The organism is Cypionkella sp. (assembly GCF_034376685.1).
In the GTDB taxonomy this organism is placed as follows: Bacteria; Pseudomonadota; Alphaproteobacteria; order Rhodobacterales; family Rhodobacteraceae; genus Cypionkella.
Map to the genome: position 1 here is coordinate 55,568 of NZ_JAXMJJ010000002.1, position 175,317 is coordinate 230,884.

149 protein-coding genes (1 of these 149 running past the window's edge) are annotated in these 175,317 nt (G+C 61.3%); 89 read left to right on the forward strand and 60 right to left on the reverse strand.

Going from position 1 to position 175,317, the window contains the following annotated elements:
* Together U1A24_RS00325 and U1A24_RS00330 are read left to right on the forward strand one after the other, a co-directional pair.
* Positions 1–1,430 carry the 3' portion of a hypothetical protein gene (locus U1A24_RS00325; protein WP_322319999.1) on the forward strand. It extends 1,087 nt beyond the left edge of the window, so the window shows 1,430 of its 2,517 coding nt (coding positions 1,088–2,517); its start codon lies off the left edge, out of view; the stop codon is at positions 1,428–1,430.
* Positions 1,424–2,251, forward strand: a complete 828-nt coding sequence (locus U1A24_RS00330) for a glycosyltransferase family 2 protein (protein ID WP_322320000.1) — start codon at positions 1,424–1,426, stop codon at positions 2,249–2,251. Before U1A24_RS00325 ends, U1A24_RS00330 begins: the two co-directional genes overlap by 7 nt.
* A gap of 16 nt (positions 2,252–2,267) precedes the next feature.
* On the opposite strand, the gene U1A24_RS00335 is transcribed toward U1A24_RS00330, so the two are convergent.
* The 6 genes from U1A24_RS00335 to U1A24_RS00360 form a co-directional block, all read right to left on the reverse strand.
* Positions 2,268–3,056 carry an exodeoxyribonuclease III gene (locus U1A24_RS00335; protein ID WP_322320001.1) on the reverse strand — a complete coding sequence of 263 codons (789 nt, stop codon included), beginning with the start codon at positions 3,054–3,056 and terminating at the stop codon, positions 2,268–2,270.
* Positions 3,057–3,306: 250 nt separating this feature from the next.
* The gene (gene hemP / locus U1A24_RS00340) at positions 3,307–3,483 is read right to left on the reverse strand and encodes a hemin uptake protein HemP (protein WP_322320002.1); all 177 of its coding nucleotides are present in this window, start codon (positions 3,481–3,483) and stop codon (positions 3,307–3,309) included.
* Between the two features lie 166 nt (positions 3,484–3,649).
* The gene (locus tag U1A24_RS00345; protein ID WP_322320003.1) at positions 3,650–4,426 is read right to left on the reverse strand and encodes a heme ABC transporter ATP-binding protein; all 777 of its coding nucleotides are present in this window, start codon (positions 4,424–4,426) and stop codon (positions 3,650–3,652) included.
* 3 nt (positions 4,427–4,429) lie between these two features.
* Entirely contained in the window at positions 4,430–5,500 is a 1,071-nt protein-coding gene (locus U1A24_RS00350) for a FecCD family ABC transporter permease (protein WP_416173436.1), read from the reverse strand.
* A gap of 1 nt (position 5,501) precedes the next feature.
* Positions 5,502–6,362, reverse strand: coding sequence for a heme/hemin ABC transporter substrate-binding protein (locus tag U1A24_RS00355; protein ID WP_322320004.1), 861 nt, complete (start codon positions 6,360–6,362; stop codon positions 5,502–5,504).
* Positions 6,362–7,402, reverse strand: a complete 1,041-nt coding sequence (locus tag U1A24_RS00360) for a hemin-degrading factor (protein ID WP_322320005.1) — start codon at positions 7,400–7,402, stop codon at positions 6,362–6,364. The genes U1A24_RS00355 and U1A24_RS00360 overlap by 1 nt, the downstream gene beginning before the upstream one ends.
* A 222-nt stretch (positions 7,403–7,624) precedes the next feature.
* Between U1A24_RS00360 and U1A24_RS00365 the strand changes: the two genes are divergently transcribed.
* Genes U1A24_RS00365 through U1A24_RS00380 form a run of 4 tightly spaced genes read left to right on the forward strand, consistent with a single transcriptional unit; the run spans position 7,625 to position 11,885 of the window.
* Positions 7,625–9,730 carry a TonB-dependent receptor domain-containing protein gene (locus U1A24_RS00365; protein WP_322320006.1) on the forward strand — a complete coding sequence of 702 codons (2,106 nt, stop codon included), beginning with the start codon at positions 7,625–7,627 and terminating at the stop codon, positions 9,728–9,730.
* A 38-nt stretch (positions 9,731–9,768) separates the two neighbouring features.
* Positions 9,769–10,521, forward strand: coding sequence for a tonB-system energizer ExbB (gene exbB / locus U1A24_RS00370; protein ID WP_322320007.1), 753 nt, complete (start codon positions 9,769–9,771; stop codon positions 10,519–10,521).
* Positions 10,522–10,524: 3 nt separating this feature from the next.
* Positions 10,525–10,974 carry a TonB system transport protein ExbD gene (gene exbD, locus U1A24_RS00375; protein WP_322320008.1) on the forward strand — a complete coding sequence of 150 codons (450 nt, stop codon included), beginning with the start codon at positions 10,525–10,527 and terminating at the stop codon, positions 10,972–10,974.
* Complete coding sequence (locus tag U1A24_RS00380) at positions 10,971–11,885, forward strand: TonB family protein (protein WP_322320009.1); 915 nt, start codon at positions 10,971–10,973, stop codon at positions 11,883–11,885. Before exbD (U1A24_RS00375) ends, U1A24_RS00380 begins: the two co-directional genes overlap by 4 nt.
* 8 nt (positions 11,886–11,893) lie before the next feature.
* Here U1A24_RS00380 and U1A24_RS00385 read toward each other — a convergent pair whose 3' ends face one another.
* The 5 genes from U1A24_RS00385 to U1A24_RS00405 form a co-directional block, all read right to left on the reverse strand.
* Positions 11,894–12,952, reverse strand: a complete 1,059-nt coding sequence (locus U1A24_RS00385; protein WP_322320010.1) for a DUF1513 domain-containing protein — start codon at positions 12,950–12,952, stop codon at positions 11,894–11,896.
* 1 nt (position 12,953) lies between these two features.
* Positions 12,954–13,940, reverse strand: coding sequence for an imelysin family protein (locus tag U1A24_RS00390; RefSeq protein ID WP_322320011.1), 987 nt, complete (start codon positions 13,938–13,940; stop codon positions 12,954–12,956).
* A 3-nt stretch (positions 13,941–13,943) separates the two neighbouring features.
* Entirely contained in the window at positions 13,944–15,452 is a 1,509-nt protein-coding gene (locus U1A24_RS00395) for a di-heme oxidoredictase family protein (protein WP_322320012.1), read from the reverse strand.
* A gap of 129 nt (positions 15,453–15,581) precedes the next feature.
* Positions 15,582–16,847: an imelysin family protein gene (locus U1A24_RS00400; RefSeq protein ID WP_416173437.1), complete on the reverse strand. Its 1,266-nt coding sequence runs from the start codon at positions 16,845–16,847 to the stop codon at positions 15,582–15,584.
* 12 nt (positions 16,848–16,859) lie between these two features.
* Positions 16,860–17,366, reverse strand: coding sequence for a hypothetical protein (locus tag U1A24_RS00405; protein WP_322320014.1), 507 nt, complete (start codon positions 17,364–17,366; stop codon positions 16,860–16,862).
* Between the two features lie 177 nt (positions 17,367–17,543).
* Here U1A24_RS00405 and U1A24_RS00410 point away from each other — a divergent pair, with 177 nt between their 5' ends.
* Positions 17,544–18,779 carry an MFS transporter gene (locus U1A24_RS00410; protein WP_322320015.1) on the forward strand — a complete coding sequence of 412 codons (1,236 nt, stop codon included), beginning with the start codon at positions 17,544–17,546 and terminating at the stop codon, positions 18,777–18,779.
* 195 nt (positions 18,780–18,974) lie between these two features.
* Here U1A24_RS00410 and U1A24_RS00415 read toward each other — a convergent pair whose 3' ends face one another.
* Positions 18,975–19,661 (reverse strand): response regulator transcription factor, encoded by a 687-nt coding sequence (locus tag U1A24_RS00415; protein WP_322320016.1) that lies wholly within the window; start codon positions 19,659–19,661, stop codon positions 18,975–18,977.
* Positions 19,662–19,812: 151 nt separating this feature from the next.
* Here U1A24_RS00415 and ribA point away from each other — a divergent pair, with 151 nt between their 5' ends.
* From ribA to U1A24_RS00430, 3 genes are all read left to right on the forward strand, one after another.
* Positions 19,813–20,898 carry a GTP cyclohydrolase II gene (gene ribA / locus U1A24_RS00420; RefSeq protein ID WP_322320017.1) on the forward strand — a complete coding sequence of 362 codons (1,086 nt, stop codon included), beginning with the start codon at positions 19,813–19,815 and terminating at the stop codon, positions 20,896–20,898.
* Entirely contained in the window at positions 20,895–21,395 is a 501-nt protein-coding gene (locus tag U1A24_RS00425; protein WP_322320018.1) for a L,D-transpeptidase family protein, read from the forward strand. The genes ribA and U1A24_RS00425 overlap by 4 nt, the downstream gene beginning before the upstream one ends.
* 86 nt (positions 21,396–21,481) lie before the next feature.
* The gene (locus U1A24_RS00430; RefSeq protein ID WP_322320019.1) at positions 21,482–23,353 is read left to right on the forward strand and encodes an alpha-amylase family protein; all 1,872 of its coding nucleotides are present in this window, start codon (positions 21,482–21,484) and stop codon (positions 23,351–23,353) included.
* Here U1A24_RS00430 and U1A24_RS00435 read toward each other — a convergent pair.
* A complete protein-coding gene (locus U1A24_RS00435; protein ID WP_322320020.1) occupies positions 23,350–24,003 on the reverse strand; it encodes a YggS family pyridoxal phosphate-dependent enzyme in 654 nt (217 codons plus the stop codon). The genes U1A24_RS00430 and U1A24_RS00435 overlap by 4 nt on opposite strands.
* Before the next feature lie 112 nt (positions 24,004–24,115).
* Entirely contained in the window at positions 24,116–25,039 is a 924-nt protein-coding gene (locus U1A24_RS00440; RefSeq protein WP_322320021.1) for a porin, read from the reverse strand.
* A gap of 287 nt (positions 25,040–25,326) precedes the next feature.
* Between U1A24_RS00440 and U1A24_RS00445 the strand changes: the two genes are divergently transcribed.
* The 12 genes from U1A24_RS00445 to U1A24_RS00500 all read left to right on the forward strand — a co-directional run bounded on the left by U1A24_RS00445 (position 25,327) and on the right by U1A24_RS00500 (position 37,180).
* Positions 25,327–25,842, forward strand: coding sequence for a DUF3576 domain-containing protein (locus U1A24_RS00445; protein WP_322320022.1), 516 nt, complete (start codon positions 25,327–25,329; stop codon positions 25,840–25,842).
* A 64-nt stretch (positions 25,843–25,906) separates the two neighbouring features.
* A complete protein-coding gene (leuS, locus tag U1A24_RS00450; protein WP_322320023.1) occupies positions 25,907–28,543 on the forward strand; it encodes a leucine--tRNA ligase in 2,637 nt (878 codons plus the stop codon).
* 108 nt (positions 28,544–28,651) lie between these two features.
* On the forward strand, positions 28,652–29,146 hold the full coding sequence (gene lptE / locus U1A24_RS00455) for an LPS assembly lipoprotein LptE (protein WP_322320024.1): 495 nt from the start codon (positions 28,652–28,654) through the stop codon (positions 29,144–29,146).
* The gene (locus U1A24_RS00460) at positions 29,143–29,793 is read left to right on the forward strand and encodes a phytanoyl-CoA dioxygenase family protein (RefSeq protein ID WP_322320025.1); all 651 of its coding nucleotides are present in this window, start codon (positions 29,143–29,145) and stop codon (positions 29,791–29,793) included. Before lptE ends, U1A24_RS00460 begins: the two co-directional genes overlap by 4 nt.
* A complete protein-coding gene (holA, locus tag U1A24_RS00465) occupies positions 29,790–30,806 on the forward strand; it encodes a DNA polymerase III subunit delta (RefSeq protein WP_322320026.1) in 1,017 nt (338 codons plus the stop codon). The genes U1A24_RS00460 and holA overlap by 4 nt, the downstream gene beginning before the upstream one ends.
* A gap of 154 nt (positions 30,807–30,960) precedes the next feature.
* Positions 30,961–31,299, forward strand: coding sequence for a hypothetical protein (locus tag U1A24_RS00470; RefSeq protein ID WP_322320027.1), 339 nt, complete (start codon positions 30,961–30,963; stop codon positions 31,297–31,299).
* The gene (locus U1A24_RS00475; protein ID WP_322320028.1) at positions 31,287–32,387 is read left to right on the forward strand and encodes an HPP family protein; all 1,101 of its coding nucleotides are present in this window, start codon (positions 31,287–31,289) and stop codon (positions 32,385–32,387) included. Before U1A24_RS00470 ends, U1A24_RS00475 begins: the two co-directional genes overlap by 13 nt.
* A gap of 35 nt (positions 32,388–32,422) precedes the next feature.
* A complete protein-coding gene (locus tag U1A24_RS00480) occupies positions 32,423–32,854 on the forward strand; it encodes a GAF domain-containing protein (protein WP_322320029.1) in 432 nt (143 codons plus the stop codon).
* Between the two features lie 185 nt (positions 32,855–33,039).
* Entirely contained in the window at positions 33,040–34,212 is a 1,173-nt protein-coding gene (locus U1A24_RS00485; RefSeq protein ID WP_322320030.1) for an ABC transporter substrate-binding protein, read from the forward strand.
* A 98-nt stretch (positions 34,213–34,310) separates the two neighbouring features.
* The gene (locus tag U1A24_RS00490) at positions 34,311–35,309 is read left to right on the forward strand and encodes an ABC transporter ATP-binding protein (protein ID WP_322320031.1); all 999 of its coding nucleotides are present in this window, start codon (positions 34,311–34,313) and stop codon (positions 35,307–35,309) included.
* A gap of 136 nt (positions 35,310–35,445) precedes the next feature.
* Complete coding sequence (locus tag U1A24_RS00495; protein WP_322320032.1) at positions 35,446–36,378, forward strand: ABC transporter permease; 933 nt, start codon at positions 35,446–35,448, stop codon at positions 36,376–36,378.
* On the forward strand, positions 36,368–37,180 hold the full coding sequence (locus tag U1A24_RS00500; protein WP_322320033.1) for an ABC transporter permease: 813 nt from the start codon (positions 36,368–36,370) through the stop codon (positions 37,178–37,180). Before U1A24_RS00495 ends, U1A24_RS00500 begins: the two co-directional genes overlap by 11 nt.
* 116 nt (positions 37,181–37,296) lie before the next feature.
* Here U1A24_RS00500 and U1A24_RS00505 read toward each other — a convergent pair whose 3' ends face one another.
* Together U1A24_RS00505 and dapE are read right to left on the reverse strand one after the other, a co-directional pair.
* Positions 37,297–37,719, reverse strand: coding sequence for a GNAT family N-acetyltransferase (locus U1A24_RS00505; RefSeq protein WP_416173438.1), 423 nt, complete (start codon positions 37,717–37,719; stop codon positions 37,297–37,299).
* The gene (gene dapE / locus U1A24_RS00510; RefSeq protein ID WP_322320146.1) at positions 37,716–38,858 is read right to left on the reverse strand and encodes a succinyl-diaminopimelate desuccinylase; all 1,143 of its coding nucleotides are present in this window, start codon (positions 38,856–38,858) and stop codon (positions 37,716–37,718) included. The genes U1A24_RS00505 and dapE overlap by 4 nt, the downstream gene beginning before the upstream one ends.
* Before the next feature lie 326 nt (positions 38,859–39,184).
* On the opposite strand from dapE, the gene U1A24_RS00515 reads away from it, so the two are divergent.
* Positions 39,185–40,189 carry a Hint domain-containing protein gene (locus tag U1A24_RS00515; protein WP_322320034.1) on the forward strand — a complete coding sequence of 335 codons (1,005 nt, stop codon included), beginning with the start codon at positions 39,185–39,187 and terminating at the stop codon, positions 40,187–40,189.
* Between the two features lie 351 nt (positions 40,190–40,540).
* On the opposite strand, the gene U1A24_RS00520 is transcribed toward U1A24_RS00515, so the two are convergent.
* From U1A24_RS00520 to U1A24_RS00535, 4 genes are all read right to left on the reverse strand, one after another.
* The gene (locus tag U1A24_RS00520) at positions 40,541–40,861 is read right to left on the reverse strand and encodes a hypothetical protein (protein ID WP_322320035.1); all 321 of its coding nucleotides are present in this window, start codon (positions 40,859–40,861) and stop codon (positions 40,541–40,543) included.
* Positions 40,862–40,879: 18 nt separating this feature from the next.
* Positions 40,880–41,707 carry a 2,3,4,5-tetrahydropyridine-2,6-dicarboxylate N-succinyltransferase gene (dapD, locus tag U1A24_RS00525; RefSeq protein ID WP_322320036.1) on the reverse strand — a complete coding sequence of 276 codons (828 nt, stop codon included), beginning with the start codon at positions 41,705–41,707 and terminating at the stop codon, positions 40,880–40,882.
* 235 nt (positions 41,708–41,942) lie between these two features.
* Positions 41,943–44,114: an esterase-like activity of phytase family protein gene (locus U1A24_RS00530; RefSeq protein ID WP_322320037.1), complete on the reverse strand. Its 2,172-nt coding sequence runs from the start codon at positions 44,112–44,114 to the stop codon at positions 41,943–41,945.
* A gap of 116 nt (positions 44,115–44,230) precedes the next feature.
* Positions 44,231–45,223, reverse strand: a complete 993-nt coding sequence (locus U1A24_RS00535; RefSeq protein ID WP_322320038.1) for an AraC family transcriptional regulator — start codon at positions 45,221–45,223, stop codon at positions 44,231–44,233.
* Positions 45,224–45,394: 171 nt separating this feature from the next.
* On the opposite strand from U1A24_RS00535, the gene U1A24_RS00540 reads away from it, so the two are divergent.
* Genes U1A24_RS00540 through U1A24_RS00550 form a run of 3 tightly spaced genes read left to right on the forward strand, consistent with a single transcriptional unit; the run spans position 45,395 to position 48,000 of the window.
* Positions 45,395–46,159 (forward strand): SDR family oxidoreductase, encoded by a 765-nt coding sequence (locus tag U1A24_RS00540; RefSeq protein ID WP_322320039.1) that lies wholly within the window; start codon positions 45,395–45,397, stop codon positions 46,157–46,159.
* 43 nt (positions 46,160–46,202) lie between these two features.
* Entirely contained in the window at positions 46,203–47,435 is a 1,233-nt protein-coding gene (locus U1A24_RS00545) for a styrene monooxygenase/indole monooxygenase family protein (RefSeq protein ID WP_322320040.1), read from the forward strand.
* A 1-nt stretch (position 47,436) separates the two neighbouring features.
* Positions 47,437–48,000 (forward strand): flavin reductase family protein, encoded by a 564-nt coding sequence (locus tag U1A24_RS00550; RefSeq protein WP_322320041.1) that lies wholly within the window; start codon positions 47,437–47,439, stop codon positions 47,998–48,000.
* Here the strand turns inward: U1A24_RS00550 and U1A24_RS00555 are convergent.
* Entirely contained in the window at positions 47,905–48,459 is a 555-nt protein-coding gene (locus U1A24_RS00555; protein ID WP_304926052.1) for a winged helix DNA-binding protein, read from the reverse strand. The genes U1A24_RS00550 and U1A24_RS00555 overlap by 96 nt on opposite strands.
* 119 nt (positions 48,460–48,578) lie before the next feature.
* Here U1A24_RS00555 and U1A24_RS00560 point away from each other — a divergent pair, with 119 nt between their 5' ends.
* The 5 genes from U1A24_RS00560 (at position 48,579) to U1A24_RS00580 (ending at position 52,951) form a co-directional block, all read left to right on the forward strand.
* Positions 48,579–49,670 (forward strand): LLM class flavin-dependent oxidoreductase, encoded by a 1,092-nt coding sequence (locus U1A24_RS00560; protein ID WP_322320042.1) that lies wholly within the window; start codon positions 48,579–48,581, stop codon positions 49,668–49,670.
* 65 nt (positions 49,671–49,735) lie between these two features.
* A complete protein-coding gene (locus U1A24_RS00565; RefSeq protein ID WP_322320043.1) occupies positions 49,736–50,227 on the forward strand; it encodes a flavin reductase family protein in 492 nt (163 codons plus the stop codon).
* 160 nt (positions 50,228–50,387) lie between these two features.
* Positions 50,388–51,143, forward strand: coding sequence for an SDR family oxidoreductase (locus U1A24_RS00570; protein ID WP_322320147.1), 756 nt, complete (start codon positions 50,388–50,390; stop codon positions 51,141–51,143).
* A 239-nt stretch (positions 51,144–51,382) separates the two neighbouring features.
* On the forward strand, positions 51,383–52,207 hold the full coding sequence (locus U1A24_RS00575) for a TIGR00730 family Rossman fold protein (RefSeq protein ID WP_322320044.1): 825 nt from the start codon (positions 51,383–51,385) through the stop codon (positions 52,205–52,207).
* A gap of 411 nt (positions 52,208–52,618) precedes the next feature.
* Complete coding sequence (locus U1A24_RS00580) at positions 52,619–52,951, forward strand: hypothetical protein (protein WP_322320045.1); 333 nt, start codon at positions 52,619–52,621, stop codon at positions 52,949–52,951.
* A gap of 43 nt (positions 52,952–52,994) precedes the next feature.
* On the opposite strand, the gene U1A24_RS00585 is transcribed toward U1A24_RS00580, so the two are convergent.
* Positions 52,995–53,642: a carbonic anhydrase gene (locus tag U1A24_RS00585; RefSeq protein WP_322320046.1), complete on the reverse strand. Its 648-nt coding sequence runs from the start codon at positions 53,640–53,642 to the stop codon at positions 52,995–52,997.
* A gap of 135 nt (positions 53,643–53,777) precedes the next feature.
* On the opposite strand from U1A24_RS00585, the gene U1A24_RS00590 reads away from it, so the two are divergent.
* From U1A24_RS00590 to U1A24_RS00600, 3 genes are all read left to right on the forward strand, one after another.
* Complete coding sequence (locus U1A24_RS00590; RefSeq protein ID WP_322320047.1) at positions 53,778–54,170, forward strand: hypothetical protein; 393 nt, start codon at positions 53,778–53,780, stop codon at positions 54,168–54,170.
* A gap of 75 nt (positions 54,171–54,245) precedes the next feature.
* Complete coding sequence (locus U1A24_RS00595; protein ID WP_322320048.1) at positions 54,246–55,622, forward strand: leucyl aminopeptidase family protein; 1,377 nt, start codon at positions 54,246–54,248, stop codon at positions 55,620–55,622.
* 1 nt (position 55,623) lies between these two features.
* The gene (locus U1A24_RS00600) at positions 55,624–56,442 is read left to right on the forward strand and encodes a C40 family peptidase (RefSeq protein ID WP_322320049.1); all 819 of its coding nucleotides are present in this window, start codon (positions 55,624–55,626) and stop codon (positions 56,440–56,442) included.
* On the opposite strand, the gene U1A24_RS00605 is transcribed toward U1A24_RS00600, so the two are convergent.
* Together U1A24_RS00605 and U1A24_RS00610 are read right to left on the reverse strand one after the other, a co-directional pair.
* Entirely contained in the window at positions 56,424–56,801 is a 378-nt protein-coding gene (locus U1A24_RS00605; protein WP_322320050.1) for a DUF2794 domain-containing protein, read from the reverse strand. The genes U1A24_RS00600 and U1A24_RS00605 overlap by 19 nt on opposite strands.
* Before the next feature lie 308 nt (positions 56,802–57,109).
* Positions 57,110–58,102 carry an asparaginase gene (locus tag U1A24_RS00610; protein WP_322320051.1) on the reverse strand — a complete coding sequence of 331 codons (993 nt, stop codon included), beginning with the start codon at positions 58,100–58,102 and terminating at the stop codon, positions 57,110–57,112.
* A 180-nt stretch (positions 58,103–58,282) separates the two neighbouring features.
* Between U1A24_RS00610 and U1A24_RS00615 the strand changes: the two genes are divergently transcribed.
* The 7 genes from U1A24_RS00615 (at position 58,283) to cysN (ending at position 65,906) form a co-directional block, all read left to right on the forward strand.
* Positions 58,283–58,816 carry an invasion associated locus B family protein gene (locus tag U1A24_RS00615; protein ID WP_322320148.1) on the forward strand — a complete coding sequence of 178 codons (534 nt, stop codon included), beginning with the start codon at positions 58,283–58,285 and terminating at the stop codon, positions 58,814–58,816.
* Between the two features lie 168 nt (positions 58,817–58,984).
* A complete protein-coding gene (locus U1A24_RS00620) occupies positions 58,985–59,278 on the forward strand; it encodes a hypothetical protein (protein ID WP_322320052.1) in 294 nt (97 codons plus the stop codon).
* Positions 59,279–59,438: 160 nt separating this feature from the next.
* Entirely contained in the window at positions 59,439–59,903 is a 465-nt protein-coding gene (locus U1A24_RS00625; RefSeq protein ID WP_322320053.1) for a 6,7-dimethyl-8-ribityllumazine synthase, read from the forward strand.
* Positions 59,904–59,998: 95 nt separating this feature from the next.
* Positions 59,999–61,207, forward strand: a complete 1,209-nt coding sequence (gene rlmN / locus U1A24_RS00630; RefSeq protein ID WP_322320054.1) for a 23S rRNA (adenine(2503)-C(2))-methyltransferase RlmN — start codon at positions 59,999–60,001, stop codon at positions 61,205–61,207.
* Between the two features lie 221 nt (positions 61,208–61,428).
* Positions 61,429–62,484 (forward strand): fatty acid desaturase, encoded by a 1,056-nt coding sequence (locus tag U1A24_RS00635; protein ID WP_322320055.1) that lies wholly within the window; start codon positions 61,429–61,431, stop codon positions 62,482–62,484.
* Positions 62,485–63,056: 572 nt separating this feature from the next.
* A complete protein-coding gene (gene cysD, locus U1A24_RS00640) occupies positions 63,057–63,992 on the forward strand; it encodes a sulfate adenylyltransferase subunit CysD (protein WP_322320056.1) in 936 nt (311 codons plus the stop codon).
* A complete protein-coding gene (gene cysN, locus U1A24_RS00645) occupies positions 63,993–65,906 on the forward strand; it encodes a sulfate adenylyltransferase subunit CysN (protein ID WP_322320057.1) in 1,914 nt (637 codons plus the stop codon).
* A 55-nt stretch (positions 65,907–65,961) separates the two neighbouring features.
* Here the strand turns inward: cysN and fhuB are convergent, their stop codons facing one another.
* From fhuB to U1A24_RS00680, 7 genes are all read right to left on the reverse strand, one after another.
* On the reverse strand, positions 65,962–67,923 hold the full coding sequence (gene fhuB, locus U1A24_RS00650) for a Fe(3+)-hydroxamate ABC transporter permease FhuB (protein WP_322320058.1): 1,962 nt from the start codon (positions 67,921–67,923) through the stop codon (positions 65,962–65,964).
* Positions 67,920–68,849 carry an iron-siderophore ABC transporter substrate-binding protein gene (locus tag U1A24_RS00655; protein WP_322320059.1) on the reverse strand — a complete coding sequence of 310 codons (930 nt, stop codon included), beginning with the start codon at positions 68,847–68,849 and terminating at the stop codon, positions 67,920–67,922. Before U1A24_RS00655 ends, fhuB begins: the two co-directional genes overlap by 4 nt.
* A gap of 9 nt (positions 68,850–68,858) precedes the next feature.
* Positions 68,859–69,626, reverse strand: a complete 768-nt coding sequence (locus U1A24_RS00660) for an ABC transporter ATP-binding protein (RefSeq protein ID WP_322320060.1) — start codon at positions 69,624–69,626, stop codon at positions 68,859–68,861.
* Positions 69,613–70,665 (reverse strand): siderophore-interacting protein, encoded by a 1,053-nt coding sequence (locus tag U1A24_RS00665; RefSeq protein WP_322320061.1) that lies wholly within the window; start codon positions 70,663–70,665, stop codon positions 69,613–69,615. Before U1A24_RS00665 ends, U1A24_RS00660 begins: the two co-directional genes overlap by 14 nt.
* Positions 70,662–72,365, reverse strand: a complete 1,704-nt coding sequence (locus tag U1A24_RS00670; protein WP_322320062.1) for an ABC transporter ATP-binding protein — start codon at positions 72,363–72,365, stop codon at positions 70,662–70,664. The genes U1A24_RS00665 and U1A24_RS00670 overlap by 4 nt, the downstream gene beginning before the upstream one ends.
* 93 nt (positions 72,366–72,458) lie before the next feature.
* A complete protein-coding gene (locus U1A24_RS00675) occupies positions 72,459–74,642 on the reverse strand; it encodes a TonB-dependent siderophore receptor (RefSeq protein ID WP_322320063.1) in 2,184 nt (727 codons plus the stop codon).
* 171 nt (positions 74,643–74,813) lie between these two features.
* Entirely contained in the window at positions 74,814–75,695 is an 882-nt protein-coding gene (locus U1A24_RS00680) for an AraC family transcriptional regulator (RefSeq protein ID WP_322320064.1), read from the reverse strand.
* A gap of 348 nt (positions 75,696–76,043) precedes the next feature.
* On the opposite strand from U1A24_RS00680, the gene exbB (U1A24_RS00685) reads away from it, so the two are divergent.
* From exbB (U1A24_RS00685) to U1A24_RS00705, 5 genes are all read left to right on the forward strand, one after another.
* Complete coding sequence (gene exbB, locus U1A24_RS00685; protein ID WP_322320065.1) at positions 76,044–76,973, forward strand: tonB-system energizer ExbB; 930 nt, start codon at positions 76,044–76,046, stop codon at positions 76,971–76,973.
* A gap of 3 nt (positions 76,974–76,976) precedes the next feature.
* Positions 76,977–77,423 (forward strand): TonB system transport protein ExbD, encoded by a 447-nt coding sequence (gene exbD, locus U1A24_RS00690; RefSeq protein ID WP_416173439.1) that lies wholly within the window; start codon positions 76,977–76,979, stop codon positions 77,421–77,423.
* On the forward strand, positions 77,420–78,265 hold the full coding sequence (locus U1A24_RS00695; RefSeq protein WP_322320066.1) for an energy transducer TonB: 846 nt from the start codon (positions 77,420–77,422) through the stop codon (positions 78,263–78,265). Before exbD (U1A24_RS00690) ends, U1A24_RS00695 begins: the two co-directional genes overlap by 4 nt.
* 254 nt (positions 78,266–78,519) lie before the next feature.
* The gene (locus U1A24_RS00700) at positions 78,520–79,695 is read left to right on the forward strand and encodes an efflux RND transporter periplasmic adaptor subunit (RefSeq protein ID WP_322320067.1); all 1,176 of its coding nucleotides are present in this window, start codon (positions 78,520–78,522) and stop codon (positions 79,693–79,695) included.
* Between the two features lie 3 nt (positions 79,696–79,698).
* Entirely contained in the window at positions 79,699–82,812 is a 3,114-nt protein-coding gene (locus U1A24_RS00705) for an efflux RND transporter permease subunit (RefSeq protein WP_322320068.1), read from the forward strand.
* Positions 82,813–82,986: 174 nt separating this feature from the next.
* On the opposite strand, the gene gfa is transcribed toward U1A24_RS00705, so the two are convergent.
* Both gfa and U1A24_RS00715 read right to left on the reverse strand, forming a co-directional pair.
* On the reverse strand, positions 82,987–83,559 hold the full coding sequence (gene gfa / locus U1A24_RS00710) for an S-(hydroxymethyl)glutathione synthase (RefSeq protein WP_322320069.1): 573 nt from the start codon (positions 83,557–83,559) through the stop codon (positions 82,987–82,989).
* 92 nt (positions 83,560–83,651) lie between these two features.
* Positions 83,652–84,887, reverse strand: a complete 1,236-nt coding sequence (locus tag U1A24_RS00715; RefSeq protein WP_322320070.1) for a cation:proton antiporter — start codon at positions 84,885–84,887, stop codon at positions 83,652–83,654.
* A 178-nt stretch (positions 84,888–85,065) separates the two neighbouring features.
* On the opposite strand from U1A24_RS00715, the gene U1A24_RS00720 reads away from it, so the two are divergent.
* The 3 genes from U1A24_RS00720 (at position 85,066) to U1A24_RS00730 (ending at position 88,172) form a co-directional block, all read left to right on the forward strand.
* Positions 85,066–86,286: a winged helix-turn-helix domain-containing protein gene (locus U1A24_RS00720; RefSeq protein ID WP_322320071.1), complete on the forward strand. Its 1,221-nt coding sequence runs from the start codon at positions 85,066–85,068 to the stop codon at positions 86,284–86,286.
* Positions 86,287–86,350: 64 nt separating this feature from the next.
* Positions 86,351–87,433: a trifunctional transcriptional activator/DNA repair protein Ada/methylated-DNA--[protein]-cysteine S-methyltransferase gene (locus U1A24_RS00725; protein ID WP_322320072.1), complete on the forward strand. Its 1,083-nt coding sequence runs from the start codon at positions 86,351–86,353 to the stop codon at positions 87,431–87,433.
* A complete protein-coding gene (locus tag U1A24_RS00730) occupies positions 87,417–88,172 on the forward strand; it encodes an isocitrate lyase/phosphoenolpyruvate mutase family protein (protein ID WP_322320073.1) in 756 nt (251 codons plus the stop codon). Before U1A24_RS00725 ends, U1A24_RS00730 begins: the two co-directional genes overlap by 17 nt.
* 175 nt (positions 88,173–88,347) lie before the next feature.
* Here the strand turns inward: U1A24_RS00730 and U1A24_RS00735 are convergent, their stop codons facing one another.
* The gene (locus U1A24_RS00735) at positions 88,348–89,958 is read right to left on the reverse strand and encodes a DUF4139 domain-containing protein (RefSeq protein WP_322320074.1); all 1,611 of its coding nucleotides are present in this window, start codon (positions 89,956–89,958) and stop codon (positions 88,348–88,350) included.
* 124 nt (positions 89,959–90,082) lie between these two features.
* Here U1A24_RS00735 and U1A24_RS00740 point away from each other — a divergent pair, with 124 nt between their 5' ends.
* Complete coding sequence (locus U1A24_RS00740) at positions 90,083–91,435, forward strand: aspartate aminotransferase family protein (protein WP_322320075.1); 1,353 nt, start codon at positions 90,083–90,085, stop codon at positions 91,433–91,435.
* A gap of 79 nt (positions 91,436–91,514) precedes the next feature.
* Positions 91,515–91,964: a tetratricopeptide repeat protein gene (locus tag U1A24_RS00745; protein ID WP_322320076.1), complete on the forward strand. Its 450-nt coding sequence runs from the start codon at positions 91,515–91,517 to the stop codon at positions 91,962–91,964.
* A 39-nt stretch (positions 91,965–92,003) separates the two neighbouring features.
* Here the strand turns inward: U1A24_RS00745 and U1A24_RS00750 are convergent, their stop codons facing one another.
* A complete protein-coding gene (locus U1A24_RS00750) occupies positions 92,004–92,576 on the reverse strand; it encodes a helix-turn-helix domain-containing protein (protein WP_322320077.1) in 573 nt (190 codons plus the stop codon).
* A 113-nt stretch (positions 92,577–92,689) separates the two neighbouring features.
* Here U1A24_RS00750 and U1A24_RS00755 point away from each other — a divergent pair, with 113 nt between their 5' ends.
* Positions 92,690–94,642, forward strand: a complete 1,953-nt coding sequence (locus U1A24_RS00755; protein WP_322320078.1) for an FAD-dependent oxidoreductase — start codon at positions 92,690–92,692, stop codon at positions 94,640–94,642.
* 130 nt (positions 94,643–94,772) lie between these two features.
* Here U1A24_RS00755 and U1A24_RS00760 read toward each other — a convergent pair whose 3' ends face one another.
* From U1A24_RS00760 to U1A24_RS00770, 3 genes are all read right to left on the reverse strand, one after another.
* A complete protein-coding gene (locus U1A24_RS00760; RefSeq protein WP_322320079.1) occupies positions 94,773–95,795 on the reverse strand; it encodes an aspartate-semialdehyde dehydrogenase in 1,023 nt (340 codons plus the stop codon).
* 90 nt (positions 95,796–95,885) lie between these two features.
* Positions 95,886–97,076 carry an MFS transporter gene (locus U1A24_RS00765; protein ID WP_322320080.1) on the reverse strand — a complete coding sequence of 397 codons (1,191 nt, stop codon included), beginning with the start codon at positions 97,074–97,076 and terminating at the stop codon, positions 95,886–95,888.
* Between the two features lie 16 nt (positions 97,077–97,092).
* A complete protein-coding gene (locus tag U1A24_RS00770; RefSeq protein ID WP_322320081.1) occupies positions 97,093–98,340 on the reverse strand; it encodes an MFS transporter in 1,248 nt (415 codons plus the stop codon).
* Positions 98,341–98,482: 142 nt separating this feature from the next.
* On the opposite strand from U1A24_RS00770, the gene U1A24_RS00775 reads away from it, so the two are divergent.
* Positions 98,483–100,087: an alpha-glucosidase gene (locus U1A24_RS00775; RefSeq protein ID WP_322320082.1), complete on the forward strand. Its 1,605-nt coding sequence runs from the start codon at positions 98,483–98,485 to the stop codon at positions 100,085–100,087.
* Positions 100,088–100,145: 58 nt separating this feature from the next.
* Here U1A24_RS00775 and U1A24_RS00780 read toward each other — a convergent pair whose 3' ends face one another.
* The 4 genes from U1A24_RS00780 to U1A24_RS00795 are packed head-to-tail and all read right to left on the reverse strand — an operon-like array spanning position 100,146 to position 104,428.
* Positions 100,146–102,056 (reverse strand): beta-galactosidase, encoded by a 1,911-nt coding sequence (locus U1A24_RS00780; RefSeq protein WP_322320083.1) that lies wholly within the window; start codon positions 102,054–102,056, stop codon positions 100,146–100,148.
* Between the two features lie 19 nt (positions 102,057–102,075).
* Complete coding sequence (locus U1A24_RS00785) at positions 102,076–102,927, reverse strand: SMP-30/gluconolactonase/LRE family protein (RefSeq protein WP_322320084.1); 852 nt, start codon at positions 102,925–102,927, stop codon at positions 102,076–102,078.
* Positions 102,924–103,529, reverse strand: coding sequence for a 2-dehydro-3-deoxy-6-phosphogalactonate aldolase (locus U1A24_RS00790; RefSeq protein ID WP_322320085.1), 606 nt, complete (start codon positions 103,527–103,529; stop codon positions 102,924–102,926). Before U1A24_RS00790 ends, U1A24_RS00785 begins: the two co-directional genes overlap by 4 nt.
* A complete protein-coding gene (locus U1A24_RS00795; protein WP_322320086.1) occupies positions 103,526–104,428 on the reverse strand; it encodes a 2-dehydro-3-deoxygalactonokinase in 903 nt (300 codons plus the stop codon). The genes U1A24_RS00790 and U1A24_RS00795 overlap by 4 nt, the downstream gene beginning before the upstream one ends.
* An 86-nt stretch (positions 104,429–104,514) precedes the next feature.
* Between U1A24_RS00795 and U1A24_RS00800 the strand changes: the two genes are divergently transcribed.
* On the forward strand, positions 104,515–105,303 hold the full coding sequence (locus U1A24_RS00800) for an IclR family transcriptional regulator (RefSeq protein ID WP_322320087.1): 789 nt from the start codon (positions 104,515–104,517) through the stop codon (positions 105,301–105,303).
* Between the two features lie 19 nt (positions 105,304–105,322).
* Here U1A24_RS00800 and U1A24_RS00805 read toward each other — a convergent pair whose 3' ends face one another.
* Positions 105,323–106,225, reverse strand: coding sequence for a rhodanese-related sulfurtransferase (locus U1A24_RS00805; protein WP_322320088.1), 903 nt, complete (start codon positions 106,223–106,225; stop codon positions 105,323–105,325).
* A 136-nt stretch (positions 106,226–106,361) separates the two neighbouring features.
* On the opposite strand from U1A24_RS00805, the gene pncA reads away from it, so the two are divergent.
* From pncA to pncB, 3 genes are all read left to right on the forward strand, one after another.
* Entirely contained in the window at positions 106,362–106,970 is a 609-nt protein-coding gene (pncA, locus tag U1A24_RS00810) for a bifunctional nicotinamidase/pyrazinamidase (RefSeq protein ID WP_322320089.1), read from the forward strand.
* Between the two features lie 64 nt (positions 106,971–107,034).
* Positions 107,035–109,371: a hybrid sensor histidine kinase/response regulator gene (locus U1A24_RS00815; RefSeq protein ID WP_322320090.1), complete on the forward strand. Its 2,337-nt coding sequence runs from the start codon at positions 107,035–107,037 to the stop codon at positions 109,369–109,371.
* A complete protein-coding gene (pncB, locus tag U1A24_RS00820) occupies positions 109,305–110,597 on the forward strand; it encodes a nicotinate phosphoribosyltransferase (RefSeq protein WP_322320091.1) in 1,293 nt (430 codons plus the stop codon). The genes U1A24_RS00815 and pncB overlap by 67 nt, the downstream gene beginning before the upstream one ends.
* Here pncB and U1A24_RS00825 read toward each other — a convergent pair.
* The 7 genes from U1A24_RS00825 to U1A24_RS00855 all read right to left on the reverse strand — a co-directional run bounded on the left by U1A24_RS00825 (position 110,594) and on the right by U1A24_RS00855 (position 116,641).
* On the reverse strand, positions 110,594–111,532 hold the full coding sequence (locus tag U1A24_RS00825) for a phosphotransferase enzyme family protein (RefSeq protein ID WP_322320092.1): 939 nt from the start codon (positions 111,530–111,532) through the stop codon (positions 110,594–110,596). The two genes, pncB and U1A24_RS00825, sit on opposite strands and share 4 nt — an antisense overlap.
* A complete protein-coding gene (gene arfB / locus U1A24_RS00830; RefSeq protein WP_322320093.1) occupies positions 111,529–111,951 on the reverse strand; it encodes an alternative ribosome rescue aminoacyl-tRNA hydrolase ArfB in 423 nt (140 codons plus the stop codon). The genes U1A24_RS00825 and arfB overlap by 4 nt, the downstream gene beginning before the upstream one ends.
* Positions 111,952–112,216: 265 nt before the next feature.
* The gene (locus U1A24_RS00835; RefSeq protein WP_322320094.1) at positions 112,217–112,837 is read right to left on the reverse strand and encodes a queuosine precursor transporter; all 621 of its coding nucleotides are present in this window, start codon (positions 112,835–112,837) and stop codon (positions 112,217–112,219) included.
* 80 nt (positions 112,838–112,917) lie between these two features.
* On the reverse strand, positions 112,918–113,817 hold the full coding sequence (locus tag U1A24_RS00840; RefSeq protein WP_322320095.1) for an esterase-like activity of phytase family protein: 900 nt from the start codon (positions 113,815–113,817) through the stop codon (positions 112,918–112,920).
* Entirely contained in the window at positions 113,790–114,677 is an 888-nt protein-coding gene (gene mepA / locus U1A24_RS00845) for a penicillin-insensitive murein endopeptidase (RefSeq protein WP_322320096.1), read from the reverse strand. Before mepA ends, U1A24_RS00840 begins: the two co-directional genes overlap by 28 nt.
* Positions 114,674–116,041: an MFS transporter gene (locus U1A24_RS00850; protein WP_322320097.1), complete on the reverse strand. Its 1,368-nt coding sequence runs from the start codon at positions 116,039–116,041 to the stop codon at positions 114,674–114,676. The genes mepA and U1A24_RS00850 overlap by 4 nt, the downstream gene beginning before the upstream one ends.
* 66 nt (positions 116,042–116,107) lie before the next feature.
* Positions 116,108–116,641 carry an acyl-CoA thioesterase gene (locus tag U1A24_RS00855; protein WP_322320098.1) on the reverse strand — a complete coding sequence of 178 codons (534 nt, stop codon included), beginning with the start codon at positions 116,639–116,641 and terminating at the stop codon, positions 116,108–116,110.
* 126 nt (positions 116,642–116,767) lie between these two features.
* On the opposite strand from U1A24_RS00855, the gene U1A24_RS00860 reads away from it, so the two are divergent.
* Genes U1A24_RS00860 through yaaA form a run of 3 tightly spaced genes read left to right on the forward strand, consistent with a single transcriptional unit; the run spans position 116,768 to position 119,950 of the window.
* A complete protein-coding gene (locus tag U1A24_RS00860; protein WP_322320099.1) occupies positions 116,768–117,055 on the forward strand; it encodes a YggT family protein in 288 nt (95 codons plus the stop codon).
* A gap of 39 nt (positions 117,056–117,094) precedes the next feature.
* Positions 117,095–119,140 carry a DNA helicase RecQ gene (gene recQ / locus U1A24_RS00865; RefSeq protein ID WP_322320100.1) on the forward strand — a complete coding sequence of 682 codons (2,046 nt, stop codon included), beginning with the start codon at positions 117,095–117,097 and terminating at the stop codon, positions 119,138–119,140.
* Positions 119,141–119,173: 33 nt separating this feature from the next.
* Positions 119,174–119,950 carry a peroxide stress protein YaaA gene (gene yaaA / locus U1A24_RS00870; protein WP_322320101.1) on the forward strand — a complete coding sequence of 259 codons (777 nt, stop codon included), beginning with the start codon at positions 119,174–119,176 and terminating at the stop codon, positions 119,948–119,950.
* Here yaaA and U1A24_RS00875 read toward each other — a convergent pair.
* Positions 119,947–122,490 (reverse strand): hybrid sensor histidine kinase/response regulator, encoded by a 2,544-nt coding sequence (locus tag U1A24_RS00875; protein WP_322320102.1) that lies wholly within the window; start codon positions 122,488–122,490, stop codon positions 119,947–119,949. The genes yaaA and U1A24_RS00875 overlap by 4 nt on opposite strands.
* 249 nt (positions 122,491–122,739) lie before the next feature.
* Between U1A24_RS00875 and U1A24_RS00880 the strand changes: the two genes are divergently transcribed.
* Both U1A24_RS00880 and pbpC read left to right on the forward strand, forming a co-directional pair.
* A complete protein-coding gene (locus U1A24_RS00880) occupies positions 122,740–128,124 on the forward strand; it encodes an alpha-2-macroglobulin family protein (RefSeq protein ID WP_416173440.1) in 5,385 nt (1,794 codons plus the stop codon).
* Positions 128,121–130,163, forward strand: a complete 2,043-nt coding sequence (gene pbpC / locus U1A24_RS00885; RefSeq protein ID WP_322320104.1) for a penicillin-binding protein 1C — start codon at positions 128,121–128,123, stop codon at positions 130,161–130,163. The genes U1A24_RS00880 and pbpC overlap by 4 nt, the downstream gene beginning before the upstream one ends.
* 43 nt (positions 130,164–130,206) lie before the next feature.
* Here the strand turns inward: pbpC and bktB are convergent, their stop codons facing one another.
* Genes bktB through U1A24_RS00900 form a run of 3 tightly spaced genes read right to left on the reverse strand, consistent with a single transcriptional unit; the run spans position 130,207 to position 132,410 of the window.
* Positions 130,207–131,370 carry a beta-ketothiolase BktB gene (bktB, locus tag U1A24_RS00890; protein WP_322320105.1) on the reverse strand — a complete coding sequence of 388 codons (1,164 nt, stop codon included), beginning with the start codon at positions 131,368–131,370 and terminating at the stop codon, positions 130,207–130,209.
* Between the two features lie 9 nt (positions 131,371–131,379).
* The gene (gene maiA, locus U1A24_RS00895; protein ID WP_322320106.1) at positions 131,380–131,991 is read right to left on the reverse strand and encodes a maleylacetoacetate isomerase; all 612 of its coding nucleotides are present in this window, start codon (positions 131,989–131,991) and stop codon (positions 131,380–131,382) included.
* Positions 131,988–132,410 (reverse strand): MarR family winged helix-turn-helix transcriptional regulator, encoded by a 423-nt coding sequence (locus tag U1A24_RS00900; RefSeq protein WP_322320107.1) that lies wholly within the window; start codon positions 132,408–132,410, stop codon positions 131,988–131,990. The genes maiA and U1A24_RS00900 overlap by 4 nt, the downstream gene beginning before the upstream one ends.
* A 116-nt stretch (positions 132,411–132,526) precedes the next feature.
* Here U1A24_RS00900 and U1A24_RS00905 point away from each other — a divergent pair, with 116 nt between their 5' ends.
* From U1A24_RS00905 to U1A24_RS00930, 6 genes are all read left to right on the forward strand, one after another.
* Positions 132,527–133,630, forward strand: a complete 1,104-nt coding sequence (locus U1A24_RS00905) for a hypothetical protein (RefSeq protein WP_322320108.1) — start codon at positions 132,527–132,529, stop codon at positions 133,628–133,630.
* Positions 133,631–133,750: 120 nt separating this feature from the next.
* Entirely contained in the window at positions 133,751–135,112 is a 1,362-nt protein-coding gene (gene hmgA, locus U1A24_RS00910; RefSeq protein ID WP_416173441.1) for a homogentisate 1,2-dioxygenase, read from the forward strand.
* Between the two features lie 103 nt (positions 135,113–135,215).
* Entirely contained in the window at positions 135,216–136,481 is a 1,266-nt protein-coding gene (gene fahA / locus U1A24_RS00915) for a fumarylacetoacetase (RefSeq protein WP_322320109.1), read from the forward strand.
* Entirely contained in the window at positions 136,482–137,432 is a 951-nt protein-coding gene (locus tag U1A24_RS00920) for an MBL fold metallo-hydrolase (protein ID WP_322320110.1), read from the forward strand.
* Between the two features lie 4 nt (positions 137,433–137,436).
* Complete coding sequence (locus tag U1A24_RS00925) at positions 137,437–138,987, forward strand: FAD-dependent oxidoreductase (protein WP_322320111.1); 1,551 nt, start codon at positions 137,437–137,439, stop codon at positions 138,985–138,987.
* Positions 138,978–139,178 (forward strand): DUF2783 domain-containing protein, encoded by a 201-nt coding sequence (locus U1A24_RS00930; protein WP_322320112.1) that lies wholly within the window; start codon positions 138,978–138,980, stop codon positions 139,176–139,178. Before U1A24_RS00925 ends, U1A24_RS00930 begins: the two co-directional genes overlap by 10 nt.
* 3 nt (positions 139,179–139,181) lie before the next feature.
* On the opposite strand, the gene U1A24_RS00935 is transcribed toward U1A24_RS00930, so the two are convergent.
* From U1A24_RS00935 to U1A24_RS00945, 3 genes are all read right to left on the reverse strand, one after another.
* A complete protein-coding gene (locus U1A24_RS00935) occupies positions 139,182–139,913 on the reverse strand; it encodes a metallophosphoesterase (protein WP_322320113.1) in 732 nt (243 codons plus the stop codon).
* A gap of 84 nt (positions 139,914–139,997) precedes the next feature.
* Positions 139,998–141,593, reverse strand: a complete 1,596-nt coding sequence (gene serA, locus U1A24_RS00940) for a phosphoglycerate dehydrogenase (protein ID WP_322320114.1) — start codon at positions 141,591–141,593, stop codon at positions 139,998–140,000.
* An 80-nt stretch (positions 141,594–141,673) separates the two neighbouring features.
* Positions 141,674–142,822 (reverse strand): phosphoserine transaminase, encoded by a 1,149-nt coding sequence (locus tag U1A24_RS00945; RefSeq protein WP_322320115.1) that lies wholly within the window; start codon positions 142,820–142,822, stop codon positions 141,674–141,676.
* A 151-nt stretch (positions 142,823–142,973) separates the two neighbouring features.
* Between U1A24_RS00945 and serB the strand changes: the two genes are divergently transcribed.
* From serB to U1A24_RS00960, 3 genes are read left to right on the forward strand one after another with little or no spacing between them, the layout of a single operon-like run.
* On the forward strand, positions 142,974–143,849 hold the full coding sequence (gene serB, locus U1A24_RS00950; protein WP_322320116.1) for a phosphoserine phosphatase SerB: 876 nt from the start codon (positions 142,974–142,976) through the stop codon (positions 143,847–143,849).
* Entirely contained in the window at positions 143,846–144,334 is a 489-nt protein-coding gene (locus U1A24_RS00955; RefSeq protein ID WP_322320117.1) for a GNAT family N-acetyltransferase, read from the forward strand. Before serB ends, U1A24_RS00955 begins: the two co-directional genes overlap by 4 nt.
* On the forward strand, positions 144,327–145,088 hold the full coding sequence (locus tag U1A24_RS00960; RefSeq protein WP_322320118.1) for a TSUP family transporter: 762 nt from the start codon (positions 144,327–144,329) through the stop codon (positions 145,086–145,088). Before U1A24_RS00955 ends, U1A24_RS00960 begins: the two co-directional genes overlap by 8 nt.
* A gap of 149 nt (positions 145,089–145,237) precedes the next feature.
* Here the strand turns inward: U1A24_RS00960 and zapE are convergent, their stop codons facing one another.
* On the reverse strand, positions 145,238–146,317 hold the full coding sequence (gene zapE / locus U1A24_RS00965) for a cell division protein ZapE (RefSeq protein WP_322320119.1): 1,080 nt from the start codon (positions 146,315–146,317) through the stop codon (positions 145,238–145,240).
* Positions 146,318–146,549: 232 nt separating this feature from the next.
* On the opposite strand from zapE, the gene tssK reads away from it, so the two are divergent.
* From tssK to tssH, 17 genes are all read left to right on the forward strand, one after another.
* Positions 146,550–147,881, forward strand: a complete 1,332-nt coding sequence (tssK, locus tag U1A24_RS00970; RefSeq protein ID WP_322320120.1) for a type VI secretion system baseplate subunit TssK — start codon at positions 146,550–146,552, stop codon at positions 147,879–147,881.
* Positions 147,878–149,587 (forward strand): type IVB secretion system protein IcmH/DotU, encoded by a 1,710-nt coding sequence (gene icmH, locus U1A24_RS00975; RefSeq protein ID WP_322320121.1) that lies wholly within the window; start codon positions 147,878–147,880, stop codon positions 149,585–149,587. The genes tssK and icmH overlap by 4 nt, the downstream gene beginning before the upstream one ends.
* Positions 149,584–153,159 carry a type VI secretion system membrane subunit TssM gene (tssM, locus tag U1A24_RS00980; protein ID WP_322320122.1) on the forward strand — a complete coding sequence of 1,192 codons (3,576 nt, stop codon included), beginning with the start codon at positions 149,584–149,586 and terminating at the stop codon, positions 153,157–153,159. Before icmH ends, tssM begins: the two co-directional genes overlap by 4 nt.
* On the forward strand, positions 153,160–153,786 hold the full coding sequence (tagF, locus tag U1A24_RS00985; RefSeq protein ID WP_322320123.1) for a type VI secretion system-associated protein TagF: 627 nt from the start codon (positions 153,160–153,162) through the stop codon (positions 153,784–153,786). It abuts the gene before it with no gap.
* Between the two features lie 78 nt (positions 153,787–153,864).
* A complete protein-coding gene (locus U1A24_RS00990; protein ID WP_322320124.1) occupies positions 153,865–154,608 on the forward strand; it encodes a PP2C family protein-serine/threonine phosphatase in 744 nt (247 codons plus the stop codon).
* Complete coding sequence (locus tag U1A24_RS00995; protein WP_322320125.1) at positions 154,605–157,250, forward strand: protein kinase domain-containing protein; 2,646 nt, start codon at positions 154,605–154,607, stop codon at positions 157,248–157,250. The genes U1A24_RS00990 and U1A24_RS00995 overlap by 4 nt, the downstream gene beginning before the upstream one ends.
* A 99-nt stretch (positions 157,251–157,349) precedes the next feature.
* Complete coding sequence (locus tag U1A24_RS01000; RefSeq protein WP_322320126.1) at positions 157,350–159,224, forward strand: type VI secretion system Vgr family protein; 1,875 nt, start codon at positions 157,350–157,352, stop codon at positions 159,222–159,224.
* On the forward strand, positions 159,224–159,820 hold the full coding sequence (locus tag U1A24_RS01005; protein WP_322320127.1) for a DUF6931 family protein: 597 nt from the start codon (positions 159,224–159,226) through the stop codon (positions 159,818–159,820). Before U1A24_RS01000 ends, U1A24_RS01005 begins: the two co-directional genes overlap by 1 nt.
* A 42-nt stretch (positions 159,821–159,862) precedes the next feature.
* Positions 159,863–161,116, forward strand: coding sequence for a type VI secretion system-associated FHA domain protein TagH (gene tagH / locus U1A24_RS01010; RefSeq protein ID WP_322320128.1), 1,254 nt, complete (start codon positions 159,863–159,865; stop codon positions 161,114–161,116).
* A gap of 157 nt (positions 161,117–161,273) precedes the next feature.
* Entirely contained in the window at positions 161,274–162,572 is a 1,299-nt protein-coding gene (locus tag U1A24_RS01015) for an ImpA family type VI secretion system protein (RefSeq protein ID WP_322320129.1), read from the forward strand.
* Between the two features lie 132 nt (positions 162,573–162,704).
* Positions 162,705–163,229 carry a type VI secretion system contractile sheath small subunit gene (gene tssB / locus U1A24_RS01020; RefSeq protein ID WP_322320130.1) on the forward strand — a complete coding sequence of 175 codons (525 nt, stop codon included), beginning with the start codon at positions 162,705–162,707 and terminating at the stop codon, positions 163,227–163,229.
* Between the two features lie 60 nt (positions 163,230–163,289).
* Positions 163,290–164,777 (forward strand): type VI secretion system contractile sheath large subunit, encoded by a 1,488-nt coding sequence (gene tssC / locus U1A24_RS01025; protein ID WP_322320131.1) that lies wholly within the window; start codon positions 163,290–163,292, stop codon positions 164,775–164,777.
* Between the two features lie 67 nt (positions 164,778–164,844).
* Complete coding sequence (locus U1A24_RS01030; protein WP_322320132.1) at positions 164,845–165,345, forward strand: type VI secretion system tube protein Hcp; 501 nt, start codon at positions 164,845–164,847, stop codon at positions 165,343–165,345.
* Positions 165,346–165,448: 103 nt separating this feature from the next.
* The gene (gene tssE, locus U1A24_RS01035) at positions 165,449–166,003 is read left to right on the forward strand and encodes a type VI secretion system baseplate subunit TssE (protein WP_322320133.1); all 555 of its coding nucleotides are present in this window, start codon (positions 165,449–165,451) and stop codon (positions 166,001–166,003) included.
* Complete coding sequence (gene tssF / locus U1A24_RS01040; RefSeq protein ID WP_322320134.1) at positions 166,000–167,937, forward strand: type VI secretion system baseplate subunit TssF; 1,938 nt, start codon at positions 166,000–166,002, stop codon at positions 167,935–167,937. Before tssE ends, tssF begins: the two co-directional genes overlap by 4 nt.
* On the forward strand, positions 167,934–168,929 hold the full coding sequence (gene tssG, locus U1A24_RS01045) for a type VI secretion system baseplate subunit TssG (protein ID WP_322320135.1): 996 nt from the start codon (positions 167,934–167,936) through the stop codon (positions 168,927–168,929). Before tssF ends, tssG begins: the two co-directional genes overlap by 4 nt.
* Before the next feature lie 31 nt (positions 168,930–168,960).
* Positions 168,961–171,594 carry a type VI secretion system ATPase TssH gene (tssH, locus tag U1A24_RS01050; RefSeq protein WP_322320136.1) on the forward strand — a complete coding sequence of 878 codons (2,634 nt, stop codon included), beginning with the start codon at positions 168,961–168,963 and terminating at the stop codon, positions 171,592–171,594.
* Positions 171,595–171,663: 69 nt separating this feature from the next.
* Here the strand turns inward: tssH and U1A24_RS01055 are convergent, their stop codons facing one another.
* Together U1A24_RS01055 and U1A24_RS01060 are read right to left on the reverse strand one after the other, a co-directional pair.
* Complete coding sequence (locus U1A24_RS01055) at positions 171,664–173,913, reverse strand: M23 family metallopeptidase (protein WP_322320137.1); 2,250 nt, start codon at positions 173,911–173,913, stop codon at positions 171,664–171,666.
* A gap of 175 nt (positions 173,914–174,088) precedes the next feature.
* Positions 174,089–174,487, reverse strand: coding sequence for a DUF1036 domain-containing protein (locus U1A24_RS01060; RefSeq protein WP_322320138.1), 399 nt, complete (start codon positions 174,485–174,487; stop codon positions 174,089–174,091).
* A gap of 393 nt (positions 174,488–174,880) precedes the next feature.
* Here U1A24_RS01060 and U1A24_RS01065 point away from each other — a divergent pair, with 393 nt between their 5' ends.
* Entirely contained in the window at positions 174,881–175,291 is a 411-nt protein-coding gene (locus U1A24_RS01065; protein ID WP_322320139.1) for a hypothetical protein, read from the forward strand.
* Positions 175,292–175,317: the final 26 nt, after the last annotated feature.

A 175,317-nucleotide genomic window follows, 5' to 3' on the forward strand; every position in this document is an offset into this window, starting at 1 on the left:
TTCCGCCGGAACTGACGAAAATCTCGGCGCTGATCCTAACCGATCTGCCCGCCGATGCGGCAGGCGTCGCGGGGCGCTATCTGCTGACCTATCAGGGCAACGGCACGCTGAAAGTTGAAGGCCGCGTGAAGGTGGTGGAAGAAGCACCCGGTCGCGTGGTGTTCGACTATACACCGGGGGAAGGGCTGGTATCGGTCAGTCTGCTGGCGCTGGATGCCGCCGATCCGATCCGTGACATCGTGGTGGTGCGTGCGGCTCGGGCGCAAATGCTGGCCGATGGCGCGATCTTCAACCCCGATTGGCTGGCGCGGATACGCGGCGCGCGCGGCCTGCGGTTCATGGATTGGATGATGACGAATGATTCCACCTTGGCCGAGGTGAAAGACCGCCCGATGCCCGAGGATTACTCCTATGCCCGCAACGGTGTGCCGATCGAGGTGATGGTGGCACTGGCGAATGAACTGAAGGCCGATCCGTGGTTTACCCTGCCGCATCTGGCGCATGACGATCTGGTGCGGCTCTATGCGCAGATCGCCTATGACCAGTTGAACCCGACGCTGAAGGCGCAGGTTGAATACTCGAATGAGGTCTGGAACTGGCAATTCGCCCAAGCCCGCTGGGCGGAAGAGCAGAGCATTGCGCGCTGGGGGCAGGACAGGACTTGGGTGCAGTTTTATGGGCTGCGGGCGGCGCAGGTGATGGCGATCTGGTCGGAGGTGTTCAAGGATGCCCCTGCGCGCCTGACCCGGATTGTCGCGGTGCAAACCGGCTGGCTGGGGCTGGAAGAGCAGATTCTGGATGCGCCGCTGGTGGTGGCCGAAGGGCTGCCCGCGCCAGCCACAAGCTTCGATGCCTATGCGGTGACAGGATATTTCAGCGCGGAACTCGGCGGGGATCAGAAATATACCACCGTGAAGGGCTGGCTGAAACAATCTGCCGACGCTGCGCGCAAAGACGCCGCAGCGCAGGGGCTGAGTGCGGCAGATGCCGACGCCTATTTCGCCGCGCATCGCTACGATCTGGCCGATAAGCTGGCAGGGCAGGAATTGCGCGACGGTTCGGTGACAGGCAATCCGGCCAACAGTCTGACGCAAATGCTGGCAGAAACCCTGCCCTATCACGCCGCCACCGCCGCCGACCGGGGGCTGACACTGATGATGTATGAAGGTGGCAGCCATGTCGTGGGCTATGGCGGCCTGGTCGACGATGAAGAACTGACGGCGTTTTTCACCCATCTGAACTTTACCCCCGAGATGGGTGCGCTGTATGCCGAGTTGCTCGCGGGCTGGCAGATGATCACCGAGGCCCCATTCAACGCTTTTGTCGATGTCTATCGCCCCGGCAAATGGGGCTCGTGGGGGGCGTTGCGGCACTTGGGCGACAGCAATCCGCGTTGGGACGCGCTGGCAAAGGGCTGCATCACATGCTGAGCCCGCAGCTGAGCGTGATCATTCCGGCCAGCAACGAAGCGGGATATATCGGGGCATGCCTGACCGCGCTGTTTGCGTCGGGGGCCGTTGACGGCGAATGTGTCGTGGTGGCGAATGGCTGCCGTGATGCCACAGCCGAGGTGGCGCGTGGGTTTGGTGCGCAGGCCGCAGCGGCGGGTTGGGCGTTGACCGTGCTGGATTTGGCGCAAGGCGGCAAACCCAATGCGCTGAATGCGGGGGATCGCCGCGCGCGCGCACCGCTGCGGGTCTATCTGGACGCGGATGTGATCGTCTCGCCGCATCTGATGGCCGAACTGATCGCAGCCCTGAGTCCGGACCACGCGCTCTATGCCACCGGAACCGCCCGTATTCCCCGCGCCAAATCTGCGATCACCCGTGCCTATGCCCGGTTCTGGCAGCGCTTGCCTTTCGCCCAAAGTGTCGCCCCCGGCTATGGGTTGTTCGCCACCAATGCCGCAGGCCGCGCGCGGTGGGGAGACTTCCCCGGCATCATCTCGGACGACACGTTCGTGCGGCTGCAATTTGAACCGGATGAGCGGGTGCAGGTGCCCGCGCCTTATGACTGGCCGATGATCGAAGGCTTTGCCGCGCTGACAAAAGTGCGGCGACGTCAGGATGCCGGGGTGGTCGAGATTGACCGACTGTATCCCGGCCTTCTGGCGCGTGAAGCCAAAGCGCGCCTCAGCAAGGCCCGCCTGCTCGGCCTTGCGCTGGGTGATCCTGTGGGCTTTGCGACCTATGCCGCCGTGTCGGTGGCTGTGCGTCTGAAGCGTGGCCAAGGCTGGAGCCGGGGCCGTTAAGGCGGAAATCGTCGCCTTACAGATCAAACGTCGCGAACACCGGGGCATGGTCTGACGGCTGCAACCACCCGCGCACCGGGCGCAAGATCCGGCTGCTGTGGGCGGATTTGGCAATATCGCCCGTGGCCCAGATGTGATCCAGCCGCCGCCCTTTGTCAGCTGCGTCCCAGTCCGGAGAGCGGTAGCTCCACCAGCTGTACAGCTTGCCCGCCGGAATATCGGCGCGGGTCACATCCGTCCAACCGCCGGCTTCCATCACCGCGCCAAAATGCTCGACCTCAATCGGGGTGTGGCTGACGATCTTCAGCAGGGCCTTGTGATCCCAGACATCATCCTCGCGCGGGGCGATATTCAGATCGCCAACCAGAATGGCTTTTGACGGCTTCTCGCCATGAAACCAGTCGCGCATCTCGGTCAGAAAATCCAGCTTTTGGCCAAACTTCAGGTTCAACGCCCGATCCGGGATATCGCCGCCCGCCGGAACGTAGCAATTGTGAATGACCACACCATTTTCCAACCGCGCCGCCACATGCCGGGCATGGCCCAACGTGGCGAAATCGCGGTCGCCCGCATCCGCGATCGGCAGTTTCGAGATGATCGCGACGCCGTTGTAGCCCTTCTGCCCGCGCGCCACCATGTAGTGATAGCCCAAGGCCCGAAACTGCTCGACCGGGATCAGATCCACCGGGCTTTTGCACTCTTGCAGGCACAGCACATCCGGGCCTTCATCTGCCATCAGCTTGGCCACCAGCCCTTCGCGCAGGCGGACAGAATTGATATTCCAGGTGGCGAGGGTGAAGCTCATCGTAATCTCCTGCTACAGCCCAGCGAGCCTAAGCTGCGATGCCACGGTTCTCAAGGGGGCAAAGCCAGGGACCACAGGCACAAAAAAAGTCGCCCAGCCGAGATGGCCGGGCGTGAGGTCCAACAGGGAGGTAATAAGCTTCATATACCATAGAATACCGTGGTTTTCCGCGCCTTGTTACAAATTACCCGAAGCATGGCTTTTTCGCCACAACCCAAGATTGCAGGATGCAACACGGCAAATCACGCCGTTACTTGGTCAGGATCAGCTTGGCGGATTTGGTGATCCGCAGGGTATAAATCTGCCCGTCCAACTCGATCAAAGCTGTTCCGGCCCCGCCGGTCAGCGTCCGGGCATCATAGCGCAGAATGCGATCATTGGGCACGGGCTCGATGGCGGATTGAGACGACAGAAACTGAGGGGTCATGATTTGAGTTTCGTACATGTTGCGCTCCGCAGAAAGTAGGGTTGGCACTGAAAGACCGGCTTCCCAGAGGCGGGTGGCATGGCGATTTCATTTACTTATCAAATTAGTCAGGAATGTAAATCCCGATTCTTTTACTTGCCTTTAACAAATGCACGGAAGCTGCGTTTTACCCCGCCACAGCCTGCGGCAGCAGCCAGGTGCCTTGGCTGGGCAAGGCGTTTGTGCGAATCGCACAGCCGTAAGCGCTTGATAGCAGGGCATCGGTCAGCACGGTCTCGGGTGCCCCAGCAGCCACAAGGCCGCCTTCGGCTAACAGCGCCAGCCGGTCGGCAAACATGGCTGACAGGTTCAGATCATGCATCACCGCCACCACACCGCCGCCCGCATCGGCAAAGCGACGGGCCAAGCGCATCACCTGCAACTGATGGCCAAGATCAAGGCTGGCCACAGGCTCGTCCAGAAACAACCAGCGCGCGCCGCCTGCCGCCACCGGATGCCAGACCTGCACCAGCGCACGGGCGAGTTGCACGCGCTGCCGCTCGCCCCCCGACAGATCCTGATAGTTGCGGGAGGCGTGCGGCGTCAGACCAACCTCGGCCAATGCCCGCTGCGGCAAGTCCCGAACTTCGGCATTCTGGCCCGAGGTCATGCCAAGCCGGATCACTTCCAGCACAGAGAACGGGAACGCCAGCTGAGTTTCCTGCGCCATCACCGCGCGGATCGCCGCCAGTTGCCACGCCTTTGCGCGCGCCACATCAAGGCCGTTCAGCGTGACCTTGCCCTGATAGGCCACCTCGCCCGTCATCGCGCGCAGCAGCGTGGTTTTGCCGGAACCGTTCGGGCCGACAATCGCCGTCAGCGTGCCGGGGCGGGCTGAAAGGCTGATGCCCCGTAGCACCGGGCGGCGGTTCAGGGCCACGCAGAGATCTTCCACCAGAAGCATCGGTTAAATCCCCATCAGGCCCTGACGCCGCATCAAAATCCACAGGAACACCGGCGCGCCCAGCACCGCAGTCACGATGCCAATCGGCAGCTCTGCCGGGGCGACGATGGTACGCGCGACCATATCGGCCCCGACCAGCAGGCTTGCCCCCAGCAGGGCGGCATTCGGCAACAGGTAGCGGTGGTTCGGCCCAGTCGCGATACGCAGCAGATGCGGCACGACGATGCCGATAAAGCCGATGCCGCCTGCCACAGCCACAGCAGCCCCCGTTGCTGCGGCCACGGCCAGAATGATCAGTTGTTTCAGCCGCTCCACCGCGATGCCCAGATGCGCCGCTTGCGCCTCGCCCAATGCCAGCGCGTTCAGACCGCGTGCCAGTAGTGGCGAAAACACCAGCACCGGCAGGATCAGCGGCAAAGCGGTGGCAAGTTTGCCCCACCCCGCGCCTGCCAGTGACCCCATGCTCCAGAACGTCAGATCGCGCAGTTGTTTGTCATCGGCGAGGTAAACCATAATCCCGGTCAGCGCCCCGGCCAAAGCCCCCAGCGCGATCCCCGCCAGCAGCATGGTGGCAACCGAGGTATGGCCGCCGCGCGTGGCCAAACGATACAGCAGCAAGGTCGCACCCCAACCGCCGATAAACGCGGCCACGGGCACCAGTTGGCCACCGAAATGCACAGCGATGCCCGCAGGCAACAGCCCCCCCAGCACGATGGCCAGCACCGCGCCAAGCCCCGCGCCTGCGCCCACCCCGACAATGCCGGGATCGGCGAGCGGGTTGCGAAACAACCCCTGCATTAGCGCCCCCGACACCGCCAAGGCCGCCCCAATCAGCAGGCCCATCGCCAGACGCGGCAGACGGATGTTCCACAGGATCACCTGATCGCGGGTCGAAAGCTCGCCCTTCATCGCCGCGCGGAACAGATCGGCAAGCGTCAATCCTGCCGCTCCGGTGCCCAAGGACAGCACCGACACCACCAGCAGCAGCACGATCAGCCCGCGCAGCATCAGCACGGCGTGCGCCTCGCGTTCACCGCTGGCAATCCGGCTGCGTCCCAAGGCGAGCGACAGCATCTTAGCCCGCCTTCGGGTAAAGCGCATCATACAGCGCTTTTGCCGCGTCGGGCGTGCGGGGGCCGAAGCCCAACAGCATCATGCCATCCATCCGCACAATCGCACCCGATTGCGCCGCCGGGGTCTGCGACAGCGTCGGATGCGCCAGCACCTCGGGGTTGCCGATGGCCAGATCGCCCTCGCGGTCCATCATCAGGATCAGATCGGGGGCAGCGGCAAGAACGGCCTCATCCGTCATCTGCTTGTAGCCATCAAAGCCCGTCGCGGCATTGACGCCGCCCGCCAAGGCGATGATGCCTTCGGCCGAGGAATGTGCACCGCCTGCCATCACCCGCCCGCCTTGCAACGACAGCACGAACAGCACGCGCTTTTTCTCGGTCACGGCAGCAGCACGGGTTTCCGCCTCGGCCAACCCGACCGTGACCTTGTCCGCCAGTGCCGCGCCTTCGGCATCGCGCCCCAAGGCTGCGGCAACCGCATTGATCTTGGCCACCACCCCCGCAGGCGTCGGATCGCCCGGCATCCGCAAAAACGGCACGCCCGCCGCAGTCAGCACATCCACCGCAGCGGGCGGACCGGCATCAGCCTCGGCCAGGATCAGATCGGGGGCCACAGACAGCACGCCTTCCGGCGACAGCCCGCGGATATAGCCGACATCGGGCAAAGCGGTGATCGCGGCAGGATAGGTCGAGGTCGAATCCCGCGCCACCAGCTGATCGCCCACACCCAGAGCCACGGCAATTTCAGTGACCGAGCCACCCAGCGTCACGATCCGCTTGGGTTGCTCGGCCACAGCTGGGGTGATCAACGCGGCCGACGCAGCCAGCAGCAGACCAACCCGCAGAGTATTCATCATCCGCATCACGCCATCTCCGCTTCCAACACCGGCAGAGCGGTGACGAAAGCATCCCAGGCCACCGGCGGCGCATCCTTGCGATAGCCGAAGATTTGCAGGATCAGCCCGCCCTCGGCATCGAACGCCTCAACCGAAATCGCATCGCCGCGCTGGGTCGGCTTGGTGACGCGCCAGACTTCCGCGATGTGATCGGCCCGCAGATGCAGGTTAAAGCGCGGGTCCATTACGTTGATCCACGGCCCCATCGGCACGACCTTTTCAATCGGCCCGCCGTGGATCTGGATGCAGCCCGCATTGCCGACAAAGATCATCAGCGGGATCTTCTGATCGGCGGCAGCATGCAGCACTTGGGTGATCGCATCGCGCGCAACGGGGGCGGCATAGGGTGCACCAACCATGCGGTTCGCGCCCAACCGGTTAAACTTCAAGCGCCGCGTCAGTTTCAGGAACTGATGCGTGTCGGTCATCGCCTTCCACTCGGTGCGCAGATCAGCCACCCGCGCCGGGTCACCCTTTGGCCCCTCGACAGGTTCGCGGGCGATCAGGCTCAGATGATCAGCTTGCTCGGACAAACGCAGGGCGGCGACCAAAGCGTCAAACGCCGCCACATCGGATTCGGGTTTCAGATGCACCTTGTGCACCGCATCGCCCGCCGCATCGAACACCTGAATGCTGCGCTTGGGGCCATCTTCGCCCGCCTCAACCAGCGCAAAGCCGAATTTCCAGTGGCTGGGGAACATCCGCATATCAATCTCGGACCCCAGCACCATCGCGGCATGCGGGCCAGAGTGGAAATCCTTGTAGACCCCGCGCCGCTCGTGCACGCAGGACTCGTTGCGGGTCAGCGCCATCACATCGCCCAACTCACCGATCAACGGAAACAGGGCGTCCGGCGTCGCCTCAATCGCGGTGGCGGTGTGACCCACATAGGCCGCGACGAGATCAGCTTCGGTGATTCCCTGCATCGCCGCAAAGTCGCGGGCACGGGCCTTGGGGCTTTCGGCGCGCAAGGCGCGAATCTGTTCGGGTGTGTGCGTGTGGGCCATGCCAGAATCCTAAGTTTTACAGGGGGCGCGGATCTGGCGGGCCATTCGGCCGTGGCTGGAGCGCAAGGGTCAGAACATATCTTCAGAGATATACTTGACAGTTATAGTGGGGATTTCTATGAGCTTATTCTTGACAGATCAAGTCAGAATATATCTCTGCCCGCCAGCTTGCCCGGATGACGGCAAGGCCAGCCATTCGCAGACCCTTAACAAGGAAAGCCAATGCTGCCTCGCCGCATCCCCGCCCTGCGCGGTCAACTGCTGTTATCAACCTTTGCGATTGCGCTGATTGCCGCGCCCGTTGCCGCGCAAGAGACGGATGACGGGGTGTTTCAGATGCTGGGCCGCATCATCTTTGGGGCCGGCACCGCGAAAGTCGCCATCGACACGCCGCAGGCCGTGACGGTGAAAGAACAAGCCGATCTGGATCGCGCCCAGCCCAACACCATCGGTGATGTGCTGAAGGGGGTTCCCGGCGCACAGGCCACCGGATCTTCGGCACGGCCCTTGGGACAAGCCTTCAACATTCGCGGCATCGGCAACACCGAGCAAACCGCCTCCGAGGCCCGCATCGCGGTGACGGTCGATGGCGCGCCGAAATTCTTCGAGCAATATCGCCTCGGCTCGTTCTTCGGGGATTTTGAGCTGTTCAAGCGCGTGGAAGTGCTGCGCGGCCCAGCCTCGTCGACGTTGTATGGCGCGGGCGCGATTGGCGGGGCGATTGCCTTCACCACCAAGGATGCCGCTGATTTCATTGAGGAAGGCAAGACCACCACCCTGCGCTTCAAAACCGGCTACAACAGCAACGGTGACGCCAAAAAGCTGGGCGTGATCTTTGCCACCCGGCAGGGCAACGCCGAATACTTGGGCTCGCTGAACTATTCCAGCGGCGGCGAGATCAAAGACGGCTCTGGCAACGTGCTGCCGGGGACTGCGCATGAAAGCATGTCTGGCTTGCTGAAAGGCAAGTGGACGCTGGGCCAGGACGACGATCAAAGCCTGACGCTGTCACTGTCGCGCACCGACACCGATCTTGATGATGCGCTGGTTGCTCAAACGGGCGGCGCGGCGGCGGCGTTTTTCGGCACAGCCGATATTCATTCCATCGACGACACCGTGTCGCTGACGTGGAACAACGCCTATTCCGCCAATCCGCTGCTCGATCTGACGGTGCAGCTGTCCTACACTGACACCAATGTCGACAAGAGCAATTTCTCGCTGGGGGCGGCCTGCGCACCGGGTCGCAACCAAGTGCTCTGTGATGGCGAATTTGGCTATGCCACCACCACCCTGAAGGTCGAAAACACCGCCGATCTCAGCACCGGGGCTTGGACGAACTACCTGACCACGGGCGTGCAATTCTCGTCGCAAGAGCGCAGCGCCACCTCAAGCGTCGGTCCGTATCTGTTCCATCCGGAAGGCACCGATCGTAAAGTCGGCCTCTATGCGCAGGGTGAGTTCACCTATCAAGAACGTCTGACCCTGATCCCCGGCATCCGCATCGACTTTGGCGATGTCACGCCGGGTGCAGGCCCGCGCGCCTTGGGGGCTGATGACGTCAGCGACACCGCAATCTCGCCGAAACTGGCGCTGATGTACAAGCTGAACGACAGCTTCTCGCTGTTCGGCTCCATCGCCCATACCGAGCGTCTGCCGAACTTGGATGAACGCTATTCCAGCGAAGGCGCGACCACCCTGCCAGAGCGGCTGATCAGCCCGGATCTGAAGAAAGAAGAAGCCGACAGCATCGAGTTGGGCTTCACCGTGCAAAAAGACGACCTGCTTTCGGAAGGCGACAGCCTGCAACTGAAAGTCACCGCGTTCCACAATGACGTGACCAACATGATTGCGGTCACGCCCCGCGAGGTGGGCGGGCCAGCGGTGCCATACTTCTCGAACATCGCTGAAGCCGAGCTTTGGGGTGCTGAACTGGAAGCGGGCTACGATTCGGAATTCTGGTTCGCCAGCCTTGCCTACAGCCAAGTGCGCAGCAAAGACGGCTCCACGGGTCTGACGCTGGCAGACACCCCAGCCGAGAACGTCGCCCTGACCGTCGGCGCTAAACTGCCAGCGCAACACGTCAGCTTCGGCTGGACCGGCTATTACTATGACGACATCACCACCTCGTCGACCACCACTTCGGCACCGCATTACGACACCCATGATCTGTTCGTAAAATGGTCGCCGGAAGAGGGTGCTTTGAAGGGGCTGGATGTGGACTTTGCCGTCGAGAACATGTTCGACAAGACCTATCGCAACAACCTCGCGCTCGATAATGGCGTTGGCCGTAACTACAAACTCTCGGTCGCCAAATCGGTGACTTGGTGATGCGCAACGCTTGCGCCCTTAGCATCGGGATGGGCCTTTTGGCCCATCCTCTGTTTGCCCAAAGCATCGCCTCGGATCTGGCCGCACCACATGGGGCGAGCACGGATCTGGTCAGCATCATCCTTGCCGCGCATTGGGTTGTGCAGGCGGTGATGGTGATCCTAGCCGTGGCGGCTTTTGCCGCGCTGACCGTCATGGTGCAGAAGATCGCCGAGCTGACGCTGGCCCATCGCGCCCTGCGTCGCAGCACCAAGGCGCTGACCGTTGCCCCTGATCTGGCCGCAGCGGTGCAAGCGCTGACCCAACAGCGTGACCCGGCCAGCCGGATGGCCCGTGTCGCCGCTGATGAGTTTTCCGGCCTCGCAGAGTTCCCCCTCACGCCCGATTATGCCCATGCCGCCCAACAGCGCACCCGTCTGGCGATGGAGCGGATCGAGGCCAGCGCCTTGGCGCGGCTGCGCGCGGGCTCTGGCCTGTTGGCCTCAATCGGTGCAACTTCCCCTTTCATCGGGTTGTTTGGCACGGTGTTCGGCATCATGAACGCCTTTCTCGCGATTGCTGAAACCAAGACCACCAGCCTTGCTGTCGTTGCCCCCGGCATTGCCGAGGCGCTGTTTGCCACGGCCATCGGCCTGCTGGCAGCGATCCCGGCCGTGCTGATCTACAACGGCTTGTCACGCAGCATCACCGGCTTCCGCCGCAAACTCGCCGATGCCGCCGCACAGATCGAGCGCTTGCTCAGCCGCGATATTGACCGGCGCAGCGCTGTGTCCAACCAAAGCGCGGGTTAAGCCATGGCAATCCCGACCAGCAGCAGCCGAGAAGACGATGATGACGCGATGGCCGACATCAACGTCACGCCGTTCATCGACGTGATGCTGGTGCTGCTGATCGTGTTCATGATCGCCGCCCCGCTTTCAACCGTCGATGTGCCGCTCAACCTGCCGACCTCCTCTGCCGAAGCCACCCAGCGGCCAGAAGACCCGGTATGGCTGAGCCTCGCGCCCGATCTGACGTTGACCTTGGGCAACCAACCGCTGAGCGGGGACGATCTGCAAACGGCGCTGGATGCGCAGACCAAAGGCAAACGTGACGTGCAGGTGTTCCTGCGCGCTGACCGCGTGGTGCCTTATGGCGATCTGATGACCGTGCTCGATCAGATGCGCGCGGCGGGCTATCTGAAAGTCGCGCTGGTCGGGTTGCAAAGCACCTCTGAACCTCAAGTACCGCAGGGCACACCATGAGCAGCCAGATCCCAACCTGCCCCATCGCCGCCTCGACCGAGGCCCGCCGCACCTGGCTGGGGTGGACGCTGTCGGCCACCACCACCGCGTTGATCCTCAGTGCTGCCAGTGCCTTGGCGCTGACCTCCAGCCCCGGCCCGATTGTCGATCAGCCGGTGTTCCTGACGCTGCCCCCCGCGCCCGCCGCCGCTGACAGAGTGGCCGCCGTGTCCGATCCCGCCCCGACGGCCAGCGCCGAGGCCCCAACGCAGAGTGCTGCGGCCCCGCCGGAAGAGGCCATCGATGCCCCGCCCGAGACGCCCGCACCGCAGCCGGTCAGCAAACCGACATTGCTCAAGATGGCGCAACCCTCACAACTGGCCGACGCCAAGCCCCAGATGGATGCACCGCTGCCGCAGCCCGATCCGCTGCCCACACCCGACGCGCTGCCCGCCGCAGCCGAGCCGCCGCCCCCCGCGCCAAAGCCGAAAGTGAAAACGGCTGAAGCCCCGCCGGAAAAGCCGAAGAAGGCCGAGAAGAAGCCAACCAAAGCCAAAACGCAGAAACCTGACGAACCTGCGCCAAAGAAAACCGCCAAGGCCAGTTCTGCGGCCCCCAATGCGGGCGGCGCCACAGCGGCGGTGAAGGGATCGAAAGCCGCTGCACAAGGTCAATCGCCTGCCGCCTATACCAAGGCGGTGATGAAAAAGATCCGCGGCACCAAGAAGCGCGCCAGCCCCGGCAAGGGCAATGCTGTGGTGGGCTTTGCGATTTCGTCCAGCGGCGGGCTGTCTTTGGTGAAGATAGTGAAAAGCTCGGGCTCTCCGGCTTTGGACGCGCTGGCGGTTGATCACATCAAACGCGCAGCCCCGTTCCCGGCACCGCCTGCGGCAGCCCAGACCACGTTTGCCTTTGAGTTTGTCGGCAGATAGGGGCTAATTTAAGTCAACGCGATCAGATGGTTATCCCATGCTGTCGCGTTGCGGGACAGCGGGGCCAAGCCTTTGGGGCCATAGCTCCAAACCCCGCCCTGCCCATCGGTCAGCCGCAAACCCTCCCCCACAGCCGCCACACCCGAGGCATCCGGGCGCTGATCGGTGGCAAGCCATTGGCCCGCCCCATCAAACAGTATCACCACCCCCGCCGGGGCTGACGTCAGCGCGATCAGATCGCCCGCGCGCGACACCGCAATCGACCCGGCATAGCCTTTCATCGCAAAGGCCTCGGTCTCCGGGGGCGGGCAGAGCTGCGGCGTTTGCCCCGGCAGCCATAGCCCCAGCTGCGCGACGGTTTCCGCCGGATCGCCCTCCCACTGCATCGCGAAGGCCACACCCTCGCGGTGCAATGCCAGATGGCGGATCGAGTTCTGATGTAACTCTGCCGCCAGTTCCACCTGATCCAGCAGCGCCCCTTCCGCCGACAACAGCGTCAGGTTGGGCCGCATTGTCGCGGTGTTCAGCTTGGTGCGATCGCCGGGATCGGTCTGAATGCCACCATTGGCCACCACGATCCTGCCATCGGCCAGCCGCTTGATGTCATGCGGGCCGATGCCGTGGCTGTCCCATTCACCGATGCGGGTAAAACCCGCCGTCTCCCACAACCCGATGCGACCAGCCGAGCCTTCCGCCACCACTTCCGAGGTCATCAGCAAGGCTCCGTCCGCCGAGAACGCGCCATGGCCGTTGAACTGCCTCCCCTCCGGCGGGGTCAAGCGGTGGCGGGTGGTTGCGGTCAGGCAATCCAGCACCAGCGCGAAAGTGCCGGGGCGGCGGGCAAACGCCACCGCCAATGCTTGCGACGGGTGCGCCGCCGCCGCATGACCCCGCGCGGGCAAGCTGATTTCAAACAGGCTTTCGCCCGCCGCACTCAGGCCATGCAGCACGAATGCGTCGCCCAGCTTCCCCGCCGCAAGACAAGCAGGCGAGCCAACTTCTGCCCAAGACACCCGTGGCAGACTGGCCGCCGCCAAACCCGCCAAAAAGGCGCGGCGCGTTGCCATATCAATCCCCATCCGCCGCGTTGAACCCGACACCAACATCCAGTTCCGGGCCAAGCTCTGCCAGTGCCGTATCAGACAAGGCCGCAATCGCCTGCTGCAGAATCTCAACCTTCAGATGACCGTCCGGGTGCGCCACGCCTGCAAACACCGGATCATCCAAGTCTTCCGCCAGCTTGATGGCATGGTCAAACCCCGCCAGCGTCAGCGGCACATCCGGCGTCAGCGTCTCCACCATCGCGCGCAGGGCTTGCAGCGACAGCCGCACATTGCGCAGGCTGCGACCCGAGGCAATCGCCTCTGCGCGCTCCGGGCGTGGTTTTTCAAAGGTGCCCAAGGGCCGACCAAGCCGTTGATCTTTATCATATTCCAAGGCAGCAATGATTTGTGTGAACATGGCTTGCCGCACTTCGGGGCGGGTTTGGTAGCTGCTGTTGCCTGTCGATCCTGCCGTCAGTACGGTTTGCGCATAGCCATTTACCCAAGTGTCGTTGATGATCTTCGCCATCCGGGCCAGATCCAGCGTGGTGGCTTGGATCAGAGCGCAGGGGTCGGCGGGCAAGGGCTCCGCCGGATACAACAGCCGCTCCAACCCGGTCAGACCGCGTGCCGCAACCGATTGATCGGGGAAATGTTCCGGGGTCAATTGCGCCGGATCGCCCAGCAGCAAAGCCCGCTGCGATTTCGCACCCGAGCCTTTCGGATCGGGCCAGAACGCAATCGCCACCGATAGCCCATCCGCCTCGGCCGGGCCAAACCGCAGGTGCTGCACGGCGACCCACGCGTCGTAGGCGGCATTAAAGGCGGGTTTCAGACTGTCCGCCGTGCAATCCTTAACGGCGGCATCAGACAAAGCCTGTGTGCTGGCGGCGAAAGCCGCGTAACCGGGCAGAATATGATCCGACACAGTCAGTTCAAAATCCGCCAGCGCCGGAGTTGCCCAAAACGGCGCATAAAAGCAAAGCGATAGCAGCAGAGAGCGAGACAACATGACTTACAAACTTTCCAGAAATGCGAGGATAGCGTCGCGGTCGTCTTTCGGCAAAGCCACCACGGCATCGCGCGCGGCCTGCGCCTCACCGCCATGCCAAAGCACTGCCTCCAGCAGATTGCGCGCCCGTCCGTCGTGCAGATATTCGGTGTGGCCCGAGACTTGTTGCGTTAACCCTATCCCCCACAGCGGCGGGGTTTTCCATTCTTGCCCGGTCGCGCGACCCTCGGGGCGGTTGTCGGCAAGCCCCGGCCCCATGTCGTGCAGCAGAAGATCGGTGTAAGGCCAGATCAGCTGAAAGCTTTGCTCGGGCTGGTCCTCCAACCGATCCGTGACATATTTCGGCGTATGGCAGGACGTGCAGCTGATGTCATAGAATACCTGCTTGCCACGCAATACCTTCGGATCATCGACGTCCCTACGCTCTGGCACGCCCAGATTGCGGGCATAAAACGTCACCAGATCAAGGCTTTGGTGATCGACCTCCAGCCCATCCCTGACGCCGGGCTCTTGGCCACTGATCGCCACGCGGCAGGCGTCTTCCACCTTGGTGCAATCGCCCCAAGGATCGGGATGCAGCGACGTCGCCAATCCCATATCACCGGCAAACGCCCCCGCCGATTGATCACGAATGCTGGCTTTGCCGCCTTTGAAGCCAAACCGCCCCAGCATTGGCACCCCATCAGAACCGCTCGGCACGATGCTGGCGCGGCCCGAAATCCCGTCGCCATCGGCATCATTCTCATCGACCCGCGCCAGAATATCGGCCTCGGGGATCGCTTCCAGCAGCCCCAAACCGATCATCTGCGGGGCGACCCGTGGCGACAGCATCACATCCTTGGCCATCGGACCATAGGCCAGATCAGCCACCGCATAGGCAGGCGCGCGCAAGCTGACCACCGTGCCATCGGCCAAAGTCACCGGAACTTCGGTATAGGTGATCACCATGCGACCCTCAGCCGCGATCCCAGTTGATGCGAAATCCTGAAACTGCCCGCCATAGGTCGGCTCATCCTGCGTCGCCAACCAATCCTTGATCTCGGCCGGATTCGCCCCACCGGGAACCGACAGCCGCAAAAACATCGACACAGCGCTTTCCTCTGGCCCTTGCGGCACATGCCCGCGCCCGTCTTTCAAATGACAATCCTGACAGCCACGCGCGTTGAACAGCGGTCCCAGCCCATCCGAGGCCAAGGTCGAAGACGGTGACGGCACCCAAGTCTTGGTGAACAGCGCGTTGCCAAGATTGAAATCCATCTGCCGATCAAACGGCATATTGCCGGAAAACTGCGAGAACGCATCCGCTGTGGGCCGCAGCCGCACCGTCGCCGCACCGCCCGGTTTCGCCTCAAATGTCTCGGATGTGCTGAAGTCTGTGGGCGGGGCCAGCACCCCAGCAATACGCGCAGTCTCGGCCTTGGTGCGGGGGATCACGTTCAGCGGTTGATCCTGCGGGCCTTGCGCAAAGGCAGGTCCAGCCAGCAGCGGCAGTATCAGAAGGACGCGCAGCATCCGGGTCTTCCCTATATCAGTTGGCAGCGCAGGGACCAATCTGCCCGGCGCTGCCTGCCTACTCAGAGTGGGTTTCAGCGGCCTTTGTCAATCGCGGCGCGCGCGCAACAAAGGCCGCTAACGCAAGCGTTACTGGAACACCGCCGATGGATTATCAAGGCTGTCCGAGCCTTCAATGGCGGTGCCCGTCAGCCCCAGCACGGTGATCGCGCGCTCAATCGAGGCGGTCTGGGTGACCAAAGCATTCACACCGCCCATCACCAAAGCCTCGCCCTCTTTGTTGCCCGCCGCCAGCATCTGATCATATGCCATGCCCGCTTCAGATGCCGTCTTGATCGCACCCAAAGCCGCGACACTCGCCGCCAGTTCTGCCTGCAACTGCGCATCCACAGCAGGGTCAGCCGCAGCCACCAGTTCCGAAACCGAAGCGCCAGAGACCACGCTGCCGTCAATGCGGGTGTATTTGCCCAAGTAGACGTTCTGGATACCAACGCCGTCGTAGTAATGGCTGTGCGCGGTGTCGTCCGAGAAGCAGTCGTGTTCTTCTTCCGGGTCGTTCAGCATCAGGCCCAGACGCATCCGCTGGCCTGCAACCTCGCCATAAGACAAGCTGCCCATCCCGGTCAGAATGGCAGACAACGCCGCCTTCGGATCGCTTTCAATCGTGCTGCGCGCAACACCGCCCGTGGCCCATTGCCCGGCCATATCCTCCAGATCGCTGACCAGCAGATCGGTTGCGGCCTTCAGATAGGCAGCTCGGCGGTCACAGTTGCCACCGGTGCAACCTTCGCCCTGCACATAATCGGTGAACGGCCGATTGCCCGCCCCCGGCCCGGTGCCGTTCAGATCCTGCCCCCACAAAAGGAACTCCACCGCGTGATAGCCAGAGGCCACATTCGCCTCGATCCCCCCGGCTTCTTGCAGCGTGCCCGAGATCAGTTCCGGCGTGATCGTGGTCGCATCGACCTCAACGCCAGAAATGGTGAGTTTCGGGTTCGCAATCACGTTCAGCACCGCCAGATCATTCTCTTCCGACTTGCCGTAGGACGGGTCGACATAGTCGATCAAACCTTCATCCAGCGGCCAGGCGTTCACCTTGCCCTCCCAGTCATCCACCGCCGCGTTGCCAAAGCGGAACGCCTCGGTCTGCATATAGGTGGGGCGCGAGGCGATCCACGCCGCACGCGCCGCTTTCAGGCTGTCCTCGGACGGCGCTGCAATCAGCGCATCAACCGCCGCTTGCAAGGCTTTGGCGGTGATCACGCTGTCTTCATAGCCCGCAGCGGCAATGTCAGCGTAAGTCTTAGCAACCGCAGCCGGATCGGCAGCAAGCGCAGGCTGAACAGCCGACACAAAGGCGGTGGTGGCAAGAAGCATAAAGAACGAAGGGCGCATACGAGATCTTTCCTAGTGACGCGTGGCGTTGGTGGCGAAATAGCTGCCGTTGGCGGAAATGCGGTGGATCATATCAAGCGCAGAGCGGCCGACATATTCGGCGATCTGCACGGCTTCATAGGCGATATCAGGCGGCAGCATGGTCAGCGCGAAAGCCATCGCATCTTCGCGATCGCCCGCCGTGGCCGCAGCCACCATCTGCGCAAAGGCGCTTTCATCGCCACCAAGGCAAGCGCATTGGGTGTGATGTCGCATCAACGGGCGGCGGCCCATCTGCACCATCAGCGTGATCAGATGCGCGAGGTTATTGACCTCAATCGCCGCCTGCTCGGGGCCAAAAATTGCGGTGAAATCTTCAGCGACCGCAATGCGGCCCGCCTCACCATCACACCATTGCCGCAGCAATTGCACCACACCGCGCTCTAGCGGCGGCATATCGGCCAGCATCCCCACCGCAGCGCCACCGCGCACCGGATTGGCAGGGGTGGCCTTCGACGTTTTGAACCAGGAGTAGCTCATGCTCTTACGACGCCTTTCGAGACTGCACGTTGTAACCAACGCCCTGCCGACAGGTTGGGCCTTTTCGCATTAACTGACTGAATTGGTCAGATTTGTAAATCCGATTCTTTTGCTCAACCAATCGGCGCGCAGGAGCCTGCCTTGACCAAGGCCCGCTTCGCATGCAGTCATGCGGCCATGACCCAAATCTCGCTCTGGCAAAACCGCAATTTCCGCCTGATGTTCGCGTCCTCAGCGGCCACCAACCTTGGCGATGGTCTGATCGCCGTGGCCGTGGCGTGGCTTGCGACCCTGTTGACCGATGATCCCTTCCTGATCGGCCTTGTCGCCACCGCCCGGCATCTGCCGTGGTTTCTGTTCGCCTTGCCCGCCGGCGTGATCACCGACCGTGTCGATCACCGCCGGCTGATCATCGGGGCGGATTGCGTGCGGATCGTGATTTCCCTCGCCCTGCTGACGTTGGCGCTGATGGCCAACCCCGGCACTGGCCCGGTGCTGCTGATGGCCGCGCTGTCGTTCGTCTTGGGCAGCGCCGAGGTGCTGCGGGACAACACCGCGCAAACATTCACCCCTTCGGTCGTGGAAAAATCCCAACTGGAGCAAGCCAATGGCGCGATGTGGAGCACGGAACAACTCGCAGGCCAGTTCATCGGCCCACCGCTGGCGGGTTTGCTGATCGGCCTGTCGATCGCATTGCCCTTCGGCATTCAGGCCGGATTGCTGGCGGTCGCGGTGGTGCTGACCATCAGTATGAACATCCCCAAGCGCGAACAGACCACACCACATCTGCCGATGCTCGCCGCGCTGAAGGAAGGCATGCTCTGGCTGTGGCGTGACATCCCGCTGCGCCGGTTGGCGTTCATTCTGGGCGGTTTCAACTTCATCGGCTACGGCTTCGCCGCCGTGCTGGTGCTGTACAGCCAGCGCGTCCTTGGCCTTGATGCGTTCGGCTTCGGGATCTTCCTGACCCTTGCCGCCTGTGGGGGCTTGGCCGCCACCCTGATCGGCCCCCGCATCCTGCGCCACATTCGCCCCAGATCAGCGATCTTGCTGGGCATGTTGGGCTTTACCGTTGCGGCCTTGGCCTTGGCCCTGCAAGCTCCGCTGTGGCTGATCGCGATTTTCATGGTGCTGGATGGATTCTCCGGCATGCTGTGGAACATCGCCCAAGTCAGCTACCGCCAGCGCCACATCCCCGCACCCCTGCTGGGCCGCGTCAACTCGGCCTTCCGCTTCATCGGCACCGGCCCCGCCGCGTTTGGCGCGTTCACCTTCGGTTGGCTGATCTCATGGGCGGGGTCGGGTGCAGAGCCATGGGGCACCGCACAAGCCGTCTTGCTGCCCTATTGGGTGGCCGCAGCCATTGGCGGCGCCTTGACGTTGTATGCCGCAGCCCGCCTGCAACTCAGATAAAAAAAGGCCGGGCACAAGGCCCGGCCAGGTCCAACAGGGAGGGTGCTGTGTCATAACCCCGACACAGCAAGGGGAACTTTCGGTCCAAGGGCGGGGAGGACACCCTCAGGCCTGATGCGATAGATAAGCATTCAATCAGGCAACAATAAGACCCGTAAGTGACGAAAACCTTACCTAAAGCGACCAAATCCTATCTCAAGCGACCAACTTATAGCCGCCGTTTTCCGTCACCAGCAGCCGCGCGTTGCCCGGATCCAGCTCGATCTTCTGCCGCAGACGGTAGATATGGGTCTCCAGCGTGTGGGTGGTCACCCCCGCATTATAGCCCCAAACCTCGTGCAGCAGCACATCGCGTGCCACCACGCTTTGTTGCGCACGATACAGATACTTCAGGATGTTGGTTTCCTTTTCCGTCAACCGCACCTTCTTATCCTTGGCATCGACCAGCATTTTCTGCGCCGGTTTGAAGGTATACGGCCCCATCTGGAACACCGCGTCTTCCGATTGTTCATGCGTGCGCAACTGCGCGCGGATCCGCGCCAACAGCACCGGAAACTTGAACGGTTTGGTCACATAATCATTCGCGCCCGAATCAAGGCCCAGAATGGTGTCGCTGTCGGTATCATGCCCGGTCAGCATCATGATCGGGCATTTCACCCCAGCCTTGCGCATCCGGCGGCAGAGTTCACGCCCATCGGTATCCGGCAGACCCACGTCCAAAATCACCAAGTCGAACAGACCCGCCTTCACCTTCTCCATGCCTTCCGCGCCAGTGCGGCCCTCAAACACGTCGAAATCTTCGGTCATCACCAGTTGTTCGCTCAGCGCCTCGCGCAGATCGTCATCGTCATCGACCAGCAGAATTTTGCGTAACGTTGCCATATGGGCCTCCATCAGCCGAGCCGTTTGCTCTTGCGTAAACACATGCGCTTGCCTCACGGTTCCGACAAGATTTGCTACAATCGTCTCACGCGGTCGTGTCGCTGGCTTGGGAAATGTTTCAATTCGTTCCAGTTTCGCCTATGTAACCCGGATGAGCCTCCGCCCCTCCACCCCCGAAATTCTCGCCCGCGCCCGCGCTGACCTGCGGCTTGGCATGGCCATCGTGCTGACAGGCGGCGGCCAAGCCATGCTCTGCGCCGCTGTCGAGGAACTCACTGATGCCCGCCTTGCTGCCCTGCGCGCCGAAGGCACCCCCGAACTGGTGCTGACCGCGCGCCGTGCCGAGACGCTGAAGGCGGTTCCCTATGACAGTGATCTCGCCCGCCTGCGCGTTCCCGCCGATGCCGATTTGCGCTGGCTGCGCGCCGTAGCCGACCCTGCGGATGATCTGAACGTGCCGATGAAAGGCCCGCTGGTGGCCTTGCGCGACGGCCCCGCCACCCTGCACCGCACCGCCATAGCGCTGGCAAAATCTGCGCAACTGCTGCCCGCGATGCTGCTGGTTCCTATTGCCGACGGCCTTGCCCTCGCCGCCCGCAACAACCTGACGCTGCTGGCGAACACCGATTGCGCCGACCTAGACCGTCTCGCCCCCCTCGCCCCGGTGATCTCCGCCCGCCTGCCGATGGCCGCCGCCCAAGCGGGCCGTTTGCACATCTTCCGCCCCGACGATGGCAGCGCCGAGCATTACGCGATTGAGATCGGCCGCCCCGACCGCGACAAACCCGTGCTCGCCCGCCTGCACTCTGCCTGTTTTACCGGCGACGTTCTGGGCAGCCTGAAATGCGACTGCGGCCCGCAACTGCACGCCGCCTTGGCGCAGATGGGCCACGAGGGCGCAGGCGTTCTGCTCTACCTCAACCAAGAAGGCCGGGGCATCGGTCTTGCGAACAAAATGCGCGCCTATTCACTGCAAGATCAAGGCTTTGACACCGTAGAAGCCAACCACCGTCTTGGCTTTGAGGATGACGAACGGGACTTCCGCATCGGCGCTGAAATCCTGCAGACTATGGGTTTCACCCAAGTCCGCCTGCTGACAAACAACCCGAAAAAACTGACCATGCTGCAAGCCTGCGGGTTGACCGTGACCGAACGCGTCCCCCTCCATGTCGGAAAAAACCCGACCAACAGCGCTTATCTAGCCACCAAAGCCGCCAAATCCGGGCACCTGCTATGAAATCTTCTGACCTGATCCTGACCCCGATGGGCCTGCTGTTCCACAACCGCCGTTTCCCCTGCACCATCGGACGCGGCGGCACCACATCCGACAAACACGAAGGCGACGGCGGAACGCCTGTCGGAGAACACCGAATCGTCGGCATGCTCTACCGCCCCGACCGCATCGCCCGCCACGCCCTCCCCGATTGGGCCGTCCCAATCCGGCCCGGCGATCTGTGGTCCGACGACCCCAACGACTACGATTATAACCAACTGGTCCGCGCGCCCTACCCCTACAGCCACGAACGCCTGACCCGCGCCGATCCGCAATACGACCTGATCCTGATCACTGATTGGAACTGGGACGACCCCACCCCCGGCCAAGGCTCCGCTATCTTCATCCACACCTGGCGCAGCCCCAGCCACCCCACCGCAGGGTGCATCGGCCTTTCGCGGCAAAGCCTGCTGTGGATCGCCAACCGCCTGCGCCCCGAATCCCGTTTGATCATCCGCTAAGGCGATTTGAGTTTCATCCGCCACAAACCGCCATCTTCTCAAAGCGCTTCGGATTGGCTAGTCTGATCTCAACCACGGGGGGACACATGGCCAAAGCTGCAAAACCGGACGACCAGATTTTCGCCCTGCGCATGGCCCGCTCTGCCCCCGATCTGTGGCCGATGCTGGATCAGCTTTATGGCCAACACCCCAGCTACCCCCAATTCAGCGCCGATCTGAAAGCCGCCCTAGCCGAGGGTTGGAAAGACCGCCCCACCGACCTTAAACTATTGGATATAAAGCGCGATTTGGAACCCGACTGGTTCCAACGCGCCGATATGGCGGGCTATGTGTTCTACATCGACCGCTTCGCAGGCAACCTGCGCGGCGTGCTTGATCACCTCGACTACCTCGAAGACCTCGGCATCACCTATGTCCATTTCATGCCCTGCCTGAACCCCCGCCCCGGCGATTCCGATGGCGGCTATTCGGTGATGGATTACCGCAGCATCAACCCGGCCTATGGCAGTTTGGACGATTTCAAAGCGGTTTCAACCGAACTGCGCAAGCGCGGCATCTCGCTCTGCATCGACTTGGTGCTGAACCACACCGCCAAGGAACACGCTTGGGCGCAGGCCGCAGCCAAAGGCGACAAAGCCGCGCAAGATCTCTACTGGATGTTCGACACCCCCGACCTCCCCCAAGCCTATGCCAAAACCTTGATCGAGGTTTTCCCCGACAACGCCCCCGGCAATTTCACCCATTACCCAGATTTCGGTAATTGGGTCTGGACCACCTTCAACGAACACCAATGGGATCTGAACTGGTCTAACCCGCAGATTTTCCTCGAAATCACCAAGATCATGCTGCACCTCGCCAACACCGGCGTCGATGTGCTGCGCCTCGATGCCGTTGCCTTCATGTGGAAACGCATGGGTACCCGCTGCCAATCGGAACCCGAGGTGCATATGCTGCTGCAAGCCCTGCGCGCCTGCTGCCGTATTGCCGCCCCTGCGGTGATCCATCTGGAAGAAGCCATCGTCTCGCCGCAAGAAATGCTGCCCTATCTCGGGCGCGGCAAGCATGACGGCCGCGAAGGCAACCTCGCCTATCACAACTCGCTGATGGTGCAATTCTGGAGCGCCTTGGCCACCCGTGACACCAGCCTGATGACGCATGTGCTGGCCAGCCACTTCCCGGATCGGCTCACCAACGCCACCTATGCCACCTATATCCGCTGCCACGACGATATCGGTTGGGCCGTCACCGATGAAGACGCCACCGCCATCGGCATTTCCGGCCCCGCGCATCGCCGCTTTCTGTCGGATTTCTACGAGGGCAGCTTCCCCGGAAGCTTCGCGCAGGGGGTGCCGTTTCAGAGCAATGAAGTCACCGGTGACAAACGGATTTCCGGTAGCTTTGCCTCGCTCGCAGGGCTGGGGGCCGAGGACGAGCATGACCGCGAGATGGCCGTGCAGCGCATCCTGATGGGCCATGCCCTGATCGCGGCTTTTGGCGGTATCCCGTTGATCTATATGGGCGATGAGCTGGCTTTGCTGAACGATACCAGCTATCTGAATGATCCTGCGCACGCCCATGACAGCCGCTGGATTCACCGCCCAAAGATGGATTGGGCGCAGGCTGCCGCGCGCCATTCCGGCAGTTCGCCATCATCGCAATGCTTCCTTGGCACCCAACACATCCTTGCGCGCAGGCGCGCCACACCCGGACTGCATGGCACGCATCCAACGCGCATCGTGCAAACCGGTAATCCTGCGCTGTTTGCGGTGCAGCGCGGCGCTCCAACCGGACCGATTCTGTGCTTGTTCAACTTTTCGCATCACTGGCAGCACGTCGCCGGCGGTTGGCTGCAAGCGCAAGGCATCACCCATTGGCACGACGCGTTGTCAGATCAGATCGTCACGTTGCACGGCGATTATCTGGCACTGCCGCCCTATGCGCGGGTTTGGCTGACTTAGGCGTAGTTTCGCGCGCCGAATATCGCCGAACCGACGCGCACATGCGTCGCCCCGGCGGCGATAGCGGCTTCAAAATCGCCGCTCATCCCCATCGACAGGCCCGTAAGCCCATTGCGCGCGGCCATCTCGGCCAAGGTCGCGAAATGCGGGGCCGAATCCTCGCCCTCGGGCGGGATACACATCAGGCCCGCCAGGCTCAGATCCATTTTGCGGCAATCCGCGATAAACCCATCCAGAGCCTCGGGCAAAACCCCGGCCTTCTGCGGCTCGGATCCGGTATTCACCTGCACAAACAACTGCGGACACACCCCGCGCGCCTGCGCCAGCTTTGCCAATTTCTCGGCCAAAGACGCCCGATCCACCGTATGGATCGCGTCAAACAACTCGACCGCCAGTTTTGCTTTGTTGGTTTGCAGTGGCCCGATCATATGCACCTGCACGGCGTCAAACTCGGCCCGGAATCTTGGCCACTTTGCGGCGGCCTCCTGCACATAATTCTCACCAAACAGCCGATGACCCTCGGCCAACACAGCGCGCACCCGCGCGTCAGGCTGCACCTTGCTGACCGCGATCAGCTGCACCGAGCCGGAAATCCGCCCCGCGAGCGCTTCCGCCGCCCGCATCCGCGCTAGAATCGCCTGCAACGCCATAATATCTCCGAGCTTTTTGGCCCTCTGTTTGACGGCACTTGATCACTGCCCCGCACAAAAGAAAAGAGCGGGCACAAGGCCCGCTCTTTCCGAAGTGTTTTGATCGGTTAGATCAGAACGACATACGCACGCCGAGGTCAGCGCGGGTTTCACCCAGGAAGCCCGACTCGATGGCACCAGCCAAGGTCGCGCCGCCGAGGTCGTAGGAAGCGCCCAGACCGTAAGCGGTGTCTGCGCCATCAACGTCCAGATCAGCAACATAGGCAGCAAGGGTGATGCCGTTGACGGTGTAGTTACCATAGAGCGTGTAGCTCTTGCCAACTTCAAGACCACCGATTTCGCCGTTGTCGTTGTAGTTCAAGCCAACCGAACCAGCGTCGCTGAATTTGTAAGCAACACCAACGAAGGTCTGATCGTTGTCTTCAATGCCCAGGCCGTTCTGAACATAAGCAGCAGCCACGGTGAATTGGCCATTGCTGTAGTCAGCAGCCAACGACATTTCGTCCTGCTCGGTTACACCCGGGTTAGCTTCAGCTTGGTCAGGCTGGACCAACGACGCCTTCAGGTTCACGCCCGAAACCGAGTAAGCAGCGTAGATGCCAACGCGGTTGTTTTCTGCGAAGTCGTACGGGCCGCTGCTGAACGAGTAGTAAGAACCCAGCGGGTCGCCGAACGAACGCTCTTGGAAGCCGATTTCCGGTGCATACATCAGAGCAACCGAGTCGAACGCGGTGTTGGAGTTACCAACTTCAACACGCACGCCGCTTGCTTCAACGTACAGCATTGCCGGGCTGAAAGCAGCAGCGGTGCTGCCGTTGCTGTTCTGGAAACGGATACGACCGCCGTAGGTGACGCCGTTGTCAGCTTCGAACTTTGCGTCAACGTTGATACGCAGACGGTAAGCCAGTTGGGTTTCAACAGCGCGGTTTTCAGCGTAGTCCAGACCGAAACGGCCCGAACCGCTCAGGGTCACTTCAGCAGCTGCAACGCCAGCGGTTGCAACGAGCAGGGTGGTGGAGAGAAGAATTTTTTTCATCGTGTTTCCTCGTTTTTCTCAAAGACGCGACCATACTCAAGCAAGCCTGAAGCAGGTATGCCGTTGTTTTCCTCTTCCACGCCCCTGATTGCAACGGTCAGCGCGCCAATCCGGCCAATCGCGGCGACGGTGATGCACCCTTGCCACAGTCACCCTACCGCCGACCTGCCCGCTTTTCACGCGCATGTCGCAGCCGCTGCTGTTGGAAACCCGCATTTGGGTGGAAAAGCCTTGGCACGCCCGAAGCTGTCAGTATAAACAGCGACAGGTTGGCATGAGGAAACCGGATGATCTTGCGTCGTATCATGGGTAAAGCGCTGAATTTTGGCTTGATGGCCGCGCTTTTGACCGGAATTTCCGCTTGTGGTGGCAGCGGCATGTTTGGCGGTCGACCGATTGACCCCGATACACAAGCGCAGCTGTCGCGCGAAAACCGCGAAGATGCGCGTAACCGCACAAGCGGCATCGGCCAACTGTTCCGCAAATCCGACAACCCCAACACCACGGTTGAGGTTAACAAATACCTCTGGAAGGCCAGCCTTGATGTGCTGAACTTCCTGCCCATCGAATCGGTGGACCCGTTCACAGGCGTGATCGTCACCGGTTACGGCACACCTCCGGGTGGCGGTCGTGCTGTGCGCGCGACGATCTATGTGCAAGATCCTGCCCTGGATGCGCGCAGCCTGAAGATCGCGATGCAGGGCAGCGGCGGCGGTTCGGTCTCGCCCGAAACCATCCGCGCGGTGGAAGATGCCATCCTGACCCGTGCGCGCCAGCTGCGCATTCAGGACGCGAAACTCTAAGCACTACTGGACCTTGCCCCCCAAGCCAGTGTATCCGCGCAAGCAACTGACAAAGGGGGCCAAGATGTCGCGCTACGAACCCAAAACCATCGAACCGAAATGGCAGACCGCATGGGATGCCGCCGAGACGTTCAAGGCGCGGCGCGACCCGGCAAAGCCGAAATACTATGTGCTTGAGATGTTCCCCTATCCCTCGGGGCGCATCCACATGGGCCATGTCCGCAACTACACGATGGGCGACGTGGTGGCGCGCTATAAGGCCGCGCAAGGCTTTTCCGTGCTGCATCCGATGGGCTGGGACGCCTTCGGCATGCCCGCCGAAAACGCCGCGATGGAACGCGGCGGCCATCCCAAGGAATGGACCTACGGCAATATCGCCGACATGCGCGCGCAGATGAAACCGCTGGGGCTGTCCATCGACTGGTCCCGCGAATTTGCCACCTGCGACCCGGAATACTACGGCCAACAGCAAGCGATGTTCATCGACATGATGGCCAAGGGCTTGGTGTATCGCAAGAATGCTGTGGTGAACTGGGATCCGGTCGATATGACCGTGCTCGCCAATGAACAGGTGATCGACGGCAAGGGCTGGCGCTCGAATGCCCCGGTGGAACGCCGCGAACTCACGCAATGGTTCTTCAAGATCAGCGATTATTCCGCCGAATTGCTGAGCGCGTTGGACGGCCTGAAAGATTGGCCCGAAAAAGTCCGCCTGATGCAGGCCAACTGGATCGGCCAATCGCGTGGGTTGCAATTCGCCTTCACCACCACGGGCGCGCCCGAAGGTTTTGATCGGCTGGAAGTCTACACCACCCGCCCGGATACCCTGCTGGGCGCGTCGTTTGCCGCGATCTCGCCCGATCATCCGCTGGCGAAACATCTGGAGCGCCATGATTCCGCCGTGGCCGCTTTCACCGCCGAATGTCGCAAGGGTGGCACCACCGCCGAAGCAATGGAAACCGCCGAGAAGATCGGCATGGATACCGGCATCCGCGTGCTGCATCCGTTTGATAACGCTGTCGAACTGCCGGTCTACATCGCCAACTTCATCCTGATGGATTACGGCACCGGCGCTATCTTCGGCTGCCCCGCGCATGACGCCCGCGACTTCGAGTTTGCCACCAAATACGGCCTGCCGATTCCAGCGGTTTTCATCCCCGAGGGTGCAGAAGAAGTGGCGCTGGACGAACCCTACGTCCCGATGAAATCCGAGCGTGTGCAGTATATCCGAGGCTTTGCGGGCAATGATCTGCAAACCGGGGAAGACGCCATTGCCGCTGCCATTTCGGCTTGTGAAGCCCAAGGCATTGGTCGCGGCGTAACCAACTACCGCCTGCGCGATTGGGGCATTAGCCGCCAGCGCTATTGGGGCTGTCCGATTCCAGTGATCCACTGCGCCGCCTGTGGCGTGGTGCCCGAGAAGAAAGAAAACCTGCCCGTCCGCCTGCCCGATGACGTGACCTTCGACATCCCCGGTAACCCGCTGGATCGTCACCCGACGTGGCGGAACTGCACCTGCCCGCAATGCGGTGCAGCTGCCCGCCGCGAAACCGACACGATGGATACCTTCGTGGATTCCAGCTGGTATTACGCCCGCTTCACCGCCCCTCATGCGACAACGCCCACCATCGCCGAAGATGCCGAATACTGGATGAACGTCGATCAATACATCGGCGGCATCGAGCATGCGATTCTGCACCTGCTGTATTCCCGCTTCTTCGCCCGCGCTATGCACGCAACCGGCCATCTGCCCGCGAAAGCCATCGAGCCATTCAACGCCTTGTTCACCCAAGGCATGGTGACGCATGAGATTTACAAAACCACCGATGCCAACGGTCGCCCGATCTATCACCTGCCCGAGGACGTGACGAATTTCAGCTTGGCCGACCGCCGCATCACTGTTCTTGGCGATGTGCCGCCGCCCGACCCCGACATGATCGCCGACATCGACGCATGGCTACAGGGTCTGAATGACGAAGGCGCGCTGGTCGAAGTCATCCCCTCCGCAAAAATGTCCAAATCGAAGAAAAACGTCGTCGACCCGATGAACATCATCGAAGCTTTCGGGGCCGACACCGCCCGCTGGTTCGTGATGTCCGACTCGCCCCCGGAACGTGATGTGGAATGGACAGCCTCGGGCGCGGAAGCAACCTTCAAACACCTGTCCCGCGTCTGGGCCCTGTGTTCGCGCATCGGCGACATGCCCGCCGACCATCAGGGCATCGGCGACCAAGACATCGCCAAAGCCACCGCCAAAGCCGTTGAAGAAGTCACCCGCAGCATCGAAACCTTTGCCTTCAACAAGGCCATCGCAGCCCTCTACGGCCTGACCAACACCCTCGCCAAGGCCAACGGCTCTACCGCCACGATGAAAGAAGCCATCCGAACCTTGGCGCAACTGATGTGCCCGATGACCCCGCATATCGCCGAATCGATCTGGACTTACCAAGGCGGTACAGGCCTTTGCGCCACCGCGCCGTGGCCGAAAGCCGATCCGGCGCTGCTGATCGACGATACCGTCACCCTGCCGATCCAGATCAACGGCAAACGCCGCGCGGAAATCAGCGTGCCGAAAGACATGCCCGCATCCGAGGTTGAAAAGATCGCGCTGGCGGATGAAGCTGTGGTCAAATTCCTCGCAGGCGCGCCTGTGAAGAAGATCATCGTTGTGCCGGGGCGCATCATCAATGTCGTTATTTAGAGCATGTTGCGTTAACTTGACTTCCATTGCGAACCCGAACGCGTTTGCAATGCAATCGCTGCGCAAACTCTACAAATCGTGGGTTCGCAATGGAAGAGATCAGTTACGATGAACGCAACACGCTTTAACCGCCGCCTGTTCTTGGCTGTGCCGCTGGCCGTTATGGCCTGCGGCTTCCAACCCGCCTATGGCCCCGGCGGCCCGGCGCAAGGCATCCAATCCAGCATCCGCGTCGCTGACCCCTCCGACAAGAACGCCTTCGATCTGGTGGAACGCCTCGAAGAACGCTTGGGCCGCCCCAAGAACGAGCGCTTCGATCTGACCTACACCATCAAAACCACCGCTGTTGGAGTCGGCATTACCCCCGACAACGCCATCACCCGCTATAACCTGAACGGCACCATCGACTGGGCGCTGACCAACCGCACCACCAACGCCCGCGTCACCGGCGGCCAGGTCAAAAGCTTCACCTCCTACTCCGCCACCGGCTCCACCGTCGCAGGCCTCGCCGCCCAAGAAGACGCCGCCCGCCGCCTGATGCGCATCTTGGCCGACCAGATCACCGCAAGACTGCTGGCCACCTCCGGTACCTGGAACCAATGACTGCGCCCAAAGATTTCGCGGCCACAGGCAGGCTCTGGCTGCGCAAGGCCCTGACCGAAGCCGAACTCGCCCCCTATGACACTATCGCCAACCGCAATCACGGCCCCGGCGCGCGGGTGGATCTGGGAAGCGACTTTGGCATAGACGCCCAGCTGACCCGTGCCATCACCGCACTATTCCCCGATTTCCGTGCCGTCCGCGCCGTGGTCTTCAACAAGACTGAGGCCAACAACTGGGGTGTCCCCTGGCATCAAGACCGCCTCATCCCTGTCGCAGCACGGCACGAGGTCGAAGGCTTTCACAACTGGTCGCAAAAAACAGGCATCTGGCACTGCGAGCCACCTTTGGCCTTCCTCAACCAGATGCTGTTCGTGCGCCTGCACCTTGATCCCACCGACGCCGACTCTGGCCCAATGGAAATTGCGCTTGGCAGCCATCACGCCGGGCTCATCACCAGCGCCGCCTGCGATGCCACCGCCGCCAGCCATCAAACCGAACTCTGCACCGCCCAGCGCGGCGATCTGCTAATCCTGCATATGCTGACCCTGCACCGCTCGCGCCCAGCAATCCAACCCAGCGCCCGCCGCACCCTGCGCATAGATTTCGCCAAAGCTGCGCTTCCGACACCCTTGGAGTGGGCAGCATGAAACTCGCCGGGATCGAGGCCTCCCGCTACTGCGCCAAACCCAACCCCAACCGCGCGGGTCTGCTGATTTTCGGTGCCGACACCATGCGAGTCGCCCTGAAACGGCAAGAGGCCATCGCCGCCCTGATCGGCCCGCAAGGCGAAGCTGAAATGCGCCTCACCCGCATCCAGGCGGGTGATTTGCGCAAATCTCCCAGCCTGCTCACCGATGCCACCCGAGAAATCGGCTTCTTCCCCGGCCCCCGCGTGGCTTTCCTAGAAGACGCCACCGATGGCCTCACTGCCAGCGTCGCCGCCACCCTGCAAGACTGGCGCGCGGGCGATGCGCAGATTGTCGTCACGGCGGGCAATCTGACCGCCAAATCCACTCTGAAAACCCTGTTTGAAAAACACCTGAACGCCGTCAGCATCGGCCTTTACGACGACCCGCCGACCCGCGAAGAAATCGAAGCCGAACTCGCCAAGGCCGGTTTGAAAAATTTCGCCCCCTCCGCGATGGCCGATCTAGCCACGTTCGCCCGCGCCCTCGATCCCGGCGACTTCCGCCAAACGCTGGAAAAAATCGCGCTCTACAAATACAACGACCCGACTCCGCTGACCCCGGAAGAAATCCACGCCCTCGCCCCCGCCACCATTGAGGCCGAGGTGGATGAGCTGATCGCCGCCGCCGCTGATCAGAACGCCAACCTGATCGGCCCGCTGCTGCGCCGTCTCGAAGGCCAGGGCATCCTGCCCGTCACCCTCTGCATCGGCGCGCTGCGGCATTTCCGCAGCCTGCATATCGCAGCATCCGATCCCGGCGGCATCTCTTCGGGCATCATGAAAGCCCGTATCTTCGGCCCCCGCCGCGACGCGATGCAGCGCCAAGCCTCGCACTGGGGCATGCTGCGCCTTGAAGACGCCCTCAGCCTGTTGGTGGAAACCGACCTCACCCTGCGCTCCACGTCCCGCGCCCCAGCGATGGCAGTGATGGAACGCGCCCTGATCCGGTTGGCGATGATGAAACGCGGCTAACTCCCTATAATTTATCTAAAATTATTTCATCTGTCCCTAAATATCCCACAGGGGTCCGGGGGTGTGAAACCCCAGTCGCAACGCCAACCCCAAGCCAAACCTTGACCTCCCCCACCCCAGCTGCTTCAACCCAAGCAAACAACTGCAGGCAGCCATGGCCAAATCCCCCTCCCCGATCGAGAGCTTCCTCGCCCCCCTCGGCAAACTCGCCCTCAAACATCCCGAGGTCGAGGCCGAGGTGATCTGGGCCAATGGCCCCGACTGGGAGCCGCAACAAGGCACCGATGCCCTGTTAGAGGCCGAAGAAATCCCGTTTTACGCCGAGGGCCTGCTGCTGGAAGGCTTCCAGATGCACTACCAGATCCTTGCCGAAACCGACGCCCCGAAAGACCCCGCCCATGTCCGGCTGTTCTTCTGGCAAACCGATCCTCCGGCTCTGCCAAGCCCGGAACCCGAACTCAGCCTGATCGCAAGCGCCACATGGTCGACCTAATCAAAACCCTAAAGCATATCCTGCACGGCCTCGGCCCCTCGATGCCCGCGCCCGCCCCGACCGAGGCGCTGCGTGCCGCCACCGGTGCCGCGCTTGGCCTTGCCCTCACCGCCGCGATGCTATGGCTGATCAGTCCCAGCGCGGACCTGATGGCACATCCTGCCCTGATCGCCCCGTTCGGCGCGTCCGCCTTCCTGATCTACGCAGTGCCGAACAGCCCGATGGCGCAGCCTTGGGCGGTGGTGTTGGGCAATGCGGCTTCCGCCCTCGCCGCGATCCTGATCCTGCAAGCGGGCCTGCCCGTCCTGCCCACCGCCGCGCTTGCGGTCATGCTGGCCGTGCTGGCCATGGCGAACTTACGCGCCATGCACCCGCCCGGCGGTGCCGTGGCCCTCGCCACCGTGCTGTCCGCCCAACCCGAATCGCTGCCCGACCTGCATTACCTCATGCTCCCCGTCGCCAGCGGCAGCCTTGCCCTCGTCGCCCTCGGCATCGCATGGAACCATGCCACGGGCCGCCGCTACCCGTACCGCGTAACGTCCGAGCCCCCGCAGCACGGCACCACAGACCCCGCCCCTGACCGCCGCTTCATCCCCTCACCAGACGTCCTGGCCGCCAGCCTCACCCGCCTCCGCCTCGGCTCCAACCTCGGCGTCGAAGACCTCGCCCGCCTGATCGAAACCGCCGAGACCGAGGCCAACGCCCGAAACCTCGGCCCCGCCACCGCAGCGCACATGATGTCCCGCGACCTGATCCAAGTTACCCCCGATACCCCGCTGCCCGACCTCGCTGAAAGCTTCCGCAGCCACCGCTTCAAGACCCTGCCTGTTCGCAACACCGATGGCAGTTTTGGTGGCCTCGTCTCGCAATCCGCGCTCGTCGGTCGCGCCGACCCCAGCCTCACCGCTCAAATGCTGATCGACACCGCCCTTCGGAGCGCCACCCCCGACACGCCACTTTCCGAACTGATCGCCCTGCTGGCAGACGGCGGCCAACAGGCCATCCCAATCCTTGAAGGCCCCGCACTTGTCGGCCTGATCACCCGGTCGGACATGATCGCGCTGCTATCCGGCCATATGCCACACTGATCCCTTCCCCCGATGCCCCTACGGAGACCACCCGCATGCCCCACCTCTACGACACCCTGCACGCCGCCTGCGCCACCCTCGGCACCCGGCTGTTCACCGTCACCGTGCAAGACCTGAAACTTGACGTGGCGCGCCGCGCCTATACCTCGCATCCGGTGGAATATCCGGTATCCGGCACCAAGCCGCTCACCCGCGATGGCTGGTATGAACACTGCATCACCGGCCAGCAAACCTTCGTCGCCAACACCACGCCCGAGTTTGCGAAATACTTTTTCGACCACGCCCTGATCACCTCTCTGGGCCTAGGCTCTTGCATCAACATCCCGCTGGTCGATGCGGGCCAAGTCCTTGGCACCGTCAACCTTCTGGCCGAAGAACATCACTTCACCCCGGCCAAACTGGCGGCCTACGAAGCCTTGGTCAGCCAGCACCACACAGCCCTCGCAGCCGAGATGGCAAAGGGCTAATCGACCCATCACCGCGTAAAGGGCGGGGCTAGCGCCGCCCTGCCCTACCCACACACGCCTGTGCATTTATCGTTTGATCAAAGAATCGCCGCCGCCCCGCGAATTTCTGTTGCGAAACAGCCCCGCCCCGCTACCGTGATTGCATGACCGGGAACCCGGCTTCGCTCAATCACAGGGAGCTTTCCATGACCAAAACCAAAACCCACAAAGTCACCACAGCCGCTGCCCTTCTGGCCAGCCTCGCCACCGCCATCACCCCCGCTTTTGCTGAAATGACCGAGGTTGGCGCCTCGGAAGGTCAGGTCAATATCGTCGCCTGGGCGGGATATATCGAGCGCGGTGAGACCGACAAAGCCTTCGACTGGGTCACCAAATTTGAAGCCGCTTCAGGCTGCAAGGTGAATGTCAAAACCGCCAACACCTCGGATGAGATGGTCGCCTTGATGAACGAAGGCGGCTTCGATCTGGTCACCGCCTCGGGCGACGCCTCGCTGCGCCTCATCGCGGGCAAACGCGTGCAGCCGATCAATACCGCGCTGATCCCGTCTTGGGCGAATGTCGATCCCCGTTTGGCTGATGCCAAATGGCACACCGTTGATGGCGTGCATTACGGCACTCCCTATCTCTGGGGGCCGAACGTGCTGATGTATAACACCGATGTGTTCAAGGAAGCGCCAAAGTCGTGGAATGTGGTGTTTGAAAAAATGGACCTGCCCGACGGCAAGTCGAACGAAGGCCGCGTGCAGGCCTATGATGGCCCGATCCACATCGCCGATGCCGCGCAATATCTGATGTTCCACAAACCCGAGCTGAACATCACCTCGCCTTACGAGCTGAACGAAGACCAATACAAGGCGGCGCTTGACCTGCTGCGCGGCCAGCGCGCCATCGTCGGGCGCTATTGGCATGATGCCTTCATCCAGATGGATGACTTCAAGAACGAAGGCGTGGTCGCCTCGGGTTCCTGGCCGTTCCAGGTCGGCTTGCTGAAATCGGAGAAACTCCCGATCGCGTCGACGATCCCCCAAGAGGGTGCGACTGGCTGGGCGGATACTTCGATGCTGCATGTCGATGCCGCCAACCCGAACTGCGCCTATAAATGGATGGAGCATACGCTCAGCTCCAACCTGCAATCCGACCTGTCGGTCTGGTTCGGCGGCAACCCCGTTGTGCTCGCCGCCTGCACCAATGGCTCGGGGATGCAAACCGCCGAAGGCTGCACCGCCAACGGTCTGGATGATTTCGAGAAAATCCGCTTCTGGACCACGCCCACCGCCAACTGTGCGCAGGGCGAAGGCGCTTGCGTGCCCTACTATCGCTGGGTGTCGGATTACATCGGCGTCATCGGCGGTCGTTGACAGCCAAGGGTGCGTGAGATCACGCACCCTACCCCATGCGGCAGGGGCCAGCGCCCCTGCCTGTCTCTCCCGCTTTAGCGGATAAAGGCCGATACCCCATGCCCGCAGCCGTAGAATTCCGCAGCGTATACCGCCACTTCGGCCCCGCCTCTGCCCCGATCAAAGCCGTCGATGGCGTCGATCTGACCATTGCCGAGGGCGCGTTTTTCGCCATGCTCGGCCCGTCAGGATCCGGCAAAACCACCTGCCTGCGGCTGATCTCCGGCTTCGAATCGCCCACCGCAGGCGATATCTGCATCTTTGGTGAAAACGTCTCCAACACCCCGCCGCATCTGCGCAACGTCAACACAGTGTTTCAGGATTACGCGCTGTTTCCCCATATGAACGTCCGCGACAACGTCGCCTACGGGTTGATGGTCAAAGGCATGGGCCGCGCCCAGCGCTACGCCAAAGCCGAGGAAATGCTGGCCCTCGTCCACCTCGACGCCTATGGCAGCCGCAAGCCGGGTCAGTTGTCCGGCGGCCAGCGCCAACGCGTCGCCCTCGCCCGCGCCTTGGTAAATGAGCCGAAAGTCCTGCTGCTGGATGAACCGCTCGGCGCGCTCGACCTGAAACTGCGCGAAGCCATGCAGGACGAGTTGAAATCGCTGCAACAACGCTTGCGGATAACCTTCGTCTTCGTCACCCACGACCAACACGAAGCCCTGTCGATGGCCGACAGCCTCGCCGTGTTCAACGAAGGCAAGATCGCCCAGATCGGCACCCCTACTGAGATCTACGCCCAACCCAAAACCCGCTTCGTCGCCGATTTCGTTGGTTCCTCCAACGTCCTGCCCCCCGCCCTCACCCAAAGTCTTGGCGGCCCCGCCAAATGGTCGTCCTTGCGCCCTGAAACCCTGCACATCGACCCCGCAGGCACCCTGCAAGGCACCGTCACCTCGCTGCGCTATCTCGGCTCCGGCCACCGCATAGCGATCACCAGCCAAGGCCAAGACATCGCCGCCATCCTGCCCAGCGGCAGCGCCTTGCCCGAACCCGGCCAAGACATCCGCCTCGGCTTCACCCCCGATGCCCTGCACATCATGGATGAAGGCTGATGCGCCGCAATTTCATCTGTCCTTCAAATGTCCCCGCCGGAGGCTCCTGCCGCAACCACCGGAGCCTCCGGCTAGCCGGAATTCTTGGATTCCGGCCCGAGTATTTCAAAAAGAGCAATCACAAGCGGGTCGCTCCATGACCGCCATCCTCCCCGCCAAATCCATAGCCGACCGCCTCACCACCCTGTTCTGGCGCAAACCGAAACTGCTGCTGGCTCTGCTGATCACCCCACCGCTGCTGTGGCTCGGCGTGGTCTATCTCGGATCACTCGCCGCGCTCCTCTTGCAATCCTTCTATTCCATCGACGAATTCTCCGGCATGGTGATCCCGGAATTCACCCTGAAAACCTATGCCGAACTGCTGCGCCCGCAAAACTACGATATCATCCTGCGCACCCTCACGATGTCCGCCGCCGTCACGCTCGGTTCCGTGATCCTCGCCTTCCCCATCGCCTACTATGCCGCCCGCTATGCCAAGGGCCGCTGGAAAGCCGTGTTCTACCTCGGCATCATGCTGCCGCTGTGGTCGTCCTACCTCGTCAAAGTCTACGCCTGGAAACTGATCCTCGCGAAAGAGGGCATCCTGACCTGGGCCGCCACAAAAACCCACACAAACTTCCTGCTCGACGCCGCCCTCGCTTTGCCCGGTATCGGCGGCAATTCGCTGTCGACCAGCTACATCGGCATGTTTCTGGTGTTCACCTATGTCTGGCTACCGTTCATGATCCTGCCGATGCAGGCCGCACTCGAACGTGTCCCCACGTCCATGCTGGAGGCCAGCCAAGACCTCGGCGCCACCCGCGCGCAAACCTTCCGCACGGTGATCGTCCCCCTCGCGCTGCCGGGCATCATCGCCGGTTCGATCTTCACCTTTTCCCTCACGATGGGCGATTACATCATCCCGCAGATCGTCGGCAATTCGGCCAATTTCATCGGCATGGCAGTCTATCAACTGCAAGGCACCGCCGGAAACACACCCCTAGCAGCCGCCTTCGCGGTGATCCCCATCCTGATCATGCTGATCTACCTCAGCCTCGCCAAACGCGCCGGAGCCTTCGATGCGCTCTGACCCCAACGCCGCCCCACTCTCCCTGAAAATCGCAGCCATCGGCGGCCTGCTATTTCTGCACCTGCCGATCCTGCTGATCTTCCTCTACGCCTTCACCACCGAGGAACGCACCTACGCCTTCCCGCCGCCCGGCCTGACAACCCAATGGTTCGCCGCCGCATGGAACCGCCCCGATATCTGGCAAGCCCTTGCGCTGTCGCTGAAAGTCGCCACCGCCGCCACCGCGCTTGCGATGATCCTCGGCACCCTGATTTCCGCCGCAATGGCGCAAGCCCGCTTCTTTGGCCGCGAGCAAATCAGCCTGCTGATCATCCTGCCCATCGCGCTGCCCGGTGTGATCACCGGTATGAGCCTGCGCTCCGCCTTCGGCCTGATGGACATCCCGTTCTCGACCCTCACCATCATCCTCGGCCATGCCACCTTCTGCATCGTCATCGTCTACAACAACGCCGTCGCCCGCTTCCGCCGCCTGTCGGGGGGCATGATGGAGGCGTCTGCCGACCTCGGCGCCAACGCCTTCCAGACCTTCCGCTATATCCTGCTGCCCAACCTCGGCACCGCGCTGTTGGCAGGCGGCATGCTCGCCTTCGCGCTGTCGTTCGACGAAGTCATCGTCACCACCTTCACCGCGGGCCAACAAGCCACCCTGCCGATCTGGATGCTGGAAGAACTGATCCGCCCGCGCCAACGCCCGGTCACTAATGTCGTGGCGATGGTGGTGTTTGCCGCCACTTTCCTGCCGATCCTGCTGGCCTATTACCTGACCCGCAACGGATCCGAGACCGCAGGATCGGGCAAATAATCCCGCCGCATTTCCGTCGAAAAGCTGGGATATTGACAGGGTATGACCCTGCTGACCTCTGCGGCACGGCCACAGCACTGATGCGGCAGCCGCAAGGCTCGCCGCATCAGCGCGCCTTAAAGCACCAGCGCCATATCGCGATGGTCAATCCCGGCATCATCGTAAACCGGGCCAAACGCCTGAAACCCCAGGCCTTCATAAAACCCAAGCGCATGCAGCTGCGCGCCCAGCTTGGCCTTTTTCACCCCGTCGATGCTGCGAAACCGCACCACCGCCGCCTTGATCAAAGCCGCGCCAATCCCCGCGCCGCGCGCTTGGGCCAACACACAAACCCGTCCAATCTTGCCGACCTCGCCCTGCACCAGCAACCGCGCCGAACCCACCGCCACGCCATCCATCACAGCCAAGAGATGCAGCGCCACCTCGTCGAGATCATCGACCTCATCGGCCTCGGACACGCCTTGTTCTTCGATGAACACCACGCGGCGCAACTGCCGGCACAGCGCGATATCCCGCGTCTCGACGATCTCCAGCGTCACGCGAAGTAGTCCCGCAACACCCGCGTATAGATCGCCTTCAACGCATGGATCTGCGCCACTTCGACCCGCTCATCGACTTGATGCATGGTCTTGCCCACCAGCCCGAACTCCACCACCGGGCAATGATCCTTCACAAACCGCGCATCCGAGGTGCCGCCGCTCGTCGAATATTCCGGCACCCGCCCGGTTTCCGCCTGCACCGCCTTCGCGACCAAAGCCGAGAAATCTCCCGGCGGTGTCAGAAAGCTTTCCCCCGAGATCGTCACCCGCAGCGAAATCTCAACCCCGGTTGCAGCTTGCACCGCTTCCGCGTGACCCTTCAGCCATGCCGTCAAAGACGCCCCGGAATGTGCGTCATTGAACCGGATATTCACCGTCGCCGTCCCCCGCGCCGGAATCACATTGGTCGCCTTGTTGCCGCAATCCATCGTGGTGATCGCCAGCGTCGAGGCATCAAAATGCGCGGTGCCCTGATCCAAAGGCTCCGCCTCCAGCCGCGACATCAGGGCGACCAAGGCGCTCATCGGGTTTTTCGCGCGGTGCGGATAGGCCGAATGGCCCTGCACACCCGCAGCGGTGAAATAGCAGGTCATCGAACCGCGCCGCCCGATCTTCATCATCTCGCCCATCTCATTCGGGCAGGTGGGTTCGCCCACCAGACAATGCGTCATCCGCTCGCCATTGCTGGCCATCCAGTCTAAAAGCGCCACCGTGCCATCCACAGCATCGGCCTCTTCGTCGCCCGTGATCGCCAAAATCACCGCACCATCAGGCGGCGTCTGCCGCACGAAATCTACCGCCGCCGCCGCAAACGCCGCGACGCCAGATTTCATATCGGTCGCCCCGCGGCCATACATCCAGCCATCCACCACCGCCGCGCCAAACGGGTCTTGCGTCCAAGCCGCCACATCCCCCACCGGCACCACATCGGTATGGCCGTTAAACCCGAACGACTTGTTCGCCCCTGCCACGCCCCAGCGCGCATACAGATTGCTGATCCCGCCGCGATCCACCCGCGTGCAAGTAAACCCCGCCTCTGCCAACACCCGTTCCAGCAGCACCAGCGCGCCACCCTCATCCGGCGTGACCGAGGCGCAACGGATCAGATCGGCGGTCAGTTTTTCCGGGTCCACCGGCAGATGTGCAGCCATGACGCTCGCCTTTATGCTGATAAAACATGCCGCTCCGGGATACCGCCTTGGCCAGACCATTGCAACGCCCGCCCAATCTGTGGCCCGCGCGCCACCATCTGAACTTGCCCACAGCACCGCTGCACATTGCGGTGGCCCCACCCCCGCCTCGTGCCTTACCTTAAGGGCAACACCATGCGCTGGGGCCAACGAGCCCTTCAGGCGGCAACGCGCAGCGCAATGGCAACCGAGGCAAAGATGACAGTGGGCGACTTGCACCCCCCGACCAAGACCCCAAGCGCCCCGACAGCGTCGGGCCGATTGGGGATGCGCTAATGCCCTACAGCTTTCATCAAGGCTGGGTTGCGCTGTCGGATCGCGGCCTGCTCAATCCCGCCTCGCCCGATACGCTGCTGCATCAGGGCCTGTTCGTGATGGAGCTCGCCCTGCCCTTGCAAAGCGCCAGCCTGCTGCTGGATCACCAATCCAATATCGGCTGGCCGCGCACCTTTGCGATCTTCCATGATCCCGCGACAGGTATCGTCATCCTGCACCGCCAAGGCAAAAACGTCGCCCGCCATGTGCTGCCCGGCCCCTTGCCGCAAGGCAAGGGCACCGCGCGGCTGTCATTCCACTTCAACGCCCCGGCCCGGCATTGGAGCCTGTGCTTTGAACTGCTCACCACCGACCCGCTGCTGAAAATCACCGCTGAAGGCCAGAATCCGCTGCCAATCCCGCTGTCTGATCTGCAAGCCCTTTGCACACAACCGCGCCCGACAAGCCCGGTGCTGTGGTTCGGCCTGACCGAAGGCAAAGCCCCGCCCGGCACCGCCCCGTGGATCGGCCTGCGCACGCCGGTTGAGACCAGCCTTGGCCCGGTGCTCGCGGGTCATCTCAAACCCGGCGATATCCTGCTGACCGAAGATCACGGCCCGATCCCGTTGCTGGCCGCCCAGCGCCTCGCCCTGCCCGCCCGCGGCAGTTTCGCCCCCGTCCTGCTGCGTGCGCCATTCTTTGGCCAGACCCAAGATCTGCTGGTCTCGGCAGATCAACTGCTGGCGATCTCTGGCCCCGAGGTGGAATATCTGTTCGGCACCGACGCTGCCCTGATGCCCGCCGGAGCCTTGGTCGATGGCCGCACCGCGCTATCAGACCAACGCCGCGCCATCACTGGATCGGTCGCATTAGATTTGGGAACCCCTGCTCTCATCGAATCCAACGGCTGCCTGCTCGCCATCGGCCAAGACCAAGCCGCGGAACTGCCGCTGCGCTGCCTGCAAACCTATGAAGTGCACACGCTGATGACCCTGCTGGGCCGCAGCCCCCGCCGCGCCGCCTGAACTGTCTGCAACTGGGGCCGCTTGGCGGGCGCTAGACTTTGAGGATGGATCGCTGGGGTCTGTAAAAAAGCAACAACCCTTTACCGCTGCGAACTTCTACTCTGTCTGTTTTATCTGCAAAAAATTGGCTGGCCCCATGCGCCTTACTGCTCCGCTTGCAGCCCAAAACGCGGCGGGCCTGCTGCAAAATAATCCGATAAGGCATCACGACCTCCCCCAGGTTTGTGACAGACCTTAAAAAAACCAATTAAATGCGGCTGCAATATGGCGCGCGCCTTGATGTCAGCTCAAAATATCAATGACGGTCCCCAACCGAGCCAAAATCATCGATTAAGATATTGATTTGCTGGATCAGTCAAAGAACGGCGTCATCTGCGCCACCACGACCGAGTTCTCGGCCAAAGCCCGCGCCATCAGATCACGCTCTTCGGTGTCAATCTCATCGCCCGCCGCCAGCCGTTCTTCCAGCGTGCCATAACCCGACACATCCAGTGGTGCCAGATCGGCCTGCTTCAAGATCGCCACGGTTTCCCGCACCGCCTCGGCCTCATCGACACCGCTGGCATAGATCATCAGCGCCGCCCCGGTGGCCTTGTCCGGCAAGCCGTCGCCCGGCTTGCGCCCCACTTCCACCATCAGGGTGTAAACCTGCTGCTTGCTGCCTTCAGACATGCCGTTCCCCTCAGCGCGTCAGTCGCGCAACAACTCATTGATGCTGGTCTTCGACCGCGTCTGCGCATCGACCTTCTTCACGATCACCGCACAATACAGGTTCACGCCGTTCTTCGACGGCATCGACCCCGCCACCACGACAGACCCGGCAGGCACTTCGCCATACATCACCGCCCCGGTTTCGCGGTCGACGATCTTGGTCGACTGGCCGATAAACACGCCCATGCCCAGAACCGAGCCTTCGCGGATGATACAGCCCTCAACCACCTCAGACCGCGCCCCAATAAAGCAGTTGTCCTCGATGATCGTCGGCCCCGCCTGCATCGGCTCCAACACGCCGCCAATACCGACGCCGCCCGACAGATGCACATTCTTGCCGATCTGGGCACAAGACCCCACCGTCGCCCAGCCGTCCACCATCGAGCCTTCATCGACAAACGCACCGATGTTGACGAAAGACGGCATCAGCACCACACCCTTGCCGATATAGGCCGAGCGCCGCACGATGCTGCCCGGAACCGCGCGGAAGCCCGCCTTGCGCCAGTCAGCTTCGGTCCAGCCCTGAAACTTCGACGGCACCTTGTCCCACCAGTTCGAGCCACCATTGCTGCCGGAAATTTCATACATATCGGTCAGCCGGAACGACAGCAGCACCGCTTTTTTCGCCCATTGATTGACATGCCAATCGCCATTGCCGCGCTTTTCCGCCACCCGCAACGCGCCACTGTCCAGCGCCGTCAACGTGGCTTCAATAGCCTCCCGCGCTTCGCCTTTAGTGGTGGTCGAGATCGTATCCCGCGCCTCCCAAGCAGCCTCAATCGCAGTCTCCAACGCGGCATAGCTCATGACAATCTCCTCAAAGCTTTGCAGCCCTATACCGATGCTGGCCTTGCCATGCAATCGCATCAGGCAGCGTAGGGTGGGTGCACCCCACCGCTGGTTCAACGCGCGTCACCCCGTCACCATTCAAATTCACCGCAAAGCTGAAAAGCCAAACGCCGCCACCTCAGACCTTGAGGCAGCGGCGCGGCGTTTCAGCAATCTTGCCTGCTGACAAACCCAGCAGGCAAGATGTCCCAGCTTACTTCACTTCACCAATCGACCAGAACAGCGTCTCACCCGAGCTATCGTCAACACCATCATTGTCGGTCACAACCCAACCGGTGCCAGCCGCATCAATCGCAAAGCCTTCAACCTTGTCGACGATATAGCCATTAAGCACTCCCAGATCGGGCACCAAATCCCGCACCAGTTCTTTGCTGACCACTGGCAGCGTGGCACCCAGTTCCGCCGGAACCAACTGGCTCACCGCCACCCGGTACAGCTTCTTGGTCACAGCCTTGTCGGCAATCTGGTTGTCCCGCTCGACGATATAGGCCCAATCACCCTTCACGGTGATTTCCGACAACCCCATCCAGGCGCCCTCGGCAGGCGCATCCAGCGGGTAATGCACCGCACCCCAGGTCTCTTCCTTGGTGTTATAGGCCAGCAGTTTGACCATGCCTTTCGGATCGTCCTTCCACTCGCGCTGCACCGCCATCCACAGCGTATCACCGACCTTGGTGATCCCCTCAAAGCCAAAGCGAATCTCATGCGCCAGCAGAGCCTCGGGCAGCGCAATCTCCTGATCAATCGCACCTTCCGCATCGACATGGTAAATCGCATGCGGCACCAGCTTGTCGCTACGGCCTTCCGAGGCCAGCCAGAACCCGCCCTCACCATCCGTCGCGATACCTTCCAGATCCAGCTTCTGCGCCGCATCGCCGCCACGCGTCACCAGCATAGCCGAGGTAATCCGCGCCGGGCTCTGCGTGGCATCAATGCTGAAAATCGTTGGGGCCGCGCCATAAACGCTGTCCGACACCGCATAAAGCTTGCCCGCTTCGGTCGGATCAGCCGCCAGACCCGAAAGCGCGCCCCAGCCGATCAGCTGTTCGCTGCCCGCCGAGGTGATCATCGGATAGGCCGCAGGCCCTTCCGCCAGCTGATAAATCATCACATGCGCCGGGGCCAAACCATCTTCGCGCAGATCCACCTCATTCGCTGACACCAGCAGATCGCGCTGCGGAATAGCCACCATACCCTCCGGCGAAACCCCCGACGGCAGCAGTTGCTTCAACACCGGAGCCTTCGGATCGGTCACATCATAAACCCCGATCACCGAACCACGTTCCGAGGCCACAAACGCCATCGGCGTCTCGCCAAAGGTCGCGATCTCGACCGATTCCAGCTCGACGCCCTTGGTCTTGCTGCGATGCTCGGGGTAATGTCCGATCTCGGCAATCGCCCGCTCCAAGCTGGCACCGCTCTCGTAAACCACCGAGCCATCGCGGTTGAAAATCGTCCAGCTGCGCGAGCCGCCCTTATAGTCGCCCTCATTCGCCACCGCGAAGTGATCGGCATCGACCCACTTCACGCCGTCCGGCTCGCGCAACGCGCCCTCGCGCTTGCCGGTAAAATCCAACCGACCATCGCGCTTGGTATCAATGCCGTCCAGATCCACCGCCCCGGCGCTGAAATGGCCAGACACCTTGCCATCCGCACCGATCAGCACGATCTCGTTGTTCTCCTGCATGGTCAGAACAATCTCACCCGCCGCATTGATATCCAGAAACTCCGGCTCAGGATCATCGCCCGCAACAGCCGAAAGCCCGGTCACGTCAATCTTCTGCGACCCGGCGCAATCGACCACACCATCCTTCACCAGCAGCTTCACCACAAAGCCCGCCGGCATCTGCGGCAGCTCACCATCGTTCAGCTCTTCATCGCGCTCATTCTCAATCGCAATCGCCAGGAAAGATCCATCCTTCGCCGCAGCCACCGAATCCGGCTGGCCGCCCAGCTCACATTCCGCCACCACAGCCTTGGTCGCCAGATCGACGCTGACCAGCTTGCCCGAGGTGTTCACATAATCCTTCGAGGTATTCACAGCCGTAAAAACCATCCCGCCGATGATCTTCGCCGTGGTCGGCTCGCCACCCATCGCGATATTGCCCAAAGCCTTCGGTGCCGCCGGGTCGGTGATGTCGATCAAGCCGATCACCCCCAACGGGCTGTCGGTATAGACCAGCGTCATGCCATCTTCCGAGGCCGAAATGATCTCGGCACTGGTCGCGCGCGCCAGATCTTCCCCCGCCGCCATGTTCAACGGCGTGGCAAAGCTGGCGATGCGGTTGAAATTGGGCTCGGCCAACGCAGGCAAAGCCGCGCACATCGCCAAAGCAGAGGTCAGGCCAGAGATCGGGAAACGCATGGGGGCATCCTTGGTCAGGTAAAATCAGATGCAGCCATGCCCTGCGTCCATGACACGCAGACGACGCCAAGGTGACAGTTTTGCAACCGCCCCGCTTTGCAACCGCCCCGCCCCGATCAGTCCTGATAGCCCTCCCCCCGCGCCGCCCGCAACGTATCGCGCGGCGACAGCCCAAAGCGCGCCCGATACATCTCGGCAAACCGCCCGAAATGCCCAAACCCCCAGCGCAAAGCCACCTCTGTCACCGATCCCGCCCCCGCCACCAGATCGGCATGGGCATGCGCCAGCCGCATGTCACGCCAGAACCCCAGCGGAGTCGTGCCGCGATGCTGCCGAAAAGCCAGTTGCAGCGCGCGCGGGCTGATCCCGGCCTCGGCGGCAATCGCCTCCACCGTCAGCGGCTGATCCAGATGCGCCGCGATATAGCCCTCGGCCAGCCGCAAATGCCGGGGCCGGGGGGCCGCCCGCCGCCGCCCCAGATGCGCCGCGTGATCATGGCGATGCGCCTCCAGCAGCCCCGACATCAGCGACGCCTCCACCGCCCGCCCCATCAGCCCCGCCCCGATCGGCGACCGCCCCGCATCGGCTTCCGCCACCAGAAACAGCACCATCCGCCGCAACGCCGCCCCCGCCCCGCTGCGCAGATCAAACCCGCCTGAAAACGTCAAAGGCCGCAAAGCCGGTGCGCCCAACTGCGCGGAAAGATGATCCTGCATCGCCTGCCGGTCTATCTGGATCAGCACCTGCCGCGTGTCCTCCGCCCAGATCATCGTGGTCGGCAGATGCGGGTTCAGCACCGCTGCCACCTCGGGCGAGGAATAATACCGCTCCGCGCCATGCGAAATCATCGCGCCACCGGAAAGCGGGATCTGCACCAGATAAAACCGCTCCAACGCGCCCGGCGCGATCAGCGTCTTGGCACCATATTGGATGTAGTTCAGGCTCAGCCGCTCGCCGGGCAAATGGTGCTGACGGGCATCGATCACGCCCTTGCCGATCCGGTCCAACCGATGCGGACAAAACACCGCCGCCACCCGCTCGCGGGCTTCGTCAAGGTCATGCGTCTGAAACAGGGCATGGCCTTCCAGCGGGGTAGCGACCTGCGGCATCGGCTTCATTCTCAACGGAACAAGGCCAAACCCTACCACGCTTTGCCGCACAGCCAGCAATTTCCTGCATTTTGGTGACGATTTTTTCGTTTTACGGATAGTCGCCCCGTTTGCCGGATAGCGCCCAACCCCGCGCAGATCAAAGCTGATCCATCAACCGGAGGAAATCCAATGCGCGGACTAGCAGGCAAAGTGGCGATTGTGCCGGGCGGCAGCACCAAAATCGGTCAAGCCATAGTGGCAGCCTTCCGCGCCGCCGATGTGCGGGTGATGGTGGCTGACATTGCCCCCGCCCCCGAAGCCGAAGGTGTGGCCTTCCAGCCCTGCGATCTGCGCGACGATGCCCAGATCGCCGCCCTCGTCGCCGCCACCAAAGCCAAGTTTGGCCGGATTGATTTTCTGGTCAACGTCGCCTGCTCCTATCTCGACAACGGGCTTGCCACCACCCGCGCCGATTGGCTGACCGCCTTGGATATCAACCTCATAGGCTCGGTGATGCTGATGCAGGCCGCCCAAGCCGACCTCGCCGCGAACAAGGGGGCCATCGTCAATTTCGGCTCGATTTCCTCGCGTGTGGCGCAGACCGGGCGCTGGGTTTATCCGGTGTCGAAAGCCGCCATCCTGCAACTGACCCGCAGTCAGGCGATGGATCTCGCCCCGCAGGGCATCCGCGTCAACGCGGTGTCTCCGGGTTGGACATGGAGCAATATCATGGATCAACTCACCCACGGCAATCGCGCCAAAACCGATGCCGTCGCAGCCCCATTCCACATGCTGGGCCGCGTCGCCGATCCCGAAGAAGTCGCAGCCGCGGTGCTGTTTCTCTGCTCGGACGAGGCCAGCTTCATCACCGGCACCGATATCTGCGTCGATGGCGGCTATACCGCGATGGGGCCAGAGCAGGCCGTGCCAGCGATCCCGAAACTGATGGAATGAACGCCCTCGGGCGACAACCGAAACCAATTCAAAGGGGCGAGACATGCGTAAATTCACCATCATCGGCGGCGGCCAATCCGGGCTTCAACTGGGCATCGGCTTGCTGAAAGCCGGCCATCAAGTCCGCGTCGTGCAAAACCGCACGGCAGACGACGTGGCGCAGGGCAAAGTGCTGTCCAGCCAATGCATGTTCTCCAACGCCGTGCAGCACGAACGCGATCTCGGCATTGATTTTTGGTCCGCCGAATGCCCGCCGGTCGAAGGCATCAACTTCATCGTGCCCAACCCCGATGGCTCTGGCACCAAGCTGATCGACTGGGCAGCACAGCTGGACAGCAACGCCTATTCCGTTGATCAAAGGGTGAAAATCCCACGCTGGATGGCTGAATTCAGCCGCCTCGGTGGCCAAATGGTGATCACCGACGCGGGCATTGCCGAGATTGAAACCTATGCGCGCCAAGACGATCTGGTGATCATCGCCTCGGGCAAAGGCGATGTCGGGCGATTGTTTACCCGCGACGCCGAGCAATCCCCCTTCGACAAACCGATGCGCGCGCTGGCCCTCACCTATGTCACCGGCATGACACCGCGTCAGCCCTATTCGGCGGTGGAATTCAATCTGATCCCCAGCGTCGGCGAATATTTCGTGTTCCCGGCGCTGACCACCACCGGCCCCTGCGAGATCATGGTGTTGGAAGGCATCCACGGCGGCCCAATCGACTGCTGGGCCGATGTGAAAACCCCGGCCCAGCATCTGGGAACCGCGCTGAATATCCTGAAAACCTTCCTGCCGTGGGAATACGACCACTTGAAGAACTGCCAACTGACTGATGACAAAGGCATCCTGTCGGGCCGCTTCGCCCCCACCGTGCGCCACCCGGTCGCCACCCTACCCTCGGGCAGCAAGGTTCTGGGCCTCGGCAATGTGGTCTGCCTGAACGATCCGATCACCGGGCAGGGCTCGAACAACGCCACCAAAGCCGCCGCGATCTACCTGCAAAGCATCCTGAACCACGGCGAGCGCCCGTTTGATGCCGCTTGGATGCAGGCCACCTTCGATCCGTTCTGGGATTATGCGCAACGGTTCGTCGGCTGGACCAACATGCTGCTGCAACCGCCGCCGCCCTTCATCCTCGACATCATGGGCAACGCCCAAGCCCTGCCCGCGCTGGCCTCGCGCATGGCCAACGGCTTTAACGACCCGCGCGATTTCTTCCCATGGTTCGCCGATCCCGACGCCACCGCCAGCTATCTGGCCGAGTTGAAAGCCGCCTGAGATGAGCGTGATCGCCCCCCAATCCTTCCGCGCCGCAATGGCCCGCTTTCCGGGTGCCGTCACCATCGTCACCGCCCGCGCAGGCCCCGGCCCCGGCCCCGAGGCCCGGCGCGGCATCACCGCCGTCTGTTCCGTCCCCGCCGATCCGCCCAGCCTGCTGGTCTGCCTGAACCGCCAAACCGGCACCTGCGCCGCCGTCGCCGCCAGTGGCCGCTTCAACGTCAACCTACTGTCCGGTGACGGCTGTCCGCTCGCCCTGCATTTCGCCGGAACCACAGGTGCCACCGGAGCAGACAAATTCACCGCCAGCAACGGGCACGACGACCCAGACGGCCTACCCATCCTAACCGACGCCGCCCTCACCTTCTGCTGCACCGTCAGCGAAACTCTGCAAGCCGGGTCACCAACCTCACCCACGGCGCAGGCCCAGCCCCTATGCCCAAAGCGCCTTCCACCGCCTGCACCCGATTTAAGCCCGCCTATGCGTGGCCGCCACCCGCGCCACCTCTTCATAAATCCCGGTCAGCACGTTCAACACCCGCGCGGCTTCAGCCAGCCGGGTTGAGAACCCCGGCAAATTCCCCAGTTCCGCCAACAACAACCGCCGCCGCAACGCGCCATAATCATCTGTCACCCGCCGCCCCTCGTCCGTCACCTCGTAACTCACCCCCGACCGCCCCGCGCCCTTGCGCACCACCAGCCCACCGCCAATCAACTTACGCAAAGAATACTGGATGTTCGGCACATCATCCCGGTTGGCCAGTCGGGCCAGTTCCTTGATGCTTTTCGGGCGATCATGCATCCGAATGATGTGCAAAAGCGCATTCTCGGGCCCGGAAGCGGGCATCTGGCACACTCCCGCCAGACATTCCGACTGCCAGCGCCCGAATCCCTCAAACGCCCGCATCAGCGCGAATTCCAGCTCGGTCACCTCGACCTCACCTGCCGTTTCCGCCAAATGCCAGCGGTAATCCAGCGCCTGTCCGCCGGTATCATTTTGAGTTTGAACCTTTTTTTCCGCCATCACCCCAGCCCCTTGCCACGCTGTATCCTCAACCGCCAAACCCATTGACGCAATGCGAATTTACGATAGACTTTCAATCATAAAATATAACATAAAATCATCCTGACAGGGAGCCTACCATGACCACCAACCCGATGCTCTCGGGCGATCGCTTTCGTTTGGGCACGTTTTCCTCCAACTGTTCCTCCGGCATGACCCCCACCAAAATTGCCGAGCGTTGGGACAATTCCTGGGACAACAACCTCACCCTCGCCAAAATGCTGGATGAAGCGGGCATTGACTTCATGCTGCCCATCGCCCGCTGGATCGGCTACGGCGGCGAAACCGATTTCCACGGCAACGTGCTGGAAACCATGACTTGGGCCGCAGGTCTGCTCGCCGCCACCAAGAATATTGCGGTGTTTGCAACCATCCACACCGTCGCCAACCACCCCGCCGTGGTCGCCAAGCAGATCGCCACCATCGACCAGATCGGCCACGGCCGCGCGGGCCTCAACATCGTCGCAGGCTGGAACAAACCGGAATACGAAGCGCTTGGCCTCACCCTGCCCGATGATCACGAAACCCGCTACGCCTATGCGCAGGAATGGTTCGATCTGGTGCGCAAACTCTGGGCGTCAAAAGAGCATTTCGACTGGAACGGCAAATACTTCAAAGCTAAACAGATCAAGGGCGATCCCGCTCCAACCCGTGGCTCGGTGCCGATCATCAACGCCGCAGGCTCGCCGCAAGGCCGCAACTTTGCCACCGACAACGCCGATTTCCTGTTCACCCCGGCAATTGATCTCTCCCGCTCGGTCGGGGAAATCGCTGACCTGAAGGCGCAAGCCAAGGCCAAAGGCCGCAAGATTGACGTTTTGACCTTCAGCCATGTGATCTGCCGCCCCTCGCGGGATGAGGCCGAAGCCTTCCTGCATCACACCGCCGTCGCCAATACCGACACCGCTGCGGTGGATAATCTGGTCAACCTGCAATTCGCCCATGCCCAAAGCTTCCCGCATGACCTGCTGGCGCAGATCAAGCATCTGTTCGCCATGGGCCACGGCGGCTTCCCGCTTGTCGGCACCCCCGATGATGTGGCCGAAGGCATCCTGAAACTGCACGCCACCGGATTTGCAGGCACAACGCTTTCCTTTGTGGATTATGTCAAGGAATTCCCCTATTTCCGCGACAACGTGCTGCCAAAACTGCAAGAGGCGGGCATCCGCTGACGGCTGGCGCAGCCCCCTTTCGGCATCGCCCCTTGGGGCGGTGCCGCCCAAACCGCGAGTGCCCGATGTCCGAACCCACGCCCAAGCACTTCCGCGACGCCATGCGCGCCTTTGTCGGCAACTGCAGCCTAATCACCACCGGACAGGCCGAGGCCGCCACAGGCCTGATCGTCACCTCTGCAATCTCCCTCTCCGCCGAACCGCCGCTGCTGCTCGCCTGCGTCAACCGCAGCTCCTCCAGCTGGCCAGTGCTGAAAGAAACCGGCACATTCGGCTGGTCCAGCCTTGGCGCATCCCATCAGGCCGTCGCCGAACGCTTCTCTGGCTTCGGCGGCACCAAGGGCGCCGCCCGCTATGACGGTGCCGAATGGGAAACCGCCATCACCGGCGTCCGGCTGCTGAAAGGCGCCCCCACCGCCTTCGACTGCACCGTCGAGGAAATGATCGACCGTGGCACCCACTCCATCCTGATTGGCCGCGTCCAAGCCATCCGCACCACCCGCGGCGCAGGCGCGTTGATCTACTGGAACGGCGGCTATCGTAGCCTTGCCGAATAATCGGCGGCGCTACAGCCAGACGCCTGCTCCCAACCACAATCAACGCCCGACCCGTTTCCTGCGCATTGCCAATCCCTCGCGCCGCAACCGCAGGAAACGGGTCGCTGCGTAAAACCCCCACCGCCTAAGTCCCTGTCATGCAAAACAGAAAGGCATGACCATGGACCTCAAGAACAAAACCATCCTGATCACTGGCGCAAGCAGCGGCATCGGTGCCGCTGCCGCCCTGCTATGCGCGGCTGAAGGTGCAAATCTGGTGCTCGGCGCGCGCCGCCAAGCCGAATTGCAACGCATCGCAGCTCAGATCACCGAAAACGGCGGCAAAGCCATCTGCCTCGCGGGCGATGTCACCGATGAGGCCTACGCCAAAGCACTGGTAGACCTCAGCGAAAGCCATTTCGGCGGCCTCGACGGCGCATTCAACAACGTGGGCACCGTGGGCGATATGGTCCCCCTGCCCGCCATGACCACCGAGAACTGGCACAACGTCCTCGCCACCAACCTCAGCAGCGCCTTCTTCTGCGCCAAAGCCCAACTCCCTGCGCTGCTCAAACGCGGCGGCGGATCGCTGGTGTTCACTGGCACTTTCGTCGGTTTCAGCAACGGCGGCTTGCCGGGTATGGCCGCCTATGCGGCGTCAAAAGCCGGGTTGATCGGCCTCGTGCAATCTCTGGCCTCCGACCATGCGGCAGATGGTATCCGCATCAACGCCATCCTCCCCGGTGGCACCAAGACCGCTTTGGCAGGCGATGACCCCGCCACCCATGATTTCATCGCCAACCTTCACCCGATGAAGCGCATGGCCACCCCAACCGAGATCGCCCAAGCCGCCCTGTTCCTGCTGTCAGACCGCGCCAGCTTTGTGACCGGATCGGCGCTGGCGGTAGATGGCGGCATGGCGGTGCGCCTGCTGTAACGCGCCCGCCCGAAACCCCTGATCGTTGGCCGCAAACCCGGCCAACGATCTGCCAAAACCATCCCGATTTCGCCATCCCATTTGCCGGAAATCCTTAACTATCTGTTAAAAAATTCACAACTATCTGATTTTTATACCTATTCACACGGTCCCAACTCGGGACCATCCCCACCCCACCCTTCCAAACCCCCAAAAAACCCGCTACCCCTACCCTCTACAGCCCCAATCAAGGCCACCTCATGACCGAAGACTCCCGCCCCCACCCGTTCCGAGACTCCGTCCAGGACGTGGCCGCCACCAACCGCCTGCCCGACACCCCACAGACCCGCTCCCCCGCCTATAAGCTCGCCTTCGCTGACCTGGACTTCCTGACAAGGGAAGAGCTCCGCCCCGTCCGTCTTCAGCTGGAACTCCTGAAACCCCAACTCATGATGGACGAGATGGGCATCAAATCCACCGTCGTCCTGTTCGGCGGCGCCCGCATCCCTGATCCGGCTCACGCCGCCACCGCGAAAACCCCGATGCTGGCAGATCTCAGCAAATACTACACCGAAGCCCGCCGCTTCGCCCGGATGATCACCGAAAGAAGCCTGCAAACCTACGGCCATGAAAACGTGATCTGCACCGGCGGCGGGCCGGGGGTGATGGAGGCTGGGAACCGGGGGGCCGACGATGCGGGCGGGCAGTCGATCGGGCTGAACATCGTATTGCCGCACGAGCAGGCCCCGAACCAGTATGTGACGCCTGATCTGTCCTTCAACTTCCACTACTTCGCGATCCGGAAGATGCATTTCCTGATGCGGGCGCGGGCGATTTGTATCTTTCCGGGCGGGTTTGGCACGCTGGATGAGATGTTTGAAAGCCTGACCCTGATCCAGACCGGCCGGATGAAACCCGTGCCCTTCCTGCTGTTCGGGCGGGCGTTCTGGGAGCGGTTGATTGACTGGGAGATGCTGGCCGAGGCGGGGGTGATCTCGGCTGCGGATCTGGGGCTGTTTCAGTTTGTCGAGACGGCTGAAGAGGCCGTGGCGGCGATGGATGGCTGGGAGGATCGGAAGGGGTGATTCCGGAGGGTCCCAACTCGGGACCTTTTATTGTTGTTTTATATCAGTGTGTTGGCGTGGGTGATTTAAGGAACTGTTAACACTTTGGCATTTTGTGCCAAGTGGGTTTGGCCATCACTAGACGCAACAACAGGGCAGAGCCTGACCGCCGGGTGGGCGCAGCAACAGCGGTTCTAGGCACTTTATGGCTCAGCCCATTCCCCAGATATTCTAGGCGAGACAGCGCAAAAGCGCCCGCCCGAGGGGGCGGTCAGGCGCTGCCCGGCGGCGCATTCGCGCCTTGATTCCGGGCTGGGGGCTTTGCTTGAGAGTAAAAAGATGCAGTTTTTGCTGCGAAGCAGACCTTGCCAACCTTTGCCTCAACACAATAGATTTTGGTGCATCTGCCGCACTTGAGGTCAATAGCACCATATGACCAACGCCGAAGACTATCAATCGCTGCTGCCGTTTCCAAATGAAGACCGAATGGAATATGCGCTGCGTTTGCAAGAGGCGGGACATGAGGAAATGTTTGTGCGCAAGGCGCTGCAATATCATTTCTTGATGAGTATTAAAGAGTTTCCAGAGTTCTTCGAGGCGTTTGAACCGATGCGACTGCGGCATATCGCTCTGCTTTTGACACTTCAGCCGGGTCGCAACGACTATTCACTCGCCCGAAAACTCCGCGAGAACTTGGGTATCTCATTCGAACACGCCGAACAACTAATCGCAAAGTTCAAAGCCCGAGGGGTGAAACACAAGTGAATGTCTACTGAGGGTTAACGCCACCCCGCCACATCCCACCCCCTCAAACCGGCACAAACGCGCCCTTCGCGGGGTCGTATTGCTCCAGCCCACCCTCGCCAGTATCCGTCCACAACCCGTGCAGGGTCAGGCGGTCGTCCTCGACGGCTTCCTTCACAAACGGGAAGGTCATCAGATTTTCCAGCGAAACCAGCACCGCCTCGCGCTCCAGCGCGGGTTGTTGCAACTCGGTGGGCAGGCCGGAAATGCGCTGGTAGCCGGGGCGCAGGATGTCCATCCAGCGGCCGACGAAGCTGGTTTTCTCCAAGAGTTCAGGGGCATGGCCCGAGCACATATCAAGGCAACCCTTGACGCCACCGCAGTTGGAATGGCCAAGCACGACGATATGCGCGACGCCAAGGCTGGCCACGGCATATTCCACCGTGGCCGAGGTGCCGTGATACTCGCCGTCGGGGTTATGCGGTGGCACAAGGCCCGCGATGTTGCGGTGGATGAAGAATTCGCCCTCATCCGCGCCGAAGATCGAGGTGACATGTACCCGGCTGTCGCAACAGGAAATCACCATCGCGCGCGGGTGCTGGCCGTTGCTGGCCAAGCGGCGATACCACGCCTTATTGTCTTGATATGTCGTGGCTTTCCAGCCGTGAAACCGTTGCACCAGATAGCTGGGAAGCGTCCGAACGTGGCTCATGGTCATCCTCGTAGCTTGGGTCTTGCCCCGTAGTTATGCTGCAATTGCAGAAAATTCGAGCGGTTTCTTTGGCGGGCGGCAACGTTTTCTTCAGCACGCCGGCGCAAACTGGCGCTGGGTGTGTCGGAGGGTGTGATGGAAAACGTGGTGGCTTTGCAGCCAAAGGAACGGGTGCGGCAGGATGCCGAGCCGATTGCGACGATGTATCGGAATTTGGGCACGTCAAGTGCGGAACAGGTGGTGGCGCGGGCTTTGGGCGAGCTGGCGCTGACGATGGCGGGTCTGGCATCACAGGTGCGCGCGCATGAGATGGGCGATCTGATCCGCCAGCTGCGGCGCTTGCAACGTATGGCCGAGAATCTGGGCATGATCAGCCTGAGCGCGGTGGCGGGCGATTTGCGCGCCTGTATGGAACGGGCGGATACCACAGCGTTTGCTGCGGTTTGGGCGCGGCTGTTGCGGATTGCAGAGCGATCTTTGGCCTCGGACAAGGCGCTCTTGGAACAGTTGGATCAGACGCCATTTTAAGGATGGGCTTGGCTGGAAGGCTTGCGGCGGCGGATGGAAGCGGTAGGGTCTGCGCAGATCTGGAAGGATGCGCCGATGGTTCCCGCTTTTGCTGATGCTGATGCCGTTTCCCGCCCGCTGTATGTGGTGGGGGTCGAGGGGCTGGCTGGATTTCTGGCGGGGCAGGATGCGGCGGTGCGCGGCTGGCTGGAGGCGTCGGGATTCGAGGCGGCTTTGGGCGATCTGCGGTTGATACCGGGGGCGGATGGTGTTGCAGCGGCGGTGATCGGCTTTGGCACTGCGAAGACGCGCGCACGGCAAAGGTTTGCTTTGGCGAAGGCTGCGGGTCTGCCCGGCGGCGCGTGGCATCTGGTTGGCGATCTGAGCCAAGCGCAGCGCGATGAGGCGGCTTTGGGCTGGTTGTTCGCGCAGTATCGCTTTGATCGCTACCGCAAAGCCAAGGCGGGCGCGCCTGCGCAGCTGGTGCTGCCCGAGGGTTGTGATGGCGCGCGTCTGCTGGCGATGGCGGCGGGGGAATATCTGACGCGCGATCTGATCAATACGCCGGCGCAGGATATGGGGCCGGATGAGCTGGAGGCGGCGTTTGTGGCCTTGGCAGGGCGGTTTGGCGCGCGCGCCAAGGTGGTGAAGGGCGCGGCCCTGCTAGAGCAGAATTTCCCAATGATCCATGCGGTAGGGCGGGCGTCACCGCGGGAGCCGCGGTTGTTGGAGATGCATTGGGGGTCTGCGGGGCCAAGTTTGACACTGGTCGGCAAGGGCGTGTGTTTTGACACTGGCGGGCTGAACATCAAGACCGCAGGCATGGCTCTGATGAAGAAGGATATGGGCGGGGCGGCCACCGTGATGGGGCTGGCGCAGATGATCATGCAGTTGGGGTTGCCGATCCGGTTGCGGGTGATCGTGGCGGCGGTGGAGAATGTGATTGCAGGCAATGCATTGAAGCCGAAGGATATTCTGACCTCGCGCAAGGGGCTGACGGTAGAGGTGAACGATACCGATGCCGAGGGGCGGCTGGTGTTGGGCGATGCTTTGGCTTTGGCGACCGAGACGCCGACCGATGTGCTGATCTCGATGGCGACGCTGACGGGGGCTGCACGCACCGCGCTGGGGCCGGATCTGGCACCCTATTATACCGATGATGCGGGGATGGCGCAGGCTTTGGAAAGCGGTGCGGCACAGGCGTTTGATCCGGTCTGGCGGCTGCCGTTCCACACGCCTTATGAGCACATCATCGAACCCGGCATTGCTGATCTGGACAATGCGCCGGGCTGGGGTTTTGCGGGATCGGTCACGGCGGCGCTGTTCCTGCGGCGCTTTGCCGATCATCCGCGCTATATGCATTTCGACATCTACGGCCACACGCCTGCCGATGCGCCCGCCCGCCCGAAAGGCGGCGTTGGTCAGGGTGCGCGGGCCATTCTCGCGGGTCTGCCCGCGATGTTGGGGGTGTAAGATGGATCGTCGACTGACCCCCGCCACCGTGCGCGTCGCCCATGTCTCGCTGAAGGGGCTGGTGGAGGCGGAGCACTACACCGAAGGCGAGAAACGCCGGGTCGCGATGCCGCTGGCGGATCTGTTGCGCGCCCCGGGTGGCGCGCGGGATCGTCAGGTGCTGCTGGGCGAAGGCTTTACGGTGATAGACCAGAAAGACGGCTATGCCTTTGGTTTTGCGGCCAAAGATGGCTATTGTGGCTGGCTGGCTGAAGCGGCCTTGGGCGAAGGCCCGAAGCCCACGCATTGGGTCGCCAGCCCCGGCACGCATCTTTATCCCGAACCCCGCGTGCAAACGCCCGAGATCGCGGCGCTGAGCATGGGGGCGCGGGTGGCGGTGATTGCCCAAGGGGCGAAGTTCACCGAAACCACGCAGGGCTTTATCCCGACGCGGCATCTGCTGCCGCTGGGGCAGTATCACAAAGACCCGATCACGGTGGCCGAAGGCTTTCTTGGGGTGCCGTATCTGTGGGGCGGCAACAGCCGTGCGGGGATTGACTGCTCGGGTCTGGCGCAAGGCGCGCTGCTGGCTTGCGGCATCAAAGCGCCGGGGGACTCCGATATGCAGCAAAGCCTTGGTGATGAAGTGCCCGAAGGTGAGGCCGTGCGGCGAGGTGATCTTTTGTTCTGGAAAGGCCATGTCGCGCTGGTTGTCGACTCCGAGCGGTTGATTCATGCCAATGGCCACAGCATGTCGGTGGCTTATGAGGGCATCGACGCTTGCATCGCGCGGATTCTGGCGGCGGAAGGCGCGCCGGTCAGTCATAGGCGCAGGCTGTAGGACCAATACCCCGCCGCCCCGGACTTGATCAACTTCTGCTCCAACACCCGCAGCACGCCTGCCAGATCATGGCCCCGGCGCAGGATAAAGCCGTCCATGCCGACCACGGCATACATGCCCTGCTTGGCCCGCAGTTTCGGGCGCTTTTCGATCCGATACAGCGGAAATTCGGCGGTGCGGCGGAATACCGAAAACACCGCCACCTCGCGCAAGAAGGAAAGGCCGTAGTCGCGCCATTCGCCTGCGGCGACCATCTGGCCATAGAGCCGCAGAATCGCGCCAAGCTCGTGGCGATCAAAAGTGACCTGATCCGGCAGGGGCTCGGGGATGGGAAAAGGGGTCGGCGTTTGCACCGTCATGGCGAAAGCTTACCGCAGACCCGCCGCAAATCAAGTCCTGCAAATCAAGGCACTCAACCCTAGCACGAAAAGACCTTTCCACATTGGGAACTCGCGCCCCGATTTTGCCGCGACAATGCCCGTAAATGGTCCCGCCTGCTGCGCAATGCCGCCGCGTTCAGGCGGCATAAAGAACGGGCTACAGTGCAACAAAACCGGTGGAGCAGGTCTTTGCCCCCGCCCAGCTTGCTTCACCGGCGCTGTCGCAACGAAGGCCTCCACCGCAAGGTGGGGGCCTTTTCCACATCAAGGCTGAGAGAAGCGTAGGACTACAGAAACCCGGACGCCAGCCGCAATTCGCCCACGGTCAGCCCTCGGCAGTTGGTCTGCGGCGCGGGCAGGCGTTTTTGTGCCATCGGATGCGCTGCATCCAGCACGCCAAGCTGTGCCAAGATCGCCACCAAGGCGGCTTCGGAGGCGCGGGAATTGCCATCCTCGATCTTCAGCGCAATGCCTAACTTCTTCTCGGGGATGATGGCGACAAACACCGCTTCCGCCCCGGTCTTGATCGCGACACGCCCGCCCATCGCCCGCATCAATTCGGTGCAAGCCCGGCCCTCGCCCGCGACCAGCTCGGGATGTGCTGCCATCGAACGGGTCAAGCGGTGCATCGCCCGCTCTCGCACCGAACCGGTTTCAGACGCAGAGGCGAATTTCGCCATACCGCGCGCCAAGCCCGCGACAGACATCGCGAAATTTGGCGCAGAGCAGCCGTCGATGCCGTAGCCCGCGGCGGTCTCTTCCGTCACCTCTTCGGTTGCGGCCTTGATCGCCTTTTGCAACGGGTGATCCAGCTCGACATATTCCGGCCCGGCTTTCAGATGCTTGGTGGTGGTCAGAAAGCCGGAATGTTTGCCAGAACAGTTGTTGTGCAACTGGCAAGGCGCTTTGTCGGACAGGATCAAGCGATCGCGTTCGGCGCGATCATAGGGTTCATGCGATCCGCAGCGCAGATCGGGCTCGCCCAAGCCCAGATCCGCCAACCAGCGGCTGGCCATGTTGACATGCAGGGCAGCACCCTGATGGCTGGCGCAAGACAAGGCGATATGCGCATCGCTGAGGCCCGCAGCCTCTGCCGCGCCAGATTCCAATAAAGGCAGCGCTTGCAGCATCTTGCAGGACGAACGCGGAAAGATCACCCGGCCCGGATCGCCCCAGGCCTGCACCACTTCGCCCGCCTGATTGCAGATCACCGCGTGGCCGCGATGGGTGCTTTCCAGCAACCCGCCGCGCCAAAGTTCGACCATTTCTGCCGCTGCCATGCCGTCCCCCGTCACATATGCGCGATTTTCTGCCCGTTTTGGCCAAGCAGGGCTTTCACGGATCGCGCTTTTTCGGTTATGAAGGCATATCGAGTGAAAGTGTCCCGCGCTACCGAAAAACCGCGTCTGAAGCGGCAGTTGGGCGGGCAGAGGCAAAGCGGCTTGGAGGCTGAATATAAAATGACAAGCTGGATGACGCGCGCGCTAGGCGTGGCGATGATTTCCATGACAGGGTTTGCGGCACTAGCGCCGGCTGCTTCGGCGCAGGAATCCAGCAATCGCGTCGCCACCATGACGGATTGGAGTGTTTTTGCCGACAAGAACCCCACCGAATGCTGGGGCGTGTCCAGCCCGAAGGAAACCGTGAACACCAAAGACGGCAAGCCTGTCTCGGTGCGGCGCGGCGATATTCTGCTGTTCGTGACCTTCCGCCCTGGCGTGAACGGTGAGATTTCGTTCTCGGGCGGCTATCCGTTTGCAGCCGGATCGACAGTGAAGCTGGATGTTGATGGCACCGGGTTTGATCTGTTTTCCGATGGCGAATGGGCTTGGCCGGGCACCGCAGAGGATGATGCGGCGATTCTGGCGGCGCTGAAAAAGGGCACCACGGCGGTTCTGACCGGACGTTCGGGCAAGGGCACCCAGACCCAGGACAGCTTCAGTCTGCGCGGGTTCACCGCTGCGATGGACGAAGCTGCCAAGCAGTGCAAATAAGCCGGTAACTGCGGCAACGGCCCTTGGGCCTGACAGTATTTTGCAACCGGGGCCGACCAGCCCCGGTTGTTTGCATTTCGGGCCCGTGTTCGCATTTGCGTGAGCGGCGTTGATTTTGTTCTTGATATGTTCTATATCTGAAGACCAGAACCAAGCCGAGGTGATGATATGGAAGACACCACATTTGCCATAGCCGCGACAGAACGGCAGTTGTCTTACGCGCGGTCTTTGGCGCAGCGCAATGGCGTCAATCTGCCGTGGGAGGTGCAGCTGGACCGCCGCAGTCTTAGCGCGTGGATCGACGCGCAGGCCAAGATGCGACCGATGGAAACCGATGGGCGGCCGACCTCAAAACAGGTGGCGTTTGCCGAGAAAATCGCGCGTTACAAGCGTCGTGCGGTGCCGGATGAGTGTTTTCGTGACCGCCAGTTGTTGTCGCGCTGGATCGACAGCAATCGCTGACGGCGTGCGGTTAGCGCAAGCAGGTCGGAAATGGCAGGTAAAGCGTGCCAAACCGACTAGCTGACTGCGCGATATTGCAGGTCAATGCAGCATTGCCCCGGCGTGGCGTCAAAGCTATGCACCGGGGCAAATCTGCTCTCTTGCATGGAATCTGCCCAGAATGACCGAAAGCTTGAAGCCCGCCCGTATCGCCTTCATCAAAGCCCGCTGGCACGCCGAGATCGTGGACCAAGCGCATAGCGGCTTTGTGGCGGCGGCTGAAACCCTGCTGCCGGGGGCCGTGATTGACGCGTTTGACGTGCCGGGCGCGTTTGAAATGCCGCTGGTGGCGAAGAAACTGGCGCAAACTGGGCGCTATGATGCGATTGTCGCGGCGGCTTTGGTGGTGGATGGCGGGATCTACCGGCATGATTTCGTCGCCGGTGCGGTGGTGACTGGGCTGATGAACGTCGGACTTGAAACCGGTGTTCCGTGTTTCTCGGTGTCGCTGACGCCGCATAACTTCCAGCCGGTTGATACGCTGATCGCCTATTACACCGCGCATTTCGTCAAGAAGGGCGCAGAGGCCGCCGATGCGGTGCAGCAGATTCTGGCACTGGATGCACAACTGGCCACCGCGCTCTAAGGCTTTCGGGCGGGGCTGATCTAAGTTTTATTGCGTGGTTTTGTTTTGCACGCGAATCCCTTATATCAGCCTCTTCAAAGCCCAAGGACTTCGCCATGACCGCCCCGACTCCACTCGCCTCGACCCTTCTCGCCCCGATCACTCAGGATCTGCTGACCATTCCGCGCAAGCAAGCGGAAGCGGGCAAGCACAATCTGGTTGGCATGACGCGGGATCAGATGCGCGATGCGTTGATTGCGGCAGGCACGCCCGAGAAGGCGGCGAAGATGCGGGTCGGGCAAGTTTGGCAATGGGTCTACCATTGGGGCGTGCGCGATTTTGACCGCATGACCAATCTGGCCAAGGACTATCGCGCGCTTCTGGCCGAAAATTTCGTGCTGGAAGTGCCGGAGATCGTTACCAAACAAGTCTCGACCGATGGCACGCGCAAATATCTGGTGCGGATCGCCGGCGGGCATGAGGTGGAGGTGGTCTATATCCCCGAAACCGACCGCGGCACGCTGTGCATCTCATCCCAAGTTGGCTGCACGCTGACCTGCACCTTCTGCCATACCGGCACGCAAAAGCTGGTGCGCAATCTGACAGCGGCGGAAATTGTCGGCCAAGTCATGCTGGCACGCGATGATCTGGGCGAGTGGCCGATTCCCGGCGCGCCGCGGGTGGAAACCCGTCTGATCAGCAACATCGTGCTGATGGGCATGGGCGAGCCTTTGTATAACTTCGAGAACGTCCGCGACGGCATGAAAGTGGTGATGGACGGCGAAGGCATCGCCTTGGGCCGCCGCCGGATCACGTTGTCGACCAGCGGTGTGGTGCCGGAAATCGCCCGCACCGCCAATGAAATCGGCTGTTTGCTGGCGGTATCCTTCCACGCCACCACCGATGAGGTCCGCGATGTGCTGGTGCCGATCAACAAGAAATGGAACATCGCGACGCTGCTGGATGCGTTGCGGGACTATCCGAACCTGACCAATTCCGAGCGGATCACCTTTGAATATGTCATGCTGGATCACGTCAATGACAGCAAGGAAGACGCTTACCGCCTGGTCGAACTGCTGCGCGGCATCCCGGCGAAGGTCAATCTGATCCCGTTCAACGAATGGCCGGGCGCGCCGTACAAGCGGTCTTCCGGCAACCGAATCCATGCGTTCGCAGACATTCTGTATAACGCAGGCTATGCCACGCCGATCCGCACCCCGCGCGGCGAGGATATCATGGCGGCCTGCGGTCAGTTGAAATCAGCCACCGAAAAGCAGCGCAAATCGGCGCTGAAGGCTGCTCCGAAAGCAACGGCGGCTGAGTAAAATCGTCGCAGACAGCCGAGATTCCGCCGATTGTGTCAACACAATGGAACCTTCCGACAAGTTAATGCTTCACAGCAGGCCGCGCTGGCGTCATGGTGCGACAACCGTTAACGAAGCAACAAGCATGGTCTGGCATCATCGCCTGACCCAATCAACACAAGGCGCTCTCAAGGCGCTGCGGCCCTCCGGTGGCTAACCGGGCGAGCGTTGGGGCGCTTTTGATGACCGAAGACAAGACAACGGCGACCGCAAGCACGGCGACCGAAACGCGCGCCCGTTCTGCGAAGGAATGGGTTCTGGTGCTGGCGAAATACCGCGAGCCCTCAACTTTCCGTTCGGTGTTCGAACTGGCGGCAACACTGGTGCCCTTCGTGATGCTGTGGGGCTTGGCTTGGGCCTCGCTGAGCATCAGCTATTGGCTGGCCTTCGCGATTGCCCTGCTGAACGGGGTGTTTCTGGTGCGGATCTTCGTGATCCAGCATGATTGCGGCCATGCCTCGTATTTCTCCAGCCGCACCGCGCAAGACTGGGTCGGGCGCTGTCTGGGCGTGCTGACGCTGACGCCCTATGATGTGTGGCGGCGCACCCATTCGATCCACCACTCGCATCACGGCAATCTGGATCAGCGCGGCATCGGTGATGTGCTGACCCTGACGGTGGAAGAATACCGCGCCCGCAGCCCGATGGGGCGGTTTCTGTATCGGCTGTATCGCAACCCGTTGGTTTTGTTCGTATTGGGGCCAAGCTATCTGTTCATCCTGCAAAACCGTTTGCCGTTTGGGCTGATGGACAAGGGCTGGCGCTATTGGACCTCTGCGATGGGCACCAATGCGGTGATCGCCATCGCGGTCGGGCTGATGATCTGGCTGGGCGGCTGGATGCCGCTGTTGCTGATCTATCTGCCGACCTCGGTGATTGCGGCGACGATCGGGGTCTGGCTGTTCTATGTCCAGCACCAGTTTGAGGAAACCCACTGGTCGAAAACCGAAGACTGGCAGCTGCATGAGGCGGCGCTGGAAGGCTCGTCGCATTACGTTCTGCCGCAACCGTTGCGTTGGCTGACCGCCAATATCGGCATCCATCATGTGCATCACCTGTACAGCCACATCCCGTTCTATCGCCTGCCCGAGGTGTTGAAGGACAACGCCGATCTGGCACAGGCGCAGCGCCTGACGATCTGGGAAAGCTTTGCCTCGGTGAAGCTGCATCTGTGGGATGAGAAGCTGCAAAAGCTGATGTCGTTCCGCGAGGCGAATCGGCTGTATGGCCGCACCTGACGCGGCAAACGCCGTCTGATTTTCGGCGTCGGCCTAGGAAAAGCTGCAAAGTTGCGGGCGCGGTGATGGTCTGCCTGTGGCAGAAACCGCGATTGCGCAAAAACTGGGCGCAGGCGGTGCCAAAGCGGCATCGGATGTGCGGGCGGTGGCGTAATCGGCGGTTGCACGCCACAGCGCACCGCCAAGTTCCCCTATCGTGCCAAAGATATCTTGACGCCCCGCGCCGGGTCGATAGATACCACGGCGATGAAACCTGCCCTTTCGGGCCGGGATTTTGTGCATTTTCACCCATCCGGCGAGGACGATGATTTTTGGTGACGGCAGATGATGAAGCCAGCCTGGCCCCCGCGCGGGGATGCGCGCTCTGTCGCAGAAAAGAAGGCTGTTCCAGCTTTCGCCGCCTTGCCAGAACCAAATCACCCCGCACAGCTTGGCTTTATGCCCAGAACCACACGGCCCGCAGCAATCCGGGCCAACATTCTTGGATATTTTGACCGTTTGGCCCTGCCCCCGCTGGCGCGGCGGGAAGAAAATTGCCAGATAGCACCAGCCCATCTTGAAGGAAGTCGATGATGACCACCAGCACACCCGCCGCAACGGGCCTCAGCGCCAGCACGCTGACGCATTTGCAGCGCCTTGAGGCCGAAAGCATCCACATCATGCGCGAAGTGGTGGCCAATGCCGAAAACCCGGTGATGCTGTATTCGGTCGGCAAAGACTCGGCCACCATGCTGCATCTGGCGAAGAAAGCCTTCTACCCGGCACCGCCGCCGTTCCCGTTGTTGCATGTCGATACGACGTGGAAGTTCCGCGCGATGTATGACCTGCGCGAACGTGCCGCCAAAGACGCCGGGATGGATTTGATCGTTTACCACAACCCCGAAGCGGTGGAAAAAGGCATCAACCCGTTTGATCACGGATCGCTGCACACCGATATGTGGAAGACCGAAGGGCTGAAACAGGCGCTGACCAAGTACAACTTCGACGTGGCCTTTGGTGGCGCGCGCCGGGATGAGGAAAAGTCCCGCGCGAAGGAACGTGTGTTCTCGTTCCGCTCGGCCAACCACCGTTGGGATCCGAAGAACCAGCGGCCCGAGTTGTGGAAGCTCTATAACACCCGCAAAGCCAAGGGCGAAAGCATCCGCGCCTTCCCGATTTCGAACTGGACCGAGCTGGATATCTGGCAATACATCCATCTCGAAGGCATCGAGATCGTGCCGCTGTATTTCTCGGAACCCCGCCCGGTGGTCGAGCGCAATGGTCTGCTGATCATGGTCGATGATGAGCGGATGCCTTTGGCGCCCGGTGAAGTGCCGGAACTGAAATCGGTGCGTTTCCGCACTTTGGGCTGCTATCCGTTGACCGGGGCGGTCGAATCCGAGGCAAAAACGCTGCCGGAAGTCATTCAGGAAATGCTGCTGACCACCACATCCGAACGTCAGGGGCGTGCGATTGACCATGATCAATCCGCCTCGATGGAGAAGAAGAAACAAGAGGGGTATTTCTAAATGACCGTCGCTGTGGACCCCATCTATGTCACCGATACGCTGATCGCCGAGGATATCGACGCTTACCTGTTGAAGCACCAGCACAAGACCATGCTGCGCTTCATCACCTGCGGTTCGGTCGATGATGGCAAATCAACGTTGATCGGGCGCTTGTTGTATGACAGCAAGATGATCTTCGAAGACCAGTTGGCCACACTGGAGCGCGATAGCAAAGCCTCCGGCACCCAAGGCCAAGAGATCGACTTTGCCTTGCTGGTTGACGGTCTGGCCGCCGAGCGCGAGCAGGGCATCACCATCGACGTGGCATACCGCTTCTTCGCCACCGACAAGCGCAAGTTCATCGTCGCGGATACCCCCGGCCACGAGCAATACACTCGCAACATGGTGACGGGGGCCTCAACCGCCGACCTCGCCGTGATCCTGATCGACGCGCGCCAAGGTGTTTTGACCCAGACCCGCCGCCATTCCTATCTGGTGAAACTGCTGGGCATTAAGAACGTCGTGCTGGCCGTCAACAAGATGGATCTGGTCGGCTATAGCCAGGAACGCTTCTACGAAATCGTCAAGGATTACAGCCACTTTGCCAAGCAGATCGGCATGGAGGCGTTCTTGCCGATCCCGATTTCGGGCTTGCGTGGCGAGAACATGATCACCCGTTCCACCGAAATGCCGTGGTATACCGGGCAGACGCTGATGGAGCATCTGGAAACCGCGCCGGTGAACGATGCCCGCATGTTGAACGTGCCGTTCCGTATGCCGGTGCAATGGGTCAACCGCCCGAACCTTGATTTCCGGGGTTTTTCGGGGCAGATCGGCGCGGGCGTGGTCAAGCCCGGCGACGCGATCCGCGTGCTGCCTTCGGGCAAAACCACCACCGTCAAATCCATCGTGACCTATGATGGCGAGCTGGATCAGGCGATTGCCGGCCAATCGGTGACGATCACCTTCAACGACGAGGTCGACTGCTCGCGCGGTGATGTGATCGTGAAATCGGATGAGCCCTGCGAAGTGGCGGATCAGTTTGAGGCCACTCTGGTCTGGATGGACGAGCACGAAATGCTGCCCGGCCGCCCGTATCTTCTGAAGATCGGCACCCAAACCGTGACCGCCACGGTGACCGAGCCGAAATATGAGGTCAATATCAACACGCTGGAGCATCTGGCGTCGCGCACCTTGGGCCTGAACGCGATTGGCGTCTGCAACCTGTCGATTGACCGCGCGATCCCGTTTGAGGCTTACGCGACCAACCCAGACTTGGGCGGTTTCATCCTGATCGACCGGATGACCAACGCCACCGTCGCCGCCGGGATGATCCATTTCGCCCTGCGCCGCAGCCAGAATATTCACTGGCAGGCTGTGGATGTGGACCGTGACGCCCATGCCGCGCAGAAAACCCAGAAAGCCGCCGTGGTGTGGTTCACCGGGCTGTCCGGCTCGGGCAAATCGACCATCGCCAACTTGGTCGAGAAGAAGCTGCATGCGTTGGGCAAGCACACCTTCCTGCTCGACGGCGATAACGTGCGTCACGGCTTGAACCGCGATCTGGGCTATACCGATGCCGACCGGGTGGAAAACATCCGCCGGGTGGGTGAGGTTGCCAAGCTGATGACCGATGCCGGGCTGATCGTGCTGACCGCCTTCATCTCGCCGTTCCGGTCAGAGCGCCGGATGGTGCGCGATCTGATGGCGGCGGGCGAGTTCATCGAGGTCTATGTCGACACCCCCTTGGACGTGGCCGAAAGCCGCGACGTGAAGGGGCTCTACAAGAAAGCCCGCGCCGGCCAGCTGAAGAACTTCACCGGCATCGACAGCCCGTATGAGGCCCCGGAAGCCGCGGAAATCGTGGTCAACACCACCGCTCTTTCCGCAGAAGAAGCCGCAAGCCGCATCGTGGATGCGATCCTCGCGCGCTGATCTGATTGACAGGAACGCAAAAGGCCGGGATTGCTCCCGGCCTTTTGCTTTGGGGTCAGACCTGCCCCCGCCTGCGCGCGAGCAGCAGCAGGAAATAGCTGCCGCCCAAGATCGCCGCCACCGATCCGGCGGGCAGTTGGGTTGGATACAACACAATCCGCCCCAGCCAATCCGACAAAACCATCAGCGCCGCCCCGGCCAAGGGTGCCACGATCAGTCGATCCTGCATCCGCCGCGCCCCCAGCAACACCGCCAGATGCGGGCCAACCAGGCCGACAAAACTGACCGGCCCCATGAACGCTGTCACCGCCGCCGTCAGCCCTGCCGCCAGCAGCATCAACACCCGCCGCGCCGGGGCCAAAGCCAGACCGCGCCCCATCGCGATGCCATCGCCCGCGCCCAGCAGGGTCAGCGGACGCAGGGCCAGCGCGGCCAAGACCAGCCCGATCAGCGCACAGCCGGTCAGCCCCAAGGCCCGCGCGGCGTCGATGCGATAAGTGGAACCGCTCATCCAGCCCAGGATCGCGAAAGTCTCTGCCGTGCCGCCCGCCATCGACAGCCGCACCAGCGCATCCAGACCCGCCCCCAGCGCAATGCCGATCAGCGCAAGGGCGGCGGGCGCGTGGGAATGCCTGCGGCCAAACCACAACAGCAGCGCCAGTGCCGCCGCGCACCCCGCCAACGCCACAGGCAGCCGCGCGGCGTGGATCGAGCCTCCGGTGATCAGGGCCACCCCCACCAATGCGGCGACCGCCCCCGCCGACATGCCCAGAATATCCGGGCTGGCCAGTGGGTTACGGATCAGCCGTTGCAAGATACAGCCCGCCAAGGCCATGCTCGCTCCGGCAGAGGCAGCGGCCATCACCCGAGGCCAACGCAGCGACAGAAGCATCGGATCAAATGACAGCTCCCAGCCGCTTTGCGTCACCCCGACGAAAAGCGCTGCAAGCCCCAATGCCGCGCATGCCAGCGCCAGCAGAATCGCCCGCATCACCCCAACCCGCGCCGCCCCCGCAGGCAGCGCGTGCACGTCATGATCCTGGGCCCCCAGCTTGCGCCGAAGCAGCCAGATCAGCGCCACCGCGCCGGTAAAGGCCGCCGTGGCCCCGGTCGGCACGATATTTGGCAGCAAAGCCTGCAAGGCCAAGGCCAGCACATCCGCCGCAATCAGACAGGCCGCCCCCAAACCCGCCGAGATCCACAATTCAGCGCCCGCCCGGCGTGCGCCCAGCAGACGCGCCATGTTGGGGGCGACCAAGCCGATGAAGCCAATCATCCCCACCGCCGTGACAGACACCGCCGCCAGATGTAGTGCCGCCAAGGCCGCAGCCAAAGCCACCGGCCACAAAACCATGCCGCGCCCGCCCGCCGCCTGCGCGCCCAAGCGCAACAGGCTTAGCGGGCGGATCAGCAGCGCCGCGATCACCACCCCCGGCAGCAATCGCGGCAGCAGCCACAGCGCGGGCTCCCAACTGGTTTGCGTCAGATCGCCGGCGCCCCACAGGAACAGATGCTCGGTGTAAGGGTTCGCCAGCAGCATCGCGGTGGCCGCCATCGAGCCGAACAGCAGGTTCACCGCCATCCCGGCCAAGGGCGCTTGCATCCCGACCAGCCCGCGCGCGCCCGTCACCGCCAGCACCAACGCCGCCGCCACCGCAGCCCCCGCCAGCGCCAGCCATTCCGAGCGCACCGCCCCCGGCAACACTATCGCCGCCAGCACCAAGGCCAGCCACGCGCCGGAAGACACCCCCATCGTCATCGGTGACACCAACGCATTCTGCGTCAGCTGCTGCATCAGACTGCCCGCCAGCCCCAGCGCCGCGCCCACCAGTGCCGCCATCACCAAGCGAGGCAACGCACCTTGCACAAACAAAGCATCGGCGAAATCCTGCGGCGCGGCCCCGGCGATCAGTTGCCACATCCGCGCGAACGGCAGATCGACCGCCAGCGTCAGATGCAGCGCGCACAGCGCCAGCACCGCCAGCGCCACAGCCGTGGTTTTCGCCGCAGCGCTCACCGTGCCAGTGCCTGCGGTGGAATCGTCAACAGGGCGGCTTCAAAACCGCGCGCAAGCCGACCCATCGACAAAGCACCGCCATAGCTCCAGACCGGGGGCACATCGGCCAGTCGGCCCGCCTTCACGAACGGCAAAAACCCCCAGATCGGCGTCTGCCGCAGCGCAGCGCCCGCCATATCCGGCCCGATTGCCAGCACAATCCCGGTCTTGGCCGCCGCAAGGTCTTCGGCCTTCAGCAGCGTGATCCCCCAGCGGCTTTTCGGCTGCGGCAGCTCGTTGCTGAACCCCAAGCGCGCCAGCACATATTCCGGCATCGAATTGGCGCCGTTCACATAGGCCGAAGTCGCATCATTCAGCCGCACGGTCGTCACCATCGGCTGCGGCGTGCCGAAATGATCTGCCAAGCGCTTGGCGATGGTATCCAACTCCGCTTCTTGCGCCGCCAGCTTTTGCTCGGCCAGCGCCCGCGTCCCGGTCAGGGTGCCAAGGCTGAGGAAGATCTCTTTCGCCACATCTGGATTATCCTGCGCAATATCAAACGCCTGATAGACCACCACGGGGGCGATCTGCTCCAGCACCGGCACCAGTGCGGGGTCAATATCGGCGGTGATGATCACATCGGGGTGCAGCGCCGCCAAAGCCTCAAGGTTCGGCTCGGCGCGCAGGCCCAGATCAATGGCCCCTGCGGGCAGCGCAGGCTCGACCACCCAATCACCGTAGGCGGCCGGTTCCGCCACGCCTGCGGGGGTGATGCCAAGGTCGAGCAGCGCCTCGGTGATCGACCAATCCAGTGCCGCGATCTTTTGCGGTGGGGCGGCGAAGGTTTGCGAGCCATTGCGGTCGGTGATCGTGATCGGACCCGCGAAGGCCGGCACGACAATAACTGACTGGGCCAGCAGGCAAAGGGCGGCGATCAAAGCGCGCATCGGATTTCCCTAACTTACAACGGCCAGCGGCAACTGGCCTGCCAGACCGGGCACCACCTGCATCGGCACCGCGTAAAGCATCGACAGAACCTCGGGCTTCAGCAGCCCCTGTGGCGCGCCGTCAAACGCAATCCGGCCTTCGCGCAGGGCCACCACCCGATCTGCAAAGCGGGCGGCAAGGTTGATATCATGCAGCACCACGATCACCTGCCGTCCAGTGTCATCGACCAGCTTGCGCAGCAACCGCATCACCTCATAGGCGTGGCCGGGATCAAGCGCCGAGGTCGGCTCGTCCAGCAACAGGATCGGCGCGTCTTGTGCCAAAAGCATCGCGATATAGCCGCGCTGGCGCTCGCCCCCCGACATGGTTTCCACCAATGCCTCGGCGCGCTCTAGGCCCTCGGTCGCCCGCAACGCCGCCTCAACCGCCGTATGATCCTGCACCTGCCAGCGCCCCAAAGCGCCGCGCCACGGGTAGCGGCCAAGCCGCACCAATTCGCGCAGCGTCAGCCCCGGCACCGGTGGCAGGCGCTGCGGCAGATAGGCGATCTGCTGCGCCAATCTACGCTGGCCGATGCTGGCCAGCGCCACCCCGTTCAGACTGACCTGCCCTGCCGTCGGCAGATCCGTCCGCGCCAGAAGCCCCAGCAACGTCGACTTGCCGGATCCGTTATGGCCCAGCACCACGGTCAGCCCTTCGGCCCCCAGCTCCAACCGATCCAGCGCCAGCACCTGCCGCGCGCCATGCAGGCGGCTGATGCCCTCAAGCCTGAACATCACGCACCCAATAGCCCGCGATGGTGGTTTCGCCCTTGGCCCAACCGCTGCTGGCGTTGAACTGCCCGCGCAGGCGCTGACACTCTGCACGTTCGCCCGCGATCCACAGATGCCGCCCGCCTGCCAATCTGGCCTGCGGCAGATCCACCGCCGCCAAGCCGCTTTCCAGCGTGTCACCCGCTGAGCGCAACAGCCAGCGCAGCTGCACCCCTGCGGGGCAAGCCAGCGGCTGCGCAGCGCGGGCATCCGGCAGCAAGATCAACGCTTGGCCCTGCGTATCCGGCGGCGCAGTCTCAAGGATCCGGGCGATGGCGGGCAAGGCGGTCTCATCCCCGGCCAGCACCAGATGCCGCGCCATTGGCAGAAAACCACCCCCCGGCCCGATCAGCCCGACCACCGCGCCACGGCGCACGCTTTCGGCCCAGCGGCAGGTGCGCCCCTTGCCATGCAGGAAAATATCGACCTCCAGCCAGCCTGCCTGCGGATCAACCGCGCGGATGGTATAGACCGGATCGTGCAGCTTATCCGCACCGCTGGGCCAAACCGTGCGGCCAGCATCGGATACCGAGGGCCAGACCGGGATGCGCCCCTCGGGCGGTAGCAACAGCCGCAGATGCAGGCCAGAGACGGCGAAGGGCGCGAGGTGATCGGCGGCAATGCGCAACCTTGTATAGCCCGCGCCGGGGTGTGAAATGGCGACCACCCGGCCTTGGCGAAAGTTCGGCGGCGTGGTCAGTTTCGGCAAAGACCGATCCCAGACCAGCCGCGCCGCCAGCGTCGGATCAAAGCCTTCAACCAGCCCCGCCACCGCCTCACGCAGCACGAACAGATCGGTCGAGGACACCGCCGTCACCGCAATAGCCATTGCCCGCTCGGCCACCGAGAGGCTGATCGAGCCGTTGGCAAAGTTCACCCGCAAGCCACCACAGGGCAGATCGGTCAGATCAAACGCCGCGTAAAGCTCGGCCACATGCGCGGCGAAAGACCCCGGCGCATCCAGCACGCGGCCTGTCAGCGAGAGATCATCGGCGCGGATCATGCGGCGTGCAGATCGGCATAGCGACCCCCCTTCAGGCTAAGGTCGCCATGGGTTCCGGTTTCCACAATCTGGCCCTGATCCATCACCACGATCTTGTCGGCATGGCGAATGGTGCCCAAGCGATGCGCTATGATGAAGGTGGTGCGCCCCGCTGACAGGCGATCAAGTGCCGCCTGAATCTCGCGTTCGGTCTGGGTATCCAAGGCCGAGGTCGCCTCGTCCAAGATCAACAGCGGCGGGTTTTTCAGGAACACCCGCGCGATGGCGACACGCTGCTTTTGCCCGCCCGACAGCATCACGCCGCGCTCTCCCACCACGGTATCCAGCCCCTCAGGCAAGGCTGCAATCGTGGCTTCCAATTGTGCCGCGGCCGCAGCGGCAAGGATTTCGGCATCGCTGGCCCCCAACCGGCCATAGCCGATATTCTCACGCAGGGTGCCGCTGAACAGGAACACATCCTGACTGACAATGCCGATCTGCGCCCGCAAGCTGGCGAGGGTCATCGCATCCAGCGTGATCCCGTCAATGCTGATCTGCCCTGCCGTCGGCTCGTAAAACCGGGGCAACAGCGCGAGCAAAGTGGTCTTGCCTGCCCCCGAAGCGCCGACAAAGGCCACGGTCTGCCCCGGCTGCACCGCAAAACTGACGTCGCGCAGCACAGGACGCGCCGTGTCATAGCCAAAGCTGACATGATCGAAGGTCACCGCGCCCTTCAAGGCGGGGGCCGCCACGGCCTGCGGGCTGTCCACCACATCGGGCTTGGTCGCCATCAGGTCGAGATAACGCCGAAACCCCGCGATACCTTTCGGATAGGTCTCAATCACCGAGGCGATTTTCTCCAACGGCCGGAAATACACCCCGACCAGCAGCAGGAAGGCCACAAACCCGCCCGCCGTCAAAGACCCGTTCAGCACGAAACCCGCGCCCGCGACCATCACCATCACCTGCACCGCGCGCATGCCCACATAGTTCAGCGTCGAGGAAATCGACATCACCTTGTAGGCGTCCAGCTTCGTGCGGCGGTATTGCGCGTTGTCACGGGCGAACAAGGCCCGCTCGTGATCTTCATTGCCAAACGCCTGCACCACCCGGATGCCGCCGACGTTTTCCTCAATCCGCACGTTGAACTTCGCCACCTGACCGTAGATCGCCTGCCAGGTCGCGGTCATCCGGCCGCCGAAATAGATCACCAGCACCGCCGCCAGCGGCACGATCACCACGGTGATCATCGCCAGTTGCACATGCACCATCATCATCAGCACAAAGGCTCCGATGAAGGTCATCACCGCCACGATCAGATCTTCCGGGCCGTGGTGGGCGACCTCACCGATATCCTCCAGATCGCGGGTGACGCGGGCAACCATATGGCCGGAATGTTGGCGGTCGAAATAGCCCCAGGACAGCCGCTGCAAATGGTCGAAAGCCCGGCGGCGCATCTCGGTTTCGATATTGATGCCCAGCATATGACCCCAATAGATCACGATGGCCGTCAGCCCAGCGTTCAGCAGATACACCGCACAAAGCGCCACCGCGAACAGCACCGTCAGCGTCCAGTTGCCCTGCGGCAGCAGCCAGTCGATATAGCCGCGCACCGCCAGCGGAAACGCCAGTTCCAACAGCCCCGACAATACCGCACAGCCGAAATCCAGCCAGAACAGGCCCATCCAGGGGCGGTAATACATGGCGAATTGACGAAGCATATCGGGCACTCGGAGTTGGGTCAGGGGCGGGCGCAGTTGCAGCGCAACTTGGCTGGCAAGAGGGGCAAGATCAACCCAGCCCCTCTCATTCACTTAGAACGATTTGCTGATGCTGATGCTGGCCGTGCGGCCCTCACCATAGTAGCAATAGTTGGTGCCTGCACAGCTGGAGACATAGCTTTTGTCGGTCACGTTGCTGATCGCCAGATTGGCCTTCCAGTCGTCTTGCATCTCGTAGCTAACCCCAAGGTCGAACACAGTGCGGGATGGCACCCAAGCGGTGTTTTCATCATCCGCCCAGCTTCCGCCGGTGTAGCGCGCAGCGCCGGTCAGGGTCAGTTCCGGCATCGTGGCCGGTGTCCAGCCCAGCTGCAGGGACGCGAACTCTTCCGGCACTTCGCGCGGCGTATTGCCGATCAAGGCGGCATTCTGATCGTTGATCACGTCCAGATCCATCTTGGTGAGGGCCGCCGAAATCGTCAGGCCCTCGGCGATCCTGCCCTGCGCTTCCAACTCGAAGCCCTTGGATTCAACTTCGCCAATTTGCGAGAAAATATAGCCATAACGTTCCGCACCGGTATCGGGATCGACGATAAGACCAAACCGCGACTGCGAAACGTTCTTGCGCGTGATGTCAAACGCCGATGCGGTCAGCAGGAAGTTGTCGCTCAGCGCCCATTTCACGCCCAGTTCTGCCTGACGCGCGGTTTCCGGGTAGATGTCATTGCCTTCAGAGCTTGGCTCGATCGTCGGATTGAACGAGGTCGAAAGGCTGCCGTAAACTGTCATGCCGTCAACCACCGTCTTCGCCAGACCCAGACGCCAGGTCAACTCGCTGTCATTGCGCTTGCTGCCAGTCGTGCCGGCTGCCGGATCGGCGCTGGCCTCGGTTTCCACCCAGTCGTAGCGCAGGTTTCCGGTAGCAATCCAGCCATTGCCCCAACGGATCTGGTCTTGCAGGTAAACCCCCGCCTGACGTTGGGTAATATCCACATCCTTGTAGGCCGCTGCTGCAGGCTGGATAGCGCCATAGATCGGATCAACCACCGTCAAAGGCGTTGCCGGATAGGCGCTTTTCTCAAGGATATCCGTTTTGAAGTTCTTCAGATCAAGGCCGGTCATCACCCGATGCTCCAACGCACCGGTCACGAAGGTGTTCTCCAGCCGGGTGTCGGTCACAAAGCTGGTCTGCGAGGTGTCGTGGTCAAACACACCGCGCACCAGAGTTCCCACGGCATCCGGCGCGCCGAAGGTGCTGTAGCCATAGGCCACCACCGAACGCTCGGAAATATCGGCCCAGGACAGGCGCGAGGTGTTGGTCAGGGTCCAGTCACCGATATCCTGAGTGAAGCCAAAGCGCAGCGACGCCTGATCGCGTTTATAGCTGTCATGATCCGGCTCGCCGACGTTGAAATCGCGCGCAATGAAACCGAAGGAGGCTTCTTGCACCGTGCCTACATACGGCAGCCACGCGTTGCCAACATGTGCCTCATCGACCTTCAGCAGGTCCAGCCCGTAGCTCAGCACCGCGCCATTATCCAACTTCTGCTCAACCGAGCCGGACAGCAGCGCATGCACACCCGGATCAAACGCCCCGTGGCCATCGACCCGCTCAATCTTGCCCAGCAGGCGATAGCTGAGCGCGTCCGAGACCACGCGATTCTGATCGACCGAGGCCCAAGCGCGGCCATGCTCATCCAAGCCAAATTCCAGCACGGTCTTGTCCTCGCCCGTCGGGGCTTTGGTGACATAGTTGACCAGACCACCGGGGTTCGAGCCGCCATACAACACCGAGGACGCGCCTTTCAGCACCTCAATCCGCTCAACCAGAAACGGGTCGATGAAGAAGCTGCCAAAGCCATAGGCGTTGTTCGCCAAGCCATCCTGATACGCGCCATGCTGTGAAGCATTGAAGCCCCGGATGAAGATCCAGTTGGTATCGCTGTCATAACCGTAAGGCTGGCCCGTCACACCCGCGACGTAAGACAACGCGCCATCCAGCTTCGCGACATTGCTGGCCTTCAAGGTTTCCGAGGAAACCACGCTGACCGATTGCGGCACTTCTGTCACAGGGGTTGCGGTCTTGCTGCCGGTCAGCGTTGCGGGGTTGTTGCTTGTCACCGGGCCCGTCGCGCTGCCTTCGCCTTCGCCCGTCACCACAATCGGCTCCAGCACGGTGGTGGTTTGCGCCACAGCCAGCTGCGGCAGCGTGCAGGCGATCAGCGCGGTTTGGCCCAGCAGCAGGGCCAGACGAGAGCGGGACGGAAGCGAAGTCATCAGCATATCCTGAGTTAAAGGGCAGAGCGCGCGGCGGTGCGAATTCCTGACTAAATAAGTAGAAATAACCCCACCGTCTTGCAGCATCCCGCTTTGAATTGCACAATGCCTGCGTCAAAATCGGGGGGCCTGCGTCAAAAACCGAGTGGGCCCGGGTCAAAGCAACTGGTTTCAGCCGCCCTGCCCCCGCCCATAGCCCCGCCGCCACGCCGCCGGAGTCGTCCCCGTCACGATGCGAAACGCCCGTGTCATATGGGCCTGATCGGCAAAGCCCGTCGCCGCCGCGATCTCGACCAGCGCCGCATCGTCCCGCCCCAGCATCGCTTTGGCGGCCGTGATGCGCAGGCTTTGCTGCCAGCCATGCGGAGTCTCGCCATTGCTGTGCTTGAACGCCCGCGCGAACCAGCTTTCCGACAGCCCGATCTGTGCTGCCAACTCGCTCACCGACACCCGGCGGTGCAGATTGGCCTGCATGAAATCTGTCACCCGGCGCATCTGATGCGGCGTCAGCCCGCCGCGCAAAGGCTCCGCGCGGGCGATCTGATCCGAGGCCAGCACCCGCCCCAGAATCGCCTGCACCAGCCCTTCGCCATAAAGGTCGTGCAGCCCGTCACCCTGCAATTCATCCGCCAGCAGATCGGCCATGCGGTCAATCTCGGTCACGCCATCCAGCGTCACCGGACGCGCCAGCGCCGCTTGCGCCCAGCCTCTGCCGAACCGCTCGCCCAGACGATGCGCCAGCGCCACGCCGTCGAAATGCAGATCAATATGGCGAAACGCCCCGGCCTCGACGATCTGCGACCACAACGGCATCCCCGCCGGAATATAGCTGACCTGCCCCGCAGGCCGCGCCGCCACATCGACCGGAGTGTCCGACAACCGGATCGCTTTCGCGCCATCCTTCAGGAAAATCACGATGCGCGGATCGGGCGAGACATAATGCCCGCCGCCGCCCAGACTGCCCTCGGCATGCCAAAGATCGGCCACCACGCCATCCCAAGCCCGCCAGCGCAACGCATCCAGCGCCCGAATCCCATCGGTGAAAGCGGTCATCTTGGGGCGAAACGTCATGGTCATTGCCACCGAAAAAGGCACGAGGAAAGACAGGGCTGGCCCGGTTTCCCGCACAGGCCGACAGAATCGGGGCGCGGGGAGGCTGGCATCATCCCTACCTCTGGCAGCGCAATCTCCGAGTCAATCACTCAACTACTCAAGCGCCCGCGATTGTGATAAATAGGCGACTGAAAGCCTAAGAAATATTCTTGACTACTCCTGTCAACAAAATTAACTGCCGCAAGGACGGGCAGATCAGACCCTACAGCGGGCACCGCGATCCGCGCCGATTCCAAACCCAATGGCCCTTGCCGCAAACCGATGCAGCGTAACGAACGGACCCCAGGCATGTTGACAGCACATCTTCCGATCTTCCGCCGCATCGGGCTGGGCGTGGTCACGGCGCTGGCGCTGGCGCTGCCCGGCCTAGCGCAACAAGCGCCGCAGCCGCCCGTCGTGCAATCGGAAATGCCCGAACCCGCCGCCCCCGCGCCAGTCACCGACGCGGCACCAACTCTGCCGACGCAACCCAGCACCGCCCCAACCGCACCGCTGCCCGCAGCCATTGCCCCAGCCGAAACCGCACACCCCCAAACCGATTATTCACCTTGGGGCATGTATCAGGCCGCGCATTGGGTGGTGAAGCTGGTGATGGTCTCGCTGATCTTCGCCTGTTTCGTGACCTGGACCGTGCTGGTGTTCAAAATGATCGAACTGGCGGTGGCCCGCGCCCGCGCCCGCCGTTCGGTCAAAACCATCCACGCCGCACACTCGCTGGAAACCGCCTCGGCGGAACTGTCCGACAAGACCGACCCTGCCGCCTTCATGGCGCAAGCCGCTCTGGTCGAATACCGCCGATCCGATCCCGCCATCGCCGCCGCTGGCCCGGATGGCGTCAAGGAACGCACCCGCTCGGTGCTTGACCGGATCGAGGTGCAGGCGGGCAGTCGCATCCGCAAGGGCACCGGGCTTCTGGCCACCATCGGCGCCACCGCGCCCTTCGTCGGGCTGTTCGGCACGGTCTGGGGCATCATGAATTCGTTCATCGGCATTGCCGAAACCAAGACCACCAACTTGGCCGTCGTCGCCCCCGGCATTGCCGAAGCGCTGCTGGCCACCGCCATCGGTCTGGTTGCCGCCATCCCCGCCGTGGTGATCTACAACCACTTCAGCCGCGAAATTGCCGCGTATCGTCAAAGCCTTGGCGATGCCGCAGCCGGGGTGGAACGCCTGCTCAGCCGCGATCTCGATTTCCGCCACATCAAGACCGGGGGCTAACACATGGGCATGTCGGCGCGCGAACGTCCGGGCGATGATCTGGAAGAAAACCACGAGATCAACGTCACCCCCTTCATCGACGTGATGCTGGTGCTGTTGATCATCTTCATGGTGGCAGCACCGCTGTCGACGGTCGATGTGCCGGTCGATCTGCCCGGCTCTAACGCCACTCCGGCAGAGCGGGCGCCCGAGCCGATCTATGTCACCGTGCAAAAAGACCTGACGCTGTCCCTAGCCTCCGAAACCATCGACCGCGATGGCCTTGGTGCCAAGCTTGACAGCCTGACCAATGGCGACCGCAACCAGCGCATTTACCTGCGCGCCGATGAGGCCGTCGCCTATGGCAAGCTGATGGCGGTGATGAACCTGCTGCGCCGCGCGGGCTATCTGCGCGTCGCCCTTGTCGGCATCGAAGGCGCGCCGACCGAAGCCGCCCCCGCACAACCATGACAAGCTATCCCGCCTCTGTCGATTGGGTGACCGCGCGCGCAGGCGATCAACCCTTGGCCTATGCCGCGAAATGGGCGGCGGCGGCCACATCGGTGGCGGGCGCAATGGCGGCGCTGGTGATGCTGACGCTGTGGCTCAACCAGGGTGGTGGCAGCCAGAATGGCCCCGACACTGCCGTGATGATCGACATGGCCCCGCTGCCCGAGGCCCCCCCGGCGATTGCCACGCTGGAACCCGCCCCCGAAGTGCCAATGGCAGAGCTGCCCGAGACGCTGGAACCGATCCAGCAAGACGAACCGCTGCCCGATCTGCCAGAACCCGAACTGGCCCCCGATCTGCCAGACCCGGTGGCCGCGCTCGAACCGCAGCTGGCCGACCTGCCGCCCGATGCCGAGGCCCCGCCGGAAAAACTGCAACCCAAGCCTGTGCCGGAAGAAAAGCCCGCACAGAAGACGCCGGAAAAGCCCAAGGCCGAAAAGCCGAAAGCCCCGGCCAAATCCGCACAACAGCCTGTTGCCAAACAGAAAGCCGCCAGCGCCGCCTCGAAGAGGCAGGTTGGTTCGTTGGTAAAGAAATGGGGCGGGCAGATCCGCAAACGGGTCGAACGCCGCAAAACCTATCCGCGCTCTGCTGCCGGGATCGAGGGCATAGTCACCGTGCGGCTGACCGTCACCCCCAGCGGCGGGCTTGCGGGTGTGGCTGTCGCGAGATCTTCCGGCAATGCCACCTTGGACGCCGCAGCGCTGCAAGCCGTCAGCCGCGCAGGCAGCTTCCCCGCCGCCCCCAAAGCACTGACCGATGCGCACTACGACTTCGATCTGGACATCAGCTTCACCAAATAGGGTAGCTTCACCCCGGGGCCCGACCGAACCTCACGGAATTCTTTGCCAGCTCAGCGACGGAAACCTTTCCGAGCCGCGTAAAAGGCTTATCTTGAGCGCAACTATGCGTTCTGCTTGCGACCCTTCTCTGTTTCGCCCGCGTTGTGCTTTGGCCAGCATTGCTTCCAGAATAATCAAAAAACGGACCCCAGATGTTTCATCCCTCGCCCGCTCACAGCCCGCGCATTTCTTTTCGTTTCTTTAGCCTTATCGCTTTGGTATCCCTCATATTTGCCGCAGCGCAGGCCACAGCGCAGACCCCGCCGCGCGGTGCCGCTCCGGGGCCGACCAGTGTTGGAACCGTTACCATTCAGACGGTGGAAGTGCCCTATATCCGCACCCTGCCGGGCCGTGCCGTTGCTTTTGAGACCGGCGAGATTCGCGCCCGCGTCAGCGGCGTGGTCGAAGAAATTCTGTATGCCGCGGGCGACGAGCTGAACCCCGGCGATCCGATGTTCAAGATCGAGGATACCACCTATGTCGCGGCGTTCGCTTCGGCCAAAGCCGCCTTGGCGGGCGCGCTGGTGCAGCGTGACACAGCCCAAGCCACGGTGGATCGCTACATGACCCTGCAAGGCAGTGCGGTCAGCAAGGCCGATCTGCAATCCGCCCAAGCCGCCGCCGCCGCAGTTGCCAGCTATGCCGCAGCCCAAGCCGCCGTGGATGTCGCCCAGCTTGATCTGGATCGCACCACCGTGCGCAGCCCGATTGCGGGCGTCGCGGGCATTTCCAACGTCTCGATCGGCGCATTGGTGACCGCAAACCAGGCCGACGCCTTGGCCACCGTCACCCGGCTGGATCCGATCTACATTGATGTCAGCGATTCCAGCGCCGGAATGCTGCGGGTGCGCGCGCAGATCGACGATGGCTGCCTCAAGCTGGGCAGCAAGGTCGGTGTGGCCTTGGTGCTGGAAAATGGCGAGACCTATGACGGCCAAGGCACCGTTGTGGTGCTGGGCAATGTGGTGTCCGCCACCACCGGCACCTTCGATCTGCGCGTGCAGTTCGACAACCCCAAGCGGCTGATCCTGCCGGGCCAGTTCCTGCGGGTCAAGCTAACCTTGGGCACCACCAGCGCCAAACTCGTGCCGCAGCGCGCCACAGGCCGCAATTCTGACGGCACGCTGACGGTGTTTGTCGCCAAGGATGGCGTGGCGAAGAAAGTGGCGCTCACCACCTCGGGCAGTCAGGACAATGCCTGGATCGTCACCTCGGGGGTGGAAGACGGCGATCTGGTGATCGTCGACGGCCTGACCAACCTGCGCGATGGCGCTGAAGTAAAGCCGGTGCCCGTCACCATCGACGCCGACGGTGTGGTGCGGGATACCACCCCCGAAACAGCCGCCGATACCGCCAAGCCTGCCGCTCCGGCCACGACCGGGAATAACTGAGACATGGCGCGTTTTTTCATTCACCGCCCGGTCTTCGCCTGGGTTCTGGCGATTGTTGTGATGCTGGCGGGCGGCTATGCGCTGCTGCAACTGCCGGTCTCGCAATACCCCGATATCGCCCCCACCACGATCCGGGTGTCCGCAAGCTATGCTGGCGCGACAGCCGAAGCCGTGCAAACCTCTGTCACCGAGACGATTGAAGACGGCCTGACCGGGCTGGAAGGTCTGCTCTACACCGTGGGGTCGTCGTCAACAGGCCGCTCCAGCCTGACGCTGACCTTTGACGACAGCGTTGATCCCGATGATGCGCAAACCAACGTGCAGGCCAAGGTCGATCAGATCAACCGCCGCCTGCCCGATACCGTGCAAAGCTCTGGCGTCAGTGTCACCCGCTCGTCGTCGTCGATCCTGCTGGTCGGCTCGCTGGTGTCGGAGGATGGCAGCTACAGCACGGTGCAACTGGGTGACATCATGTCCTCTACCGTCGAGGGCGCGGTGTTGCGCACCGATGGCGTCGGCTCGATCAACTCGTTCGGCTCGGGCTATGCGATGCGGATCTGGCTGGATCCGATGAAACTGGCCGAGTTTTCGATGACCCCCGCCGATGTGGTCAATGCGGTGCAGGCGCAGAACACCACGGTGTCTATCGGCTCGCTGGGCTCGCAACCTGTGACCCGTGGCCAGCAATTCACCGCCACCATCACCGCGCAAAGCCAGTTGACCACGGTAGAACAGTTCGAGCAAATCCGCCTGACCACCACCGCCGCAGGCAACACCGTCCGCTTGGGGGATGTGGCCACGGTGGAGATCGGCAAAGCCACTTACGGCGGGGATTCGCGCTTTAACGGTGCCAATGCCTCGGGCTTCGGCGTCAATCTGGCCAGTGGGGCCAATGCGGTTGATACCGCCGCCGCTGTGCGCGCCACCCTCAGTGGGCTGGAAGCCGCCTTGCCGGAAGGCGTCAAGGTTCAATACGCCTATGACACCTCGCCCTTTGTCGAGCTGTCGATTGAAAAGGTGCAACACACCTTGCTGGAAGCCATTGGCCTCGTGTTCCTCGTCATTCTGCTGTTCCTGCAAAACTGGCGCGCCACGCTGATCCCGATCATCGCCGTGCCCATCGTGCTGCTTGGCACCTTCGGCGTCCTGGGTGTGCTGGGCTATTCGATCAACACCCTGACCATGTTCGCGATGGTGCTGGCCATCGGTCTGCTGGTCGATGATGCCATCGTCGTGGTGGAAAACGTCGAGAGGGTGATCGCTGAAGAAGGCTTACCCCCGGTGGAGGCCACCGAGAAAAGCATGACCCAGATCACCGGGGCCTTGATCGGCATCGCGTTGGTGCTGTCGGCGGTGTTCTTGCCAATGGCGTTCTCGTCTGGGTCCACCGGGGTGATCTACCGCCAATTCTCGGTCACCATCATCTCGGCGATGCTGCTTTCTGCCGCCGTCGCGCTGATCCTGACGCCTGCCATGTGCGCCACGATCCTGAAACCACACAAGGCGCATGGCACCGGCTGGCTCAGCGCCCCCGGCCGCGCCTTCAACACCGGCTTTGGCGCCGCCACCCGTGGCTATGCCAACATGCTGGGCGGCATCCTGAAATGGCCCTTCACCATGCTGCTGGTGCTGGCCGTGGTCAGCGGTGGCGTTTGGGCGATTTACAGCCAGATCAACGCCTCGTTCCTGCCCTCCGAGGATCAGGGCGTGCTGATGACCCGGATTTCGCTCTCGCAAGGCTCCACCACCGCATCGACGCTGGATGTGGTGCGGCAGGTCGAGGAATATCTGAACACCGAAGAAACCGCCGCCGTCGAATCCACCTTCGTCGCGATGGGCTTTGGCTTCAGCGGGTCCGGGCAAAATCAGGCGATGGTGTTTGTGAAGCTGCGCGATTTTGATGAACGCAGCAGCGCCGAGCTGTCGGCTTCGGCGGTCGCCGCGCGGGCCAATGCCAAGTTCAAGGCCCTGCGCGCAGGCACCGTGCAGTTCAACCAGCCGCCCGCGATTCAGGGCCTTGGCAATGCGGCTGGCTTCTCGATGTATCTGGTCGATCAATCCGCTGCGGGCAATGAGGCGTTGTTTGCCGCCGCCGCCGAACTGATCAAACAAGCCGCTGACAGTGGCCGCATTGTCAACCTGCGCAGCGGTGCGTCAGAGGATGAAGCCGCGCTCAAGCTGGTGATTGATCAGGAAAAAGCCGCAGCACTTGGCGTGTCTTTGACCGAGGTGAACGCCATGCTCTCGATCGTCTTCGCGGGCGATGAGGTCAACGATTTCCAACTGGGCAATTCGCTGCGCCCGGTGATCGTGCAGGGCATCGCCGGATCGCGGATGCAGCCCGAGGATGTGCTGGCTTGGTTTGCCCGCAACAGCGCCGGTGAGATGGTGCCATTCTCGGCGTTTTCGCGCACCGAATGGGCTCCGGTCGCCCCCAGTCTGGCCCGCATCGACGCGCTGCCAGCGGTTTCGATCAACGGATCGCAAGCCGATGGCACTTCGTCGGGCGAGGCGATGGAGGTGATGGAGCAACTCGTCGCAGCCATGCCCGGCGGCTATGGCGTGGCGTGGACCGATCTTTCCTATCAGGAACGCCAATCCGGCAATCAGGCCCCCTACCTTTACGCCTTGTCGGCGCTGGTGGTGTTCCTGTGTCTGGCGGCTTTGTATGAAAGCTGGGCGATCCCGCTGTCGGTGATGCTGGCGGTTCCGGTCGGCATCCTTGGCGCGCTGCTGGCGGCTTGGCTGTTTGGCCAATCCAACGATGTGTATTTCAAAGTCGGCCTTCTCACCACGATTGGTCTGGCCGCGAAAAACGCCATCCTGATCATCGAATTCGCCCGAGAGTTGGAAACCCATGGCCGCACCCCGGTGCAAGCCGCCCTTGAGGCCGCCCGCACCCGGTTACGCCCGATCCTGATGACCTCACTGGCGTTCATTCTGGGGGTGCTGCCCTTGGCCATCGCCACCGGGGCCGGGGCTGGCGCGCAAAACGCCATCGGCATCGGCGTGCTGGGCGGCATGCTTTCCGCCACCGTGCTGGGCATCTTCATGGTGCCGTCGTTCTACGTTGTGGTGCGCAAGCTGACGATGATGATGCGGCGGAAAGCGACTTAACCCTTCCCCTTGCCCGATTTGTTCCCAAACAAATCGGGCCGCGCCCGCCCAGTCAGGCGCGGCCCAATTTCCACAGCGACGGTTTGCGGCACAACACCCCTTGCTCAACGGCGTTCCGCCTTATGAGCAACGAACCGACAAACTCTGCCCCGCAGAGTTTGCCCTCGGTCCGGCTTACTTCAAAACCCCATTCGCCTTTGCCGTAAACGTCGCGATGTAATCCATCAGCCCCGGCGACAGCGCATCATAGGGCGGCAACCCCAACTCGTTCAGCCGCGCCCGGATGCCGTCCATCTTCGCGGGGTCCGTGCCGCCCTCGATCACCGAAGACACAAACGCCGCAAATGTCGGTGCCGCAAAACCCTCGGTCCCCGACAGCTCGGTATGGATGAACGACAGCCCGGTGAACGGGTGGTTCGGCCGCGTCACAGGCCCGTGCATATGCACACCGCAGCCGGTGCAGGCATGACGCCGGATCAACGCGTTGTCATCCACCACCGCCAGCTTGTCGGCATTCTTTGTGACCTTGACGTTGTCGGATGTCACCACCGACACCATCGAGAACGCCGCCCCCGCAGGTTTCCAGCATTTGGTGCAGCCGCAGACATGGTTGTGCAGACAGTCCGAGCCGATCTGCACCTCCACCGGGTTGGTCTTGCAATGACAGGTCAAGGTGCCGCCTGTGAAGCCAGCCTTACCCGGCTTCACCCCGCCATCAACAGACGGATGAATGGAAACAGATGCCATAAATTCCTCCCAGAATCGGCTCTCCTCCAGAGCCCTGCGCCAAGCCTAGGCCTGCGCAGCGAGTCGGGCAAGAAACTTGAACCGCAGGAAACTTACGCAACAGGTTCCGGGGGTTTGGCGGCATAGCGATCCGTCAGATGGAACAGCAACGGGTTCAACAGGATAGACACCAGCGCCGCCGCCACCACCAGATCGCGCGCCTCGACCGGCACGATTTCCAGCTTGACCCCCATGCCGACAAGGATGAACGAAAACTCGCCGACCTGCGCCAGACTGGCCGCCAGCACAAACCCCGCGCTGCGATCATGGCCAAACCAGCGCATCAGCCCATAGGCCGCCACTGACTTGATGCCAATCACGATCACCACCGTGCCGATCAGCGCCAAGGGCTGCGTCCAGATCACCGACGGATTGAACAGCATGCCAACCGAGACAAAGAACAACACCGCGAACGCATCGCGCAGCGGCAGCGTGTCCTTCATCGCCTGATTGGACAGGGTCGAGCTGGCCATCACCATGCCCGCAAAGAACGCCCCCAGCGCGAAGCTGACGCCAAAGAACACCGCCGAGCCGTAAGCCACGCCCAGGGCAATCGCCAGCACCGCCAGCCGGAACAACTCGCGCTGACCGGTGTGCATCGAGTAATGCAGCACCAGCGGAATCAGCCGCGCCCCCACGATCAGCATCAGGCCGACAAAGCCCGCAACCTTCATCCCGGTCAGCAACAGCGTCGCGCCCAAGGGGCCAAGGCCCCAGCTGGCGACCTCAGCCGCCTCACCTTCCACCGGCACTTCGACACCGCCCATCAGCCCGGCCAAAGGCGGGATCAGAACCAGCACCACCACCATCACCAGATCTTCGACGATCAGCCAGCCCACCGCCAGCCTGCCGGTCTCATCCTTCAAAATCCCGCGCGATTGCAGCGCCCGCAGCAGCACCACGGTCGAGGCCACCGACAGCGACAGGCCAAAAATCACCCCGGCCCCCAGCCCCCAGCCCATAGCATAGGCCAGCCCGACCCCCGCCACCGTCGCCACCGCGATCTGCCCCAAAGCCCCCGGAATCGCCGCCGCCTTCACCGCCAGCAAATCCTTCAGCGAGAAATGCAGACCCACCCCGAACATCAGCAGGATCACCCCGATCTCTGCCAACTCATTGGCCAGTTCCTGATTGGCGACAAACCCCGGCGTGAACGGCCCGATGATGACACCCGCCATCAGATAGCCCGCAATCAACGGCAATCGGAACCGATGCGCCACAAGTCCCAGCACAAAGGCCATAGACAAACCTATGGCAATAATCGCGATCAGCGGCGTGTCATGCGTCATCCAGAACTCCTTGGGGATATGGCTTAAACTGGGGCCTGCCCGCCTTGTGATCAACCTATTAAATCGAGTGTTTTAGTCACAATTTTCACGCCAATATGTCAGTATGTTACGACATGCCGCGCAGAGGATAAAAAACGTCGCTGTTGACCTCTCCGGCAGGCCTGCTACCCCTAGCGCCATGCTGCCGCTTTTGACAAACCCCGCTGCCCGCCGCCTGTTCCTGCACCGCCACGCACTGGCCGAGGCCCCCACCGGGCCAGCCACCGGTCAGGCCCTCGCCGACCTCATTCACCGCATTGGTTTCGTGCAGGTCGACAGCATCAACACCGTCGCGCGCGCGCATCACATGATCCTGTTTTCCCGCCGCCAAAGCTACAAACCCGCCGCGCTGAAATCCCTGCTGGAACGCGACCGCGCCCTCTTTGAACACTGGACGCATGACGCCTCGATCCTGCCCGTGCATCTGCACAGCCACTGGCACCACCGCTTTGCCCGCGACACCGAACGGCTGCACAGCAACTGGAAGTCGTGGTTCCGCGATGGCTATGAGGCGCAGTTCGACACCATCCTGCGCCGCATCCAAGATCATGGCCCCGTCACCACCTCAGACGTCGGCGAGGGTGAGACACGCGGCAAAGGCGGCTGGTGGGATTGGCACCCATCGAAAACCGCGCTGGAATGGCTGTGGCGCACCGGGCAACTTGCCATCGCAGGCCGCAACGGTTTCCAGAAAATCTATGACCTGACCGAACGGGTGATCCCCGAACCCCATCGCACCGCCCCCGATCTGGAAACCACAACCCACTGGGCCTGCACCTCGGCCCTCGACAACCTCGGCTTCGCCAACGCCACCGAGCTGCGCGCCTACTGGCACGCCTTGAAACCCGATGAGGTCAAGGCTTGGCTGAAAGCCGCCCTCGCGCGCGGTGAGATCATCGAGATTGAAATCGAAGGCGCCACCGGCCAGCGCCAACGCAGCTATGCCCGCCCCGATGTGCTGACCGCCGCCGAAAACGCGCCAGACCCCACCACCCGCCTGCGCCTCCTGTCGCCGTTCGACCCCGCCCTACGCGACCGCAACCGCGCCGAATTTCTGTTCGGCTTCTACTACCGCATCGAAGTCTTCGTCCCCGAACCCAAACGCCAATACGGTTATTACGTCTTCCCGGTGCTGGAAGGCAGCCGCCTGATTGGCCGCATCGACTGCAAATCTTTCCGCGACGACCGCTCCCTGCGCGTCAAAGCGTTCTGGCCCGAAGCCGGGGTGAAACTGGGCCAAGGCCGCGCAGCCAAACTGGAATCCGAACTCAGCCGCTGGGCCGCCTTCACCGATTGCGACCGGGTCGAATTCCAAGACGGCTGGCTGCGCGAAACCCTGCTGACCCGCCCGGCAGGATAAACAATCTGCAATAGACGCCCGATTTTCGACGCCACCCCGCGCGCGAGCCTGCTATCCTGCCGCCATGCTGTTCGATCTTCCAGACCACGACACCCTCTACGCCGCCCTATTGGCGCGCGACGCCCGCTATGACGGGCAGGCCTATGTTTGCGTCGCCTCCACCGGCATCTTCTGCCGCCTGACCTGCCCTGCCCGCAAGCCCTTGGCGCGCAACTGCAGCTTTCACCCCACGATAGCCGCCTGCCTGCAAGCGGGCTTTCGCGCCTGCAAACGCTGCCACCCCTTGCAAGCCGCAGCCAGCGCCGACCCCGCCATCACCACCCTGCTGCACGCCCTCGACGCCCGCCCAGACTACCGATGGTCCGAACCCGACATCACCCGCATGGGCTTCGATCCCTCCACCATCCGCCGCAGTTTCAAGCGCCAGTTCGGCATGACCTTCCTCGACATGGCCCGCCAACGCCGCCTGCGCGACGGCTTCACCACGCTCGCCTCGGGCAAAGTCATCACCGCCCAACACGACGCCGGGTTTTCCTCGCCCAGCGCCTTTCGCACCGCCTTCGCCCGCCTGCTCGGCTGCCCGCCCAGCGCACTGGCCACCGACGGCCTGCTGCGCGCCTCCTGGATCGCCACCCCCTTGGGCGACATGATCGCCGTCGCCTCGACCACCCACCTGCACCTGCTGGAATTCATCGACCGCACCGCCCTGCCGACCGAGCTGCAAGCCCTGCGCAAAGCCAGCAACACCAGCATCGGCATCGGCCGCACCCAGATCACCGACCAAGCCACAGCCGAGCTTGCCGCCTATTTCAACGGCCAGTCCGCCCGCTTCCAAACCCCGCTGCACCAACACGGCAGCAGCTTTGCCCGCGCCGTCTGGGCCGAACTCGCCCGCATCCCGGCAGGTGAAACCCGCAGCTACAGCGCCATCGCGCAAAGCTTGGATCGCCCCGAGGCCCCCCGCGCCGTTGCCCGCGCCAATGGGGCCAACCAGATCGCGCTGATGGTGCCCTGCCATCGCGTCATCGGCGCGGACGGTGCGCTGACCGGCTACGGCGGCGGGCTCTGGCGCAAACAGCGCCTGCTGGAAATCGAACGCCAATACACCTCCGCAACAAAGGCCACAGCCCATGTCACAAGCCGATAAAGCCCGCCACTTCAAAGCCTTGCACATCCCCGGCAATCCGCTGGTGCTGTATAACATCTGGGATGCAGGCAGCGCCAAAACCGTCGCCCACGCAGGCGCGCAAGCCCTTGCCACCGGAAGCTGGTCGGTTGCCGCCGCGCAAGGCTATGGTGACGGCGAAGCCCTGCCGCTCGATTTCGCCCTGCAAATCATCGCCCGCATCACTGCCAGCACCGACCTGCCCGTCAGCGTCGATTTCGAGGGCGGCTATGCCACCGACGCCACCCAGCTTGCCGCCAACGTCACCCGCGTCATCGCCACCGGAGCCATTGGCATCAATTTTGAAGACCAGATCGTCGGCGGCCAAGCCCTGCACCCCATCGCCGACCAAGTGCAACGCATCAAAGCCATCCGCCAAGCCGCCGACCAATCCGGCATCCCGCTGTTCATTAACGCCCGCACCGATCTGTTCCTGAAAACCCAAACCAACCAAGCCGCCCTTGTCGCCGAAGCCCTCACCCGCCAAACCGCCTATGCAGCCGCCGGGGCCGACGGTTTCTTCATCCCCGGCCTTGGCGACGAGGGCCTGATCACCGAAATCTGCCAAGCCTCCAGCCTGCCCGTCAACGTGATGATGCTCGGCAGCCTGACCTCGCTGCCCACCGCCGCCCGCGCCGGAGCCGCCCGCGCCAGCTTCGGCCCCGGCCCCTATCGTCTGGCGCAAGAAGACCTGAAAGCGCACACCGCAAAGCTGTTCTGAGCCCGCCGCCCCAGCCGGAACCGCCCAGTATTTGCTCTTTGCCAAATACTCCCGCCGGAGGCTTCCCCAAGCGCAAGCAACACCCCGAAGCGTCAAATATGAACAGGGGGTTAATGCCAATCATTAACCCCCTGTAATCATTCACGCAAAATTCTGTCCACGCGTGGACCGCGCCTTACTGCAACTCTTTCCCCTCCGGCCAGCTGATCACATGATCCAGTTGCACAGCCTTCTTCTCGCCCGCCCCCAACTCAAACTCCCAAGCCAACACCCCGCGCTGGCCGTCCACATCGACCTCAGAGGGCGCCGGATCGGCGGTATAGCTGATCTCCAATTCCTCTTGCTCGGAATAGGGCACCCCATCCACCAACCGCACCGGCCAGCTTTCCGCTGTCAGGTTCTCCACCTGCAACACCGCCTTCTCCTCGACCTGCGTCGAGTTGGACAAAATCCCGCGATCCCCCTCAGCCCGCAGCGGCATCTCCCGCTTCAACCGAATCCCCTCAATCGCTCCAAAAGCAATCTCCGCCTCATCCCCCGGCGCCACCACGCCTATCGAGGTCGCCCCCACCAGCACGCCTTCGCGCAGCAAGAACGCCTGTCCGGGCAGCAAAATCTCGCCGCTGTCATTGACAAACTTCGCCATCACAAACGCCGTCTGATCATAACGCGGCACCGCCCAAGCCTTGATCGTCGGCACCAGCGTAATTTCATCCAAGGCCAGCCGCAGGTTCTCGACCCCGCCTGCCACATCGACCTTCGCCGGGTAGTTATAAACCACCACATCGCCTTGGATCATCGGCGCACCTACCACCGCAGCTTCCATCACGGGCTCTGCTAAAGCCCCCATCTCGCCACCCGCCATCGCGTCTGATTTCGCCATCTCGACCGGATCAACCACCCGCCGCAATTCTGGCCACACCGTCGACGGCTCTGCCTGCGCCGAGGGCTGCGCGGTCGAAAGCGTCAGATCCACCGCTTTCCAATCCTCTCCGGAATATTGGCTAACCAGCACCCCACGCGCGATGCTCAGCTTCGGGTCTTTGCGGGTCAGCATCATGTCATAGACCGGCTGCCAACTGGCTTCCGAGACGTAATGCGTCACCACCAGATGCGCCGTTCCCGCCGTATCCGCCGTCACCGCCACCGACAGCCCGGTATAATCTGCCGCGCCCTGCGACAGCGCCTGTTGGCTGGCCTGCGCATCGGTCAGCAGCTTCTGCGCATCCTCCACCGCTTTCTGCGCCGCTGGCAGTCCAAGCCCAGCCGTCAAAGCCGCTTGCCGCGCCGCCAACACCTCAGCGCCAATCATGGCAGTCAAAGCCTTGACGCCATCCACCGTCACCGCAGCGCCTTCCGGCTTCACCCGGCGCAGAAAATCGGCCTGCGCCTCTGCCGCTTCAACCGATGCGCTGATCGCATCCACCCCAGCTTGCGCCGCCCGCACCCCCACTTCCGCAGCCTCAACCGCCGCTTTCGCGGCCACCACATCCGGGTCGGTGGAATCATCGCGCGGCGGCAATCGATCTGTGCGCAGGGAAAACGCGCCCAGCACCGCGCCGGTCGCTTGCAACCGGATCAACTCTGCTTGTGTGTCGGCGGGCAGGTCGGTGATCAGCAATTCACTCGCCCCGGCAGGTGCCGTGAATTCCACCTCGCGCGTCACCTGCGCGCCCTGCGGATAGACCGTGACCGCCGTGATATGGCTGCCGACCACGATCTGATCCGCCATCGCAGGCCCCGCCGCGATGCCCAAAGCCCAAGCCAACCCGATAAAATAGCGCATGAAAAATCCCCCCAAATCTGGGCAGAGGTTAGGCCGCAGCCGCCCCATCAAGCAAGTCCCCGTGCCACCCCTTGTCGGCAATTCTGCGCCCTGCCATGCTGGCCAAAATCAAAAGGCCCAAGCCATGACCGCAAAACCCGCCACCCTAAAGCCTGCCGCCCTCACCGCCACCACCGCTTTGCCAAAAGTCACCCACGGCCGCGGCAGCTATCTGTGGGATGCCTCGGGCAAGCAGTACATTGACGGCTCGGGCGGCCCCGCCGTCTATTGCCTCGGCCATGCCCACCCCGAGGTTAACGCCGCCATCACCGCGCAACTCGGCCAGATCGCCCATGGCTACCGCTATAACTTCAGCACCGACGCGCTGGAGGAGTTGACCGAGATTATCCGGGGCCACACCGGCAGCACCCTACGCGAGATGGTCTATGTGACGGGCGGCTCAGAGGCCGTGGAAAGCTGCCTGAAGATCGCCCTGCAATACCAAACCGCCATCGGCCAGAAATCCCGCCGCCGTTTCATCAGCCGCGAACGCTCGTGGCACGGCAACACCCTCGGAGCCTTGGGCGTCTCAGGCTTTGCCGAACGCACCGCCGCTTATGAGGGCGCGTTCATCCCCTCAATCAAACTCTCCCCCGCCAACGCCTATCGCCCCATCGCCGGGGCCACACCAGAAACCGCCGGAGAGGCCTGCGCGGCAGAGTTGGAAGCCGCCATCCTCACCCACGGCCCCGAGACCATCGCCGCCTTCATATTTGAACCCGTGGTCGGTGCCGCAGGCGGCTGCGTCCCCGCTCCTGACGGCTACGCCCAGCGCGTCCGCGAGATTTGCAGCAAATACGGCGTCTTGATGATCGCCGACGAAGTGATGTGTGGCGCGGGCCGCACCGGACCGTGGCGCGCCTTGCAACTTGACGGGGTTGAACCTGACATCATGTCCGTCGCCAAGGGCCTCGCAGGTGGCTACATGCCCCTAGGGGCCGCGATCTGCACCACCGCAGTCTGGGAGGCCATCCGCGCAAAAGATGGCGCTTTCGGCACCGGTCACACTTTCACCGGCCACACCGCCGCCTGCGCCGCCGGGGTCGCGGTGCAAAATATCGTCGCGCGCGAGGGCCTGCTCGCCCGCGTGGCCGCCAACGAATCCCGCCTGAAAAGCTGGCTGGCCGATGCTATGGGCGACCTCGACGCCATCGGCGATATTCGTGGTCGGGGCCATTTCATCTGTACCGAACTGGTGGCGGATCGCGCCTCCAAACGCCCGTTCGAGGCCTCCCGCCAACTGGCGCTGAAAATCCGCGCGCAGGCGATGCAGAACGGCCTGATCTGCTATCCGGTCAGCGGCAATGTCGATGGCACGAACGGCGATATCGTCATCCTCGCCCCGCCCTATAACTGCACAGATGCCGAACTGACCGAGATCGTCGATAAAACCGCAACCTCGATCCGTCAGGTGCTGATTTCTGAACGCTTGGCATGATTTTGCCTTGTCACACAGGCTTGATATCGCACATCTGTCACATCGGTTAGCGTGATCGCACCCATGAGGAGAAGCCAGAATGCCCCATATCCTGTCTTATGTTCTGATCGGCCTGTTTGGTCTGCTGGCCATGGCGCTTGACCCGGCGCAGGCCGCAGGCAGCGAGCCCACCGCCGACTCCGACCCGGCCTATACCGAGGCCAAGGCCAAGATCGCCGCCGCAGATTATGCGGGCGCACTGCCGCTTTTGGATCAGTTGACCACTGACCAGCCCGACAACGCCGATGCCTGGAACCTGCGCGGCTTTGCCAACCGCAAGCTGGGCAATATGGATGTGGCGGCGGTCTCGTATTCGACCGCACTGAAACTCAACCCCGGCCATCTTGGCGCGCTGGAATATCAGGGCGAGATGTATCTTCAGCTTGGCCAATCCGATGCCGCAAAGGCCAATCTGCAAACCCTGCAAGGCCTGTGCGGAAATTGCGAAGAGGCCAATGATCTGGCCGAAGCGATTGCCGAGGAAAGCTGATCGCCGCCCGAAAGCTCAACCAAGGGGCCACCCCCGCCGCTAAAAACTCGGCGGGCTGATCGCCCACAGCACCACCGCCTCCTCTGGCCCCGGATTGCGATAGCGATGCGGCTCGGCCGAGGAATAGCTACAGGTATCCCCCGCTTGCAGCAGGAAATGCCGCGCGCCGATCCAAAATTCCAACTGACCTTGCAGCACGAATCCCACCTCATCACCCTCATGGGTGTAGGATTGCTCGCTTTCGGTGCCCGCTGGCATCCGCGAGTAAATCATCTCGACCTGCAAACTCAGCTTTGGCGTCAGCAATTCATCCACAATGCCGCCCGCATAACGCAAGCTCAGCCGATTGTTGCGCCGGATCACATAGCCGCGCTCATCATCTGGCACCGGGGCTTCCCCGGCAAAGAACCACTGCACCGTCACCCCCAAGCCCTTGGCGATATTCACCAAAGCTGGGATAGAGGGGGAGGCCAGATTGCGCTCCAGCTGGCTGATATAGCCCAGCGACAGCCCCGCGGCGTCGGCCAGCTGCGCCAAAGTCAGCCCCCGCCGCTTGCGCAATCCACGGATGCGCTCGCCCAAGAAACCTGCGGGATCGTTCACTTCATCCATCGCTAAACCATGCCGCAGCTGCACAATAATCGCAACAAGTTTTGCCCATAGTAAAAATATCTTCCATTTTTTTACTGACCTGTTATCCAAGGCCCAGCAACGCCGAGGCCGCCATGACCAGCTTTCCCCATTTGTTCACTCCACTGACCCTGCGCCGCACGCAGCTGAAAAACCGCATCATGTCGACCGGGCATGACACCACGATGCCGACCGATGGCACCGTCAATCCCGCCCTGATTGCCTACCACCGCGCCCGCGCCAAGGGTGGCGTCGGCCTGATCATCACCCAGGTCGCGGGCGTGCATGAAACCGCGCGCTACACCTCGCATTTGCTGATGGCGACCACCGACGCCTGCATCCCCGGATATACCGAACTTGCGCAAGCCGTCCACGCCGAGGGTGCTACGATCCTGTCACAACTGTTCCATCCGGGGCGGGAAATCATGGAAAGCGCCGATGGTCTGCTGGCCGTCGCCTATGCGCCGTCAGCCGTGCCGAATGAACGCTTCCATGTGATGCCGCGCCCGTTAAGCCTTGCAATGATTGAAGAAATCATCGCAGGCTATGCCTCTGCCGCCCACCGCCTGCACCAAGCGGGCTTTGACGGGGTAGAGGTTGTCGCCTCGCACGGCTATCTGCCCGCGCAATTCCTCAATCCCCGCACCAACCTGCGCACCGACGCTTTCGGCGGCAACGACAGCAACCGCCAGCACTTCCTTGCCCGCGTGCTGACCGCCATCCGCGCCGCCACCGATGAGGATTTCATCATCGGCCTGCGCATTTCTGCAGGCGAACGCGATGATGAAGGTCTGACCATCCCCGAAGCATTGGCGGCCTGCAAAGCCCTCGAATCCGGCCTGGATTTCGTCAACGTCACCACGGGCACTTCGGCCTCGATCGGTGGCGCGGTGCATATCGCGGCCCCGATGGCCTTTGCGGCGGGCTATTTCGCCGCCGATGCCAGCACCTTCCGTAAGGCGTTGAAAATCCCGGTGTTCGTTGCGGGGCGGATCAACCAGCCGCAGGAAGCCGAGGCAATTATCGCCTCGGGCAAGGCGGATGTGTGCGGCATGACGCGGGCACTGATTTGTGATCCCAAGATGCCTGCCAAAGCCAAAGTTGGGGCTGTGGAAGATATTCGCGCCTGCATCGCCTGCAATCAGGCTTGCATCGGCCATTTTCATCGCGGCCTGCCGATTTCCTGTATTCAGCATCCCGAAACGGGCCGGGAACTGACTTATGGCAATCTGATACCTGCCTTAAAGCGCAAGAAGATCATGGTGGTGGGTGGCGGCCCTGCCGGGATGAAAGCCGCGATCACCGCCGCCAAACGCGGCCATGACGTGACGGTGTATGAGGCCGCCAGCCAGCTTGGCGGGCAGGCCTTGCTGGCGCAACTGCTGCCGAAACGGGCGGAGTTTGGCGGGATTGTCACCAACCTTTCCCGTGAAATGGAACTGGCGCAGGTCAAGGTGCGGCGCGGCGTGACGGTGACAGCGGGTCTCGTTCAGTCCGAGGCACCGGATTCCGTCATTCTCGCCACTGGCGCGCGTCCGCATGTGCCAGATTTGCCGACCGATGGGCAGATACAGATCGTCACTGCGTGGCAGGTGTTGCGGCGTGAGGTCAAACTGGGCGCGCGGGTTGTCGTCGCCGATTGGCGCTGCGATTGGATAGCACCGGGGATTGCCGAAATGGCCGCCCGCGATGGCGCGCAGGTGACTTTGGCGGTGAACGGCCTGCACCCCGGCGAAAGCCTGCCGCTTTATGTGCGCGACACGATGGCCGCCGATCTGCACCGCCTGCGCATCGACGTGCGCCCCTACGCCCGCCTGTTCGGCACCGCCGAGGATACGGTTTACCTGCAACACACCCCCAGCGGCGAAGCGATGGAGGTTTCCGGCGTCGATACGTTGGTTCTCAGCCTCGGTCATATCCCGGTCGATGGCTTGGCGGCAGAGTTGCAGGCCTTGGGCATTGCGGTGACGCAAATCGGCGATTGCCTCGCCCCGCGCACCGCCGAGGAAGCCGTTTACGATGGCCTGAAAGCAGGTGTCGCGGCTTGAAATCGTTCAGCTATCGTTAACCTTAACGAAAACCGTTCGGATTCTGGCAATGAAAACAATGGTCCCGAGTTGGGACCAACAAAAAGCCCCGCCAAAAGGCAGGGCTTTTCAAATCTCAGTGCGGGCCCGATCAGCCCTTTTTCAGATGCCGACTGCCCAGCAATTCCGCGATCTGAACCGCATTCAAAGCAGCCCCCTTGCGCAGGTTATCCGAGACGCACCACAGATTGATGCCGTTATCAATCGTGCTGTCCTGCCGGATGCGGCTGATATAGGTCGCATAATCGCCCACACATTCGATCGGGGTGATGTAGCCGCCATCTTCGCGCTTATCGATCACCATGATGCCGGGAGACTCGCGCAGAATATCGCGGGCTTCATGTTCATCAAGGAACTCTTCGAACTCGATGTTGATCGATTCCGAATGCCCCACAAACACCGGAACCCGCACGCAGGTCGCGGTGACTTTGATATTCTTGTCGAGGATCTTCTTGGTCTCGGCGACCATCTTCCACTCTTCTTTGGTGGAGCCATCATCGAGGAACACATCAATATGCGGGATCACGTTGAACGCGATTTGCTTGGTGAACTTTGAAGGCCGCACTTCCTGACCGGGGACGTAGAGGCCCTTGGTCTGGTCCCACAGCTCGTCAATGCCCTCTTTGCCCGCGCCCGACACCGATTGATAGGTCGAGACAACCACGCGCTTGATCCGCGCGCGGTCATGCAAAGGCTTCAGAGCCACCACCATCTGCGCTGTCGAGCAGTTCGGGTTGGCGATGATCATCTTGTTGGTATAACCCGCAATCGCATCCGCGTTCACCTCTGGCACGATCAGCGGCACGGCGGGGTCGTAGCGATAGAGCGACGAGTTGTCGATCACCACGCAGCCAGCCGCAGCGGCTTTCGGGGCGTAAATTTTGGTCGCATCCGAGCCCACGGCGAACAAAGCGATGTCCCAGCCGGTGAAATCGAAAGTCTCGAGATCCTTAGTCTTAACGGTCTTGTCGCCAAAGCTGATTTCAGTGCCCAGCGATTTACGCGATGCCAAAGCGGCAATCTCGTCAATCGGGAACTCGCGCTCGGCGAGGATGTTCAGCATTTCGCGGCCCACGTTACCCGTGGCACCCGCGACGACGACCTTATAGCCCATCGGGGTTCTCCTAAATTCTGTCAGTGACCATCAAAGACGAGGCCTGTTAGCGCATGGGGCGGCGCGGGGGAAGCGTAAAACGCGGGCGGGTCAGTCGGTGCGGTCTTTCGACAGCAGATATACCACCAACCCGGCGGTCAGCAGGGCGGCGTAGAAGGCAAACAGCGCGGCATAGGGCGTGCTGGGCGGGGCGCTGTTGATCACCGTGGCGCTGGGGGTCAGGGCGTGGTGCAAACGCCCGGTCAGAATTTGCATGATGCCCGCCGCGCCAATGCCGAACAGGTTGATCAGTGTCACCCCACGCCCAATCAGATGCGGCGGCAAAAAGGCGCGGCCATGCGCCATCACCATCGGGAACGAGGCTCCGAAAAAGCCAACGCCGGCAAGTAGGACGACGGGCATGATGCCCGGCCCGCCGGGGTGGGCATAGAGGCCGAGCAGGCAGGCGACGGCCAAGGCGTTGCCGCCAAAAACCAACCACTTGCGACTGCCCAGGATCCGATCCAGCGGGCCATAGGCGAAGTTGCCTGCCACCATGGCCAGACCCATGATCAGCGTCACAAAACCGATCCGCTCGGCATCGGCCTGGAACACATCGGTCAGATAGGGGCCAGCCCAAAGCCCGCGCAGGCCAGCGGCCGGGGCATAGCAGGCGGCCATCATGATCAGGATCGGCCACAGCGCGGGCATCCGCAGCAGATCGAGCAACGAGCCTTTAGAGGTGTGGATCACACGCTCCGGGTCGCGCACCAGCAGCCAGATCGCGGCGGCGGTTACGAAGGTGACGATACACAGCGTCCACATTGCCCCACGCCAGCCAATAGCCTCGACCGCCAGCGACAACGGCAGCGAGGCCGCGATGTTACCCAGCGAACCGATGCCGATCACCACGCCCGCAAGGGTGCCGAAGACGGCGGGCGAAAAGCTGCGGGCGAAGATGTAATAGGCCGCCATCAGCACCGGCGCGCAGCCCATCCCGATCAGCACCATCGCCACGTTGATCGCCCCCGGCCCGGTCGCCATCGCAAACACCGCAGCGCCGATGCCGCCCATCGCCAGCAATCCGGCGGTGGTCAGGCGGGGGCCGATCCGGTCCAGCGCCTCACCCACCGGGATCTGCATCAGCGCGAAGGCGAGAAACCACAGGCCCGAGGCCGAGGCGAGGTTCTCGGCTGTCGCTCCAATATCCGCAGCCAAGACAGGCGAAAGCACCGCCAGAAAGGCGCGGTAGAATTGGCTGAGCACATAGGCCAGCACAAGGGCAGCAATTCCGACGCGCATGGGGGATCCTATCGGTTCAGGCGGGCTGCGCCAGCAAGGGTTTCTCGCGGATTGGCAGATGCACGATGGCCGAGAATGCGCCGACGCCAACGCCGATCCACCAGACGGTGCTGTAATCTCCGGTCACGTCATACAACTTGCCACCCAGCCAGACGCCAAGGAAGCTGCCGACTTGGTGCGAGAAGAACACCACACCATAGAGCGTCCCCATGTAGCGCAACCCGTAGATATGCGCGACAAGGCCAGAGGTTAGCGGCACGGTCGCCAGCCACAGGCTGCCCATCACCAGCGAGAAGATCAGCACGGTGGCGGGGGTCATCGGTAGCAGGATGAACAAAGCCGAGGCCACGGTGCGGGCGACATAGATGCCCGACAGCAGGTATTTTTTGGTATAGCGCTTGCCCATCCAGCCCGCCAGGATGCTGCCCGCGATGTTCGCCAGCCCGATCACCGAAATTGCGATTGCACCTAGGATCGAGGTGGTGGTGATGCCGATATCCGCCAGCAGGCCCGAGGGGTCAATCGCGCCGCACATCTCGGTGACAAATGCCGGAAAATGCGCGGTGATGAAACCCAACTGATAGCCGCAGGAAAAGAAGCCGACGAAGATCATCGTGAAGGACGGGTCTTTGAAGGCGCGTTTCAGCACGGTGCCGAGGGATTCATCAAGCTCGGCCTTGGTGGCCAAGGTGGGCGAGCGCAGGAATGGCAGCGCGAACAGGGTGCACAGGATCACCACCGCGAAGATCACGAAGACCGCTTGCCAGTGGTAGTATTGCAGCAGTATTTGCGCGGCGGGCGCGCCGAACACTTGCCCAGCCGAGCCTGCGGCAGTGGCGATGCCCAAAGCGAGCGAGCGGTTTTCCGGCTTGGCGGCGCGGCCAACAATCGCAAGGATCACGCCAAAGCCGGTTCCTGCGATGCCAAAACCCACCAAGATTTCAAGCAGTTGCATCTGACCGGGGGTGACGGCGAAGCTGGAGAGCACCAAGCCGAGGGCGTAGAGGATTGCACCCGCGATGATGGCGCGGCGGTCGCCAAAGCGTTCTGCCAATGCGCCAAAGATCGGCTGACCTACGCCCCAAGCAAGGTTCTGGATCGCGATGGCCATCGAGAACTCGGCGCGCGGCCAGTTGAATTCGGCGGCGATAGGAATCTGGAACACCCCGAAACTGGCGCGGATGGCGAAGTTCAGCAGCAGCACCGCGCAGCCTGCGATCAGGATCGGCGTGAAGATGCTGGATTTGGGGGAGGTCTGGATCATGGCGGGCTCCTGCTTGGCGTCACGGTTAGCCGATGGCTTTGCAGGGTCAATGGCAGAATTGTATGGGGCACAAGCCGGGCGGTCTGTGCAAGGCTTCCAAAGCGGTTTAGGCTTTGGGAAATCATAGGAAACGGAGGCAGGAATGGCGGAATGGTGGCGTGGCTCGGTGACCTATCAGGTCTATCCCCGGTCGTTTCAGGATGACAATGGCGACGGGATCGGCGATCTGAAGGGCATCACGCGGCGTCTGGATCATATCGCCGGTCTGGGTTGCGATGCGGTGTGGCTGTCGCCGTTTTTCACCTCGCCGATGCTGGATATGGGCTATGATGTGGCCGACTATACCGATGTCGATCCGGTGTTCGGCACGCTGGCGGATTTCGATGCCCTGGTGGAGCGGGCGCATGGTCTGGGTCTGAAGGTGATCATTGATCAGGTGCTGAACCATTCATCTGACAAGCATCCGTTCTTCGCGGAAAGCCGGAAGAACCGCGAGAATGATAAGTCGGATTGGTATATCTGGGTCGATCCCCGCCCGGATGGCACGCCGCCTTGTAACTGGCTGTCGGTGTTCGGCGGGCCGGCGTTTACCTGGGATGCCCGGCGCAAACAGTATTACATGCACTCGTTTTTGCCGCAGCAACCCGACTTCAACTACCGCAATCCGGCGGTGGTGGAGTATATGGAAAGCGTTTTGCGGTTCTGGCTGGATCGCGGGGTGGATGGCTTCCGCTTTGATACGGTGAACTATTTCTACAAGGACGCGCAGTTCCGCAATGATGCCGCCGATTACCGGGTGAAAATGAAGGTGGACGGCAACCCTTATGAAATGCAGTATCATTTGTTCTCAAAGGGTCAGCCGGAAAATCTGGGTTGGATGGAGCGTATTCGCCGGGTGATGGATGAATATACGGATCGCGCCACCGTTGGTGAGATGGGCGAAGCGCATCATGCCATTCGGATGATGGGGGAATACACTGCCCCCGGTCGGCTGCATCAATGTTATTCGTTTGAGATGATGGGCTACGATTATTCGGCGGCGTTCTTTCGTGGCAAGATCGAGGAATTCTTCACCGGCGCACCGGACGGCTGGCCGATGTGGGCGTTTTCCAACCATGACGTGGTGCGGCAAGCCTCACGTTGGGCCAAGCATGGGGTGTCGCAAGACGCTTTGGCGCGGCAGGCCGGGGCGCTGTTGCTGTCGTTTCAGGGTTCTATTTGTCTGTGGGAGGGGGAGGAGATCGGTCAGACCGATACCGAACTGGTGTTCGAGGAGTTGACCGATCCGCAGGGCATCAACTTCTGGCCCGAGCCGATTGGGCGCGACAACACCCGCACACCGATGGTTTGGGATGCCTCGCCAAATGGCGGATTTTCCACGGGCAAGCCGTGGCTGCCGGTGAAAGCGCCGCAACTGGCGCGGAATGTGGCGGCGCAGGTTGGCGTTGCGGGATCGGTGCTGGAAACCTATCGCGCAATGCTGGCGTTTCGGAAGGGCTCGGATGCCTTGCTGGCGGGAGCGACGCAGTTCTTCCACCTGCCCGAGCCGATTTTGGCCTTCACCCGTGACGATGCGGTGCTGTGCGTGTTCAATCTGTCACCAGAGGCTGTTGCGCTTGCCGTTGAGGGTGCGAGCGGGCTGGAAGGTCCGTCACAAGACGCGGTTCTGGATGGCACGCTCTTGGCGCTGGGGCCGAATGGCTTTGCGTTCCTGACGGTGGACGGGGCAGTATCTGTGCGGGCTTAGAGCGGCCCGCTTGCCAAGGGCATCGGGGGTTTAGCCCCCGATGCAGCTTAATCTTATCCTAGCGGGGTGCAATTTCCTGCCAGGAGACGCCCGCAGCGGGAATGGTTTTGCCATCCCATTCGACATCGAAAGCATTGTAATTGAACAGGAAACGATGGGTCTCGGTATCCCTGCGTCGTAGACCTTCCGGCAGCGGATCGGCTTCAATCCCGGCCTTATGGCACAGCGCCGTCAGGATGCGGGCCGAGGCGATATCGTCGAGCCATCCGGCAAGGTAGTGGATCCCCCCGGCACAGATCAGCGCAGGCCAACCGTCGGCGGTGGTCTCGACCACTTCATCCGTGGTCTCAATCTTCTCACGCCAGTGCACGAACTGGCCGCTGTTGGAAAGCGGAACCGTCAGCGCGGGCGGCAGGCTTTCGACACGGGCAACGGTGGCCGTCATGCCCGGCAGATTGGGCGGCAGAGGCACCGGAGTGGCGAACTCAACTGTTTTGGCGTTGCTGCGTGGGCCGATCAACGAGATGCCTTTGTAAGCGGCCAGCGCCGTCAGGAAAGGCTGCGACAGGGTGGCGACACCGGGGGCGAGCACCAATTTATAGGCGGACAAATCGGCGCAATCCGGCGGGATGATGTCGATGTTCAGACCCAAACGCCGCAGGGCGCGATAGGTCTCAAACGCAAGGTGGAAATAGCTGAAATCACGGCCCTGCGGTTGTGTTTCCCATGCCCAAGCTGAAGCGTAATCGAATACCAGGGCTGCGTCGGCGCGGGCGGTGGAAACATCGGGCATTTCCGCCAACTCGACCGCGACTTGCGCGGCTTCGTCATGCGCAGGGGCGGCGATACTGTCTGGCCGCAGCAGACCCGCGTGCATTTGTTCCTGCGCAAACGGGGCCTGACGCCAACGGAAATAGCAGACCGCCTCGGCCCCATGCGCAAAAGCCTCCCACGCCCACAGCCGGGCCATACCCGGCAGCGGATCGGGGTTCCACGGCGCCCAATTCACCGGGCCGGGTTGCTGCTCCATGATCCACCAGCGGCCACGACCGACGGCGCGGTACAGGTCGTGGTGGAAGGCCTGATAATCAGGCTCGCCTTGCCGGACAAAGCGCAGACGGTTCTCGGGGGTAGACGGCGCGCGATCTGACAAAAAGCCCAGCGGGTAAGCATCCCATGATGCGATATCGAGGTCGGCTCCGGTCGCGAAGTGATCGAAATCAGTGACTTGGCCCATGTAGTTGTGCGCGATGGGTGCCGCCGAATGGCGACGGATGATCTCGGTTTGCAGACGATTGAACGCGGCAACCTCATCGCTGGCGAAGCGGCGAAAGGCCATGACATGCGCCGGGTTGGCCTCGGTCACCGTCAGATTGGGCAGGGCGACCTCGCTGAAATCAGCATAGTCCATCGACCAGAACACGTTGCCCCAAGCGCGGTTCAGCGCATCTGGCGACTGATAGCGTTGCGCCAACCAATCGCGGAAGGCGTGCAGCGCTGCGGACGAATAGGACAAAGTAGTGTTGTGGCAGGAATACTCATTGTCGGTCTGCCACGCCGCGACATGCGGGTTTTTGCCGTAACGCTCGGCGAGCGCCGTGACGATCTTGGCGCATTCTGCACGGTAGGGGCGATGACTGAAATCATAGTGGCGGCGTGATCCGAAGCCACGCTGCTTGCCATCTTTATCCACCGCCAGCATGTCGGGATGTTTGGTCAGCATCCAGCGCGGGGGGGTGGCGGTGGGGGTGCCAAGCACGACTTTCAACCCTGCAGCGCCCAAGGCTTCGATAGCGCGGTCCAGCCAGCCCCAATCATAGCTTCCGGGTGTCGGCTCCATCCGCGCCCAGGCGAATTCGCCGATCCGCACCCAGGTCAGGCCCAATTTTGCCATCTGCGCGGCATCCTCGACCCATTGCGATTCAGGCCAATGTTCGGGGTAGTAGCAGACGCCAAGGGTACGCTTCATATTTATGACCTTTAATTCACTATAGTATGACTTGATGTTCGCGTTGGCCTTTGGCAGCGCCTTCGATCACGAAAGTCGCCCCGGAATTGGGGGCGATGCGGAGAGCTTCCGTATCCAGATTCTTGCGCGCCGAGGTGACGATCAAGGCGCTCAGTTGCGGACCGGCGAAAGCGGGGCAAGTGGTTTGCGGGGCATCGACCGGAATGGATCGCAGGAACGTGCCGTCAGTATCATAGGCACTGACACGCGAAGCGCCCCATTGCGCGAGCCACATCACGCCAGCCGCATCAATCACCGCGCCGTCGGGGTAAAGACCCTCGGCTGTCAGATCAAGAAACACCTCAGGCGCGGCATTCGGCCAACCGTCTGCGTCCAGAGTGACCTTCATCACCTTATAGGTCACGGTATCGGTGAAATGGGCGAAGGTTCCGCTGGGCGGAAAGCAAATGGCGTTCGGGACGGTTATATCGCTGTAAAGCTTGCGCAATTCGCCACGATAGTAGCGGTAGATCGCGCCCGCGCCCGCCGCCTCATCCTTTGCCATCGTACCAATCCAGAAACCACCTTGCGGATCGGCGCGGCCATCGTTGGGGCGGTTCTTCGGCTTGTCTTGCTCCAAAAGGCAGAGGGTTTCGACTTCTTCTGTTTCCAGATCGAACAGGAACAGATCGCGCTCTCCGGCGATCAGAAGAACGTCTTCGGAAACCCAACCTGCTGCTGAAACGATCTCGGGGAAGCGCCATTCGCGCGGCCCATCGCGGTCTTGCGACAGCAGTTTCTGGTTGTTGATATCAAACCAGAACATTTGTTCACGAATTGGGTGCCAAAGCGGGCCTTCGCCCAGATCACACAGGCGTGGATCGAAAATCATGCGCTGGCCTCATCATATGCGGTGACGATTTCGCGGGCTTTCGCGGCGACTTCAACGACCGACAGACCCGGCGTGTAAAGCGCTGTGCCGATGCCGAAACCACTGGCACCCGCCTTGATCCATTCGCGGAAATTCGAGGCACCTGCCCCACCCACCGCGTAGACCTCGCAAGTTTTGGGCAGCACGGCGCGGATGGCTTTCAAGCCGTCAGTGCCGATCAGGTTGGCGGGGAAAATCTTCAACCCATCTGCCCCTGCCGCCAAAGCCGCGAAGCATTCGGTCGGCGTCATCACCCCCGGCCAACTCGCCATGCCGGCGGCTTTGCTGGCGCGGATGACTTCGGGGTTACAGTTGGGGGAGACGATCAGACGGCCCCCAGCAGCGGCGACGGCGGCCACGTCCTGCACGGACAGCACTGTGCCTGCGCCGATTTCTGCGTGCGATCCGAAGGCTTTAGCCATCGACGCAATCGACTCGAACGGGTCTGGCGAGTTCAGCGGCACCTCAATGCGGGTGATGCCTGCGGAGATCAGTGCTTCGGCCACCGGCACGGCCTCGGCAGGGGTGATGCCGCGCAGAATGGCGATCAGGGGGCGAGTCATGGCTTGGCTTTCTGCAAAACACCGCGTGCAGCGGCAAGCCCTGCGAGGGTGCAGGCGGTGGCGTCTAGGGTTTCGGAAACAGCCCCTTGCGCAGTCAGCGCAGAGGCGTAGCGGCCGGACAGTGCTTCAGCACCGATCAGGGCAATGCGCAGGCCGAGCCAATAGGGTTTGGCAGCAGCGAGTTCCAATCCGATCAGCAAGCCCGACAATCGCGAGCGGGCGGCAGCAGGCGAAAGATTATCCAAGAGGCCCTCGGCACGCAATGTGAACAGGCGTGCGGAAATCTTCTCTGGTCGCTCCATTGCGTCCGCCAACCCTACGGCAAAAGCCGCTTCATCGCTGCCCTCGCCGACCATACCATGCCGCAACACCGATTGTTGCGACAGCAGCGCGAACATCTCTCCGGTCATGAAGGTCTGGAAAGACACCACCTCACCCGCCGAGACATGCACCCATTTCGAATGGGTGCCGGGCAGGCAGAACACGCCGTCAAATCCCGGCAGCAGCGCCAAGGCGCCCGCGATCTGGGTTTCCTCGCCGCGCATCACATCGGCGGGCTTGGTTTGGGATAAGCCGGGCGCGATCATCACGCGAATGCGGGGATCGCTGGTGGGGACCGCCATCAACTCGCCCGAGGCCACTGGAGCGCAAGGCACGCTGCGATAGGGCGCTTCCATCCAGCCCTGCCGCGCACCAACCATGCCGCAGGCGATCACTGGTGTCGCTGTTGCAGCCAACCATGGTGCGATCACGCGCAACAGGGCTGGCTCAAACTCGGCCTTGACCAATTTCCCCATACCTTCGTCGGAACCGCCAGACGCCAGCACGCCTTCCGGCCCCATCGCCCAAGTGCGCAGGTTTGAGGTGCCCCAATCGACGGCAATCCAGTCGGGCGTCATTGCGGTTCCATTATTTGAAACTAAGTCTTGCATAGTGATAACTATGCGATTTACCCTAGGCCCTGTCAATTCCCACGGGGGGCAAGATGCGCGGTAATAGTCACGACAGCCCGCAAGATGGCACGGTCGGCAAGGCGCTGGACGTGCTGGAGACGGTGGCCGCCCTTGCTCCGGTGCGGTTCAGCGATCTGCTGGCGCGCGGCGGTTATCCAAAGGCGACGCTGTATCGCCTGCTGCAGACCCTGACACATCAGGGCATGCTTGCCTATGACGAGGATCGTGGCAGCTATAGTTTGGGCCTGCGGCTGGTCAGATTGGCGCATGGGGCTTGGGCGCAAAGCTCACTTGCCCCACTGGCGCGGCGGGCATTGGATGAGCTGGCGGCGCTGACAGGTGAGACGGTGCATCTGGCGCAGATGGATCAGGGTCAGGTGCTGTATGTCGACAAACGCAACGCTGCACGACCGGTCGAGATGTTTTCGCAGGCTGGCAAGGTTGGGCCAGCCTATTGCACCGGGGTCGGCAAGGCGATGCTGGCGTTTATGCCCGAGGCCATGCTGACCGCAGCCCTAGCGCGGCAGAGCTTTCACCGCTTCACGGCGCAGACCTTGGACAGCCCTGCCTTGCTGCTTGAATTGACCGCAATCCGGGCGCGCGGGTATGCCTATGACAACGAGGAACATGAGGCGGGTATCATCTGTGTGGCCGCCCCGATTCTGGCGCGCTCTGGTCGGATGATCGGTGCGCTTTCCGTCACCTCGACCACGGCGCGCAGCAGTTTGCAGGCTTTGGAGGCGCATGTCGCGCGGCTGAAGCTGACGGCGTCAGAAATTGCAGTCGAGGCGGAAAGCTGGCGGTTTCCTGAGCACGGTTAGGCAGGACGGCACGGATGCCTCAGTCCGAAAAGTGCTTCTCGCCGCGTGCTGCGGCCAGATCCAACTGCCGTTGACGCTCGCGGAAGCGAGTGCGATCCGCCTCGGAATATTCGCCCGCGCAATGATGGCAGCAGGCACCGCGCTCGTATTCCGGGCGCTGTTTGTCTTCGGCGCTGATCGGGCGACGGCATGCGTGGCAACTGTCATAATCGCCGGGGATCAGCCCATGCCCAACCGAGACACGGCCATCGAAAACATAGCACTCACCATCCCACATTGAGGCTTCGGCGGGCACATCTTCGAGGTATTTCAGGATGCCACCCTTCAGGTGGAACACCTCATTCACTCCCTGCCCCAGCAGGTAATTCGTTGATTTCTCACAGCGAATCCCACCTGTGCAGAACATCGCAATCCGCTTGCCCCGGTATTCGTCTTTATGCTCTTCCCACCATTTCGGGAAATCGCGGAAGGTGCGAATGTCGGGGTCAACCGCGCCATGAAAGGTGCCGATGCCGACCTCGTAATCATTGCGGGTATCAATCAGCGCCACATCGGGCGAGGATATCAGCGCATTCCAATCCTGCGGAGCGACATAAGACCCCACCCGCGCCACCGGATCGACATCCGGCTGGCCCATCGTCACAATCTCGCGCTTCAGCTTCACCTTCATGCGGCCAAACGGCATTTCGGCAGAAAAGCTTTCCTTGTGCTCCAACGCCGCACAGCCCGGCAGGCTGCGCAGATGCGCGAGAACGGCAGCGATCCCGGAAGCAGCGCCAGCGATTGTGCCATTGATGCCTTCGTGCGCAAGCAGAAGTGATCCCTTCACGCCATGCTGCGCGCAAATCTCAACCAACGGCCCGCGCAGAGCCGCAGGATCAGGGAACCGGGTGAAGTGATACAGGGCGGCAACGGTCAGCATACCGGCGATTTAAGGCCTCTGTCGCCGCAGGGCAATATGTTTAGCAGCCATATGTTTGAGCCCTGTGGCCTTGGCTTTCGGTTGACCCCAAAGAAGGTGCCGCTTACCCAATAAGCAACCGAAAAGGAGAGTGCCGATGCGCCCAGCCCATGAAGCCCTGATCGTGATCGATGTGCAGAATGATTTCTGCCCCGGCGGCGCTTTGGCCGTGACCGATGGCGATGCGATTGTCCCGCAGATCAATGCTTTGATGGCGGAATTTGACTGTGTGGTGTTGACGCAAGATTGGCATCCGGCGGATCATTCCTCCTTTGCTGCCAACCATCCGGGTGCGGAGGCATTCTCGCTGATCCAGATGCCCTATGGCCCGCAAGTACTGTGGCCCGCGCATTGTGTGCATGGCTCTGCGGGGGCAGCGTTCCATCCGGGTCTGCAAACCAATCCTGCGCAACTGATTGTCCGCAAAGGCTTTCGCTCTGGTATAGACAGCTATTCAGCCTTCTTTGAGAATGATCGCGCCACGCCCACTGGCCTTGAAGGCTATCTGCGCGCGCGCGGGATCACATCGTTGACGCTGGTTGGTTTGGCCACTGATTTCTGCGTGGCCTATTCGGCATTGGATGCGACAAGGCTTGGCTTTAATGTGACCCTGCTTGAAGAAGCCTGCCGCGCTATCGACCTGAATGGCACGCTGGCCGAGGCGAAGGCGAAGTGTTTGGCCGCAGGCGTAGGCTGGATCGGCTGACGGTTACCTTGAATTAACCCTTGCGGTCTAGCTTTGCCCTGCGACAGGCAAAAGGCCGCTCTGGATGAACTCTGCACTCAAGAAGGAAATTGGCCAGTTTCTGGTGCGCAACAGCAAGGACGGGCTGTTCTTGCGTTATGCGCGGGCGCGCGCACGCGGATTTCTCATGCGGCAGACCATGACGGCCATAGGTGCTGCCAGCATTGCGGTGCTGTCCTCTGCTTGGCTTGGGGCCCTGGCCGCAGGCTTGGCTTTGTTAGGCGAAGCGATTGATTGCCTGACGCTTTTCTACATCGCACGCCGCTATGCTGAGGGGCCTGTCCCTGCGTCAGCGCGTGGTTGGGCCGCGATAACCGGCGCGATTCAGGCACTGACCATTGCCGCCTGCGTGATGATCTGCTGGCGGATGATCCCGTTTCAAGGCGCGCGTTTTTTTGCCGCTGCCTTCCTGATGTCAGCGGTGATCAACGCTGGCCTCGTGCGGCGGCATTTCGCGTTTGGTACCCAATTGCGCCTGACGATTTACGCCGCAACCGGTCTTTCCATGCTGATCGTGGACGGCCTGACAGAGCAGGACAGCTTGGGTCCAGAGGCCTGGTTTGCCTTCATTTCCGTGTTAATGCTGGCCTATACAGCCGCGCTGTTCATCCGGGCCGTGGAACGCGGGCAAAGCGAACGGCTGCGCTTTGAGCATGCCCTGCTGCAAGAAAGCATGGCATTGGACCTTGCTCGTATTGCAGCGGCAGAGACGGCACACAAGGCAGAGCGTTTGGCATTGGTTGCGCAACATGCCACTGATTCTATTGTTATTACTGACCCAGACGGCTTCATCGAATGGGTGAATGAAGGCTTCACCCGCATGACCGGCTATGGTTTTGACGAATCTGTGGGGCTGCATCCGGGTGATCTGTTGAATACGGAAGAGACCAGCCTTGCTGCGCTGGATCAATTGCTGCAGGCCCGCAAGAACGCGCAGCCGGTTCGCGTTGAGATTCAAAACCGTACCAAATCCGGTCGGGTGATCTGGGTTGAAATTGCGATGACCCCGGTGCTTGGTGCCGATGGCGCACCCACGGTTTTTGTCGCGGTTGAGCGTGACATCACCCAAGCCAAGGCCCATGCCGCAGAGCTTGCCCAAGCCCGCATCGCCGCCGAGGCCGCAGCGCAGGCCAAATCACAGTTCCTCGCGACGATGAGCCATGAAATTCGCACGCCCATGAACGGGGTGATCGGGGTGGCCGAACTGTTGGAGGAAACCCAGCTTGACCAGATCCAGCGGCAATATGTCAGAACAATTGTTGACTCCAACCACGCGCTGTTGACCATCATCAACGACGTGCTTGATCTCTCCAAGCTGCAAGCAGGCAAATTTGATCTGCGTGCTGAGCCGTTCTGCATCACCGAAAGTGTAACCAGCGCGCTGGACCTGTTGCGCCCGACTGCCTTGAAAAAGGGCATCTGTCTAGAGGCAGACCTGCCAGAATCCGCCCCGTTGCATTTGGGAGATTCTGGACGGTTGCGACAGATCCTGTTGAACCTGCTGGGAAACGCGGTGAAGTTTACCGCACAAGGCCGCGTGACCGCATCGGTGCGCGTCATTGCCGAGGGTCAATGTGATCAGATCCGCATTGCAATCACCGACAGTGGTATCGGCATCCCTACTGATCGGCTTGATCATGTCTTTGACAGTTTTGCGCAGGCCGATGCCGCAATCTCACGGCAGTTTGGCGGCACGGGCCTTGGCCTGACGATCTCACGCCTGCTCGCGCAGCAGATGGGCGGCGATATCGAGGTGGTTTCTGAACTGGGTCAAGGCTCTGTCTTCACGGCGGTCCTGCGCTTGCCACGCGCAGCGCAAACGGCCGTAGCGCGGCCCAGGATCAACGCAGCACCGACCACCACTTTGCGCCTGCTGGTCGCCGAAGACAACCGCACCAACATGCTGGTGACCCGCAAGCTGCTGGAGCGTTCGGTCGCATCCATTGAAGAGGCTGAAAACGGCAAACTGGCGGTGGCAGCTTATTGCCGCGCCCAACCTGATCTGCTGCTGATGGATGTCTCGATGCCCGAGATGCATGGTCAGGATGCTACTCGCGAGATCCGTCGATTTGAGACCGAAGCGGGTCTGCCACGTTGTCCGATTGTGGCCCTGACCGCCTATGCCTCTGCTGAAGAGGCCGCCCTGTGCCTTGATGCAGGCATGGACGCTGTTTTGACCAAGCCACTGATCCGAGCCGAGCTGTACGCATTGCTGGAACGCACCGCAGCTGCACGGGATCGTTTTGACCTTACCCCTGTTCATGCCTTAGACAGTGAGGCAAAGGGAGGGCCGTCATGGTTGACATCGCCGCACGCGTCTGGAACCACAAGTGGAAGATCGACCCGATCGTCCGCTCGCTGATTGATACAGATTTTTACAAGCTTCTGATGTGTCAGTCTATTTTCAGGAACAAGCCGGATACATCTGTCACCTTCAGCCTGATAAACCGCAGCAAGTCCGTGCGCTTGGCCGATCTGATTGATGAAGGTGAACTGCGCGAACAACTCGACCACGTCCGCTCGCTAAGTTTGACGCGCGGCGAAAGCACTTGGCTGCGCGGCAATACCTTTTACGGCAAACGCCAGATGTTCCGCCCCGATTTCATGGAGTGGTTCGAGGGGATGCGGCTGCCAGCCTATCATCTGGAAAAACGCGACGGCCAATATGAGTTGACCTTTGAAGGCAGCTGGCCCGAAGTGATGCTTTGGGAAATTCCGGCGCTTTCGGTTCTGATGGAGTTGCGCAGCCGCGTTGTGCTGGAAAAACAGGGGCGCTTCGAGCTGCAGGTGCTCTATGCCCGCGCCATGACCAAGCTGTGGGAAAAAATCACCCAGCTGCGTGAGATTGACGGCTTGAAGATCGCCGATTTCGGCACCCGGCGGCGACATTCCTTTCTGTGGCAAGATTGGGCGGTGCAGGCGATGCAGGAAGGGTTGGAGGGCAAATTCACCGGCACCTCAAACTGTCTGATTGCGATGCGGCGCGAGGTGGAGGCAATCGGTACCAACGCGCACGAACTGCCGATGGTCTATGCCGCACTGGCGCAATCTGACGCAGAACTTGCACAGTCGCCCTATCAAGTTCTGGCCGATTGGCAGGAAGAGCATGACGGCAATCTGCGCATCATTCTGCCAGATACCTTTGGCACCGAGGGCTTTTTGAAACGTGCGCCGGACTGGCTGGCTTCGTGGACGGGCATCCGTATTGACAGTGGCGACCCGGCGACAGGCGCAGAAATTGCCATCCAGTGGTGGAAAGACCGGGGCGAAGATCCGCTGCAAAAGCTGGTGATCTTTTCGGATGGCCTCGACGTCGACAAGATCGTTGAATTGCAGCGGAAATTTCGGGGTCGCGTCAGGGTGTCCTTCGGTTGGGGCACAATGCTGACCAATGATTTCCGCGGCCTGGCGCCAAATGACGGGTTGGCTCCGTTCAGTGTGGTCTGCAAGGCGATCGCCGCGAACGGACGGCCAACCGTCAAGCTTTCAGACAATCCGAACAAGGCGATGGGCCCCGCAGATCAGATTGCACGCTACAAACGCGTGTTCGGGGTGGGGGAACAGGTCGCGCAGGAAGTGGTGGTTTAGACCAACACGGCTTGTGCACACATCACGGCGCGGGCGATGTGGCTTTTGTGGATTGGATCATCGGGGGCGAGACGTGGCGCCGCCCAGCCAACAGAGGCGCAACAGCGGGCCAGGGTGAAAACTTCGGCCATTCTGAAGCTGGCAGGCCGGGTTTCGGCGTAGCCTGCCACCAAAGCATCGCGGATCTGGGGATAGTCCGGCTCGTACAGGTTTTGGCTTAGGGCAGTGCCAAGATCGTACAGCCGAAACCCAAAGCCGCTGTCATCAAAGTCGATCAGTGAAAGCGAACCAGCCTTCACAAGCACGTTCTCACGCAACACATCGGCGTGGATTGGGCCAAAATCACCCCCTTGTTGCTGGTGATCGGTGATCTGATCCCGCAGAAACTTGCGGGCCTGGCGCAGGATTTCGGCTTGGGCCGGCTCTGCGGCGGGATGCTCCCAGAAGCGGCCCCAGAACGGAGCCTCGCCCACCAAGCCTGCCGTATCCCAACACGGCCGGGTGAAGTCAGGCGGCAAAGTCAACCGATCGGTTGCGCTGTGAACGCTGGCGAGCAGTTGGCCCAGTGCAAAGTGCCGCGTCAAACGGTCTTCCGGAGCGCAGGGCAAAGGTTTGCCAGCTTCGCCAAAGGCGTCTCCCTCTATCCAGCGGATGATCGACGCATTACGGCCGTTGAACAGTTTCACCAGAAAATCACCCGAGCGGCTGGGCAGAGCAGCGGGCACGGCGACACCTTCGCGTGCCAAGGCAGCGCACCACCACAACTCGGATCGAATCGCGGCATCATCCTGATAGCCTTGACGATGCAACCGCAGCGCTGCCCGCCCAGTTGGCAGGGCAACCTCGAATACCGCGTTCTCACGGTTACGCAACAGACGTGTCACGCTGCCATTCCAATGGCTTACAGCTTCATCCGCCAATTCTGTCAGCGTCATTCCTCGTCACCGGGTTTACCGCGCAGGGCTTTGACCTCACCACGCTGCACCTTTGCCGCAACGCGACGCAACTGGCTGCCGTAGCTTGGCTTGGTGGCGATCCGGCGTTTTGGGGCGACCAATGCGGCGCGGATCAGATCGGCCAGACGTTCGCGGGCGATTTCGCGATTGCGCGCCTGACTGCGGGTGTCTTCGACCTGAAGCACCAGTGCGCCTTCCAATGTCCAGCGCCGCCCCGCCAGCTTTTTCAGCCGCGCCTTCACCCCCGGCGCAAGGTTCGGCGAACGTTCAGCTTCAAACCGAAGTTCCACCGCCGTGGAGACTTTGTTAACGTTCTGCCCACCCGGACCCGAGGCGCGCACAAAGCTTTCGCTCAGCTCCCAATCGGCAATCGAAATGGTGTCAGTGATCCACAACATGCGGCCAAACTAACGGGCTGCGCTAAAAAGAGAAAGGGCTGCCAGCCTGTACGTGGCAACCCTTTCCGAGATCTAAGGAGATGGGCCAGTTAGGTATCAAAAGCCCAATCTGTGGTTTGTTTCACTAGAGGGCTGCCCCTAGAAAACACCCCCCATGACTGTCCCGACACCGCTCTCCAATATCACTCTAGACACTGGGTCACCTCCTTTCAAAATGTTGCCGATAAGGAAAGCGTGACACAGATTTTCGGTTTGTCAAAAGGTTTTACGCGCTCTTCCTTGCGTATTTTGCAATCGCCATGCGGAACGGCATCAGCGCGATTAAATCGACAGCAACTTTGACACAAAAGTCGGCCAAACCGAGCGAAACCCACAGCGGAACTTCGGTGCCGAAACCCAAAAGCGGCACTTGGGTCGCGGCCCAAGACACATCATTTGCGGGCTCCAACCAGATGAAAGCGCTGGAGAATGCCAAAGTGAAAAACAAAACCGTATCAACGCTGGAGCCAAGCAGCGACCCCAGGAACGGCGCGCGCCACCAAGCGGTGCGGCGCAGTTTGTCGAACACGACCACGTCCACCAACTGCCCGGTCAAAAACGCCAAACCCGAGGCGATGGCGATGCGCAGAGTGACCAGCGGACCAAACTCGCCGACGATCTGCGTGCCGATCACCGAACAGATCAGACCGACAGCGAAACCCGCATAGACCACGCGACGGGCGGCGGCGGCACCATGAAAGCGGTTGACCAGTTCTGACACCAAAAAGGCGAAGGGATAGGTAAAAGCGCCCCAAGTCAGCCATTGGCCAATCGGATATTGCACCAGAATGTTCGAGGCCAAGACGATGATGGCCATGGCGATGACGCCAGGCAGCAGTTTGTTCATTTTGTGATCCGTTTTTTACAAGGTCGCGGAGACTTGGCCCATTGTGGGACGCGGCGGATTAGCGCGGGGGCGAGGGCCTGTCAATCCGGCAGTTGATATTCGACGATTTCCGTGCGCAGGAAGAATTGGAAATTGTCGTCCGAGACCATCGTGGCCGTCAGATGTCCCGCCGCGTCGCGCCAGATCGAGACCCCCTCCAGATTGTCATACAGCCCGACCGGGGTTTGCAGCAGGGTTTCGCCGTCGTCAAAACCCTTTGCGCTCAAGGTAAATCGCCGCAGGCGGCTGGAAAATCCGGCGAGGCCTCGAAAATCCCGCTCCAGCAGATAGAATTTGCCATCGGGGCCAAAATCAGCGCCGACCGCAAGATAGCCGTCCTTTCTGGGAACTTGCAGGCGCTTGTCCCATTTGCCGGCCTTGAAACGGTAGACCGGAAACGGGCTTTGCTCGGCACCCGAGCGTTCGGGCAGGGTGTAAAGCACACCTTTGGCATCAATCGCCAAGGCCTCAAGCGCGGAGTTTCTTTGCATGGCTTTGAAGTCGCGCGGCACGGGCAGGCCCTGCGCCGGGCCGTTCAGTTTCGGGTAGTGCTGCACCCGCGCTACCCCCTCGAACGAAATATAGACCGAGCCATCGGGTGCCAATGCAATGCCCTCGCTGTCCGATGATCCCGGTTTCAGCGGTTTGCCGTCCACCCCCTGCAGTAGCGAGATCGGATTTGCGGCAATCGACTTAATGCGACCCGTGGTGGCATCGCGGGTGATTTTGCCCGTCGTGTAGGCCCCCTTATCGGAGAGCACGATGATATCGCGGCCATTCCCGGCGACTTCAATGCCGGAAAACCCGCCAAAGCGCGGGTCGTCCATCGTCCAACGGATGGCACTGAGAAAACCGGGCGGCGGGGTTGGGCTGGCGCTGCCCTCCAGGCCCGCGATCAGCACAAGTCCCGCGGCTACCGCGAGGAAAGCACGTCTGCGCATTGGCGGGGCAAATCAGCCATCGTGTATTCGCGCGGGCCCTTCTTGCGCGGGGCAGGTTTGCCCGGATTTTTTGAGGGTTTGGGGTTCAGATACTCATCCGACACCCACCAGGCGAGGGTTTCATCGCAGCCATCGCCGCCATTTGACAGATCAGACACGCTGGGCGTTTGCGTTTCACACAGCCGCGCGCCTTTCGGGCATTTCAGCCGCACATGGAAATGCGTGTCATGTCCCGGAACCGGGCGGATTTTTTGCAGCCATTTCTTGTCAGACTTCCGCGCGGTCTTGCACATCTCAATTTTCACGGCGGCGGCAACGAAAATCCGATCCACCCGCGCATCCGAGGCCGCCGCTTTCAGCAAAGCCGCATGGCGTGGCGTCCAGTTCGAGGTCACCGATTTCTGATCGGCAGAGCGCACCGGGATCGAGCTGATATTCTCGCGGTCTTTTCGGCTTAGGGTCAGTTTTTTCGGCGGCAACATCCAGATGTCGGCATCCAGACCGATTTGATGACTGGCATGGCCCGACGTCATCGGCCCGCCGCGCGGCTGACTCATGTCGCCAATATAAAGCCCGCGCCACCCGATCTGCGTCGCGCTTTTCGACAGATCTTCCAGAAACTGCACCAGCACCGGCTGGCCGAAATTGCGATGCCGCGAAAGCCGCATCGCTTGCCATGTCGGCCCGGTTTCGGGCAATGCAACCATCCCCGCCCCGCAGCCGCGCGCGTAAGAACCAATCGGGGTCGCGTCTTGCCCACTGGGTTGATCCGCCGCACCAAACAGCTTGTTCGCCAGTTTTTCCGCTTGGGCTGGCAACGGCGCCAACAGAGCCAAACAGAGAATCAGTTTACGTATCATGGCTGCTCACCTTTGGGGTTAACCCAAATTAACATAACAAGCCCGATCAGGAAGAGCAGGATCACCGGCGAAATCCCGATGCGCGCGGATTCGCTGTAGTGCGAAACGACCGCGATCAGGAAGGGAGAGATAAAGCTGGCGACTTTGCCAGAAAGTGCAAACAGGCCAAAGGCTTCGGTTGCGCGATCGGGCGTGGTATGCCGCACCAACATGGTGCGCGAGGCTGCCTGCAACGGCCCGCCTGCGGCACCGATCAGCCCGCCGCAAATGTAGAAGATGATGTCTGGCGTGTTCGATGCGGGATCCATCGCGATGCCCCAGAGGCTTTCGCGCGTCATCCCGACGATCACAGTGCAGACCAGTATCAGCACCACGATCGACCAGCCGATCACAAAGCGCGGGCCATAGCGGCGGTCAAGCCGCCCGCCAACCCAAGATGCAAACATCGCTGTAATGCTGCCCAAAATGCCGAACACCCCAATTTCGGTGATCGACCAATCCAGCACATGCGAGGCGTATACCCCACCGAAGCCGTAAAGTGCGTTCAGCGCGTCGCGGTAGGCCAGCGAAGATCCCAGATAGGCCGCAAGGCTTTTGCGGAAGCGCAGGCTTTTCAGCAGATCAACCAGACTGGCAAGCGCCGCGCCGACATGCAGCCGTCCGGCAGGCATCTTCGGCTCTTTCACCCAAAGGAAAAACGGGATCATAAAGATCACATACCAAATTGCCGTCAGCGGTCCGACCATCCGCGTGCCTTCACGCGATTCAGTATCAAGCCCGAAAAGCGGATCAATCCCGATCAATGTTTTGCCCGTGGTAGCATTTTCGGCAAACAGCGCCAGCATCAGAATCAGCGCCAAAAGCCCACCCAGATAACCAAACGCAAAGCCCGATCCCGAAATGGCACCGATATCGTCGTGATCGGAAAGCGTCGGCATCAGCGCATTGGTGAAGATGGTGGTAAATTCCATCCCGATGAAGCCAAGGCCGAAAAATGCCACGGCCCAAACCAGAGTGCTGGCCTCACCGCCCGGCATCACCCACCACAGACCATAGGCGCCGACAACATAGAAGATCGAGAAGATCCAGACCCAGATCAAACGGCGTCCGGTGCCGTCGGCAATCGCGCCGAGAATGGGCGCAAGCACCGCGACAATCACCGAAGCGATCGTCAATCCAAAGCCCCAATAGGCCTGAGCCGCGGCCTTGGCGGCTTCTTCCTCCATCCCGGTGCCCATATAGTAGCCTCGGGCGGTTTCCGCGAAATATGGGCCGAAAATGAAGGTCAGCAACAAGGTGTTGTAGGGTTGGCTGGCCCAGTCGAAAAACCACCAGCCCCAGATACGCTGCCGTGCCGTTGCCATGCCCTGCCCCTTTATGCGGTTTTCCGCATTCAAGCCTGAAAAACCGCCCTCGTGCAAGCGCCGTGCTTAAGCACGCTGCGGCGGCCAAGGCCGCAGAGCGTCAGCGGCGATCCAGGCCGCAATCCAATCTGGCAGAACCGGACTTTCTGTCGGATATCCCAGCGCGGTGATCACGTCATTTGGCTTCACCATCCCCGCCTTTGAGATGAAGGCATAGCGCAGCAGCATATGGCTGGTGCATTCGTCGCCGCGCCAGAAACTTTGCTCGATATAGCCAAAGCGGTCGTCCCAGCCGACCACCCGGCTGATCTGCGTGACTTTCTGGAACACCGTCACCCGTTTGCGATAGCGCGTGGTGTTGCCCGCAACCGTAATCCCCCAGCCATGCGCTTTGGCGACTTTCGCAAACCCCATCCGCACCGACATCGGAATCCGCCCCAGATCGAACAGGGTCAGCGTGCGGCCGTTGTTCAGTTCGCGCCACGGATCAAGATCCCAAGGCCAAATTCGATGGGTGCTGACATGCGGGTCAAACAGACCCAAGGGCGGTGCTTTGCGAAATTTCCAAAGCTCTTTGGCCATGCGAATATAGGGATACATCGGGCACCTCCAGCGCATGACCTGCCGTTTGTCGCGCCCAACGTCAACCAAAACGCTGCGGAAAGCATTGCCCTTTTGGGGGTGGAGCGTTACCTCTGCCACAATCTCTTGTGGTTGGAGCGGCCGATGACCTCTGTATTCGAAATCTTGTTGATGATCCTCAATATCGTCCAGTGGATCATTCTTGCCCATATCATCATGAGCTGGCTGATCAATTTTCAGGTTCTGAACCTGCGGCAACCGATCGTGGCACAAATCTGGCTTGGCCTGAATCGCCTGCTAGAGCCGGTTTACAGTCGCGTTCGCGCGATTCTGCCAAACACACCGGGCCTGGATCTGGCGCCGCTGATCGTGCTTCTGGTGATCTATGGCCTGCGGATCGTGGTCTCTAACAATATGTACAGCTTTTCCTGATCTGATGCCGTCAGCGCCGCTTTGGCGCGAAGAAAGCCCATGCCCGCACCGCAAGACCTTCTGCATTCGATTTTCGGCTTCCCCGGCTTTCGCCCCGGTCAGGAAGAGATTGTCGATGCGGTGATGGCAGGGCGCAACACGCTGGCAATCATGCCAACGGGTGGCGGGAAATCTTTGTGCTTTCAACTGCCTGCGCTGTGCCGCGAGGGTGTGACGGTGGTGATCTCGCCCCTGATAGCGCTGATGCGGGATCAGGTGCGCAGCCTGAAAGAAGCAGGGGTTGAGGCCGGTGCACTGACGTCCGGCAATACCGAGGAGCAGACCGAAGAGGTGTTTGCGGCATTGGATGCGGGGCGGCTCAAGCTGCTTTACATGGCGCCCGAGCGGCTGGCCTCGTCCGCCACTTTGCCATTACTGCGACGGATCAACTGCACAATGATCGCCGTCGACGAAGCGCATTGCGTCAGCCAATGGGGACATGATTTCCGCCCGGACTACCTGCGCATTGGCGAATTGCGCCGCGCTTTGAACGTGCCTCTGGCGGCGTTTACGGCCACCGCCGATGAAGAGACCCGCGCCGAAATTGTCACCCGGTTGTTTGATGGCAAAGCCCCGGATAGCTTTCTGCGCGGTTTTGATCGCCCAAATATCCATCTGGCCTTTGCGGTAAAGGACAGCCCGCGCGATCAGATTTTGCGCTTTGCAGGCGCGCGACGCGGGCAATCCGGTATCGTTTATTGCGCCACGCGGGCAAAGACCGAAACGCTCGCGCAGGCTTTGCGCGCAGAGGCGCATTCGGCCTGCTTTTATCATGGCGGCATGGATGCCGAGGATCGTCGCCGCGTCGAGATCAGGTTTCAGCAAGAAGACGGGCTGATCGTTGTGGCCACCGTCGCGTTCGGGATGGGTATCGACAAGCCCGATATTCGCTGGGTTGCCCATGCGGATCTGCCGAAATCCATCGAGGGCTATTATCAGGAAATCGGACGCGCAGGGCGTGACGGAGCGCCTGCTGAGACGATGACGCTGTACGGCCCCGATGACATCCGCCTGCGCCGTACGCAAATCGACGAGGGCGCCGCCCCTCCCGACCGCAAAGCGGCTGATCACGGGCGGCTGAACGCCCTGCTTGGTCTGGCCGAGGCAATGGCCTGCCGCCGCCAAGTGCTGCTTGGATATTTTGGTGAGATAGCCGAGCCCTGCGGCAACTGTGATCTGTGCCAACGCCCCGCGCTTTTGTTCGACGCCACCGATGCGGTGCGCAAAGCCCTGTCCGCGATGCTACGGACAGGTGAATGGTTCGGCGCGGGTCATCTGATTGATATTCTTACCGGAAACTCCACCCCCAAAGTGCGCGAAAAAGGCCATGATCAACTGCCGACCTTCGCCGTCGGGCGCGATTTGTCGAAACCGGCTTGGGGGGCGGTGTTCCGCCAGATGATGGGGCGCGATCTGGTGCGGCCTGACCCGGACCGTTTTGGTGCTTTGCGGATGACCGATGCGGCCCGTCCGATCCTGCGTGGCGAGGCGCAGATCACCTTGCGCAAGGATACCATCGACAAAGCCGTGCCGCGCGTGGCGATTAAGACCCAGGTGTCTGAGGAAGACGCCAGCCTGCTTTCCGCGCTGAAAGCCAAACGCCGGGCTTTGGCCGAGGCGGCCGGCGTGCCCGCCTATGTAATTTTTGCCGACAAAACCTTGATAGAAATGGCTGAAATCCGCCCTGGCAGTTTGGATGCGATGATGGGGATCACTGGAGTCGGGGCGAAAAAGCTGGAAAGCTATGGGGCCGCGTTTTTACAGATCATCACGGGTGCAGTGGCAGCGCCAATGCATCCGGCCCGCCGCGCATTGGTCGGGCGCGACGCCGGCAGTTTGTATGATCGGCTGAGCGAGGTGCAACTGCAACTGGCGCGCGGCGACGACGGCATCGGCAAACATCTGTCCTGCACCCAATCCACCTTGCGCCATATTGCGGAACGGCGGCCCTCAACCCTGAGCGAACTTGCCAATATTCAGGGCATGGGCGATCAGAAAATCGACCGTTTTGGCGCGGCCTTCTTGGAGGTCTTGCGAGACTGTTAATGCCCGCTATGTCTTGCCGCGAAGGAGCCCACCATGCTGACCGTGATTTCCCCTGCAAAACGCCTCAATGAGACACCGCATCCGGGCGATTTTGCGCCATCCGTCCCGGATTTCGCTGCCGATGCTGTGCGACTGGCAAAAGTGGCGCGCGGTCTGAGCGTCCAGGACCTGTGCGCCCTGATGGATATTTCGCCCGCTTTGGGACAATTGAACCGCGACCGTTTCAATACGTTTCAAGCCGATGCTGCTGGCCAACCTGCCGCGTTCATGTTTGACGGCGACACTTATGCCGGACTTGAAGCCCGCAGGATGGAGCCGGACACTCTGCTCTGGGCCCAGGGCCATTTGCGGATTTTGTCGGGGCTGTATGGGTTGCTGCGGCCTTTGGATGCGATCCAACCCTATCGGCTGGAAATGGGCAGCAGGCTGGCAAATCCGAAAGGTGCAGACCTTTACGCGTATTGGGGCCACAAGATTGCCAAAGCGCTGAATGCCTTGGCCACCGAGCAGGAGGCCAAGGTGCTGATCAACTGTGCCTCGGCCGAATACTTCGGCGCAGTCGATCTGAAGGCGTTGAAGCTTCGTGTGGTGACTCCGGTATTTCTGGAAGAGCGCGATGGCGCGGCAAAGATTGTCAGCTTTTGGGCAAAGAAAGCGCGCGGGGCGATGGCGCGTTTTATTTGCCAGCATCACCTGACCGACCCAGCTGATCTGCGCGGCTTTGACTTGGGCGGATATGGCTTTCGTGCTGCGCAATCAGACGCAACACGTCTGGTTTTCTCACGCAATGTTGCGTCCATCGCGGCCTAAGCCGCCTGTTCGGCGCCAACGATGGGCCGCGCGAAGCTTGGGCAAAAATCTGTCAGGGTTTCGGTGATCGCCCCTTTGCGCAGCGGCTTGGTCATATAGCGGTCAATACCAGCGGCGAGAATCCCCTCGGCATCGCCGTCCATCGCATGCGCCGTCAGCGCCACAATCGGCACATGCGTCCCGCTGGCTTCCAAGGCGCGAATGGCGCGTGCGGCATCGCGGCCATCCATTTCCGGCATTGAAATATCCATGAAAATCAGATCCGGCATGAAGCTTTGAAACAGTGCGACCGCCTCTACCCCATTGTTTGCAAAGACCAGTTCGATGTCTATCTCCCGGACCATCTTCTGAAACACCAGTTGGTTGGTGCGGTTGTCTTCCGCTGTCAGAACGCGCATCTGGCGGCGTTCGGTTTGTGGTATCACCGCTGTGATCAGTTCAGCGTCTGGCACAGGGACAGCCAGCGACTGAAGACGGCGATACAGATCGGCGCGTAAGATCGGCTTTTGCAATGTCGCCGCCAGATGTTCCGAGCCCTCCGCCTCACGGGCATTGGCCGGGCTGGATGACAACAGAAAGATCGGGGTGGCAATCCCTTTGGCACGAATGCGGCGGGCCAGTGTCAAACCATCCATCTCGGGCATTTCGTGGTCGGTGATGATGGCGTCAAAGCTACCCCCTTCCAGCGCCAACAATGCCTCGGCCCCTGATCGGCACAGGGTCACTGCGATGCCGCAGGGCACCAGCTGACGCTCCAGGATGGTGCGGTTGATGAATTGATCATCGACCACCAGCACGCGTTTGACCGAGACTGGCAGACGTGGCTCTTCGGCACCTTCGGCAATCGGCAACGGTATGCGGAAGCCAAAGCAGGCGCCCTTGCCCAGATCGGTGTCAACCCAAACCTCACCCTGCATCCGCTCGACCAAGCGTTTGGTGATTGCCAGACCTAGGCCCGTGCCTTCAAACTTGCGGTTCGATTGGTTTTCTACCTGATTAAATTCCCCAAAGATATGAGCGAGATTCTCGGGCGCAATGCCGATGCCGGTATCTTCAACCGTGACGTGGAGATCTTGCTGACCCGCCTCACCCTCCAGCCCGACAACGCGGATCAGCACATGGCCTTTGTCGGTGAATTTCACCGCATTTCCGATCAGATTGGTCAGAATTTGTCGCACCCGCCCCGGATCGCCAATGTAGCGGGTGGGCAGGAACATGTCGAAATCAATCATCAGATCCAGCCCTTTTTCGCGGGCGCGCGGTTGCAGCAGCATGGCAATCTCATGGATTGTCCGCTCCATATCAAAGGGTTCCGGGTGCAGAGTCAGCCGCTCTGCCTCAATCTTCGAGAAATCGAGGATGTCGTTGATGATCACCAACAACGCCTCCCCTGACGAACGGATGGTTTCAGCGAACAGGCGCTGTTCTTCGGATAGTGAGGTGTCGCAAAGCAGTTCTGCCAAGCCCACCACCCCATTCCTCGGGGTGCGGATTTCGTGACTCATAGTGGCGAGAAAGGCCGATTTAGCGCGGCTGGCGGCTTCGGCGGCCAACCGCGCAGCTTCCAGCGCCACCTGCTGTGCTTTCAGGTGGGTGATGTCCACTCTCAGCCCAACCCGCCCGCCATCAGGCGTGGCGTGATCCTGCGCCCTGATCCAGCGGCCATCGGCAAGCTGTTGTTCAACGGGCGCACCGGGATTGCGGTGTTGAAACAACCGTTCGGTCAGCCACTCTGCCTCACGTCCTTTGGCGTCCAAATGCTGGCCGTGGTCCAGCCCGTAGCGCAAAATATCTTCAAACCTCGCGCCCGGAACAATGGCGGGGGCAGAAACCGAGTAAATGTCACGGTAGCGTTGATTACAGGTCAAAAGACGTTCCTCTCTGTCAAAAAGCACGAATCCGTCGGGAATAGCCTCAATGGCCGCCCAGATTCGCATTTGTTCCGTGATATCAAGCGCAAGACTTACCATGTCGCCATCGCGGGCGCGTTGGTCGACCATCCGCACCCATCTGCCGTTCTTAAATTGCACGATGATCGGATCAATCGTTTCATTTTCCCAGCGGGCCAGCATATCGGCGACCCAGACATCGGGGGTGAGCACGCCAAGCTCCACCAGGCCGCCCTCTGCCACGATACATAATAGATCGGCATAGGGTAGGCCCGGCACGATTTCGGGATCATTGAAGTCCGACAGATAGGCCGCATTCGCCGTGATCAACTGTTGATTGGAATCGAACACCGCAAAGCCGTCTTTGATGGTATTGATGCTGTCCCACAATCGTCGTTCGGCCATCACAGCCAAAGTATGCGCGCGATCAAGGTCTTCGACAAAGCGGGATTGCTGACCTTTCAGTTTCTCCGCCTCGGTCATAGCCGTCTGTACAACCTGCCGCTGCTCGACGATCTGATCGGACAGGGCGCGGGCGTGCAGGCCAAGCTTGGCGTTGGCTGCAAACAATTCTCGGCTTTTCTGTTCAAGCAGCCGCTCTGCCGCCAGCCGTGCGCGCCTTTCCTTTGCAAGCCGTTCCGCGAAATCCATATCTGTCCCGTTCCGCCACATTCTGTGCGTCAGCACCGCAAGCGGCGCCTCCAGTCTCGGACAACTTGGCGCAACAAAATGAATCATGGATTAAGATGACAAGTTTCGTTGTGCGGATCAGATGGCTTGCCAATGCGGCGGCCCACATGCGACAGTCGACGCACTGTTTTCAGGAGGATTTTATCAATGCGCGATAGTCTCGGTCGTGCCCTTATGGGTGCTTTTGCAAGTCTATTCATTTTGTCAGCCATGCCCATGACAGCGCAGGAACTGATTCCCGCCAAGCGATTGGCTCTTAGCGAAAACACCGATTTGCCGGGCGGCGATATCGCGTCGATTTTCGACACCACACTAGAGGCTTGCCAGCGTGCCTGCCTGACCAACAAGCAATGCAAGGCTTTCACCTTCAACACGCGCAACGGCTCGTGTTTTCCCAAATCATCGGTGGGGGAGGCAGCTGGATTTGTCGGCGCCTACTCCGGCGTTGTCCTTGAGGCGGCAACAGGTGCGGCAGGCCGCGCCAAAGCACGCCGCGCGGAGTTGAACTTCGTGCAGGATTGGGAGCTTTCAGCCATCACCCAGCAGGCCGAAAAACTGGCCAACACCCACACCACCAATGGCTATTCCGCCGAGGATCATCTGGGTGCCGCCGCGAATGCAGAAGCCGATGGCGATCTTGTGCTGGCCAGTAATTACGCAGGCGCCGCGCTGAACCTGACCGATTCTGCGGATGGCTGGGCGGAATATGCCCGGTTATTGCTGATCGCAGCGCCAAATCAAAGCGATTGGCAACGCAGCTTTTACGAACGCGCCTATTACGCGTCGGTCAATGCCTTCCTGCGTTCGGACAGCAAGCCGCAAGAGCATTCGATCCTGCTGACGATGGGTGACGCGCTGGAGCGTTTGGACCGGGGCCGCGACAAGGTGCAGGCCCTACGTTTGGCGCAGGCGTTGCAGCCGCGTGACGATACCGCTTTGGCGTTGGATGATGCTATTGGCAAATACGGCTTCCGCATTGTCGACAATACCGTCCAAACCGATTCTCCGCGCCCGCGCATCTGCGTGAATTTCTCGGAGAATTTGGCAAAATCGGGCGTAGACTATGCCAGCTATGTGCAGCTTGGCGATGCGGGCCTGATCGTCACCACCGATGGCTGGCAACAGCTGTGCGTGGAAGGCGTGACCTTCGGCTCGCGCAACACCATCACCTTCCGCGAGGGTCTTCCGGCTGCCGATGGCCAGACTTTGGCGAAATCTATCGACATCACCGCCTATGTTCGCGACCGCAATCCCGGCGTGCGCTTCCCTGGGCGGGGCTATGTACTGCCGCGCACGGGGGCCGCTTCGATCCCGGTCGAAACCGTCAATACCGAAAAGCTGGAACTGTCACTGTATCGGGTGACGGACCGTAACCTGCTGCGTTCATTGCAGAATGGTTATTTTGGCTCGCCGATGGCGGATTATCAGGAATATGATTTCTCCAGCCAGATCGGCGCGGAAATCTGGAAGGGCACCGGCAGCGTCAAACAAGAGGTGAACGTTGATATCACCACCCGCCTGCCTTTGGACGAGGCGCTGAAGGATCAACCTCCGGGCGTTTATGCGCTGCGCGCTGCCGTTCCGGGCGTTGACCCCTATGTCGTGCCTGCCGGTTGGCAGTGGTTTGTGGTGTCCGATCTGGGCCTGACCACGATGTCAGGCGTCGATGGGCTGCATGTTTTCGTGCGCAGCCTTGGTTCAGCAGCGGCAGTGGATGGCGTGACGGTTGACCTGCTGTCCACCACCAACGAAGTGCTCGGCTCGATCAAGACCGATACTCAGGGCTATGCCAAATTCGATGCGGCTTTGGCTTTGGGCACAGGCGGGCAAGCGCCTGCGATGATCGTGGCACATGATGACACCGATCTGGCCTTCCTGTCGTTGACTGATCCCGAGTTTGATCTTTCGGATCGCGGCGTGGCTGGCCGTGAGGCATCGCCTCCGGTTGATGTATTCCTGACCACCGACCGCGGGGCCTATCGCGCGGGTGAGACGATCTACGCCACCGCCCTTTCCCGCGATGCCGAAACTTCCGCGATTGAAAGCCTGCCACTGACGGCGATTCTGAAGCGCCCGGATGGCGTCGAGTATTCGCGCGCGCAGATGGCGGATGCGGGTGCAGGCGGTCATGTGTTTGCCATGCCTGTCGGCGGGAGTGCTCCGCGTGGGGTGTGGACGCTGGAGATTTACGCTGATCTCGAAGCGAGCGCCTTGACGACGCAAACCGTGCTGGTGGAAGACTTCCTGCCCGAGCGCATTGATTTCACACTGGCGCTGGCGGATCAACCGATCCGTCTGGGCGATGTGCCGCAAATGACGGTAGATGCGAAGTATTTGTTCGGCGCGCCGGGGGCTGATCTGGCCATCGAGGGCGAGGTGCTGCTGCGCGCCGCGAAAGAGCTTGAGGCTTGGCCGGGTTATGTCTTTGGCCGCTATGATGCGCCATTTGATGCGCAACTGTCGTCCTTCGGCGATATCCACACCGATGCCGAGGGCAAAGCCACCGTAGATCTGTCCCTTCCCGATGTCGAAGACCCCGGTCGGCCGCTGGAAATGCGCGCTACAGTGCGTGTGGCCGAAGGCTCGGGCCGTCCGGTCGAACGCAGGGTCAGCAAGTTGTTGGCGCCATCCTCGGATCTGATCGGCATCAAGCCGCTGTTCACCGATGTTGTGCCGGAAGGCAGCGACGCCACATTCAGCCTGATCGGTATTGATCCCGACTCCAAAGCCGCCCCGATGAAAGTCAAATGGACGGTCACGCGGATTGAGACGAATTATCAATGGTATCAAAATGGTGGCTATTGGAACTGGGAGCCAGTGACGCGCCGCAGCAAGGTTGCTGAAGGCACGGCAGATCTGGGCGCAGAGCCTGCGAAAATTTCGGCCCCCGTGCAATGGGGCGAGTATGAGGTGTTGGTTGAACGCACCGATGGCGCGCCTGCGGCCACCTCGACCAGCTTCTATGCGGGTTGGTATGCCCCGGCTGACGCCAGCGATTCCCCCGATACGCTGGAACTGTCGTTGGACAAACCCGCCTACAAATCTGGCGATACCGCCACGCTGCGCATCGTGCCGCGGGCGGCTGGCACGGCGTTGATCACCGTTTTGTCAAACCGTCTGGTGTCGATGCAGGCGGTGGAGGTGAAGGAAGGCGAGAATACCATCCCGCTGACCGTCACCGACGAATGGGGCGCAGGCGTTTACGTCACCGCTTCCGTGCTGCGCCCGATGGATGTGGCTGCTGGCCGCAATCCTGCCCGCGCTTTGGGCCTGACCCATGCCAGCATCGACCCCGGTGCGCGCGCGTTGAAAGCGACGGTGGAAACCGCACCCGAAGCCGCGCCGCGTGGCCCGCTGGAGGTCGCCGTGAAAGTGGAAGGCATTGAGGCGGGCGATACTGCCTATGTCACCATTGCCGCCGTCGATCAGGGCATCCTGAACCTGACCGGCTTCCAACCGCCAAACCCGCAAGACCACTACTTTGGTCAGCGCAAGCTGGGGGTCGGAATTCGCGATGTCTATGGCCGCCTGATTGACGGCCTGAACGGTGCCGAAGGCGCGGTCCGCTCGGGCGGTGATGCGGGCGCACAAGCGCGTCTGCAAGCGCCGCCGCCCACAGAGGAACTGGTCGCCTATTTCACCGGCCCGATTCAAGTGGATGCCGATGGTTACACTCGTACCTCGTTCACCCTGCCCTCATTCAATGGCACCGTGAAGGTGATGGCGGTGGCATGGTCGAAGAAAGGCGTCGGCCAAGCCAGCGCCGATGTGCTAGTGCGTGATCCGGTTGTGGTAACGGCCTCCCTGCCCCGCTTTTTGCAACCCGGTGACCAATCCCGCCTGCTGCTGGAAATCGTCCACGCCACCGGGCCTTCGGGCCGGATGTCATTGGATGTATCTTCGGCGGGGTTGAAACTCGGCGACGTGCCTTCGGGCTTTGATCTGGGCGATAAGGCCAAGGCTACATTCGCTGTTCCTGTCACGGCGGATACCATTGGCAACCAGACGATTGAGGTCGCTTTGACCACACCAGATGGCAAGGTTCTGAAGAAAACTCTGACGGTTCCGGTGCAGATCAACGATCCGGCTGTGGTGCGGGTGTCTCGGCTTGACTTGAAGAAGGGGCAGGAATTCACCTTCGATTCCAACGCTTTCACGGGCCTGATCGCCGGATCTGGCAAAGCCACGATGGCCGTTGGCCCAATCGCCCGCCTGAACGCCCCCGGCGTTCTGGCAGCACTTGACGCCTACCCTTATGGCTGCACCGAGCAGATCACCTCCAAGGCGCTGCCGCTCTTGTACTTCGATCAAGTCGCCGCCGCGATGGACCTTCCCGGGTCGGACAACATGAAGCTGCGGGTTGAACAAGCGGTGGAAGAGGTGCTGACCAACCAATCCTCCAACGGCTCTTTCGGCCTGTGGGGACCGGTCGAAAACGGCGGCGACATGTGGCTGGATGCCTTTGTCACCGACTTCCTCAGCCGGGCGAAAGCGCGTGGCTATGCAGTGCCAGATCAGGCCTTCCGCAGCGCCTTGGACAACCTGCGCAATCAGGTGAACTACCAAGCCGACTTTGACAGCGGTGGCGAAGCTTTGGCCTACGCGCTGATGGTTCTCGCACGTGAAGGGGCCGCAGCCGTCGGCGACCTGCGCTACTATGCCGACGTGAAAGGCGATGCCTTCAGCACCCCGACAGCAATGGCGCAACTGGGCGCGGCTTTGGCCAGCTACGGCGATCAACCGCGCGCGGATGCGATGTTCCGCCGTGCGGGTGTGGCGTTGTTGGCGCTGAAAGGCCGGGAAACTGAGCAGATCTTCCGCGCTGACTATGGCACCAACTACCGCGACGCGGCGGCAGTCTTGGCACTGGCGGCGGAGTCGGGCTCGAACGCGGTGGATCAAGAGGCGCTGACGTCGCGCCTTGCGACCACCTCAGCTTTGTCGACACAGGAAGCCACCTGGGCGCTGCTGGCCGCGAATGCGCTGATTGATCGCAAGGGCGCCGATGGCATCCTGATTGATGGCGCGCCCGCTTCCGGCCCGTTGGTGAAAGTGCTGGATGCGGCAAACACTGCACCTGTCACCGTCAAGAACACCAGCGACAGCGACACTACGCTGACTGTCACCACCTATGGTGTGCCGTCCGAGCCCGAGCCCGCCGGTGGCAGCGGATATGCTATCGTGCGGAACTACTACACGATGGATGGCGAAGCGACGACACTGGACGGTCTGAAAGTCGGCACCCGCCTGATCACCGTGCTGGAAGTCACCCCTTTCGGTCGCGGCGAAGCCCGCCTGATGGTCAGCGATCCGCTGCCCGCCGGGTTTGAGATCGACAATCCCAACCTGATGTCGTCGGGTACCGATGCACTGTCGGAGTTGGGCTTGGAAACCGAAGTGGCGCATAGCGAGTTCCGGCAGGATCGCTTCCTGACCGCAATTGACCGTTACAGCAACGAGACCTTCCGGTTGGCCTATGTTGTGCGCGCGATCTCGCCCGGCACCTTCCATCAGCCTGCGGCCTCGGTGGAAGACATGTATCGGCCCGACCTGACGGGGCGGACGGATGCAGGCACCATCACCATTTCTGAGTGATGCGCGCCCGTTATCTCTTTGTTTTGGCGGCGGGTCTTGGACTCGCCGCCTTTTCAAATGACACATTGGACCAGTGGATAGCGGCAACGGTACTGCCGCCGTTGCAGGTGGAAACCTCGGTCGAAGTGCTGGACCGCAATGGCGCTTTGCTGCGCGCCTACTCGGTGGCCGATGGCCGTTGGCGACTGGATGTGGCGCTTGCGGATGTGGACAGCGATTATATAGCTGCCCTGTTGGCCTATGAAGATAAGCGCTTTTACGGCCACAACGGCGTAGATCTGCAAGCGCTGGCGCGGGCGGTCTTTCAGGCGGCATGGAACGGCAAGATCGTTTCGGGCGGCTCGACCCTGACGATGCAGGTGGCGCGGTTGCTGGAGGAAGGCACCACCGGGCAGATCGACGGCAAGCTGCGACAGATGCGGGTGGCGCTGGCGCTGGAGCGGCGCTTGTCGAAACAGGAAATTCTCGCGTTGTATCTGCATCTTGCGCCTTATGGTGGCAACCTTGAAGGCATCCGCGCGGCCACGCTTTCCTATTTCGGCAAGGAGCCTTTACGGCTGACCCCCGCCGAAGCGGCGCTTCTGGTGGCGATCCCGCAAAGCCCCGAAACCCGCCGCCCGGATCGTTCGGCGGAACGCGCTACGGATGCCAGAGATAGGGTCTTGGCGCGGGCGCTGCGCGATGGGCTGATTGATGAGGACCAGATGCAGGCGGCACGGACCGAGGTGGTGCCCTCGGCACGGCGCGCTTTTCCGGCGCTGGCACCGCATATGTCCGACCGGATTATCGTGGAAGAGCCTGGGCTTACGCAGCATCAACTGACGCTGGACAAGACTCTGCAAAGCAAGCTGGAACGCTTGGCATCTGATGTTGTGTCCAGTCGGGGCGACAGACTGCAAGTGGCGATTGTGGTCGCGGATCATGCCTCGGGTGAGGTGCTGGCTTCGGTCGGTTCGGCGGCGTTCAAGGCGGATCGGCGGGCGGGATTTATCGACATGACGCGGGCGATACGCAGCCCCGGATCAACGCTCAAGCCCTTGGTTTATGGGCTGGCTTTTGATGAGGGTCTGGCGCATCCCGAGACTCTGATCGAGGACAAGCCGACCGATTTCAATGGCTACAAACCGCAGAATTTTGACCGCCAGTTTCGCGGCACCATTCGGATCAGGGAAGCCTTGCAAGAGTCTTTGAATATCCCGGTGGTGGCGTTGACCGATGCCTTGGGGCCTGCCAAGCTGCTGGCAACCTTGGATAAAGCGGGCGTAAAATATGATCTGCCGGGAGGGCAGCCGGGATTGGCAATTGCTTTGGGCGGGATCGGCGTTTCGCTGGAAGACATGGTGCAACTTTACGCGGCCATCGCAAGAGGTGGGGTTTCGCTGCCGCTGACACACCAGATGACGGGGGTTCGTGAGGAAGGGCAACGGGTGTTGTCGACCTCAAGTGCTTGGCAGGTTGCGGATATTCTGGCCGGATTGGCACCGCCACCGGGCGCACCGGAAAACCGTTTGGCCTACAAAACCGGCACCAGCTATGGCCACCGCGATGCCTGGGCGATTGGGTTTGATGGCCGTCATGTCATCGGCATCTGGATGGGCAGGCCGGACGGCACGCCAGTGCCCGGGGCGTTTGGGGCGGATCTGGCGGCGCCGATTTTGTTTCAGGCCTTCGCACGGCTAAAGCCAAATTTGGACCCGCAGCCAGGAGCGCCACCCGCCACCCTATTGGTTTCAAATGCTGAACTGCCACGACCCCTGCAGAAGTTCCGCAACCGCAATGCAGCTTTTCAACCGGATAAGGATGCGCCAGCCGTGGCTTTCCCGCCCGATGGGGCCGAAGTTGAGATGTTGCCAGAGGGGCTATTGGTGCGGGTTTCAGGCGGCAAAGCACCCTATACTTGGCTGGCAAATGGCGTGCCTGTGGCGATTTCGCTCGGCTCCCGCGAGACCATGCTTAGCAGTTTGGGCCGCGGGTTTATCACGCTTTCGGTGATTGATGCCGAGGGCAGATCAGCACGAACGAAAGTGCGTTTGCGCTGAACTGCCTCGTGTTTTATCCACGCTTATCGCGTGCCCACACGATTTACGCACACTCAATCGCAATTGCGATGCCTTGCCCACCACCAATGCACATAGTGATCAACGCCGTTTTGCCGCCCACAAGCTCCAACTCCGCCAGAGCCTTGGCAACCAGAATAGCGCCCGTCGCCCCAACCGGATGGCCCAAGGCAATTGCTCCGCCGTTCGGGTTAACCTTGGTCGGGTCGAGACCCAAGGTCTGCGTCACGGCCATCGCTTGCGCTGCAAAAGCTTCGTTGGATTCCACCACGTCAAAGCTGTCAGGCTTCACCCCCAACTTCAAGCAAAGCGCCTGCACCGCCGGGATTGGGCCAAGGCCCATCACTTTCGGATCAACGCCCGCCACGGCATAACCCATCACCCGCGCTCGGGCGCGCCCCGAGGCATTGCCGCGTGACAAGATCACCGCCGCAGCCCCGTCATTGATGCCCGAGGCATTGCCCGCCGTTACCGTGCCATCCTTGGAGAAAGCAGGTCGCAGGCCCGCCAAAGCCGCTGCCGTGGTGGCCTTTGGATGTTCATCCTGCGCGAAAATCGTGTGCCCTTTGCGGCCCGCCAGTTCAATCGGCACGATCTGATCGACAAAGCGGCCCTCAGCAATCGCGCGGGCCGCACGGCTTTGCGATTCCAGCGCGAATGCGTCCTGCGCCTCCCGCGTCAGACCGTATAGGGCGGCGACATTCTCGGCCGTGATGCCCATGTGGCCGGTGCCAAACGGGCAGGTCAAAGCACCGGTCATCATGTCGAGCATCTTCGTATCACCCATCTTCTGGCCAAAGCGGGCGGTTTGAACGGCATAGGGCGCACGGCTCATACATTCCGCCCCGCCAGCCAGCGCGATTTCGGCATCACCCAACAGCAGTATTTGCACCGCCGAGACGATGGCTTGCGCGCCAGAGCCGCAGAGGCGGTTGACGTTCATCACGGGCGCGGTTTCCGGCACCCCGGCTTGCATGGCGGCCACACGCGAAAGATACATATCGCGCGGCTCGGTGTTGATGACATGGCCAAAGACAACGCTGCCGACCTGCGCCGCCTCTATCCCTGCCCGCGCTATGGCGGCTTTCGCCGCATGGGTCGCGATGTCGATGGGGGGCATGGCAGCGAGAGAGCCGCCAAAGCCACCGATTGCGGTGCGTGCGGTCGAGAGGATGAAAATGTCGGTCATGGCGGGCCTCTAGGTTTTGACGCGATCCGGGTGCGCGGCAGCGATGGCGGGAAGTTCGCGCAGGTTTGCCACGATCCTTGCTGTTTGGGGGAAGGACGTTACGTCAATACCGACGCGCTCGGCGTTGTATATTTGCGGCACAAGGCAAAGATCGGCCATCGTGACAGTGTCGCCGTGACAGAAGCGGCCCGCACTGGTCAACATCGCCTCAAATGCCGTCAGCCCTTTGGTGATGTAGTGGCGGGTCCAATCCTCACTGGTCATCACACCCATTGAACCGACGTGATCGCGGACCGTCAGGTTGCAGACCGGGGCGATTTCCATGGCAATCGCATAAGACAAAGCGCGGACATGGGCGCGAGCGGCGGGATCTTTCGGCAGAAGGTCCCCTTTGGTTTCATCAAGATATTCTATGATCGCCAAGGATTGCGTCAGCCGCAGCCCGTCGATGTCGAGCGTGGGCACCACCCCCTGTGGATTGCGCGCCAGGTTGTCAGCGCTGCGATGCTCGCCCTTTACCAGATCAACCGGGTGGCTTTGGTAGGGTAGGCCCAACAGGTTCAGCGCCAACCGCACACGATAGGCGGCGGAAGAACGCCAATAGTCGTAAAGCGTAATCATTTTTCCTCCAGCAAACGCAGCAAGGCGAGGCGAAACACGGGGGCATCCGCGCCGATCTGGGCAAGGATCTGCGTCTGATAGGCATCAGCAATCGGCACGATGCGGGCGATCAGATCGCGGCCCTTGGCGGTCAGGCGCATATCCAGCAAGCGGCGATCCTCTTGGTTTTCGCGCTTTTCGATCAGGCCCTGTGCCTCAAGCCGCGCCGCAGCCCGGCTGACCTTCGATTTGTCCATATCCACCCGCGCCTGAATCTCGCGCACCGAGACCTGATCCGATTGCGCCAGATGTGCCAGCACCCGCCATTCCGGGATCGTCAGACCAAATTCAGCCCGGTAAAGCTCGGAAAAGCCTTTGGAAATACGGCTGGATGCGACGGCCAACTGGTAGGGCAAGAAAGCGGAAAGATCGAAACTCATCATCTGGGCCCTTCGTTTTGCGCAAGCCTGCCCGTTGAGAGCGGATTTCGCAAGCGGCTGCAGTTGACAGTGATCTGTCGGCGGGGGACACCGGGCGCGGCAACCCGGAGAGTGACGTGCGCGACCTGATCAAATCCAACCTCGCGCTGCTGGTGATCAGCATTGCAAGCTTCATTCTTATGGGTGCGGGGACGGCTTTGTATGGCCCGGCGCTGCCCGTGTTTGCCCGCAGCTTTGATCTTCACATCGGCACGGCTGGACTGCTGATTTCGGCGCATTGGATCGGCTGTTCTATTGGCGTGGCCGCGATGTTCTTCATCGGCCCGCGTGCCACACCCCGGCTGGTGGTGGCGCTGATGACGCTGGGGGTCGGATTGATGGCACTGGGGGTCGGATGGGCGCTGACGGTGTTGGGTGCGTTGATGTTTGGTGCGGGCTACGGCTGTGCCACGGTGGTGTTCAATCCACGGATGCTGCGGGCGTTTGGTGCGCGCGGACCGGCGATGTTAAGCCTGTTGAACGCCACCTTCGGCATCGGCGCGATTGGCGCACCGCTGGTGTTCGTGGCTTTGGGCAATGATCCGGTGCTGAGCTTTGCAATATGTGCCGTGATTGGCGTGGTGATCACCTTGTGCGCGGGGCCTGCGGGACGCGATGCAACTGTGATCGCCACCGCCTCGACCACACCATTCCGCATGAACCTACCGATCCTGATCTTTGGCGCGGTAGCAATCAGCGTTGAGGCCTGTTTGACCGGGCTTGGCCCCACCGCTTTGATCAACGCGGGACTGTCCGAAACCTTGGCCGCGCAACTGCTTTCGGCGTTCTTCCTCGCCTTCCTCGCCGCGCGGCTTTGCCTGATGTTTGTGGCGGGGCTACTGCCCGCGTTCACCTTGTTCACGCTGGCCCTGATCGGCGCTTGTGCCTCGGCCCTGATCGCGGCGTTGTGGCTGCCCGGCGCGGGCTTTGTTGGCTTGGGTTTTTTCGCGGGCATGTTTTTCCCGACCGAATACGTCACCGCCACCCGCAAGATGGGTGACAATCCGCGCGTGGCACCAACCATCATCGGTGCGGGCCTGGTGGGGGGTGTCTTTGCACCGCTGATAATGTCACCGTTGCTGGAGACAATGGGACAGCGTGGCTTTTTCTGGGTGGTTGCCTGCGCCACCGGCCTGCTTGCGCTTGGCGCTTTGGCCAACTTGCAATCGATGAACCGCTAAACCCGTTCTTTCGGTTTGTTTGAGACGTCGAGAACATTGTTATTGACATCGTTGCACTTGCAACGATATTTTCCAACCATAGGTTTCCCCTCTGCCCGAATCCTGCTGAACGAGGCCGCCATGAACACCCAAAGCCTGCCCTCCGGTCTAACCCGCACTGCCACCACGCTTGGCACCCACGCGCATTACATGCCCGGTTTTGGCAATGATTTTGAAACCGAGGCGCTGCCCGGTGCGCTGCCCCAGGGTATGAACAGCCCGCAGAAATGCAACTATGGGCTTTATGGTGAACAACTGTCCGGCACGGCCTTCACCGCTCCCAGCCATCAGAACGAACGGACGTGGTGCTACCGCATCCGGCCTTCCGTCAAGCACACGCATCGCTTTGAAAAGATTGATGTTCCCTATTGGAAATCCGCGCCTCATATTGACCCCGATGTGATCTCTCTGGGACAGTATCGGTGGGATCCGGTGCCACATACTGACGCTGCGCTGACCTGGATCACCGGCATGCGCACGATGACGACGGCGGGCGACGTAAATACCCAAGTTGGCATGGCAAGCCATATCTACCTTATCACCCAATCGATGCAGGATGAGTATTTCTTCAGCGCCGATAGTGAGATTTTGGTCGTGCCGCAGCAAGGCCGCCTGCGGTTTTGCACCGAACTGGGCATCATTGAACTGGAGCCACATGAGATTGCCGTGATCCCGCGCGGGCTGGTGTATCGGGTGGAAGTGCTGGAAGGCCCCGCCCGAGGCTTTGTCTGCGAGAATTACGGACAAAAGTTCACATTGCCCGGACGCGGCCCGATCGGCGCGAACTGCATGGCCAATCCGCGCGATTTCAAGACCCCGGTGGCAGCGTTCGAAGACCGCGAAGTGCCGTCCTCGGTGGTGGTGAAATGGTGCGGTCAGTTTCACCGCACGCGCATTGGCCACAGCCCGTTGGACGTGGTGGCGTGGCATGGCAACTATGCTCCGGTGAAATACGACCTGCGCACCTATTGCCCGGTGGGTGCGATCCTGTTCGACCATCCCGATCCGTCGATTTTCACTGTTCTGACTGCACCTTCTGGAGTGGAGGGTACCGCGAACATTGATTTCGTGCTGTTCCGCGAGCGCTGGATGGTGGCCGAAAACACCTTCCGACCACCGTGGTATCACAAGAACATCATGTCGGAATTGATGGGCAACATCTACGGCATCTATGACGCCAAACCCAAAGGCTTTGTGCCGGGGGGAATGAGTCTCCACAACATGATGTTGCCGCATGGGCCGGATAAGCAGGCGTTTGAGGGCGCCTCAAACGCCATCCTGAAGGCGGAAAAGCTGGATGAAACCATGTCGTTCATGTTTGAAACCCGTTTCCCGCAACACCTGACCGCTTTCGCCGCGAAAGAGGCTCCCTTGCAGGATGAGTACATCGACTGCTGGGAGAGTCTGGAGAAGAAATTCGACGGCACGCCGGGGGTAAAATAATGGCTGCGGCTTTACTGACAGGAAAATTTTTCCGCTTGCTTGACAGCCATGCCCGCTTGCACACATCCCTATGCTTTGGGTCAAAAGCTTGGGAGAACGCGCGATGACACTGCTGAAATCTTGGGTCGAAAGTGCGAACACCGCGACGACAGATTTTCCATTGAACAACCTGCCCTGCGGAGTGTTTTCGCTGGGCGACGCTCCTGCACGCTGTGGTGTGGCCATCGGCGATTTCATTCTTGATGTCAGCGCATTAGAGGAAGAGGGCCTGCTGAAGCTTGCCGATCAGCCCCTGTTCGACGTGCCGTTCTGGAATGAACTGATGGAGGCTGGCCCCGGAGTTTGGGCCGAATTTCGCGCCCAAGTTACGGCGATGTTGACCGAAGGCGCCAGCAAGCGTTGGGTGGTCGAAGATCATTTGGTGCCGCGGGCGAATGCGACGCTGCACCTGCCCTTCATTGTGGCCGAATACACCGATTTTTACGCCGGTCGCCATCATGCCACCAACGTCGGAACCATGTTCCGCGGCGCAGAAAACGCCTTGCCGCCGAACTGGCTGCATATGCCGATTGGTTATAATGGCCGTGCCTCTTCTGTCGTGGTGTCTGGCACAGAAGTCCGCCGCCCTTGGGGTCAGTTGAAAGGCCCCGAGTTTGAAGCGCCAATCTTCGCACCCTCACGCCGGTTCGATATCGAGCTGGAAATCGGCGCGATTGTCGGACAGGCTTCCACACATGGCCATCCGGTCACGGTGGCCGAGGCCGACGCGATGATCTTCGGCTATGTTCTGCTAAATGATTGGTCTGCCAGAGATATTCAGGCTTGGGAGTATCAGCCGCTCGGCCCGTTCCAAGCCAAAGCCACCGCGACCAGCCTAAGCCCGTGGATCGTGATGAAAGCCGCGCTTGAGCCGTTTCGCACCAAGACCCCACCCCGGGAAGTGCCCCAGCTGCCGCATCTGCAAGAACCGGGACCGCTGCTGTATAACGTGGCACTCGAAGTTGGTTTGACCCCCGAGGGTGGCGCAGAAACGGTGATCAGCCGCACCAACTATGCTGAAATGTACTATTCTGCAGCGCAGCAATTGGCGCATCATACCACCTCGGGCTGTGCGATGAATGTTGGCGATCTGCTCGGCTCGGGCACAATTTCGGGGCCGAGCAAGGACAGCCGGGGCAGCCTGCTGGAGCTTTCTTGGGGCGGCAAGGAACCATTCGAGATTGCGGGCGGCATCCGCAGCTTCATTGAGGATAACGACACATTAGCCCTACGCGGTGCTGCGTTGGGGAACGGGTATCGGGTTGGGTTTGGCGCGTGTGTGGGCAAAGTGATCCCGGCGCTGGCGGACCCCTATGCAAGGAAGAATTGAATGGCCAAAGCGTTTGCTTCACAGGGCGATCTGACCGAAAAAAAGACCAGCTTCACCGAAATCGGTGACGGCATTTATGCGTTTACCGCTGAGGGGGATCCGAACTCTGGCGTGATCATTGGCGACGAGTCGGTGATGGTGATCGAAGCGCAAGCCACACCGCGCCTTGCACGCAAGGTGGTCGAATGCATCCGCTCTGTGACCGATAAACCGATCAGCCATCTGGTGCTGACTCACTACCATGCCGTGCGCGTTCTGGGCGCAAGTGCTTATGGGGCCAAGGAAATCATCATGTCTGACGCTGCGCGCAGCATGGTGATGGAACGCGGCCAAGAAGATTGGGACAGCGAATTCGGCCGCTTCCCACGACTGTTTCAAGGGCACGAGGAAATCCCCGGCCTGACCCTGCCGACCACCACTTTCAGCGATCAGATGACGGTGTATCTCGGCAAGCGACGGGTCGACATCATGCACTTGGGCCGCGCGCATACTGCAGGGGATGCGGTGGTCTGGGTGCCGGATTCCGAAGTGATGTTTACCGGCGATATCGTCGAGTATCACTCGGCCTGCTATTGCGGCGACGGGCATTTTGCCGATTGGACCGACACTTTGGCTAATATTGCAGGCTTCGATCCAGTGGCTATCGCGCCGGGGCGCGGCGATGCGCTAATCGGGCGCGAGATGGTGGCAAAAGCCATCGCCTCAACTGCTGATTTTGTGCAAAGCACTTACCGGCCAGCGGCGAAAGTTGCCGCGCGCGGCGGCAGCTTGAAGGACGCTTGGAACGCGGTGCGGGCTGAATGTGACTCTAAGTTCGCCAATTTCGCGATCTATGAGCATTGCCTGCCGTTCAACGTCGCGCGGGCGTTTGACGAAGCGCGCGGCATCGAGACCCCACGCGTCTGGACCGCCGAACGTGACCGCCAGATGTGGGCAGACTTGCAAGGGTGATCTGATGGCCTATGCTTACCAACCCTTTGATTATATAAAACCTCTAGGACTGACGGCTCCAGAACCACGTCAGAAAGTGATCATCGTCGGCGCTGGCCCAATTGGGCTGGCGATGGCGATTGAACTCGCCAATCACGGCGTGCAGGCCACGGTTCTGGATGACAATAATGTGGTCTCGGTCGGATCGCGGGCTATCTGCTGGAGCAAACGTTCGCTAGAGATTCTGGATCGCTTGGGCGTAGGTGAACGATCCATCACAAAGGGAGTGACGTGGAAAGTCGGACGTACGTTTCACCGCGATACAGAGGTGTTCAACTTTGATCTGCTGCCAGAGGATGGGCACAAGATGCCCGCCTTTGTGAATCTACAACAGTATTTTGTTGAGGAGTATTTGGTGCAGCGCGCGCAGGAGTTGAACATTGACCTGCGCTGGAAAAACCGGGTGATTTCTGTAGACCAGCTGCCGGACTTTGCCACGGTTACGGTTGAGACGCCGGACGGTCGCTACACGCTTGAGGCGGATTGGGTGATCGCTTGTGATGGCGCACGCAGTCCGATCCGGGAAATGATGGGGTTGGAGTTTGACGGAGAACTGTTCGAAGAACGCTTTCTGATCGCAGACATCGAAATGCAGGGCGATTTTGCCAGCGAGCGTTGGTTTTGGTTTGAGCCCAGCTTCCATTCCGGCCAGTCGGCGTTGTTGCACAAGCAGCCTGACAATATTTACCGCATAGATCTTCAGCTTGGCTGGGATACCGATCCTGAAATTGAGAAGCGTCCTGAAAGAGTGATCCCCCGCATCGAAAAGGTGGTCGGTCATTCAGATTTCAAGCTGGATTGGGTCAGTGTATACACCTTCCAGTGCCGACGTTTACGAAGCTTTTTTCATAATCGCGTTTTGTTCGTAGGTGACAGCGCGCATGTCGTCTCGCCCTTTGGTGCTCGGGGCGGAAATGGTGGTTTGGGTGATGTTGATGCGCTAGGTTGGCGCCTTGCCGCGGTCGTGCAGGGCGTCGCGTCCGCTGAGGTTTTGACAGGTTATGACCGTGAGCGCTGTTTTGGCGCGGATGAAAACTTGCTGAACTCCAGCCGCTCTACGCACTTTATGTCGCCTGAAAATGGCGTTGAACGGCTGTTCCGCGATGCCGTATTGCATCTGGCCGGGCATGCAGATTTTGCACGGCCAATGGTGAACTCGGGCCGTTTGTCGCGGCCTTGCGTCTATCCATTGCAGGCCCCCGACGCGCCGTTGCCGACCGAGTCGCGACCGGGTGCTGTGGCCCCTGATGCGCCTTTAGAAGATGGCTGGATGACCGAAACATTGGGGCGTGATTTCGTGCTGTTGGCCTTGGGCTGCGATGCGCCTGCGATCAGTTTGCGCGTGGTAACGCCCAAGCTGACCGACATCCTGCGCAAGCGCTATCTGGGCGACCAGCAGCAAGCACTCTATCTGATCCGGCCGGATCAGGTGGTAGCGGCGCGTTGGCTGTCGGCGTCAGCCGCCGAAGTTGAGGCGGCACTGGCGCAAAGCTGGAAGGGTGCGTTATGTCTTTGAACACCAAACCGAATATCTTGGATTCAGATGGGTTCTATGCCGATCTGCTGGCGACCCACCGCGGATTGACCGAGGCGGAAAGCCATGCCCTGAATGCGCGACTGGTGCTGATTTTGGCCAATCACATCGGCGCTGTGGAAGTGCTGACGGCGGCGTTGACGCTGGCGAAGAACCGCTCCGCCCAAACGTAAGCTCTACGCTGGCACAAGCGGCACACGCCCTGCGGCGCTGAGATTAAACACCGTACGGCCTTCAAGCACGACAGCGGTCAGCGGACCGCCATAGGCAGCGCTCGAGTCGATATTCAACCGGTTTCCGTAATGCGTTGGCGCATCCAGTGCGGTGTGGCCATGCACGATCAGCGCGCCGTGGTCTCGAGTGTCTTCCAGGAAGCCTTTGCGGATCCAGACCAGATCATCCTCGACCTGCTGTTCAATCGGAGCGCCGGGACGAATACCCGCATGGACGTAAATCACCTCGCCGCGCTGGTGGTAAATCGGCAGTGATTCGAGAAATTGCAGATGGGCCTCGGGCACCGCAGCGACAGCTTCGGCATGAACCGGGGCCAGTGGGCGGTCAGCGGCATTTTTCACACCGTAGGATTCCAACGTCGCCGCGCCGCCGATCCTTGGATGCAGGTAAGATAAGTCTGTGCGCAGGCAGGGATCGTGATAATTTATGTCGCGGATGTAGTTTGTGAACATCCGGTCATGATTACCTTTCAGCACCACCCAGTCTTGCCCAGCCTCGATTCCAGCGCGCAAATACTCCACAACGCCCCGGCAGTCCGGGCCGCGATCAACCAGATCACCGACATGCACGATTGGGGCCGCACCATGTTTGGCTTGATCTGCGGCAATCCACGCGTGGACCTCACGCAACAACTCAATATGACCGTGGATGTCGCCGATGGCATAGGTTCTCATGCGCGCCTCACAAAGCATAGGCCGGGGGCGTCGCACCCCCGAACCTGTGTTGGATATTTGCGCCAAACCGAAAGCGCAAGCGGGTCACGCCACTTCGAATTGCAGCGCTTTCACCGATTGGAACATGCCGGTGGATTCGAGGGTTTCGAGAACCTTCGGGTCAATAGCTTGATCCAGATAGAGAATCGCGATGGCCTGCTTGCCAATGCCTTCGCGACCCAAGGTGAAGTTTGCGATATTGACGTTGTTTTTCGACATCGTCATGCCCAGAAGACCGATGATACCGGGGACATCCTCGTTCGTGGTGTAGAGCATGTGTTCACCGATTTCGGCGTCGATATTGATGCCCTTGATCTGGATGAAACGCGGTTTGCCATCGCTAAAGCAGGTGCCTGCCACCGAACGCTCGCGCTTGTCAGTGACCATGGTGACCTTGATATAGGCGTCAAACGTGCCGGTTTTATCCTGGCGGGTGGTGGAGATCTGGATGCCCTTGTCCTTCGCCACAATCGGTGCGGAAACCAGATTAACATCCGGGTTCTGGGTTTTCAGCACCCCGGCTATCACGGCCGAATTCAGCGCCGCAAGGTTCATCCCCGCCACGGTGCCATCATAAAGGATGTTGATTGCCTTGATCGGCTCCTCGGTCATCTGGCCGATGAACGCGCCCAAATGGCTGGCAAGTTTGATCCACGGCCCCATCACGGCAGCTTCTTCAGCGGTCACGTTTGGCATGTTCAAAGCGTTAGAAACTGCCCCGGTCAACAAATAATCTGACATCTGTTCCGCCACTTGCAGCGCCACGTTTTCCTGCGCCTCGGTGGTCGATGCACCAAGATGCGGGGTGCAGACCACGTTTGGCAGATTGAAAAGCGGCGATTCAGTCGCGGGTTCGACCTCAAACACGTCCAAAGCCGCGCCTGCGACATGACCGGATTTCAACGCTGCGGCCAAGGCCGCCTCATCCACCAGACCGCCACGCGCGCAGTTGATGATCCGCACGCCCTTCTTGGTTTTCGCCAGATTCTCTGCCGACAGAATGTTGCGGGTTTTATCCGTCAACGGCACATGCAGGGTGATGAAATCGGCGCGGTGCAGCAGCTCGTCCAGTTCCACTTTGGTCACGCCCAAAGTCTTGGCGCGTTCGTCCGACAGGAAGGGATCGTAGGCCACGACCTTCATGTGCAGCCCCACCGCACGGTTGCAGACGATACCGCCGATGTTGCCCGCGCCGATCACACCGAGGGTCTTGTTGAACAATTCCACGCCCATAAACCGGGATTTCTCCCATTTTCCGGCTTGGGTCGAGGCATTGGCTTCGGGCAGTTGCCGCGCCACGGCGAACATCATCGCGATGGCATGTTCAGCGGTGGTGATCGAGTTGCCAAACGGCGTGTTCATCACGATCACGCCTTTTTTCGACGCGGCCGGAATGTCAACGTTATCCACCCCGATCCCTGCGCGGCCAATCACCTTCAGACGAGTGGCGGCCGCCAGCAGCTTTTCGGTGGCCTTGGTGGCCGAGCGGATCGCCAGACCATCATATTGGTCAATGATCGCGGCCAGCGCGTCTTTGTCTTTGCCCAGCTTGGGCATGTAATCGACCTCGACACCACGGTCGCGGAAGATTTGCACGGCGGTTTCAGAAAGTTCGTCAGATACGAGAACGCGGGGGGCCATAGCCATGATCCTTAAGTTGTGGTGGGTTAACACCCACCCTACGGATGAGGGGTAGGGTGGGCATTAACCCACCACTTGTTTCAAACTTGTGCGGCAATTTCCGCGTCAAAGGCATGGGCGAGCCACGGCATCAGCGCCGCCACGTCAGCGGTTTCCACGGTCGAGCCGCACCAGATCCGCAGGCCCGCGGGCGCGTCGCGATAGGCACCAATGTCATAGGCGACCTTGGCCTGCTCCAGCCGCTTGGCAACCGCTTTGGCGAACGCCTCACCATCCTTGATGCGGGGGTCGTTGAATTTCAGGCACACAGAGGTCGTCGAGGCAATCGCCGGGGTTTCGGCAAGATTTTGCAGCCACGGATTGGCAGCGCAGAAATCCCAAACCACTTTCGCATTGGCCGTAGCCCGACCTACAAGACCTTCCAGCCCGCCGACCGATTGCGCCCATTTCAGCGACACCAGATAATCTTCCACCGCCAGCATTGACGGAGTGTTGATCGTCTCACCCACAAAGATGCCTTCGATGACTTTGCCCTTGCTGGTCATGCGGAAAATCTTCGGCAAAGGCCATGCAGGAGTGTAGCTTTCCAGCCGTTCGACCGCGCGAGGCGACAGGATGATCATACCATGCGCGCCCTCGCCGCCCAGCACTTTCTGCCAGCTAAAGGTTGTCACATCCAACTTCGCCCAATCGAGATGCATCGCGAAGGCGGCCGAGGTGGCGTCGCAGATGGTCAGGCCCTGACGGTCGGCGGGAATCGCATCGGCGTTGGGCAGACGGCAGCCCGAGGTGGTGCCGTTCCAGGTGAACACCACGTCGGAATTGAAGTCGACGGTGGCGAAGTCAACAATCTGGCCATATGGCGCGACTTTGACCTTCGCATTCAGTTTCAACTGCTTGACCACATCGGTCACCCAGCCTTCGCCAAAGCTTTCCCAAGCCAGCATTTCAACCGGGCGGGCACCCAGCAGCGACCACATCGCCATCTCAACCGCACCGGTGTCAGAACCGGGGACGATGCCGATGCGGTAGTCGGCAGGGACGTTCAAAATTTCACGGGTCAGCTCAATCGCCTGCTTCAGCTTGGCCTTGCCGACAGCGGCACGGTGCGAGCGGCCCAGAGGCGCATCACCAAGCATATCAAGGGTATAACCGGGGATCTTGGCGCAGGGGCCAGAAGAAAAGCGCGGGTTTGCCGGACGCGTCGCCGGGGCGGTAAAGTCAGCCATGGTATCCTCACAGATAAATGCCCTTCGTTGGGGAAGGGTGTCCCGCCGCCGTGCATATTGGCCCAGTCGGGGTGGCGCAAGCCAAATAATCGCGCTATTCCGGCGCATCATCTGCAAAAACCGACACAAATCTCCACTATCGGAAACACGCATGTTCGTAGCCACTTTGTTGACCAATCCCAATCGCCCCGTTCTTGACCGCGTGACGGTCGAGTCTTTGCGCAACGCTTGGGGTGGCGGGGATGCGGCTTGGCTTGATCCGGGTGTGGCGGCGGAATTCACCGTGCCGGAGATGCCTGTAAACCGTTGGGATGTGTGGCAAGGCCTGCAAGGCATGGGCGTTGATCTGGTGGTGCAGCCTGCGGCGGGTCGGCGCAAAAAGCTGTTGATCGCCGATATGGACAGCACGATGATCCAGCAGGAATGTATTGACGAATTGGCAGACGAGGCTGGCGTGGGCGCCTATGTGGCGGGGATCACCGCGCGGGCGATGAATGGCGAGTTGGATTTTGAAGATGCACTGCGCGAGCGGGTTGGCTTGCTGAAGGGTCTACCTGTGACGGTGATCGCTCAGGTGGTGCGCGACCGCATCACATTGATGCCCGGCGGCCCGGTGCTTTTGGCGACGATGAAAGCCAATGGTGCCTATGCGGCACTGGTCTCAGGCGGGTTCACGGCCTTTACCTCTGCGATTGCCGGAATGCTGGGGTTCGATGAGAATCGCGCCAATATCCTGCTGATCGAGGATAACGTGCTAACCGGGCAGGTGGCCGAGCCGATCCTGGGTCGTGCCGCGAAAGTAACGGCGCTCGAGGAAATTTCGGCGCGGTTGGGGATTTCTGAAACCGATGCCATTGCGGTGGGTGATGGCGCGAACGATCTTGGGATGCTTGGGTTGGCCGGGGCCGGGGTTGCGCTGCACGCCAAGCCGTCGGTCGCCGCGCAGTGTGATTTGCGGGTGAACCACGGTGATCTGACGGCGCTGTTGTATATTCAGGGCTATGCCCGCGAGGAGTTTTCGGCATGATCATTCGCCCCGCCACCCCGCACGACGCTGGTGTGATGTCGGAATTACAGAACCGCATAATCCATATTGGCGGCACCACCGCGCATGAGGTCGAGCATGATGCTGCCTATGTCGATGCGCATTACATCAGCGGACCGGGGGTGATCTGTTGCCATCTGGCCGAGGATGACAGCGGATTGATCGGGTTTCAGTCGATGGGCCAAAACGAAGCTTTGCCCGAAAACTGGGGCGATATCGGCAGCTATGTAAACCCGGATCGGCAACGCACCGGGGCGGGGGCGGCGCTGTTTGCGGCCACTCTGGCGGTCGCGCGGCAAAAGCGGGTGGCGGTGATCAACGCCACCATCCGCGCAGATAATGTGCCCGGATTGGGTTATTACAGCCGCCGGGGATTTGTCGATTACGCGTTTGAGCCCGAGTATCAGTTGAAAGATGGCCGCCGCGTCGGCCGGATTTCCAAACGCTTCGAGGTCAGTGGTGTTTGAAATCGCCACCCATCTGGCGCTGCTGCTGGTCTGTGCTGCATTCGTTGCAGGCTTTGTCGATGCCATCGCAGGCGGCGGTGGTCTGATCTCGGTCCCCGCCCTGCTGCTGGCCGGGGCTTCGCCGATTGAGGCTTTGGCGACCAACAAGCTTCAGGGCAGTTTTGGTGCGGGCACGGCGGTGCTGGCCTATGCTCGGGCGGGGCATGTGCGGCCGTTGGATCAGTTGGGCATGGCGGCAGTCGCGGCCATTGCTGGGGGGGTGGGCGCGCTGGTGGCGCATCTGATGCCTGCCGAGGTGTTGCGGGTGATCATGCCGGTGGTGTTGGTTGCGGTGGCGCTGTTCTTTGCCTTCAAACCGGGGCTGTCGGATGCGAACCGGGTGGAGCGGATCAAGCCTGCGGTGTTTACGTTTACCGCCGTGCCGTTGATTGCCGCCTATGATGGCTTCTTCGGGCCGGGGACGGGCAGTTTCTTCATGCTGGCGTTTGTGATGCTGGCGGGGTTTGGGGTTTTGAAGGCGACGGCCCATACAAAGATGCTGAACTTTGCCTCGAATATCGGCTCGCTGGCGGTGTTTGTCTGGAGTGGAGCAACCTGGTGGGGGGTTGGTCTTGCGATGGCTGCGGGGCAGGTCGCGGGGGCGGCTTTGGGGGCCAAGCTTGCGATGCGGATCGGGGCGCGGTTGATCAAGCCTTTGCTGGTGGTGACCTCGACAGGGATGGCTTTGCGGTTGCTGTGGCAGGCTTTTGGCTGAGGTCCCAACTCGGGACCAAATTTTGTTGTTTTATGTCAGTGGGTTGACATAGGCGCATTAAGGGATTTTTAACGTTTCGGCTGGTTCGGTGGTGGCACTGGGGGTTTCACACCCCCGGCTTGGCCAGCCCAGCGCGCAGGCTGCTGGCCCTATTGCCCCCAATCGGCGGCTTGCATTTCGCGCAACCGACTTGCGGTGCGTTCAAATTCAAAGCTGCCAGAGCCTTCGATATACAGCCGCTCGGGTTCATCTGCTGCCGAGCAGATCAGTTTGGTTTTGGCCTCATACAAAGCGTCGATCAGGGTGACGAAGCGTTTGGCCTCGTTGTAGTTGCTGGCGGAAAGCTGGGGGATGTCTTCGAGGATCAGCACGCGGACCGCACTTGCGATGGCGAGAAAATCGGCGGGACCGAGGGGTTTGGCGCAAAGCTCCCAGAAGGTGGCGCGACCGATGCCGCTTGCGAAGCGGGGCAGCACGGTTTCGCGGCCATTGACCGGCAGGCGCAGGGGGTCGCCGGAAGCCCCGCCGGTGAGATCGCGCCAGATCGCGTTGATCGCGCCTTGGGCTTTGCCTGCGGGGTGGAAATAGACCTGCGCCCCGGTCAGACGGTGTTGGCGGTAATCGTTGAGCGAGGCGATTTCATCAACCTCTAGCCGCGCGCGCAGCATGGCGATGAAGGGCAGAAACAGGGCGCGGCTGAGGCCGTCTTTATACAGATCCTCGGGCGGGCGGTTGGAGGTGGTGACGATCACCACGCCTGCAGCCAGCAATTTCTCAAACAAGCGCCCGACGATCATCGCATCGGTGATGTCGGTGATCTGCATTTCATCAAACGCCAGCAGGCGGACATCGCGACTGATCGCCTCGGCCACCGGAGCAATGGCGTCGTCAACGCCGCCCTTGCGGGCCTCGTGCATGGCGTGGTGGATTTCCTGCATGAAGGCGTGAAAATGCACGCGGCGTTTTTGCGTGATGTTCAGATGGGCGAAAAACAAGTCCATCAGCATCGACTTGCCGCGCCCTACCCCGCCCCACAGGTAAAGCCCTTTCGGCGGCGTCACCGGCTTGGCGAACAGGCCCGCAAACAGGCCGACTTTGCGGGTGGCATTGGCTTCCAGCCACAGGCGCAGCGTTTCCATCTGCGGCAGCAACGCCAGTTGGGCGGGGTCGGCGCGGAGGCGGCCTGCGGCCACTTCGGCCTGGTAAATCTCGGTCAGGGTCATTCGCATACCGTTGTATACCCGCGCCGCGCTGCGGGGGGAAGTCTGGGCCAGCTTTCTGGGCCAGCTTAAGGTGCAAAACCGATATGGCAATCTCGGGCTTGATCCGGCGGGACGCGCGCTGCAAACTGGCGGTAGATTTTCCTTTATGCCGCCGCTGTTTTTTCTAGGTGGCAGATTTAGAAGCGCTATTGTGGGCCCAAGGGCCGCCCGACTTGATGTTTGATGGATTGAGGTTTGCATGTCTTGGTATAGCAAGGTTGCGTGGAAGGAAGGGCTGTTCTTGCAGCCACACCACTTGCAGCAAAGTGACCGCTATGTGGAAAAGCTGATCGAGGCGCGGGTGCGGCATGTCTCGCCCTATCCCTGGGGCATCGAGGAAATGAAGGTCAACCGGGATCGCTTGCAGCAGGGGCGGATCGAATTGGCGTCTGTGGCGGGGATTTTCCCGGATGGCACGCCGTTTGAAGCACCGGGGATCTCGCCCTTGCCACGGGCGGTTGAAGTGCCTGCGGGGTCGGACGGGCTGGGGGTTTGGCTGACGCTGCCCGATCAGGTGATGAACGGGCGCGAAGTGGCGATGGAGGCGGAGGCCGGGTCGCGCTATGTTCTGGGCGCTGAGACGGTGGCGGATAGCGCCAGTGCTTTGCGGTTGGAGCAGCAGATTGAGGTCGCCTCGCCCCGGTTGGAATTGGACGTGCGGGCGACGGCGAAGCCCGGCTATCAGTGCATCAAGATCGCGCGGATCGTGGAAGTGCGCGACAATGTGGTGATCTTGGATGATGCGTTTCCACCGCCGTTGCTGACGATTTCGGCGCATGGCGTGGCTTTGGGCTGGCTGGACCGGGTGATCGGCTGGGTTGAAACCAAGCTAGAGAGCTTGGCGCGCTATGCGGCGGACCCCTCGGCGGCGGGCGGGTTGCAGGCGACAGATTATTTCATGTTGCTGTGTTTGAATAGGCAAATCAACGTGTTGCGGCATTTGCGGCAATCGCGCTATGTGCATCCCGAGCGGCTGTATGAGGAATTGCTGCGGTTTTCCGGTGAGTTGTGGACGTTTGATCAGGATAAGCGCTTGGCGCCGCCTTATGATGCCTATGACCATGCCGATCTGAAGGGTTCGGTAGAGCCTGTGGTGCGGGATATTCAGCGCTTGCTGAGCCGCGATGTGGGTCGGGCGACGCGGTTGGATCTGGTGCAGGTGCGGCAGAATTCTTATCTGGCGCAGGTGCCGGATCGGAACCTGTTCCGCGACGCGACTTTCGTTGTGGAAGTGGAGAGTTCGCGGGCTTTGACACTGGTGCAGCAGCAGTTTCCGCTGCTGTGCAAGGTGGGGCCGAACACCCGGATGTCAGAGATTGTGAACAACAACCTGCCGGGGATCGAGTTGATCCACATTCCGACGCCGCCGCGGCAGATCCGGGCGGTGTCGCGCAATGTGTATTTCATTCTGGAGAAGAATTCGCCGCTGTGGCGGGAGTTTTCGACGGCTCCGGCGATCGGGATGCATTTCGCCGGGGATTGGCCTGATCTGAAGATGGAGTTGTGGGCCATCGTGGAGACCAAGGCATGAGCGGCAAGGATGACGGCAACAAGGATAAGACCGTCATCGGGGGGCTCGGAATGCCCTCGCCTTTGCCGGGAGGGGTGACGCCGATGCCGGGGGGCAAGCGGCAGGTCAGCCCGAATGAACGCACGGTGATCGGTGGGGCCTTGCCGGGGGCTGGCGGGGCGTTTGGGCCGGGCGGGTTTGGGCCGCAGGGCGGGATACCTGCGGGCAGTTCGCCGGGGTTTGCGGGAGAGACGGATGCTTGGGGCGTGCCAGCGCCTGCTCCGGCTGGGGGTGGTCAGGGTGGCTTTGCGCCGATCCCGCCCGCATCTTCGACGCATCCGGGGGTGAATAGTCCGGGTTTTGGCGGGCAGCCGTTTGGGCAGGCGCCTGCTGCGCGCCCGGTGGCGGGGGCTTTTGCGCAACCGGATCAGTTTTTCCCGGATGCTTCGACCGCTCAGCCGACCAATTACGCCAATACCGGGCCGAAGATTGATCTGCGCCGCGCGCTGGTGGCGAAGGGGTTGGGGGCTGGCGGGCCGAAAAGCCCGATGCTGGCAGCGGCGGCGAACCTGTTGATTTTGTTCGGGCGCTTGCGGACTCAGATGGTTGAGATGGAGGCGGTTCCGTTGATGGAATACGTCACCCGCGAGATTGAGGGGTTTGAGGAGAACTGTCTTAAAGCGGGCGTGGACCCGCATCAGACGCAGGTGGCGAAGTATCTGCTGTGCGGCACGGCGGATGATATTGTGCAGAATATCCCCGGCACCGATCGGCATTTGTGGATTCAATATTCGATGGTGGCGCGGTTTTTCAATCGGCGCACCTCGGGCGTCGGGTTCTTCCAAGAGGTTGAAAAGGCGCTGCAGGCCCCGGCGCAGAATTTTCAGCTGCTGGAATTGGCAATGACCTGTCTGAGCCTTGGGTTTGAGGGACAGTATCGGTCGGCCCCCAACGGTGCGGTGGAATTGGCACGCATTCGCGGCATGATTTACGACAGCTTGCGGCGGGTGCAAAATCGCCCGGACGATGATATTTCACCGCGCTGGCAGCCGGTGATGGTGGGTGGGCGGCGGCGGTTTGGCGGCACTCCGCTGTGGGTGATCGGGTCGGTGCTGGGCGTGGTGCTGATGGGGGCTTATTTCGGGCTTTCCACCCTGATCGCGCAGGAGGGGTCTGTGGTGTCGCAACGGTTGTTGTCGCTGACGCCGACCTCGAAGATCAGCCTCGTGCGGGCGGTGGCGTTTACGCCGTTGGAAGTGGTGCCTGTCAGCGAAAGCAGCCAGCTTGACCGGCTGCAAGACAAGATGCAGGACGACATCGCGACGGGGCTAGTCACCGTCGACATCAAGGGCGATTTCATCTTCATCCGGGTCAGCAACGCGGCGCTGTTTGCCAGTGGCAAGGCGGAAACCAAGCAGGAGTTCAATGACTTGGGGGCGCGGATTACGGCGGCGTTGGATAAAGAGCCGGGACCGGTGTTTGTCTGGGGCTATACCGATAACGTGCCAATGTCGGGGCGCGGGCGGTTCAAAAACAACCACGATCTGTCGCTGGCGCGCGCCGAAGCGGTGAAAAAGGTGCTGGAGGTCGGGATGACCGACCCCACGCGCTTTGAGGTGGAAGGCAAGGGTGAGGCTGACCCGATCGGCGACAATGCCACCGACGACGGACGCGGCGCGAACCGTCGGGTGGAAATCATGATCAAGCGGGAAGAGACTTTGCAATGAAGTGGGTCAAGCTTGCGCTGGTTCTGATCGGGTTTTTGGCATTCTCTGCGGTGGTCTGGTTCGCGGGCCCGCTGATTGGCTTTGGCGAAGCCCGGCCGTTTGATGCGGAATGGGTGCGGGCGCTGATCATCGGTTTGCTGGCTTTGGTGCTGACCGTCTGGGGGCTGATCGCGTTTTTGCGGCGGCGCAAGGGCAGTGCCGCGCTGGAAAAGGCGATTGTGGTCGATGCGCCTGCAGGTGATGGCCGCGAGCTCGCCAGCCGGATGACAGCGGCTTTGAATACGCTGAAGAAATCGGGAAATTCAAAGACTTATCTGTATGACATGCCTTGGTATGTGATCATCGGGCCGCCCGGTTCGGGCAAGACCACGGCGCTGGTGAACAGCGAGATCAAATTTCCGCTGTCGGGCCAGCAGGGTGGGTTGCAAGGTTTTGGTGGGACTCGATATTGCGATTGGTGGTTTGCCGAAGACGCGGTGATGATCGACACGGCGGGGCGCTATACGACTCAGGATAGTGATGAGGGGACGGATAAAGCCTCGTGGACCGCGTTCCTGAATTTGTTGAAGAAAAACCGCCCGAAACAGCCGATCAACGGGGTTATTCTGGCGATTTCGGTGGCCGATCTGATGAACGCAGGGCCGGAGAAGATCACCGCCCATGCCGAAACGATCCGGGCGCGGCTGGGCGAGATTCACGAGACGTTGAAGGTGGATTTCCCGGTTTATGTGATGTTCACCAAGGCCGATCTGATCGCCGGGTTCCGCGAGTATTTCAGCAGTTTTGCGGCAGGGCGGCGCAAGAAGGTCTGGGGCGCGACCTTCCAGACTGAAAGCCGCAAGGAGCAGACGTTTGATCGGGTGGGCACCGAGTTTGATGCACTGGTGGCGCGGCTTTCCGATGAAGTGATTGACCGTTTGTCGGAAGAGCCTGACGGTGTGAACCGGATCGCGATTTTCGGGCTTCCCGGCCAGATGGCGATGCTGAAGGACGAGGTGGACTCGTTCCTGCGGCAAGTGTTTGAGCCGACGCGCTATAAGACTTCGGCCATTCTGCGTGGGTTCTATTTCACCTCGGGCACGCAGGAAGGCACGCCGATTGATCAGGTGCTGGGCGCGATGAGCCGGTCTTTGGGCGTGCAGGCGCAGCTTTCGGGCAAGGGCAAAAGTTTCTTCCTGCATGACCTGCTGACCAAGGTGATTTTCGGTGAACAGGGCTGGGTTTCCTATGATCGCAAGGCGGTGCGGCGGGCGTCCGTGCTGCGGATGGTGACGACGGCGGCGATGCTGTTGGCCTCGGCCGGGGTGCTGGGGGCATGGGGGTACAGTTACTTGAACAACCGCGCGCTGGTGGCCTCGGCACAGGCTGCGATGGCGGATTATGAGCTGGCGGCGACCGAGGATTTGCAGGCGATTGAGGTGAAGGACACCGATTTTCTGCGCGTGGGCAATGAGTTGAAGCTGCTGCGCACGATGCCTTCCGGGTTTGAATCGCCGGAGGAAGCCGAGGGCGATTGGACGCGCGGCTTTGGGTTGTCGCAGCAGGGCGCGATCCGGCAGGCGGCCCGGGATGCCTATGCGCAGGGGCTGGAGCGGCTGTTGCGGCCTCGGCTGGTGCTGCGGGTGGAAGGCCAGTTGCAGCAGTTCGTTTTGGCGAATGAGCCGATCCCGATTTATGAGACGTTGAAGGTCTATAAGCTGCTGGGCGGGGCTGCGCCTGCGCCGCAGGATGATCTGGTGAAGACCTGGTTCCATGATGATTGGGAACAGGTGATGTTCCCCGGCATCAACGAGGAACCGGCACGGGATATGCTGAACAAGCATCTGGCGGCGATGCTGGAGCTGGACGATACCACCGCCCCGACGGTGGAGTTGAACGCCGATCTGGTGGCGAAGGCGGAAGTAATTCTGGCGCGGATGTCGGTGGCGGATCAGGCCTATTCTTTGATCGTGGCGACGGCTCCGGTTTCTGGCCTGCCGGATTTCAACGTGGTGGAACGCGCCGGGCCGGATGCGCGACTGGTGTTTGAAACGCTGGACGGGTCTGACCTTGGCAATCTGACGGTGCCGGCTTTGTATACCTATGCCGGGTTCAACGACTTCTTTCTGGAGCAGTTGGCAGCGGTTGCGCATAAGCTTGAGACCGAACAATGGGTTATGGGCGAACAGGCGGCGGCGGCGAAGGTGGATGAGCAGTTGTCGCGGCTGGGGCCGCAGTTGCTGGCGCGGTATCGCGAGGATTATCTGGCGGCTTGGGATGCGGTGCTGTCGAATATCAAGCTCGCGCCGATGGCGGCGGATAAGCCTGCTTATATGGCGTTGTCGGCGGCCTCTTCACCCACCACTTCGCCAATTTTGAAGCTGGTGGAGGGGATTTCGGCGGAGACCAAGCTGACGCAGGCGTTGGAGCCGGAAGGGGTTTTGGATCAGGCCTCAAAGGATGCGGATGCTGTGGCCGGGGCGATCACCAAGGCGGGCAGCGATGTGACAAGCATGATCGCCAGCCGCACCAGTGGGTTGCAGCGGATCGGGTTGGATATCGCCCTCGCCGCCGGGAAATCGCAGAAACGCGCCGGGGCGGCAGCGGGGGCTGGACCGACGATTCCGGGCGCGGATATTGAGGCGCAGTTTGCCGAATATCACGCGCTGCTCGAAGGCACGCCGGGGACGCGGCCGATTGATGCGTTGTTGAACTCGCTGGGCGCGATCCAGCAGGGCTTGGTGATTGCGGCGGGGTTCAATCAGGCGGAGGCCAATGCGCAGATACCGGCGTTGATCGGGCAGTTGAAGACGGCGGCCAGCCGCTTGCCGCCGGAATTGTCGCGGATGGTCAGTGAGGCGGTGGATAATTTTGAGGGCGATGCGGCCTCGACCGCCGTGGCGCAGATCAACGCGGATCTGACCTCGCAGGTGGCGGCGGTGTGCGAAGGCATCGTGGACGGGCGCTATCCGTTCAGCAAAAGCCCGGCGCGGCAGGTGCCTTTGTCGGAATTCGCGCAGTTGTTTGCCCCGGATGGCGTGCTGGACCGGTTCTTCAATGCCAATCTGGCGATCCACGCCAATATGGGCGCGGGCGATTGGACATGGCGCGAGGATAGCCCGTTGGCGAAGAAGCTGAGCCTGCAAAGCCTGCGGCAGTTTCAGAAGGCGGCAGCGATCCGGGACGCGTTCTTTCCGGGGCGCTCGCCTGTGGTGAAACTGGATGTGACTGTGAACCAGATCACCGCGCATGACCGGATCAGGCAGTCTATTCTGGTGATTGACGATCAGCCAATCCAGATGCGCAAGGCGGGGAATACCCCGGTGACGGTGACTTGGCCGGGCGGGGCGGGGAATACTTCGGTGCAGTTGTTGCCCGAAATGAACAACCGCGAAAGCCAGATCATCTATCAGGGGCCTTGGGCATTCTTGCAGTTCATCCGCGATGGCAATCCGCGCCAGATCGGTGATGTGATGCAGGTGGATTATGTGATTGGCGGGCGCAATATCACCTATGAAATCCGGGTGAATGCGCTGGTGAACCCGTTCAACATGGCGGAACTGCGCGAGTTCCGCTGCCCGACAGGTCTGTAAATGCTGGCGCTGTATGGCAAGCATCCGTCGAAAGGGGATTTCATCGGCGGCGGTTTGCCGGTGCAGGCGGGGCTGGAGGGCTGGCTGGACAGTGCTTTGGCGGAAGCGCGGCATGGGCTGGATGCAGAGTGGGAGCCGGTTTGGAAATTGGCCCGGCCCTTGCGGTTCTGGATTGGGCCGAGTGTTTGGGGTGAGGCTGTGGCTGGGGTTCTGGGGGCGAGTTCTGATAAGGTCGGGCGGCGCTATCCTTTGCTGATTGCGGGGTTTGGGGCGGATTGCCCGCCTTGCCCGCTGCTTGACCCGGCACAGGACTGGCACGCGGGTGTCGAGGCCAAGCTGGTGGACCTGCTGGCAGCGGAGACTGCCGAGTTGAACGGCTTCGCCCTGCCCTGCCCTGTATCAATGGCGGCAGGCCCGCCGGATTTCTGGGCGGCGCGACCCGGCGCGGATATGGTGGGGTTGCTGGAGGACATTGCGCTGACCGACCATCACCGCGCCAGCCACAACCGCAGTTACTGGTGGATTGCCGGGGATGCGTCGCATCATTCACAGGTTTGGGCGGGAGAGGCTTTGCCCTCGGGCCATGTGCTTGCGTGGTTTTTGCGCGGCTATGCCGAGAATGGCTAGGCAGGTTCGTAACTTCCGGCTTATGCTGGCAGCAGTTTTTCAGCCCATCGGGCAAGTTTGTTTCAGGCGGGAGGGTCGATGATCGAGGCTCCATTTCAATTCGAGACCGGGGCCGCGAGCGATACGGGCCGCGTGCGCGATCACAATGAAGACAGTTTTCTGGCACTGCCCGAGGCCGGGGTTTGGGTTGTTGCCGATGGGATGGGCGGGCATCACGCGGGCGATTTTGCCAGCCGGACGATTGTGGAAAGCGTCGCCTCGCTGGGCCGCCCGGTATCTGCGCCCGATCTGCAAGCGCGGTTCATGGACAGGTTGCTTAGGGCACATCAGGCGATTCAAGACCAGTCGGCGCTGTTGAATGGCGCGACGGTGGGGGCGACTTTGGTGGCCTTGCTGGCGTTCGATCGGCATTTCGCCTGTGTGTGGTCGGGCGATAGCCGGATTTATCTGCTGCGGGCGGGGCAGTATACGCAGGTCACGGTGGACCATACCGAGGTGAATGAATTGCTGCGCACCGGTGCGATCACCGAAGAACAGGCGCTGACCTGGCCCCGGCGCAACGTGATCACGCGGGCGATTGGGGTGCATGAGCGGCCCTTGACCGATGAGCGTTCGGGTGGGCTGGCGGATGGCGACGTGTTTTTGCTGTGCTCGGATGGTTTGACCGAACATGTCGAAGACCACGAGATGACCGAGGCTTTGGCACGGTTGGCACCGCAGGCGGCTTGTGACGCGCTGGTGCAACTGACCTTGCAGCGCGGCGCGCGCGACAATGTCACCGTGCTGGTGGTGCGGGTGAGTGCGGCGAGGGCGTGGCAATGACAGACGCCTCAAATAACGGCCCAGCCAGCCCGAAAACCGGCCCGAACCATGCAACCACGGTGGCTTCCGGCACACTGATCATGGGCACCTATGAGATTGAGCGCTTGATCAACTCGGGCGGCATGGGTGAGGTTTATCGCGGTCGCAACATCCACAATGACGAGCCGGTGGCGATCAAGATCGTGCTGCCGAGTTTGGCGCATGACCCCAAGATCGTGGCGTTGTTCCAGAAGGAAAGCACCACGCTGTCGCGGCTGAGCCACGAAGCGATTGTGCGCTATCATGTGTTTACCGTCGATCCGACCATCGGGCGGCCCTGTATGGTGATGGAGTTTGTCTCGGGCACCTCGATGTCGGACCGGATCGAGCAAGGGCCGATGCCGGTGGAGGATGTGCGGGTGATGCTGCGGCGTGTGGCGGCGGGTCTGGACAAGGCGCATCGGGCGGGGGTGGTGCATCGCGATCTGTCGCCGGACAACGTGATCCTTGAGGATGGCCATGTTGAACACGCCAAGCTGATCGACTTTGGCATTGCGAAATCCACCGCTTTGGGGGCGGGGACTTTGTTGCAGGGGCAGTTTGCGGGCAAGTTCAACTGGGTATCTCCCGAGCAGTTGGGTGCGTTTGGCGGCACGGTTGATGGGCGGTCGGATATCTATTCGCTGGCGCTGGTGACGGCGGCGGCAAGCAAGGGTGAAGTGCTGCCGATGGGGGCGTCGATTGTCGATGCGGTCGGCAAGCGGTCTGGCGTGCCGGATTTAAGCGGGGTCGACGAGGGCTTGGTGCCGCTGCTGTCGTGGATGTTGCAACCCGATCCGGCGCTGCGGCCAGACAGCATGGCCAAGGTGATGGCGGCGGTGGATGATCCGGGCCTTGTGCCGCAGGTCGAGCCGCCTCAGCCGAAAGCGCCGGATCCGAACCGGACGGTTATTGGCGGGGCTTTGCCGATCCCCGAGCCGAAGCCGGTGTCAGTTGCGCCGGTGGTGGAAGCGCCGGTTTCTGTGGCGCCGGTTTCTGTGACGCCTGTGGGGACGAAAACCTCGGCTCCGGTCGGGGCGACGGTGATTGCGGCAGTGACGCAAGCCCCGGAAAGCGAAGATGTCAGCCCATTTGGCGCGCCGGGAGTGGCCGTTGCCCAACCGGTGCAGAATGAGCCGCTGGTGGTGAAGAACAGCAAGAGCGGCTTGATCGCGGTGGTGGCCCTGCTGGCTTTGGGCGGTGGGGCGGCGGGGGCCTATTTCGGCGGAGTGTTTGACGGCAAAGCGGTACCTGTCGCTGGGGAAACCCAGACGGAGGCCGATGCGCGGGTGAAGGCCGAGGCGGAAGAGCAAGCGGCCGCAGAGCAGGCGGCTGCCGAGGCGAAAGCAGAAGAAGATGCGGCCGCGGCGAAGGCTGCTGAGGATGCAGCGGCTGTTAAGGCTGCGGCGGATGCCAAAGCGGCCGAGGATGCGGCCAAGCAAGCAGAGGCAGATGCGGCGGCTCAGAAGGCTGCCGAAGAGCTTGCTGCGCAAAAGGCCGCTGATGAGGCGGCGGCGAAACTGGCGGCGGATCAGGCGGCAGCGCAAAAAGCGGCGGACGAGGCAGCGGCGCAGAAGGCAGCTGAGGAAGCCGCTGCTCAGCAAACCGCGGCGCAAAAGGCTGAGGCGGATGCGGCGGCCAGGAAGGCGGCGGAGGAGCTTGCTGCCAAACAGGCGGCAGAGGCGGCCGCCGCGCAGAAGCTGGCCGAGGAAGCGGCGGCGCAAAAAGCGGCGGATGAGGCGGCGGCGCAGCAGGCTGCCGAGGCAGAGGCGCAAAGGCTGGCGGAAGAGGCGGCTGCGAGGCAGGCAGCGGAAGAAGCAGCGGCCAAGAAAGCCGCGGATGAGGCAGCGGCGAAGCAAGCGGCGGAGGCTGAACTTGCTGCGGCTGAGGCTGCGGCACTGAAAGCTGCCGAAGAGGCTGCCGCTGCGCAGAAATTGGCGGAGGAGGCGGCTGCGAAAAAGGCCGCTGAGGAAGCGGCGGCAAAGGCCGATCCGGTGGCCACGCAACTGGCGTATCTGGCCGGGATCAAGCCGCCGCTTTGCACGCTGGTGACGCTGCGCGAGGCCAAAGCCTCGGGCTTTGCACTTGAGGGCTATACAGCGGATCCGGCGGCGCTTGCAGGCTTTGCACGGGACTGGCAGGCGGCGACCTTGACCTCGCCAGAGCTTGCCGTGCGTCAGATCAACGCCCTGCAATGCCCGTTGATCGACTTTGCCACCCGCTACCCGGCACCGGATGTGGACCCGCTTGCGGTGGTGATGCCCAGCGCCAGTGAGGTGGTGAAAAGCGGCTCGAATGTCAGCGGCAAGGTCGAAGGGCTGGAGGGGCGGAACTTTGCGCTGTTCATCTTCTCGGAGGTGGGCGGGGCGACCAACCTCAAGCCCTGGACCACGCTTGGCGCGGATGGCGCGGCCAGTTTTGAGTTCAACCTGACGCTGGAGCCGAACGCCCCGCCCGCGCCGCAGATTCTGGTGGCGATGGTGACAGACAAGCCTTTGCCTGCACTGGATAAGGTGCCTGCGGGGGTGACGGCGCAGTCACTGATGCCGTTCCTGGAAAAGCAGTTGGAAAAGGCCGGGGTCAAACCAACCCTCAGCTTCGCCTATTTCCGGCTGGAAAACTGAACCGGATGGGCGCGCGCGGCTTTTCTTGCCAGATTGCTGCGGCCTGATGTAACGTGACGGGTATCCGGGGTTATTTTCCCCAACCTGCCTGTTTTACGCATGTTTTTTGAAAGCGATATCCAGATGCCAACAAGCTTTTCACAAGACAATCGCATCGGACGGATGTTCACGCCTTTGAAGGCGAATGATCTGGTGCTGATTGAGTTTTCTGGCAGCGAAGCGGTGAATGCGATCAGCCAGTTTCGCGTCAAAGCCCTGTCAAGCAAACCGATCTCCGAGATTGAACCGCTGCTTGGTGAAGCGGTGGCGGTGGAAATTGTCACCCCCTTGGGCGATGTGCGCGACTTTCACCAGATGGTTGATGCGATCCGCTATCTGGGGCCGGAGGGCAGCGCGCATGTCTATGAATTCGAGCTGCGGCCATGGTTCTGGCAGTTGTCGCGGCGGATCAATGCGCGGATCTTCCATGAGGTGAATGTGATCGACGTGATCCGCAAGATCGTCGATGAATATGGCAACTCCGATGTGGCGGGCTTTATTGACCTGACCGTGGGCAGCTTTCCGGTGCTGGAATATCTGGTGCAATACAACGAATCCGACATGGATTTCCTGTGTCGCCTGATGGAACGCTTCGGCATCAACTATCACTTTCTGATGGAGCCGACGCGTCATTCGCTGGTGCTGACCACCGGGGCGGATGCGTTCAGCGATGCGCCAGCTTCACCGCGCGCATTTAGCCCGCTTGGTAGCCGGGGCGATGCCACGGCAGAGCATTTCGATGCCTGGTCACCGCAGCGGCAACTGACCACCGGGGCGGTGCGGCTGGAGGATTACAACTTCAAAACCATTGGCGCGAATATGGAAGCCCGCCGCGAAAACTTGCGCGGCTTTGTTGGCGCGAATATGGAGAGCTTTAGCTATCCCGGCGTCTATCTGACGGCGGACGAGGGCAAGCCGATCGCACAGCGCCAACTTGATGCACACCGGATGACCGATGCCACGGTGCGGGCGCAGGGCAATGCCACCAGTCTGGGCGCGGGGATGAAGTTTCCATTGTCGGCACATTCTGATGCCGGGCAGTTGGACGAGTATGCCGTGCTGGCGGCACATCATTACATCTCGAACGGCAGCTTTCGCTCGGGGGGCGGGGCGGGCGACACCACCTACCACGGCACTTATCTGCTGACCCGCAGCGCCAATCCGATTGCGCCGCCGCGTCAAACCCGCCAGCCACGGGTGATTGGCCCGCAAACAGCGGTGGTGGTCACCGGGGCGGATGGCGATATTGACGAGTTTGGCCGCATCAAGGTCAAGTTCTTCTGGGCCCCTGATGATGTGTCGATGTATTGCCGGGTCTCGCAGATCTGGGCGCAAGATGAATGGGGCACCATCTTCATTCCGCATGTCGATATGGAAGTGGTGGTTGAATTTCTGGATGGCGACCCCGACCGGCCTTTGGTGACGGGCTGTGTGTGGAACGAGAAAAACCGCCCGCTGATGCCCGACAATCGGCTGACCAGTGGTTTCAAGACCGTGCGCAACAACCAGCTTTTCTTCTATGACACCGAAGGCAAGGAAGAAATCTACATCCGGGCGCAGCGCGATATGACCCGCGATGTGATGAATGATGACAAATCAAGCACCAAGGGCAAGCAGACCCTGAAGGTTGACGGCAGCAAAAGCGAAAGCGTCGGCGGCAGTTCTTCGTCCTCGGTTGGCGGCAATAAATCCACCTCGGTCAGCGGCGATGAAACCCATAAGGTGAAGGGCAGCCTGTCGATTGAATCGAAGACCAAGATCGAGTTGAAGGTGGGCACATCGAGCATCACGATTGACGAGACCTCGATCAAGATCAAAGCCTTGACGGTGGAAGTCGAAGCCACCGCCGAGTTGAAAACCAAAGCGGGTGCAATGGCCACACATGACGGGGGAGCGATGATGGTGATCAAGGGCGTTCTGGTGACGATCAACTGATGGGCAGCGCATCTGACACCACTCCGCCCGCCACCATCGCTCCTGCACCGGGGCTGAGGGTGCAACTGGGACGTCAGTTGTTCGGCACGATGCCGGAAATGGCGGATGATATCGTGGCGCGACCGGGGGAAGGCGAGCATGTGTTCGACTTTTGCCGCCGTCTGCGGTTGGGGGAAACGCCGGAAGAGGCGATCTCGTTGATGGCGTTTGCGTTGCAACCGCGCCCGGCGGTGTGGTGGGGGCATGAATGTCTGAAGGCGGCACCAGAGCTGTTGACCGAGCAGGACCGTGCGATGATGGAGCTTTGCGCCGCATGGGTGGGCGAACCGACCGAGGCCAATCGTTATCTGGCCTTGGATGCGGGTCTGCATGTGGCGGTGCGTGGGCCGGGGGCTTGGCTGGCGCTGGCGGTGGGCTGGGCGTCTGGCTCGATGGCACCGGAAGGTTTGCCGCCGGCACTGGTGCCGATGTTTGCGATTGGGCGGGCCTTGAACGCCGGGGTGTTGACGGCGCTGGCGCGGGTGGCGCAGGACAAGCGGCGGCGGATGCTGGACCACTATGTGGGCATGGCCGAGGTGCTGGCAAAAACCGCATAAGCGCCCTATCTTACAGTCTTGCCCCTTGGAAATGCCCCCGGAATGAAACTGACCCTGCGGATTGAGAATTTGGATAGCCTGCCGGATGGTGGGCCGCTGGAGTTTTCGGCAACTGCCCGCGGCTTTGAAGTGGGCCGCGATTCCGCGATGGATTGGACGCTGCCCGATCCGAACCGCCATATCTCCAGCCGGCATTTTGAGGTGACGTTTCGCGATGGTCAGTTCTGGCTGAACGACATTTCGACCAACGGCACGTTTATTTATGGCGCGGCGATGCGGGTGTCGTCGCCCTTGGCGCTGACGCATAATGAACGCTTGCAGGTGGGTCAGTATATCATCCGGGTGCTGGTGGTGGATCCTTCAGCGGCAAGTTTTGCGCCTGCGCCCGTGGCCCCGGTATCCGATCCGTGGAGCCTTGCGCCCAGCCCATCGCCGATGCCGCAATTCTCGACCACGCCGCTGCCGCCACCGACGCGGCCATCGCAGGCACTGGCGGGGCAGTTTGGCGATAGTTTCGTCGAAAACCCGCGCCCTGCGGCTTTCACACCGACCACGCCGCCACAGGATGTGCCGATTGCGCCACCTGCCAGCCCGTTGCCGCAAGCGGTGACAACGCCGCCCCCGGTGGTGAGTGCGCCGCCGCCTACCCCGCCCGCTTCTGAACCGTTTCCGCTGAAACCCGCGCCCGCGCAGATCGAAGCCCCGGCCGAAGCTTTGCCGCTGCTGGATGCGATCTGCAAAGGCGCGGGGTTGCCTGCGGGCAGTCTGTCGAAGGTGGATGTGACGCAACTGGGCGAAGACATTGGCAAATCCTTGCGCATCGCGACCGAGCAGTTGATGGCGCTGTTGGGTGCGCGAGCGGCGGCGAAGCAATTTGTCAAAAGTTCCAGCCGGACGATGATCGGCGGGGTGAACAACTCGCCATTGAAGTTCAAGCCGAACGCGACAGAAGCGCTGACCACGATGTTCGCGCAGAAGACCGAGAGTTATCTGGGGGCGGTGGCGGCGTTCAACCAAGGTTTTGACGATGTGAAACGCCACCAAACCGCAGTTTACGCGGCGATGCAGCCTGCGCTGGCACGGCTGTTGGAAGACCTTTCGCCCGAGTCGATTGAAGAGCGATCCACGGGTGGAATCATGTCATCGAAAAAGGCGCGGGCTTGGGAATTGTTTGTCGAACGTTGGGATGCCAAGACGCATCCCTATGAAAACGGCATGCTGGATGTGTTTTTGGCCTATTTCTCTGACGCTTACGATGAAGCGGTGAAGTCCGCCACTCCGAAAAACGGCGGTTGACCATGCCGCAGCGCGGCGCTAGCCTTCACATAAGTTTTGCAAAGGACCGACAATGACTGCCGCATTGATCACCCTTCTTCTTGGCACTGGCCTGCTGGCCGCGTTGCCGAAACCGCAGCCTGCGCGTGTTGCTGCGAACCGCAAGTAATCTTTCCCGATGCGGCTGGATGATCTGATCAAGCCGATCTCGCCGGACGCGCCCTGCGGTGAAGACCTGCTTGCGCTGGATGACCCGGATTATTGCGACTATTACTTCAATGTCGAAGACCGCCTGCCCACCAGTTACTTCAACATGGTGCGTGGCACGCTGTTTGACGCCAAATCTGTCGATCAGAAAGCTGAATCCGCGCAGATAGATGCGCTGCTGAAGCGCAGCCGCGATTTGCGGCTGTTGGGGCTTGAGGCGAAGTTTCAGATCCTCGCGGGCCGCTTCAAGGGCTTTGCCGATGCGGTGATGGGCTTTGCCGGTTTGATAGAGGCCTATCCCGGTGACGTGCATCCGGTGGATGCGGTGGATCGGCGCAACGCGATTGAGGAACTCAACGCGCTGGCGACGATTGCCGCCCCATTGGACTATGCGATCTTGCTGACCGACAAGCGGATCGGCGATGTGATCTATCGCGGCTATGGCACCGCTTCGGGCAAAATTCCGACGCGCGAGGGCGAGCAGCCGGGAGATGTTGGCAATATCACCGGCGCGCTGAGCTCGGCAGAGAATGCCAAGGCCGTCGATGCGCTTTATGCGCAGTTGACCGGGCTGCGGGCCGCAATCAAGACCATTGTTCAACTGTGCCAATCGGGCGCGCAACCCTTCGCGCCCAAGCTGGACCGGCTGGATGACAAGCTGGCCGATATTCTGGCGATGGTGGTCGCGGCCCGCGGTGATCTGGGCGCGGCCGTAGCTCCGGTGGTTGAGGGGACCGAGGGCGAGGCTGCGGCCCCGATTTCAGCGGGTGCAGCCACCACGATCACCGTGCAAACCGGCACGACTGAAGTGCCGAACCACCGCATCGCTTATCAGCTGTTGCAAGCGGTGGAGCGTTATTTTGCCACCACCGAACCGGCCTCGCTGGCGCTGGTGCTGGTGACGCAATCGCGGCTATTGATCGGGCGGCCCTTGGTGGAAGCTTTGGACGCTTTGCTTGAAAACTCGGCGGGTTACGCGACGATCAGCTTTGGCACTGAAACCGGATTTGCGATCTCGATGGCGCGGATGCGCGATCTGTCGGGACAGGCGAATATCGCCAGTGACGACTACGCAACCCCGGATGAAAACGATCCAGCCGCGCCCGAGGTGGTCAGCCGCGATCATGCAGGTCAGATCCTGAAGCAGATCGAAGATTTCTTTCGGATGCGCGAACCTGCCAGCCCAATTCCGATCCTGCTGTTCAAAGCCCGGAATATGCTGTCTAAAGACTTCCACGCACTCGTGCGCGAATTGATTCCGCCTTCCTGATTTTGCGGCCTTATTTTGCAGGGCTGACCACCGTTTTATTTGACCAAATGCCCGTTTCTGGCGCAGAGTTGAAATCAGTTGACTTGTAGCGCCGCTGCGGCTTTCCTTTTCGTATTAGACAGGAGAATTGTTATGGCCTCTTCCGATTCAGCCACCGGCTTTATCAAACGCAATCGACCGCCGCGTGTGCAGATTTCTTATGCCGATCCGATTGAAGCGAACAAGCAGGTCGAACTGCCCTTTGTGATGGGCATCATGTCGGACCTGTCTGGCAATGCCAGCAAAGTCGAAAAGCTGCCTGTCGCCGAGCGTGAGTTTACCGCTGTGTCTTCTGACACGCTGGATGACTTTATGGAAAGCGTCTCGCCGGGTCTGGCGATCAACGTTGACAACAAGCTTGACCCGGAACAGGGCGGCAAGCTTTCGATCAACCTGAACTTCAAGAAAATGGCTGACCTGTCGCCCGGTGAAATCGCCCGGCAGGTGCCCGCCCTGAACACATTGCTGGAGGCGCGGCAGCAACTTGCCAACCTTGCGCGTTACATGAACGGCAAATCCGGGGCGCAGGAACAACTGAAGCAGTTGCTGGCTGACCCGGCACTGATGGCTGCGCTGAATGAACGCCGTGCCGCCACCAAGCCCGAGGGCGAAGAGTAAATCCGTAGCCCGCGCGCCGTTGCAGGCCGCGTTTTCCACAAGACATTTTAGGACATCGACATGGCAACTGAACTGCAACAAGACGGCGGAGCCGGTGGCGCCCTGCACGAGTTGGATGAATTCTCGGCAATCCTGAAACAGAATTTCAAACCGCGCAGCGATGTCGCCGCGCGCGAGGTTGAAAATGCCGTCGGCACGCTGGTGCGTGAGGCCTTGGCCGATGACAGCGTGATTGCCGATGATATTCTGGATACCATCGACAAGATGCTGGCCAAGATCGACGAAAAGCTGTCGGCACAGGTCAATGAGATCATCCACAACGCCGAGTATCAAAAGCTGGAAAGCTCTTGGCGTGGGTTGGCTTACACGGTGAACAACACCGAGTCCGATGCAACGCTGAAGTTGCAGGTGATGAACATCTCGAAGACCGAACTCGACAAGGAACTGCGCGGCTATCCGGGTGCCAAATGGGACCAAAGCCCGTTGTTCAAAAAGATCTACGAGGCTGAGTTTGGCCAGTTGGGCGGCCAGCCCTTTGGTGCGCTGGTCGGCGACTTTGCGTTTGACCATTCTTCAAGCGATGTCCGCCTGCTGCGCGATCTGGGCAAGATTGCGGCCGCAGCACATGCGCCTTTCATCACCTCACCTGCGCCGACCCTGATGGGGATGGACAGCTGGAACGAGCTTGGCAATCCGCGTGATCTGTCCACGGTGTTCGACACGCCTGACTATGCGGGCTGGAACTCGCTGCGCGACTCGGAAAACTCGCGCTATATCGCGCTGGCGATGCCGCGTGTGCTGTCACGCTCGCCCTACGGTCAGAATGGCGAGCCGGTGGAAGAGTTTAACTTCGAGGAAGTCACCGACGGCCACGAAGGCAAGCAATACGCCTGGATGAACGCCGCCCATGCGATGGCGGTGAACATCAACCGCGCCCATAAGGAATATGGCTGGACCGTGCAAATTCGCGGTGTCACCTCGGGCGGCGAGATTTCCAGCCTGCCGGTGCATAATTTCGACACCGGCGATGGCTCGACCGATATGAAATGCCCGACCGAGTTTGCGATCAGCGACCGCCGCGAAGGCGAGCTTTCCAAATCGGGGATCATGCCACTGATCCACCGCAAGAACACCGACCGCGCCGCATTCTTGGGCGCGCAATCGTTGTACCGACCGAAGAAATATCAGAACGAAGAGGCCACGGCCTCGGACAATCTGTCTTCGCGCATCCCCTATATCTTCGCGATCTCGCGCTTCAGCCATTATCTGAAGTGCATGGTGCGGGACATGGTCGGTTCAAACCGCGAACAGGCGCAGCTGGAGAAAGAGCTGCAAAACTGGATCAACCAGTATGTTCACGGTAACCCTGGCACCGCATCTGAGCGGGAGAAAGCCTTGATGCCCTTGGCTGCGGCCAAGGTGGAAGTGATCGCGGATGAAGAAAACCCCGGCTACTATGTCGGCAAATTCTTCCTTCGTCCGCACTATCAGCTGGAAGGCATGGATATCGGGATGAGCCTGGTCTCCAAGCTGCCGTCTGGCAAATAAGTCGCGGCTGGGGCCCGAACTCACATGGGTGCCCGGCAGCTAAAGTTACATTCAAAGGAGAGTACAGATGGCCGGTACAGACATTTTTCTGAAGGTTGGCAGCAACATCAACGGTGAATCCACCGATGACCAATTCAAAGACCACCTGAATATTGAAAGCTACAGCTGGGGCGTCACCCAGCAAGGCACATTCAGCGCCGGTTCGGGCGCAGGCGGCGGCGCAGGGCGTTCGGTGGTGCAGGACATGCATTTCCAGAAACTGATCTGCAAAGCCTCGCCGGAACTGATGATCGCTTGCGCCACAGGCAAGCATATCCCGGATGCGACGCTGTTCGTGCGCAAAGCCACTGGCGACAAGGCAATGGTCTATTTCCAGTTCGAGATGAAAGACGTGCTGGTATCGTCGTATCAAACCGGCTCGGGCGGCGGTCAGGGCGCGTTGATCAACGAATCCTTCGGCTTCAACTTCCGCGAGTTGACACTGACCTATTGGCAGCAGACCGCTGCGGGTGGCCAGGGCGCGAAAGTGCAGAAGAAATACGATCTCGCGACCAACAAAGGCTCCTGATATCAAAGGCCGGGCGGGTTGTTCTCGCCCGGCCTTTCTCCTGATCACCGCTTGAGGATGCACTCGGGTTTGGCGGGCGGTTTGATCGCAAGAAAGTCGACCGATGGCAGAGCGTGACGGTCTTTTCCAAGTCTCTCTGATGAACGTGTTCCGCCAAGCCTCACGCGAACGGGATGCCAAGGCGCGAGAAGATGTGCTGACCGATACCGATGGCCGGGTGCTGTCGGCGCGGACGATTGAGCGCCGGGAAGGTGCAGGGCAGGCAACGCTGCGCGATCATCTGGCGATTGATCTTGGAAATCTGATGGCCACCATTCATCTTGAGGCCTCCAGCCCCTTGAATGGATTGGATTATGTGAAGAAGTCGATCTTGAACTACGGGATCCCCGATATGTCGCGGCTGACGGTAGACGATCACCGCAACGCACAAGTGGCCCGCGATCTGCGCAATGCCCTGCTTGCGCATGAACCACGTCTGATCGCCGAAACGCTGGTGGTGAAAATGCGGCGCCCCGAGGCGGATGCCGCACAGCGCATCGCCTTTGACATCACCGCCGAGATGGCGGCGCGCCCGGTCGATGTGCCGCTGGAATTCGTCGCCGAAATTGACACGGGCGCAGGCAAAGTCGCGCTGTCAAACCTTGTGGTGCGCGGATGAACCGGGCGTTTCTTGAAGCCTATAACCGCGAACTGGCCCTGTTGTATGAGGGTGCCAAGGAATTTGCCGAGGATTTCCCCGGCATTGCCGAGCGTTTGGGCGGGCTGACGCAAGACAACCTCGATCCGGCCGTCGCGGGCCTGCTGGAAGGCGCGGCTTTCATGGCCGCCCGCGTGCAGCTGAAGCTGGACAGCGAATTTGACACCTTTACCGGCGAGTTGCTTGATCAGCTTTTGCCGAACTTCATGGCACCAACGCCCTCGGCCATCCTCGCGCAAGCCGAACCGAACTATGCCGAGGATGAGCTGGAAAAGGGCAAGAACTTCCCCGCCGGCAGCTATCTGGATGCCCGCTATGTAGATCGGGATCAGCGGATTTCCTGCCGCTTCCGGCTGTCTGCGCCGCTGACGCTGTGGCCGCTGCGGCTGATCACGGCGCGGTTTGTTGCCGGTCCGACCGGGTTTCAGGCTTTGGGGCTGGATGTGGCGGCCGATACGGCTGGCGGGTTGATCCTGTCTTTCCTGCGCCCCGCTTCTGCTGCGCAAAAGGATAAACCCGGCAAACCCGTCAGTGCCATTCAGGCCGACAGCCTGCCCGTGTATCTGACCGGCGATCTGGGCGAGCAGATTGCGGTTTATGAACATCTGTTCACTAATGCCACCCGTGCGACGGTCCGCTATCTGGATGCGCGCGGCGACCCGGTATTTCTGCGGCTGGAACCCGGCTGGCTTGACCAGATCGGCTTTGACGAGACCGAGGCGATCTTCCCTGAAGACACGCGCGTGTTCCGGGGCTTTACCCTGCTGCGCGAGTTTTTTCTATTTCCGCAGAAGTTCTTGGGCTTTCGCCTGCAAGGTCTGCGCAAGGTGCTGCCGCGCATTGCCGCCGCGGGCTTTGATCTGATGATCGAGATGAACGCGGTGCGCCCCAGCCTGCCCGCGCGCATCACGGCCGAGAATTTTCGCCTGTTTGCCACCCCGGCGATCAACCTGTTTGAGGAAAACTGCGCACAGGTGAAGTTGGACACATTGCGCCACGACTACCTTGTCAGCGCGGATTCCAGCCCCGCCTCGCATTACGAAGTGCACCGTATTACCGAGGTTTTTGCCTATTATGCCGGGGTGAAAACCAAGATCCCCGTGCATCCTTTGTATGGCCTGCCCGCTGACGTGATGGCCCCGCGTGAGGCGCTGTATTACACCGCCAAACAGCGCCCACGCCGTCTGACCGCAAAGGAAAAGCGGTTCGGGCAGGTGCAGGGCTATACCGGGACCGAAAGCTTCATCTCGATCTATGAGCCCGGCCATCTTGACAGTGCCGAGCGGGTGAAACGCTTGCAGATCAAACTGCTCTGCTCCAACCGGCACTTGCCGCAGTATTTGCCCATCGCCCAAGGTGGGGCCGATTTCCGCCTGAACGATGATACAGCGATCCCGCTGCGCTGCATCGCAGGCCCGACCAATCCGCGTGAATCGGTGTTGGAGCTGGACGAAAGCGCACCGCATCGTGCCAAGGCTGGCCCGGTGCAGTGGCGGTTGATTTCCTTTCTGTCGCTGAATTTTCTGGGCCTCGACAACCGGGGCAGCCGGGATGAGGCGGCGGCACTGCGTGAGTTGTTGACGCTGTTCACCGATGTCTCGGCGCAGGTGACGGAACGACAGTTGCAGGGGCTGAAAGCGGTCACCAGCCGTCCGGTCACCCGCACCATTCAGCGCGCCGGCGGCTATCATGCCGCGCGCGGCACCGAAGTGACGCTGCGGTTCGACGAGCGGGCGTTTGAAGGCTCGGGCGTGTTTCTGCTTGGCGCGGTGCTGGATCGGTTTTTCGCCGAATACGCCAGCATCAACAGCTTTACCCAACTGGTGCTGACCAGCGATCAGCGCGGCACCATCAAGAGCTTCCGGCCGCGCACCGGGCAAGGACCGCTGCTATGAGCCCGCGCCGCGATGCCCTGAAGGCTGATCCGGGTGTTTTTGGCTTTCTGGCACTGCTGCGAGAGATTGAACGCGGCCAGCCACAGCGGCCAAGGATCGGCCGCAACCAGAACATGCGCGAAGAAATCGTGCGTCTGGGGCAGGAACCGTTTCAGGCGTTCCCTGATCACAACGTCAGCCAAGTTGTTGAAAACGCTGATAGAAAATTGCGCGTTCGCTCTAATTTTCTGGGTTATTTCGGCCCGCAGGGCGCTTTGCCGCTGAACACCACGGCAGAGGTGCAGCAGTGGTATATGTTCCGCGACGAAGCTTTCGTGCGGCTGGCTGATCTGTTCACCAACCGTTTTCAGCAGCTTTTCTTCCGTGCTTGGTCGGACGCACGCGGCATCACCCAATATGATCATCCCGGCGATGATCGGTTTCAGACCTATGTCGGCGCGCCGATTGGTCTTGCCTCGCCCGCGTTACAGGGACGCGGCACGGTGCCGGATATGGCGCGGCTACCCTTGGTTGGCATCGCGATGGCACGGGTGAAAAGCCCGGCGCGGCTGCGACAGATCTTGGAAAGTCTCTGCGGTGTGACGGTCGAGATTGAGGAAAACGTACCGGTCTGGCTGGGATTTGAGCCATCGGATCTGACCAGATTGGGGGCGGCAAATTCAGGGTTGGGGCGTGATTGTCGGTTGGGCAGCCGCGTGCAATCGGTGAATGAGAAAATCCGGGTTGCGATCAAAACGGAAAGTCTGCCGCAATATCAAAGCTTTCTGCCCGGTGGCAGCAGCTTTCAGCGCTTGACTGAACTTTTGTTCACATATCTTGGCCATGAGACCGAGGTAGAGATTGCACCCTCATTGCCCGCCGATCAGATCAAAGGTGTTGCCTTGGGCAAGGGGGCCGCTTTGGGCTGGACCGGCTGGCTTGCCCCGCCCCCGTCTGAGCCCGGAACATACCGATCCGATGCGGTTTTTGCCTCGGACCATCGCTCTGCCTGACATTTGAAAACGACATTGAAAGGAATTCGCCATGGCCGATATTAGCCTTGAAACAGTCGCCGGAAAGCTGAACCGTGTCGGCTATGATGCGTTCTTGCAGTCTTTGCGCCACGCGAAAAACGAGGGCAACCGCAATGTGGAACTGTCGCATTGGCTGTTCCATATCGTGCAGAACCCGAAATCGGATATCTCGGCCACGCTGAACCATTTCAAGCTGGACCGCGCCAAGCTGGAGAAAGATCTGGCGCTGGTGATCGACAGTTTCCGCAAAAGTGCCACCGAAATGCCGTCGGTCTCGGAATCAATGACGACGGTGATGGATCACGGCTGGCGCTATGCGACGCTGCTGTTTGGCGAGGCGCAGATCAGGACTGGGCACATTCTGGTGGCCGCGCTGAAGGATAAAGAAGCCCGCACCAAGCTGGTGCAGATGTCGAAGGTGTTTGCTGAAATCAACGTCGACACATTGGTGAATGAGGCGCGCGGCGCGTGGAAGGATAGCGACGAAGAAGACATGCGCCCGATGGACGGCACCGGGGTTGGCCGAGCGGCAGCGGGCGCTGCGGCGGCTGGGGGGGCGACCGGTACGACCGCGCTGGATCGGTTCGCGGTGGATATGACCGCCGTCGCGGCATCGGGCAAGATGGACCCGATTGTCGGGCGGGATGAGGAAATCCGTCAGATCATCGACATTTTGCTGCGCCGCCGCCAGAACAACCCGATCCTGACCGGAGAGGCTGGGGTGGGTAAAACCGCTGTGGTCGAAGGCTTTGCGCAAAGGTTGGCGGCGGGCGATGTGCCGCCGAAACTGCAGGGAACCAAGCTGTTCATGCTCGACCTTGGGCTGATGCAGGCTGGGGCCAGCATGAAGGGTGAATTTGAGCAACGCTTGCGGTCGGTGATCGACGAGGTGCAGGGTTCACCCGTGCCAATCATCCTGTTTATTGATGAAATTCATACGCTTATGGGGGCAGGTGGCACTGCTGGCACCGGTGATGCCGCGAACCTTTTGAAACCCGCTCTGGCACGCGGCACCCTGCGCACGGTGGGGGCGACGACCTGGATGGAGTATGCGAAATACTTCGAGAAAGACCCGGCGATGACCCGGCGGTTCCAGCCGATCACCATTGATGAACCCTCGATTGAACGCGCCTGCTACATGCTGCGCGGTATCCTTGCGCCGATGGAAAAGCACCACGGCGTGCGGATTTCGGATGAAGCTGTGGTAGCCGCCGTGAACCTGTCGTCACGCTATATCCCGTCGCGGCAACTGCCCGACAAGGCGGTGTCGCTGCTGGATACCGCTTGCGCGCGGGTGGCGATCAGCCAATCCACCACCCCTGCCAAGGTGCAGGATCTTCGGGTAAAGATTCAGGCTTTGGCGTCGGAAATCGCCGCCAAGGAAGCCCAGCGCGATCTGGGTGAGGTCAATGAGGATCGCATCAAGGAAGCGCAGGCTGAACAGGCGGTGGCCGAGGGCGAATTGGCCGTGACCGAGGCGATGTATAGCGGCGAAAAGGCGATGGTGGATGAGATCCTCGCCCTGCGTGCCTCGTTGGCCGAGGAAGGTGCGGATACTGCGACGCTGCGCGGTCAACTTGCGGGCAAGATGACCGGGCTTGAGGAAACCAAGCCGGATGACCGGATGGTCTATAGCCATGTGGATGAGCAATCGGTTGCCTCGATCATCTCGGATTGGACCGGGATTCCGGCGGGGCGGATGGTTTCGGACGAATTGCAGATGATCCTGACCTTGGGGGATCGGCTGAAAGAACGGGTGATCGGGCAGGATCACGGCTTGGAAATGATTGCCAAGCGGATCGAGACCTCTAGCGCCAAGCTGTCAAACCCGAACAAACCGATTGGCGTGTTCATGCTCTGCGGGCCTTCCGGGGTGGGTAAAACCGAAACTGCGCTGGCGTTGGCCGAGGCAGTTTATGGCGGCGAGCAGAATATCATCACCATCAACATGTCCGAATTCCAAGAGGCGCATACGGTGTCTCTGCTGAAAGGCGCCCCTCCCGGCTATGTCGGATATGGTGAAGGTGGGCGGCTGACCGAAGCCGTGCGCCGCAAACCGCATTCGGTGGTGCTGCTGGATGAGATCGAGAAGGCGCATTCCGATGTGCATGAGCTGTTCTTTCAGGTCTTCGACAAGGGCATCATGGAAGATGGCTCGGGCCGCCCGATCAACTTCAAGAACACGCTGATTTTGCTGACTTCGAACGTCGGCACCGAAGTGATCATGGATATGGCCGAAAAGGGTGAAACCAAGCCTGCGGTGGAAGATCTGACCGAGGCGATGAAGCCCTACCTGACCCGCGTGTTCCCACCTGCCTTGCTGGGCCGCATCGTGACGATCCCGTATTTCCCGCTGTCGACGGATGTGCTGGCGGGGATCGTGAAGCTGAAACTGAAAGCCATCGTGCGCCGGATGAAGGAAAACCACGGCGCGGTGATGACGGTTTCACCCGAGGTGATGGCCTACATCGTCGATCAGTGTAAAGACCCGGATTCGGGTGGCCGCATGGTGGACAACATCATCACCAACACCATCCTGCCTGATCTGAGCCGCGAAGTGCTGTCGCGCATGGTGTCGCAGACAGAGATGAAAACGGTGGAGATTGTGATGAAAGACGGCAAGATCGGCTACGAATTTGGGTAACAAGCGCTGCGTGCAAGCACGCACCCTACATCGCAACTTGGCTAGGGTGTGTGCTTGCACGCACCTCAGCTATATAGGCGTGCCCAGAATCCCGGCGATGATCTTCTGATAGGCCAGAACTTCGGGCGGCGTCACCGCCACGGCGGGCAAGCTGGCACCACCCTTGCGGCTCATCTTCAGCTCGGCCCATTCCTTGACATAGGCGATCGTGCGGCCTGCCAGAAACGGATTGGCTTTGACCACGCCGCTGCCCATCACATCACCCACCAACTGATCATCCTGTGCCTTCAGCACCATATTCGCGCCCTCGGCCCCAAGGAAATGGCACAGATACAGCCGCCCTGCGGTGATGCCATGACCGCGCGCGCGCAGATAGCTTTCGCCTTCACGGGCCAGCGCCGTCACCATTTCACGGCTGATGGTGGGATCATTGCGCAGCGCCAGCAGTTCGGCACGGCCCATCGTGCTGGCCAGATCGGGGCGATACTGACCCATCATCCTGATCCAAGTGCTTTCAATGAACTGGCCCAGGCCGGTGGCCGTCGACAGCGGGTTTTTCGCATCCGCCTTGCCACCAGATTCCACCCGGATGATCTGATCAACCAGCGTTTCCACCGCCGAGCCGCCGCCTTCCGCCACCATCGTGCCACCAGCGGCCAACGGGTCTACCGCTTCACCATTCTCATACAGCTCGAAATGCAGATGCGGCCCGGTAGATTGGCCGGTGGTGCCAATATAGCCGATCAACTGCCCTGCCGCGACCACATCCCCCGCCTTGATACCATCGGCAAAGGCACTCAGATGAGCATAGCGCGTCTCTGTCCCTCCGGCATGAGACAGCTTGACCAAGTTGCCATAACTGCCGCCATCCCCCGCCAGCAACACCGTGCCGTCAAACGCAGCCATCACCGGCGTGCCACTGGGCGCCGCCCAATCGGTGCCGCGATGCAGTTTCAGCACTTTCAAAATCGGATGCATCCGGGGGCCAAAGCGTGAGGTCAGCACCCCCTTTGCGGGCGTCACCATGCCTGCCCGCAGACTGACGCCACCACCACTGCTTGCCACACCACCCGGCACGAAACAGGCGAAATCTTCTTTGCCCACAGGCTTGAAGACATGGCATTCCAGCACCTTGCCCTCGCCCCTGATCGCGGCATACAGAACTTGGCCGGGGCCAGAGCCGCCGGTGCCCGCGTCCTTGGAATAGAGCAGGATCATCTTATCGCCGGGGGCCGCAAAGCTATCCATATCAAAAGCCTGGCTCATCATCACAATGGTTTCAGCGACCACGGCTGACGGCACACCATTACGGATCGCCGCCGAATAGAACGTATCCAACATCCGGTATTTGCGGCTGGTATCAACATCCGCCGTCCCCTGATCGCCCGCGAAGCTGAACAGATCCTCTTCGACCCAAGGGTCAGCCGACGTCACCACAGATCCTGCATCATTCACCGCGACCGAGCCGAAATAGTCGGTCTTGGTGTAAAGCGAGGCTTGCACCGGCACCATGACACCAGAACGGTTCGCCGCCCGCATTGCCAAAATCTTCCCCGGCCCAAGGCTGGCGAATTCCGGCACCAGCAAGGCCGCAGCATCCGCAAAACGCTTGGCCGCACCTGCCTCCATCCCATTCGCCGCCATCAGCCCGGCGAGATCCGTGGTATCCTTCAGCCGCAGGAATGTATCCTGATAAGGCGGCTTGCGTTGCGCCTCGGGCAGAATGAAATTGACGCTGGTGGTGTTCTCGATCCGGGTTTTGACATAGGTTTCCGGCGTGGTGGTGCCGTCCATATTCTCCCCCCAACTGGCATCACCATCGGCGACCACCACGGTCTCGGCGGGCTGTTCAGACGGCAGTTGTGGCTTCGGCAAGGCCACCTGCGCCGTGCGCTGCGCCTGAAAATAGGCGAAATCCTCGCGACTTGACGGCAGTGTCGTGATCAGTTTTTCCTCGCCGGTGATCAGATCATCGGTCAACAATGACAGTTCATTGCCCGCCCGATCTGCCGGAATATCTATTGGGCGCAAAATCTTACGGGTTTTCTGCGCCGCCCCGGTATCAAACCGCAACGCCATTGGATCGCCTGCAAGATCAACAAAGGCCGAGACATAGGTCGAGGGGGCGGCGTCATCCGCAACATCAATCGGATGATCAGGCGTGCCCAGAGTCACCACCCCGCCGAAATACAGCGCCGCTCCGATCCCGCCAAGCGCCAGAATCCCCGCGACCCACAGCACCACGGGCACGGCCACGGCATTGCGCCGCCGCTGCGCCGAGCGCGCGCGCGCCGCCTTGAATCGGGGATCGATTTCCATGCCAACCTTGCCGGAATAAGCTGAAATACCGCAGATGAACCGATGCAAGCCTAGCGCAGCGCCGTTCCCCTGACTAGCGGCGCGAATTGGCTAAAACTTAGATAAAATTGCCCATCCTCTGTGCGCAAGTATCCTCAGGGAGTGAGCGTGAAACGCGAGGGGGCAGAATGCCCCCCTACGGCGTTGCCGCCAGGAACAACGTCCAGCGCTGGGTTTTCAGCGTATCGACCTCGATAAACCCCGCCGAGATATCGCCGCGCGACCAGCACTCATTGATGCCGCGGATGGAAAACTTGCGGGGTGAAACGCACATCTGTGTGGTGCCGTTCAGGATCGGCTGGCCGAACACATCCTGCGCATACAGATAGATGTAGCGGCTGCTCAGCTCTTCCTTGATCACGTTGGCGCATTGGTTTGGGCCGATGGTCCACCAACCTTCGGTTTGAAACTCGCCCTCAACATCTTGGCCAATGGCGACGTTCACCACGTCAAAGCTTTGGTTGCAGACGGCAAATTCTGCCACGGCCGGGGTGGCAAGGCATAGGCCGATCAGAAAGGGCAAAGCGCGGATCATTCGCATAGCATAGCCGCCCCGCATGCCTTCGCAAAGCACCAAGCGGCGAGCTGGATGCCGACCGGGTTGCCTATTGCGCGCTGCTGTTGGTGGAAAACGGGGGCCGAACAAATACCGCGACCCCGATGCACCGGGGCAGATGCGGCGGATGCCTCTGGTCTGAGTCATGCAGGCGGGCTAGGCTGAAGCGGTCCTTGCCGAGTAACCGATGCCCACGTTTCCACCCCATTTTGATGCCCACGCGCCCAGCCTGATCGTGCATGCTGGCGAAAGCTGGCATGATGATCTGGCATCTGGTCGGTTTGATTTCTTTGAAAGCTGGGGGCCAAGGCGCAAGCGGAAGGCATCGCCACGGGATTGGTGCAGGCGGGTCAACCCGCATCCACCCAGCTGTTGCAAAACCGAAGCCATGTTCACATTCTGATCGGGCCGCGCCAGCCGATCCGCCCCGGCATCCTCCACGCCCATCCCGGCTATCTGCGCGGCTTCTGGTATTTTGATCCTGCGGGGGTCAATATGACCTCGTCGCTGCTACGCCGCGCATTCAGGCCAGATCAGATTGACGCCAAAGCGGCGCGGTATTTCTTCAACGACGTGACGGGTTGGAACCTGCGGCAGAACGCCTCAAAATTCCCGCAGACGGCGCGCAAGGCTCTGCCCCCCGCTTTCGCCACAGTGTTCCTGCAAGAGGCTCTGTTGCGCAATCCTGTGATGGATTCATCTTGTGAAACCAGCGTGATAGCTGGAGGTCATGAGCAGACCGAACACACCGACTTACAAGACGCTGAACTGGCCCGCGTATAACAAGGCGCTCAAGCGTCGCGGGTCGC

What these genes read in the sequence shown, in the direction of transcription:
- U1A24_RS00330 (WP_322320000.1), top strand. Translation starts at nt 1,424, where the DNA reads ATGCTGAGCCCGCAGCTGAGCGTGATCATTCCGGCCAGCAACGAAGCG.
- U1A24_RS00335 (WP_322320001.1), bottom strand. Translation starts at nt 3,056, where the DNA reads ATGAGCTTCACCCTCGCCACCTGGAATATCAATTCTGTCCGCCTGCGC.
- hemP (WP_322320002.1), bottom strand. Translation starts at nt 3,483, where the DNA reads ATGACCCCTCAGTTTCTGTCGTCTCAATCCGCCATCGAGCCCGTGCCC.
- U1A24_RS00345 (WP_322320003.1), bottom strand. Translation starts at nt 4,426, where the DNA reads ATGCTTCTGGTGGAAGATCTCTGCGTGGCCCTGAACCGCCGCCCGGTG.
- U1A24_RS00350 (WP_416173436.1), bottom strand. Translation starts at nt 5,500, where the DNA reads ATGCTGTCGCTCGCCTTGGGACGCAGCCGGATTGCCAGCGGTGAACGC.
- U1A24_RS00355 (WP_322320004.1), bottom strand. Translation starts at nt 6,362, where the DNA reads ATGCGGATGATGAATACTCTGCGGGTTGGTCTGCTGCTGGCTGCGTCG.
- U1A24_RS00360 (WP_322320005.1), bottom strand. Translation starts at nt 7,402, where the DNA reads ATGGCCCACACGCACACACCCGAACAGATTCGCGCCTTGCGCGCCGAA.
- U1A24_RS00365 (WP_322320006.1), top strand. Translation starts at nt 7,625, where the DNA reads ATGCTGCCTCGCCGCATCCCCGCCCTGCGCGGTCAACTGCTGTTATCA.
- exbD (WP_322320008.1), top strand. Translation starts at nt 10,525, where the DNA reads ATGGCAATCCCGACCAGCAGCAGCCGAGAAGACGATGATGACGCGATG.
- U1A24_RS00380 (WP_322320009.1), top strand. Translation starts at nt 10,971, where the DNA reads ATGAGCAGCCAGATCCCAACCTGCCCCATCGCCGCCTCGACCGAGGCC.
- U1A24_RS00385 (WP_322320010.1), bottom strand. Translation starts at nt 12,952, where the DNA reads ATGGCAACGCGCCGCGCCTTTTTGGCGGGTTTGGCGGCGGCCAGTCTG.
- U1A24_RS00390 (WP_322320011.1), bottom strand. Translation starts at nt 13,940, where the DNA reads ATGTTGTCTCGCTCTCTGCTGCTATCGCTTTGCTTTTATGCGCCGTTT.
- U1A24_RS00395 (WP_322320012.1), bottom strand. Translation starts at nt 15,452, where the DNA reads ATGCTGCGCGTCCTTCTGATACTGCCGCTGCTGGCTGGACCTGCCTTT.
- U1A24_RS00400 (WP_416173437.1), bottom strand. Translation starts at nt 16,847, where the DNA reads ATGCGCCCTTCGTTCTTTATGCTTCTTGCCACCACCGCCTTTGTGTCG.
- U1A24_RS00405 (WP_322320014.1), bottom strand. Translation starts at nt 17,366, where the DNA reads ATGAGCTACTCCTGGTTCAAAACGTCGAAGGCCACCCCTGCCAATCCG.
- U1A24_RS00410 (WP_322320015.1), top strand. Translation starts at nt 17,544, where the DNA reads ATGACCCAAATCTCGCTCTGGCAAAACCGCAATTTCCGCCTGATGTTC.
- U1A24_RS00415 (WP_322320016.1), bottom strand. Translation starts at nt 19,661, where the DNA reads ATGGCAACGTTACGCAAAATTCTGCTGGTCGATGACGATGACGATCTG.
- ribA (WP_322320017.1), top strand. Translation starts at nt 19,813, where the DNA reads ATGAGCCTCCGCCCCTCCACCCCCGAAATTCTCGCCCGCGCCCGCGCT.
- U1A24_RS00425 (WP_322320018.1), top strand. Translation starts at nt 20,895, where the DNA reads ATGAAATCTTCTGACCTGATCCTGACCCCGATGGGCCTGCTGTTCCAC.
- U1A24_RS00430 (WP_322320019.1), top strand. Translation starts at nt 21,482, where the DNA reads ATGGCCAAAGCTGCAAAACCGGACGACCAGATTTTCGCCCTGCGCATG.
- U1A24_RS00435 (WP_322320020.1), bottom strand. Translation starts at nt 24,003, where the DNA reads ATGGCGTTGCAGGCGATTCTAGCGCGGATGCGGGCGGCGGAAGCGCTC.
- U1A24_RS00440 (WP_322320021.1), bottom strand. Translation starts at nt 25,039, where the DNA reads ATGAAAAAAATTCTTCTCTCCACCACCCTGCTCGTTGCAACCGCTGGC.
- U1A24_RS00445 (WP_322320022.1), top strand. Translation starts at nt 25,327, where the DNA reads ATGATCTTGCGTCGTATCATGGGTAAAGCGCTGAATTTTGGCTTGATG.
- leuS (WP_322320023.1), top strand. Translation starts at nt 25,907, where the DNA reads ATGTCGCGCTACGAACCCAAAACCATCGAACCGAAATGGCAGACCGCA.
- lptE (WP_322320024.1), top strand. Translation starts at nt 28,652, where the DNA reads ATGAACGCAACACGCTTTAACCGCCGCCTGTTCTTGGCTGTGCCGCTG.
- U1A24_RS00460 (WP_322320025.1), top strand. Translation starts at nt 29,143, where the DNA reads ATGACTGCGCCCAAAGATTTCGCGGCCACAGGCAGGCTCTGGCTGCGC.
- holA (WP_322320026.1), top strand. Translation starts at nt 29,790, where the DNA reads ATGAAACTCGCCGGGATCGAGGCCTCCCGCTACTGCGCCAAACCCAAC.
- U1A24_RS00470 (WP_322320027.1), top strand. Translation starts at nt 30,961, where the DNA reads ATGGCCAAATCCCCCTCCCCGATCGAGAGCTTCCTCGCCCCCCTCGGC.
- U1A24_RS00475 (WP_322320028.1), top strand. Translation starts at nt 31,287, where the DNA reads ATGGTCGACCTAATCAAAACCCTAAAGCATATCCTGCACGGCCTCGGC.
- U1A24_RS00480 (WP_322320029.1), top strand. Translation starts at nt 32,423, where the DNA reads ATGCCCCACCTCTACGACACCCTGCACGCCGCCTGCGCCACCCTCGGC.
- U1A24_RS00485 (WP_322320030.1), top strand. Translation starts at nt 33,040, where the DNA reads ATGACCAAAACCAAAACCCACAAAGTCACCACAGCCGCTGCCCTTCTG.
- U1A24_RS00490 (WP_322320031.1), top strand. Translation starts at nt 34,311, where the DNA reads ATGCCCGCAGCCGTAGAATTCCGCAGCGTATACCGCCACTTCGGCCCC.
- U1A24_RS00495 (WP_322320032.1), top strand. Translation starts at nt 35,446, where the DNA reads ATGACCGCCATCCTCCCCGCCAAATCCATAGCCGACCGCCTCACCACC.
- U1A24_RS00500 (WP_322320033.1), top strand. Translation starts at nt 36,368, where the DNA reads ATGCGCTCTGACCCCAACGCCGCCCCACTCTCCCTGAAAATCGCAGCC.
- U1A24_RS00515 (WP_322320034.1), top strand. Translation starts at nt 39,185, where the DNA reads ATGCCCTACAGCTTTCATCAAGGCTGGGTTGCGCTGTCGGATCGCGGC.
- U1A24_RS00520 (WP_322320035.1), bottom strand. Translation starts at nt 40,861, where the DNA reads ATGTCTGAAGGCAGCAAGCAGCAGGTTTACACCCTGATGGTGGAAGTG.
- dapD (WP_322320036.1), bottom strand. Translation starts at nt 41,707, where the DNA reads ATGAGCTATGCCGCGTTGGAGACTGCGATTGAGGCTGCTTGGGAGGCG.
- U1A24_RS00530 (WP_322320037.1), bottom strand. Translation starts at nt 44,114, where the DNA reads ATGCGTTTCCCGATCTCTGGCCTGACCTCTGCTTTGGCGATGTGCGCG.
- U1A24_RS00535 (WP_322320038.1), bottom strand. Translation starts at nt 45,223, where the DNA reads ATGCCGCAGGTCGCTACCCCGCTGGAAGGCCATGCCCTGTTTCAGACG.
- U1A24_RS00540 (WP_322320039.1), top strand. Translation starts at nt 45,395, where the DNA reads ATGCGCGGACTAGCAGGCAAAGTGGCGATTGTGCCGGGCGGCAGCACC.
- U1A24_RS00545 (WP_322320040.1), top strand. Translation starts at nt 46,203, where the DNA reads ATGCGTAAATTCACCATCATCGGCGGCGGCCAATCCGGGCTTCAACTG.
- U1A24_RS00550 (WP_322320041.1), top strand. Translation starts at nt 47,437, where the DNA reads ATGAGCGTGATCGCCCCCCAATCCTTCCGCGCCGCAATGGCCCGCTTT.
- U1A24_RS00555 (WP_304926052.1), bottom strand. Translation starts at nt 48,459, where the DNA reads ATGGCGGAAAAAAAGGTTCAAACTCAAAATGATACCGGCGGACAGGCG.
- U1A24_RS00560 (WP_322320042.1), top strand. Translation starts at nt 48,579, where the DNA reads ATGACCACCAACCCGATGCTCTCGGGCGATCGCTTTCGTTTGGGCACG.
- U1A24_RS00565 (WP_322320043.1), top strand. Translation starts at nt 49,736, where the DNA reads ATGTCCGAACCCACGCCCAAGCACTTCCGCGACGCCATGCGCGCCTTT.
- U1A24_RS00570 (WP_322320147.1), top strand. Translation starts at nt 50,388, where the DNA reads ATGGACCTCAAGAACAAAACCATCCTGATCACTGGCGCAAGCAGCGGC.
- U1A24_RS00575 (WP_322320044.1), top strand. Translation starts at nt 51,383, where the DNA reads ATGACCGAAGACTCCCGCCCCCACCCGTTCCGAGACTCCGTCCAGGAC.
- U1A24_RS00580 (WP_322320045.1), top strand. Translation starts at nt 52,619, where the DNA reads ATGACCAACGCCGAAGACTATCAATCGCTGCTGCCGTTTCCAAATGAA.
- U1A24_RS00585 (WP_322320046.1), bottom strand. Translation starts at nt 53,642, where the DNA reads ATGAGCCACGTTCGGACGCTTCCCAGCTATCTGGTGCAACGGTTTCAC.
- U1A24_RS00590 (WP_322320047.1), top strand. Translation starts at nt 53,778, where the DNA reads ATGGAAAACGTGGTGGCTTTGCAGCCAAAGGAACGGGTGCGGCAGGAT.
- U1A24_RS00595 (WP_322320048.1), top strand. Translation starts at nt 54,246, where the DNA reads ATGGTTCCCGCTTTTGCTGATGCTGATGCCGTTTCCCGCCCGCTGTAT.
- U1A24_RS00600 (WP_322320049.1), top strand. Translation starts at nt 55,624, where the DNA reads ATGGATCGTCGACTGACCCCCGCCACCGTGCGCGTCGCCCATGTCTCG.
- U1A24_RS00605 (WP_322320050.1), bottom strand. Translation starts at nt 56,801, where the DNA reads ATGACGGTGCAAACGCCGACCCCTTTTCCCATCCCCGAGCCCCTGCCG.
- U1A24_RS00610 (WP_322320051.1), bottom strand. Translation starts at nt 58,102, where the DNA reads ATGGCAGCGGCAGAAATGGTCGAACTTTGGCGCGGCGGGTTGCTGGAA.
- U1A24_RS00615 (WP_322320148.1), top strand. Translation starts at nt 58,283, where the DNA reads ATGACAAGCTGGATGACGCGCGCGCTAGGCGTGGCGATGATTTCCATG.
- U1A24_RS00620 (WP_322320052.1), top strand. Translation starts at nt 58,985, where the DNA reads ATGGAAGACACCACATTTGCCATAGCCGCGACAGAACGGCAGTTGTCT.
- U1A24_RS00625 (WP_322320053.1), top strand. Translation starts at nt 59,439, where the DNA reads ATGACCGAAAGCTTGAAGCCCGCCCGTATCGCCTTCATCAAAGCCCGC.
- rlmN (WP_322320054.1), top strand. Translation starts at nt 59,999, where the DNA reads ATGACCGCCCCGACTCCACTCGCCTCGACCCTTCTCGCCCCGATCACT.
- U1A24_RS00635 (WP_322320055.1), top strand. Translation starts at nt 61,429, where the DNA reads ATGACCGAAGACAAGACAACGGCGACCGCAAGCACGGCGACCGAAACG.
- cysD (WP_322320056.1), top strand. Translation starts at nt 63,057, where the DNA reads ATGACCACCAGCACACCCGCCGCAACGGGCCTCAGCGCCAGCACGCTG.
- cysN (WP_322320057.1), top strand. Translation starts at nt 63,993, where the DNA reads ATGACCGTCGCTGTGGACCCCATCTATGTCACCGATACGCTGATCGCC.
- U1A24_RS00655 (WP_322320059.1), bottom strand. Translation starts at nt 68,849, where the DNA reads ATGCGCGCTTTGATCGCCGCCCTTTGCCTGCTGGCCCAGTCAGTTATT.
- U1A24_RS00660 (WP_322320060.1), bottom strand. Translation starts at nt 69,626, where the DNA reads ATGTTCAGGCTTGAGGGCATCAGCCGCCTGCATGGCGCGCGGCAGGTG.
- U1A24_RS00665 (WP_322320061.1), bottom strand. Translation starts at nt 70,665, where the DNA reads ATGATCCGCGCCGATGATCTCTCGCTGACAGGCCGCGTGCTGGATGCG.
- U1A24_RS00670 (WP_322320062.1), bottom strand. Translation starts at nt 72,365, where the DNA reads ATGCTTCGTCAATTCGCCATGTATTACCGCCCCTGGATGGGCCTGTTC.
- U1A24_RS00675 (WP_322320063.1), bottom strand. Translation starts at nt 74,642, where the DNA reads ATGACTTCGCTTCCGTCCCGCTCTCGTCTGGCCCTGCTGCTGGGCCAA.
- U1A24_RS00680 (WP_322320064.1), bottom strand. Translation starts at nt 75,695, where the DNA reads ATGACCGCTTTCACCGATGGGATTCGGGCGCTGGATGCGTTGCGCTGG.
- exbB (WP_322320065.1), top strand. Translation starts at nt 76,044, where the DNA reads ATGTTGACAGCACATCTTCCGATCTTCCGCCGCATCGGGCTGGGCGTG.
- exbD (WP_416173439.1), top strand. Translation starts at nt 76,977, where the DNA reads ATGGGCATGTCGGCGCGCGAACGTCCGGGCGATGATCTGGAAGAAAAC.
- U1A24_RS00695 (WP_322320066.1), top strand. Translation starts at nt 77,420, where the DNA reads ATGACAAGCTATCCCGCCTCTGTCGATTGGGTGACCGCGCGCGCAGGC.
- U1A24_RS00705 (WP_322320068.1), top strand. Translation starts at nt 79,699, where the DNA reads ATGGCGCGTTTTTTCATTCACCGCCCGGTCTTCGCCTGGGTTCTGGCG.
- gfa (WP_322320069.1), bottom strand. Translation starts at nt 83,559, where the DNA reads ATGGCATCTGTTTCCATTCATCCGTCTGTTGATGGCGGGGTGAAGCCG.
- U1A24_RS00715 (WP_322320070.1), bottom strand. Translation starts at nt 84,887, where the DNA reads ATGACGCATGACACGCCGCTGATCGCGATTATTGCCATAGGTTTGTCT.
- U1A24_RS00720 (WP_322320071.1), top strand. Translation starts at nt 85,066, where the DNA reads ATGCTGCCGCTTTTGACAAACCCCGCTGCCCGCCGCCTGTTCCTGCAC.
- U1A24_RS00725 (WP_322320072.1), top strand. Translation starts at nt 86,351, where the DNA reads ATGCTGTTCGATCTTCCAGACCACGACACCCTCTACGCCGCCCTATTG.
- U1A24_RS00730 (WP_322320073.1), top strand. Translation starts at nt 87,417, where the DNA reads ATGTCACAAGCCGATAAAGCCCGCCACTTCAAAGCCTTGCACATCCCC.
- U1A24_RS00735 (WP_322320074.1), bottom strand. Translation starts at nt 89,958, where the DNA reads ATGCGCTATTTTATCGGGTTGGCTTGGGCTTTGGGCATCGCGGCGGGG.
- U1A24_RS00740 (WP_322320075.1), top strand. Translation starts at nt 90,083, where the DNA reads ATGACCGCAAAACCCGCCACCCTAAAGCCTGCCGCCCTCACCGCCACC.
- U1A24_RS00745 (WP_322320076.1), top strand. Translation starts at nt 91,515, where the DNA reads ATGCCCCATATCCTGTCTTATGTTCTGATCGGCCTGTTTGGTCTGCTG.
- U1A24_RS00750 (WP_322320077.1), bottom strand. Translation starts at nt 92,576, where the DNA reads ATGGATGAAGTGAACGATCCCGCAGGTTTCTTGGGCGAGCGCATCCGT.
- U1A24_RS00755 (WP_322320078.1), top strand. Translation starts at nt 92,690, where the DNA reads ATGACCAGCTTTCCCCATTTGTTCACTCCACTGACCCTGCGCCGCACG.
- U1A24_RS00760 (WP_322320079.1), bottom strand. Translation starts at nt 95,795, where the DNA reads ATGGGCTATAAGGTCGTCGTCGCGGGTGCCACGGGTAACGTGGGCCGC.
- U1A24_RS00765 (WP_322320080.1), bottom strand. Translation starts at nt 97,076, where the DNA reads ATGCGCGTCGGAATTGCTGCCCTTGTGCTGGCCTATGTGCTCAGCCAA.
- U1A24_RS00770 (WP_322320081.1), bottom strand. Translation starts at nt 98,340, where the DNA reads ATGATCCAGACCTCCCCCAAATCCAGCATCTTCACGCCGATCCTGATC.
- U1A24_RS00775 (WP_322320082.1), top strand. Translation starts at nt 98,483, where the DNA reads ATGGCGGAATGGTGGCGTGGCTCGGTGACCTATCAGGTCTATCCCCGG.
- U1A24_RS00780 (WP_322320083.1), bottom strand. Translation starts at nt 102,056, where the DNA reads ATGAAGCGTACCCTTGGCGTCTGCTACTACCCCGAACATTGGCCTGAA.
- U1A24_RS00785 (WP_322320084.1), bottom strand. Translation starts at nt 102,927, where the DNA reads ATGATTTTCGATCCACGCCTGTGTGATCTGGGCGAAGGCCCGCTTTGG.
- U1A24_RS00790 (WP_322320085.1), bottom strand. Translation starts at nt 103,529, where the DNA reads ATGACTCGCCCCCTGATCGCCATTCTGCGCGGCATCACCCCTGCCGAG.
- U1A24_RS00795 (WP_322320086.1), bottom strand. Translation starts at nt 104,428, where the DNA reads ATGACGCCCGACTGGATTGCCGTCGATTGGGGCACCTCAAACCTGCGC.
- U1A24_RS00800 (WP_322320087.1), top strand. Translation starts at nt 104,515, where the DNA reads ATGCGCGGTAATAGTCACGACAGCCCGCAAGATGGCACGGTCGGCAAG.
- U1A24_RS00805 (WP_322320088.1), bottom strand. Translation starts at nt 106,225, where the DNA reads ATGCTGACCGTTGCCGCCCTGTATCACTTCACCCGGTTCCCTGATCCT.
- pncA (WP_322320089.1), top strand. Translation starts at nt 106,362, where the DNA reads ATGCGCCCAGCCCATGAAGCCCTGATCGTGATCGATGTGCAGAATGAT.
- U1A24_RS00815 (WP_322320090.1), top strand. Translation starts at nt 107,035, where the DNA reads ATGAACTCTGCACTCAAGAAGGAAATTGGCCAGTTTCTGGTGCGCAAC.
- pncB (WP_322320091.1), top strand. Translation starts at nt 109,305, where the DNA reads ATGGTTGACATCGCCGCACGCGTCTGGAACCACAAGTGGAAGATCGAC.
- U1A24_RS00825 (WP_322320092.1), bottom strand. Translation starts at nt 111,532, where the DNA reads ATGACGCTGACAGAATTGGCGGATGAAGCTGTAAGCCATTGGAATGGC.
- arfB (WP_322320093.1), bottom strand. Translation starts at nt 111,951, where the DNA reads ATGTTGTGGATCACTGACACCATTTCGATTGCCGATTGGGAGCTGAGC.
- U1A24_RS00835 (WP_322320094.1), bottom strand. Translation starts at nt 112,837, where the DNA reads ATGAACAAACTGCTGCCTGGCGTCATCGCCATGGCCATCATCGTCTTG.
- U1A24_RS00840 (WP_322320095.1), bottom strand. Translation starts at nt 113,817, where the DNA reads ATGCGCAGACGTGCTTTCCTCGCGGTAGCCGCGGGACTTGTGCTGATC.
- mepA (WP_322320096.1), bottom strand. Translation starts at nt 114,677, where the DNA reads ATGATACGTAAACTGATTCTCTGTTTGGCTCTGTTGGCGCCGTTGCCA.
- U1A24_RS00850 (WP_322320097.1), bottom strand. Translation starts at nt 116,041, where the DNA reads ATGGCAACGGCACGGCAGCGTATCTGGGGCTGGTGGTTTTTCGACTGG.
- U1A24_RS00855 (WP_322320098.1), bottom strand. Translation starts at nt 116,641, where the DNA reads ATGTATCCCTATATTCGCATGGCCAAAGAGCTTTGGAAATTTCGCAAA.
- U1A24_RS00860 (WP_322320099.1), top strand. Translation starts at nt 116,768, where the DNA reads ATGACCTCTGTATTCGAAATCTTGTTGATGATCCTCAATATCGTCCAG.
- recQ (WP_322320100.1), top strand. Translation starts at nt 117,095, where the DNA reads ATGCCCGCACCGCAAGACCTTCTGCATTCGATTTTCGGCTTCCCCGGC.
- yaaA (WP_322320101.1), top strand. Translation starts at nt 119,174, where the DNA reads ATGCTGACCGTGATTTCCCCTGCAAAACGCCTCAATGAGACACCGCAT.
- U1A24_RS00875 (WP_322320102.1), bottom strand. Translation starts at nt 122,490, where the DNA reads ATGGATTTCGCGGAACGGCTTGCAAAGGAAAGGCGCGCACGGCTGGCG.
- U1A24_RS00880 (WP_416173440.1), top strand. Translation starts at nt 122,740, where the DNA reads ATGCCCATGACAGCGCAGGAACTGATTCCCGCCAAGCGATTGGCTCTT.
- bktB (WP_322320105.1), bottom strand. Translation starts at nt 131,370, where the DNA reads ATGACCGACATTTTCATCCTCTCGACCGCACGCACCGCAATCGGTGGC.
- maiA (WP_322320106.1), bottom strand. Translation starts at nt 131,991, where the DNA reads ATGATTACGCTTTACGACTATTGGCGTTCTTCCGCCGCCTATCGTGTG.
- U1A24_RS00900 (WP_322320107.1), bottom strand. Translation starts at nt 132,410, where the DNA reads ATGAGTTTCGATCTTTCCGCTTTCTTGCCCTACCAGTTGGCCGTCGCA.
- hmgA (WP_416173441.1), top strand. Translation starts at nt 133,751, where the DNA reads ATGAACACCCAAAGCCTGCCCTCCGGTCTAACCCGCACTGCCACCACG.
- fahA (WP_322320109.1), top strand. Translation starts at nt 135,216, where the DNA reads ATGACACTGCTGAAATCTTGGGTCGAAAGTGCGAACACCGCGACGACA.
- U1A24_RS00920 (WP_322320110.1), top strand. Translation starts at nt 136,482, where the DNA reads ATGGCCAAAGCGTTTGCTTCACAGGGCGATCTGACCGAAAAAAAGACC.
- U1A24_RS00925 (WP_322320111.1), top strand. Translation starts at nt 137,437, where the DNA reads ATGGCCTATGCTTACCAACCCTTTGATTATATAAAACCTCTAGGACTG.
- U1A24_RS00930 (WP_322320112.1), top strand. Translation starts at nt 138,978, where the DNA reads ATGTCTTTGAACACCAAACCGAATATCTTGGATTCAGATGGGTTCTAT.
- U1A24_RS00935 (WP_322320113.1), bottom strand. Translation starts at nt 139,913, where the DNA reads ATGAGAACCTATGCCATCGGCGACATCCACGGTCATATTGAGTTGTTG.
- serA (WP_322320114.1), bottom strand. Translation starts at nt 141,593, where the DNA reads ATGGCCCCCCGCGTTCTCGTATCTGACGAACTTTCTGAAACCGCCGTG.
- U1A24_RS00945 (WP_322320115.1), bottom strand. Translation starts at nt 142,822, where the DNA reads ATGGCTGACTTTACCGCCCCGGCGACGCGTCCGGCAAACCCGCGCTTT.
- serB (WP_322320116.1), top strand. Translation starts at nt 142,974, where the DNA reads ATGTTCGTAGCCACTTTGTTGACCAATCCCAATCGCCCCGTTCTTGAC.
- U1A24_RS00955 (WP_322320117.1), top strand. Translation starts at nt 143,846, where the DNA reads ATGATCATTCGCCCCGCCACCCCGCACGACGCTGGTGTGATGTCGGAA.
- zapE (WP_322320119.1), bottom strand. Translation starts at nt 146,317, where the DNA reads ATGCGAATGACCCTGACCGAGATTTACCAGGCCGAAGTGGCCGCAGGC.
- tssK (WP_322320120.1), top strand. Translation starts at nt 146,550, where the DNA reads ATGTCTTGGTATAGCAAGGTTGCGTGGAAGGAAGGGCTGTTCTTGCAG.
- icmH (WP_322320121.1), top strand. Translation starts at nt 147,878, where the DNA reads ATGAGCGGCAAGGATGACGGCAACAAGGATAAGACCGTCATCGGGGGG.
- tssM (WP_322320122.1), top strand. Translation starts at nt 149,584, where the DNA reads ATGAAGTGGGTCAAGCTTGCGCTGGTTCTGATCGGGTTTTTGGCATTC.
- tagF (WP_322320123.1), top strand. Translation starts at nt 153,160, where the DNA reads ATGCTGGCGCTGTATGGCAAGCATCCGTCGAAAGGGGATTTCATCGGC.
- U1A24_RS00990 (WP_322320124.1), top strand. Translation starts at nt 153,865, where the DNA reads ATGATCGAGGCTCCATTTCAATTCGAGACCGGGGCCGCGAGCGATACG.
- U1A24_RS00995 (WP_322320125.1), top strand. Translation starts at nt 154,605, where the DNA reads ATGACAGACGCCTCAAATAACGGCCCAGCCAGCCCGAAAACCGGCCCG.
- U1A24_RS01000 (WP_322320126.1), top strand. Translation starts at nt 157,350, where the DNA reads ATGTTTTTTGAAAGCGATATCCAGATGCCAACAAGCTTTTCACAAGAC.
- U1A24_RS01005 (WP_322320127.1), top strand. Translation starts at nt 159,224, where the DNA reads ATGGGCAGCGCATCTGACACCACTCCGCCCGCCACCATCGCTCCTGCA.
- tagH (WP_322320128.1), top strand. Translation starts at nt 159,863, where the DNA reads ATGAAACTGACCCTGCGGATTGAGAATTTGGATAGCCTGCCGGATGGT.
- U1A24_RS01015 (WP_322320129.1), top strand. Translation starts at nt 161,274, where the DNA reads ATGCGGCTGGATGATCTGATCAAGCCGATCTCGCCGGACGCGCCCTGC.
- tssB (WP_322320130.1), top strand. Translation starts at nt 162,705, where the DNA reads ATGGCCTCTTCCGATTCAGCCACCGGCTTTATCAAACGCAATCGACCG.
- tssC (WP_322320131.1), top strand. Translation starts at nt 163,290, where the DNA reads ATGGCAACTGAACTGCAACAAGACGGCGGAGCCGGTGGCGCCCTGCAC.
- U1A24_RS01030 (WP_322320132.1), top strand. Translation starts at nt 164,845, where the DNA reads ATGGCCGGTACAGACATTTTTCTGAAGGTTGGCAGCAACATCAACGGT.
- tssE (WP_322320133.1), top strand. Translation starts at nt 165,449, where the DNA reads ATGGCAGAGCGTGACGGTCTTTTCCAAGTCTCTCTGATGAACGTGTTC.
- tssF (WP_322320134.1), top strand. Translation starts at nt 166,000, where the DNA reads ATGAACCGGGCGTTTCTTGAAGCCTATAACCGCGAACTGGCCCTGTTG.
- tssG (WP_322320135.1), top strand. Translation starts at nt 167,934, where the DNA reads ATGAGCCCGCGCCGCGATGCCCTGAAGGCTGATCCGGGTGTTTTTGGC.
- tssH (WP_322320136.1), top strand. Translation starts at nt 168,961, where the DNA reads ATGGCCGATATTAGCCTTGAAACAGTCGCCGGAAAGCTGAACCGTGTC.
- U1A24_RS01055 (WP_322320137.1), bottom strand. Translation starts at nt 173,913, where the DNA reads ATGGAAATCGATCCCCGATTCAAGGCGGCGCGCGCGCGCTCGGCGCAG.
- U1A24_RS01060 (WP_322320138.1), bottom strand. Translation starts at nt 174,487, where the DNA reads ATGATCCGCGCTTTGCCCTTTCTGATCGGCCTATGCCTTGCCACCCCG.